General features: G+C 52.7%; 216 protein-coding genes, 2 tRNA genes and 1 other annotated feature (1 of these 219 cut by a window edge). Of the genes, 76 read left to right on the plus strand and 142 right to left on the minus strand.

Annotated features, from left to right (window positions below; all coding sequences use genetic code 11):
- Positions 1-155: 155 nt before the first annotated feature.
- From AC1MDE_RS06595 to AC1MDE_RS06635, 9 genes are all read right to left on the minus strand, one after another.
- Entirely contained in the window at positions 156-1,238 is a 1,083-nt protein-coding gene (locus AC1MDE_RS06595; protein ID WP_211728388.1) for an acyltransferase family protein, read from the minus strand.
- Positions 1,239-1,647: 409 nt separating this feature from the next.
- Positions 1,648-2,736, minus strand: coding sequence for an acyltransferase family protein (locus AC1MDE_RS06600; RefSeq protein ID WP_479402569.1), 1,089 nt, complete (start codon positions 2,734-2,736; stop codon positions 1,648-1,650).
- A 236-nt stretch (positions 2,737-2,972) separates the two neighbouring features.
- The gene (gene tcyN, locus AC1MDE_RS06605; RefSeq protein WP_034824347.1) at positions 2,973-3,725 is read right to left on the minus strand and encodes an L-cystine ABC transporter ATP-binding protein TcyN; all 753 of its coding nucleotides are present in this window, start codon (positions 3,723-3,725) and stop codon (positions 2,973-2,975) included.
- Positions 3,722-4,390, minus strand: coding sequence for a cystine ABC transporter permease (gene tcyL, locus AC1MDE_RS06610; RefSeq protein ID WP_128600624.1), 669 nt, complete (start codon positions 4,388-4,390; stop codon positions 3,722-3,724). Before tcyL ends, tcyN begins: the two co-directional genes overlap by 4 nt.
- Positions 4,390-5,190: a cystine ABC transporter substrate-binding protein gene (tcyJ, locus tag AC1MDE_RS06615; protein WP_480344408.1), complete on the minus strand. Its 801-nt coding sequence runs from the start codon at positions 5,188-5,190 to the stop codon at positions 4,390-4,392. Before tcyJ ends, tcyL begins: the two co-directional genes overlap by 1 nt.
- Before the next feature lie 143 nt (positions 5,191-5,333).
- A complete protein-coding gene (locus tag AC1MDE_RS06620) occupies positions 5,334-6,320 on the minus strand; it encodes a D-cysteine desulfhydrase (protein WP_480344409.1) in 987 nt (328 codons plus the stop codon).
- 131 nt (positions 6,321-6,451) lie between these two features.
- On the minus strand, positions 6,452-6,955 hold the full coding sequence (gene fliZ / locus AC1MDE_RS06625) for a flagella biosynthesis regulatory protein FliZ (protein WP_034824353.1): 504 nt from the start codon (positions 6,953-6,955) through the stop codon (positions 6,452-6,454).
- A 49-nt stretch (positions 6,956-7,004) separates the two neighbouring features.
- Positions 7,005-7,727, minus strand: a complete 723-nt coding sequence (locus AC1MDE_RS06630) for an RNA polymerase sigma factor FliA (protein ID WP_038646384.1) — start codon at positions 7,725-7,727, stop codon at positions 7,005-7,007.
- 143 nt (positions 7,728-7,870) lie between these two features.
- Positions 7,871-8,839, minus strand: a complete 969-nt coding sequence (locus AC1MDE_RS06635) for an HNH endonuclease signature motif containing protein (RefSeq protein WP_480344410.1) — start codon at positions 8,837-8,839, stop codon at positions 7,871-7,873.
- Here AC1MDE_RS06635 and AC1MDE_RS06640 point away from each other — a divergent pair.
- Positions 8,829-9,011 (plus strand): hypothetical protein, encoded by a 183-nt coding sequence (locus AC1MDE_RS06640; RefSeq protein WP_479402567.1) that lies wholly within the window; start codon positions 8,829-8,831, stop codon positions 9,009-9,011. The two genes, AC1MDE_RS06635 and AC1MDE_RS06640, sit on opposite strands and share 11 nt — an antisense overlap.
- Here the strand turns inward: AC1MDE_RS06640 and AC1MDE_RS06645 are convergent, their stop codons facing one another.
- From AC1MDE_RS06645 to AC1MDE_RS06655, 3 genes are read right to left on the minus strand one after another with little or no spacing between them, the layout of a single operon-like run.
- Positions 9,012-9,374 (minus strand): cell envelope integrity TolA C-terminal domain-containing protein, encoded by a 363-nt coding sequence (locus AC1MDE_RS06645; RefSeq protein WP_480344411.1) that lies wholly within the window; start codon positions 9,372-9,374, stop codon positions 9,012-9,014.
- A gap of 33 nt (positions 9,375-9,407) precedes the next feature.
- Positions 9,408-10,106, minus strand: a complete 699-nt coding sequence (locus AC1MDE_RS06650) for a hypothetical protein (RefSeq protein ID WP_480344412.1) — start codon at positions 10,104-10,106, stop codon at positions 9,408-9,410.
- 42 nt (positions 10,107-10,148) lie between these two features.
- Entirely contained in the window at positions 10,149-10,520 is a 372-nt protein-coding gene (locus AC1MDE_RS06655) for a hypothetical protein (RefSeq protein WP_480344413.1), read from the minus strand.
- 540 nt (positions 10,521-11,060) lie between these two features.
- Between AC1MDE_RS06655 and AC1MDE_RS06660 the strand changes: the two genes are divergently transcribed.
- From AC1MDE_RS06660 to AC1MDE_RS06690, 7 genes are all read left to right on the plus strand, one after another.
- The gene (locus AC1MDE_RS06660; RefSeq protein WP_480344414.1) at positions 11,061-11,771 is read left to right on the plus strand and encodes a PilZ domain-containing protein; all 711 of its coding nucleotides are present in this window, start codon (positions 11,061-11,063) and stop codon (positions 11,769-11,771) included.
- Between the two features lie 326 nt (positions 11,772-12,097).
- The gene (locus AC1MDE_RS06665) at positions 12,098-12,631 is read left to right on the plus strand and encodes a fimbrial protein (RefSeq protein ID WP_058959866.1); all 534 of its coding nucleotides are present in this window, start codon (positions 12,098-12,100) and stop codon (positions 12,629-12,631) included.
- Positions 12,632-12,679: 48 nt separating this feature from the next.
- The gene (locus AC1MDE_RS06670) at positions 12,680-13,363 is read left to right on the plus strand and encodes a fimbrial biogenesis chaperone (RefSeq protein ID WP_480344415.1); all 684 of its coding nucleotides are present in this window, start codon (positions 12,680-12,682) and stop codon (positions 13,361-13,363) included.
- Positions 13,364-13,419: 56 nt separating this feature from the next.
- Complete coding sequence (locus tag AC1MDE_RS06675; protein ID WP_480344416.1) at positions 13,420-15,972, plus strand: fimbria/pilus outer membrane usher protein; 2,553 nt, start codon at positions 13,420-13,422, stop codon at positions 15,970-15,972.
- 12 nt (positions 15,973-15,984) lie between these two features.
- Positions 15,985-17,040, plus strand: coding sequence for a fimbrial protein (locus AC1MDE_RS06680; RefSeq protein WP_480344417.1), 1,056 nt, complete (start codon positions 15,985-15,987; stop codon positions 17,038-17,040).
- Between the two features lie 543 nt (positions 17,041-17,583).
- Entirely contained in the window at positions 17,584-17,913 is a 330-nt protein-coding gene (locus AC1MDE_RS06685) for a type 1 fimbrial protein (RefSeq protein WP_224931600.1), read from the plus strand.
- Between the two features lie 159 nt (positions 17,914-18,072).
- The gene (locus AC1MDE_RS06690) at positions 18,073-18,432 is read left to right on the plus strand and encodes a hypothetical protein (protein WP_480344418.1); all 360 of its coding nucleotides are present in this window, start codon (positions 18,073-18,075) and stop codon (positions 18,430-18,432) included.
- A gap of 87 nt (positions 18,433-18,519) precedes the next feature.
- Here the strand turns inward: AC1MDE_RS06690 and AC1MDE_RS06695 are convergent, their stop codons facing one another.
- Both AC1MDE_RS06695 and AC1MDE_RS06700 read right to left on the minus strand, forming a co-directional pair.
- Entirely contained in the window at positions 18,520-19,473 is a 954-nt protein-coding gene (locus AC1MDE_RS06695; protein ID WP_480344419.1) for an HNH endonuclease, read from the minus strand.
- Positions 19,474-19,536: 63 nt separating this feature from the next.
- Positions 19,537-21,309: a FliC/FljB family flagellin gene (locus AC1MDE_RS06700; RefSeq protein WP_480344420.1), complete on the minus strand. Its 1,773-nt coding sequence runs from the start codon at positions 21,307-21,309 to the stop codon at positions 19,537-19,539.
- Positions 21,310-21,645: 336 nt separating this feature from the next.
- On the opposite strand from AC1MDE_RS06700, the gene fliD reads away from it, so the two are divergent.
- The 3 genes from fliD to fliT are packed head-to-tail and all read left to right on the plus strand — an operon-like array spanning position 21,646 to position 23,846.
- The gene (gene fliD / locus AC1MDE_RS06705) at positions 21,646-23,076 is read left to right on the plus strand and encodes a flagellar filament capping protein FliD (protein WP_058959872.1); all 1,431 of its coding nucleotides are present in this window, start codon (positions 21,646-21,648) and stop codon (positions 23,074-23,076) included.
- Positions 23,077-23,085: 9 nt separating this feature from the next.
- Positions 23,086-23,493: a flagellar export chaperone FliS gene (gene fliS, locus AC1MDE_RS06710; RefSeq protein ID WP_038646375.1), complete on the plus strand. Its 408-nt coding sequence runs from the start codon at positions 23,086-23,088 to the stop codon at positions 23,491-23,493.
- Positions 23,493-23,846, plus strand: coding sequence for a flagella biosynthesis regulatory protein FliT (fliT, locus tag AC1MDE_RS06715; RefSeq protein WP_058959873.1), 354 nt, complete (start codon positions 23,493-23,495; stop codon positions 23,844-23,846). Before fliS ends, fliT begins: the two co-directional genes overlap by 1 nt.
- A gap of 72 nt (positions 23,847-23,918) precedes the next feature.
- On the opposite strand, the gene yedD is transcribed toward fliT, so the two are convergent.
- Positions 23,919-24,386 carry a lipoprotein YedD gene (gene yedD, locus AC1MDE_RS06720; RefSeq protein WP_058959874.1) on the minus strand — a complete coding sequence of 156 codons (468 nt, stop codon included), beginning with the start codon at positions 24,384-24,386 and terminating at the stop codon, positions 23,919-23,921.
- A 148-nt stretch (positions 24,387-24,534) separates the two neighbouring features.
- On the opposite strand from yedD, the gene AC1MDE_RS06725 reads away from it, so the two are divergent.
- Positions 24,535-24,858, plus strand: coding sequence for a DUF6388 family protein (locus AC1MDE_RS06725; protein WP_034824381.1), 324 nt, complete (start codon positions 24,535-24,537; stop codon positions 24,856-24,858).
- 194 nt (positions 24,859-25,052) lie between these two features.
- Here AC1MDE_RS06725 and iraP read toward each other — a convergent pair whose 3' ends face one another.
- Positions 25,053-25,346: an anti-adapter protein IraP gene (gene iraP, locus AC1MDE_RS06730; protein ID WP_058959875.1), complete on the minus strand. Its 294-nt coding sequence runs from the start codon at positions 25,344-25,346 to the stop codon at positions 25,053-25,055.
- 171 nt (positions 25,347-25,517) lie between these two features.
- Here iraP and AC1MDE_RS06735 point away from each other — a divergent pair, with 171 nt between their 5' ends.
- The gene (locus AC1MDE_RS06735; protein ID WP_160832792.1) at positions 25,518-25,757 is read left to right on the plus strand and encodes a DinI-like family protein; all 240 of its coding nucleotides are present in this window, start codon (positions 25,518-25,520) and stop codon (positions 25,755-25,757) included.
- A gap of 19 nt (positions 25,758-25,776) precedes the next feature.
- Here AC1MDE_RS06735 and AC1MDE_RS06740 read toward each other — a convergent pair whose 3' ends face one another.
- The 4 genes from AC1MDE_RS06740 to AC1MDE_RS06755 all read right to left on the minus strand — a co-directional run bounded on the left by AC1MDE_RS06740 (position 25,777) and on the right by AC1MDE_RS06755 (position 27,474).
- Complete coding sequence (locus AC1MDE_RS06740) at positions 25,777-26,043, minus strand: hypothetical protein (protein WP_034824391.1); 267 nt, start codon at positions 26,041-26,043, stop codon at positions 25,777-25,779.
- 127 nt (positions 26,044-26,170) lie between these two features.
- A complete protein-coding gene (locus AC1MDE_RS06745; protein ID WP_153012276.1) occupies positions 26,171-26,692 on the minus strand; it encodes a RodZ family helix-turn-helix domain-containing protein in 522 nt (173 codons plus the stop codon).
- Positions 26,693-26,774: 82 nt separating this feature from the next.
- Positions 26,775-27,104: a hypothetical protein gene (locus AC1MDE_RS06750; protein WP_034824398.1), complete on the minus strand. Its 330-nt coding sequence runs from the start codon at positions 27,102-27,104 to the stop codon at positions 26,775-26,777.
- Complete coding sequence (locus tag AC1MDE_RS06755; RefSeq protein WP_034824400.1) at positions 27,085-27,474, minus strand: hypothetical protein; 390 nt, start codon at positions 27,472-27,474, stop codon at positions 27,085-27,087. The genes AC1MDE_RS06750 and AC1MDE_RS06755 overlap by 20 nt, the downstream gene beginning before the upstream one ends.
- A gap of 144 nt (positions 27,475-27,618) precedes the next feature.
- Between AC1MDE_RS06755 and AC1MDE_RS06760 the strand changes: the two genes are divergently transcribed.
- A complete protein-coding gene (locus tag AC1MDE_RS06760) occupies positions 27,619-28,266 on the plus strand; it encodes a helix-turn-helix domain-containing protein (protein ID WP_058959877.1) in 648 nt (215 codons plus the stop codon).
- A 57-nt stretch (positions 28,267-28,323) separates the two neighbouring features.
- On the opposite strand, the gene AC1MDE_RS06765 is transcribed toward AC1MDE_RS06760, so the two are convergent.
- Entirely contained in the window at positions 28,324-28,572 is a 249-nt protein-coding gene (locus tag AC1MDE_RS06765; protein WP_038646357.1) for a hypothetical protein, read from the minus strand.
- A gap of 247 nt (positions 28,573-28,819) precedes the next feature.
- On the opposite strand from AC1MDE_RS06765, the gene AC1MDE_RS06770 reads away from it, so the two are divergent.
- Positions 28,820-30,031 (plus strand): diguanylate phosphodiesterase, encoded by a 1,212-nt coding sequence (locus AC1MDE_RS06770; protein ID WP_058959878.1) that lies wholly within the window; start codon positions 28,820-28,822, stop codon positions 30,029-30,031.
- A gap of 51 nt (positions 30,032-30,082) precedes the next feature.
- Here the strand turns inward: AC1MDE_RS06770 and AC1MDE_RS06775 are convergent, their stop codons facing one another.
- The 3 genes from AC1MDE_RS06775 to fliE form a co-directional block, all read right to left on the minus strand.
- Complete coding sequence (locus tag AC1MDE_RS06775; RefSeq protein ID WP_045815127.1) at positions 30,083-30,265, minus strand: hypothetical protein; 183 nt, start codon at positions 30,263-30,265, stop codon at positions 30,083-30,085.
- Positions 30,266-30,494: 229 nt separating this feature from the next.
- Positions 30,495-31,202 (minus strand): YnfC family lipoprotein, encoded by a 708-nt coding sequence (locus AC1MDE_RS06780; RefSeq protein WP_058959879.1) that lies wholly within the window; start codon positions 31,200-31,202, stop codon positions 30,495-30,497.
- A 109-nt stretch (positions 31,203-31,311) separates the two neighbouring features.
- Positions 31,312-31,623 (minus strand): flagellar hook-basal body complex protein FliE, encoded by a 312-nt coding sequence (gene fliE, locus AC1MDE_RS06785; protein ID WP_034824419.1) that lies wholly within the window; start codon positions 31,621-31,623, stop codon positions 31,312-31,314.
- A gap of 235 nt (positions 31,624-31,858) precedes the next feature.
- Here fliE and fliF point away from each other — a divergent pair, with 235 nt between their 5' ends.
- From fliF to AC1MDE_RS06860, 15 genes are all read left to right on the plus strand, one after another.
- On the plus strand, positions 31,859-33,595 hold the full coding sequence (gene fliF / locus AC1MDE_RS06790; RefSeq protein WP_058959880.1) for a flagellar basal-body MS-ring/collar protein FliF: 1,737 nt from the start codon (positions 31,859-31,861) through the stop codon (positions 33,593-33,595).
- On the plus strand, positions 33,592-34,584 hold the full coding sequence (fliG, locus tag AC1MDE_RS06795) for a flagellar motor switch protein FliG (protein ID WP_058959881.1): 993 nt from the start codon (positions 33,592-33,594) through the stop codon (positions 34,582-34,584). The genes fliF and fliG overlap by 4 nt, the downstream gene beginning before the upstream one ends.
- Entirely contained in the window at positions 34,577-35,278 is a 702-nt protein-coding gene (gene fliH, locus AC1MDE_RS06800; protein ID WP_034824427.1) for a flagellar assembly protein FliH, read from the plus strand. Before fliG ends, fliH begins: the two co-directional genes overlap by 8 nt.
- The gene (gene fliI / locus AC1MDE_RS06805; protein ID WP_045815130.1) at positions 35,278-36,642 is read left to right on the plus strand and encodes a flagellar protein export ATPase FliI; all 1,365 of its coding nucleotides are present in this window, start codon (positions 35,278-35,280) and stop codon (positions 36,640-36,642) included. The genes fliH and fliI overlap by 1 nt, the downstream gene beginning before the upstream one ends.
- 23 nt (positions 36,643-36,665) lie before the next feature.
- Positions 36,666-37,109, plus strand: a complete 444-nt coding sequence (gene fliJ / locus AC1MDE_RS06810; RefSeq protein ID WP_038646338.1) for a flagellar export protein FliJ — start codon at positions 36,666-36,668, stop codon at positions 37,107-37,109.
- Entirely contained in the window at positions 37,106-38,389 is a 1,284-nt protein-coding gene (locus tag AC1MDE_RS06815; protein WP_058959882.1) for a flagellar hook-length control protein FliK, read from the plus strand. Before fliJ ends, AC1MDE_RS06815 begins: the two co-directional genes overlap by 4 nt.
- A gap of 130 nt (positions 38,390-38,519) precedes the next feature.
- Entirely contained in the window at positions 38,520-39,005 is a 486-nt protein-coding gene (fliL, locus tag AC1MDE_RS06820) for a flagellar basal body-associated protein FliL (RefSeq protein WP_034824439.1), read from the plus strand.
- Between the two features lie 4 nt (positions 39,006-39,009).
- The gene (gene fliM, locus AC1MDE_RS06825) at positions 39,010-40,017 is read left to right on the plus strand and encodes a flagellar motor switch protein FliM (protein ID WP_034824442.1); all 1,008 of its coding nucleotides are present in this window, start codon (positions 39,010-39,012) and stop codon (positions 40,015-40,017) included.
- Positions 40,010-40,417 carry a flagellar motor switch protein FliN gene (gene fliN, locus AC1MDE_RS06830; protein ID WP_034824445.1) on the plus strand — a complete coding sequence of 136 codons (408 nt, stop codon included), beginning with the start codon at positions 40,010-40,012 and terminating at the stop codon, positions 40,415-40,417. The genes fliM and fliN overlap by 8 nt, the downstream gene beginning before the upstream one ends.
- A gap of 2 nt (positions 40,418-40,419) precedes the next feature.
- A complete protein-coding gene (gene fliO, locus AC1MDE_RS06835; protein WP_034824448.1) occupies positions 40,420-40,815 on the plus strand; it encodes a flagellar biosynthetic protein FliO in 396 nt (131 codons plus the stop codon).
- Positions 40,815-41,546 carry a flagellar type III secretion system pore protein FliP gene (fliP, locus tag AC1MDE_RS06840; protein ID WP_034825234.1) on the plus strand — a complete coding sequence of 244 codons (732 nt, stop codon included), beginning with the start codon at positions 40,815-40,817 and terminating at the stop codon, positions 41,544-41,546. Before fliO ends, fliP begins: the two co-directional genes overlap by 1 nt.
- Before the next feature lie 77 nt (positions 41,547-41,623).
- On the plus strand, positions 41,624-41,893 hold the full coding sequence (fliQ, locus tag AC1MDE_RS06845; RefSeq protein ID WP_034824451.1) for a flagellar biosynthesis protein FliQ: 270 nt from the start codon (positions 41,624-41,626) through the stop codon (positions 41,891-41,893).
- The gene (fliR, locus tag AC1MDE_RS06850; RefSeq protein WP_058959883.1) at positions 41,893-42,681 is read left to right on the plus strand and encodes a flagellar biosynthetic protein FliR; all 789 of its coding nucleotides are present in this window, start codon (positions 41,893-41,895) and stop codon (positions 42,679-42,681) included. The genes fliQ and fliR overlap by 1 nt, the downstream gene beginning before the upstream one ends.
- Positions 42,682-43,310: 629 nt before the next feature.
- Positions 43,311-43,946: a transcriptional regulator RcsA gene (gene rcsA, locus AC1MDE_RS06855; RefSeq protein WP_058959884.1), complete on the plus strand. Its 636-nt coding sequence runs from the start codon at positions 43,311-43,313 to the stop codon at positions 43,944-43,946.
- Positions 43,947-44,122: 176 nt separating this feature from the next.
- Positions 44,123-45,829: a methyl-accepting chemotaxis protein gene (locus AC1MDE_RS06860; RefSeq protein WP_058959885.1), complete on the plus strand. Its 1,707-nt coding sequence runs from the start codon at positions 44,123-44,125 to the stop codon at positions 45,827-45,829.
- A gap of 78 nt (positions 45,830-45,907) precedes the next feature.
- On the opposite strand, the gene dsrB is transcribed toward AC1MDE_RS06860, so the two are convergent.
- Both dsrB and AC1MDE_RS06870 read right to left on the minus strand, forming a co-directional pair.
- Entirely contained in the window at positions 45,908-46,102 is a 195-nt protein-coding gene (gene dsrB, locus AC1MDE_RS06865) for a protein DsrB (RefSeq protein WP_480344421.1), read from the minus strand.
- Positions 46,103-46,169: 67 nt separating this feature from the next.
- A complete protein-coding gene (locus tag AC1MDE_RS06870; protein ID WP_034824466.1) occupies positions 46,170-46,328 on the minus strand; it encodes a YqaE/Pmp3 family membrane protein in 159 nt (52 codons plus the stop codon).
- Positions 46,329-46,646: 318 nt separating this feature from the next.
- Between AC1MDE_RS06870 and AC1MDE_RS06875 the strand changes: the two genes are divergently transcribed.
- The 3 genes from AC1MDE_RS06875 to AC1MDE_RS06885 all read left to right on the plus strand — a co-directional run bounded on the left by AC1MDE_RS06875 (position 46,647) and on the right by AC1MDE_RS06885 (position 49,280).
- On the plus strand, positions 46,647-46,880 hold the full coding sequence (locus AC1MDE_RS06875) for a DUF2525 domain-containing protein (RefSeq protein WP_058959886.1): 234 nt from the start codon (positions 46,647-46,649) through the stop codon (positions 46,878-46,880).
- Positions 46,881-47,238: 358 nt separating this feature from the next.
- Positions 47,239-48,036 carry a mannosyl-3-phosphoglycerate phosphatase-related protein gene (locus AC1MDE_RS06880; protein WP_058959887.1) on the plus strand — a complete coding sequence of 266 codons (798 nt, stop codon included), beginning with the start codon at positions 47,239-47,241 and terminating at the stop codon, positions 48,034-48,036.
- 23 nt (positions 48,037-48,059) lie between these two features.
- Entirely contained in the window at positions 48,060-49,280 is a 1,221-nt protein-coding gene (locus AC1MDE_RS06885; RefSeq protein WP_479402556.1) for a glycosyltransferase family protein, read from the plus strand.
- Here the strand turns inward: AC1MDE_RS06885 and dgcQ are convergent.
- The 6 genes from dgcQ to AC1MDE_RS06915 all read right to left on the minus strand — a co-directional run bounded on the left by dgcQ (position 49,277) and on the right by AC1MDE_RS06915 (position 53,337).
- Positions 49,277-50,929 (minus strand): cellulose biosynthesis regulator diguanylate cyclase DgcQ, encoded by a 1,653-nt coding sequence (dgcQ, locus tag AC1MDE_RS06890; RefSeq protein ID WP_058959888.1) that lies wholly within the window; start codon positions 50,927-50,929, stop codon positions 49,277-49,279. The two genes, AC1MDE_RS06885 and dgcQ, sit on opposite strands and share 4 nt — an antisense overlap.
- 131 nt (positions 50,930-51,060) lie before the next feature.
- The gene (locus AC1MDE_RS06895) at positions 51,061-51,240 is read right to left on the minus strand and encodes a YodC family protein (RefSeq protein WP_034824498.1); all 180 of its coding nucleotides are present in this window, start codon (positions 51,238-51,240) and stop codon (positions 51,061-51,063) included.
- Between the two features lie 180 nt (positions 51,241-51,420).
- Positions 51,421-51,555: a hypothetical protein gene (locus AC1MDE_RS06900; RefSeq protein WP_255253243.1), complete on the minus strand. Its 135-nt coding sequence runs from the start codon at positions 51,553-51,555 to the stop codon at positions 51,421-51,423.
- A 36-nt stretch (positions 51,556-51,591) separates the two neighbouring features.
- Positions 51,592-52,503, minus strand: coding sequence for a DUF808 domain-containing protein (locus AC1MDE_RS06905; RefSeq protein ID WP_034824501.1), 912 nt, complete (start codon positions 52,501-52,503; stop codon positions 51,592-51,594).
- Positions 52,504-52,514: 11 nt separating this feature from the next.
- On the minus strand, positions 52,515-52,790 hold the full coding sequence (locus AC1MDE_RS06910) for a hypothetical protein (RefSeq protein WP_034824504.1): 276 nt from the start codon (positions 52,788-52,790) through the stop codon (positions 52,515-52,517).
- Positions 52,791-52,860: 70 nt separating this feature from the next.
- Positions 52,861-53,337, minus strand: a complete 477-nt coding sequence (locus AC1MDE_RS06915; RefSeq protein ID WP_034824507.1) for a very short patch repair endonuclease — start codon at positions 53,335-53,337, stop codon at positions 52,861-52,863.
- 127 nt (positions 53,338-53,464) lie between these two features.
- Here AC1MDE_RS06915 and dcm point away from each other — a divergent pair, with 127 nt between their 5' ends.
- Entirely contained in the window at positions 53,465-54,865 is a 1,401-nt protein-coding gene (gene dcm / locus AC1MDE_RS06920) for a DNA (cytosine-5-)-methyltransferase (RefSeq protein WP_479402555.1), read from the plus strand.
- A 122-nt stretch (positions 54,866-54,987) separates the two neighbouring features.
- Positions 54,988-56,589 (plus strand): methyl-accepting chemotaxis protein, encoded by a 1,602-nt coding sequence (locus AC1MDE_RS06925; protein WP_058959889.1) that lies wholly within the window; start codon positions 54,988-54,990, stop codon positions 56,587-56,589.
- A gap of 43 nt (positions 56,590-56,632) precedes the next feature.
- On the opposite strand, the gene AC1MDE_RS06930 is transcribed toward AC1MDE_RS06925, so the two are convergent.
- Positions 56,633-56,881 (minus strand): hypothetical protein, encoded by a 249-nt coding sequence (locus tag AC1MDE_RS06930; protein WP_058959890.1) that lies wholly within the window; start codon positions 56,879-56,881, stop codon positions 56,633-56,635.
- 76 nt (positions 56,882-56,957) lie between these two features.
- A complete protein-coding gene (locus AC1MDE_RS06935) occupies positions 56,958-57,656 on the minus strand; it encodes a phosphohydrolase (protein WP_058959891.1) in 699 nt (232 codons plus the stop codon).
- A gap of 590 nt (positions 57,657-58,246) precedes the next feature.
- On the opposite strand from AC1MDE_RS06935, the gene AC1MDE_RS06940 reads away from it, so the two are divergent.
- The 3 genes from AC1MDE_RS06940 (at position 58,247) to AC1MDE_RS06950 (ending at position 60,044) form a co-directional block, all read left to right on the plus strand.
- Positions 58,247-58,927 carry an ASCH domain-containing protein gene (locus AC1MDE_RS06940; protein WP_045815144.1) on the plus strand — a complete coding sequence of 227 codons (681 nt, stop codon included), beginning with the start codon at positions 58,247-58,249 and terminating at the stop codon, positions 58,925-58,927.
- A gap of 170 nt (positions 58,928-59,097) precedes the next feature.
- Positions 59,098-59,865 (plus strand): DgsA anti-repressor MtfA, encoded by a 768-nt coding sequence (mtfA, locus tag AC1MDE_RS06945; protein WP_160868112.1) that lies wholly within the window; start codon positions 59,098-59,100, stop codon positions 59,863-59,865.
- Between the two features lie 103 nt (positions 59,866-59,968).
- Positions 59,969-60,044 (plus strand) — tRNA-Asn (locus tag AC1MDE_RS06950).
- Positions 60,045-60,298: 254 nt separating this feature from the next.
- Here AC1MDE_RS06950 and ybiX read toward each other — a convergent pair.
- The 9 genes from ybiX to AC1MDE_RS06995 form a co-directional block, all read right to left on the minus strand.
- Positions 60,299-60,976, minus strand: coding sequence for a PKHD-type hydroxylase YbiX (gene ybiX / locus AC1MDE_RS06955; RefSeq protein WP_034824529.1), 678 nt, complete (start codon positions 60,974-60,976; stop codon positions 60,299-60,301).
- Positions 60,977-61,023: 47 nt separating this feature from the next.
- Entirely contained in the window at positions 61,024-63,303 is a 2,280-nt protein-coding gene (locus AC1MDE_RS06960) for a catecholate siderophore receptor Fiu (protein ID WP_480344422.1), read from the minus strand.
- 360 nt (positions 63,304-63,663) lie between these two features.
- Entirely contained in the window at positions 63,664-63,831 is a 168-nt protein-coding gene (locus AC1MDE_RS06965; protein WP_167347102.1) for a hypothetical protein, read from the minus strand.
- 135 nt (positions 63,832-63,966) lie between these two features.
- On the minus strand, positions 63,967-65,379 hold the full coding sequence (locus AC1MDE_RS06970) for an EmmdR/YeeO family multidrug/toxin efflux MATE transporter (protein ID WP_034824533.1): 1,413 nt from the start codon (positions 65,377-65,379) through the stop codon (positions 63,967-63,969).
- A 121-nt stretch (positions 65,380-65,500) separates the two neighbouring features.
- Positions 65,501-66,250, minus strand: coding sequence for an ABC transporter ATP-binding protein (locus AC1MDE_RS06975; protein ID WP_479402553.1), 750 nt, complete (start codon positions 66,248-66,250; stop codon positions 65,501-65,503).
- The gene (locus tag AC1MDE_RS06980) at positions 66,243-67,118 is read right to left on the minus strand and encodes an ATP-binding cassette domain-containing protein (RefSeq protein WP_479402552.1); all 876 of its coding nucleotides are present in this window, start codon (positions 67,116-67,118) and stop codon (positions 66,243-66,245) included. Before AC1MDE_RS06980 ends, AC1MDE_RS06975 begins: the two co-directional genes overlap by 8 nt.
- A complete protein-coding gene (gene livM / locus AC1MDE_RS06985; protein ID WP_479402551.1) occupies positions 67,111-68,394 on the minus strand; it encodes a high-affinity branched-chain amino acid ABC transporter permease LivM in 1,284 nt (427 codons plus the stop codon). Before livM ends, AC1MDE_RS06980 begins: the two co-directional genes overlap by 8 nt.
- A gap of 10 nt (positions 68,395-68,404) precedes the next feature.
- Positions 68,405-69,319 carry an ABC transporter permease subunit gene (locus AC1MDE_RS06990; protein WP_479402550.1) on the minus strand — a complete coding sequence of 305 codons (915 nt, stop codon included), beginning with the start codon at positions 69,317-69,319 and terminating at the stop codon, positions 68,405-68,407.
- Between the two features lie 80 nt (positions 69,320-69,399).
- Positions 69,400-70,458: a branched-chain amino acid ABC transporter substrate-binding protein gene (locus AC1MDE_RS06995; RefSeq protein WP_167347104.1), complete on the minus strand. Its 1,059-nt coding sequence runs from the start codon at positions 70,456-70,458 to the stop codon at positions 69,400-69,402.
- Between the two features lie 402 nt (positions 70,459-70,860).
- Here AC1MDE_RS06995 and AC1MDE_RS07000 point away from each other — a divergent pair, with 402 nt between their 5' ends.
- Entirely contained in the window at positions 70,861-72,309 is a 1,449-nt protein-coding gene (locus tag AC1MDE_RS07000; RefSeq protein WP_058959926.1) for an AMP nucleosidase, read from the plus strand.
- Between the two features lie 48 nt (positions 72,310-72,357).
- On the opposite strand, the gene AC1MDE_RS07005 is transcribed toward AC1MDE_RS07000, so the two are convergent.
- Together AC1MDE_RS07005 and AC1MDE_RS07010 are read right to left on the minus strand one after the other, a co-directional pair.
- Positions 72,358-72,981 carry a hypothetical protein gene (locus AC1MDE_RS07005; protein WP_236699727.1) on the minus strand — a complete coding sequence of 208 codons (624 nt, stop codon included), beginning with the start codon at positions 72,979-72,981 and terminating at the stop codon, positions 72,358-72,360.
- Between the two features lie 257 nt (positions 72,982-73,238).
- Positions 73,239-74,537 (minus strand): NCS2 family permease, encoded by a 1,299-nt coding sequence (locus AC1MDE_RS07010; RefSeq protein ID WP_211728366.1) that lies wholly within the window; start codon positions 74,535-74,537, stop codon positions 73,239-73,241.
- A 416-nt stretch (positions 74,538-74,953) separates the two neighbouring features.
- Between AC1MDE_RS07010 and AC1MDE_RS07015 the strand changes: the two genes are divergently transcribed.
- The gene (locus AC1MDE_RS07015) at positions 74,954-75,700 is read left to right on the plus strand and encodes a response regulator (RefSeq protein WP_480344423.1); all 747 of its coding nucleotides are present in this window, start codon (positions 74,954-74,956) and stop codon (positions 75,698-75,700) included.
- Here AC1MDE_RS07015 and AC1MDE_RS07020 read toward each other — a convergent pair.
- The 6 genes from AC1MDE_RS07020 to AC1MDE_RS07045 form a co-directional block, all read right to left on the minus strand.
- Positions 75,637-76,689, minus strand: a complete 1,053-nt coding sequence (locus tag AC1MDE_RS07020) for a carbohydrate kinase family protein (RefSeq protein WP_058959929.1) — start codon at positions 76,687-76,689, stop codon at positions 75,637-75,639. The genes AC1MDE_RS07015 and AC1MDE_RS07020 overlap by 64 nt on opposite strands.
- Position 76,690: 1 nt before the next feature.
- Positions 76,691-77,551, minus strand: a complete 861-nt coding sequence (locus tag AC1MDE_RS07025) for a ketose 1,6-bisphosphate aldolase (protein ID WP_479398868.1) — start codon at positions 77,549-77,551, stop codon at positions 76,691-76,693.
- 11 nt (positions 77,552-77,562) lie between these two features.
- Positions 77,563-78,246, minus strand: a complete 684-nt coding sequence (locus tag AC1MDE_RS07030) for a D-lyxose/D-mannose isomerase (protein WP_058962097.1) — start codon at positions 78,244-78,246, stop codon at positions 77,563-77,565.
- A 50-nt stretch (positions 78,247-78,296) separates the two neighbouring features.
- Positions 78,297-79,235 (minus strand): ABC transporter substrate-binding protein, encoded by a 939-nt coding sequence (locus AC1MDE_RS07035; RefSeq protein ID WP_058962098.1) that lies wholly within the window; start codon positions 79,233-79,235, stop codon positions 78,297-78,299.
- 81 nt (positions 79,236-79,316) lie between these two features.
- Entirely contained in the window at positions 79,317-80,300 is a 984-nt protein-coding gene (locus tag AC1MDE_RS07040) for an ABC transporter permease subunit (protein ID WP_058962099.1), read from the minus strand.
- 10 nt (positions 80,301-80,310) lie between these two features.
- Positions 80,311-81,816, minus strand: a complete 1,506-nt coding sequence (locus tag AC1MDE_RS07045; protein WP_058962100.1) for a sugar ABC transporter ATP-binding protein — start codon at positions 81,814-81,816, stop codon at positions 80,311-80,313.
- A gap of 145 nt (positions 81,817-81,961) precedes the next feature.
- Here AC1MDE_RS07045 and AC1MDE_RS07050 point away from each other — a divergent pair, with 145 nt between their 5' ends.
- Positions 81,962-84,547: an ATP-binding protein gene (locus AC1MDE_RS07050; protein WP_479398873.1), complete on the plus strand. Its 2,586-nt coding sequence runs from the start codon at positions 81,962-81,964 to the stop codon at positions 84,545-84,547.
- Here the strand turns inward: AC1MDE_RS07050 and phnE (AC1MDE_RS07055) are convergent.
- From phnE (AC1MDE_RS07055) to phnF, 14 genes are all read right to left on the minus strand, one after another.
- Positions 84,501-85,385 carry a phosphonate ABC transporter, permease protein PhnE gene (gene phnE / locus AC1MDE_RS07055; RefSeq protein WP_480344424.1) on the minus strand — a complete coding sequence of 295 codons (885 nt, stop codon included), beginning with the start codon at positions 85,383-85,385 and terminating at the stop codon, positions 84,501-84,503. The two genes, AC1MDE_RS07050 and phnE (AC1MDE_RS07055), sit on opposite strands and share 47 nt — an antisense overlap.
- Positions 85,382-86,245 carry a phosphonate ABC transporter, permease protein PhnE gene (gene phnE / locus AC1MDE_RS07060; protein ID WP_480344425.1) on the minus strand — a complete coding sequence of 288 codons (864 nt, stop codon included), beginning with the start codon at positions 86,243-86,245 and terminating at the stop codon, positions 85,382-85,384. The genes phnE (AC1MDE_RS07055) and phnE (AC1MDE_RS07060) overlap by 4 nt, the downstream gene beginning before the upstream one ends.
- 80 nt (positions 86,246-86,325) lie before the next feature.
- A complete protein-coding gene (gene phnD / locus AC1MDE_RS07065; RefSeq protein WP_034824564.1) occupies positions 86,326-87,252 on the minus strand; it encodes a phosphonate ABC transporter substrate-binding protein in 927 nt (308 codons plus the stop codon).
- A gap of 26 nt (positions 87,253-87,278) precedes the next feature.
- Positions 87,279-88,109 (minus strand): phosphonate ABC transporter ATP-binding protein, encoded by an 831-nt coding sequence (gene phnC / locus AC1MDE_RS07070; RefSeq protein ID WP_034824566.1) that lies wholly within the window; start codon positions 88,107-88,109, stop codon positions 87,279-87,281.
- A 79-nt stretch (positions 88,110-88,188) separates the two neighbouring features.
- On the minus strand, positions 88,189-88,959 hold the full coding sequence (phnP, locus tag AC1MDE_RS07075; protein ID WP_480344426.1) for a phosphonate metabolism protein PhnP: 771 nt from the start codon (positions 88,957-88,959) through the stop codon (positions 88,189-88,191).
- On the minus strand, positions 88,956-89,492 hold the full coding sequence (gene phnN / locus AC1MDE_RS07080; protein ID WP_480344427.1) for a ribose 1,5-bisphosphokinase: 537 nt from the start codon (positions 89,490-89,492) through the stop codon (positions 88,956-88,958). Before phnN ends, phnP begins: the two co-directional genes overlap by 4 nt.
- Positions 89,492-90,628, minus strand: a complete 1,137-nt coding sequence (gene phnM / locus AC1MDE_RS07085) for an alpha-D-ribose 1-methylphosphonate 5-triphosphate diphosphatase (RefSeq protein WP_058962104.1) — start codon at positions 90,626-90,628, stop codon at positions 89,492-89,494. The genes phnN and phnM overlap by 1 nt, the downstream gene beginning before the upstream one ends.
- Complete coding sequence (gene phnL / locus AC1MDE_RS07090) at positions 90,625-91,329, minus strand: phosphonate C-P lyase system protein PhnL (protein WP_034824574.1); 705 nt, start codon at positions 91,327-91,329, stop codon at positions 90,625-90,627. Before phnL ends, phnM begins: the two co-directional genes overlap by 4 nt.
- 18 nt (positions 91,330-91,347) lie before the next feature.
- Positions 91,348-92,109 (minus strand): phosphonate C-P lyase system protein PhnK, encoded by a 762-nt coding sequence (phnK, locus tag AC1MDE_RS07095; protein WP_058962105.1) that lies wholly within the window; start codon positions 92,107-92,109, stop codon positions 91,348-91,350.
- The gene (locus tag AC1MDE_RS07100; protein ID WP_058962106.1) at positions 92,099-92,947 is read right to left on the minus strand and encodes an alpha-D-ribose 1-methylphosphonate 5-phosphate C-P-lyase PhnJ; all 849 of its coding nucleotides are present in this window, start codon (positions 92,945-92,947) and stop codon (positions 92,099-92,101) included. The genes phnK and AC1MDE_RS07100 overlap by 11 nt, the downstream gene beginning before the upstream one ends.
- A complete protein-coding gene (locus AC1MDE_RS07105; protein WP_058962107.1) occupies positions 92,940-94,016 on the minus strand; it encodes a carbon-phosphorus lyase complex subunit in 1,077 nt (358 codons plus the stop codon). The genes AC1MDE_RS07100 and AC1MDE_RS07105 overlap by 8 nt, the downstream gene beginning before the upstream one ends.
- On the minus strand, positions 94,016-94,591 hold the full coding sequence (gene phnH / locus AC1MDE_RS07110) for a phosphonate C-P lyase system protein PhnH (protein ID WP_034824582.1): 576 nt from the start codon (positions 94,589-94,591) through the stop codon (positions 94,016-94,018). Before phnH ends, AC1MDE_RS07105 begins: the two co-directional genes overlap by 1 nt.
- Positions 94,591-95,037, minus strand: a complete 447-nt coding sequence (phnG, locus tag AC1MDE_RS07115) for a phosphonate C-P lyase system protein PhnG (protein WP_480344428.1) — start codon at positions 95,035-95,037, stop codon at positions 94,591-94,593. Before phnG ends, phnH begins: the two co-directional genes overlap by 1 nt.
- Positions 95,034-95,750 carry a phosphonate metabolism transcriptional regulator PhnF gene (gene phnF, locus AC1MDE_RS07120; RefSeq protein WP_034824586.1) on the minus strand — a complete coding sequence of 239 codons (717 nt, stop codon included), beginning with the start codon at positions 95,748-95,750 and terminating at the stop codon, positions 95,034-95,036. The genes phnG and phnF overlap by 4 nt, the downstream gene beginning before the upstream one ends.
- Before the next feature lie 310 nt (positions 95,751-96,060).
- On the opposite strand from phnF, the gene AC1MDE_RS07125 reads away from it, so the two are divergent.
- On the plus strand, positions 96,061-98,226 hold the full coding sequence (locus AC1MDE_RS07125) for a putative bifunctional diguanylate cyclase/phosphodiesterase (protein ID WP_058962109.1): 2,166 nt from the start codon (positions 96,061-96,063) through the stop codon (positions 98,224-98,226).
- A gap of 104 nt (positions 98,227-98,330) precedes the next feature.
- Here AC1MDE_RS07125 and AC1MDE_RS07130 read toward each other — a convergent pair whose 3' ends face one another.
- The 22 genes from AC1MDE_RS07130 to AC1MDE_RS07235 all read right to left on the minus strand — a co-directional run bounded on the left by AC1MDE_RS07130 (position 98,331) and on the right by AC1MDE_RS07235 (position 126,016).
- On the minus strand, positions 98,331-99,173 hold the full coding sequence (locus AC1MDE_RS07130; protein WP_480344429.1) for an oxidoreductase: 843 nt from the start codon (positions 99,171-99,173) through the stop codon (positions 98,331-98,333).
- Positions 99,174-99,256: 83 nt separating this feature from the next.
- Positions 99,257-101,272, minus strand: a complete 2,016-nt coding sequence (locus AC1MDE_RS07135) for a hydantoinase B/oxoprolinase family protein (RefSeq protein ID WP_480344430.1) — start codon at positions 101,270-101,272, stop codon at positions 99,257-99,259.
- A gap of 1 nt (position 101,273) precedes the next feature.
- Positions 101,274-103,322, minus strand: a complete 2,049-nt coding sequence (locus AC1MDE_RS07140) for a hydantoinase/oxoprolinase family protein (protein WP_480344431.1) — start codon at positions 103,320-103,322, stop codon at positions 101,274-101,276.
- Between the two features lie 18 nt (positions 103,323-103,340).
- Positions 103,341-103,787: a GNAT family N-acetyltransferase gene (locus tag AC1MDE_RS07145; RefSeq protein WP_034824597.1), complete on the minus strand. Its 447-nt coding sequence runs from the start codon at positions 103,785-103,787 to the stop codon at positions 103,341-103,343.
- Between the two features lie 209 nt (positions 103,788-103,996).
- Positions 103,997-104,509, minus strand: a complete 513-nt coding sequence (locus AC1MDE_RS07150; RefSeq protein ID WP_034824599.1) for an Lrp/AsnC family transcriptional regulator — start codon at positions 104,507-104,509, stop codon at positions 103,997-103,999.
- Positions 104,510-104,651: 142 nt separating this feature from the next.
- Positions 104,652-105,968: a 4-aminobutyrate--2-oxoglutarate transaminase gene (gene gabT, locus AC1MDE_RS07155; protein ID WP_058962113.1), complete on the minus strand. Its 1,317-nt coding sequence runs from the start codon at positions 105,966-105,968 to the stop codon at positions 104,652-104,654.
- A 115-nt stretch (positions 105,969-106,083) separates the two neighbouring features.
- Positions 106,084-107,223, minus strand: a complete 1,140-nt coding sequence (locus AC1MDE_RS07160; protein WP_480344432.1) for a M20 aminoacylase family protein — start codon at positions 107,221-107,223, stop codon at positions 106,084-106,086.
- Between the two features lies 1 nt (position 107,224).
- Positions 107,225-108,151: a 2-hydroxyacid dehydrogenase gene (locus tag AC1MDE_RS07165; RefSeq protein WP_058962115.1), complete on the minus strand. Its 927-nt coding sequence runs from the start codon at positions 108,149-108,151 to the stop codon at positions 107,225-107,227.
- Complete coding sequence (locus tag AC1MDE_RS07170) at positions 108,151-108,996, minus strand: GNAT family N-acetyltransferase (RefSeq protein ID WP_058962116.1); 846 nt, start codon at positions 108,994-108,996, stop codon at positions 108,151-108,153. Before AC1MDE_RS07170 ends, AC1MDE_RS07165 begins: the two co-directional genes overlap by 1 nt.
- Before the next feature lie 100 nt (positions 108,997-109,096).
- Entirely contained in the window at positions 109,097-110,761 is a 1,665-nt protein-coding gene (locus AC1MDE_RS07175) for an ABC transporter ATP-binding protein (RefSeq protein ID WP_058962117.1), read from the minus strand.
- The gene (locus tag AC1MDE_RS07180) at positions 110,758-111,609 is read right to left on the minus strand and encodes an ABC transporter permease (protein WP_058962118.1); all 852 of its coding nucleotides are present in this window, start codon (positions 111,607-111,609) and stop codon (positions 110,758-110,760) included. Before AC1MDE_RS07180 ends, AC1MDE_RS07175 begins: the two co-directional genes overlap by 4 nt.
- Positions 111,609-112,562 carry an ABC transporter permease gene (locus AC1MDE_RS07185; protein ID WP_283216710.1) on the minus strand — a complete coding sequence of 318 codons (954 nt, stop codon included), beginning with the start codon at positions 112,560-112,562 and terminating at the stop codon, positions 111,609-111,611. The genes AC1MDE_RS07180 and AC1MDE_RS07185 overlap by 1 nt, the downstream gene beginning before the upstream one ends.
- Before the next feature lie 27 nt (positions 112,563-112,589).
- A complete protein-coding gene (locus AC1MDE_RS07190) occupies positions 112,590-114,194 on the minus strand; it encodes an ABC transporter substrate-binding protein (protein ID WP_480344433.1) in 1,605 nt (534 codons plus the stop codon).
- A 229-nt stretch (positions 114,195-114,423) separates the two neighbouring features.
- Positions 114,424-115,701: an NAD(P)/FAD-dependent oxidoreductase gene (locus AC1MDE_RS07195; protein ID WP_479400739.1), complete on the minus strand. Its 1,278-nt coding sequence runs from the start codon at positions 115,699-115,701 to the stop codon at positions 114,424-114,426.
- Positions 115,702-115,715: 14 nt separating this feature from the next.
- Positions 115,716-116,384, minus strand: coding sequence for a haloacid dehalogenase type II (locus AC1MDE_RS07200; RefSeq protein WP_058962311.1), 669 nt, complete (start codon positions 116,382-116,384; stop codon positions 115,716-115,718).
- Between the two features lie 32 nt (positions 116,385-116,416).
- Complete coding sequence (locus AC1MDE_RS07205) at positions 116,417-117,886, minus strand: aldehyde dehydrogenase family protein (protein WP_479398906.1); 1,470 nt, start codon at positions 117,884-117,886, stop codon at positions 116,417-116,419.
- A gap of 423 nt (positions 117,887-118,309) precedes the next feature.
- The gene (locus AC1MDE_RS07210; protein ID WP_480344434.1) at positions 118,310-119,767 is read right to left on the minus strand and encodes an NAD-dependent succinate-semialdehyde dehydrogenase; all 1,458 of its coding nucleotides are present in this window, start codon (positions 119,765-119,767) and stop codon (positions 118,310-118,312) included.
- A gap of 265 nt (positions 119,768-120,032) precedes the next feature.
- A complete protein-coding gene (gene cbl, locus AC1MDE_RS07215) occupies positions 120,033-120,992 on the minus strand; it encodes an HTH-type transcriptional regulator Cbl (RefSeq protein ID WP_058962313.1) in 960 nt (319 codons plus the stop codon).
- A gap of 188 nt (positions 120,993-121,180) precedes the next feature.
- Positions 121,181-122,098 carry a nitrogen assimilation transcriptional regulator NAC gene (gene nac, locus AC1MDE_RS07220; RefSeq protein ID WP_034824624.1) on the minus strand — a complete coding sequence of 306 codons (918 nt, stop codon included), beginning with the start codon at positions 122,096-122,098 and terminating at the stop codon, positions 121,181-121,183.
- A gap of 431 nt (positions 122,099-122,529) precedes the next feature.
- Positions 122,530-123,561 (minus strand): ABC transporter permease, encoded by a 1,032-nt coding sequence (locus AC1MDE_RS07225; RefSeq protein ID WP_038646197.1) that lies wholly within the window; start codon positions 123,559-123,561, stop codon positions 122,530-122,532.
- 14 nt (positions 123,562-123,575) lie between these two features.
- Positions 123,576-125,060, minus strand: a complete 1,485-nt coding sequence (locus tag AC1MDE_RS07230) for a sugar ABC transporter ATP-binding protein (RefSeq protein ID WP_058962314.1) — start codon at positions 125,058-125,060, stop codon at positions 123,576-123,578.
- A 32-nt stretch (positions 125,061-125,092) separates the two neighbouring features.
- Positions 125,093-126,016, minus strand: a complete 924-nt coding sequence (locus AC1MDE_RS07235) for a sugar ABC transporter substrate-binding protein (protein WP_058962315.1) — start codon at positions 126,014-126,016, stop codon at positions 125,093-125,095.
- 507 nt (positions 126,017-126,523) lie between these two features.
- Between AC1MDE_RS07235 and AC1MDE_RS07240 the strand changes: the two genes are divergently transcribed.
- Positions 126,524-126,599: transfer RNA gene (locus AC1MDE_RS07240), tRNA-Asn, on the plus strand.
- A 198-nt stretch (positions 126,600-126,797) separates the two neighbouring features.
- On the opposite strand, the gene AC1MDE_RS07245 is transcribed toward AC1MDE_RS07240, so the two are convergent.
- The 8 genes from AC1MDE_RS07245 to AC1MDE_RS07280 all read right to left on the minus strand — a co-directional run bounded on the left by AC1MDE_RS07245 (position 126,798) and on the right by AC1MDE_RS07280 (position 134,995).
- Positions 126,798-128,129, minus strand: coding sequence for an MFS transporter (locus tag AC1MDE_RS07245; RefSeq protein WP_058962316.1), 1,332 nt, complete (start codon positions 128,127-128,129; stop codon positions 126,798-126,800).
- Between the two features lie 628 nt (positions 128,130-128,757).
- Positions 128,758-129,060 carry a helix-turn-helix domain-containing protein gene (locus AC1MDE_RS07250; protein ID WP_058962317.1) on the minus strand — a complete coding sequence of 101 codons (303 nt, stop codon included), beginning with the start codon at positions 129,058-129,060 and terminating at the stop codon, positions 128,758-128,760.
- Between the two features lie 4 nt (positions 129,061-129,064).
- A complete protein-coding gene (locus AC1MDE_RS07255; protein WP_479402537.1) occupies positions 129,065-129,418 on the minus strand; it encodes a type II toxin-antitoxin system RelE/ParE family toxin in 354 nt (117 codons plus the stop codon).
- Between the two features lie 171 nt (positions 129,419-129,589).
- Positions 129,590-130,894, minus strand: a complete 1,305-nt coding sequence (locus AC1MDE_RS07260) for an NtaA/DmoA family FMN-dependent monooxygenase (RefSeq protein ID WP_480344456.1) — start codon at positions 130,892-130,894, stop codon at positions 129,590-129,592.
- A gap of 11 nt (positions 130,895-130,905) precedes the next feature.
- Complete coding sequence (locus AC1MDE_RS07265; RefSeq protein WP_479400734.1) at positions 130,906-132,105, minus strand: M20 family metallopeptidase; 1,200 nt, start codon at positions 132,103-132,105, stop codon at positions 130,906-130,908.
- 288 nt (positions 132,106-132,393) lie between these two features.
- A complete protein-coding gene (locus AC1MDE_RS07270) occupies positions 132,394-133,050 on the minus strand; it encodes a methionine ABC transporter permease (RefSeq protein ID WP_058962320.1) in 657 nt (218 codons plus the stop codon).
- The gene (locus tag AC1MDE_RS07275; protein ID WP_479402536.1) at positions 133,031-134,158 is read right to left on the minus strand and encodes a methionine ABC transporter ATP-binding protein; all 1,128 of its coding nucleotides are present in this window, start codon (positions 134,156-134,158) and stop codon (positions 133,031-133,033) included. The genes AC1MDE_RS07270 and AC1MDE_RS07275 overlap by 20 nt, the downstream gene beginning before the upstream one ends.
- 9 nt (positions 134,159-134,167) lie before the next feature.
- Positions 134,168-134,995: a MetQ/NlpA family ABC transporter substrate-binding protein gene (locus AC1MDE_RS07280; protein ID WP_058962322.1), complete on the minus strand. Its 828-nt coding sequence runs from the start codon at positions 134,993-134,995 to the stop codon at positions 134,168-134,170.
- Between the two features lie 212 nt (positions 134,996-135,207).
- Here AC1MDE_RS07280 and AC1MDE_RS07285 point away from each other — a divergent pair, with 212 nt between their 5' ends.
- The 3 genes from AC1MDE_RS07285 to AC1MDE_RS07295 all read left to right on the plus strand — a co-directional run bounded on the left by AC1MDE_RS07285 (position 135,208) and on the right by AC1MDE_RS07295 (position 138,154).
- A complete protein-coding gene (locus AC1MDE_RS07285) occupies positions 135,208-135,849 on the plus strand; it encodes a TetR/AcrR family transcriptional regulator (RefSeq protein WP_058962323.1) in 642 nt (213 codons plus the stop codon).
- Positions 135,850-135,923: 74 nt separating this feature from the next.
- Positions 135,924-137,306: a D-arabinono-1,4-lactone oxidase gene (locus AC1MDE_RS07290; RefSeq protein WP_479398915.1), complete on the plus strand. Its 1,383-nt coding sequence runs from the start codon at positions 135,924-135,926 to the stop codon at positions 137,304-137,306.
- Between the two features lie 20 nt (positions 137,307-137,326).
- A complete protein-coding gene (locus AC1MDE_RS07295) occupies positions 137,327-138,154 on the plus strand; it encodes a glycosyltransferase family 8 protein (protein WP_058962325.1) in 828 nt (275 codons plus the stop codon).
- A 38-nt stretch (positions 138,155-138,192) separates the two neighbouring features.
- Here the strand turns inward: AC1MDE_RS07295 and AC1MDE_RS07300 are convergent, their stop codons facing one another.
- Complete coding sequence (locus AC1MDE_RS07300) at positions 138,193-139,215, minus strand: LLM class flavin-dependent oxidoreductase (protein ID WP_479398917.1); 1,023 nt, start codon at positions 139,213-139,215, stop codon at positions 138,193-138,195.
- A 217-nt stretch (positions 139,216-139,432) separates the two neighbouring features.
- On the opposite strand from AC1MDE_RS07300, the gene AC1MDE_RS07305 reads away from it, so the two are divergent.
- Positions 139,433-140,482 (plus strand): fatty acid desaturase, encoded by a 1,050-nt coding sequence (locus AC1MDE_RS07305; protein WP_479400732.1) that lies wholly within the window; start codon positions 139,433-139,435, stop codon positions 140,480-140,482.
- A complete protein-coding gene (locus AC1MDE_RS07310) occupies positions 140,379-141,164 on the plus strand; it encodes a phosphate/phosphite/phosphonate ABC transporter substrate-binding protein (RefSeq protein WP_479398921.1) in 786 nt (261 codons plus the stop codon). The genes AC1MDE_RS07305 and AC1MDE_RS07310 overlap by 104 nt, the downstream gene beginning before the upstream one ends.
- A gap of 109 nt (positions 141,165-141,273) precedes the next feature.
- On the opposite strand, the gene fusA is transcribed toward AC1MDE_RS07310, so the two are convergent.
- The 5 genes from fusA to AC1MDE_RS07335 all read right to left on the minus strand — a co-directional run bounded on the left by fusA (position 141,274) and on the right by AC1MDE_RS07335 (position 148,548).
- Positions 141,274-143,373, minus strand: a complete 2,100-nt coding sequence (gene fusA / locus AC1MDE_RS07315; protein ID WP_058962273.1) for an elongation factor G — start codon at positions 143,371-143,373, stop codon at positions 141,274-141,276.
- A 154-nt stretch (positions 143,374-143,527) separates the two neighbouring features.
- Positions 143,528-144,838 (minus strand): MFS transporter, encoded by a 1,311-nt coding sequence (locus AC1MDE_RS07320; protein ID WP_480344435.1) that lies wholly within the window; start codon positions 144,836-144,838, stop codon positions 143,528-143,530.
- A gap of 27 nt (positions 144,839-144,865) precedes the next feature.
- A complete protein-coding gene (locus AC1MDE_RS07325; RefSeq protein ID WP_064511362.1) occupies positions 144,866-146,194 on the minus strand; it encodes an MFS transporter in 1,329 nt (442 codons plus the stop codon).
- Between the two features lie 18 nt (positions 146,195-146,212).
- Entirely contained in the window at positions 146,213-147,556 is a 1,344-nt protein-coding gene (locus tag AC1MDE_RS07330) for an MFS transporter (protein WP_058962275.1), read from the minus strand.
- 80 nt (positions 147,557-147,636) lie between these two features.
- The gene (locus AC1MDE_RS07335; protein WP_480344436.1) at positions 147,637-148,548 is read right to left on the minus strand and encodes a dihydrodipicolinate synthase family protein; all 912 of its coding nucleotides are present in this window, start codon (positions 148,546-148,548) and stop codon (positions 147,637-147,639) included.
- Between the two features lie 430 nt (positions 148,549-148,978).
- On the opposite strand from AC1MDE_RS07335, the gene AC1MDE_RS07340 reads away from it, so the two are divergent.
- From AC1MDE_RS07340 to AC1MDE_RS07360, 5 genes are all read left to right on the plus strand, one after another.
- On the plus strand, positions 148,979-149,875 hold the full coding sequence (locus AC1MDE_RS07340) for an IclR family transcriptional regulator (RefSeq protein ID WP_058962277.1): 897 nt from the start codon (positions 148,979-148,981) through the stop codon (positions 149,873-149,875).
- 46 nt (positions 149,876-149,921) lie between these two features.
- Positions 149,922-150,920, plus strand: a complete 999-nt coding sequence (locus tag AC1MDE_RS07345) for a dihydroxyacetone kinase subunit DhaK (RefSeq protein WP_058962278.1) — start codon at positions 149,922-149,924, stop codon at positions 150,918-150,920.
- Positions 150,917-151,513 (plus strand): dihydroxyacetone kinase subunit L, encoded by a 597-nt coding sequence (locus AC1MDE_RS07350; RefSeq protein WP_479400729.1) that lies wholly within the window; start codon positions 150,917-150,919, stop codon positions 151,511-151,513. Before AC1MDE_RS07345 ends, AC1MDE_RS07350 begins: the two co-directional genes overlap by 4 nt.
- Positions 151,510-153,039 carry an aldehyde dehydrogenase (NADP(+)) gene (locus AC1MDE_RS07355; RefSeq protein ID WP_479398933.1) on the plus strand — a complete coding sequence of 510 codons (1,530 nt, stop codon included), beginning with the start codon at positions 151,510-151,512 and terminating at the stop codon, positions 153,037-153,039. The genes AC1MDE_RS07350 and AC1MDE_RS07355 overlap by 4 nt, the downstream gene beginning before the upstream one ends.
- A 72-nt stretch (positions 153,040-153,111) precedes the next feature.
- Positions 153,112-154,023 (plus strand): ketopantoate reductase family protein, encoded by a 912-nt coding sequence (locus AC1MDE_RS07360; RefSeq protein WP_058962280.1) that lies wholly within the window; start codon positions 153,112-153,114, stop codon positions 154,021-154,023.
- Between the two features lie 170 nt (positions 154,024-154,193).
- Here the strand turns inward: AC1MDE_RS07360 and AC1MDE_RS07365 are convergent, their stop codons facing one another.
- A complete protein-coding gene (locus AC1MDE_RS07365; protein WP_058962281.1) occupies positions 154,194-154,964 on the minus strand; it encodes a YdcF family protein in 771 nt (256 codons plus the stop codon).
- 99 nt (positions 154,965-155,063) lie between these two features.
- Here AC1MDE_RS07365 and AC1MDE_RS07370 point away from each other — a divergent pair, with 99 nt between their 5' ends.
- Positions 155,064-156,131, plus strand: a complete 1,068-nt coding sequence (locus AC1MDE_RS07370; RefSeq protein ID WP_480344437.1) for a LacI family DNA-binding transcriptional regulator — start codon at positions 155,064-155,066, stop codon at positions 156,129-156,131.
- Positions 156,132-156,231: 100 nt separating this feature from the next.
- Here the strand turns inward: AC1MDE_RS07370 and tmaR are convergent, their stop codons facing one another.
- The 4 genes from tmaR to dacD form a co-directional block, all read right to left on the minus strand.
- Entirely contained in the window at positions 156,232-156,552 is a 321-nt protein-coding gene (tmaR, locus tag AC1MDE_RS07375; RefSeq protein WP_034824689.1) for a PTS system regulator TmaR, read from the minus strand.
- Between the two features lie 161 nt (positions 156,553-156,713).
- A complete protein-coding gene (locus AC1MDE_RS07380) occupies positions 156,714-157,772 on the minus strand; it encodes an FUSC family protein (protein ID WP_058962283.1) in 1,059 nt (352 codons plus the stop codon).
- 159 nt (positions 157,773-157,931) lie between these two features.
- Positions 157,932-158,396: a GyrI-like domain-containing protein gene (locus tag AC1MDE_RS07385; RefSeq protein ID WP_097116686.1), complete on the minus strand. Its 465-nt coding sequence runs from the start codon at positions 158,394-158,396 to the stop codon at positions 157,932-157,934.
- An 83-nt stretch (positions 158,397-158,479) separates the two neighbouring features.
- On the minus strand, positions 158,480-159,646 hold the full coding sequence (gene dacD / locus AC1MDE_RS07390; protein WP_479399825.1) for a serine-type D-Ala-D-Ala carboxypeptidase DacD: 1,167 nt from the start codon (positions 159,644-159,646) through the stop codon (positions 158,480-158,482).
- A gap of 200 nt (positions 159,647-159,846) precedes the next feature.
- On the opposite strand from dacD, the gene sbcB reads away from it, so the two are divergent.
- Positions 159,847-161,268 (plus strand): exodeoxyribonuclease I, encoded by a 1,422-nt coding sequence (sbcB, locus tag AC1MDE_RS07395; protein ID WP_479400726.1) that lies wholly within the window; start codon positions 159,847-159,849, stop codon positions 161,266-161,268.
- A 158-nt stretch (positions 161,269-161,426) separates the two neighbouring features.
- Here sbcB and AC1MDE_RS07400 read toward each other — a convergent pair whose 3' ends face one another.
- From AC1MDE_RS07400 to ltnD, 5 genes are all read right to left on the minus strand, one after another.
- Complete coding sequence (locus tag AC1MDE_RS07400) at positions 161,427-162,779, minus strand: GntP family transporter (RefSeq protein WP_097116684.1); 1,353 nt, start codon at positions 162,777-162,779, stop codon at positions 161,427-161,429.
- 233 nt (positions 162,780-163,012) lie between these two features.
- Positions 163,013-163,792 (minus strand): HPr family phosphocarrier protein, encoded by a 780-nt coding sequence (locus tag AC1MDE_RS07405; RefSeq protein WP_479400724.1) that lies wholly within the window; start codon positions 163,790-163,792, stop codon positions 163,013-163,015.
- Positions 163,792-164,418, minus strand: a complete 627-nt coding sequence (gene otnC / locus AC1MDE_RS07410) for a 3-oxo-tetronate 4-phosphate decarboxylase (protein ID WP_479400722.1) — start codon at positions 164,416-164,418, stop codon at positions 163,792-163,794. Before otnC ends, AC1MDE_RS07405 begins: the two co-directional genes overlap by 1 nt.
- Positions 164,415-165,674, minus strand: coding sequence for a 3-oxo-tetronate kinase (gene otnK / locus AC1MDE_RS07415; RefSeq protein ID WP_479398945.1), 1,260 nt, complete (start codon positions 165,672-165,674; stop codon positions 164,415-164,417). The genes otnC and otnK overlap by 4 nt, the downstream gene beginning before the upstream one ends.
- Complete coding sequence (gene ltnD / locus AC1MDE_RS07420) at positions 165,665-166,585, minus strand: L-threonate dehydrogenase (protein ID WP_480344438.1); 921 nt, start codon at positions 166,583-166,585, stop codon at positions 165,665-165,667. The genes otnK and ltnD overlap by 10 nt, the downstream gene beginning before the upstream one ends.
- A 259-nt stretch (positions 166,586-166,844) precedes the next feature.
- On the opposite strand from ltnD, the gene ygbI reads away from it, so the two are divergent.
- On the plus strand, positions 166,845-167,606 hold the full coding sequence (gene ygbI, locus AC1MDE_RS07425; protein ID WP_034824708.1) for a DNA-binding transcriptional repressor YgbI: 762 nt from the start codon (positions 166,845-166,847) through the stop codon (positions 167,604-167,606).
- A 93-nt stretch (positions 167,607-167,699) separates the two neighbouring features.
- On the opposite strand, the gene AC1MDE_RS07430 is transcribed toward ygbI, so the two are convergent.
- A complete protein-coding gene (locus AC1MDE_RS07430; protein ID WP_479414456.1) occupies positions 167,700-169,055 on the minus strand; it encodes an APC family permease in 1,356 nt (451 codons plus the stop codon).
- A 358-nt stretch (positions 169,056-169,413) separates the two neighbouring features.
- The gene (locus tag AC1MDE_RS07435) at positions 169,414-170,829 is read right to left on the minus strand and encodes a glutamine synthetase family protein (RefSeq protein ID WP_034824710.1); all 1,416 of its coding nucleotides are present in this window, start codon (positions 170,827-170,829) and stop codon (positions 169,414-169,416) included.
- Positions 170,830-171,042: 213 nt separating this feature from the next.
- Here AC1MDE_RS07435 and puuD point away from each other — a divergent pair, with 213 nt between their 5' ends.
- The 3 genes from puuD to AC1MDE_RS07450 are packed head-to-tail and all read left to right on the plus strand — an operon-like array spanning position 171,043 to position 173,663.
- Positions 171,043-171,807, plus strand: coding sequence for a gamma-glutamyl-gamma-aminobutyrate hydrolase (gene puuD / locus AC1MDE_RS07440; protein ID WP_480344439.1), 765 nt, complete (start codon positions 171,043-171,045; stop codon positions 171,805-171,807).
- Positions 171,804-172,361, plus strand: a complete 558-nt coding sequence (puuR, locus tag AC1MDE_RS07445; protein WP_034824711.1) for an HTH-type transcriptional regulator PuuR — start codon at positions 171,804-171,806, stop codon at positions 172,359-172,361. Before puuD ends, puuR begins: the two co-directional genes overlap by 4 nt.
- 24 nt (positions 172,362-172,385) lie before the next feature.
- Positions 172,386-173,663 (plus strand): NAD(P)/FAD-dependent oxidoreductase, encoded by a 1,278-nt coding sequence (locus AC1MDE_RS07450; protein ID WP_479398951.1) that lies wholly within the window; start codon positions 172,386-172,388, stop codon positions 173,661-173,663.
- Positions 173,664-173,767: 104 nt separating this feature from the next.
- Here AC1MDE_RS07450 and AC1MDE_RS07455 read toward each other — a convergent pair whose 3' ends face one another.
- Positions 173,768-174,595 (minus strand): SDR family oxidoreductase, encoded by an 828-nt coding sequence (locus AC1MDE_RS07455; RefSeq protein WP_480344440.1) that lies wholly within the window; start codon positions 174,593-174,595, stop codon positions 173,768-173,770.
- 180 nt (positions 174,596-174,775) lie between these two features.
- On the opposite strand from AC1MDE_RS07455, the gene hisL reads away from it, so the two are divergent.
- The 16 genes from hisL to AC1MDE_RS07535 all read left to right on the plus strand — a co-directional run bounded on the left by hisL (position 174,776) and on the right by AC1MDE_RS07535 (position 190,875).
- On the plus strand, positions 174,776-174,823 hold the full coding sequence (hisL, locus tag AC1MDE_RS07460) for a his operon leader peptide (protein ID WP_100396937.1): 48 nt from the start codon (positions 174,776-174,778) through the stop codon (positions 174,821-174,823).
- Positions 174,799-174,920: a sequence feature (His leader region), on the plus strand. It overlaps the preceding gene by 25 nt.
- 54 nt (positions 174,921-174,974) lie before the next feature.
- Positions 174,975-175,874: an ATP phosphoribosyltransferase gene (gene hisG / locus AC1MDE_RS07465; RefSeq protein WP_034824735.1), complete on the plus strand. Its 900-nt coding sequence runs from the start codon at positions 174,975-174,977 to the stop codon at positions 175,872-175,874.
- 4 nt (positions 175,875-175,878) lie between these two features.
- Positions 175,879-177,186 carry a histidinol dehydrogenase gene (gene hisD, locus AC1MDE_RS07470; protein ID WP_479402529.1) on the plus strand — a complete coding sequence of 436 codons (1,308 nt, stop codon included), beginning with the start codon at positions 175,879-175,881 and terminating at the stop codon, positions 177,184-177,186.
- Positions 177,183-178,253 (plus strand): histidinol-phosphate transaminase, encoded by a 1,071-nt coding sequence (gene hisC, locus AC1MDE_RS07475; RefSeq protein WP_479402528.1) that lies wholly within the window; start codon positions 177,183-177,185, stop codon positions 178,251-178,253. The genes hisD and hisC overlap by 4 nt, the downstream gene beginning before the upstream one ends.
- Positions 178,250-179,317 (plus strand): bifunctional histidinol-phosphatase/imidazoleglycerol-phosphate dehydratase HisB, encoded by a 1,068-nt coding sequence (gene hisB / locus AC1MDE_RS07480; protein ID WP_097116671.1) that lies wholly within the window; start codon positions 178,250-178,252, stop codon positions 179,315-179,317. Before hisC ends, hisB begins: the two co-directional genes overlap by 4 nt.
- Positions 179,317-179,907: an imidazole glycerol phosphate synthase subunit HisH gene (gene hisH / locus AC1MDE_RS07485; protein WP_034824743.1), complete on the plus strand. Its 591-nt coding sequence runs from the start codon at positions 179,317-179,319 to the stop codon at positions 179,905-179,907. Before hisB ends, hisH begins: the two co-directional genes overlap by 1 nt.
- Positions 179,907-180,644 carry a 1-(5-phosphoribosyl)-5-[(5-phosphoribosylamino)methylideneamino]imidazole-4-carboxamide isomerase gene (gene hisA, locus AC1MDE_RS07490; RefSeq protein WP_058962037.1) on the plus strand — a complete coding sequence of 246 codons (738 nt, stop codon included), beginning with the start codon at positions 179,907-179,909 and terminating at the stop codon, positions 180,642-180,644. The genes hisH and hisA overlap by 1 nt, the downstream gene beginning before the upstream one ends.
- Entirely contained in the window at positions 180,626-181,402 is a 777-nt protein-coding gene (gene hisF, locus AC1MDE_RS07495; RefSeq protein ID WP_058962036.1) for an imidazole glycerol phosphate synthase subunit HisF, read from the plus strand. Before hisA ends, hisF begins: the two co-directional genes overlap by 19 nt.
- Positions 181,396-182,007: a bifunctional phosphoribosyl-AMP cyclohydrolase/phosphoribosyl-ATP diphosphatase HisIE gene (hisIE, locus tag AC1MDE_RS07500; protein WP_058962035.1), complete on the plus strand. Its 612-nt coding sequence runs from the start codon at positions 181,396-181,398 to the stop codon at positions 182,005-182,007. Before hisF ends, hisIE begins: the two co-directional genes overlap by 7 nt.
- Positions 182,008-182,145: 138 nt before the next feature.
- The gene (locus AC1MDE_RS07505) at positions 182,146-182,649 is read left to right on the plus strand and encodes a YbaK/prolyl-tRNA synthetase associated domain-containing protein (protein WP_058962034.1); all 504 of its coding nucleotides are present in this window, start codon (positions 182,146-182,148) and stop codon (positions 182,647-182,649) included.
- Between the two features lie 65 nt (positions 182,650-182,714).
- The gene (locus AC1MDE_RS07510) at positions 182,715-183,512 is read left to right on the plus strand and encodes an ABC transporter substrate-binding protein (RefSeq protein ID WP_058962048.1); all 798 of its coding nucleotides are present in this window, start codon (positions 182,715-182,717) and stop codon (positions 183,510-183,512) included.
- Positions 183,513-183,682: 170 nt separating this feature from the next.
- A complete protein-coding gene (locus AC1MDE_RS07515; RefSeq protein WP_058962033.1) occupies positions 183,683-184,798 on the plus strand; it encodes a succinylglutamate desuccinylase/aspartoacylase family protein in 1,116 nt (371 codons plus the stop codon).
- A gap of 186 nt (positions 184,799-184,984) precedes the next feature.
- Positions 184,985-185,944, plus strand: coding sequence for a glycosyltransferase family 2 protein (locus AC1MDE_RS07520; protein WP_058962047.1), 960 nt, complete (start codon positions 184,985-184,987; stop codon positions 185,942-185,944).
- Positions 185,945-186,823 carry a lysylphosphatidylglycerol synthase domain-containing protein gene (locus AC1MDE_RS07525; RefSeq protein ID WP_058962032.1) on the plus strand — a complete coding sequence of 293 codons (879 nt, stop codon included), beginning with the start codon at positions 185,945-185,947 and terminating at the stop codon, positions 186,821-186,823.
- On the plus strand, positions 186,816-189,614 hold the full coding sequence (locus AC1MDE_RS07530) for a hypothetical protein (RefSeq protein WP_480344441.1): 2,799 nt from the start codon (positions 186,816-186,818) through the stop codon (positions 189,612-189,614). Before AC1MDE_RS07525 ends, AC1MDE_RS07530 begins: the two co-directional genes overlap by 8 nt.
- A gap of 172 nt (positions 189,615-189,786) precedes the next feature.
- The gene (locus tag AC1MDE_RS07535) at positions 189,787-190,875 is read left to right on the plus strand and encodes an acyltransferase family protein (RefSeq protein ID WP_480344442.1); all 1,089 of its coding nucleotides are present in this window, start codon (positions 189,787-189,789) and stop codon (positions 190,873-190,875) included.
- A 67-nt stretch (positions 190,876-190,942) separates the two neighbouring features.
- Here the strand turns inward: AC1MDE_RS07535 and gndA are convergent, their stop codons facing one another.
- From gndA to wbaP, 25 genes are all read right to left on the minus strand, one after another.
- Positions 190,943-192,352, minus strand: a complete 1,410-nt coding sequence (gndA, locus tag AC1MDE_RS07540) for an NADP-dependent phosphogluconate dehydrogenase (RefSeq protein ID WP_058962028.1) — start codon at positions 192,350-192,352, stop codon at positions 190,943-190,945.
- Between the two features lie 138 nt (positions 192,353-192,490).
- Positions 192,491-193,603: a glycosyltransferase family 4 protein gene (locus AC1MDE_RS07545; protein ID WP_286120026.1), complete on the minus strand. Its 1,113-nt coding sequence runs from the start codon at positions 193,601-193,603 to the stop codon at positions 192,491-192,493.
- Positions 193,604-193,605: 2 nt separating this feature from the next.
- Positions 193,606-194,742, minus strand: coding sequence for a glycosyltransferase family 4 protein (locus AC1MDE_RS07550; protein ID WP_480344443.1), 1,137 nt, complete (start codon positions 194,740-194,742; stop codon positions 193,606-193,608).
- Between the two features lie 42 nt (positions 194,743-194,784).
- Positions 194,785-198,435 (minus strand): glycosyltransferase, encoded by a 3,651-nt coding sequence (locus tag AC1MDE_RS07555; protein WP_480344444.1) that lies wholly within the window; start codon positions 198,433-198,435, stop codon positions 194,785-194,787.
- Complete coding sequence (locus AC1MDE_RS07560) at positions 198,435-199,661, minus strand: class I SAM-dependent methyltransferase (RefSeq protein ID WP_058962025.1); 1,227 nt, start codon at positions 199,659-199,661, stop codon at positions 198,435-198,437. The genes AC1MDE_RS07555 and AC1MDE_RS07560 overlap by 1 nt, the downstream gene beginning before the upstream one ends.
- Complete coding sequence (locus AC1MDE_RS07565; protein WP_480344445.1) at positions 199,654-200,874, minus strand: ABC transporter ATP-binding protein; 1,221 nt, start codon at positions 200,872-200,874, stop codon at positions 199,654-199,656. Before AC1MDE_RS07565 ends, AC1MDE_RS07560 begins: the two co-directional genes overlap by 8 nt.
- The gene (locus AC1MDE_RS07570) at positions 200,874-201,659 is read right to left on the minus strand and encodes an ABC transporter permease (RefSeq protein WP_058962045.1); all 786 of its coding nucleotides are present in this window, start codon (positions 201,657-201,659) and stop codon (positions 200,874-200,876) included. Before AC1MDE_RS07570 ends, AC1MDE_RS07565 begins: the two co-directional genes overlap by 1 nt.
- A gap of 1 nt (position 201,660) precedes the next feature.
- Complete coding sequence (gene cpsG / locus AC1MDE_RS07575; protein WP_058962024.1) at positions 201,661-203,046, minus strand: phosphomannomutase CpsG; 1,386 nt, start codon at positions 203,044-203,046, stop codon at positions 201,661-201,663.
- A 15-nt stretch (positions 203,047-203,061) separates the two neighbouring features.
- Positions 203,062-204,477, minus strand: coding sequence for a mannose-1-phosphate guanylyltransferase/mannose-6-phosphate isomerase (locus AC1MDE_RS07580; protein ID WP_058962023.1), 1,416 nt, complete (start codon positions 204,475-204,477; stop codon positions 203,062-203,064).
- Between the two features lie 531 nt (positions 204,478-205,008).
- Complete coding sequence (galE, locus tag AC1MDE_RS07585; protein ID WP_034824773.1) at positions 205,009-206,022, minus strand: UDP-glucose 4-epimerase GalE; 1,014 nt, start codon at positions 206,020-206,022, stop codon at positions 205,009-205,011.
- A 44-nt stretch (positions 206,023-206,066) separates the two neighbouring features.
- Positions 206,067-206,960: a UTP--glucose-1-phosphate uridylyltransferase GalF gene (gene galF / locus AC1MDE_RS07590; protein WP_058962021.1), complete on the minus strand. Its 894-nt coding sequence runs from the start codon at positions 206,958-206,960 to the stop codon at positions 206,067-206,069.
- A 458-nt stretch (positions 206,961-207,418) separates the two neighbouring features.
- The gene (locus AC1MDE_RS07595) at positions 207,419-208,759 is read right to left on the minus strand and encodes an MOP flippase family protein (RefSeq protein WP_480344446.1); all 1,341 of its coding nucleotides are present in this window, start codon (positions 208,757-208,759) and stop codon (positions 207,419-207,421) included.
- On the minus strand, positions 208,756-209,979 hold the full coding sequence (locus AC1MDE_RS07600; RefSeq protein ID WP_034824779.1) for a glycosyltransferase: 1,224 nt from the start codon (positions 209,977-209,979) through the stop codon (positions 208,756-208,758). Before AC1MDE_RS07600 ends, AC1MDE_RS07595 begins: the two co-directional genes overlap by 4 nt.
- Positions 209,980-209,982: 3 nt before the next feature.
- Complete coding sequence (gene wcaK / locus AC1MDE_RS07605) at positions 209,983-211,245, minus strand: colanic acid biosynthesis pyruvyl transferase WcaK (protein WP_034824781.1); 1,263 nt, start codon at positions 211,243-211,245, stop codon at positions 209,983-209,985.
- 197 nt (positions 211,246-211,442) lie between these two features.
- Entirely contained in the window at positions 211,443-213,653 is a 2,211-nt protein-coding gene (locus tag AC1MDE_RS07610) for a phage tailspike protein (RefSeq protein WP_480344447.1), read from the minus strand.
- 179 nt (positions 213,654-213,832) lie between these two features.
- Positions 213,833-214,867: a glycosyltransferase gene (locus AC1MDE_RS07615; protein WP_480344448.1), complete on the minus strand. Its 1,035-nt coding sequence runs from the start codon at positions 214,865-214,867 to the stop codon at positions 213,833-213,835.
- An 85-nt stretch (positions 214,868-214,952) separates the two neighbouring features.
- Positions 214,953-215,705, minus strand: a complete 753-nt coding sequence (locus tag AC1MDE_RS07620) for a glycosyltransferase family 2 protein (protein ID WP_058961436.1) — start codon at positions 215,703-215,705, stop codon at positions 214,953-214,955.
- A 73-nt stretch (positions 215,706-215,778) separates the two neighbouring features.
- Positions 215,779-216,696 (minus strand): glycosyltransferase family 2 protein, encoded by a 918-nt coding sequence (locus AC1MDE_RS07625; RefSeq protein ID WP_034824786.1) that lies wholly within the window; start codon positions 216,694-216,696, stop codon positions 215,779-215,781.
- Between the two features lie 69 nt (positions 216,697-216,765).
- Positions 216,766-217,854, minus strand: coding sequence for an acyltransferase family protein (locus tag AC1MDE_RS07630; RefSeq protein ID WP_236699772.1), 1,089 nt, complete (start codon positions 217,852-217,854; stop codon positions 216,766-216,768).
- A gap of 126 nt (positions 217,855-217,980) precedes the next feature.
- Entirely contained in the window at positions 217,981-218,712 is a 732-nt protein-coding gene (locus AC1MDE_RS07635; RefSeq protein WP_058961393.1) for an SGNH/GDSL hydrolase family protein, read from the minus strand.
- A gap of 12 nt (positions 218,713-218,724) precedes the next feature.
- Positions 218,725-219,861 carry an EpsG family protein gene (locus AC1MDE_RS07640; RefSeq protein ID WP_034824792.1) on the minus strand — a complete coding sequence of 379 codons (1,137 nt, stop codon included), beginning with the start codon at positions 219,859-219,861 and terminating at the stop codon, positions 218,725-218,727.
- A gap of 62 nt (positions 219,862-219,923) precedes the next feature.
- On the minus strand, positions 219,924-222,095 hold the full coding sequence (gene wzc, locus AC1MDE_RS07645; protein WP_034824794.1) for a tyrosine-protein kinase Wzc: 2,172 nt from the start codon (positions 222,093-222,095) through the stop codon (positions 219,924-219,926).
- 12 nt (positions 222,096-222,107) lie between these two features.
- Positions 222,108-222,542, minus strand: a complete 435-nt coding sequence (locus AC1MDE_RS07650; protein ID WP_045832323.1) for an arsenate reductase/protein-tyrosine-phosphatase family protein — start codon at positions 222,540-222,542, stop codon at positions 222,108-222,110.
- A 9-nt stretch (positions 222,543-222,551) separates the two neighbouring features.
- Entirely contained in the window at positions 222,552-223,682 is a 1,131-nt protein-coding gene (locus AC1MDE_RS07655) for a polysaccharide export protein (protein WP_153012318.1), read from the minus strand.
- Between the two features lie 298 nt (positions 223,683-223,980).
- Positions 223,981-225,414 carry an undecaprenyl-phosphate galactose phosphotransferase WbaP gene (gene wbaP / locus AC1MDE_RS07660; RefSeq protein WP_480344449.1) on the minus strand — a complete coding sequence of 478 codons (1,434 nt, stop codon included), beginning with the start codon at positions 225,412-225,414 and terminating at the stop codon, positions 223,981-223,983.
- 791 nt (positions 225,415-226,205) lie between these two features.
- Between wbaP and AC1MDE_RS07665 the strand changes: the two genes are divergently transcribed.
- On the plus strand, positions 226,206-227,771 hold the full coding sequence (locus AC1MDE_RS07665) for a TerC family protein (RefSeq protein ID WP_058961397.1): 1,566 nt from the start codon (positions 226,206-226,208) through the stop codon (positions 227,769-227,771).
- Positions 227,772-227,820: 49 nt separating this feature from the next.
- On the opposite strand, the gene asmA is transcribed toward AC1MDE_RS07665, so the two are convergent.
- The 3 genes from asmA to udk all read right to left on the minus strand — a co-directional run.
- Positions 227,821-229,623 carry an outer membrane assembly protein AsmA gene (gene asmA / locus AC1MDE_RS07670; RefSeq protein ID WP_480344450.1) on the minus strand — a complete coding sequence of 601 codons (1,803 nt, stop codon included), beginning with the start codon at positions 229,621-229,623 and terminating at the stop codon, positions 227,821-227,823.
- A gap of 135 nt (positions 229,624-229,758) precedes the next feature.
- On the minus strand, positions 229,759-230,340 hold the full coding sequence (gene dcd, locus AC1MDE_RS07675) for a dCTP deaminase (RefSeq protein WP_034824828.1): 582 nt from the start codon (positions 230,338-230,340) through the stop codon (positions 229,759-229,761).
- Positions 230,341-230,427: 87 nt separating this feature from the next.
- Positions 230,428-230,686 carry the 3' end of a uridine kinase gene (gene udk, locus AC1MDE_RS07680; protein WP_479399017.1) on the minus strand. The gene runs 380 nt beyond the window's last position, so the window shows 259 of its 639 coding nt (coding positions 381-639); the start codon falls outside the window, past its right edge; its stop codon occupies positions 230,428-230,430.

Here is a 230,686-nt window from a genome sequence, read left to right on the forward strand (position 1 = left end):
GTGGTGAAAGAGAGACCCTATAAATATCCGACAGCCAGAAGAAAAAATGCCAGTCAGGCTTAACTGACTGGCATTAGCCCACATGGGCCCTTTTTCATGGCGCGCCGCGACGAGTATATCCACTTGTTGCGGCGCTACTGTTTTGTACTTTGAGCTTAAGCCACAGACTTGTTGCGCTTCATACCAATCAAGGTCGGGAAGACAAACAGCGACTGCCCCAACCCGCGATTGGTGACAGACCACACCGCCACCGACAGCAGCGAGCAAATCCCCACAATCGCCACCGGATAGAAACACGCCCACAACACGGAGAACCAGGCATAGTCAAACAGATGATGGCGCTGAGCGAACAGAATCGCTGACATGCCAAAATACTCAATGAAAATACGATGGATCACGTAGATTTGCAGGGTGTTACGGCCAATCCAGTTAAAGTACGTCATCTTAAAGTGCGCGTTAAGCCAGCGGCAGGCCGCCACGCTCGCCAGCACCGCGATGATGCACAGGAACAGGCTCTTATCCAGACCAAAGATAATGTGAATGCCTGATACCGCCGCCAGCAGCGCCCATGGCACGAGATTTTCACGACGCCATTCGCTCATACGCAGCATCAGCGGGCTCCAGAACGCGCCCAGCAGGAAGAACAGGAAGTACTGCGCCACGCTTTGCGGTCCCCAATACGGAATGATCTTCTCCACCGCCAGATAGTTAAGCGCAACCGCGACCACCAGCAACGCCACTTTCTGTTTGTGGAAGATCTTCGCACACAGGAAATACAGTGCCAGTCCGTACAGATACCACGAGGTGCTCATCGCCATAAACGTCAGTTTCAGGAACTCAAACAGTGAACCCGCATAGGCGGCATTCAGGTTGTGTGAGATACGCTGACCGGTGATCTCTGTGGAGATGCCCACAATCGACCACCACTGAATAAAGCCCCATAAAATATAGAGATAGAACAGATTGGTAATACGACTGGTAAATACCTGCTTCCACGGACGATTAAGAATCCCGTTGGTTGCCAGCAAGCCCGAAACAAAGAAAAAGGCTGGCATACGCAGCGGAGATAAAACAGTATTAAACTGCACCCATATTTCTGCCGGTATCCAACCCGCCGTCAATAATTTCACCGTTCCTTCAAATCCGGGTAATACGGTGTGGTACAACACCACCAGCAATATGCAGGCCCCTTTCAGGGTATTGACCCATGCAATATCTTCTTTCCTGGCGTTATTCATATGATTAACTCCCGCTGCTGTGTAGGTCTTTAAGGAGAAGTATGAGGAAATAAACAATGATGCATTTCTGGTTATTCAACGATTATTAAACAAGCTGGCGGGTGATGACTCTAGCGAAAGTCCTAAAAGTTTTTTACTGGTCCTGATATAACAATACTTTACAGTTCCAGACATTAATCAAATGCTAAGCAGGCTAACAATATCTTCCCAAATTAGAGTCACTAAGGGTATGACGAGGGAAATAAGGTTAGCAATTAATACAGGGAAATTAAGAGCAATCCACCACAAACAAACCAAATTAAAATCAAATTTTATTCGGATAATTATGAAATGTGGCAGATGGATAAACGCGGATATTAATATTGTGCTAAGAGAAAATAATTAGGGCCAGCGAACTGGCCCTATTTGATTATTGCAGCGGTGCCGCTTTTGTCTCTGGCACTGGTTTTCGCAACAGTCGCGGATAGATGAATAACATTCTGCCTGGACCGCGATTCAGCAGTGACCACACCGCCAGTGAGATCGTCACGCAGAGCGCCACGCCCGTCATCGGCATCAGCAGCGCCCATGCCCAACTGAAGGCCGCATGACCAAACCAGCCGTAATGCAACGCCAGGGCAATCGCACTCAGTCCCAGCAACTCGATGAAGATGCGGTGCAGTACGTAAATCTGCAGCGTGTTACGGCCAATCCAGTTCAGCCACGCCATGTTCAGGCGCTCATTGAGGAAACGGCACACGACGATACCAAACACGATGGTCAGCAGGCTGTAGAACGGGTTTTTATAGATGCCCCCCACATGATGTACCACGCCAATCACCGCGATGCCTGCCAGCAGTAGCCAGTGTTGGCGCTTAAGCTGGCTAATCTCAATCAGAGACTGGCTGAAGAATACGCCGAGCAGGAAGTAGAGATAGTTTTGCGCCACGCTGGCCGGCCCCCAACCAGGGATCAGGCTAAACTGCGCAGCGTAGGTCGCGACAATCGCCAGTGCCATCAGCGCCATTTTCTGGCGGTGGAACAGCTTGGTGAACAGGAAGAAGCCCGCCAGCGCGTACAGATACCAGAGGCTGGTCATGGAAGTCAGCAGCAGTTTAAGGAACTCAAACGGCGTGTCGGCATAGGCAGCGTTTTTGGTGCTGGACAGCCGCTCACCGAGGTGTGTGGAGATATAGTGAATGCTCAGCCACTGAATCACCCCCCACAGCAAATAGAGATACACGATATTGCTGAACTTCTTGGTGATCACCTCTTTCCATCTCTTCTTGACGATCGAACTGGCCGCCAGCAGGCCTGAGACAAAGAAAAAAGCGGGCATACGCAGCGGTGAAAGATAGGTATTGAAGGTCACCCACCAGTGCGCAGGCACCATGCCGGCCGTGAGGTGATGCAGTGAGGGAGCGAAAGTGGTGATAATCGAGTGGTGCAACACCACCAGCAAGATGCAGGCACCTTTTAACGTGTTGATCCAGAGGACTTCATTTCTGGCATGTGTCATTTTATGATCCTGTTTGCGCCATGAATTTGTAAAGAATTATTTATATTTACAAAGATGTCTCAATCGGGGGCGTCTTAAAAATCCTTCTGCTCATTGCCAGCAAAATCTTATAGGAAATAAAATATTATTTTTCAGGTGGTTAATTAAAAGTTCTTTGACAATTTTCAGAGGAAACTGAGAGATGGGATTCAGATGGGAAAAGAGAAAGCGCCGTCAGAACCAGACGACGCTTGAGACTATTGGTTAAGAAACTTGTCAAGAAATTGTCGGGTGCGTGCCTGCTGCGGATGGCTGAACAGCTCTTTCGCTGCGCCCTGCTCCACGATACGGCCCTGATCCATAAAGATCGCCCGATCGGCCACATCACGCGCAAAACTCATCTCATGCGTGACGATCACCATGGTGCGTTTCTCCTGCGCCAGCGCGCGGATGGTATTCAGCACTTCACCCACCAGCTCAGGATCCAGCGCCGAAGTCGGCTCATCGAACAGAATCACTTCCGGTCGCATCGCCAGCGCTCGCGCAATGGCGACACGCTGCTGCTGTCCACCGGACAGACGACGCGGGAAGCTCTCCTCTTTGCCGTGCAGACCGACCTTCTCCAGCAAGCTGCGGGCTCGCGCCACGGCTTCTGCTTTCGGTTCACCCTTCACGATCACCGGCCCTTCAATGATGTTCTCCAGCACTGAACGATGCGGGAACAGATTGAAGTTCTGGAACACGAAACCCACCTGCTGACGCAAACGGCGAACCTGCTCTTTCTGCTTGTTGAGCCCAATACTGGCATCAATGGTGATATTACCCACCGTAACGCGGCCGCTATCGGGCACTTCCAGCAGATTGATACTGCGCAGCAAGGTGGTTTTCCCCGAACCGCTTGGCCCGATAATCGCCACCACTTCACCCGGTGCCACATCCAGATCGATGCCGTGCAACACGGTCTGGCCGTGGAACTGCTTGACCAGCTGACGTACTTCAATCGCACTCATTTTGCCTCCCGATCCTGTCGATTCACATGCGCTTCCAGGCGATTTTGCAATGCCGACAGCACCGTCGCCATTACCCAGTAAATCAGCGAGGCAGCCAGATACATAGTGAACACTTCCAGCGTACGTGAGGTGATCAATTGCGCCTGACGGAACAGCTCCGGCACCTGAATGGTGGCCGCCAGCGAGGTGTCTTTTACCAGGCTGATAAAGCTATTACCGAGCGGTGGCAAGGCGGTACGTGCCGCTTGCGGCAGGATCACGCGGCGCAAGGTTTGCCATGGCGTCATGCCGATACTGGCCGCCGCTTCCCACTGCCCACGCTCAATGGCCGCAATCGCGCCACGCAGGGATTCAGAGGCGTAAGCGGCGGTATTGAGTGACAGACCAATCATCGCTGATGGGATAGGATCCAGCTCGATACCGAACTGCGGCAAGCCGTAGTAGATCATAAACAGCTGGGCGATCAGCGGCGTGCCACGGAAAATCGACACATAGATGCGCGCCAGCCAGTTAATCGGCCAGAAATGTGACAGGCGCATCAGCGCCAGCACAAAACCGAGTATCAAGCCAAAGAACATCCCGCCGATACTCAGCTGCAGCGTGAACAGCGCGCCTTTGAGTAAAAATGGTGCTGAATCCAGCACCAGTTGGAGGCTTTCCTGCATTATTTAGTGACGTCCGCGCCGAACCATTTCTCAGAGAGTTTGCTCAGCGAGCCATCTTTCTGCATGTCAGCAATCGCCGCATCAATGGCTTTCAGCAGGTCATCATTGCCTTTACGCAGTGCCACGCCGGATTCCAGACGGGAGAAGGCCGGGCCCGCGACCGCCATGGTGTCGCCGGTTTTCTTCACCAGATCCAGTGCCGCTAAACGGTCCACCAGAATGGCATCAACACGACCTGAACGCAGATCCTGGTATTTAGTTGGGTCATCATCATAGGTACGGATATCGACGCCTTTGACGTTGTCGCGCAGCCACTGCTCGTAGTTAGAGCCCAGGCCGACACCGACTTTCTTACCGGAGAGATCGTCTGGCTTGGTGATGCTGCCAGCGTTTTTCTTCATCGTCAGCGCCTGCACGCCAGAGAGGGTGTATGGCGTGGAGAAGTCATACTTCTTCTTACGCTCGGGTGAAATCGTTACCTGATTGATCACCACGTCGATGCGCTTAGAATCCAGAGCCGCCAGCATGCCATCCCATTTGGTCGGTTTCAGGTCCGCTTTGACGCCAAGGTGTTGTGCCAGCTCTTGCGCAAACTCCACTTCGAAACCGGTCAGCTTGCCGCTCTCATCCTGGAAACTGAACGGCGGATAGGTGCCTTCCAGACCCACGCGCAGCTCACCTTTGCTCTTCATCTGTGCCAGCAGATCTTCTGCGGCGAACGTTTTAACGTTAACGCCCGCGACCAGCGCGACCGCCATCATGCCCATCACCAGTTGGCGACGAATTGGAGAGAAAGCCATGTTTACCCCATTTATTGTGATGTGTTGTGTGCTATGAGGCAGCGAAACCGGGGTTTGCCGCCTTTTCGTTATTGGCGCTGCATTCAGGCCCATTTCAGGCCAGAACAACAGCTGCCGGATTATAAACCTTTTTTATCTTAGCCTTAGACCGAAGGATGATAAGCAAATAACGCAGGCGCGCCGCCAGTATGAATAAACAGCAGCGGCCCTTCACGACGGAAACGATTCTGCGCAATGCCATCTATCAATCCGGCCATCGCTTTACCGGTGTAGACCGGGTCCAGCATGATGCCTTCGAGACGCGCCAGCAGTTTCACCGCTTCCATGCCTTCATCATTAGGTTCACCGTAACGCGGCGCGAAATAGTCATCCCAAAGCGTGATCGGCGCGTGCGTCTGCACTTCCAGCTGTTCAGCCAGCGCGCTGCGGATGCGCTCTACCACCGGCAACTGCGCCTCAACTTTGCGTGAAACCGTCACGCCCACCAGCTCCGTTTCCGGCAACAACTGCTCCAGCCCCACCGCTAAGCCCACATGGGTGCCAGCGCTGCCTGATGCCACCACCACAGCGGTGAAATCCACCACGCCCTCGCTTTGATGCGCGATCTCCTGCGCGCACTCCACATAGCCGAGCGCGCCCAGTGCGTTGGAACCGCCAACCGGCACAACATAAGGACGGAAACCCTGGGCTTCAAGACGTTCAGCCTGTTCGGCCAGCTGTTCAGTGGGATTGTGCAACGCATCGACCATCACCACCTCGACGTCCATCAGGTCAAGCATAAGGCGATTACCGTTGGTGAGGTAGTTTTCTGAGGTCGTGCTAATCGGATTTTCCAGCAGCGCCACACACTTGAGGCCAAGGCGCGCCGCCACCGCCGCCGTCTGGCGCACATGGTTGGATTGAATCGCGCCCGCCGTCAGCAGGACATCCGCGCCCTCGCGCAGCGCATCGGCCGCCAGGAATTCGAGTTTACGCAGTTTATTGCCGCCCATGGCCACGGGCGTGAAGTCATCACGCTTAATAAAAATATCGCGACCGAGATAATCAGAAAGCCGTGGCAGATGCTCAAGCGGCGTGGGTGCACCGAGTAATTCAAGACGTGGGAACTGGTGCAAGAGATGTAAAGACAATGCAGCCTCCATTCGGGCAATGTGCAATTATCCATACAGTGTTGCAGAAGATGAGAAAAGTCGCACCCGGAATTCTGCGAGTGCGGCCCCTGTTGCTGCTATGCTCAGCAACAACAAGGGCAGGATCACAATCAGCCCTGCTGCCAGCCTAAAAACTGGTCATATTTACGCAGTGCGATGCGGTAATTGTTGTTACCCGCATCCGGCAAATCGTTTTCCAGACATTCATGCCAGCTGTTGCCCCGTAATCTGTCGGCCGGGAAATTTTTCGCTTTCAGCATGTCATCAAGACGACGCAGCCGCACCACATACTCGCGAATGGTGCTGTGACTCATCTCGGTCTGCTCAAACAGATACTGTTTGAACGCCATAATATCGAAGTAATTAGGATGGGTATTACAAAAAATATCGCTGCAGAAACGACATAACGCGGTCAGTTCCGGCTGGAGTTTCATCCATACCTGGTCATCAATCATCTGGTCCATCCGCGCGATGGCCTCTTTATTGATGATCTGTCCACGAAACACTAACGCCATACGATCTAAAACTTTGCCACAATGTGAACAGTTGCTTTGGCTGTGTTTATAGTCTTTAAGATAACGACTTAAAGGTCTGGCTTTGGCTTTGGCTCCCATTGCTGAGTCCCCGGTATTTTTATTTTTTCGATGCCAGGTACTGAGTCTGTCAGCGCGCCCCCGCTAACCGGGCACGCAGGCGTTTAATCGCCTGACTGTGCAGTTGACTGACGCGGGATTCCCCCACTTCCAGCACTGCGCCAATCTCTTTCAGGTTCAGTTCTTCCTGGTAGTACAGTGTGAGCACTAATTTTTCACGATCGGGCAATGCCTCGATGGCTTCAATCACGCGATCACGCAGGTTTCCTTCCATTAACTGATGAAGCGGGTTGGCTTCTTCATGCCCCTCCGTCACTAGCTCCGCACTGTCACCGTGTTCTTCCCGATACTCGTCGTAGGAGAAGAGTTGGCTGTTATTGGTATCGAGCAGAATCTGCCGATACTCTTCCAGCGAAACATTCAACTGTTCAGCCACTTCCTGCTCAGTAGCCGAGCGCCCCAACGCTTGTTCTACCTGATGCATCGCACCGGCCACTTCGCGCGCATTGCGACGCACGCTGCGAGGTGCCCAGTCGCGGCTGCGCAGTTCATCCAGCATTGCGCCCCGGATACGCTGCACGGCATAAGTGGTAAAGGCGGTGCCTTGCAGCGCATCGTAGCGCTCCACGGCATTTAATAAACCAATGCCACCGGCCTGCAGCAGATCGTCAAGCTCAACGCTGGCTGGCAGACGTACCTGCAAGCGCAACGCTTCGTGTCGCACCAGAGGAACGTAGCGCTGCCAGAGCGAATGTTTATCCATCACGCCTTCGGGCGTATAGAGATCGTTCACGGTGACTACCCTGCGTTAATAAAGTTATCGGCATGATTATCCAATTCTGTAGGGGTTTCGATTGGCAGAATAGGCGGGCAAAAGCGAGGTTATTTCAAATTTGTTATGGATGGCGGTGGAATGCACCGCCATCGTTGGTGTCTTTAACGCAGGTTTTTCAGCCGTAGCCGCGTGCCAGGCGGCACCGCGTCCCATAATGCACAGGTTTTACCATCAAGTGCCTGATAAAAATCGCTTATCGGCGCTTCAGTTTCGAGTAGCGGATTAAACATCACCTGCCCGGATTCCGCGTCGATACTTATCATTTTATTGATAAACAATCGCTGTAAGTCACTGCGCAGGAACAAGCCATTATCGACGCTGTTATCGGCAAGAAAACCTTCTTCATTTTCCTGTGTATCGATATAGCAGGCCTCCACCCACGGCCAGCTGTGACGTTCTGTAAGCTGCGTGCCGGTAATAATACAGGCGCCATAGCGCGCTTTAACGGCTGAATTAAACTCTGCCTGGCTGGCACGCTGGAACACTTTCGCCTTTACGCGCCGCCCGACTTCTGTGCCTGGCATCACCGCCGTCGGCACTTTATGCTGCGGCGTACTCAGCACCACCAGAAACTGAATTTTGCGCGACAGTGGGAAGCAAGGGTGCGCATGGGGATCGAACAGCTGCCAGTACTCCTCCTCTTCCGTCTGTCGCATCAACACCAGCTTGAAGCCCCGACTGGTGAGCAGGTTCTGCGCTTCTGCCGAATTCGGATCCAGCATGGCGTACACCTGGGTTTCACCCACCACCTTCCAGCGCCCTTCCTTCTTTATTTCATCGTTACGGCGGAAATAAAGGAAAGCCTGCTGGCTTTTGAGATAGTGCTCAAAACGACGCAGATAGTTTTTGCGCTCGTTATCGTCAGAGACGAACAGCAGATCCTCTAACGGACTGTTGATCTCCTCCTGCGCGAATACTGCACGGATCACCAAATTGCGAAAGCTGGTCGACGGGCTCAGCAACCCGCGTGCGGTGAGTGCTTTCTCATCAGGATGCTGCTGCGCATAGCGCAACGCGATCTCTTCGAAGGTCAGTAGCTCACCCGGTAACAAGTCATAATTGAAGCGCATAGACACCCCAGAAACAGAAAAAAAGTCGTGCGAAAAAATTGGAATGATTCTGGGGAAGTTATCGGCATTTTTAGTTGGGACTGTAACAGGTTGGTTACTTTTCTTGCCTTATAGGGTGCTGGAGGAAATCATCATCGCTGATGAAATCAAATTTGGTTTAATGCAGGAATAATCACTGCGGGGCAAACATGATCACCATATGTTTGGTCTTCTCATGCACTTCTGCCGAAGGCGGCGCCGGCAGTTCAGCATGCTTAGCCGCATACAACGCTTCGGTACAGAGCGATAAATCACCGGTGCGCATATGTAAGCCGCTCAGTTGCCCTTTATCGTCCAAATCAATGTCTATCTGACAGGTTTTGCCGATGTAATGGTCGGCGTCAAAAAACTGGGTCTGGATAGCAAAGTGGACGGCGTCATAATAGCTTTTGAGATCGGTGGCGACGGTTGCAGCAGGCCTATCAACGTGGTTGCGGGGGTGTTTAATCGGTGCACAACCCGCGAGTAACATAACTGCAAAAGGAAGAATTTTCATTGATCACGCCCTGTGAACTTAATCAAATGTCATTTATAACAGATTTGCCGCCAGATCGAGCACATCATGATGTCTGGCGAGATAACGATCGGAATCTGACTTCTGCACACGCTGAAAATCATTCATTTGATTGAATGAATAATGTGAATTCATCATTGCAGCCAGAGTTATAAAATCCAGACCGCTGTTGTGCTGATTCACTTTGCCGTTTTCGGTAAAATTTTTAAGCGGATTGCCAAGGCACTTAATACTTTGGTTAAATCGCCGTAAACCATATTCGACTTCACCGTGATAGTTAACAGTAAGCCAATGCCCTGAAGAATGCGTTACCTGACTACCTCTATGATTGCAGGTAAGCACAGTGTTGTTAGTAATAAGTGTTTTCTCCACCAGTGATCCTAACCCGGGCAGAGAGTAGTCAACATCGGTGCCATTCTGATGGATCATTTTTAGGCTGCGCTTCTGTGCAAGCATGGCAGATTTGGTTTGCGGAGTGAAGCTTAACACCTTAAAAATACTCGTTATTTCATCAAGCCACACGAAAGACAGTTTACGCCATCGCGGCCCATCTGCGATGAGTAATGTATTTTTTAATTTCCCTTTTTCAGGGGGCGTCAATAAAAAAACATTAGATTGAAAATGTATTACTACGTGATGGATATAAAAATGCAATTCAGTATTTAAAATCTCATCCTGATAAAAATAAGATCGGGTTAATTCTATATCACGCACAGGTGCAGCCTTGCCCTAAAATAAATAGAAAGTTAAATATAATTATAATTCATTATAAGAAATATCATTTAAATCTGAACATCTTACTGACGCCACATACTTCCTCACCATTCTTCCTGTTATGGTGAAAAACACTGAATAATGCGTCCCCTGCTCAAGTTGAATGCTTTCGCTATCGATATGCAGAGCGCCGATAGTAATCCGACTTTTATGAAAAAAGGCTTCAGCCGGTTTATTCAATAGGTCGCGTTCAACGCTACCCACAATTTGTTCTGGCTTGATTAATGGGCACGTTAATTGATCTTGCTGAACCTGGTTATTCTGGTCCCAACCACTATAACTCGCGAATGCCAATCCGAAGCCGGCAACAGCCAGCAAAGGAATAAATAGTTTCTTCCCCATCACAAAGTCCATTTAATTAAATTTTTCCGGATTCTAACGCTAACTGCGCAAAAACAGGTTTAACAAAAAGTGCTTCTTGTAACAGTCTAAACAACTTCAAATGTTAACCATGATAAACTTTCATGCTTTAGGATTCGCAACAAAACTCAATAACCACGCGCTCTGACAGGATGCCACTCTACTTAAAACTCATCAAAAACTGATGGGATAAACTTCTGCACCACCTACTAATATTAGTAGGTAGAATACAATTCCTTTACGTTTTCAATTGACATTGCAGACACTGCACAGGCATTTTAAAAAAGAAGACCCGCAGGACGAAACCTCTTGAACCATGATTTCATGGGTATTTTTAGCCATTGAATCGCTACCGGCTGGTTAATTCCGGAGCATGTTCAATTGCGTATATCTATTCGTCACTGCTACGCAACCTGTATTCTCCCCTCTCACTGAGAAAACACGGAAGCATTCTAATTATAATTTTAAATCATAAGGTTAACCTGCCACTCGGTCAGGTTTTCCCTTGGCTGTTGGTTAAGGACAGATGCAATTATGGACAACGCGAGTTACAAGGAAGTCACGAAATCCGATCGCTATGAAATACTGGCAATGCTGCGCGAGGCAAAAAAACGCAATGGCAGCGTTGAATTTATGCATGATGGTAAAATTATCAGCAGTAACTTTATCGAGCTCGACTTAAGTGGTTTTCAGATCATCGCCGAACTCGATGAAGTTGCGCTTGATAGCCCCTTTATCATGGTGATTCAGGGTACTACTGAGAAAATCGCATTTAATTCTCAACTGATTGCGCGTTCAGCTACGCTCCATCGCCTGACTTTTTCCTTTCCTTCTGAAATTGCTATCACACAACGCCGCAGCAGTGTTCGTGTGACGATCCCAGACCAGTTCGGTTTTATTTGCGAAGGGCGTTTTCGTGATGGCTATGTTCACCGGATGGCGATAAAAGATCTTTCGTTACGAGGCGTGCAATTAATTTGTTCTGGCACACTGCCAACGCTGACCAAACCTGGCATGTTGCTTAAGAGCATGGTGTTAAACCTGCAAAATTACGGCCAGTATCCTGTTGATTTGACCTTGCTCAATTTGAAAGAAATCACGCATTTTGATGCCGACAGCGCTCAGTCAAACTACTTCTCGCTCTCTTGCGCCTTCGCCAAACCTAGCGTTGTTTTGACTCGTCGCATGGAAGAGGTGCTGATGGAACTGATCCTCGATATCAAACGCTTACAGCGAACTCGTTAACCGAGCTTTACATATCCAGCCATAACAAGAATACAACTCATTGTTACTAATCACTTAATTTTACCAGCATATTTTGGCGTGAAAATATTAGTTGAATTTGTACTTATCGCAAATGTAAACAAGCTAAAAATGTTTATACCGATAGTTTTTTGAAAATTAAGTGTTAACAACTATCAATCACGCAGGGCCAGAAATTTATAGTCATCGGCAGTTAAGAGTTTTCCTAATGACTATCACGAATCACTGGCCACGCGCTGATTGAATGCAGCGAAGTCGGAATCGGGATAACAAAAATCAACAGAATTCCCACTTTGGAGTAGTACCTGATGAAAAAGATTCTTTTGCCTCTGGCTTCAGCTGCACTGGTTCTGATGACCATGAACGCTCACGCAACCAACGGCACCGTAAAATTCACCGGTAGCATCGTGAAATCTACCTGTACCGTGAATTCAACTGATGCCAACAAAGAAGTTTTCATCGGTAAATACCCTACCACCGCTTTCAGCAAAATTGGCGATGTGACCGCTTCGAAAGCCTTCTCCATCAACCTGGCGAACTGCGACAGCGGCAGCTACACCCTGCGTTTTGATGGCCCAACTGTAGCGGGCAATCCTAACCTGTTGGCAGTCAGCGCAGCGACGGGTGTCGGTATCGAAATCCTGGATAACAACGAGAAAGTGCTGCCAATTAACCAGACTGCTGATGACAACACCGCCTGGGTTACAGCATCAAGCAGCAATACCACCACACCAAACGGTACTGCGGTATTTAACCTGAAAGCGCGTTACAAATCGTTCAACCAAACCGTAACGCCGGGCGAAGCCAACGCCAGCTCAAGCTTCACCATCGAATACAAGTAATTTAAATCAGCAATCGCCAGGGATGGCAGTCGTCCAGTGAGTGAAAACATGAAAAAGTTATTTGCAGCAGTACTCTTTGTTTATTCTGCGAGCGCCGCTGCAGGTATTCAGGTTGATGAAAGTCGCGTTATTTACAACGGTAATGCGAAATCTGCCTCACTGGACATCCGTAACGACCAAAATGACACCTACATGGTGCAGACCTGGTTGGATCGCGGCGATGCCACTAAAACTCCTAAAGATATTCCGATTCAGGTTATCCCCCCCGTTTTAAAACTCGCGGGCAATAAAGAAGCCATTCTGCGTTTTATTTATGCAGGACAAGGTCTGCCGCAGGATCGTGAAACGGTATTTTGGGTCAATGTGCAGGAAATCCCCCCTGCGCCTAAAGAAGCCAACACGCTCCAGATCGCCGTGCGCACACGAGTCAAACTGTTTTATCGTCCTGCCAGTCTTAACACCTCGTTGGAACAACAGGTGGAAAATCTTAAATGGCATAAGCAAAACGATACGCTGGTGGTTGATAACGCGGGTCCACTGAACATCACCTTCTCTGTGCTGAAAGTAAAAAACGCAGCGGGCAAACAGTGGCAAGTGAATGCGGATATGGTGAATGCCTTCGGCAAATTGACGATCAAACTGCCCGCTGGCGCAGAATCAGCAAACAGTGTGCAGGCAAGTTATATCAACGACTTTGGCGGCAACAGTACCGCAAAGCAAAACGCTTTATAAGAAAGATGACACACAGCAATTCTTCTTTGGTGCATGAAAGCGCGAAACCATGATTAATGAAAACCAATAACAATCATACCGTTAAGCTATCCCTTCTCACCATTGCATTACTCCAGGCCTTTTCTGTTTCAGCAGAAGAGGCTTTTAACACATCCTTTATTCACGGTGACGCGGCCACGGTATCTGAGTTGGCAACCGGCGATGATATTTTACCAGGCCGTTATCCTTTCGATATCTACTTAAATGGGCAACGTGTTGACCATCGTGATGTTGAGTTCCGCAAACCTTCGCCTGAAAAAGCCATTGCGCCTTGCTTATCCGCTGAGCAGTTGATTGCTTATGGTGTCGATCTCGCGGCGACAACCTCTGCGGAAAGCTGCGTTGATTTAGCCAATACCTTTAAAGATGCCAGCGTCAGTTATGACGCCGCAGTGCAACGCGTTGATCTCTCGGTTCCGCAGGTATTTTTGATTCCCGTGCCAAAAGGCGCGATTTCCCCGCTGGTGTATGACAACGGCATTAATGCTGCTTTCGTCAATTACAACTTTAATGGCTCCGATAATCGTCTTCATGACAACGGCAGCCAGAGCAGCAGCCAATATTATTATTTGTCGTCACGCAGCGGCGTGAACCTTGGCCGCTGGCGCGTACGCAATACCTCGTCGTGGCAGAAACAGAGTGGGGAGCGCAGCCACTGGACACCGATTTCCACCTGGGCTGAAACCGATATCATCTCCTGGCGCTCACGCTTACTGTTCGGTCAAAGCAGTACCAGCAACAGCGTGTTTGATAGCTTTCAGTTCCGGGGCGCGCAACTCTCCAGCGTGTCCGAAATTCTGCCAGACAGCCTGCGCGGTTATGCGCCGGTGATTCGCGGCGTGGCACGCACCAACGCACGCGTTGACGTGCAGCAAAATGGCTACACCGTTTACAGCGCCAGCGTCGCACCTGGTCCATTTGCCTTAAATGATGTCTATCCCAGCACCTTAAGTGGTGACTTACAGGTCACCATTTATGAAGCTGACGGATCGCGACAGCACTACTCCGTACCCTTCTCTTCCGTGGCGAACATGCTGCGCGAAGGAATCTGGGATTACGCCTTTACGCTGGGTCGTTATCAGGATGGATCCACCACCTATCATCCTCAGTTTGTGCAGGCCACACTGTCACGCGGATTGCCCTATGAGATTACGCCTTATGGTGGCGTGCTGTTTGCCGATCACTACAGTTCGGCGGTTGTTGGGATGGGGAAAAGCCTCGGCATGTTCGGCGCCGCATCTTTTGATACCGCGTGGTCAAAAACTGATTTAGCCAACGGAGATCAGAAACAGGGTGCCAGTTTCCGTTTTCTCTATTCCAAATCACTCAATACCCTGGGTACTGAACTGCAAATTGCGGGCTATCGCTACTCCACTTCGGGCTATTACGATTTTAGCGATATGGTGGCCGAGCGCGCCAACTATGAAAATGGGCGCTATCGCAACGACTATACCGACACCAGTGAAGTAACCAATGGCGTGCCGGCCTGGGCGGACACACAGCGTAATACCTACTACACCAATCAGTACAACAATAAACGCCAGCGCCTGGAACTGACCATTAATCAGCATATCGGGCCGGTCTCGGTGTATGCCTCAATGACCAATCAAACTTATTGGGGATCAGATAACCGCGACCGCACGCTGCAGACTGGACTCAACAGCAGCTGGGGAAAAGTGAATTACGGTGTGTTCCTGCAGGACACGCAAAGCAACTATGGCGAGCACGATCGCAGCGTATCCCTTACGGTCTCGGTGCCGTTTAATGCCTTCGAAAACCAACCGGTCACAGCCACCTTTAACCTGGCCGACAGCAAACAGAGTGGCAGCAGCTATAACACCGGTCTGAGCGGCAGCCTGCTGGATGACAATCGCCTCAACTATTATGTGCAAACCGGTAAGGCCAACCATGCCGGACAGACCAGCACTGCCGACGTCGGTTACATGGGCAGCATGGGCAATGCTGAATTGGGTTATACCTACAGCGATGCCTATCAACAAACCAACCTTAATCTGTCGGGCGGCGCACTGCTGCATTCTGGTGGCTTAACGCTGACGCAGCCACTGCAAAACACCGTGGTGTTAGTGGAAGCCAAAGAGGCGCAAGGCGTCCGTCTGGAGAATCAGCCGGGGGTGGCGATCAACCGTTCCGGCTATGCGGTGATGACCTCGGCCACCGCCTATCACCACAACCGCGTGGCGCTGCGCACCGATGATATTGGTGCCGATCTGGATATTCCTCTGGCCGTCAAAGACGTGGTACCGACCTATGGCGCCATCAGCCGCGTGACCTTTGAAACCCGCAGCGGCAAGAGTGCGCTGATTCATGCGCAGTTACCGGATGGTGATGTCCCGGCGATAGGTGCTTCGGTATTTAATCAAAACGGTAGCAACCTTGGTGTAGTCGGCACCAACGGCAGCACTTTTGTATCCGGTGTGGCCAGCGGCGAACGCCTGCAGCTGCGCTGGGGCAGTTCCGATAACGAACACTGCTGGATCACGCTGCCGGAATTAGAGAACGGTTCACAAGCCGGTTATCAGGAATTCACTCTGCGCTGCACGCCCAATTAAAAGGAAGTATTGATGCGTTTTCTTCATTTTCGTGGCGTGATGCGCGCCCTTTTAACGCTGCTGGCGCTGAGTACTGCCCTGTTTTCTCAGAGCAGTTTTGCCCTGTCTTGCAAAGAAGCGGGATCCGGCAATATTCGCCAGATCATCCCAATTGAGAATGAAATTTCCGTCTCTACCGCCACGTTAAAAGCCGGGACGATTCTGTGGCGGTCGCAGAACTACACCTCGACATTTAGTTGTGAAGATACCAACGGCTATCCTAATGGGGAAAATGCTTACCTGTATTGGGATCCGCTCAGCCAGATGCAGTCTATCCATCCTTCGATAGAAGTGGGTGTGACTTATAACAGTATTGATATCAAACCGGTTAAAGGTTCGCGCACCGATGTCGGCCCAGGTACGGTATGTCGTAGATATTCCAGCTGGGGCGGAACTTACTGCCAGTCTCCGGCGCGATCGCAAACTGTGACGGTGAACTACTCCATCTATATTAAAGCCACCGGCAGCGCGCCGCCGTCCAGCGGTAAGATTTCCAACACGGGCCAATATGCAATCTTTCAGGTGGATGGCGTTTTAGGACTCAACAGCACGCCAGACAGCAACTTCCGCGCCTTTATTACCGGACTGGGCAATATCCGTTTTATCTCCTGTTCACCGCAGGTAAATATTTCCTCTAACAACGGTTCGACGGTCAATTTCGGCAGCCTGCCGTCACGCAACGCCAGCGCGGGCGTGATTGAAAAACGTGTGCCTTTCGCGGTGGTCGCTAACCTGACTAATGCAGGTCAGGACTGTCAGGGACAAACCTTCGTCGCCAGCTTTAGCACTACTTACCCGACCAGCGGCACGGATATTATTATGCCGAGCACAAACAGTGGCTTCGGTATTTCGGTCTCAACTGCTGATAATCAGGACAGTTTTATCCCGATGAACACCAGTGTGCCGTTGGGTTATGCCAACGGTCAGGTGGTGCAGAATAACTTTATTGCCACGCTCCGCTGGCTTAACAGCAACCCAAAGATAGGGGATTTCTCCGCTTCAGCGAATGTGGATGTGACCTTTAAGTAGCTTCGAAACACAGTGTTTCCTCCAAAGCCGGTATTATGCGTACCGGCTTTTGTTTACCTCTCGATCTGCCTCTTGCCTTCATCCTATCAACTGCAGCCTCCACACCTTTGGTAGCGACACAACTTATCGCCATTTTTACGTCCAAAAGTCATCAAAGCTAAACGCCATCAAATACGATTCAATTAAGATGTGCGTTTTTCACACCAAATCCTGCGGCTTTTTTTCAATCTATTTCAACGCTCATTTTTTAATCCACACTCACTTCAGCATTTTTGCAGCATTCCTGACTCCCTCTCCCTGTTAAGTACAGGTAAAAAACCTCAACCTGGAAAAATTTGCGATAAGGCAGTCAACTATCACTTCATTGTTTATGCGAATTAATTACTGATAATTGATCGGAAAAAACATCGGTTACTTAAGTCAAAGTATGCTGTGCAGATCAATCGGTTAGGCTATGCTCCTCATTAATGACGCAGCTTCGGAGAAATCCTAATCCGGATTGCACATCTTGATACGGCAACGTAGAGCATAAGGAAGCGAACAATGATGAAAAATATCGGTACTCTCAGCAAGGTTGCGGTATTTGCTTTATTGATGGGTGCAGCGAGCACCGCTTCTGCCAGCGAGCAGTTTGGTGTGGTGGGAAAAGGCCGCGTGCACTTCAGTGGTGAGATCTACCAACCTGCCTGCCGTATCAATGTGAATCAAGCCGCGATCACCAGCCGCTGTTTCGAGCAAGGCGAGTATCATCAGCAGTCACTGTCCACTTCCGACGTGCAGACCATCGCTTTCAACAACCGCCGTTCTGAAGCACAACTGGATTGGCTGAGTGATGCGAAACGCGAAGGGATTTTGACGGTGAACTACCGCTAATTACCTGACAAATGGATAAAGGCCGCGATTCACTATCGCGGCTTTTTATTTGTAAAGCGCCAGTTCGCGCTTAATTCTGCCTGAACTATAGGCAGAACCCATTAACTGACTAATTGCATTGATTATGATTTCCGGTGTCACTAATAAGGAAATCAAACGATGCACAGCAAATTTGGCAGTCCACTTTTCTCACTGCTGGTTTTAGGATTGGGTGCCGCAGGCTTTTACGCTTACGCGAAGAAAACTGACTTTCAGCAGGATCAGCTCGCCTGCCTCAATATTGATCATCAGCGCGTGCAGAATCAGGTTGAAGATGACCTGCTGAACCATGCTAATCCGGCGTTTTTTGGCACCTTTCAGGTGCAAATTGGCTCGCTGTATATTCACCCGACGACGCTGAATGCGACTAGTACGCATATTGTGGTACCGTTTTCGCTGGAGAATAGTGGGAAAACGACAGAGTTTGAGGCGAGGGTAAGGTGTTCGGATTTAAGGGATATTGGGTATAGCCGGATTTGAGATGAAGTAATTTACCCATTTTCTCCTTGTATCCAGACAACAAACACCTGCATCTTCATGATATGCAGGTGTTGAATAGAAAAATACTCATGAATAAAATTTCTTACTGCTTATTTGATAGTGACTTTTTAAAAATTCCATATTCACCAGAGATTGAACCTGATCCCATAGCTTGCATTTATTTCCATTAATATCTTTATAATGCTTTAGAACTTCTGTATCACGGGTGAATAACTCTGCAATACCCAACTCAGGATTTATGCTTAAAACGTGCGCATCAAATAAGCGATGCAAATCGCTGCGCAATAGAAGTCCATTACTTAACGTATTATATCGAAAATGCATTTCGTCATTTTTATCATCATTTATATGTGCAGCCTCTATCCACGTTGCTGGTTTCCCTCCATAGGCTAATCCGCTCACAACACACCCTGAATACTTGCTTAGCAATAAAGATCTTAATTTTTCCTGATCCAGTCTAACTAAAACTTCGCGATTGACTCTCCGTCCAATCTCATCATCGCTTTCAGAGAAAAGATTGGGTCTTTTATTCTGATAGGAAAGATGTAATGCGTAATTAAAAGAACGTGCGACCTTAAACTGTGGCTCATTTTTCTCGTTGAGAAGTTGCCATAAGCCTCCCTCTTTTTTCAATTGATGCCCACTGTTAGCTAAAATTTCATTGAGTTGATTTTCAGAAGGAAGTAATAGTGCCGCGATCTTAGCCTCTCCTACTACACGCCATGTTACATCGCGATCATTGACGCGGCGGAAAATCCAGATGGATATATTACTCTTTAAAATCTCTTCTATATTACGACGGTAATTATCATATTTATCACCTACAAAAAGCAGGTTATCAACACAACCATTGAGCGATGCTTTGGCAAAAATAGCACGCGGCAACTTATTTTTTCCATTAGGTCTGAGGAATCCACTGTTAGGCAATCCCCTAGGATCCTGATCATCTGTTCGAAATTTGTCATCTATTTCTTTGAAAGTGAGGCTCTCACCAATATTCGATAATAAAAGATCAGTCATTTTAATTCTCATATAAAAAAACCCCGCCGAAGCGGGGTTTGATAAGCAAGAAGTTTAGAGCGATTAGCCCTGCAGCAGAGACAGAACCTGCTGTGGAACCTGGTTAGCTTTAGCCAACACTGAGTTACCTGCCTGCTGGATGATCTGTGCTTTAGACATGTTTGAAACTTCAGTTGCGTAGTCAGCATCCTGAATACGAGACTGTGCTTCAGACAGGTTGGTAGTGGTGTTGTTTAGGTTAGTTACCGCTGAATCCAGACGGTTCTGAATCGCACCCAGTGAAGAACGGAACTTATCGATGCTGCTGATAGCTGCGTCCAGAGCGGCCAGTGGGTCGGTAGTTGCAGTACCGGCGCTGGTGGTGTCTGTGGTCAGTTTACCAGCAGAGCTGAGATTAACCGCTGCACCAATAGTTGGTTTGTATTTAGTGTCATCAACGGCAGTGCCAGCGCTGTTTTCAGCAGCGTAATCAGCAACAGTCACCGCACCAGTATCTTTGTTTACAGCATAAGAAATAGTGTAATCTTTGGTCTTTGTGATAGCGCCATCTGCATCCTGGTATGTGTCGGCTGAAGTACCGTTTGCAAAGGTGACATTTGAGCTCAGGACACCAGAATTAAATGTAACAGTCGTATTGGTACCTGTAGCTTTAGTAGCAGCCAGCACGACATCTTCACTTACTGATTTAGAGTATGAGATTGTGCCTAAAACGTCATCGCCAGTGCCCACATTACCATCAGCACCTGCGCTACCTGCACCGATAGTATAAGTGGTGCCGCCAAATGACAGGCTGCCACCAACACCTGAAGCTGAAGCTGCGTTATTTACCAAAACTTCTGTGGTTGCGGCTGTAGCGTTTGCTGCGTTAGTTGTCAGGTTACCAGCTGCATCAACATAAGCTGCAGCACCACCAATGGTGATTTTACCATCAGAATCGGTGTCGAAGTTTACAGTACCGTTGTTGGTAGTCCAAGTACCGCTAACGCTCTGACCTTGATCAGCCTTCAGAGTACCAATTAATGCATTTCGAGCTGCGGTGTTGGCTGTTGCATTGGCATCAGTTGGGTCACCGGAAATTGAAACGTCAGTTTTAAAAGCTTTACTTGCCGCATCGTAAGTATAATTTGTAACGGTAGTACCGTCATCCGTTGAAACAACATCACCATCATTCAATTTGGCAAATGCAGCAGTTGTGGTCAGTGCTGTATTTGAAGTGGTTACGTCATAGTAACCATCACCCTGCAAAGTACCACCAGCACGAGTTACATCGCTAACAGTAGCTGCTTTATTTGTAATGGTACCAGTACCGTTTACGTTAAAGCCATTCAGACCCAGAGTAGAAGAGTCGATCTTCTTCAGGTCGATAGAGATGGTCTGGCCATCGTTCGCGCCTACCTGAATTTTCAGGGAGCCGTCTTTAGACAATACGTTCACGCCGTTGAAGGTAGTCTGACCTGATACGCGGTCAATCTCGTCCAGACGTGATTTGATTTCGTCCTGAATTGAGTCCAGGTCAGACTGGCTGTTGGTGCCGTTCTGAGACTGTACAGTCAGTTCACGAACACGCTGTAAGTTGTTGTTGATTTCTGACAGTGCGCCTTCAGTGGTCTGCGCAGCAGAGATACCGTCGTTGGCGTTACGAGCAGCCTGAGTCAGACCAGTGATGTTTGACTGGAAGCGGTTGGCAATTGCCTGACCAGCAGCGTCATCTTTAGCGCTGTTAATACGAAGACCAGAAGACAGACGCTCGATAGAGGTAGACAGAGCAGACTGGTTCTTGTTGATGTTGTTCTGGGTGATCAGCGAGAGGCTGTTGGTGTTAATTACTTGAGCCATGGTTTAAGTTCCTATTAATCAAGTCTTTGGTTATGGTTTGGGCTTCAACCCGCCGGCTTCAGCGCCGTCAAAGTTGTTATCGTCTGTGCTTAAACAACCTTTAGAGATTTTTTAGTACCAGGCGAAATTTTTTCTCTTCAACCTGTCACGCTTATCTTTATCGCCCTGCGCCCGCACTTCTTTAGTGCAACCTGATCATTTTTCTAGCGCCGGAAATACCCTTCTCTATAGCCTTTATTCGCTTTATCACTCGCTGGTAAATAAATCTAAACTTTGCCTCAGATAAGCCGATAACCGCGGTATTCACTCTCCGTGTCGACATGAAAAGGAAACAACATGGCTAGTATCACTACCCTCGGTGTCGGTTCAGGCCTCGACTTAAGTAGTATCCTGGATAGCTTATCCACTGCGGAAAAAGCCTCCTTAACACCGATCTCCAATCAGCAGAGCGCTTATACCGCAAAGCTGAGTGCCTACGGTACGCTCTCCAGTGCGTTGACGACTTTCCAGACCGCCAACACCGCGCTGAACAGTGCAGACCTGTTCTCTGCCACCACCGCCACCAGTAGCAGCAGCGCCTTCAGCGCCACCACCTCGGGTACCGTGGTTGCTGGCAAATACAGCGTGGCTGTTACGCAACTGGCACAGGCACAGACCCTCACCTCTGCGGTGCAAACCAGCAACACCACCGCATTGGGCGACAGCTCTGCCACCAGCCGCACTCTGACCATTAAGCTGACTGATGGCACCAGCAAAGATATCTCGCTGACCACCGATCAGACTTCACTGACCGGCATGCGTGATGCCATCAACGGTGCCAGTGCTGGCGTTAGCGCCAGTATTATAAAAGTGGCCGACGGTTCTTACCGCTTGTCGCTGACCTCTTCCAAAACGGGTGAGGCCAATGCCGTTTCATCGATTAGCGTGACGGGTGATGACACCCTGAACAATATCGTAGGTTTTGATTCGACCAAGACCGATGCCGATAACCCGATGGATGTGAGCGTGGCGGCGCAGGATGCCGAACTGACGGTGAACAACGTAGCGATCACCAGCAGCACCAACACGATTAGCGATGCACTCGAAGGCATTACGCTAAACTTGAGTGACACGACCAGCGGCAACCAAACGCTGACCATCGCGCAGGATACGTCAAAAGCATCAACGGCTATTTCGAACTTCGTCACTGCCTATAACACGCTATTGGATCAGTTCAATACCCTGACTAAATACACGGCAGTGGATGTGGGATCTGATACGCAAGACTCCAGCAACGGAGCCCTGGTAGGCGACAGCACTTTGCGCAGCATTCAGACCCAAATTAAAAGCATGTTGACGAACTCTTCCAGTTCATCAACGTATAAAACATTAGCGCAAATTGGTATCACATCCGATCCATCGACGGGTGAACTTACGCTGGATTCTGACAAACTCTCAACCGAGCTGACTAAAGATCCGGACGGTATTAAAGAGATGATTGTTGGTGATGGCAAAACCACCGGTATCACCACTACTCTGGCTACCAATCTCACTAGTTGGCTCTCTTCAACTGGCAGCATTCAGTCGGCCAAAGACGGTGTCAGCAAGACACTGAATAATTTGACCGAGCAGTACAACGACATGAACACGCGCATCAACAATATGATCGCGCGTTATAAAGCACAGTTTACCCAACTGGACGTCACCATGAGCTCGCTGAACAGCACCAGTTCTTACCTGACGCAGCAGTTTGAATCATCAAGTAGCTCCAGCAGCTCATCTTCATAAGGAGTAATCATGTACAGCGCAAATGGCACCCAAGCCTATGCAAAAATTGGTGTGGAAAGCTCCGTAATGAGCGCCAACCAACAGCAACTGATTACGCTGCTGTTTGACGGCGCGATCAGTGCACTGATCCGTGCCCGCCTGTTTATGCAGGATGGCAATATTCAGGGAAAAGGTAATTCGATTTCCAAAGCGATTAACATCATCGAAAGTGGACTGAAGCAGGGTCTGGATGAGCAGTCAGGCGATGACCTCACCGATAATCTGTTAGGTCTTTATGCTTATATGGTTCGCCGTTTGATTCAGGCGAATCTGCGTAATGATGTTGAAGCTCTCGAAGAAGTAGAAGGTCTTCTGCGTAATATCGCGGATGCCTGGAAAGAAGTCGCACAACCTCAACACCTTCAGGACGCCGTTTAATGAATAACGCACCGCAACTGATCACCGTTTATCAAGAGTTACTCGATCTCAGCCATGGAATGCTGCGCCTGGCCGCAGACGGCGAATGGGATGACCTGATTACAAAGGAAGTGGATTACGTCAGTGCGGTGCAAACTTTGGCCCGCTCGACTGAGGCCTCGCCACCGTCCAACTATTTGCAAGAACAACTGCGTCCGGTACTGCGCCATATCCTGGACAATGAGAGTGAAGTCAGACGTCTACTACAGGCGCGCATGGATGAACTGTCGCAGTTGATTGGTCAATCCACAATGCAAAAGTCGGTCATGAGTGCTTACGGCAAGCAAGGTAATGTGTATCTGCCACAGAATTAATTTGCGGCGGGCTGAATGAAAAACGGGTGAGCTGATGCTCACCCGTTTTTATTTGGAACTGTGCTCACAAAATCACTTCTGCGCAGGGACCGACACCGGCTCCATAATCTGCGGCTGAATATCCTGAATCACCGCATCCTTCGGACGCTTCGCCACTTCTTTCAGCGCCTGCTGGCACTCAACAGTGGGTTGGTCGACCTTACGCATGCGCAAGCCGTCATAACGCAGTTCACCGTTCTCCAGCGTCAGCGGCATCACGCGCACCTGACGCGTCACGTTGACCCACTCATCGCTCAGGCGGGTTAACTTGCCTGGCTTGGCAATTACGCGCTGCCACTGGCGGCAGTCCAGCGTGTCGCCTTCTGCACCGATGATCAGGCTGCCCATCGCCTGGCCACTGATCAACTTGCTCTGCGGTCCGACAGTCTGCCAGTTACCTTGCAATTCCACTGGTGCCGGGGTTTTTACCGCTTCATCGTAATTGCTGATTTGCGCACATCCGCTCAAGCCCAGCGCGGCCAATACCATCCACTTTTTCATTCCTGGTCCCTACACTCGCCTCAATGGCGGCTACGTTATAATTTTTCGCGTAAGTTACGCAAGGAATCTCGGCGAAAACCCGGCTGAGCCTGACAAGACACTTCGCGCACGTTACACTAGCGCGCAAGTCGATAAGCAGGAAATTCGCATGAAAACCCCAGAAGAGTATTACGCCCAGGCTCGCACGATGTTTTTTGCCGCGCACGCCGATTTTCAAGCCGCGCTGGATGAACTGACCGAGAGCGATGCGCGCGCGGCCAACTTGTCACTGCGCCAACTGCGCGAGTGGCACGCTGAGCGCATCTATGCCGCATTCTTACGCCAGAAAAAGCTGGATGGCATGCTGTTTTCCATTCAACTGGCAGAGCCTGATAAAGCGGTTGCTGCTGAAGCGATTGAAACTTACCTGAAATCCCATGCGGAAGCGCTCGGCATGACGTGGGAAGAGTTTTGCATTAAGAACGAACTTTAAGCGCAGCGGCCCTAAATTATCTCAAACACACCTCTAACCACACAAATCGGCAAGGAAAAAGTTGTACAATCCTGAATAAGTTGTATAACTTGTATCTGACGGCTTCGGTCGTAGATTGTCCTTGAACGAAGGTGCTATTGCGCCGCCTCTGGAGGAGTTGCTGGATTTCCCCTCCAGAGGTAGTATTTTTTTGCTTACCCCTCGCGCTCAATCCCTTTCACTTCCACATAACTTGCCACCGCCAATAGACGATTGATGTGCGTCAGCAGCAGATCCACATCTGACTGTAAAAATTGCTGCCCGGCACGCGATGCGGTCAAAATGGCATCCTGAACGGTGTCGCTGATCGTTAAGTTATTATCCTGCTTCGCCTGAATCAATAAGGCCGCAATCAGTAATGACTGTGCCTCAACCTGCGCCACCAACTCTTTTGCTTCCGTATCCATTTTTGCCATTTTCAACAAAATATCGATCACCAGTTGACGCATGTTTACCCCCTAAAAAAGCCAATTCGCTTTGTAACGCTGTTGAGTATCAGTGCAAATCCCGCTAACTGTATCTCAGATAGAAAAATATTCTTACCTATAGGGCTTCGAGCCTTGCCACTGTTTTTATTTACAGTAATATGACGCACCCTCTTTGAAGAATGGACTGCCCTGATGTTTGTGGAGCTGATTTACGATAAGCGCAACGTCGCCGGTTTACCAGGCGCACGTGAGATGATATTGCAGGAATTGGAGAAGCGCGTGCAACGCGTATTTCCTGAGATCGAGGTACGCGTCAAGCCAATGGAGCGAAACGCCATTGATACCGATCTGAGTAAGAATGATAAAGCGACGGTGGCACGTATTGTCGAAGAGATGTTCGATGAAGCAGACATGTGGCTGGTGGCCGATTAAGCCACCAGCGCGGGGGAACTTAGCTTTCTTGCTCGCTGTGATTGATGGCGATCTCTAAATCCTGAATCGCCAGCTCGATATCATCTAACAACTGTCCCTGCTTGTTGAGTAGCGTGTCAAAACGTCCTGCGTACTCTTTGTCTTTGTACTCGCCTGCATCAAATGCCAACCAGTGGCTGGATAGCGTCTCAGTGTTAGTCTGCGCATAGTGACGCATCTCTTTTAACTGGGAGGTGACATCACGCAGGTAGTCAGTTTTGGTTTTGATTGCCTCTGTATCACTCATGCTATCTTCCTTTTCGCTAATTAAACCCGTTTAAATAACGTTTGAATCATTAAAGTTAGTAGAAAATAGCGAGACCGCATTAAGAATAATCGGAAGATGAAAAGGCGACCCGAAGGCCGCCTGAGCATTACAGATACTTGCGCGCCAGGGCGATCAGCTCATCCTTAGCCGCGGCACCTAGCTTCTCAACCCCATTTTCAACAAAGTTAAATGCCTGAGTGAAGTCCTTCACGCTGGCATTGATGTCCTGACTGACAGCATCCGCAATGACTCCCACGGCAGGTTGCTCAGCGAGAATCCCGACGGTAGAAGCCGTTGACGGCCCAGCGCTGGCAGAACCGTTGGCCAGAGGATCGGGCGTGGCCAACTGCTGGGTGAGATCCGTTGCACTCGCAGCGTCCGCCCCAAGCTGTGCCTCGCTGCCAGCATTCACCGCTGGCGTTGAGGAGGCAGGGACGGGTGCACTACTTACAGCTGAAGTTGAAACATCCTGTGCTGGTGCACTATCCACGGTTGTCGTTGAGGCATCGGTCACTGTCGCACTGCCCGGCACCGCCACCTCATTAGCAAAACTCTCTAATGGTGACAGCGTGCTGGCATCCGGTGTTGCAGTTGCTGCACTATTTTCGATTACAGTTTGGTCGCTCATAATTTTCTCCTTCTTGCTTAATAAAGACCGCAGTCGGCCGAAGCTGGCTGCAATCCGCTCGGTAATACTCATCATGGCCTCCTTAATGCGTCGATTCGGGTGGCGCGTCTTCCCCCACAACCTGCTTCACTTTGTCCGCTGTCTTGTTCGCGGTGCGGTCCGGCAAGCCATCGAGTTTTTTCTGCAATGTCACTAACTGGCTGGTCAATTCCGCCACCCGCGCTTCCCGCCGATCGGAAATCGCACGGTACTGCTGTCGGATATCCTCCACCCGACGATTGGCGCTGTTATTCACGAACACGAACATAATGGTCATCGCCACACACAGCAGCGACAGCATCAGCAGCAGACCGCCCAGCAGTAGCTGACGCCGATGGCCGCGCACTGAAAATTCACTGTTTATCTGCACCATCGCGACTCTCCTCTAAGGTGGTGATCAGTTGATTGATCTGACTGCGGAATTTATCGCTGTGATCAGATTCCGTGGTGGCTAACAGAATGCCCAACGCGTTCTTAATCAGCCGTAGATCGGTCTCCAGCGAAGAGATGCGCCGCAGGTTTTTGTCGTGGCGAATACGCAGGTCATCGTTCTCCTGGCGCATCAGCGCATGGCTCTCCTTGAGAAGCATCACCTGCTCTTTATAGCTGGTGATGATCTCGCCGCCGGCGCGATTGCTGGTGACGATGGCCGCGATGCCGGCCATTAAGGGTTTCCAAAACACAGCTGCCGCACCGCCACCGAGAAGTAGCGCACCGACGCTGGTCACCAAACTACTTTCCATGCCTCACCTCTCTTCACTGGCAAGGGATCCGCCCGAGAAACATGTTGTCCGCCCTTGCCAGTTGCGCGGCCAACATCAGAATTTAAGTTTACTTTAATTAATAAATTTAAGTATACTTAAGTAAAACCCAGCGGAGTTGTCAAGATGATGAAAAAAGAATCTGCAGGTGAACGCATTCGCAGCCGTCGTAAAGCGCTAAAGCTCACGCAGTTAGTGGTGGCAAGTGGCATTGGCGTGTCACATGTCGCTGTTTCACAATGGGAAAAAGATGAGACGGTCCCGCGCGGCGAGAACCTGTTGCGGCTGGCAGAACTGCTGCAATGTACGGCAGCTTGGATAATTGATGGCGAGGGCGAGGTGTTTACCGCCCCGCTTAACGTCAGTGATGTCAGTGCTCTGCCGTTGATCACTCTGGCGCAAGCTGCTGCGTGGATGCAGGAGCAACGCTTATTGATTCAGCAGCAGGCGACCCGCTTTCTCTACAGCGATAGCAGACTGAGTGAATCGGCGTTGGCTATCACCCTTGAGGATGCCGCCATGCAACCTGACTACCGACCCGGCGATACACTGATATTCGATCCTGCCGTTAATCCACAACCGGGTGATGCGGTGCTGGCGCTCATCAATGGTGTTGCACAGGTGCGCATTTATCGTTTGATGGCCGAGCAGCACGACGAACAAATTTTCTCGTTGCGGCCGTTAAATGATGACTTCCCCGCGCAGACATCGGCGGAGAAAAAGATTGAATTAATCGGAACTATGATGGAAATGCGCCGCTATCGCGCCAGATAAGAGAATGCAAAAAACCCGCCTATGAGCGGGTCAAAACCAGCAAAACTACGGCAATTATTACAAAACGTCGGTCAAGTGATCGACGACAACCCTCCCGTGCACATCCTTCTGCGTAATGCGATAGTTAACACAATATGAGCGGCGGTTGCAGAGCTTATCGAACAGCGTCACGCTGCCTTTTTGCTTGCCGTCTACGCTAACAATATGCCATTCAGTGACATCTTCCTGACCGCGGTTGTTGAGTCTTAATACGCTCTGTTCAACTAAACGGTCGCTATCATCAATCTTTAAATAGTCGCGTAACATTATGCTCACCTCTGGTTAACGAGGGTCAAGATACGCTTTTTATTTATCCATTCAATCGAAATTATTTATCGTAAATACTCCCCCGGTGCAATTAATTAACAATTCGATTTGACGCCGTTTCGCTAGCCGTTTCGGTTAACTCATTAATTGGAAAATAGTTTACGATTCGAGTCTATATTGGTGGACAGCCCCCGCCCCAGGCCTGCTACTGTAGGCCCCACAATAATAAGCTGTCCGGACAATCGCTATGCTTACCACCATCATTTATCGCAGTCACCTCCATGACCATGTTCCTATCAAAACACTTGAAGACATGGTGACCAAAGCGAATAACAAAAACAGCTCGCACGATGTCACAGGCATTCTGCTTTTTGATGGACTGCACTTCTTCCAGTTACTTGAAGGGCCCCGTGACGCTGTGCAGGGTATTTATGATCGCATTTGCCTGGACGCCCGCCACCACAATCTGGTGGAGTTGATGCATGACTTTGCCCCCGCTCGCCGCTTTGGCAAAGTGGGTATGGAGCTGTTTGATTTACGCGAGCATGATAAATCCATGGTGCTGCAAGCCGTGTTAGACAAAGGCACCTCGCGCTATCAACTGACCTACGATGATCGCGCGTTGCAGTTCCTGCGCACCTTTGTTATCGCTCGTGATAAAGAGAACTATTTTGAAATCCCCGCAGCCAGCACATGGGAATTTATTGCGGATGAGCCATCTCGTACCCTTCAGAATGAAGTCATTGAGTCACTGAAAGAGTGCCACTTCGCCTTTCAGCCGATTATCGATCCGTTTGCACGCCGCGTGGCATCGTATGAGGCGTTAATCCGTACCCCGAATGGCGGTTCGCCAGGCGAATACTTTTCGGCCTTCGGTGGCGAGGCTGTTTATCATGCGGATATTCAGTCTAAAAAACTGGCGTTCGAACTGGCGAAAAAATTAGGTATTGGCGAACACAGTACCTCCATTAACCTTCTGCCAATGTCCCTGGTCACGGTTCCTGATGCGGTGGAGTTTCTGCTGACGCAGATTGAAGCCAATGGTTTGGTCCCCGAGCAGGTGATTGTTGAAGTCACAGAAAATGAGATCATCTCGCGCACCGATGAGTTTGCGGCACAGGTGCGCAAACTGAAATCGGCGGGTATCAGTCTGGCCCTGGATGATTTTGGCGCGGGCTTTGCTGGCCTGTCACTGTTATCAAGATTTCAGCCGGACAAAATTAAGATTGATCGTGAGCTGATTAGCGATGTGCACAAAAGCGGTCCTAAACAGGCCATTTTGCATGCCATCATTAAGTGCTGTAACTCGCTGGAGATTGCGGTGATTGCAGAGGGCGTGGAGAAAGCCGAGGAGTGGATGTGGCTGGAAGCGGCAGGCATTAGCCAGTTCCAGGGGTATCTGTTCGCGCGTCCGCAGTTAAATGGTTTCCCGGCTATCGCCTGGCCGGAAATCAAATAGCGAACGGTTAGAGAGAATAAAAAAACCGCCTTTAACCGGCGGTTTTAGCATTTAAAGCGGGAAGTAACCCGGTGGTAATAATCGATCGCTGATGACCTGGTAGTTCATCAACTTAAAAGAACTTAAGGTGATGGGCACGGCAACGCAGGGACGGTACCAGCCAAATTGCTTTATATATCGCCAGACTTCTGGTGGGTTATCTTTATCTCTAACCCAGTAATAACCTTCTTTCATTCTTACACGCTTCTTGTCGCTGCAACCCTTACTCAACACTCCTCAACGCCTCGCGTGATGCGCATGTTGCACACCGAGTTCCCTGCTCTGACGAATGCTTACCTAAGGCCCACACTTTAGCATATCGAGCGCGCAATTGATCAGTAAGTGATTGTTTTATTTAGCGCTTCGCTTATCGGCGCCGATATTAACGGCATAAAAAAAGCCGCATTCGCGGCTTACTCAAGCATCAATAATAGGTGACATCAATGGTGCCGTACTGCTTATCCGTGACTTGCCCTTCGGCATCAGTGGTCACGGTATCACAGCGGAAAGGAACATCATTCTTATACTGGCATTGCGTGGTAACCGTCTTGCTTTGCTCGTTTCTTTGCACCGTCGTCACCACATCGGATATCTTTTTTGCGTCCGTATCATGTTTGGCACTGGCGCGTGACACTTCCTCATCGCCCTTCTTAATACTCAACAGCGTCATATCACCGACGTTATTGTAGGTCAGATGGAATTTAACATCGGAGGCGGGAGAGGAGATTTGATCAACCCAACCCTGATCGTTATAGCCAATATCCACCGTCATGCTGGGAGTGACTTTTTTTATTACCGCGCACTGCTTATTCAGCGTGACGACCACATCCTGACCGTTTTCTGTGCCAGTCAGTTTATCGCCTTCCCGCGTCACTTCGGTGATATCTCCGGCTTTATCAATGGATTTCACATGGGCAATACAGCCTTGCCCATCGAACGCGATATCGACATCAAAGATTGGCGTGTCGTCGGCGCTAAACAGGCGCTGATGCGTGCTTTTGACTTTGCCGGGAATGGCTTCGAACTGATAGAGGTAAGCGTAATTTTTCATCTGCGGTGCAAAGTCCGCATTTTTATTATCACAGCCGGATAGCATGATCGTTGCCATCAGCAGCAGCAGGGTGGGCTTCACGTGAGAATCCTCTTCTCGATATACGCGGTGTGTCAGGCCAGCATCATGCCGCTGTTACTGAAAAAGATAAATGCTTTCCCGCCTGACACCACAACAATGTTTGCAGCCACTACACCTGCATGTTCATGATATCGGTGTACGCCGATACCAGTTTGTTACGCACCTGAATCCCCATTTGCATGGAAATGGAGGATTTCTGCAGATCGACCATCACATCGTTTAACTGGATGCCCGGTTTGCCCATTTCAAAATCCTGTGCCTGGGTGCGCGCCGCGGTTTGCGTGTCGCTGATCTTATCCAGTGCTGCTTTCATGGTGGCACCAAAATCTACCTGATTGGTTGACTCGGCCTGCTTGCCGCTGGCCTGTAACGACGTTAACTGCAGCTGCTGCAACACACCATCAATTGCCTGAATCGACATTGCCTGTACCTCATTAAAGAAGGGTTTAAATTTTCACGCTGCAAAAGTTAACACACTGTCAATAGGACAAAGGCGCTAAATAAACGTAAAAAACCTAGCTTATCCAGCCATCGAAGTGACCCGATTCATCAATAATGCCAGCCATAAGATTGGAATTTCATTTAAGACGTTGCTTCAGGGAGTCTGTTTTGTCACCACAACTAACCCGGTCAATTATGTCAGGCAGGAATCGGTCATGAATGCGAGTGCAGCCGCCACACAAGATACCGCAAAGAAAGGTTTCAATGACCTTCTGGCTCGCCTGCGCGCCAATCCGCGAATTCCAATCATTGTTGCTGCCGCTGCCGCTATCGCAGTGGTTTTTGCATTGGTGCTGTGGGCTAAAGCCCCTGACTATCGCGTCCTTTATAACAACCTCTCCGATGAGGATGGCGGCGCGATTGTTACCCAGCTAACGCAAATGAACATTCCTTACCAGTTCGCCGAAAACGGCGGTGCCTTAATGGTGCCTGCCGATAAGGTACATGAACTGCGTCTGCGCCTGGCGCAACAGGGGCTGCCGAAAGGTGGCTCTGTTGGCTTTGAGCTGATGGACAAAGAGAAGTTCGGCATCAGCCAGTTCAGCGAGCAGATCAACTACCAGCGTGCGCTGGAAGGTGAGCTGGCCCGCACCATTGAAACGCTCGGCCCGGTCAAGAGCGCGCGCGTGCATCTGGCGATGCCAAAACCTACGCTGTTCGTGCGTGAGCAGAAAGCGCCTTCGGCCTCCGTGACATTGAACCTGCAACCGGGTCGCGCACTCGATGAAGGCCAGATTCAGGCCATTCAGCATATGGTGTCGAGCAGCGTCGCCGGTCTGCCGCCTGGCAACGTGACCGTGGTGGATCAGGCCGGTCGTCTGCTGACTCGTTCTGACAGCGAAGGTCGTGACCTGAATGATGCACAGCTGAAGTATGCGTCTGAAGTGGAAGCGCGTTATCAGCAGCGTATCGAAGCCATCCTGAATCCGATCGTTGGCCAGGGCAATGTGCATGCGCAGGTGACAGCGCAGATCAACTTTGACCGCAGCGAACAAACCGACGAGAAGTACAAACCGAACGCCGATCCAAACAGCACGGCGATTCGCTCGCGTCAGACCAATACCAACCAGCAGAATGGCAGCCCGTACCCAGGTGGCGTGCCGGGTGCGTTGTCGAATCAACCTGCCCCTGCGAATACTGCGCCGGTTACCAATCCGCAGCAGCAAAATGCTAACGGCCAAAATGCCAACGGCCAGAATGCGAATGGCCAGAACAACGCGGCGAACAACAACGGCACCACCACCAGCACGCAGCAAAGCAGCGGCCCGAGCAGCTCAAGCCGTAACGACACCGTGAACTACGAACTGGACCGCACCATTCGCCACACCAAGGTCAATGTGGGCGATGTGCAGCGTCTGTCGGTGGCCGTGGTGGTGAACTACCGTGATGACGGCAAAGGCAAAGCCGTTGCACTGAACGATCAGCAGATCAAACAGATTGAAGATCTGACCCGTGAAGCGATGGGCTACTCGCAGAATCGTGGCGACAGCGTCAACGTGGTGAACTCGCAGTTCAACATGACTGAGCCGTCTGGCGGTGACCTGCCGTTCTGGCAGTCGCAAGCCTTCTTCGACATGTTGATGAGCGGTGGTCGCTGGTTGCTGGTGGCGCTGGTTGCCTTCATCCTGTATCGCAAACTGGTTCGTCCGCAGCTGCTGCGTAAGAAAGCGCAGGAGCAAGCGGCAGCAGAAGCGGCGGCAGCCCGTGCGGAAGCGCTGGAATCTGAGGAAGCTTATAACGTGCAGCTCAGTAAAGACGAGCTGGATCAGGAGCGTAAATCCAATAACCGCATGAGCGCCGAGGTGATGAGCCAGCGCATCCGCGATATGTCTGAAAACGATCCGCGCGTTGTGGCGCTGGTTATCCGCGAATGGATGAGTAAAGAACTATGAGTCTGACCGGTACTGAAAAAAGCGCCATTCTGATGATGACCATTGGCGAAGAACGTGCGGCCGAGGTATTCAAACACCTCAACCAGCGTGAAGTGCAGCACCTGAGCGCCGCGATGGCGGGGATGCGCCAGGTGTCGCATAAGCAACTGACCGAAGTGCTGCGCGAGTTTGAAGCAGATGCCGAGCAGTTTGCTGCGCTCAGCCTCAACTCCAATGACTACCTGCGTTCAGTGCTGATCAAAGCGCTGGGCGAGGAGCGTGCTTCAAGCCTGCTGGAAGATATTCTCGAGAAGAACGAGACCACCAGCGGCATGGAAACACTCAATTTTATGGAACCTCAGGCAGCGGCCGATCTTATCCGCGACGAGCATCCGCAGATTATCGCCACCATCCTGGTGCACCTCAAACGTGGCCAGGCTGCAGATATTCTGGCGCTGTTCGACGAACGCCTGCGTCACGACGTGATGCTGCGTATCGCCACCTTCGGCGGTGTACAGCCAGCGGCGCTGGCAGAACTGACCGAAGTCCTGAACGGTCTGCTGGATGGCACCAACCTCAAGCGTGCGAAGATGGGTGGCGTGAGAACCGCAGCCGAAATTATCAACCTGATGAAAACGCAGCAGGAAGAAGCGGTTATCGAAGCGGTACGCGACTTCGACGGCGAGCTGGCACAGAAGATCATCGACGAGATGTTCCTGTTCGAAAACCTGGTGGAAGTGGACGATCGCAGCATCCAGCGCCTGCTGCAGGAAGTGGAGTCCGAGCAGTTGCTAATCGCCCTGAAAGGTGCCGAACAGCCGCTGCGCGAGAAGTTCCTCAAGAACATGTCAGCGCGTGCAGCCGATATCCTGCGCGACGATCTGGCCAACCGTGGTCCGGTGCGTATGTCGGCCGTGGAGAACGAACAGAAAGCGATCCTGCTGGTGGTCCGTCGCCTGGCAGAATCCGGCGAAATGGTAATTGGTGGTGGCGAGGAAACTTATGTCTGATGCCTTTTCCGCCCGTGCGTGGCAGCGCTGGCAGCCTGATGATTTAGGCAGCACCTTCAAAGTGGCGGAAGAACTGCCGCAGGAAGAGCCGGCTGTGGATGTCGAAATGAGTGCCGAAGCTGAGCAACAGCAGATGCTGGAGCGCATGCAACAGCAGATGCGCAAAGATGCACAGACGCAAGGCTATAGCGAAGGCTATCAAAAGGGCTTTGCCGAATCGCAGCAGAACGGCTACGACGCCGGTTTTCAGCAAGGGCTAGCCGATGCCCAGCAGCAGCAGGCGCCCTTACAGGCGCGTATGCAGCAGCTGGTGACCGAGTTCCACCATACGCTGGAAGCGCTGGATAGCGTCATTGCCTCTCGTCTGATGCAGCTGGCGCTGGAAGCGGCGCGCACGGTCATTGGCCAGGCCACACAAGTGGATGGCACCGCCCTGCTGCGCCAGATTCAGCAACTGATTCAACAAGAACCCATGTTCAGCGGCAAACCGCAGCTGCGTGTGCATCCTGATGATTTACAGCGTATTGAGCAGACACTGGGCCCGACGCTGGATCTGCACGGCTGGAAACTGCTCGCGGATAATTCACTGCATCCCGGCGGCTGTAAACTCAGCGCCGAAGATGGTGATCTCGATGCCAGCGTGGCAACCCGCTGGCAGGAACTGTGCCGTCTGGCCGCACCGGGGACCTTGTAATGACCTCGTCGCGTCTTTCCCGCTGGCTTGGCGCACTCGATGCCTTCGAGGATCGTATTTCGCAGGTGCAAACCGTGCGCCGCTATGGCCGTCTGACCCGTGCTACCGGTTTAGTACTGGAGGCCACCGGGCTGCAACTGCCGCTCGGTGCGACCTGCATCATCGAACGTCACGACGGTAACAACATCACTGAAGTGGAAAGTGAAGTGGTGGGTTTCAACGGTCAGAAACTGTTGATGATGCCGCTGGAAGAAGTGGACGGCATTTTGCCGGGTGCGCGCGTTTATGCCCGTTTTAGCGGTGACAACGCACAAGGCGGTAAACAGCTGTTGCTTGGGCCAGAACTGCTCGGCCGCGTGCTGGATGGCGCAGGCAAACCGCTGGATGGTTTACCTGCCCCGGACACCGGCTATCGTGCGCCCTTGATCACCGCCCCGTTTAACCCACTGCAACGTACGCCAATCCACGATGTACTGGATACCGGCGTACGGGCGATCAACGCCTTGCTGACTGTCGGGCGCGGTCAGCGTATGGGCCTGTTTGCGGGTTCCGGCGTCGGTAAGTCGGTGTTGCTTGGCATGATGGCGCGTTATACCAAAGCCGATGTGATCGTGGTTGGCCTGATCGGTGAACGTGGCCGTGAAGTCAAAGAATTCATTGAGAACATCCTCGGCGCAGAAGGCCGTGCGCGCTCGGTGGTGATCGCCGCACCGGCTGACGTTTCGCCGCTGCTGCGTATGCAGGGTGCCGCGTATGCCACACGCATCGCGGAAGATTTTCGCGATCGTGGCCAGCACGTGCTGCTGATCATGGACTCCCTCACCCGCTACGCCATGGCGCAGCGTGAGATCGCCCTGGCGATTGGCGAGCCACCGGCCACCAAAGGTTATCCGCCTTCCGTGTTCGCGAAGCTCCCCGCCCTGGTGGAACGCGCCGGTAACGGCACCCACGGCGGCGGTTCGATTACGGCTTTCTATACCGTGCTTACCGAAGGTGACGATCAGCAAGACCCGATTGCCGACTCGGCGCGCGCCATTCTTGATGGTCACATTGTATTGTCGCGCCGTCTGGCCGAAGCCGGTCACTATCCGGCGATTGATATTGAAGCCTCAATCAGCCGTGCGATGACCGCGTTAATTGATGACACCCACTACGCGCGGGTGCGTCAGTTTAAACAACTGCTCTCCAGTTTCCAGCGCAACCGCGATCTGGTGAGTGTAGGCGCGTATGCCGCTGGAAGCGATCCGATGCTCGATAAAGCCATCAAGCTTTACCCGGAGATGGAAGCCTTCCTGCAACAGGGTATTTTCGAACGCAGCGACTATGACGACGCCAGTCTGCACCTGCAGGCCATGTTCGGCTAGCGCGAGCCCAAGCGAGGTAAGCCATGAAAACTGCCAGTGCAATCGATAAGCTGCGCGATATGGCGGAGCAGGATTTGGAACAGGCCGTGATTCATTTAGGTGACATGCGCCGTGGCGTAAAGCAGGCGGATGAGCAGCTCACCATGCTGCTCGACTATCAGGATGAGTACCGCAATAAGCTCAACACCGATATGTCAGGCGGTATTTCCAGCCTGCGCTGGACCAATTACCACCAGTTTATCCAGACGCTGGAGAAAGCCATTGAACAGCATCGGCAACAGCTGAATCAGTGGAATCAACGTCTGGATCAGGCGCTGAGCAGCTGGCAAGAAAAGCATAAGCGATTGAATGCGTATCAAACACTGATCACTCGCGCTGCCGAAAACGCATTACGACAAGAAAACCGTCTCGATCAGAAACGGATGGATGAATTTGCCCAACGGGCCGCTATGAGGAGAGGCGAATGATTACGCTGCCAACTATGGTTACGCAAACCTCTAAAGTCAGCGATGCAGACAGTGCTGTAGCATCGGACAATTTACTGGGTACAGATGCGCTGCCACAGGGATTTATCACTGAACTGGGTAACCGCTTACTGACGCTGGCTCAGCAACAAGGTGTTAACACGCAATCGACTGATCTGACAGCAGAAGTCGATGAAAAAGGCGTCACAAAAGCGTCATTAAGCGCGTTATTGCAGGCACTGGACAAACCAGAGGCGTTAAACGCACTTTTACAACCGGAAAACACTAAAGCCACGCTGAAATCAGCCGATGATAAAGACAAGTCTGAAGCAAGTTCGTTAAGTGCCAGCGACTTACAGAATGTTCAGGCACTGTTCGCGATGTTACCGGTTGCGGTTGAAGCGCGAAACAGTCAGAGCGCCGTCAGCGTCAGCACGGATAAAACCTCTGCCGATGCAGAGACTACGCTAAACGGATCATTGTTAAGCCGAACACTGCAGAACGCCGTGAAAGATGAACAAGAGGCACAATCCGACAGTACGCCTCATAAGAAATCCAGCGATGTGCTGAGCGGTGTCAGCCGTGATGTCAGTACAACGACAGCCAGTAGCAGTGCCGCTGCCGCCAGCACCACGGCCAGCAGCAGTAACAGTAACAGCGCACTGTCACTGGATGAAAGCTTTAAGCAGGTGCTGAGCACGCTCAGCAAACCGGAAGAACATCGTAATACTCAGAGCGACACGGTAACAGCATTAACCAGCGCCCCGGTCAGCAGCAGTAGCACACTGACCAACAGCACGGCGACGACCAGCACCACTCCGTCGACGCCGATGCTGAATGCCCAACTCGGCAGCAATGAGTGGCAGCAGGCGTTAAGCCAGCAAATCGTGATGTTTAGTCGCAACGGTCAGCAAAATGCCGAATTGCGCTTACATCCCGAAGATTTGGGTGCTATCCAGATCAACCTGACCCTCGACAAGGATCAGGCGCAGTTAAGTATGGTTTCCAGCCACAGCCAAGTGAGGGCCGCGCTGGAAGCGGCTCTCCCTCAGCTGCGTACAGCGCTGGCGGAGAGCGGTATCAACCTGGGACAGAGTAATGTCAGCAGCGACGCCTTCGCACAAAGCCAGAATTATCAGGGCCAGCAGGAAGGACGTCGTGATGGCCAGCACGGCAGCTTTACCCTCTCCCAGGACAGTGAAAACGAGATAACGCCTATTGCCGTCCCGGCAGCCCTTCAGGCGCGCGCGACAGGTAACGGCGCTGTCGATATCTTTGCCTGACAGCGGCTAAACGCTGAAGGTAAGCGTAAAACCCGCGTCTTTTCTTCCCATTGTTTGACTTAAGACGCGGGATAATCTGTCCAGGCGAGCCGAGAGGCTTGCCCATAATTCACAGGAAGTAACTGCAAACATGTCTGATAACGCGAAAGCTAAAGGCCGCAAACGTTCACTACTAATACCGGTGTTACTGATTGTAACGCTGGCCGCTTGCAGCGTGGCAGGCTATGCAGTCTGGCGAATGATGAATAAACACGGGGATGACAAACCGGAAGCGGCGAAAGTAGAGCCACCGGCCGCCCCTGTATTTTTTGCAATGGATACGTTTACGGTTAACCTGGTCAATCCTGACAACGATCCCGACCGTGTGTTGTACGTAGGCTTTACCCTGCGTCTGCCGGATGAGGATACCCGTCGTCGGTTGAATGATTACCTGCCTGAGGTGCGCAGCCGTTTACTGCTGCTGCTCTCGCGTCAAAGTGCCGCTCAGCTTGCCACAGAACAAGGTAAGCAGGCCCTGGTTGAGCAGATCAAACAGGCATTGGCGCCACCGCTGGTAAAAACGCAACCGCCACAGGTGGTCAGTGACGTGCTGTTTACCGCCTTCATTTTGAGGTGATTTAATGGGCGATAGCATTCTCTCCCAGGCTGAGATTGACGCGCTGCTTAATGGAGACAGTGACAGCGCGGAAGTAGAGAACAGTTCCAAAGGGACCGATGGCGATATCCGTCCCTATGATCCTAATACTCAGCGTCGCGTGGTGCGCGAGCGTCTGCAGGCGCTGGAGATCATTAACGAGCGTTTTGCCCGTCATTTTCGTATGGCGCTGTTTAACCTGCTGCGCCGTAGCCCGGATATCAGTGTCGGTGCGATCAAGATTCAGCCTTACCATGAGTTTGCCCGCAATTTACCGGTGCCAACCAACCTGAACCTGATCCACCTGAAACCACTGCGCGGTACTGCGCTGGTGGTATTTTCACCGAGTCTGGTGTTTATCGCCGTAGATAACCTGTTTGGTGGTGATGGCCGTTTCCCGACCAAAGTGGAAGGCCGTGAATTTACCCATACCGAGCAACGCGTCATCCGTCGCATGCTGAAGCTGGCACTGGATGGTTACAGCGATGCCTGGAAAGCGATTTACCCGCTGGATGTTGAGTACGTCCGTTCGGAAATGCAGGTGAAATTTACCAACATCACCACTTCGCCGAACGATATCGTGGTCAACACCCCGTTCCAGGTCGAGATTGGTAACCTGGTGGGTGAATTTAATATCTGTATTCCGTTTTCAATGATTGAGCCGCTGCGCGAGCTGCTGGTCAATCCACCACTGGAAAACTCCCGTCAGGAAGATACGCACTGGCGCGACAATCTGGTGAAACAGGTGCAGCACTCGGAGCTGGAGCTGATTGCCCACTTCGCGGAAACATCCATGCGCCTGTCACGTATTTTGCAACTGAAACCTGGTGACGTCCTGCCCATTGAGAAGCCGGACCGCATCATTGCTCACGTCGATGGCGTACCGGTACTGACCAGCCAATATGGCACCATGAATGGCCAGTACGCGCTGCGTGTTGAACACCTGATTAACCCGATTTTGAATTCGCTGAACGAGGAACAGCCCGATGAGTGACAGCAAAAAACCGTCCGATGATATTTCTGCGGACGACCTGTGGGCTGAGGCAATGAACGAGCAGGCAACCACCAGCACGCCTGATCCAACCGAGAACGTTTTCAAATCGTTTGAAAGCAACGGTGCCAGTGGCTCGCTGCAAGACATTGATCTGATTATGGATATCCCGGTCAAACTCACCGTGGAACTGGGTCGCACCAAGATGACCATCAAAGAGCTGCTGCGCCTGACGCAGGGTTCCGTGGTGGCGCTGGATGGCCTGGCCGGTGAACCACTGGATATCTTGATCAATGGTTACCTGATTGCGCAGGGCGAAGTCGTCGTCGTGAACGACAAATATGGCGTGCGTATCACCGACATTATTACGCCATCTGAACGTATGCGTCGTCTGAGCCGTTAAGCATGTTAAAGAACGCGCAAATTGGCCAGCCTGTTCATAGCCAGCCGGTGGTCTCTACCGGTTCGGTGATTGGGCAAGTCAGCAGCGTGCTGGCAGTGATTGTTCTGCTGATTCTGGCCTGTGGCTGGCTGGCAAAACGCCTTGGCTTTGCGCCCAAAACCGTCAACACCCAGGCGCTGAAAATTAGCGCCAGCGTGCAGGTGGGTCGTCAGGAGCGGGTGGTGATTGTTGACACCGCCGATGCGCGTTTAGTGCTGGGCGTCACCGCCCAGCAAATTACCCATCTGCATTCGCTGCCGCCGCTGCCACCTGAAGAGCTGGTGAACAAAACCGTGGCGCCGCAGGATTTTCGTCAGCTGTTCCAGAATCTGGTTAAACGTCCCGGAAAACCCCAATGATGCGTCGATTGCTTCCCCTCTTGCCGCTGCTGTTGCTGGCACCGGTTGCGCATGCGCAATTGCCAGGACTGGTCAGCCAGCCACTGGCAAATGGCGGCCAGAGCTGGTCACTGCCGGTGCAGACGTTGGTGTTTATCACCTCGCTGACCTTTATTCCGGCCATTTTGCTGATGATGACCAGTTTTACGCGCATCATCATTGTTTTTGGCTTGCTGCGTAACGCCTTAGGCACGCCTTCTGCCCCCCCCAATCAGGTTTTGCTTGGCCTTGCGCTGTTTTTAACCTTCTTTATTATGGCGCCGACCTTCGACAAGATTTATAGCGACGCCTATTTGCCGTTCAGTCAGGACAAAATCAGCATGGACGTAGCGATCGACAAAGGCGCTCAACCGCTGCGTGAATTTATGCTGCGTCAGACACGTGAAGCCGATTTAGCGCTGTTTGCTCGTCTTGCCAACACCGCGCCGATTCAAGGTCCGGAAGCCGTACCGATGCGCATTTTGCTGCCGGCTTACGTCACCAGTGAACTGAAAACTGCTTTCCAGATTGGTTTTACTGTGTTCATCCCGTTCCTGATCATCGACCTGGTGGTTGCCAGCGTGTTGATGGCGCTGGGGATGATGATGGTGCCGCCGGCGACCATTTCTCTGCCATTCAAGCTGATGTTGTTTGTGTTGGTGGATGGCTGGCAGCTGCTGGTGGGTTCACTGGCACAAAGTTTCTACTCCTAGCGGCACACCTGGAAGTCGATGGCAACTCTCAATCCGGTCGGCCTGAAGGCCGCAACATATAACGCCAGGAGCGCAGCATGACACCCGAATCGGTTATGGTCATCGGCCAGGAAGCAATGCGAATTGCCCTGATGCTCGCCGCCCCGCTGTTGCTGGCGGCACTGGTCAGCGGTCTGATCATCAGCCTGTTACAGGCGGCCACGCAGGTCAACGAACAGACACTCTCCTTTATTCCTAAGATCCTTGCCGTTGCCGCCACCGCGGTGATTGCTGGCCCGTGGATGCTGAACCTGATACTGGATTACATGCGTAATCTGTTGACCAACTTACCTTATATCATCGGCTGATGATTAACCTCGATAGCAGCCAGCTGGTCCATTGGGTCGCGCAATTTTTCTGGCCGATGGTACGTTTGCTGGCACTCTTTGCCAGTGCGCCGGTGCTGAGTGAGAAATCCATTCCCAAGCGCGTGAAAGTGGGCCTCGCGGTATTGACGACCTGGATCGTCATTCCCGTGTTGCCTCCGGTAGAAGTCACGTTATTTACCCCCGCCGGTTTTTGGATCCTGTTACAGCAATTACTGATTGGTGTGGGGATTGGCCTGACCATGCAACTGGCGTTTGCCGCGGTGCGTATGGCCGGTGAAGTCGTTGGATTACAGATGGGCTTATCCTTTGCCACCTTCTTTGATCCTGGCAGCCGCCTTAACATGCCCGTGCTGGCGCGTTTTCTCGATATGCTGGCCATGCTGCTGTTTCTGACCTTCAACGGACACTTGTGGCTGATTTCGCTGCTGGTGGACAGTTTTCATACCCTGCCGATTAATGATCAACCCCTCAACGCCAATGCTTTTATGGCGCTGGTGAAGTCCGCCGGGTTAATTTTCCTTAATGGGATGATGTTAGCGCTGCCCTTAATAGTTTTATTGCTCACGCTAAACATGGCACTAGGTTTGTTAAACCGTGTTTCACCACAACTGTCGGTTTTCGCGATTGGCTTTCCGATTACCTTAACGGTGGGGATCCTCAGCCTGGGTATGATGATGCCACTGCTCGCCCCCTTCTGCGAACATCTCTTCGGCGAAGTCTTTGATTTACTCGCGCAGTTTGTCTCAGAACTCTCCCACGCACGCTAATTAACGATTCTGTAGAAGTTCTTATGCGATAGTTAAGTATTCAAAATCAATCTGTGCATTTTTCGAACCATATTTCTCAGAAATCAACTGAGGTTATTCTGATAAATGCGCATTTCAGGTGAAAATTATTCTTATTAAACGGCGCTTCGCGTATTTTAGTCAGACGATTCCTAAGGTGATAAACCTTGAGAATTGGTTGAATAAATGCTCAAAGGGCTGTTTTTAAACAAAAAAAATATTACAGCGATTTTTCTTGTCTAAATCCCTTTTTTCCGGCATTGTCAACACTCGCTGAAACGTCACACTTTCGCGATTCAAATGTTTTTAAGAATTGTCCTATCAGATTTGTCTGTGACTTGCGCGATAGTGACAGGGCTCTCAAAAACAGAGCGAATTACACACTTAATGCAAACTCCCGGCGATTCCCACTATCGCGGGGACTAGAGTGACGTGGAAGTAACACAACAAACTTCGCAGAAGGGTTCAGGGATAGAGTCATGATGGCGCACGGATATCATTCGCCAGTCTGCCGAGCAGAATAAAAAAGTGTCTTTGGAAATCTCTCTCGTACCGCAAACGCGTATTCATCGTTGATTTAAACGGATAACAAATTGGTGAGGGTCGCTATAATGCCAACGATTATTATGGATTCATGTAACTACACACGCCTGGGATTATCAGACTATATGTCGGCCAAAGGAGTTAAAAAGAAAAATATTACTCCGGTCTCTGATATTGAACAACTGCAACAAAGATGTGAACAGTTAAAGCCTGGTGTCGTATTTATTAACGAAGAATGCTTCATTCATGAATCCGATTCCAGCGATCGTATTCGTGCCATTATTATGCAGCATCCAGATACGCTATTTTTTATCTTTATGGCGATCTCGAACATCCATTTTGAGGAATACCTCTACGTTCGTAAGAACCTGATTATTACGTCAAAATCGGTGAAAACCTCGACTCTGGATTCACTGCTCGGTACTTACCTGCAAAAGAAACTCAGCGCTACCCCGCGTATTTCAGCAGGCCTGGACATTCACCCACTGACATTAAGTCAGACTGAATCAAATATGCTGAAAATGTGGATGTCAGGACATGACACCATTCAAATTTCAGACAAGATGCAAATTAAAGCCAAAACGGTATCGTCACACAAAGGTAATATAAAACGCAAAATTAAGACACATAATAAACAGGTTATTTATCATGTGGTGCGACTGACCGATAATGTGACCTCCGGTATTTATGTCAACGTGCGATAGTCCTGCATGTAAACAGTTTGAGTAAATAGCCGTAGCCGACAAAGGGCCAATCCGCAGATTGGCCCTTTGTCGTTTTGCCTGGATCTGCGAGCCAGGTCTCACTTCGCCCCCTAATCCTTTAGCCTGAACTGCCGATGCTTGTTCTCAGAACACCTACCCAAAATGAGAGCAAGGATATGAAAACAGCATCGATTGATGAGCAATATAAGCTCAGCATCTGGCAGAACCTGCGCCTGATGCCTCTTTTCAGCATGATCTTTGGTGGCATTCTGCTGCTTTTTGCCCTGTGTATCGGCCTCGCCAGCTATTTTTTAACCCAGAGTAATAATTCCCTCAACGATGCGACGGATGAAATTCAAATCCGTATGGGCATCTCTAATAGCTCGAACCATTTGCGTACCGCTCGTCTGAACGTGCTGCAATCCGGCGCCGCTGCCCGCATCGGTGAAATGGACGGCTATCGTGCCGATCTGGCGCGCACGGAGACCCGCATCAAGCAAGCGCGTGACGGTTTTAAAACTTACATGGACCGCAAGGCGAAAACGCCGGAGGATATCGCGCTGGATGCGCCACTTACCGCGGCATTCAATGACTATATCGACAAGGGATTGAAGCCGATGATTGAGTCGGCTAAGCAAGGCAGCTTCGAAGGGATCGTGGCGCAGGAAACCGACGTGACACGCAAGTTGGATGATGCGTATAACGCGGTATTACTGAAAGCGATAAAAATTCGTACTGACCGTGCCGAAGCGATCAACGCGGAAGCTGCGCACCAGTCCCGCGTCGGCTTTATTGCCATGGCTGTGGCCTTTGCTGCTGCACTGGTATTGGTGCTCCTCACCTTCGTCTTCCTTCGCCGTGTGGTGATCAGCCCGCTGCGTCAGTCGGTTGAGCGTATTGAGCGTATTGCGCAGGGCGATCTGACCGCACCGGAACAAGCGTATGGCCGTAGCGAGATCGGTAGCCTGTTGCATAATCTGCAACTGATGCAGGCCGCACTGGTGCGTACCGTAGGCACCGTCCGCGAAGGCGCCGTTGCCATCTATCAGGGTTCCAGCGAGATCTCAGCCGGTAACACCGATTTGTCTTCACGCACTGAGGAGCAGGCTTCTGCGCTGGAGCAAACCGCTGCCAGCATGGAACAGCTCACCGCAACCGTGAAGCAAAATGCGGAAAACGCCCACCATGCCAGTCAACTGGCTGCGGATGCTTCCGGCAAAGCCCGTAGCGGTGGTGAGTTGGTGCATGGCGTGGTGAAAACCATGAACAATATCTCTGGCAGCTCGAAGAAAATTGCTGAGATCACCAACGTCATTAACAGTATCGCCTTCCAGACCAACATCCTGGCGCTGAACGCGGCGGTAGAAGCAGCGCGTGCCGGTGAGCAAGGGCGTGGTTTCGCCGTCGTAGCGAGCGAAGTACGAAATCTGGCCCAGCGCAGTGCCCAGGCCGCGAAAGAGATTGAAACGCTGATTGCCGAGTCGGTTGATCTGATTAATAACGGTTCACATCAGGTGGGCGAAGCCGGCTCAACCATGGGTGAGATCGTCGAGGCGGTGCGTCGCGTCACCGATATTATGTCGGAAATTGCCGCCGCCTCCGATGAGCAGAGCCGTGGCATTCAGCAGGTGAGTCTGGCGGTTACCGAGATGGACAACGTGACGCAGCAGAACGCCTCGCTGGTGGAAGAAGCCTCTTCAGCGGCCGCCTCGCTGGAAGATCAGGCGGGTCGTCTGACACAGGCCGTTGCGGCATTTAAACTTAACGATTCACCCGCATCGCGAGTGATGACACCTTCATCAGGCACCCTGAAGGCCCCGACGCTGACACCGCGTCCAGCATTGGCAGCGGCGAACAGTAACGACAACTGGGAAACGTTCTAAACCCTCTCGCCGTCATTGATGGCAGGGGTTGATATGCATCAGGTGCACCTTATGTGCACCTGATTTTTTTATGCAGTCTTAAGCTTCCTCGTAGGGCTCAACAAACACCCCTTCCGCATGGTCGCTTTCATTAAAGAACCAAATCCCCAGCGGATAATCCTCCAGCGCCACCAGGTACATGGTCCCTTCATTAAAACCTTCAACTGACAGTACTGTACCCACGCGACGTGGGCCGCCATCGGTTTTTACCGTTACGCGGTCATTCACCTGCATTGATTACTCTCCAGATATTGTCCTGAATACAGTGTAACGGAAGAAAATGGCGGCCGCCTGATCCGGATCAGCGTCGGGCGATTACCCACACTGCATGCACAATGCCCGGGATATAACCGCACAGCGTGAGCAGGATATTCAGCCAGAAGGCGCCGCCAAAGCCCACCTGCAGAAATACACCCAGCGGTGGCAGTAAAATCGCAATCACAATTCGAATAAAATCCATACTAACTCCCTGATATCACTTATTTATCGTCAAGCTCTAAGCATAGCCGCTGATTCGCTTGATGCGATGACAGACGGGTAAAGTTCTGTCAAACCGCGGCTTTTCACTTTCTTAACAGTACGCAGAGAGACTTCTGACGCGGGTAGCCCGTACACTTCTTCGTACTGCACCAACCCCAAAGGCGCAGTCAACCTAAAAGTAACAAGGATTTTTGCCCGCGCAGCGCGGGCTTTTTTTTGCCTGAAATCTGCCCTTTCCTGCCCATTCTTCCCGTTGTCTATACTGATATAGAATCTCATCGCCTCTGGGAGGCCGACCATGACAACCGCAAAAGAGTACAGTGATAATGTGCAGCGCGAAGTGAACATTGACGTTGAAGCATTGCTGGAAGCGATTCAGAAGAAAACCTCAGGCGAGGTTAAAGAGTTCATGGAAGCGGAACACGCTCACCGGGTGAAAGTGAATGGTGAAGCCTATGACTCTTATATCGATCTGGCTGAAGCATTTGAACTCGATATCCGTGACTTCTCGATCACTGAAGTTAACCGTTGAAATCGATTTCAAAAAAATACCCGGCGGGATGGCCGGGTAAAATAAATCAGTGAATTCGTTACACCAGGAAATTCTTAACACCTGAGTCAGACTACGCTTTAGTCAACACAAGACAAGTCCCAATCTGGCGTATAAAACGAACAAAAAAGCATGACCTTCCCCATTTGTTACCGAAAACACCGTGTGCCTACTGTGTTTCTTTTATGCGCAATGTGTGTACGTCCCTAATCGTCACCCTGTAGATTTAAGATTTATCCTGGAAATTGACGTGAGCCACTCGCATAAAAGTGTGATCGTCATAACGCTATTATACTGATTACTCTCTGCTTTACGGACGCGCCTGGCGTAAGGAGTGTTGATGCTCAGACTTAACTCGTCGCTGATGATTGTGACCGATCTCGATGGCTCGTTGTTGGATCATCATGATTACAACTGGGATGCCGCCAGTGAATGGTTGCAGCGCCTCAAGCAGCAGGCGATTCCCGTGGTGTTCTGTTCCAGTAAAACGGCCGCTGAAATGATCCCCTTACAGAAACGCCTGGGTCTTTCCGGTACCCCTTTCATCGCTGAAAACGGGGCTTTTATCGCTTTTGATGGCGAGCAAATTGCAGCGGAGGAACCGGGTGAACACTATCTTGCGCTGTGCCGCTCTCTGAATACCCTGCAATCCACTTTCCGCTTCAGCGGTTTTCACGACTTTAGCGATGCGGAAGTGGCCCGCTTCACCGGATTAACCCTGGCCGAAGCCAGCCAGAGCCGACTGCGCAATGCTTCAGAAGTCATACTCTGGCGCGATGACAGTGAAAAGCTGGAGGATTTTCGTATGGCGCTGGCGGAACACAACCTGGCGCTCACCCAGGGGGGACGATTCTGGCATGTGATGCCAGAGGGCTGCGGTAAAGGCATCGCACTGCAGCAGCTGCAGCAGCATCTCGAACAGCGCAGTGGAGAGAAGCGGACCACCCTCGGCCTCGGTGATGGCCCCAATGATGTGCCGATGCTGGAGCAGGTCGATTATGCCGTGGTGATTAAAGGATTCAGTAAAACCCCGGTGATCCTCACGCGCCGCGATCAACAAAATGTCTATCACACCGCGCATGCTGGCCCGCTGGGCTGGCGTGAAGGGCTGGACTATTTTCTCGCGCAACCCGAATAACCCTCTGACCTAAGGATGAGAAAATGAGTGATTTTTACCAAAATGGTGTCATTACTAACTTTCATAATCTCACCCAACGCAGCGTTGAATCGCTGGAAAAAGAGATGGTACGTTTCGCGCGTAAACGCAAAATGGGGCTAATCCTGCCTTCCCTGTTCTCCGAACTGGAAGGTCCGGCGCTGGATAACATCGTCAATGAGCTGGCCAGAGTGCCTTATCTGGATGAGATCGTCATCGGTCTCGATCGTGCTGACCGCGACCAGTTTCTCTTTGCTCGCGAGTTCTTTTCTCGTTTGCCACAACGCCATCGCATCCTGTGGAATGATGGACCCCGATTGAAAGCGCTGGATGCTGAACTGGATAAAGAAGGGTTGTCGCCTAGCCAGCCGGGTAAAGGACGCAACGTGTGGTTCTGCACCGGGTATACGCTGGCCTCGGATCGCACCCAGTGCGTGGCGCTGCATGACTGCGATATCGTCACCTATGAGCGCAGCATGCTGGCGCGCTTGCTCTATCCGCTTGCCAATCCAGCTTTCCAGTATGAGTTCTGCAAAGGGTTCTACGCGCGCGTCGCGGACGGCAAGCTTAATGGTCGCGTAGGCCGCTTGCTGGTCGGCCCGCTGCTGCGTTCGCTACAAAAAGTGTATGGCCATTCTGAATATCTGGATTACCTCACCAGCTTCCGCTATCCGCTGTCTGGCGAATTCGCCATGCGTACCCATGTGCTGAACGGCATTAAAATTCCCGGCGACTGGGGGCTGGAAATCGGCGTGCTGTCGGAGATTTATCGCAACTACACCACGCGACAAACCTGTCAGGTGGAAATTGCCGATAACTACGATCATAAACATCAACCATTGGCAGAAGAAGATGGCACCGGCGGCCTGAAACGTATGAGCAATGATATTGTCCAGTCGTTACTGCGCAAGCTGGCGACCATGGGCGTGCCACTCACCAGTGACTCATTCCGCGTGCTCAAAGCCACTTATTATCGCAATGCGCTGGATATGATGGAGATCTACAACCACGAAGCGACAATGAATGGCCTGAAGTTTGATCAGCATATTGAGGAGGCGGCGGTCGAGATGTTCACCCAGGCGATACTTGATGCCGGGCAATCCTTTATTGAGCGGCCCAATGAGAAACCTTTCATTCCCAGCTGGAGCCGCGTGCAATCGGCGTTTCCGGATATCCTGCAGCGGATTTATCAGGCGGTGGAGGAAGATAACGAAGGCAAGGTTTAATCTTCTGCCACCACGCGGTTGCGGCCGCCGGTTTTCGCCAGATACAGGCGGCGATCGGCGGTGGCTTGCAGGCTCTCGGCATGATAATCGCCCTGCTCTTCGCTGCCGGTCACGCCAGCCGACAGGGTGACGCTAAACGTGGTGCTGGCATTCACGAGAATCGTTTTTGCCGCTAAACGCGCACGGATGCGTTCCGCAACTGCACTGGCATCCGCCAACGTAGTTTCCGGCAGTACAATACAAAACTCCTCTCCGCCGATACGGCCCGCCACATCATATTTACGCAGCGTATGGCTAATCACGCCCGCCACCCGAATCAATGCCTGATCGCCTGCCGCATGTCCCCAGGTATCGTTCACTTTCTTAAAGTGATCGACATCCAGCTGAATCACCGCGAGGGGCGTTTGCTGCTGCTGGCTGCGGGCTGAGATCGCCACAAACTGCTCAAAGAACGCATTGCGATTGAGCAACCGCGTCATACCGTCGTAATTGGCGCGCCAGGTGAGTTTGGCGGATAGATCGTCCATACGGCGCACCAGACGAATAATGACCTGATGCACGACCAGCAGTAGCAGTACAAACAGCAACCACATGCCGAGCAAGAACAGCGATACGCGGCCCAGTTCCTGTGACATCCCCTGCCTCAGGCTCTGAATATTCACGATATACGCGTCCACATTCTTTAATTTGCTCCAGCTGGCAAACTGGGTGCCGAGGCGCATCACGCCAGCGGGCTGCTCTCTGATTTGCGCTTCCAGCCGCGACTGTTGCTCCGGCATTAGCGGTTGATCGTTTGGCGCATGCAAGCGGGTGATTTCATTCAGTGAGCGGTCTACCATCAGCAACTTGCCTTGCAGCAAGCTATGGCGTGCTTCGGCCATCAACCCATGTATCCGCGCCTGGGTGAAATCCATCGACAGTACACCGTACCAGTAACCATGACTGACGATCGGCGTGCTCACTGTCATCATTAACCCTTCGTTAAATTCACCCTGATAGGCTTCACTCCAGCGCAATCGACCGCGCTGCGGATTATCCGGTGCCTGATCGCGAAAATAGGGGCGCTCCGTCATGGTGGTATAGCTTTCTATCAGCTCTTGCGGACTTTGCGGAGGCCTTGAACTGATAAAAAAACCGGCGCGCGAGATATACCAAAAGCGTGAGTGAAAATCCTGTCCCGGGTCGCTGAACTGCATGATAAAGCTGAATTCCATGGCGGCGCGCAATTCCGCATTGATGTGATCGCTGTTGCGCAGCAGCAGGGGATCGCGCATTAACCAACTGTCACTCACGCCATTCAACGGCATACTGCGCAGGCTAGCCAACTTTAACTGCCAGGTCGTTTGCTGGCGCAATTGTTGAAAGCGGGTAATGGCTTCGCGCGTTTGACTCGAATCCAGCGGATGCATCAACGCATAGTTGAGCATTCTCTCGTAATATGTCAATTCATCGATGCTTTCCTGAAATCGGCTGTCGAGGTTTTTCTGGATTTCAGCCAGTTGTGCGCGCTGACGCTCCTCATAGTTATTTTTTAGCTCAATCGCTTCATGCACGGTAAGGAATGCAGAGAACAAAAAGACCGCCAGAAAGCAGAGATGCACCGGCAAAAAAGGATTACCTGTGCGTGGCGTCAAAGGCGAAGTGGGCATGGGCAACAGTTATTCAATCAAGGGCGGATGCGAAAAGTGTAGTCAGCAGGAGAAAAGTCGTACAGGCAGGGATCAAAGGAAAATCAGAGAGGTAAAAACGCAACGGGACGGATTGACCGTCCCGCACACGCTTAGCTGGCCAGCTGGCGCGCTCCGGATAAGTGACTCAGTTCGTCACTACGGAACGCCTCGCGTCGCACGCTGTAGCCATCATACCAACGACACTCTACCATTCCGCTGGCATAGCCGGTCACCACCATCGTGGGTCCGCCCTCTTTGTGCTGAACTTCATCACTGATCGCAAAGGTCATACCGCGCCCTCCCTTTTTCCGTTGAATGAACGGATAAAGTTATAGCAGCTGCACCCCATTTATGCCTATAGGATAATGTTATTACTGTGACGAAATCGGAATAAGCAGTGTAAAATGTTGTTTATAAAAAAAGCCGATAAAAATTATTATCGGCTTTGAAACACTTTCCCGGGTGGGAAATCAGATTTTGCAACCTTCGCAGTCCGCTTCGTCGCTGATATCAGCCGGGACTTCATTGGCTTTTTCAGCCGCTTTCGCTTCAGCCTGTTCCAGCTGCGCATCGATATCAAATTCAAACATATCGTCGTTCATCATCGTTCTCCTGACCCGTGATTGATAAATTCCTGCGCTTTATACCGATTTACCGCGTACTTTCGCAACCAGATTTACCGCCAACAGCACGATCGACCCAATGATAAAGCCGAGTACCAGATTGGCACCGTTGCTCAGCAAGGCGGAGATAACGCCATGGAAGCCGCTGCTGTACTCCTCAATCGCGTGATGCAACGGCGCGATACCGTGCACAATAATGCCGCCACCGACCAGGAACATTGCCACCGTGCCCACCACCGTTAACACCTTCATCAACCAGGGGGCCAGCGCCAATAGCGCACCGCCAGTCGCCTGAGCCAGCGTGGAGGACTTTTCCCGCAGCCAGTATCCGAGGTCGTCGATTTTCACGATCATCGCCACGATGCCGTAAACACCAATCGTCACCAGAATCGCAATCCCCGCCAGAATCAGCACCTGATTCAACAGCGGCGCTTCAGAGACAATCCCTAAGGTGATTGCCACAATTTCCGCAGAAAGAATGAAATCTGTGCGTACAGCGCCTTTCACTTTATCTTTTTCGAACTGGCGCGGATCCTGCTGCGCCAGCTTATCCAGACGCTGTTGACGTGCCTCCGGGCTGCTTTCTGCCTTATCGTGATTCAGGCTGTGCAGCACCTTTTCCACGCCTTCATAGCAAAGGTAAGCGCCGCCCAACATCAACAGCGGTGTGATTAGCCAGGGCGCAAACGCCGAGATAATCAGCGCCAGCGGCACCAGAATTAATTTATTAAGAAATGAGCCTTTTGCGACGCTCCAGACCACGGGTAATTCACGGTTGGCTTTTACGCCGGTGACCTGCTGCGCATTGAGTGAGAGATCATCACCCAATACGCCAGCGGTCTTCTTTGCCGCGACTTTGCCCATCACTGAAATATCATCAAGCAGCGTCGCAATGTCATCCAGAAGCGTGAGTAAACTGGTTCCTGCCAAAATAGTTATCCTTATTCCGGTTCGTGATCCTGACAACAGGGGCATCGCTCAACCGCCGTCACTGACATATCAGCGATGCCCGCACAGTCCCATTCGACGCGAAGTGTTTGCCCGGCAAGATCGCCAGCGTGCACATATTTGCTGACCGGACTTTCCGTCATTCCGCTGATCTCCTCGGTGGCCACCAGTTGCTCGCCTAAATAAATGCGTGCCGTTGCATGGGTGTTCACCATCCGCTCATCACGGAGTTGATACAGGCGTTTGACCGTCAGTTTGATGCTGCTCATGGCTCGATTCCGCGTCCCAGAGAAAGAGAAGATCTAAACTGTTATGGCGGCTAAAAGCAACAATCGCACGCTATTCAACACGATAGTGATGCAAGCCCTGATGATCGATTTCGCCACTGTGCATGGCGGCCAGCAGCCACTCTTCCAGTCGTTCAATCAACGCCTCATCTTCCAGGCGCAATTTGCCGCGCAGCGCACATTCCCAGACAATCAGTACCTTCCAGCCGCTTTGTTGTAACTGCCCGATATAACGGCGGTCGCGTTCAACGTTGCTGTTAATTTTGCCGTTCCAGAACTCAGTGCGCGTGGCGGGCATCTTGAATAAATAGCAGTGATGACGATGCCAGAAGCAGCCATGGACAAAGATGATCGCCCGCTCGTGTGGCAAAACAAAGTCTGGCCGACCCGGCAATGCTTTATCTTGTACACGATAGTTGAAGCCACGATCTTTCAAAATCAACGCGATACGCTGCTCAATCGCCGTGTCCTGATTGCGAATGGCACGCATATTTTTGCTGCGAATAGCTTGCGAATGGACGTCGACCATGGCGTCTCCTTTTTATTGGGGCTTCTACAACTTTAGCGGTTTGGCGTGAAAGCGAAAGGCACGCGCAACAAGTGTGTGAAGACGCGAGGAGTGATAGCATAGCGGCTTCACTGTTAAGGAAAAACGCATGCTTGCTATCGATCCCGCCGCGACGGTTTCACCCTCCTCATTTTCTTCCCCTTCGGATGACGCCACATCGCTGTTAATGCAGGTCCTCGATATCTATGCCGCACGCGATGTGGTGCAAACCTTAACCGAGGCGGGCGGATGCGACTGGAGCGTGCCGCGTATGAATCGCATTCGCCAGGGCAAAAGCGCCGTTCCTGCCCTTTCCAGCGATGAAGTCAGCAGTCTGCAAGCGTTATTACCTTCGCGCCCTGCACATTACGCCGCGCCTAAATTTCAATTTGTCGATCTGTTTGCCGGTATCGGCGGGATTCGTCGTGGTTTCGAGCAAATTGGCGGTCAGTGCGTGTTCACCAGTGAATGGAATAAAGAAGCGGTCCGTACTTATAAAGCCAATCACTATAGCGATCCGCAACGGCATCAGTTCAATAGCGATATTCGTTTGGTGACGCAGCCCGCAGGACTCACTGACGAACAGGCGATTTATCAGCACATCGATCAAACCATCCCCGATCATCAGGTGCTGCTGGCGGGTTTTCCCTGCCAGCCATTTTCACTGGCCGGCGTCAGTAAAAAAAATGCGTTAGGTCGTGCGCACGGTTTTGAGTGTGAAGCGCAGGGCACGTTGTTTTTCGATGTTGCCCGCATTCTCGCTGCCAAAAAGCCGCCGTTCTTCGTGCTGGAAAACGTGAAAAACCTCAAGAGTCATGACAAAGGACGCACCTTCGCCATCATTATGGCGACGCTGGATGAACTTGGCTACGACGTTGCCGATGCGGCCGATAGCGCAACACCCGATGCGAAAGTGGTGGATGCGCGCCATTTCCTGCCGCAGCATCGCGAACGCATTGTGCTGGTGGGTATTCGTCGTGACACCGGATTGAGCGACGGTTTTTCACTGCGCGCGCTTTCTCAACTCTATCCGCAGCAGGTGCCCACGCTGCAAAGCTTGCTGGAGCCGACGCCAGATGCGAAATACATCCTGTCGCCGACACTGTGGAACTATCTCTATCAATACGCCAAAAAGCACAAAGCCAAAGGCAATGGCTTCGGCTTTGGTCTTAACGATCCCCGCAATCCCAACGTGTGTGTTCGCACCCTGTCCGCGCGCTATTATAAAGACGGCTCAGAAATTCTGATCGACCGCGGCTGGGATCAGGCGCAGGGGGAAGCGGATTTCCAGCTCGCCAGCAATATGGCTCTGCGTCCGCGTCGGTTAACACCGCGCGAATGCGCCCGACTGATGGGATTTGAGGCACCGGGACAAAGCCAGTTCCGTATTCCGGTTTCGGATACCCAGGCATATAAGCAGTTTGGTAATTCAGTGGTGGTCCCGGTTTTTGCTGCTGTGGCACAGTTACTTTCGCCGCTTATCGAACAACATCTTAGCCAAAACACTTAGCGCCACAGGTCCACAATTTCCTTTAGGGACGCGTATTATGCTGTTTTGCGCTGAAACGCGTCTATTGTCACCAAACTGTCACGCCCGCTCTCAATACTCCTTTTTATTTTTGGGGGCGTTAGATGTCACTCCTTTCTGTAATCTCGTTACCGCTGCGTTTACGTACACGTCTTACCTGGCGTTTGCCGCTTTGGCTCACCAGTCTTCGTAACCAGTTTTTGCTGTTTATCGTGCTGTTCTGTCTCCTGCAGTTCGCGGGCGTACTGCTGCTCAGCAATCACGTTAATCAGACGCAAACGTCACTCCAGCAAGCCAACCAACTGCGGGAAAGATTGGCCCTGCTGGATAAAGCACGTATCGAATTGCTCACCGCCAGTGATAACAGCCACCGTGCTGGTATCTATTTAATGCAGGATCAGCAAAGTGGCTCAGTCGATAGCTGGAAAAGTCTGGCGGCCGCTTCTGATGATTCGTTAAAAAAAGCGCAGGCACTGTTCACCGCCTACCATGCTAAAGCAGACAGTCCGCTGGCTCAGGGCTTTGCGATGTTAGCGGAAGGTTTGCAAGAGCAGTTGAAAGGGTTAGCGGCCAATGACATCAATGCCTTCTTTATGGTGCCGATGCAGGCATTCCAGCAGCAGTTTAACGATGCCTGGTTCAGCGAGATTGAACAAGCCAACCATCAGTTGAGCAGCGTCAATCAAAATACCCTCAGTACGCTAAAGCAGAGTCGCAACATGTCGCTGATCGTCAGTGCCATTTTGATGGCGCTGCTGGTGCTGGCCTCCAGTCTGTTGATGCGCGGCGTGCTGTTGCCGCTGCGTCGTGCCAACCGGCAGCTGGAGCAGATTGCCACCGGTGATTTAGTCCCGAGTCATGATACGCCACGCCGCCAGTGCTTAGAGACGCGCCAGCTGTTTCAGTCGATCGAATCAATGCGTTTCGGTCTGCAGCAGATTGTCAGCGACATTAATACCGTTGCTGTGAGCGTGGCGGCGGGTGCAGAAGATATGCAGCAGCATAATGAACAGGTGATGCAGCAACACCAGGCGCAGAATGCCAGCTTCCACCATCTGTCACAGCGTTTACATCGCGTGTCTGAAGAAGTCGAAATTGGTGCGCAGTTCTCGCAGCAGGCCACGCAGGAGGCACAGTCAGCCGATGCCCTGATGCGCAACTGCGCCACGGAAGTCGACAATATGGAACTCAAAATGCAGCAGATCGTTACAGCTTCGGGTGATATCGCCGGAATTGTCGGCATGCTGGATAGCCTGTCGATGCAAACCCGTTTGCTGTCGTTGAATGCCGCGATTGAATCCGCCCACGCCGGATCGTACGGTCGCAGTTTCTCCGTTGTCGCCAAAGAGATGGGGCTGCTCTCGCAAAAGAGTGGTGAATCAACGCGTCAGATTGATGGTTTAATTCAGCACACTCAGCAGCATGTGAATGATGGTTTTGACAAAGTGAAAGCGCTGGAAGTGTTGTTTACACAAATCAGCAGTGCGGTTTCGGGGGTCGTAACGCAGCTCGATGAGTTGCAGCAAAATAGCACTGCGCAAAGTCACCGCGTCAGTAAAATTGCGCACGAAGTGGTGGAGATGAGTAATCAGCTACAGCAAAACGAAGCGCTCAACGCCCATCAGGTCAATTCGGCTACGCAACTGCGTGAACTCTCTGATCGCCTCGCCCAGCGGGCACAGCAATTCCGCGTCGATGCCGCTTGAGTACAAAGATAAAAAAACCCGTCAATGACGGGTTTTATATCGCTTATTTTTTCTTTTTGCCTTTCTTCAGCAGTGCACGTACCTGCTTCAGTTCAGACGCGGAGAGCTGTTCAGCCACCGCTTCTTCGGTATTCAGACTATCAACCGCCGGTTGCTCAACAGCATGTAAACTGGCCTGCAGGCGGTTAACGATCTCCTGACTCATGGAGATTTGGTTATCGGCGGCTAACTGTTTGATGTGCTCTTTCAGCGTCGGGTCAATTTTAATGGTTAAGTTAACGGTCTCGGTCATCTTCATACTCCCTTTTGATTTACAACAACGTAGCGGAAGAAGATGAAAGTTAACAGACTGTCATAAAAATTTAATATTAAGAGTGTATAGGGCTGAAATCCCTTAATACCGACTCATCAATGCTGGTGAGATTGCCCTGCAATTCCGCGCATAGCTTAGCCATATAGTGCACCAGGAAATCCGCGTTATGCTCCGCTAGCAGGCGTCCCGCTTCGGTTTGCATGGTTTCGGGTAAGCGTAAAAGTTTCTTCTGGAAGTGATCCAGCGTCCATTTCACATCGTCTAATTCACGCTCTTTTCCTAATGGATCCTCGCTGTCAAACAGCGGACGGCCCAACGCCCCGGCCGTATAGAAAACGCGTGCGAGGCCAATAGCACCCAGAGACTCGAGGCGATCGGCATCCTGAACAATTTTTGCTTCCAATGTCAGTGGCGTGATGCGTGCGCTGAAACTGTGCGCCTGGACGGCATGTGCGACGCCCTCGAGCAATTCCAGGGGGAAATCGGGAAAGTCCTGCTGCAAAATTCGGCGTGTCTCTTCAGCGGCATAGGTGGAAGCCAGATGGCGCTCTGGATGGTTTTTGGGAAGGTTAACCACATCATGGAAGTAACAGGCGGTGAGGACCACCATAGGATCGGCTGCACTGTGCTGCATGATGCGCGTGGCGCTCATCCAGACACGACGCAGGTGCGCGATATCATGGGCTTTATCATCGTGCAGCCAGTTTTGCTGCAGCCAGTTCTCGTAGCGTTGTTGCCAGCGGGTGAGTGACATCGTGCTTCTCCTTATTGCTGTTATAAAAGCACCGCCAATTCAGGGTGCTGCTCCTGGGGACATCATAGCGGTCTGGTCGTGACACTTTTTTTACATCCTTCCTGGATGTGCAAAGCGTAAAAATGCGATCCCGATCTTGTTATAGCGCTGTTAATGTCGCTTTCCCAGCGGAGATCACGTTTTAGGCATTTCCTTAGCGTCATTTCAGTTAAATAAATCTGTTAAACATGCGTAATCTATTTCTACCATCAACAATATTCACGCTTTTGAATTATTCCAGTTAATGATGCTAACTATCACAAGGTAAAAGCGATAAACACTCACGGGAAAATCTGAAAAGATTCCCATGCAGGCCGTTATAACGTACTGTATAGGGGATATTTCTGGTTCTTTATCGCCTGAGAAGGCATTTCCAGCATGTATTTTGCTTAAGCGCCATTTTTAAAACCGGAATATGCAGGAATAGCCTGATACTGAGGCGACAAATTATTAAGCAAATTGATTCAAACCCATTATGCTAACTCTCACATCTGCTGATGCGGGTGATTCGTCGAAGTTTTCCGGGTGAGTAACACTACATGAGGTACGTAATGAAAGAACGGCCGATTCTTTTTTCCGAACAGCGGGTCCGCGCCCTGCTGGTTGGCCAGCAGACGCAAACCCGGCGCATTATGAAAACCCAGGCTTTTGGCCCAGGCCAGGATCATCACGAAGGCGTGCATGCATTTGACGTTAGCGCCAACCATCTGCATGGCTATAAATTGATGTCGATGGCAGATGTCAGCTCTCACTGCCCGTTTGGCCAGGCGGGTGACCGATTGTGGGTGCGTGAAACCTGGCGCGGCCCCATCGTGCCAGAAGAACAACTCGCCGAATATGAACGCGATCCACTGCCGTTCCGTAGCCCGGCTTTCTGTCAGTATCGTTCCGACAGCAATGAACTGGGTCAGTTGGATGAAGATGTGGAGCACGCCGAGCAGTTTGGTTGGCAAACGGCGATTCATATGCCGCGCTGGGCCAGCCGTATTGATTTGGCGATTACCTCGGTACGTGCTGAAAAGATTCAGGACATCAGTGAAGATGACATCATGGCTGAGGGCGTACAAACGGATACGCACTTCCTGAATAACTTCTTTACGATGAACATGAACGCAGAATCGCCGAAAGAAGCCTATCGTAAAGCGTGGCAAAAGCAGTATGGCGCCACCAGTTGGGAAGTGAACCCGTGGGTATGGGTGATCGAGTTTCAACGCGTTGATCGCGAGAGTTAACTGTCTTCAGCCCTCCCCCGCCTGGGTGAGGGCAATTTTCCTGCTTTGCCATCTTAATCACAGAAAAAACCTGCAGTAACTGATTGAATACACTGCTTTGATTCCGCGCTGGCATTTTTCTTTTTGTCGCGCCAGGATAACCCTTTCCGCCCTGCAGAGTGAGTCGCGCGATGTTCAAATGGCCATGGAATGCGCAGGTAGATACCACTGTCACGGCGCTTCCCTGGCAACAGGCGCTGGCGCAACCGATCTTTTCACTGCTCACGACTGAAGAGCAAAGCGCCCTGACCACGCTTGCCCAACGCTTTCTGCAACAAAAAAAAATCTCGCTGTTGAATGGGCTGCAACTCGATGAACGGCAGCTGGCACGTCTTGCCTTGCTGTTTTGCCTGCCCGTGTTGAAGCTCGGTCTGGAGTGGCTGGATGGCTTTCATGAAGTGTTAATTTATCCCGAACCGTTCAATGTCGATGACCGTTGGGAAGACAGCAGCGGCTTAGTCCATCAGGCTCCAGCGGTGCATGCCGGTCAAAGCTGGACGCAAGGCCCGGTGGTATTAAACGCGTTGGATATTCAGGACTCTTTCGATCTTTCCGGCTACAACCTCGTCATCCATGAAATTGCGCATAAACTCGATGCACGCGGCAGCGGCTATACCAGCGGTATTCCCGTGATTGCCTTACGAGATGTCGCCCAATGGGAGAAGGACTTGCTACAAGCGATGGAAGAGATAGAGGCGGAAGTGGAATTGGTGGGTGAACAGGCGGCAACCATCGATCCCTACGCCGCCAGCGATCCCGCCGAGTGCTTTGCCGTGCTGTCGGAGTACTTTTTCAGCGCCCCAGATTTACTGGCGGATCGCTTCCCTGCGATGTATCGCCACTTACAGCAGTTTTATCGCCAGGACCCGATGGCGCGTCTTGCAGCAGGTTCTGCTTAAATCGCGATCGCTTTGTACTATTGCTAGCCAGTTGAATACAAATGTATTTTTAGCTGTTGACACATTAATGAGGTGCCATTAATATGCGCCTCGTTCACACGATTCCTCTGTAGTTCAGTCGGTAGAACGGCGGACTGTTAATCCGTATGTCACTGGTTCGAGTCCAGTCAGAGGAGCCATATTTAGAGAAACCCGCTCAGGGAAACCTGAGCGGGTTTTTTGCTTTTCATCACGTTGCGTTCCCTCGTCTCTAAAAAACTGGCATCGACATCCTGTGGCAGATTCAGATCGCAAAAGGGTCATTTTTGAACCTTTCATACCCTTTTATGTATTTTTGACGCCCACCTTCCCAATGAAAACACGCCAAAGGTTCAAAAATGAACCTTTGAGCCATCAGGTTGTGTACGTGCACTCCGCAAACTGCCCTCATTCGCTACACTTCCGTCCAACCCCGCAGCAGGTTGTGATACATGTTCAGCAGAGACAGCAGCTCCTCGCTATCGCCATGACGTGCTTTGAGGCTTTGGATATTGCGATCCAGTTCGAACAGCATGGCGCGTTGTTTATCATCACGCACCATCGACTGAATCCAAAGAAACGATGCCACGCGCGCGCCGCGCGTTACCGGTGTGACACAGTGCAGGCTACTCGAAGGATAAAGCACCAGATGGCCGGCAGGTAATTTCACCTTGTGCTGACCATAAGTGTCTTCAATCACTAATTCGCCGCCGTCATAACTGTCAGGTTCACTGAGAAACAGCGTGGCCGAGAGATCGGTTCGCATCCACCCGGCAGCGCCGTTATGCCGCACCGCGCCATCAACGTGAAAACCGTAGGTTTCACCCTGTTCGTAACGGTTAAACAGCGGTGTAGAAATAGAACGCGGTAGCGCAGCAGAAAAGAACAGCGGGTTGTTGTTCAAAGCCTGCATCACTGCTGTTTGCAACCGATCATAAAGCGGCGTACGCGTATCAATCTGCTGATTATTTTTTACCGTTGCGCCCTGGCTGCCCACCGTGGCGCGTCCGTCAATCCAATCGGCCTGTTGCAGCAGCGAACTGAAATTTGCCACCTCTTCAGGCGTCAGCACTGCAGGAATGTGATACATCATCGCGGTGTTCTCTCATAAATAGGGGCGCGAACGCCCCACGTTGAATCTTAGAAATGGACGTTTGCCGTCAACAGGAAGGTACGCGGTTCACCCGGATGGTAGCGGTAACCACTCTTATTGATGGAAGCAACATAGTTGGTATCGAAAATATTGTAAGCGTTCAGCTGCAGATCGAGGTTGTTATTAACCTTATAGCCCAGTTTCGCATCTGCCACCCAATAGCCTTCAGTATGGTCTGGCGTGCCTACCGCGCCATCGCTGCCGCGACGCAGACTGCCCACGTAACGCGCCCCCGCACCAACAGAAATCGCATCAGTGGCCTGATATTGCGTCCATAAGGTGAAGGCGTGTTTCGGTGTATAAGCAATAGCAGATGAACCATCCTGAGCGACGGCTGCGCCCTCTTTCACCGAAGCGTGCTGCTGGGTGTAACCGGCAATCACTTCCCAGTCTGGGGTGATGTTGCCGGTAGCTGAAAGCTCATAGCCCTCAACGCGTTTTTTACCGGTTTGCGAATAAGTGCCGTCGTCGTTGGCGTCCACTTCATTCTCGATATCGGTACGGAACAGTGCAGCATTCAACAGCAAGCGTTTATCCAGCACCTGCCACTTGGTTCCCACTTCGCTTGATTTGGCTTTTTGCGGTTTGAAATCAGTGCGGTTAGCACTATTGCCGGCGCCACCTGCCGCCAGCGCAAAGCTGCTGCCGCCTGGAGGCTGCTGAGAAATAGCATAGTTGACGTAAACATTGCCCTGCTCGGTCAAACGATAGAGCGCACCCGCTTTCCAGTTCACCAGATTGCCAGACTTGGCCGTATCAACGGTGGTGAGCGGCGTGCCACGTGCGATGCCCGTTGGACACGCCAGCGCACCGCGCCCGCTGCCGCCACACGCCGTAGCACTGTCATAATCAGTGTGATAGCTATCAAGACGAATGCCGCCGTTCAGCTCGAAGTTTTTGGTCACAGCCAGCGTATCGAAGGCATAGATTCCGGTGGTATCGGTCTGACCGTTGGCATTGGCGCCGTTGCGATCCAGCCCACCCACGGAAATGCTGCTAATCGGATGATAGATATTCACCGCAGGTGCAGTGATGGCATTGACGCCGTAGTTGGTCTGGTTTTCACGTGTGAATTCCACGCCAGCACTGACATCGTGACCCACTGAACCGGTATAGAATTTCGAGGTGATATTGGTCTGGTTGGTGAGAATGCGGTTACTGACATCCTTCAGGTTTGCGTTGCGCGTCCAGGTCCAGGTGTCTACATCATTCGGATTTGGCGTGGTGATAGTGCTGCCCATCACCGCAGTCAGCAGATACTCCTGCTTCACTCGCGACCAGCGCGTGGTGTTGCGAATCGTGGTGCTGTCGTTGAGATCGTGCTCGAAGCGAATGGTGCCGCTATCGGTGGTGGATTTGTCGAAATCGGAATCGGTGCCGTAATAATTACTGGTCGCCACTTTACCCGAATGGTTAAGTGCAGAGGTAGCTGCAGTCGGTGACGAGTATCCCGGCAGACCAATGGTCGGGATGCCGCCATCTGGCGTGTTGTTCTGATGCACATGCAGATAGTTCAGATACAAACGCGTTGACGTATCCAGGCCGAAAGCCAGTGAAGGCGCGACGCCATAGCGCTCATTTTGCACATTATCGCGCGCCGCATCGTGGGTTTTCTCGCCCATAAGATTGAGGCGGAACGCGCTGTTATCGTTAATGGCCTGGTTATAGTCCAGCGTACCGCGGCGCATCCACGCGCTGCCCACACTTACCGATCCATCCAGGCCTGTATCCAGGCGCGGCTGCTTACTGATCATGTTGATCGAACCTGACGGCGCACTGCGACCGTAATCGGTGCCCGATGGTCCTTTAATCACTTCAATCTGCTGAGTATTAAAGGTATCGCGTGTCACGCTACCAATATCACGAATGCCGTCCACGTAAATGCTGTTTGAGGTATCCATGCCACGCATATACACGGCATCACCGGTCGAAGAACTGCCATTTTCCCCGGCGTAGAACGCCCCCACCCCCGGCACATTTTTCAGCGCATCGGTCAGGTTATTGACGCCTTGATCTTTGATCACCTGATCCGGAATGACCGTCATGGTGCGGGTGGTATCCACCAGCGGACGGGTAAATTTGGGGTCGGCAGAAGTATTAGGCGCATACAGAGAAGGCGTTTGTGCCGTCACCACTAAAGTGTCGTCAGATTTTTTGTTGGCATTATCTGCGGCCAGAGCAGCAGCAGGAGAAATACCAATACATAGCCCGGTGAACAGGGTCAGTGAATTGAAACTGCCAAACGGCAAATTGCGATTGTTATCCATTTTAAAAAGTAACTTTCTTATCATTATTGATGGGCTTATTGCATCCAGCAAACCAAAGCACTCAAGGTGCCATGATCTCCACTGCCTCGAGATGCAACACCTAAACGATAACGCCAATGGTTATCATTTACCTTTTTATTCTTGCATGAGCGCAGCGGCTTGGGAATACATTTCTTTACGGTAGCCTTACATAATTAATACAATCAGAACCAGCAGGAACGTTGTGTCAGGGTTTGCTCAGGAAGTGGTCAGGAAAGGACAAAATTCAGGCACAAAAAACCCGCTGGACATGGCAGCGGGTTTTTAAGCAGAGCGCACAGTTCATTCCAGTAACTGTAGCGCATGGTGTGATGGAGTTGCTCATCGCTCATAGTAGCGATACACCGACGGATGGAATTCAATGCCATAAAGCTGGCTAACCGGAATCAGCAAATCAATATGATTGCTGAGGTCGAACTCACGCTCTTCAGCGGGTTGTGATGTGGCGTTGATCAGGCGATGGAACCACAGTGACAGTATCGTTTTCATCGTCAGGTTCTCCAGTAATAGTTGACCCTGACAGTAAAGCGTAACTAGCTTTATAACCAAAACGATTAGATATGCGATGGAATCCCAATTAATGCATATATTGAAGGCCGCCGTCTGCTACGACGGCCAACTCCGTTATGCCCGGCTCTTCGCCAGCATACGACGGTAATTATTGAGCCATTTGCCGCTGGTCAAACGGAACCAGAAGAACACACCGCGCACTGTCCAGTCGAGGAACATGCCCAGCCACACCCCGACCACGCCCATACCGAGCATGATCCCCAGCACGTAGCCAGCAACCACGCGCGCACCCCACATGCTGAACATCGACACATACATGGTGTATCGCGCATCGCGCGCGCCTTTCAAACCAGCAGGCAGCACCCAGGATGCGGTCCAGATTGGCATAAAGGCCGCATTGAGCCAGATGAGATGTTTGGTGACTTCAATAACTTCAGGATCGCGGGTGTAGAATTTAGCCAGCGTGCCCGCCAGTGGTACGGTGATCAAGGCCAGTGTGCACAGCCCAATCATCGCCAGCCAGAACACATGTTTAATCTGCCTTTCCGCCTGCATCACCTGATTTTTACCCAGCCGCTTACCGGTAATGATGGTGGAAGCCGAACCGAGGGCGTTGCCCGGAAGGTTAATTAACGTGGCAATGGAGAAGGCGATAAAGTTACCGGCGATTTCATTGGTGCCCATGCCTGCCACAAAGATCTGCGTCAGCAATTTACCGCCGTTAAACAGCACTGACTCAATACTGGCCGGCACCCCGATCCCCAGCACTTCCATCAGGATGTTGCGATCCCAGCGACGGAAATAGCTGGCGATGCTGATTCTTAACGCCGGCGTAATGCCACGATACAGCACATAAATGGCCGCCGCCGCGCCGATATAGCGTGAGATGGTTAATCCTAACCCGGCCCCAACGAAGCCCATCCCTTCCCACCCCATCGCACCATAAATCAGTACGCTACTGATCACGATGTTAAGGATGTTCATGCCGCCATTAATCAGCATCGGAATTTTAGTGTTTCCCGCTCCGCGTAGCGAGCCGCTACCGATCAGGGCGATCGCCGCGGCTGGATAGCTCCACGCCGACGTTTGCAGGTAGCTCAGCGCCAGTTCCTTCACCTTGGGTTCCGCGCTGCCCGCGATAACATCGATAATCAGATGTCCCCAGATCTCAATCACGATCACCAGCACGAATGCCAGCACCGTCATCAAGCCCAGCGACTGCCGCGTAGCTGCGCGCGCGCGTTTGCCGTTGCGCTTGGCGAGGCTAAAGGCCACCACCACCGTGGTGCCGAGATCAATCGCCGCAAAGAAGGAGATAATCACCATGTTGAAGCTGTCGGCCAGACCGACGCCCGCCATCGCCTCTTTCCCCAGCCAGCTCACGAGGAAAGTACTCAGGACGCCCATCAGCATCACACAGAGGTTTTCAATAAAGATGGGCACGGCTAATGGGGTAATTTCACGCCACAACAGCGTGCGATAAGAGCGACGTTTCGGATACCACGCCGTATTTCTGACCGCCCGCATCACTGCTACGCCAGGATTTTGCAAGGGAGTACCAAATCACTTTGGAGAGGAAGGAAGAGTAATAATGATGATAGGCCACTGAGAAATATGCAAAGTGTTTCCCATCACCATTTAATCATTATTACAAACTTTTTGTCGCCACCACCGCAGGATCCGCTGCACCACCGAGATAAGCGTTGCGCACCTCATCGTTATTTAGGAGTTCTTCCCCACTGCCGCTCAGTTTGATCTCGCCGTTGACCATCACATAACCGCGATCGGCCAACCTTAACGCATGCCTTGCATTCTGCTCCACCAGAAACAGCGTCATGCCTTGCTGAGTAAGTTCGCGCAGGATATTGAAAATCTGCTTCACCACAATCGGCGCCAGACCCAGACTCGGTTCGTCCAGCAGCAGCAGTTTTGGGCGACTCATCAGCGCCCGCGCAATCGCCAGCATCTGCTGCTCTCCACCCGAGAGCGTCATGGCACGCTGTTTACGCCGCTCCAGCAGGCGCGGAAACAGTTGGTACATGCGATCTTTATCCTCTTTCACAAAGCGGTCACCCACGGCAATCGTGCCCATCAGCAGGTTCTCCTCCACTGTCATATCGGGAAAAATGCGGCGGCCTTCGGGCGCTTGTGCAATGCCGCTGGCGGCGATGAAATGGGTGCTGCGATGGCTGATCGACTCGCCACGTAAGCGAATGTCACCACTGGCAATGCGCGGCTGGCCAAAAATCGACATTAGCAGCGTAGATTTTCCCGCGCCGTTAGCACCAATCAGTGCCACCGTTTCCCCCTGGTTCACCGTCAGGGAAACCTGCCTGAGCGCCTGAACCGGACCATAAAACACGTCCACCTGTTCAAAACTCAACATCGGTTCAGTCATGGTCGCTCTCCTCATCTGCGCCGAGATAAGCGGCGATAACGTTGGGATCGTGGCGAATTTGCTGAGGCGTCCCCTGTGCAATGACATCGCCATGATCCAGTACCACAATGTGATCGGAGATGCGCATGACCATCGACATGTCGTGCTCAATCAACAACACGCTGATACGGTGATCAGCGCGTAAGCGATGCAATATCTGACTCAGCGCATCGGTTTCGACCGGGTTTAATCCCGCGGCCGGCTCATCCAGACAAATCAGTTCCGGTCGCGTGCACATGGCACGCGCAATCTCCAGTCGGCGCTGCTGACCATACGAGAGCGTGCCAGCCAGTCGATTGGCGCTGGAGACCAAATCCACATTTTCCAGCCAGTAAAAAGCGCGGTCTAACGCGCGATTTTCCGCTTCGCGATAACCACGGGTATTCAATACGCCGGCCAGCAGATGACGATTCACCTGCATATGCTGCGCCACCAGCAGGTTCTCCACCACCGACATCTCGCGGAACAAGCGGATATTCTGGAAAGTACGCGCCAGGCCGGCCCGGTTAACCAGATGTGCGCCGCCAAACATTTTGTACCACACGCGCGAACCCAGCCGCGCCGGATGAAGCCAGTCCTGCGGATGAATTTTTTGCCCCAGCACCTGGATTACATCGGTACTGCGCTGCTGGGCATTGAGTATGATGCGCCCGCCGGTGGCGCGATAAAACCCGGTCAGGCAGTTGAACACCGTGGTTTTTCCCGCCCCGTTAGGGCCGATTAATGAGGTAACCGAACCGCGCGCCACAGAAAGGCTGACATCGTTCAGGGCTTTGATGCCGCCGAAGCGCATCATTAAATGATCAACTTGTAGAATGGCATCACTCATGGCGTACTCCTTTCCGCAGCGGAACACCCACACGTGCAGTACGAACCAATCCGCGTGGTCGCCAAATCATCATTAACACCATCAGCATGCCAAACAGCAGCACACGATATTCGGCAAAACTACGCAGCAGTTCAGGCGCGACTGTCAGTACAAAAGCGGCAAGCACCACGCCCAGTGTCGAGCCCATCCCCCCCAGAACCACAATCGCCAGGATTAACGCTGATTCGAAGAAAGTAAAGGAAGTTGGATTCACGAACCCCTGATAGCTGGCGAAAAACACCCCGGCAATCCCGGCCGTCGAGGCACCTAACATAAAGGCGGAGAGTTTGACCAGTACATGATTAAGCCCCATGGCGCGGCAGGCAATTTCATCTTCCCGCAATGCCTCCCAGGCGCGGCCAATGGGCATGCGCGTTAACCGATGCTTGATCAACAGCACCAGCAGCACCACGAGTACCAGCACCACATAGATGAAGATGAATTTCATATTCGGGTTGTAATCGAGATGCAAAAACTCGTGATAAGGCACGCCCCCGTCCCGCGCCCGGCGAGCAAATTCGAGGCCGAAAAATGTCGGGGAAGGCACCGATACGCCATTGGGTCCACCGGTAAACGACAACCAGTTGGTTAAGACCAGACGGATGATTTCACCAAAGCCGAGGGTCACAATCGCCAGATAGTCACCATGCATGCGCAACACCGGAAACCCCAGCAGCGCTCCGGCAAAGGCCGCCATTAATGCCGCGATCGGCAACATACTCCAGAATCCCAGGCCGAGGTACTCGTAGCCCAGTGCCAGGCCATAAGCGCCGATGGCATAAAATGCGACATAACCCAAATCAAGTAATCCGGCCAACCCCACCACAATATTGAGCCCCAGCCCCAGCAGCACATAAATCAGCCCCAGAATGGCCACGGTTAACAGGTATTTACTCGATAGAAATGGAAAGGCAAATGCAGCAATCAATAACAGCGGCAATATCCAGCGCATCCGCGAGCGATAACCCGGTTCGCGGACATATACGCCATCATCATTGGCTTCAAACTTGCGTGTAAAGCGTTGTCCATAGGACGTACGGGTGAACAGGCTGAGCATTAAGCGCCCTGCCATCACTAATCCCACTAACAGCGCCACACGTTGCGGCGACAGTGTGAAGCTGTAACCCTCCAGCACCACGCCCACGATCGGGCCAAACACCACCAGCGCAATCACTCCCGCCAGCAGTGTGTCGAGCAATGCTTCACGCACGCCCGCTTTTTGCGTCATTGCATTCATCGTGGCTTCCTCACACTTTTGCGACCAGCGGACGACCCAGCAGTCCCTGCGGACGGAAGATTAAAATCATTACCAGCAGCGAAAACGAGAACACATCTTTGTAGTCAGAGTTAACCAGCCCCGCAAACTGCGCTTCCGCTACCCCAAGCAACAGTCCACCGAGCATGGCACCGGGTAGAGAACCGATACCGCCCAGTACTGCCGCCGTAAAGGCTTTGATACCAATGATGAATCCCGCATAAAAATCAAACGTGCCGTAGTTCATGGTCACCAGCACGCCCGCCAGTCCGGCCATGGCTGCGCCGATGACAAACACCAGCGAAATCACGCGATCAGTGTTAATGCCGAGAATGGATGCCATGCGCCGATCCTGCTGAACGGCCCGGCAGATGCGGCCAAGTTTGGTGTACTGAATGATCCAGGTGAGCAGCGCCATGCCACAGAAAGCGGCAATCAGAATAAAGACTTTGGTCCAGGTGATTTGCACGATGCCACCATCCACTTCCATGCGCAGCACCCCCGTCAGCAGCGTCGGAATGCCCTGCTGGTTGGGACCCTGGCTGAGTTGCACGTAGTTTTGCAGAATCAGTGACATACCGATGGCGGAAATTAGCGGTGCAAGGCGCGTGGAGTTACGCAGGGGTCGATAAGCAATACGCTCGATGGCCCAGCCATAAGCCGCAGTGACAATAATGGTGAACAGCAAGGTGCCGAAAATCAGTAATGGAAAGGAGTGAATACCAAAGAAACTCAGTAACGCTAAGCCTATCGCGCATAAATAGGCGGAGATCATATACACCTCGCCGTGCGCGAAGTTGATCATGCCGATAATGCCGTAAACCATGGTGTAACCGATGGCGATCAACCCATACACCGCGCCCAGCGTCAGGCCGTTAATCAGCTGCTGTAAGAAAAAGGCGTCCATAAATCCATCCCGCGCGTAAAGGGAGCGCACACCTCGCGCCCAATGGCGAAAGGCCCCGCGATGCGGGGCCGCGTATCGAATTACAGTTGGTGATATTTACCTTTGTCATCCCACTGATAAACCACATAATCCGAGACTTTCAGATCGCCTTTGCCATCCCAGGCTTTTTTACCCATTACGGTATCGACGCTGTTGGCTTTTAACCAGTCACTGGCTTTGGCGTTGTCTTTACCCGCCGCTTTGTAAGCCGCCGCAATAGCCTGCACAGAGGCGTAAGCGTACAGGGTGTAACCTTCCGGTTCGAAGCCACTGGCGCGGAACTTCTCAATCACCGCTTTGCCATCCGGAATGGTGCGCGGGTCATTACCGAAGGTCATATAAACCCCTTTGGTGTATTGAGGGCCACCAGCCGCTGTCACCATCTCTTGCGTCACGATGCAGTCTCCGGAGAAGAAGGCGGCATTCACACCCTGCTCACGCATTTGACGCACCAGCGGACCGGCTTCAGGATGACAACCACCGAAATAGACCACGTCGGGTTTCGCCGCGCCAATCTTGGTGACCAGCGCATTGAAGTCTTTCTCACCGCGTGAAAGCCCTTCATACAGCACCTCTTTCACGCCACGTTTTTCCAGCGCAGCTTTGGTGGCATCGGCCAGTCCCTGACCGTAAGTGTCTTTGTCATGGATTACCGCCACCTTTTTCGCTTTCAGTTTGTCAATAATGAAGTCCGCCGCAATCGCGCCTTGCTGATCGTCACGGCCACACATGCGGAACATGGTTTTCATGCCGCGCTCGGTGATTTGCGGGTTGGTGGAGCCGGGGGTGATCGCCAACACGCCCGCTTCGTCATACACCTCTGACGCGGGCATGGTGGAGGAGGAACAGAAGTGACCCACCACCGCCATCACTTTGTCCTGATCGACGAGTCGGTTTGCTACTGATACTGCTTGTTTGGGTTCGCAGGCATCATCGCCCTGCACCAGCACAATTTTTTCGCCGTTAATACCGCCAGCGGCATTGATATCATCGGCAGCCTGACTAGCGCCCTTCCAGTATTGCGCCCCGTAGGTCGCATTTGGACCAGAGAACGGGCCTGCCACACCAATCTTGATATCCGCCTGAGCGTAAAATGCCATGCTCAGACAACCTGCAAGTACCACCTTCACTGGGTGTTTCATGAATTTCAAAGACATGCTTTCAATCCTCAACGGGTCAGGAACGGAGCCATACCACGGCCTGGGAGAAATCAATTTCTGAAACTTTTGCAGCACTGTATGCAGCCGATAGGGCCACGATTTAGGATCAAGCAAGAAACTCGCCAAAGAAGACGGTCGGTGGCAGCTTTTTGCAGTGGCATCGCGCCAGGGCAGACGAGGCGCGAGGTGACATCCCTGCTAATCATAAACATAGCCAGAGTTAAGCCGCATACCAGCACCGTGATGGTGCAGAATGCGGTCGATCACAGATTATTCATCGTGCCGGAGTGTTTATCCGCTATGCTCTGGTCAAATCGGTCCACGTTTCCTGAAGGAGAATCTATGAATACGCAACGGAACGGATTGAGTAGCCAGCAGGCACTGGATGAGCTGGAGCGCCTGTATGACAGTGCGGTGGAAGCACTGCGTAATGCGATTCGCGATTTCACGACAACCGGCACGCTGCCGGATGAAGATGCGCGACAGAAAGGTCTGTTTGTTTATCCGGAACTGCGCATCACCTGGCTGGGTGAAGGCCCACAGCAAAACCGCACTCGTGCATGGGGACGTTTTACCCACACCGGCAGTTACAGCACCACCATTACCCGCCCGGCACTGTTGCGTCACTACCTGAGTGAGCAATTACAGATGCTGGAGAAAGAGTACGACGTCCTGGTTGAAGTGGTGCCTTCACAGCAGGAGATTCCGTACCCGTACGTGATTGACGGCCTGACACTGGATCGCTCGATGAGCGCCAGCATTGCGCGCCATTTCCCTACCACCGAACTGTCGCAGATTGGCGATGAAACCGCAGATGGCCTGTTCCATGCGAATGCCATTTTCCCGCTGTCACACTTCGATGCACTGCGCACTGATTTCTCACTGGCGCGTTTACGCCACTACACCGGCACAGCCGTCGAGCATTTCCAGCCGTTTGTGCTGTTTACCAACTACACGCGCTATGTCGATGAGTTTGTGCGTTGGGCGATTGAGCAGGTGCAGGATCCTTCCACACCCTATGACAGCCTTGCCTGTGCTGGCGATGTGGTGATCACCGCTGACACCCAGGATCCCACGGCAATGATGTCTGATCTGGCCTGGAAGAAGCACCAGATGCCGGCCTGGCACCTGACATCACCGAATCGCCGTGGCATCACCCTTGTGAACATTGGTGTGGGTCCGTCCAATGCCAAAACCATCTGCGATCATCTGGCAGTGATTCGCCCACACGCCTGGCTGATGATTGGTCACTGCGGCGGCCTGCGTGAAAGCCAGACCATCGGTGATTACGTGCTGGCGCATGCATATTTGCGTGACGATCATGTACTGGATAGTGTGCTGCCGCCGGACATTCCTATTCCTAGCATTGCTGAAGTGCAGCGCGCGCTATATGACGCCACCAAAGCCGTGAGCGGCATGCCGGGAGAAGAGGTGAAACAGCGTCTGCGCACCGGTACGGTAGTGACCACAGATGACCGTAACTGGGAGTTGCGTTACTCCGCTTCTGCACTGCGCTTTAACCTGAGTCGCGCGGTGGCAGTTGATATGGAGAGTGCCACGATTGCCGCGCAAGGCTATCGCTTCCGTGTACCTTACGGCACCTTACTGTGCGTCTCGGATAAGCCACTGCACGGCGAGATTAAATTGCCGGGCCAGGCGAATCGTTTCTATGAGGGGGCTATTTCTGAGCACCTGCAGATTGGCATTTGCGCGGTAGAACTGCTGCGTGCTGAGGGCGATAAGTTGCATTCAAGGAAGTTGCGCACCTTTAATGAACCCCCTTTCAGGTAAAGGTTTAACTCCGGTCCCATTGGGGCCGGAGTTACATGGGATTTCAGTTCAAACTTTAACCAATAGGTCTTTCACAAACCAGGCCAGCACAGCCAGAATAGCGGGCACCATAATGGACCAGGTGAGTCGGTCATTCAACTTTTCAAATTTCACATTGAGCTTTTCAAACCTCTCATCGATCCTGACAAACTTCTTCTCAAATTTTTCATCCATGCGTTCAAACTTCACATCGATGCGTTGTTCCATTTTGTCCAGCTTATCGTCGATGCGCACTTCTAACTTTTCCAGTTTATCGTCAAAGTGAAGCGCCATTTTTCCCAATTTATCATCGAAATGCAGCGCCATTTTCCCCAGTTTATCGTCGAAACTCAGCGCCATTCCCCCCAGCTTATCGTCAAAGTGCAGCGCCATCTTTTCGAACTTACCATCGGTACGCTTCTCCGACTGTCCCATTTCTCCCAGCAGTTCGGTACGCAGCGTGCCGATATCGGCCTTGGTCGCGAAATTCTCGGATCGCGCGGTCAGGACGGCAACATCCTGTTGAATTTGATGCGTAGTTTTTTCCAGTAACCCGACTCGTTGAGTTAACTCTTCCATTTTTGAATCTCCGATATTCCTGACGACATAGATTAGTGGTGGAAGAAACGGGGCAGTACGCATGGCGTATTCCATTACAAACCTCCAGAGAGTCCCGGCTATCTCTTCACCTTGCAGCGTAGTGAAACAGATTCGAGCCGCTTAAACATTCCACGAACCCGCCATTCGCGGCAAAAAAGTTCAGGCAGGCATCAATACGTCGCGCAGGTTAAAACTGGCAGAGAAATAACAAAAGCAGTCACAGTGAGGGATTGCGATAGATGGCACATAAAATATTGGTGGGGATGAAACAGAAAACACGGAAGCCCGATCGGGCTTCCGGAAACCAAAACTTAAGCGCTCAGCCAGCCCAGTTTGATGACGAACAGAATCGAGAGAATCACAAGTGCAGCATTGATCTCTTTCGTACGGCCACTCAGCAGTTTTACCACGGTCCAGGTAATGAAACCGAAGGCGATACCGTTGGCGATGGAGTAAGTCAAAGGCATGGTCAGCGCGGTGACGGTCACTGGCGCAGCCGTGGTGATGTCTTTCCAGTCAATTTCGGCCAAACCAGAGGCCATCAACACCGCCACAAACAGTAATGCCGGTGCGGTGGCGTAAACCGGGACGCTACCCGCCAGCGGCGAGAAGAACAGGCTCAGCAGGAAAAGCACAGCGACGACAATCGCTGTCAAACCAGTACGACCACCAGCACTGACACCCGCAGCCGATTCAACATAGCTGGTGGTCGTTGAGGTACCCAACAGTGAACCAAACAGCGCAGCCGCACTGTCAGCGATTAACGCACGGCCCATTTTCGGCACATTGCCCTGCTCATCCGCCAGACCCGCACGCTTGGTCACGCCCAGCAGCGTACCGGTGTTATCGAACACATCCACAAACAGGAAGGCGAAGATAACGCTCACCAGACCCACGTTAAACGCACCGGCGATATCCAGTTGCATAAAGGTGGGTGCAATAGAAGGGGGTGCTGAGAACACGCCACCAAATGGCGTCAGACCAATGCCCATCGAGATAAAGGTCACGACCAGAATGCCGATCAACACTGCGCCGGTCACGCGACGCGCTTCCAATGCCACAATGATGAAGAAGCCTAACAGTGCCAGCAGCGGACCCGGTTTGGTCAGATCGCCCAGGCCAACGAGTGTTGCCGGGTTATCCACCACAATGCCCGCGCCTTCCAGCGCAATCAGTGCCAGGAACAAGCCGATACCGGCAGCGATACCCGCGCGCAGAGGCAGTGGAATACTGGCAATAATCCACTCACGAATTTTGAAAATTGACAGCGCAAAGAAGATCACCGCTGACAGGAACACCGCGCCGAGTGCGATCTGCCAGGTGTAGCCCATGTGCAGCACAACGGTATAAGTGAAGAAAGCATTGAGCCCCATGCCCGGTGCCAGCGCGATGGGATAGTTGGCGATCAGCCCCATCAGCACACAGCCAATTGCCGCCGCTAAGCAGGTCGCCACAAAGACCGCACCTTTATCCATGCCGGTCGCACCGAGAATGCTCGGGTTAACAAACAGAATGTAGGCCATGGCCAGGAAGGTAGTGATACCCGCAATGATTTCGGTGCGCACGGTGGTGTTGTGCGCTTTAAGTTTGAAGAGTTTTTCTAACATCATCATCTCTCATGAGCGGAGACGGCACGGGTGCACGTTCTCTCTTGCCAATGTGGTTAACAAACTAATTATTGTATTGATGAAAGCGACACACGCTGGACCCAAGGCAGACACACCTTCCGCTTTCCCCTGTCCACATAGCAATAGCTATGCCATCACCGTACGCAATCGTTTACGTTTCAAAATGCGGTTACGGTTAGGATAATTCTGAACCCGAACTGGGCGCGATTATGGTGCATTGCACCATGGCTGCGCAATCGTTTTCCCTACTACTGCCTTCCAGAGGAAAAAGATTGCGGCAACGCACGCTTTCGCACACTGCTCAGCGATGGCGCTCACGTTTCTGCAGCACAGGACAGCAGCTCAAAAACATCGGGTTACACTGCTTTTAACCCTTTCGCAACATAAGAGACAGCGCAATGAAGCCCGCGATTTTGGTCGTTGATGATGATCGTGCCGTGTGTGAATTGCTGCACGATGTTTTGAGTGAACATGTGTTTACCGTCTACAGCTGCCATCAGGGCAAAGATGCCCTTGCGCTGCTCAGCCTACATCCCGAGATCTCCCTGGTGATGCTGGACATGATGCTACCGGACACCAACGGCTTACTGGTGCTGCAACAGATGCAGCGGCAGCGGCCGGACCTGTTGGTCATCATGCTGACCGGGATGGGGTCGGAAGCAGATATGGTGGTGGGATTAGAGATGGGTGCGGATGATTACATCGCCAAACCCTTTAATTCTCGGGTGGTTGTCGCGCGCGCGCGTGCAGCACTGCGCCGCTGTGGACGTCTGACACAAGCTGATGCACAGCAGGATGAAGGATGGCAATTCAATGGCTGGCGGCTGGATGATGCGCGTTGTCAGTTGTTTAATCCTCAGCGCGAAAGTGTCGCCCTCACTCAAGGCGAATATACCCTGTTGCGCGCCCTGGTGGGTCACGCACGCAAAGTGCTGACGCGCGATCAACTGCTGGAACTGACTCACAATGAGAGTCTTGAGGTGTTCGACCGCACCATAGACGTGCTCATCATGCGACTGCGGCGGAAAATCGAAGCCAATCCACACCAACCCAGCCTTATCCGCACCATCCGTGGCCTCGGTTACGTATTTTCCGCTGATGTATTGCGTCCGGCTTCAGCCGCGCGTGAAACACAGATTGCCTGATTCATCCAGCGCTGCATCTCGGCCAATGGCCGCGTGCCGTCCAGCGCATTTGCTGCATGCAAATTGAAACAAGCGCAGGTATGTGCCAGCTTCAATGTCTCCAGCAGAGGCCAACCTTCATGACTGGCATATAACACCCCAGCACAAAACGCATCTCCCGCTCCAACGCTGCCCACAATCTCCTCTGGTTTCAGGCACCACGCCGGCTGCCACCCTCCTTCACCCCTGCTCTCTTGTCCCCAGGCACCTTCAGGGGCATGGATCACCACGCGTTGGCGCACGCCCTGTTCCAGTAGCCAGGCGGCGGCCTCGGCAAACGCGCTGGGTGCTGCCAGCCCCGAAGCGCTGCGCAGCGTCACGCCAGTGAGTGACTGCGCCTCCAGTTCATTAATCACCAGATAGTCGAGCCAGCGTAACGCCGGCACCACCAACGGGCGATACTCCCCGGTTCGCGACACCAAATCCAGCGAAGTGAGGTAACCCCGTTGCTGCATTTGTGCCAGCAGATGCGCGCTGCGCGTACCAAAAATCTCATCAGGCTGGTCGAGACTATCCAGCAACAACAAATAGCCGAGATGAAATATACGATGTGAAGTGACAACTTCAGCAAAATGGGGCAAATCCAGTTCGGCATTGGCGCCGCGGGCATGGAAAAACGTGCGTTGACCATCGGGCGTGGTCATCACTTGTGTCATCGCCGTGCTAACATTGCGCGTGCGTTGTACAAACTGACGATCAATCTGATGATCGTCCAGCAACTGCACGATGTAATCACCGTCACTGTCCCCGCCCACCATGCCGACACCGGCCAGCGGCAAATTGACCTGCATGCGCGCCAGGGTGAACAACACATTCAGTGCAGCGCCTCCGCTGCACTTCTCACTGTGGGTGATCTCCGCTAACCAGCCTTGTTCTGGCCAATGCGTGATACGTTGCACATGATCCACCAGCATACTGCCCGCACCGAGAATACCGTTGCGTTGCACCATGTCAGGCCCTCCCGGCGCTGCCAAACACCTGCATCTGCTGCGCCACCACATTGGCAATATCGTGTTCTACCGCCATCAGCAGTTCAGCAAACGAGTCGTAGCGCGCATCACGCTGAGTAATTTGCTTTTCTATCGCGCCTAGTGCGGCTTGTGACATGCCGGTATAGAAATTGATTTTATGAATGCCCAAACTGATGGCGTGGCGGAAATCGGCATCACTGATCCCTGAACCGCCATGCAGCACCAAAGGAATGCCTGTCGCCGAGCGAATTGCCGCCAGACGGTCAAAGTCGAGCTTCGGCTCACCTTTGTATTTGCCGTGCGCGTTGCCAATCGCTACGGCCAGACAATCGATCCCGGTTGACTGGACAAACTCCGCCGCCAAAGCAGGATCGGTGAATTTGTTGCTGTCGGCCTCACCAAACAGCGCCCCACCCTCATCGCCGCCCACCGCGCCCAATTCCGCTTCAACCGATACGCCAATGGCGTGGCACATCTTCACCACTTCACGGGTCTGGCGCACATTCTCCTCATAGCTGAGGGTGGAGCCATCAAACATCACCGAAGTAAATCCGAGGCGAATCGCCTGCATTACCGCCTCAAAATGCAAACCATGGTCAAGATTGAGCACCACCGGGATATCATGCAGCGCCGCTTCTGTGCGAATCGCCGCAATCAGATGCTCGAGGCTGACATACTTAAAATGCACTTCCGCGATGTTGATGATAAAAGGCGACCGTTGTTGCTCAGCCGCCTGGAACAGCGCACGCAAAAAATGGGTGTCCAGTACGTTAAATGCGCCGAGCGCGTATTGATGTTGCTGCGCGTGGGCCAGGCCTTGCGCCAGTGAAATCAGTGACATCGTGAACTCCTTTATGCCAGCCAGCGGTGATATTCGTTGCACAACAGCCAGCGCGGATCTTCATCCTCATCAATCGGATTAAAGCGCGCCAGCGGTGTGAGAAAGAGGTTGTCATGCTCGTCATCGTTGGGCATCGAGACTTCGCCAACCAGCACATCGCCATAGCCCTCTTCGCCCCAGAAACTGTGCCAGATACCAGGCAGCAAGGTGACGCTCTCGCCAGGAGAGAGACGCAGTTGCGATCCCGCCGCGTGAGTCTGGCGGATGCCATCCAACGTGACGTTAACCGGTGAGTCATCAAGCCGGTCGCCCGCGCGGTTATGCAAAGTCACGATCAGATTTCCGCCGCCGCGGTTGATGATGTCTTCCATCTTTTGTGGATGGTAGTGCATCGGCGTCACCTGCCCTTCCCGCACGTGCATGATTTTTTCAGCGTAAGGTTTTCCCCACGGCTGACCGCCGCGCGACCCGTTGCGCAGAGTAAACAGGGTTAAGCCAGTCTGAGAGAAATCATCAGCACCAAAACTGGTGACATCCCAGCCCAGATGCAGCGCCAGCAGCTCTTCGGCGCGGTGTTTATCTAGCGCACGCCACTGGCTGAGACCGTAATCTGCCCAGGGCGGCAGGTGCACATCCTGACGCATAAAGAATTCGCGGGTGAGTTGCAGAATGGCGTTCACTTCGGATCGATGCATAACTCCGCTCCCAATGTGGGCGGCCCAGAGACCGCCTCAAGAAATCAACGTTATTTCACCGTCCAGCCTTTGTAGCTGCTTACAGTATTGCGATCGATCATCGTGACCGGAATCAGCACCGGTTTGTCAGGTGCGGGTTTGCCCTGCAGGATGTCGTAGCCAATCTCCACCGCTTTGGCTGCCATCACCTGCGGGTCTTGCGCTGGGGTGGCGACAAACAGCGAGCCTTTACGTTTCAGGGCTTCTTCGCCGTCTGGCGAACCATCGACGCCGACAATAAAGAACTCACTGCGCTGGGCTTGCTTGGCAGCCAAATCGGCACCAATCGCCGTTGGGTCGTTAATCGCAAACACCGCATCGATCTTCGGATTGGCAGACAGCAGTCCGGTCATCACTTCCAGGCCACCATCGCGACTGCCCTTGGCGTTCTGGTTATAGGAGAGCAATTTGATATCGGGATGAGTTTTCAGCTCGTTCATACAGCCTTCAACCCGGTTTTGCACCGCTGACACCGGCGGTCCGTTGATGATCACCACGTTGCCTTTATCTTTCAGGCGATCAGAGATGTATTTACAGGCCATCGCACCTGCCTGGGTGTTATCGGAGGTAATGGTGGCATTGGCACCGTCAGCCGCCACGTCGACCGCCACCACCACGATGCCTGCATCACGCGCACGTTTCACCGCGGGAGCGATGCCTTTGGAATCGGCGGCATTGAGGATGATCATGTCCACTTTGGCGGCGATAAAGTTATCAATCTGCGCCACCTGCTGACCAAGATCGTAACCGCTGGAGACCAGCGTCACATTGACCTTATCCCCCGCCAGTTCACGCGCCTTCAGCTCAGCACCTTTGGTGATCTGCACGAAGAACGGGTTGGCGAGATCGCCGACGGTAACACCAATGGATTTGAGTTCTTTTGCCTGCACCAGTGGCGCACTCAATAACGTCGCCGCCAGCAGTCCGGTCAGAATCGGATTAAAACGCATAGTCGATGTTCTCCTGCTTTTTTGATTATGTTGGCGATCCAGCAGATCGCCGTTGTGTGACAGCCTGTTGCAAATACACCCTTAACCCACGTGATGACGTGTGCGGTACTTATCGATGAGTACGGCAATGATGATCACAGCGCCCTTAATGACCAACTGCCAGAAGTAAGAAACGCCCATCAGCGTCATGCCGTTGTTCAGCGTGGCGATTATCAGCGCACCAATTAGCGTGCCGGTAATGGTGCCGATGCCGCCGACAAAACTGGTGCCGCCCAGAATCACCGCGGCGATTGCATCTAACTCGTACCCCACACCCAGGTTGCCGTTGGCGCTGTAGAGGCGTGAGGCGCTCATCAATCCGCCTAATCCCGACAACATGCCGCTCATGGCATAGACAAACACCAGCACCATGCCGACCTTGATCCCGGTGAGGCGCGCCGCCTGCACGTTGCCGCCCACCGCGTAGATGTGAACCCCCAGGGTGGTACGGCGCAGAATGAACCAGCACAGCGCGATGACGGCAAAGGCAATAATGATCAGCCAGGGGATCGGCCCGAGATAACCGTTGCCTATCCACTCGAAATTGATGTCAGAGTTGATGACGGTAGTGCCATTCGCCAGCAAATACGCCGCTCCGCGCAAGGCGGTATAGGTGCCGAGCGTCACGATAAAGGGCGGCAAACCTGCCCCCGCCACCAACAGGCCGTTGAATAGCCCCATGATAAGACCCGCCCCAAGCGCCGCGGGAATGGTCAGTCCCGCAAAGGCCGGATCCAGCGACACCACCATCGCCACGACCGCCGTGGTGCCCAGCATCGAGCCCACTGACAGATCGATCCCGCCGGTGAGGATCACAAAGGTCATCCCCGCCGCCAGCACGATATTGATCGAAGCCTGACGGGTAATATTCAGCAGGTTAGCTTCGGTAAAGAAGTTCGGCGCAACAAAACCAAATACCGCCACAATCAGGATCAAAATCGGCAAAATCCCTACCGTTTGCAGCAGGTCGCTCATCAAGGCGCGTTTAAGCGTTGGACTTTTTACGCGAGCAGTTTCACTGGTCATTGTGGTCTCCTCAGGCCTGTACCGGCTGTGCGCCGGTGGCCAGTGTCATAATGTTTTCCTGGCTAATCTCTGCGCCGCTCAGCTCTCCGGCAATACTGCCCTCACGCATCACATACACGCGGTCACTCATCCCGACCACCTCCGGCAGTTCGCTGGAGATCATCAAAATCGCCACGCCCTGTTGCGCCATCTGGTTCATCATGCGGTAGATTTCACTCTTGGCGCCGACGTCCACGCCGCGTGTGGGCTCATCCAGCAGCAGAATGCGCGGTGCAATCGCTACCCAGCGTGAGATCAGCAGTTTCTGTTGATTACCGCCCGATAGCCCCCCGGCCCGTACCTGGGCGTGCGGCACACGAATGTTGAGTGATTCGATGGCATCACCGGCAATCTTTTGCCCTTTACGCCGATTAAGCAGGCCGTAGCTGGCATCGCGTTCCAGCGTCGCCATCACGATGTTTTCCTGTGCGGCCAGTTCCAGGAACAGCCCCTGCTCTTTACGGTTCTCGGTGAGGAAGCCAATACCACGTGTGATGGCATCTCGCGGCGAATGAATTTTGACTTTCTCGCCATCGATCCAGATTTCGCCTCCCTTGGGTTGATGCACGCCAAAAATCAGCTGCGCCAGCTCACTGCGTCCGGCACCGACCAATCCCGCCAATCCGACAATCTCCCCGGCACGCACCGAGAGACTACTGGGATGGACTTTGCGGTTATCGGTCAGGTGATTGACAGCGAGACGGACCTCGCCGAAGGGAATGTTGCGGTCTTTATTGAACAGATCGCTCAGCGGACGGCCAACCATCATACGCACCAGTTCACTGGCATTAAGCTGATCGCGCGTCAGGCTGCCAACATACTGCCCATCACGCAGCACGCTGACGCGATCCGAAAGCTCATACACTTCGGCCATGCGATGGCTGATGTAAATGATCGCCATGCCTTCGCTGCGCAGGCGTTTAATCAGCGCAAACAGCTGTTCGGTTTCGCGATTGGAGAGTGCTGCCGTGGGTTCATCCATCACCAGAATGCGGCTGTTGCGGTGCAGCGCGCGGGCAATCTCCACCTGCTGCTGCTCAGCGATACTGAGTTTGCTCACCAGATCGTTGGCACTGAATTGGGCACCCAGGCGATTAATCACCTGCTGTGCCTCTTCTGCCATCTGCCGCCGTTTCACCAGCCCACCGCGCGTGATCTCGCTGCCGAGGAAGATGTTCTCTGCCACGGTCAGATTGGGCGCCAGATTGATTTCCTGATAAATCAGCGTGATGCCCGCGGCCAGTGCCTCTTTTGGGCCTTTGATGGCGTAGGGTTTACCGTCGATAAGAATTTCCCCGCTGCTGGCGGTATACGCACCGGCCAGAATCTTCATCAGCGTACTTTTCCCGGCACCGTTTTCGCCCATCAGCGCGTGGACTTCACCTGGCCACACGGTCAGATCCACGCCCTTCAACGCGTAGAAACTGCCAAAGCGTCGGGTGATTTCGCGCATTTCTAATATCGGTGTCGCCGCCATCGCCAGGCTCCTGCTGTCTGAAGTTGTCGCCGAGTGTTGCAACGCCAGATAAATGGAAAATGTCAGCGGCCATTCATATTTGTCATATTGCGCCCCGGTCACGCTTTTATACTCGCCGGGAGTTGAGAGGTAAGGAGTGGCCGCAATGAGTCAGAGTCTGCATTGGCACGCTGGCGCGCGGGGTCGCCTGCTGCTGTTTAACCTGTTAGTGGTGAGCGTCACGCTGGCGGTGAGCCTGGTGGCTATTTTTGGATTTCGCCACGCCGGTCACATTCAGGAGCAGGCACAGGCGCAAACCCTGGCGGATATGAACGGCAGCCTGGCGCTGGCGAGGGATACAGCCCACGTGGCCACCGCCGCCGTACGATTGGCGCAGGTGGTGGGTGCGCTGGAGTATCAAAGCGAGTCGGCTCGTCTGCAGCAGACGCAGCAAGCCTTGCAGCAGTCCTTATCTCTGCTGGCGAACGCGCCATTGGCCGCACAGCAACCCGCGCTGCTGGCGCGCATTCGAGAACGCAGCCAGATGCTGGAACAGAGCATCAATCAGCTGCTTAGGGTTGGCCATCAACGCCATTTACAACGCAACGTGATGCTGAGTGGCTTGTGGCAGGCACAACTGTTGCTGAATCGCATTGATGTGCTTGCCATCGACGGCGCTTTTCTGCCGCTGCGCCAGCAAACGGATGCCCTGTTAAAGGTGGCAATCCAATCCACTGCGCCACAAGCCGCTGAACAGCAATTACAGCAGGTGCTGCCCATTTGGTCCGCCCTACCGTTACAGGATGCGCTGGCGATGCAGCGTGACCGATTGGTCGACACCACGCGCAGCTTACAACCCATCGCTGATCAGCTTGAGCAGAGCGATATTGCCATTGCCTACGCGACCTATCGCATCAAAGCGCTGGTGGCGATGCTGAATGGTGACATCACCCATTATGTGCAACTGGTGGCGCAGCAGAGCGATGCGCGCAGTACCGCCACGCATCAGGAGCTGGATTCCATCATCGGGTTTATTGGCCTGTTTATGCTGCTGGCACTGCTGATCACCGGTTATGCAGGTTACTACATCTATCGCAATCTCGGTTCGAGCCTGACCGCTATCGCCCACGCCATGACGCGTCTGGCACAGGGCGAGAAGAGCGTTAATGTGCCGGGTTTAGCCAGGCGCGATGAGCTAGGGGATCTGGCTCGCGCTTTTAACGTGTTTGCACGCAATACAGCTTCACTGGCCCACACTTCACGTCTGTTAAAAGAGAAAAGCAATCAGCTGGAATCCACTTTCCTCGCGATGCGCGATGGCTTTGCGCTGTTCGATAACAGTGGGCAACTGGTGGTGTGGAACGCGCAGTACGCCGAGTTACTCGGCATTCCGGCACGCGATCTGCATCGTGGCCTGCATTATCAGCGTCTGCTAGAACGGATGGATGTGCAGCTCACCAGCCTGCAGGATGCGCAAGAAGTTCGCCTGCCCGACGGCCGCACGCTGGAACTGCGCTTTAGCCCGGTGCCACGCCGTGGCATGGTCAATACCGTGCTGGAGCGCACCACGCGTAAGGCGCTGGAAGAAGCGCTGCTGCACAGCCAAAAAATGAAAGCGGTGGGCCAACTCACCGGCGGCATCGCTCATGACTTCAACAACCTGCTGGCCGTGATTATTGGCAGTCTGGCGCTTACCGTGGGCGAGCTCCCCTCTGGTTCGCTGGCCAGTCGCATTGAGCGTGCGCGGCTGGCGGCCGACCGCGCGGCACAGCTAACCCAACGCTTACTCGCCTTCTCACGTAAACAGGCGCTGTATCCACGTGCAGTATCGGTGGTTGAACTGGTCGATAACCTGCACTCACTGTTGCAGCACTCACTGCTGCCCGGCCAGCATCTGGTGGTTGATGCACAGCGGCCCGGCTGGCCCGCGTGGATCGATGCCGGGCAACTGGAAAATGCGCTGATGAATCTGGTGGTCAATGCACGCGATGCCATGGAGAAACAGAGCGGAGAAATTCGCCTGCGCATCTGGAATCAGCGAATGCAGGAAGCGGATGGTAAACGCGATCGCGTGACCATTGAAGTTATCGATCACGGCTGCGGCATGTCAGCCGAGGTACGTGAACAGGTGTTTGAGCCATTTTTTACCACCAAAGAGACCGGCAGCGGCAGCGGACTGGGGTTGTCGATGGTATATGGATTTGTGCGTCAATCCGGCGGGCAAATCGAGGTGGAAACCGCCCCCGGCCAGGGCACCACCGTGCGCCTGTTACTGCCGCGCGCACCGGAAGCGGTCCAGCCCGCGCCGACTCTTCCCGAGTTTACGCCGGGTGCCAGCAGTGACCGGCTGGTGTTGGTGCTGGATGATGAACCCGCCGTCAGGCAGACATTGTGTGAGCATCTGCATCAACTCGGCTACCTCACTTTAGAGTGTGGCGATGGCGAATCCGCACTCACGCTGCTGCGGCAGACGCCAGATATTGAGTTGTTGATCAGTGATTTGATGTTACCCGGCGCGTTAAACGGGGCGGATGTGATTCGCCAGGCACAGCAGCAGTGGCCAGAACTGGCCACCCTGCTGATCAGCGGTCAGGATTTGCGCCAGAGCCAGGTCACTTTGCCACTGTGTGAACGGCTGGCAAAACCCTGGCAACAGGCACAGTTAGCGCAGGCGCTGGAGCGCGCCTGGCAACGCAGTGAACGGCTTAATCGCGCACGGCAGGCTGCCACAGCGGCAACGGTTTCCCCGTGATGTAGCGCTTACGCAGTTTGCTGGAGATGACATCCATGATCATCACCACGCCAACCAACAAGATGGTCAGGAACATCACCACATCCCAGTTCCACAGGCGCATGTTCTCGGCATAAACCAGACCGACACCCCCTGCGCCAACGAAGCCGAGTACCGCCGCCGAACGGGTATTGGATTCAATCTGGTACAGGCTCAATGCCAGGAAGGTCGGGAAGGATTGGGTAAAGATGCCAAAGCGATGTTTTTGCAGACTATTGGCCCCCACCGCACTTAAACCCCGGCTCGGCGAACGCTCAACCGCTTCATGCCCTTCGGAATACAGTTTGCCCAGTAAGCCCACGTCCTGTACCACAATCGCCAGCACACCCGCCAGTGGCCCCATGCCAACCGCACGCACAAAGATCAGCCCCCAGATGGCCATATCGACACCGCGCAGGATGTCGAGCAAACGGCGCACCACTAAGGAAATCGGACGGGCAATCGGATCGTGCATCACGTTGCGGGCGGCAAGGAAAGACACCGGCAGCGCAATAATGGAAGCGGTCAGCGTCCCGGCGAAGACAATCGCCAACGTGATGCCAATCTGGGAGAAGTAATAAGCAAACGGCCAGTTGATAAAATCCTGCCAGACAAACATGCGCAAGAAGTAACGGCCCAGCTGCTGGCAACCGATCAGGAACCGGCTCCACTCAATGCCGAAAAATTCAAAGAAGAACAGGTAATAGAGCACCACGACGAGGGCGACTAAAGCCACGCGGCGCAGATAACGGTTTTGTGCGGCGAACAGTGCAGGGTGTTCCTGCTTCAGCTTTGCCACATCCGGTGCTAATGCGATCATTTGATTTCCCCTTCCACCACGCGACGACGTAACCACCCGGATACCGTATCCAGCAGCGACACCACCACAATGATCAGCAGCAGCGTAATACTGACCTGATCGTAACGATCCAGTTTGATGTTGGTCATCAGCTCCTGACCGATACCGCCCGCCCCCACCAATCCAAGGATGGTAGAAGAACGGAAGTTCACTTCCAGACGCATAAAGCTGTAAGAGAGAAACGTTGGTTTCACCTGCGGCCAGAAGGCGAAGCGCATGCGCTGTAATTTGGTCGCTCCACATGCCGCGAGGCCGCGCACCGGTTTGTCTGAAGCGCTTTCAATCGATTCATAAAACAGTTTGGTCAGGCTGCCCACGGTGTGCAGCGCCAGTGCGAGGAAGCCGGGAATTGCCCCAATGCCAAACGCCATCACGAACATCACTGCCCACGCCAGTTCTGGCATGGTGCGCAGGAAAGCGACGAAAGCACGGATCGCGATGCGGACGCTGCGCGGCGTCTGGGTGTTATCAGCAGCGAAAAACGCCAGTATCCCAGCCACCATCACCGCCACAATGGTCGACGACAGTGCCAGCTGCAGGGTTTCCCAGATCAGCGGCAACTGGAAGTGCAGACGGTAGCCCCAGTAAGCCAGCGAGCCCTCGGTTTTCACGTCAGAGAACAGCACGGTCAGATGCAACACCGGCACGGTTTCGCCGATGTAATCAAAAAAGTGTGGCAGTGATTGCCAAACGGTAACCAGGTTAAATTCCGCCATCTTGCCCGCAGCGAGATAGAGCGCCACCAACAGCAGCGACCAGAGCACGGTGTCGCGCTTTTGCTGGCGACGAATGCGTTGGTAGTAGTGTTCGAAATCGGTCAAGGGGAATGTCCTGTGGTAGAGGATGGTGCAGATGTGAAAAGGGTCGCCATCAAGGGCGACCCTGCCGGTCAGACGCGAAATTAACCGCGTGAGCCTTTCATCAGATCACGTTTCATATCGATGATGTTCTGATAATCGGCAACGGTTGCCGGGCCGATGTGCTGAGCACCGCCCACCGCTTTAACAAAGCAGCTGTGGTCTTCTTTATCCAGCTTCTTGATCGCCGCCACCAGCTTCTGTTTGAAGTCAGCGGGCAAGTTGTTGCTCACCAGGATGGGGCCGTTCGGGATCAGCGGAGACTGCCAGATGATGCGGATTTTCTTCATCAGGTCAGGCTGGTCCATACGCATCATGCGGCCAAAGGCACCAGAGGTATAACCCTTGTCGTAATCGCCGATCATAGAGGTCCAGGTCACTGCGCCTTCGAACTGACCATTCAGCACACCCAGGATGTCCTGCTCATGGCCGCCAGAGAAGGTGACGCTGGAGAAGGTGTTGTTGTACTTGTCGTCAACTGTGCCACCGAACTCTTTCTTGAACGCCTGGTTTGGCATCAGGAAGCCAGAAGTTGAATCCGGATCGGCCATACCGAAAGATTTGCCTTTCAGGTCTTCCAGTTTTTTGTACGGGCTGTCCGCTTTCACGATCACGACTGAGTGGTAACCCTGTGAACCGTCTTTGTCATCCACCACGATGCCGACAACATCAACCGCTTTCGGGTTCTGCAGATAGACTGAAGCGTAAGATGCTGGAGACATGCTCAGCACCATATCAATTTTGTTACCCAGCAGGCCCTGAATCACGCCTGAGTAGTCAGACGAGTTGCGCATTTTGGTATCGACATTCAGCTCTTTGTCGAAGAAATCTTTCACGCACTGGTTATCACCGATCTGCTGAGTGGCGTTCTGTCCACCCAAAATCCCGAGGTTCAATTCTTTTGGTGCATCCGCTGCGTTAACGCCAAAAGTCATTGCAACAGTCAATAAAGCTAAAGAGGTCAGTTTCATTCGTGTTTTTTCTCTTGCCGTGGAAGTTAGTGGAGCTGGTTAATTTCGTCGCCGTACAGCTCATGCAGCAAGCCATCGGTCAACTGAGAAGGATGTCCGTCAAACAGCACTTTGCCGCGCTGAATGCCGATAACACGGGTGCAGTACTGCTTCACCAGTTCAATCGAGTGCAGGTTCACCATTACGCTGATGCCCTGCTCACTCACCTGGCGCAGCACATCCATGATGCGTTTGGTGTTTTTCGGGTCGAGAGACGCTACTGGCTCATCGGCCAGCAGGATGCGCGGGTTCTGCATCAGCGCACGGCAAATCGCCACGCGTTGCATCTGTCCACCTGACAGATTCTCCGCACGCTGCAGCGCCTGCGGCAGCATGTTCATCCACTGCAGCAGCTCAATGGCCTGCGCGCGGTCCGCTTCGGAGAACACTTTGAAGAAGGATTTCAGGGTTGAGGTCTGGCTCAGGCGTCCCAGCAGGACGTTGGTCAGCACATCAAGACGCGGCACCAGACAGAAGTCCTGGAAGATCATGCCGCATTCGCTGCGCCATTCGCGCATCTGGCGGCTGTTGAGCGTCACCACATCACGATCCGCTTCACCCTGACGATTGCTGAGAATCGCGCCCTGCGAAGCACTGATGGTGCCGTTCAGCATGTGTAACAGTGTCGATTTGCCTGCGCCTGAGCGACCAATCACGGCCACCAGCTCGCCCGCATGCAGATCGAAGCTGACGTTATCCAGTACGCGGTTTTCGCCGTACGCCTTGCACAGTCCCTGTACCGACAGCACCTTGTTGCCTTGCCCGGCGTGCGGAACATAAGGATTGTCGATAACGGTTTTCAGTAATGCCTGTGCCATGTTGCACTCCATCTCGCTGAGGTCTTGATTGCCCGTTATTACGGGCAAATCCGATGAAGTCTTGATGACAGTAAAATGATTAAACAGTGACAGCGTGTGAGGATCCGACCGTGATGGTCTGACCGTCGGTAGCCGCCAGCACATTGTCCGGTAAGCGATTATTGAGTAACCAACTGTCCATCTCATGGCTCAGGTGGATAAGCCAGGCCTGGCGCGGCGCCAGCTGTTCAATAATCTGCAATGCGCGCGTCACATCATTATGATTGCGTACGCTTTCTCGCGGCGGGTCATTGCAGTCAATCACCAGCTGATCCAGCGGTTGACCATCAAGAAAATCTGCAGTGTCCGGGGGTAATCCGCAGGTATCACACAGCCAGGCAAGCCGCGTACCGTGCCAGTCGAACAGGTAGCCATAAGTGAGTTTTGAGTGCTGTAACTGCAGCGGCGTGACCTGCAACGCCCCGAAACTGTGAGGCACAAAAGGCGTTAACGCAGAACGGAAATCCAGCAGGCCCGGATGCTTAAACAGGTCATCACAGCCCTTCTCATCCGGTGGCGCCCACACCGGGATCGGTTCACCCAATCCCCAACGCAGGCTAAAGAGTCCCGCTACATGATCCATATGAAAATGGGTCAGTAAAATGCGGCTCAGCTCGCCAGGGCGGAACCGCTGATGCAGATCGTGACGTCCGGCATCCAGCAAAATACGTTCGCTGCCGGTGTCAATCAGCGCACTGGTGGCAGCACGAGCGCGTCGTGGCTCAAGACGTGCACGTTCGCAAGCGTGGCAATCACAGCCAAACAGCGGCGCAGATTGCACGCCTCCAGTACCGAGAAAAGTGAGGTTCATGGCGGATGCTCCAGCAGTTGACGCATTGTGTCGAGCGTGTCGCTCAGTGCGCCATCGTTATTGAGCGGATGGCAGTGCGCAGGCAGCGGTTCTGCCGCACGCGCCAGCCGTTTACCGATTTCGGCTTCACTTTCACGTCCGCGCTGCCGTAAACGCATTTCCAGCACCGCCGGAGAGACTTGCAGCACCAGCGGCAACAGTTGTGCCCCGTAATGCTGCTCAACAATCGGCAAATGCAGACGTGAACCATTGACCAGCACATTTAAACCCCGCGCCAGCCAGTGATCGATCTCTTCTCCCAGACCGTAATACAGGCCGTGTGCCTGCCAGCTAATGGCAAACAATCCCAGTGTCTGACGCCGCCGAAACTCGGCCTCACTCAGCGCCACATGGTTTTCGCCCCCGGCATCGGCCGGACGCGTAATGTAGCGATGGGCAATCACCAGGTTATCCGGCGGCGCTTCGCGTAGCGCATTCAGCAGACTGTCTTTACCCGAGCCCGAAGGCCCGGTTAGCCAGATCAGGCGCGCCATCAGAACACCATCCTGCCCTGCGACCAGACGTGGCGAATGTGCGGATGACCATGTTCGGTATGCGCCAGCACCAGATCGGCTCGCATGCCTTCACCAATCACTCCGCGATCGTGCAAGCCAATAGCGCGAGCCGGATTACGTGTCACCAGCGCGGCGGCTTGTGGCAACGTCAGGCTGTTGCGCTCATCTGCCACTAAACGGAACACCGCGTCCAGCAGGCTCGCCGGGTAGTAGTCGGATGACAAAATATCCAGCAGGCCATGGCTGGCCAGCTCCCAGGCTGCCACGTTGCCGGAATGCGAGCCGCCACGTACGATATTCGGCGCGCCCATCAACACCTGCATACCGCATTCGCGCGAGGCGCGTGCGGCCTCCAGCGTGGTGGGGAACTCAGCAATGGTGCTGCCCACATCGTGTGATTCGGCAACGTGTGCCGCTGTGGCATCATCATGACTGGCAATCGGAATGCCGCGCGAACGGCACAGGCCGGAAATGGCGTTGCGGTTCGGGGTGGAGAATTCGGCGGCCAGCGCCAGTTGCTCACGCTCGAACTGATCCATCTGCTCATCATTCAGCGAATATTTGCCCTGATAATAGAGGCGATACATCTCCAGTGAAGCGTATTGACGCTGACCTGGCGAATGGTCCATCAGCGATACCAGCGACAGCTCCGGAGTGCTCATCAGCTTTTCGAACAGCGGCAATGTGGTGTTATGGGGCAGCTCGCAGCGCAGGTGCAGATGGTGATCGACCCGGTTAATCCCTTTGCGGTTACTGTCCTGAATCGCGTTGATCATCTTGCTCAGGTTCTCAATGCGATGACCGCCGTCGCGCACATCGCCGACACCAATGGCATCCAGCACCGTGGTAATACCGCTGGCGACCATCAGCGCATCGTGGCTACTCATCGCTGAGTGTGCCGGCCAGTCCACTTTCGGACGCGGCGTGAAGAACTTATCGAGGTTATCGGTGTGCAACTCGACCAGACCTGGCAGCAGGAAGGCGTTTTCGCCATCCAGTGCGCCCGCTAATTGGCTGGTACTGTCACTGAAACTGGCAATGCGACCCTCACGGATTTCCAGCGAACCGGTGACAACTTCATGTTCCAGCACCAAACGGACGTTATTGACGATCATGCTTCTGCTCCTGTTTTAACCGGCTGCATGACGTGCAGGCGATCGGCCACGCGTGCGCGCACCGCTTCGTCATGGAAAATACCCACAATGGCGGCACCACGGGTGCGCGCCTGTTCAATCAATTCCACCACCGCTGCGCTGTTGGCACTGTCGAGGGAAGCGGTAGGTTCATCCAGCAGCAGCACTGGATAGTCGGCGATAAAACCACGCGCGATGTTGACGCGCTGCTGTTCACCGCCGGAGAAGGTCGAGGGCGCGAGTGACCATAAACGCTCCGGCACATTCAGCCGTGTCAGCAGCTCTTTGGCACGTTTCTCACAGAAAGCACGCTCCACACCGCGCTCTAACAGCGGTTGCATCACAATCTCCAGCGTCGGGACGCGAGGGATCACCCGCAGGAACTGGCTGACCCAGCCAACGGTTTCGCGGCGAATCGCCAGTATCTGGCGCGCGGGAGCCTGCGCCATGTCGATCCACTCACCCTGATGTTGCAGCCAGATATGACCGCTGTTGGCCTGATAGTTGCCGTACAGCGCGCGCAGTAAGGTGGATTTTCCGCTGCCGGAGCGACCGTGCAGCACCACGCACTCACCGGCGCACACTTCAAGATTGGCATCCTGCAGCACCGGCAGCTCGGCGCTGCTCTGGTTGTGCAGCACAAAGGTTTTGCTGAGTTTCTCTACGCGCAATAAAGGTTGCATGTTGATGTCCTGATGAAGTTAAGCCAGCACCGATGAAACCAGCAGTTGGGTGTAGGGATGGTGCGGATCGTCCAGCACCCGATCGGTCAGACCGCTCTCCACCACTCTGCCCTGCTTCATCACCAACAGACGGTGCGCCAGCAAGCGCGCCACGCCGAGATCGTGAGTAACAATCAACACCGCCAGATTGAGTTCACGTACCAGGGTACGCAGCAGATCCAGCAGTCGCGCCTGCACGGATACATCCAGTCCGCCGGTCGGCTCATCCATAAACACCAGCGTGGGCTGGGTCACCAGGTTGCGGGCAATCTGCAAACGCTGCTGCATACCGCCGGAGAAGGTGGTCGGCAAATCGTCAATGCGGTTGGCGGGGATTTCGACGTCCTGCAACCAGCGCATCGCCTCTTTACGGATATCGCCGTAATGGCGCTGGCCGACGGCCATCAAGCGCTCACCAATGTTGCCGCCTGCCGTGACCTGCGGACGCAATCCATCCAATGGATGCTGATGCACCACGCCCCACTCCGTGCGCAATAAGCGGCGGCGATCGCTTTCACTTAGCTGATAGAGATCCTGAGCGCGATAGAGAATGTTGCCCTGCTGTGGCGCTAAACGCGCCGACAGGCTGCGCAGCAGCGTGGTTTTGCCGGAACCAGACTCGCCCACAATGCCCAAGACTTCCCCTGGATAGAGTTCAAAGCTGACGTCTTCAAAACCTTTGCCTGGCGCATAGAGGTGCGTCAGATTGTTGACCGCAAGCAGCGGCTGTTCACTGTGCATGTTGTTGTTCCTGCTGCTGGTGGCAAAAATCGGTATCGGAGCAGACAAACATGCGCGTACCGGCATCATCCATCACCACCTCATCGAGGTAGCTGTGGCGCGAACCGCACAGCGCGCAGGGTTCATCCCAGCTTTGTACGGTGAATGGGTGGTCGTCGAAGTCGAGGCTTTCCACTTTGGTATAAGGCGGCAATGCATAAATGCGCTTTTCACGCCCGGCACCAAACAACTGCAGTGCAGGCATCATGTGCATCTTCGGGTTGTCGAATTTCGGAATCGGTGAGGGATCCATCACGTAGCGATCGTTAACCTTGACCGGATAGGCATAGGTGGTGGCGATATGGCCGTAGCGGGCGATATCTTCATACAGCTTCACCTGCATGATGCCGTACTCCTCCAGCGCATGCATGGTACGCGTCTCGGTTTCGCGCGGTTCGATAAAGCGCAAAGGCTCGGGGATCGGCACCTGGAAAATCAGTACCTGATCTTCCTGCAGCGGCGTCTCCGGAATACGGTGGCGGGTCTGGATCAGCGTGGCGTCTTTGGTGGCTTCAGTAGTGGCGGCCCCGCTGACGCGCTGGAAGAAACGACGGATCGATACGGCATTCGTGGTGTCATCCGCGCCCTGGTCAATCACCTTCAGCACGTCGCTGTCGCCAATGATGCTGGCGGTGATCTGGATCCCGCCGGTGCCCCAGCCGTAAGGCATCGGCATTTCTCGTCCGGCAAACGGCACCTGATAACCCGGAATCGCTACCGCTTTGAGGATCGCGCGACGGATAGTGCGCTTGGTCTGCTCATCCAGATAGCCGTTGTTATAGCCGGTTAACTCACTCATCGTTTTGCTCCTGAACCTGTTCACGCAGCCGTTTCAGCAACTCCAGCTCCGCCTGGAAATCGACGTAGTGCGGCAGTTTCAGATGCGAAACAAAGCCCGCCGCTTCCACGTTGTCGGCATGCGACAGCACGAACTCTTCGTCCTGCGCCGGACCGGCAATACGTTCATCGTAATCGGGTGCTTGCAGGGCACGATCCACCAGCGCCATCGCCATCGCTTTACGCTCTGAACGGCCAAACACCAGGCCGTAACCACGGGTGAAGTGCGGCGCAACCTCAGTTTGCGTGGTGAAGCCGTTAACCATTTCACACTCGGTCAGCAGGATTTCGCCGATATCAATCTCGAAGCCCAGCTCTTCCGGGCAGATTGATACGCTGAGATAGCCGGTGCGGATTTCGCCAGCAAAGGGATGGTTACGCCCGTAGCCACGCTGGGTGGAGTAACCGAGTGCCAGCAGAAAACCTTCATCGCCGCGCACCAACTGTTGCAAACGGGCCGCGCGCGTCGCTGGATAACCCGGCGGTTCACGGGTGATATCACAGGGTTCACTGCCATCATCCTCTTCACGTGCCGCCAGACCCTCTTTGGTCATCATGCTGAACACATGCGGACAGCGTTCAGGCAGCGCCTGATCGTCACGCGGTGCCGCCGGGGTTTCACCGTTGGCTAGTAGAGTGAAATCGAGCAGACGATGGCTGTAATCGTAAGTGGGGCCGAGCACCTGACCGCCTGGCAAATCCTTGTAGACCGCCGAAATACGACGTTCGATGCGCATCTCATCGGTTTCCAGCGCCAGGCTATCAGCCAGACGGGGCAGCGTGGTGCGATAGGCTCGCAGCAGGAAGATGGCTTCCACCAAATCGCCGCTGGCTTGTTTAATCGCTAAGGCCGCGAGCTGGGGATCGTAAATGCCGCCTTCGGTCATCACGCGATCCACCGCTAATCCCAACTGTTGCGCGACCTGATCGCAACCCAGTTCCGCCACGTCACGGTCGCCACGCCGCAGATCGGCCTGAAGCTCATGGGCGCTGGCTATCGCCTTCTCGCCCCCTTTCACCGCAACGTACATCAGCACACCTCCACGTCAGTGGTGCGTGGCAAGGCCATCATCGCTTCACCGCAGGTGAAAATCAGATCCACGCCCAGTGGGAACGGATGCGGACGCTCGCGCAGATAAGTCAGAATCGCTTCCGGCAACTGTGGCGCGATGGCGCGTGATTCACGCAGGCCAGGGCCGGACAGGCGCAGGGTTAAACCCCCATTCAGGGAGGGCACTTCAATGATCAGCGTGGTGCTTTTTTCCGGTGACATGTTGTCGCCCGGCGCGAACTGCGCAGGATCTGGATTTGACGCTGCATGGGTTAAGGCAAACGGTGCATGGCGCTCTTCCACAATCGGCACACCGGTGTGGAAACGCAGGTTGTTACGCACGATTTCGCTGTCTACACGGCTATCCAGCCACAGCGCACTCTCCTGATCCACCAGCGTCAGCAGTACCGCCGTCGCGGCAGGAGACAAATCGCCCCATCCCTGTTCCAGCGGCAGTGAGACCATGACGCCTGGCTCGCTCATGGCTTTCAGGATGCGACGAAAAGCACGCTGTGAATCGGCAACCGGATGGTTAAAACTGGCCAGTAATGTCATTAGTTATCTCCGCGTACCAGCGTAAAGAAGTCCACTTTAGAGCTGGCGATTTCACGTGCACGCAGCTGACGCTGCTCTTCACGCAGTGCCGCCAACGGGGCAATTAATTTTTCCTGCAGCAGCGCATGGGTTTCCGGCTGTTGCAGCAGCGCATCAATCACGGCGCAGCGTTTGGCATGGGCTTTATCGCGGCCCAGCACATAACTGAAACCGAGGGTGCCATCGTGCAGTTTCACTACGGCACGCGTGACGGTGGCATCGCCCATCACGAAGCGTTTGCCGCTACCGCCCATGCGCGCCTGCAAACGGGTTAAACCGGTTTCGGCGGGACGAATCGCTTCAAATTGTGCATTGAGGTGCAGCGACTGCCAGTGGGCATTTAGCTGGCTGGCTTCGCTGTGCGCGAGTACCGATAGCCAATGCTGGCGAGCGGTTTGCTGTTTCATTCATGCTCCAGAGTCAGTTCAATCATGTCGCCACGCGTCAGGCTGACGGAGTATTCCGCTACCTGACCGTCACGGTGTTTATTCAGGGTGCGCACGCACAGCAGTGGTGACTGCAGGGCAATCTCCAGCTGTTTACACTCTTTAGCCTGGGCGCGGCGGGTGCTGATTCGGGTTTGCGAACGCGTTAAATCGAGGCCAAGGTGCTGCTGCATAAAGTCATGCAGCGAGCCGCTCTGGAACTGCTGTATCGTCGGCCACCAGCTCAGTTCCGGCAGGAAATGATTGATGACACACACCGGTACGCCATTGACGCGGCGCAGCGTGCGCAGATGAATCACGTTGTCGCCTTCATTAATGGCCAGTGCACTGGCCACGTCGCTGCTGGCCGGTCGCAGCACTGCCAGCAAACGTTCGCTGGTCGGATGGCTGCCCTGCTCCAGCAGGTTTTGGCTAAAGCGCGCCTGCGCATGCAAGGGGTAATCATAGGGACGCATCAACACCAGGATGCCGACGCCGTGACGGCGTTGCAGCAGCCCTTTGTTCACCAGTTCATCCACCGCGCGGCGCAACGTATGGCGGTTGACTTCATAGTGGTCGGCTAACTGCTGTTCGGAAGGCAGATAGTCACCGCAGCGATAACGCTCTTGCAGTGCCTGCTCCAGTTGGGCGGCGACCGCCTGGTAAACAGTGGTCGGATGTCTGGATATCTCTATCACGTTCAATACCTCATTCGCTATGGTTGAGGAACGCAGCGACAAGTGCTGCGAGATGGCGACTACAGTGCGCGAGCCAGATGACAGCGCCGTGACGACTCAATGACGTGAGGATGAATTTGCTTTAGGGCAGCAGGATCGAAGCGAAACGGCTGCGGTTTTGATAAAAAATTTTTAACTGTTGCCTTTGTGACAGTGTTCAAAAAATTATCGCTTATTTTCACCGCTTTATCGCTTTCCTTACTGGGTGCAGCTTGCGTAAAGTCTGCTAACGTTATTGATGAGCCCTCCTTGTCACGCGAACCTTAAAATGATTAATACAATCAAACTGTCAGATGGATTCAGACGCAATTTCGTTCGGGAAGTGATTTTGCCTTTGGTGGCGATTTTAGTTTTAACCTTTGCCGGAGCAGGTGTTGGCTTGTTCTGGGGCACCTCGCTGAGCAATGAACAGGCTCGCGATCAACAGCAACGCATGATTGAGGCCTCCTTTAGCCAGAGTTTGAATGAACATTTGCGTCAGCTGCGCAGTTTGACTCGCTGGTCGCCTCTCGCTGACCAATTGGCATTGGGCGTGCCGGATCAGAACTGGTTAGATCAAAATATCGGCGGCTGGCTTTATGACATGTTTGACCACCAGTTGATTCTGCTGATGGATCGTAACAATCAGCCACTGGCGATCTGGCGTGAGGGTAAACGCGTATCCAGTGACAGCGTAGGGCAATACCTTAAAGACATGCTGGCCAGTCCGCTCGTGGTGAGCAGCGATGAGGTGGCGGGTCCCAGCGATCGCGCCGATTTCGTGCGCATTGGGCAACGTGCCGCGGCCCTGGCCGTTGGCGATATCAGCAGCACCCGTGAAGCAGGCCGCTATCGATTAGTGAGTATCAAATTCCTCGATGATGGCTATTTACGTAATCTGGCGGATCGCAGCCAGCTGCAGCAGCTGCATTTTAGCGATGGCGCGCCGCAGCCTGGAACAGATGCACTCTACCAACTGAATTCACAGCAAGGCGATGCCGTGGGTTACCTGAGCTGGCTACCGGATAAACCCGGTGCGCAGATGTTGCGCATGCTCGGCCCTTCAACACTGTTATCCGTGCTGTTGATTACCCTGCTCTGCCTGTTTATGGTCAGGCGCATCTGGACCTCCTCTCTCAATCTGTCGCAATCTTTGCTTAAGCTCGGTGCCAGTGAAGCGCAAGCGCAGCATCTGGCTTTTCACGATGTGCTGACCGGGTTGCCGAATCGGGCGCTGGTGGAAGATCGGCTGACCCAGGCGCTGGCGGCATCCGCCCGGCACGATCAGCGTGTGGCGCTGCTGTTGCTTGATCTCGATCGCTTTAAAAACATCAATGATACCTATGGTCATCATGCGGGTGATGAGTTGATCATTGAGGTGGCGCGCCGCCTCACGCACATCTTGCGTGCCAGCGATACCGTTGGACGCATCGGTGGGGATGAATTTATTGTGATGATGCCGGACGTCGATAACATCGGTCAGGTGCAGGCATTGGCAAAACGCATTATCAGTGAGTTGAGTGAAGCCTATGAGTTGCAAGGCAGCGAAGTCTGGGTTGGGGTCAGCATCGGGCTGGCGCTGGCCCCTAAAGATGGCATTGACCGTATGGAGCTGATGCGTAAAGCGGACATCGCGCTCTATGAGGCGAAAAACAGTGGTCGCGGCCAGTATCGCCAGTTCGAAAAAGTGATGGATGAATCGCTGCGCACCCGCCAGCAGATGGCGACGGATTTACGTCAGGCGCTGGTCAATTTCGATGGCCTGCGCGTGTGGTATCAACCCCTGATGGAGATCAGCGGACAGCGTGTGGTGGGATTAGAAGCCCTGCTGCGCTGGCAGCATCCGGTACGTGGTGATGTCTCGCCGGGTGACTTTATCGCCATCGCCGAAGAGACCGGGATGATCATTCCGCTGGGCGAATGGGTATTACGTAAAGCCTGTAAAACCTCACTGAAATTGCCGCAGATGATTGTGGCGGTCAACGTTTCTCCCGTGCAGTTCCGCGCCAGTGGCTTTGTGGAGCGCATCGTTGAAATTGTGCGTGAAGAAGGCGCCAATCCGCATCATATGGAACTGGAGATCACCGAAGGCGTATTGATTGAGGATGAGCACGAAGCGCGCAATAACATCATCGCGCTGCGTGAAGCCGGTTTCCGCATTGCGCTGGATGATTTTGGCACCGGTTATTCCAGCCTCAACTATCTCAGCACGTTCCCGGTCGACAAAATCAAGATTGATCGCTCCTTCACCCAATCACTGGGCGTGGCGCAAAATTCTGCGGCAATCGTTGAATCCGTGGTGCGTCTGGGTCACGCCATGGGCTTAACGGTGACCGCTGAAGGGGTCGAAACCGAAGGCCAGAAAATGGCGCTGGCCGATGCGGGATGTAATCAGCTGCAGGGATATCTGTTCAGCCAGGCCGTACCGTTTGAAGAGATTGAAAAGATGATATAAATGCCCAGCGGGAGAAATGGCCCCCTCCCGGCGTTAGCGTTACACAGCGCCGTTACCGTTTACCCCCTGTTAACAGTAGCGGCGCGGCTCACTTTGCATCAGGGTTATGACGGAAAATCCGTATCAACCGACGTCTGCTTCCAGGCTTCGATCTGCGCCAGCCGCTCTTTCAACTTGTTAGTCACCGCATCATAGCCCCATGCGCCCATCACCAGATGGCGCGGAGGATTGTCATGTTCGGTGATGGCAATCATCGCCGTGGCCGCGCGAGCCGGATCGCCCGCCTGGGTGCCGCTGTATTCAGACGTGGCTTTCATGCGCGCCGCCGCCGTATCGGCATATTCCGGTAAGGTGCTTGGCGTCTGGTGCAGTGAACGCCCCGCCCAATCCGTGCGGAATGGCCCCGGCTCGACACAAGTGACATGGATGCCTAAAGGCGTCGCTTCCACCGCCAGGGAATCAGACCAGCCTTCCACCGCGTGTTTGCTGGCCGAATAGTAGCCTGAACTGGCAAAGCCAATAAATCCGGCCACTGAGGTGATATTGATCACGTGCCCGCGACGCTGTTTGCGCATCGCCGGTAATACCGCACGCGTTAAGGCAAACAGGCCAAAGACGTTGGCATCGAATTGATCACAGATCTCGCGATCATCACCCTCTTCGACTGAACTCTGATAGCCGTAACCCGCATTGTTAACCAGCACATCAATGGTACCGAATTTCTCCAGCGCCGCGTGAACCGCGCGATCGATACTGTTCTGATCGGTCACATCCAGTGCCACCGCAAGGGCGTTGTCATGCCCCGCCACCAAATCCTGCACTTTCGCCGGGTCACGCGCGGTCACCACGGTGTGAAAGCCGCGCGCAATAGTCTGCTGCGCCAGCTCCCGGCCAAAGCCGGTTGAACAACCAGAAATAAACCAAACGGGCGTGTTTGCTGAAGCCATAGTGACATCCTCTTAAATGCGCCTGATGAACCGTCATCGGGCAACAAAAGACTATGGCAAAGCCTGAAGCTGAATATTAGCGCTTAGTGCGACCGGTTCATCATCGCCGGATAGCGCTGTTGCAGATTTTGAAAGATAGCCTGCATCTGCGCGTCAAGTGCTGCCGGTTGTGTATCTGCTATGGCTGGCTTAAGTGCAACGGGTTGTGCCTCCGCCGCCACGGCGTCAAACACCTGTTGCTTCAGGAAGTGGCGCCAGCTGACCGGCGCTTCTGCCAGAAACGCGGTGAGCAACGCATAGCGCTCCGGTGTCCACTGCTGTTCAAACGCAGTGCGGGCTGGGCCGTGATCAAAATGCTGCCGGGCTTCGCGCTGCATCTCAGCGCGTAAACGCGCAGTGGTGACCTCATCCACCTCATCATCGATGATCGCCACGCCATAGCTATCACGTGCCACTTGCACTGAAACAAATCCGCAGCGCACATCCTGCAGCACTGCCGCCGCGTCACGTTCCACCGGCAGGCCATACCCTCCCGCGCCCGGCCCGCGCACCTCAACGATATCGCCCGGCTGGCAACGAATGACATCGGTGTTGCCGTGTTCAATGACCTTGCCGTTGCGCAGCGTGCGGAAGTGCGACAATGCCCCTGACTCACCGCCCAGCACGCCAGCCGAGGCGAACACTGACCGGTTGCGATTGCGCGCAGTTACCGTGGTGTTGGGCGCGGTAATTTCAAACGCCATCTCCGTGGCCAGACCGCCGCGATAGCGCCCGGCACCGGCACTGTCCGCCGCCAGCCCATAGCGATGGAAATGGATGGGGACTTCTGCCTCGTTGATCTCAATGGGCGTGTTTTTCAGAAACGCCGATAACCCGCCAGAACCATCCGGGCCATCATGACGTGGCGTTCCGCCCGCGCCACCGCCGACAGGTCCTAGCGAGGCCACGACGCTGCGGTTCTGACTATCGCTGGTACGGATATTCATGATTGAGTTGCCGCCGGGTGAGTTAGCCGGTAAGCGATCGGGCAATGCCTGGGAAAACACGCCAATGGTGGCAATCTGTGACAGCGCACAGGTCAGCGAACGCATGCCCACCGCTGCGGGCGCTTCACAGTTCATTACGGTGCCCGGCGGCAGGATGGCGCGCGTCGGGCGTAAGGTGCCCGCATTAAGCAGCAGATGGCGATCCAGCGTTGAGAGCACATAAGTGACGCCCACCAGCGCCAGCGGATGCCGTTCACGGCCGCCGGTGGGCATATTCAGCGAGGAGGCCAGCTGTGGATCGCTGCCGGTATAATCCAGTTCCAGCGTGTCGCCGCTAATGCGCAGCGTGATCGCCACGCGGCACGGATAGCCGCCTTCACCATCTTCGTCGGCAAAGTCAGCATAGAAGTATTCACCATCCGGAATGGTGGCGATAATGCTGCGCGCCTGCGCTTCGGCATAGTCCAGAATGCCTTCGATACCCTGCAGGAAATCCTCTATACCAAAACGCGCAATAATGTCGTGGATCTTACGCTCGCCCACGTTTACCGAGGCAATCTGCGCTTTGAAATCCCCCCAATTTTGGTCTGGTACACGCACGTTGAGGCGCATAATGCTGGCGACTTCTTCATTCAACTCACCGTTGCGCACAATCTTGAGTGGCGGAATGCGGATGCCCTCCTGCACGATATCAGTCAGCGAGCGCGACAGCGAAGCCGGCACCGCACCGCCCACGTCGGTGTTGTGAATATGACCCACCACAAAACAGACAATTTCACCGTTATGGAACACCGGCTTCCAGATGTGGATATCCGGCGAGTGGGTGGCCACATTGCCCGCATACGAATCATTGGTGATGCAGATATCACCCTCTTCGTAATGATCGATTAACGCCAGCACCGGGCCGTAATCGATGCCGCTGTACCAGGGCGCGCCAAAGCTGCGTGGCGAAGCGAACGCCATGCCGTCACGGCTGACAATCTGACAGGAAAAATCTTCGGTCTCTTTAACGAAAGTGGAGTGCGCGGTGCGCATCAGCGTAAACGCCATCGCATCGGCCGCAGCGGCACAATAGTTCGCGAGAATTTGCAGGTTACGTCCGTTAATGGCCATATTAGTTTGCCTCCACAGGCGTAATCAGCAAGTTGCCAAAAGTATCGACATCCACCTGCATCTGCGGTGGAACACAGGTGGTACAGTCATCTTGTGCGATGATCACCGGTCCGTTGAGATGATGCCCGGCCCGCAGACTGGCACGTACCACCACATCCACCTGATGCGATGCGCCATCAATCCAGGCACTGACACGTTTCGCAACAGCAACGGGCTCGGTCGCGTCGGGTAAGATGTTGAGCGTCGGCTTCGGTGTGGGCGAGGCGATCACTAAACGCAGGTTGATAATCTGCACGGGTGCATTGGCATCACAGTGACCAAATAGCAGCTGATGCTGGCGGTCAAAGGCCTCGTGCAAGGCCGCCACGTTGGCCTGCGCCAGCCATTGTGGCTGTAGCGCGACTTCGATCTCAAACGACTGACCGCGATAGCGCATATCAGCGCTGTAGTGCAAGGTGAATGGCATATCAGCGCCGTGTTGCTCGCACAGCCAGCCGCGTGCGCGTTGGCTCAGGCCTTCCGCTTCCGTTGCCAGTGCATCCGCCAGCGTCGCGTCCAGATTGCTATAGAGCGTACGGATAAAATCATTGCGGATATCCGCCACCAGCCCCCCCAGCGCAGACAGCACGCCCGGCGTAGGCGGCACGATCACCCCTTTCATATTGAGTTCGCGGGCGAGGAAACACCCCATCATCGGGCCCGCGCCGCCAAAGGCAAGGAACCAAAATTCACGCGGATCCAGCCCAAAACGCGACAGCAATCCGCTGGTATCACCGTACATACTGGAGATCGCCAGCTCGATGGCGGTTTCCGCCGTCTCTTCCACCGTGATACCCAGTTGATCTGCCAGCGGTTGCCAGGCAGCACGTGCAGCAGCAACATCGACTTTCACCGCGTTGTAACCAAGATCGCCATGACCGATCATGCCACAGGCGGCAAAGGCATCGGTCGCCGTCGGTTGCGTCCCTCCGTGCTGGAAACATACCGGGCCGGGCAGCGATCCGGCGCTATCCGGACCCATCTGCAGCACGCCCTGGTTATCGATCCACGCCAGCGAGCCGCCACCCTGCCCCACCGAGGTGACTGCCACTGACGGAATATAAATCGGGAAATCACCGATGATTTCACCGTTGCCCTGCGCCACTTGCCCATCGACGATCACCGCCACGTCCGCGCTGGTGCCGCCAATATCAAGACTCAGAATCTTATCGAAACCACAAGCGCTGGCAAGGAAGCTGGCACCGATCACCCCTGAAGCCGTGCCGGACAACACCATCTGCACACATTCACTTTTCGCCTGCTCCACGCCCATCACGCCACCATTGGACTTGGTGATACGCGGCGGCGGCTTCACGCCCATGGTGTGCAACGCCTGTTCAAACGATTCCAGGTAGTGAATCACCATCGGCTGCACATAGGCATTAATGGTGGCGGTGATAGTCCGTTCATATTCGCGAATGATCGGCCAGATGTCGGCGGAGCAAGAGGTGAGCAGTTCAGGCGCCACCTCGTCGATAATGGCTTTGACTGCTGCTTCGTTGTGGCGATTGCGATAACTGTGTAACAGCGACACCACAATGCCCTGACAACCCGCCGCACGCGCCTGATCAATGGCATCCAGCACACATTGCCGATCCACTGGCTGCAACACCGTGCCATGGCGGTCGGTGCGCTCTTTGATGGCAAACACCCGATCGCGGGTAATCAACGGTGCCGGACGTCGCGAAAAGAGATCGTGAATATGGGGAATTTTAAGACGCGCCAGCTCCAGCACATCACAAAATCCTTCGGTGGCAAATAGCGCCAGCCGCACGCCACGTCGCTGGATGACCGCGTTGATGCCCACGGTGGTGCCGTGGGTAAAGTAGTCAATATGCTGGGTTTCAATACCGTCACGCTGCTGCAACTGCGACAGCCCGGTGAGGATTTCGCTGCCGGGCTGATCCGGTCGCGACAGGACTTTTAAGGTATGAATCTGATGAGTCTGTTCATTCAGCACGGCAAAATCCGTAAAGGATCCGCCAATATCAACGCCAACGCGGTAACCCATGGTGAGAAAACTCCGTTATCAGGAGAGAGGAAATTCCATCAGTTTTTGCGGATCCTGCACCACGCGCCAGCCAAGGCGCTGATACAGCTGATGGGCATCATTAGTAGAAAGCATCCAGCGGTGCACCGTGGCTAACTCCGGGTGCGCACGCACACAGGTCGCCAGCCAGCTGCCCAGTCCATGTCCCCGCCAGTTTTCGTCGATCATTACATCGCACAACCACCCGAATCGGGTGTAATCCGTCACCAGTCGCGCAAAGCCAATCTGCTGTTGCTGATGGTAAACACCAAACGGCAACGAGCCAGCAAATGCGCGCTCGGTTTTGGCGCGTGGCTGCGCGTTGGCCCAGTAAGACTTCTCAGTCAATTGCTGGTGGATGTAATCCATATCAAGGCGCTGACGATCGGTAGAGATGGTGAACTCGTCGCGCTGCCATTGATGATCGGCAAGGGTTAAAGCGGTCATGGCAACTCCTTGTAAAGCGATAAATTGAGTGTACGGATATGCAGGCACAGGACGCGCGTGAAGCCACGACCGGAACAGTAAAGATAAAGGGAATTTACGGCAGAGAAGAAATTTTATGCTGTGGCAGATGCGTACGGAGGTTCTGGGGCAAATAGCGGTTTTGAAACAATACCTTCTCCCTGTCTGGGAGAAGGTCAGGATGGGGTCAATTACACACTAAAATCCACAGAATTATGCTTAGCAATCAGCGATCGCAATGGAACGGTGCTTTTCATAATCGGGGATTTGATCACGATATAGCTGAAGTACTTATCGATGCCGATTTGTGCGTCCAGCATCTTCTCAATCACTTCCTGGTAGTGCTCGATACTGCGGGTAATAAAGCGCAGCAAATAGTCGTAGCCGCCGGTAATCAGATGGCATTCCATCAGCTCATCCACGTCGCGAACCGAATTTTCGAATTTCATAAAATCTTCGCGTCGATGGCCCGAGAGCGTGACCTCGGTGAACACCGTAACGGAATCGGTAATTTTGGTCAGATTGATGTGGGCTTCATAGCCGGTAATAAATCCAGCCTGCTCCAGGCGCTTCACCCGTTGCAGACAAGGGCTGGGCGAAAGTCCTACGGCGTCGGCGAGATTGACGTTGCTGATACGGCCATCTTTTTGTAGTTGCACCAGGATGTTGATGTCGATGCGGTCGAGTTTCATTAAGCCGTTCATAGCACCCCTCATTGTTGACCAATCGCGCAGGCTGATACGATGGTATATCACGCTTTGACGTGACGGCGCTAGCGACTTCCGCACGCCACGTCATTCATTGGTCGAGTCAATAATTCCAGAGATATCAATGAGGAAGCCGGATTTATCCCAGGCGACCACTGGCACGGGCCAGCGCAATATCAAAGATATGTAACGCTTCTTCCAGTTGAGAATCTGTGGTCACCAGTGGCGCGAGGAAGCGCACCACGTTGCGATGCAGGCCGCATTTGATCAGCAACAGACCTTCCTGGCAGGCGCAGTCGAGGATTTTCTGCGTCATCGCTGCGTCAGGGCGCTTAGTTTCGAAGTCGATGATCTCCACCGCCTGCATAAAGCCCACGCCACGTACTTCACCAATGCAGGCATATTTCTCCGCCAGCTGTTGCAGACGTGCATTCAGCTGTTCACCCAGCTGATTGCTGCGCGCCAGCAGATTGTCGTTTTCCAGCAGGTCCAGCACCGCCAGCGCCGCCGCACAGCCCAGCGCGTTACCGCCATAGGTGCCGCCAAGACCGCCCGGCAATGGCGCATCCATGATGGCCGCTTTGCCGACTACGCCGGAAATCGGCAGACCGCCCCCCAGACTCTTCGCCACGGTCACCAGATCCGGTGTAATGCCCAGTTGCTCGAAGGCGAACAGCGTACCGGTGCGACCAAATCCGGTCTGCACTTCATCGAGAATCAGCACGATTCCGTGTTTTTCGGTAATGCGACGCAGCGCTTGCATAAAGTTCGCACCCGCTGGCAGGAAGCCACCGTCGCCCTGAACAGGCTCGATAATGATTGCTGCCACACGCTCCGGCAGGATCTGCACGGCGAACAACTGTTCCAGCGCTTGCAGGCAGTCATCATCGCTGACGCCATGGAAGGCATTAGGATAAGGCAGGCGATACACCTCTGAGGCGAACGGGCCGAAGTTCTGTTTATACGGCTGGCTCATCCCCGTCAGGGTACAGCCTAGCAACGTACGCCCATGGAAGGCACCATCAAACGCGATAATGCCGCTGCGGTTGGTGTGCGCACGGGCAATTTTCACCGCATTTTCTACCGCTTCCGCCCCGCTGGTGAAGAACACGCTTTTGAAATCTTCACCTTTGCCGACCAGCGCATTCAGGCGCCGCGCCAGTTCGATGTAACCGGGATAGGCAACAACCTGGAAGCATGCGTGTGACACCAGTCCAAGCTGTTTCGTCACCGCATTCACCACTGCCGGATGGTTATGACCCACGTTGAGCACGCCAATCCCGCCGACAAAATCGAGATAGCGATTGCCCTCAACATCCCATACTTCACTGCCCTTTGCCCGTTCAATCACCAACGGATGCGCGGTGACCACACCACGCGGCACGTTCTGTTCACGTGCATCCAGTAACAGGCCGTTATCGCTATACGTTTGCTGCTCCGCCATGACATTCTGCATTTTCAAAATCCTCATCCACGTAACGTTCGGTTGGCTCAAGTATCGCAACCCGTTGGTTTCTCACGCTGCCGTAATCAGCAAAGCAGCGGCATTTCGTTTCAAAATCTTCTGCCAATCAGCAGGGAAATTCTGCACGCAGCGCGTGGCGGGCGATGGCCGTCAAAGTCTGAATACCGTGCGGGATCAGTGCGTCGTTAAAGTCGTAAGAGGAGTGGTGCAAGGGCTGGCTGGGTGCCGATCCGATCCATAGATAAGCCCCCGTTCTGGCCTGCAACATAAAGGCAAAATCTTCCGAGGTGAGAGCAGGCTGTCTGGCTTGTTCAGCAGGGATGCCTGCCTCACGCAGGGCATCCAGCGCCAGTTGCGCAGCACCCGCTTGATTGACCGTGGCCGGGTAATAACGCAGATAGCTTACCTCTGCCTGCAGACCGTGCGCCGCCGTGACATGTTGCGCCATTTCACGCAGGCGGCTTTCAATGATGTCCTGCGCCGCTGGGCTGAACGTACGTACCGTGCCGGTGATACTGGCCTCCGCCGGAATCATGTTGTGTGAGAAACCGCCCTGCATGCGCGTCACCGTAAGCAAACCCGGCTCGCACGGGTCAAGTGCGCGCGCCACCAGCGTATTGAGCTGCACCACCAATTCACTGGTGGCCAGCAAGGTGTCACGCGTCAGGTGTGGCTGTGCCGCATGACCACCACCGCCCTTTACCGTGATATCAAAACGGTCCGCCGCCGCCATAATGGCACCCGGCCGCGTCTGCACTTCGCCCAGAGGCAGTTCAGGCCAGTTATGCAGGGCAAATACCGCATCGCAAGGGAATTGCTGGAACAGGCCGTCATCGATCATCGCTTTCGCGCCGGCTAAACCTTCTTCCGCTGGCTGGAAGATAAACACCAGCGTGCCGTCAAAATCGCCCTGCTGAGCCAACTGGATAGCCGCGCCCAGCAGCATCACCGTGTGACCGTCATGACCGCAGGCGTGGCAGACATTATCATGCACACTTTTCCACGGCTGGGTGCCGTTATCCTGCATCGGCAGCGCATCCATGTCCGCGCGCAGACCTATCATGCGCGGGCTATTCCCACATTTCAGTACACCGACCACGCCGGTTTTACCCAGGCCGCGATGCACCTCAATGCCGTGCTCTTGCAGCACCTGCGCCACGATGTCGCTGGTGCGCGTTTCCTGATAGCCCAGTTCGGGATGGGCGTGCAGATCCCGTCGCAGAGCGACTAATTGATCCCGTTGCATATCAGTATCCCCGGTTACGATCGATAAGGCCGACCATGGGTTCGCCACGTTGATAGCGGCGCAGGTTATCGAGTAGCGCAGCCACCGCGCTGTCGGTTTGCGTCTGGCTGGCAATGTGCGGTGTGAGCCAGATCGCCGGATGCTGCCAGAAAGGATGCTCTGGCGGTAAAGGTTCCGGATCGGTGACGTCGATCACCGCGGCACTCAGTTGCCCACTCTCAAGCGTCGTCAGTAAATCGTCATCATTGAGCTGAGGGCCACGCCCGACCTGCACCAGCGCCGCACCGTGCGGCAACCTGGCAAAAAGACCCGCGTTGAGCATGCCGCGGGTGCTGTCGGTGAGCGGCAGCAAACACACCAGAATCTCACTGTGCGCCAAAAACGCCTCTAACTGTTCAGCACCATGCCAGCAGCGCACGCCGTCGAGTTCGCGCGGGGTGCGGCTCCAGCCTGCACAGTCAAATCCCAGTGACACCAGCTGTTTTAGCGCTGCCTGCCCCAGTTCACCCAGCCCCATTACGCCAACACGACGTTGATGGGCGGTACGAATCGGATGCGTTTGCCACTGCGCCGCGCGCTGTTGCTGGAAATAGCGCGGCATGTCGCGATGCAATCCCAGCACGGCAAAGGTGACATACTCCACCATGCCTTGCGTTAAGCCGGGTTCAATCATGCGCACCACCGGCAACTCTGGCGGTAACAGGCTCAGGTCGAATTGATCGGCCCCCGCGCCCACAGAGAGTAAGGCCTTGAGATTTGGGAAGGTGGTCATCACCGCTTCTGGCGGCTGCCATGCGATAAGAAATTCAACCTCCGAGGCATCGCCGATATCTGGCCAGATATGCATCTGCACATCGGGAGCATGTTCAGCCAGCCAGCGCTGCCAGTGGACACCGCGCGTGGCTTCTGATTTATAAACGATATGCATCAGGCCATCGCCTGGGTCATTAACCCAAATGCCTGCATCTCACCGGCTTGCGGTGACCACGGCATTCCCCGATACATGGTGGTCGGCGCGTCAACCTTGACCAGCCCTAAACTCACCAGCCAGTTTGCCAGTGGCAGCGCGCTGTCGGTGTCGATGCGGACAAACTCACCGCCCAGCCCTTGCATCAGCGCGGCCACCAGCGCCTGCGCGACATCAACATGGCGCGCAATCACCGGGCCAATTGCCCAGCCATGCCCAAAACGGCGCAGGCTGGCAAAACCCTGCACCTGTTGCTGCGGATCTTGCAGTAACACGGTCTGTTGATCGGCAACCAGCGTTTTTATCAGTTGCGGGCGCCACATGCCGTGCGCCTGATGATCCAACTCAGTGAGCAATTCAACGTCATCGGCTTCAGCATTGCGCAGCGTTAACCCCGTCGGGATGTTGACGGCGGGCACCGCTGCCAGTTCACGCGTCTGGTGCTGCTGAATGGTGCCTTTCACCACAAAACCCAGTTTCTCGTATAGCCCCTGGCCCATTTCGGTAGCATGCAGGCGAATCACGCAATCCGGGAATTTCTCCATCACCGCCAGCATCAACTGTTTGCCAATTCCCCGTCCCTGGCAGGCTGGATTCACCACCACCAAACCAATGGTTGCCGCGCTGTCACCCCAGCGCCAACCGAAGGCGCTGCCGACAAACTGCCCCTGCTCTTCCGCCACCACGCCCTCACCCAGCGCCAGCGCCTGCTGCCAGTCTTCACGGCGATGTGGCCACTTAAGCTGTTGGGTGATGGCATAGCCATGTTCAATATCATCCTGCGTCATGGCGCGTAATGTGATCATTTGCTGCTCCTGGTTTGAGGCCGCCATAAATGGCCACCTGACAAATTCTTTGCGCGGCTGCCACAGGGTGGGCACGCATGTACGCTGGCTTGCACCATCTCTATTCCGCTTTCAGCACTTCTTCGTGCTCGTCCAGCCAGCCTTGACGCAGTTCCGGTACGGCTCGCTTCAGGCGTTCAAAATAAAGCTCACTGGTGGGTTTATCATAATCAGCACGGGAAATCTGCGTCACGATGCGACCGGATTTCATTACCACGATGTCGTCGCATACGGCGCGAACCGCGTGCATGTCGTGACTGATAAACAACACTGACAGCCCTAACTCACGGCGTAGCTCACTGATCAGATCCAGCACCGCCGCCGCGACCACGGTATCTAGTGCCGAGGTGACTTCATCACACAGAATCAGATCCGGCTCCGCCGCCAGTGCACGCGCCAGATTCACGCGCTGCTTCTGTCCGCCCGACAGCGCCCAGGGGCGACGCCACAACACGGTGCGTGGCAGTTTCACCAAATCCAGCAGTTGATGCAGACGGCGCTGCAGTTCGGGCCCTTTCAGTCCGTGAAACAGCGTCAGCGGACGTGAAAGAATGCGCTCAACGCTGTGCGCGGGATTGAGCGCCGTATCCGCCATCTGGAACACGTACTGGATACGGCGCAGTTCATTGTCGGGACGCTTGTGCATGTCACCGTTGATATAGTGACCATTAAACAGAATATGACCGTGACTCGGGGCATTAAGGCCGGCAATCGCATGCGCCAGCGTGGTTTTACCCGAACCCGACTCGCCGATAATGCCAATCGCTTGCCCTTTCCACAGCTTGAGATTGATATCTTCCAGAATCAGCGTTTTCGGTTTGCCCTCACTGTCACGCGAGCCATAACCGGCGCTGAGATCGCGCACTTCCATCAGCGGCTGTGCATCAGCCTCTGCACAGGTCCAGCTGCTCTCGCGCTCTTTCTGACGAGCGGCATCCATCAGCAGTTGGGTATATTCGGCCTGCGGCGCACCAATCAGCCGCTCTGTGGAACCATATTCCGCCATTTTTCCGCGCAGCAGCACCAGAATGCGGTCGGCCATCTGCGCCACCACCGCCAGATCGTGACTGACATAGATAGCTGTGACACCGCGCTGTGCCACTACGCGACGAAACGCTTTTAGCACTTCAACCTGTGTCGTGACATCCAGGGCGGTGGTCGGCTCGTCAAGGATCACCACATCCGGGTCGCCAATCAGTGCCATGGCCGTCATCAGACGTTGCAGCTGTCCGCCAGAGACCTGATGCGGGAAACGGTCGCCAATGGTGTCAGGATTCGGCAGTGCCAGCTCGCGAAACAGCGTGATCGCCTTCTCTTTGGCGGCTTTGCGTTTCATGGTGCCATGGATCACCACTGGCTCGATAACCTGGTCGAGAATACGCATCCCCGGGTTGAAGGAGGCTGCTGCACTTTGGGCGATGTAGGCCACTTTGTTGCCGCGAAATTCGCGCAGCTGGCCGGGCGACAGACTACGCACATCGGTGCCCGCCAGATGAATGTTGCCCTCGGCGATGCGACAGCCGTGGCGCGCATAGCCCATCAGCGCCATGGCGATGGTGGTTTTACCCGAACCGGATTCACCGATCAGCGCCAGCACTTCGCCTTTTTGTACGGTAAAACGGATATCAGAAACCAGATCGATCTCTTCGCCCTTATCCGTCTCGGCGGTGACACGCAGGTTTTCAACGGAGATCACGGGCATGGCTGTATGGGGTGTCACGTTCATGCTCCCTCCTTCGCCAGCGTCAGCGGACGCATCTGTTGCAGGCTGTCAATAAACAGGTTGGCGCCGATGGTTAAACTGGCAATCGCCACTGCCGGCATCAATACCGCAGGCGAACCGTTAAACAGGCCTTGTAGATTTTCACGTACCAGCGTGCCCCAATCAGCATAAGGTGGTTGCACGCCTAAGCCCAGGAAGCTCAAGCCGCTGAGTAACAGCACGATATAGACAAAACGCAGGCCAAAATCGGTGAGCATCGGATGCACCATATTCGGCAGAATGTCATGGATAGCCACGTACCAGCGGCTTTCGCCACGCAGTCGTGAAGCACGGACATAATCCATATTGCGCAAACTGCTGGCCATAGCGAACGCGATACGGAACGCACCGGGCCAGTAGGTGAAGATGGCTGTCAGAATCAGCATCGGCAGCGAGGAACCAAACACGGCCACAATCATCAGCGACAGCACTTTGCCTGGCAGCACCAACATGGCATCGTTGATGCGGCCCAGCAACTCTTCGAGCCAGCGTCCTGCAACGGCGGCCAGCAGCGCCAGCAAGGTGCCAATTAAACTGGCACCCAGCGCAGCGGTCAACGCCAGACCAATGGAGAACTTCGCACCGTATAAGATGCGGCTGAGGATATCGCGACCGAGATAATCGGTGCCCAGCAGGTTGTCAGCGGTCATCCCTCCTAGCATCGGGCCACCACCGATATCCTCTACGCTATGCGGCGCCAGTTGATTGCCGAACAGCGCCATCAGTACCCAAAACAGAGAGATTGCCAGGCCAATGCGACCGGAGATCGACAGCGACTGAAAGATACGTACAGGAAGCAGCAAGCTATTCATCAGCTCCTCCATTTTGGGTTAAAGGCGATAGTCAGGATGTCAGCAATCAGCAGCAGCACCAGATAACAGGCGGCGAACATCATCACGCATAGCTGCACCACCGGCAGATCGCGATTACTCACGGCATCCACCAGCGCACTGGCGAGACCGGGGTAGCTGAAGATCGACTCAATAATGATCACGCCACCAAACAAGTAAGACAGGCTGAGCGAAATGGCGTTGGCAATCGGTCCCACCGCATTCGGCAGCGCATGACGCAACACGGCACGCAGCGGCGAGACCCCTTTCAGCAACGCCATCTCAAGATACGGGCTGTCGAGCTGATTAATGATCGCCGAACGCGTCATCCGTGCCATCTGCGCCACCAATACGCAGCACAACGTCAGTACCGGCAGTGCATAGGCTTTCAAATAACTGACGAGATCCATATCGGGGCTGCCAAACGACATTGCCGAGACCCAATGCAGTTTGACCGCGAAGATCAACACCGCCACGGTGGCCACCAGAAACTCCGGTACGGCCACTGTCGCCATGGTGGCGATCACCAGGAATCGATCCAGCGTTGAACCGCGATTCATAGCGGCCAGAATGCCGATCACCAGCGCCAGAGGGACGCAGATCACCGTAGTGATGCCTGCCAGTTCCAGCGTGGCAGGAATACGCTGCCCCACCAGTTGCGTCACTGGCAGATGACTGGCAAACGAGGTACCAAAATCACCCTGCAACATTCCACCGAGCCAGCTGAAGTAGCGCATCAATAACGGCTGGTCGAGACCCAGCTGCTGGCGTAACGCCGCCACCGTTTCCGGCGTGGCGTTTTGCCCCAGGATCATCTGCGCGGCATCGCCGGGCAGCAGGCTGGTGATAAAAAACACCACCGCCGAGACGATAAGCAAGGTCAGGATGCCCGCACCTGCACGCCGGGCAATCAGAAACAACATGTATCGGTTCATCGGCGTTCTCCTCTGACGGATGACGGATTAGGCTTTCAGCCAGGCGAACTCATGGAAGCGGTAACCCATCATCATGCCGCTTGGCCAGGCTTCAACACCGCCCACTTTTTTACTGTACCCGTCGAGGGTACTGATAAAGGTGGGGATGATGGTGCCGCAGTGGTCATAGATCAGCTTCTGCATATCGCCATACATCTGCTTGCGTTTGCCCTGATCGCGCTCACCGCGTGCGGCGACGACCAACTGATCAAACTGATCGTTCTTCCAGCCCGATTCATTGTTGGCCGCGCTCGACATATAGAACTGAGAGAACAGCATATCCAGCGTTGGACGCGGGTTGATCGAGCCATAACCCACCGGGTCTTTAGTCCAGTGTGTTGACCAGTAGCCGTCATACGGCACGCGACGCACCTTAACGTTCAGCCCGGTGTTACGTGCCACCTGCTGGATTAACTGCCCCCCTTCCACCGCACCTTCAATGTTTGGTGTGGTGATGATCTCTACCGTTGCGCCCTTCATACCGGCTTTCTCGATATGGAATTTGGCCTTTTCGGCATCCAGCGGACGCGGTTTGAGATCGGCGTTAAACAGCGGATGCCACGGCGGCACGGGGGTGTCGTTACTGATATCACCGTAGCCTTGCAGCACGGTTTTCAGCACGATGTCACGCGGCTGCAGATATTTCATCGCCAACACGAAATCCTCGCTGCTGCCCGGCTTCATGTCGGTGCGGATAATCAGGTTGGTGTACATCCCCGCCTTGCTCTCCAGCACGGCGAAGTCTTGCGTGGCTTTCAAACGATTACTGTCGGCTGCGCTCAGGGTCGAAACGATATGTAAGTCACCCGACATTAGCGCATTGACACGTGCCGCCTGATCGGTGACGCCCAGCAGTTCGATTTCGTCGAGATGTGGCAAGCCGGGCTTGTAGTAGTTTGGGTTCTTCACGCCAACAGAGCGTACGCCCGGCGTGAACTCTTTCAATTTGAACGGCCCCGTGCCTATACCCTTACTGAAGTCTTTGGTGCCATGCTGCACAATCAGGAATGGGGCACTGGCGAGCATATAAGGCACGTCAAAGTTGGCGCTGCTCAGCTCAAGTGTGACTTCGTTATCGTTCACCGCCGTGAAGGTTTTGAACTGATCGGCCAGCTTGAAGGCATTGGAAGCCACGGCGGGATCTTTGTGGCGGCTGAGTGAGTAAATGACGTCTTTCGCGGTGAGAGGTTTACCGTCGTGGAACGTGACCCCTTTGCGCAATTTAATGTGCCAGGTGACACCATCCGAAGACTCCACGGACTCCGCCAGCCCCGGTTGAATCGCCAACTTTTGGTCGAGTTCGGTCAGGCCGCTGTAGACCATAAACTGGCGGGTATAGTCACCGCTGTTATTGCCTTTGGCAGGATCGAGTGTGTCAGTAGCGGAGGCGTTGGACATGGCTGCGCGCATCTTGCCGCCTTTCACCGGTGTTTCAGCCGCAAAGCTCATCTGCGGAAAACCTATCAAGCCGCTGCTCATGACAGCACCCGCAGACAACAACTTCATCAGGCCACGACGTGACAGGGATCCCTCAGTCAGCATACGTGTCAGGGCCGGATTTACAGCGTCAGACTCTTTATCGATTTTACTCATCTGCACACCCTCAATATGAAAAGTGGTTTGTTTTGATAATCGAGCGTCAATCAGATCGCCATTAATGTGGCCCCTACCAAACCGGATAGCGTCCGCATGAATGCCAAATCAATGACACCTTAGGATGTGCATTTATGCGTTCCCCTCGAAAGCATTCCCCTGGCGCGCATCAATAGCGACCTGAAGAATCCCATCGTAGAGTGCACATTGATGCGCACCGGATTAACGATCAGGAGAGCCGATCCTTAGCCTTGTAATACAGCCCCGCGAGAGGCAAAAACCAGGGTTTCCCGTGGTAACCGGGCAGCGCAGGCCATGTATCGCGCTGCCAGGGATTTTCGTTACGCTTTTCTGCCAGTAAATCGGCCATCACCCGCCCCATCCACACCGACATCTGTGTGCCGTGGCCGCTGTAGCCCAGTGAATAGAACACGCCATCGTGCTCACCCGCATGCGGCAGGCGATCGGACGTCATATCCACCATGCCGCCCCAGCAGTAATCGATGCGCGATTGGCCCAGCTGCGGGAACAGCGCGGTCATCGCGGCGCGCAACACTTCGCCGCTGCGCGTATCCGAGGTCGGATTGCTGACGGCAAAACGTGCGCGCCCCCCAAACACCAGGCGACGATCGGCAGTGGTGCGGAAGTAGTTGCCGATGTTCAGCGAGGTGACATAGGTGCGGTCTTTGGGCAGCACTTGTTCAATCAGCGCATCACCCAGCGGTTCAGTCACCACGATAAAGCTGCCTACCGGCACGATGCGGCGCTGGAACCACGGGAACGGCCCTTCATTCGATACGCCGGTGGCCATCATGACTTTTTCCGCGATGATCTCGCCCTGGGCGGTAGTGACGCGATGACGGTAGCCATCCAGACGCGTCAAGCCGGTCACCGCGTGATGGGGAAAGATCTTCGCTCCCGCGCGGGCTGCGGCATTGGCGAGACCAATGCCGAACTTGCCCATATGCATCTGGCCACCGCGTTTTTGCAGTAAGCCACCGTGGAGGGCATCGCTGCCGACTTCACGGCGAATCTCATCTTTGCTGATCAACTCGATTTCCGGGTCAACTGTGTCACGCATCAGTTGCCATGCACTGCGCAGTCCGGGGAAATGCGACGCTTTGCTGGCGAGCTTGAGCTTTCCGCACAGGCGAAAATCACAATCAATCTGCTCTTCCCGCACCAGTTGCTGGACATAACTCACGGCGTCATCAAAAGCCCGATAGAAGCGACTGGCTTGCTCGATCCCCTGGCTGGCTACCAGCGAAGCAAAGTTTTGCGATACGCCGGTATTGCAGTGCCCACCGTTACGTGCGGAGGCCTGACTCATCACGTTGCCACTTTCCAGCACCACCACGTTGATGCCCTGTCGTGCAAGATTCAGTGCGGTTGAGATGCCGGTAAAACCGCCGCCAATCACCACGACGTCGGCCACCGACGGCAGTGCTCCACTCGCTGCGCCGGTAAACGCCGGTGCGGTGGCTTGCCAGAATGATTCGAGTTTCATCGCCGCCTCCGGGCTTAGAGTCCAACGACAGCGGGCAGACCGCCGATGTCTTTAATCTCGGTATATTGGTACGCCGGGTTGGCCGGATCGTGGCCACGATTGACCCACACTTTGTTTTTAATGCCCATGTCGTAGCAGGTCATCAGGTCATAGCGCAGGCTGGAGGAGACATGCAGAATCTCTTCCGGGCCGCAGTTCAGCTTATCCAGCATGTATTCAAAGCCCTTCATCTGCGGCTTATACGCCCCGACTTCTTCGGCGGTAATGGTCATGTGGATCGGTGCGCCGAGACGCGGCACATGATGGGGAATCAAATCGTTCATTGAGTTGGTGAGCAGCACCAGTGGGAACTCTTTCGCCACTTTGGCGAGTCCCGCGGGCACGTCTGGGTGCGGCCCCCAGGTGGCGCAATCGGTGTAGATAAAGTCGCTATCGGCTTTGCTCCACTGCACGCCCCATTTTTTACAGGTGCGTTCCAACGCATCGCTGACGACGTCGTAGTAAGGTTTCCACGCCCCCAGCACTTCATCGCGGCGATAGATGGCGAAATCGGTGGTGAAGGCCAGCATCTCTTGCGCTGACACCCGATCTTTGAAGCAGCGCTCTGCCGCTCCTGCCATGTCAAAGTTAATCAGGGTGCCGTAGCAATCAAATGTGATGAATTTCGGTTTAAACAGTGCCATGACGCGACCTCGTCGTTGTCTGATACGTGAATTTAGAAATCGATTAATACACTCTTCTGGCGCTGGCAGGCCTGAAACGCCTGACGCCCCAGATCCTTGCCAATACCGGAGCCCAGGAAGCCGCCGGTGGGAATAATGAAATCGCCGGATCGACCGTAGCGGTTGATCCATACAGTGCCGGACTCAATGGCACGCATCGCTCGCATGGCTCTCGGCAGGCTCAGCGTATGCACGCCGGCACATAGCCCATAGGTTTCGTGCGCCGCCAGCGCGAGCCCTTCTTCTTCGCTGTCAAACTCCTGCACGGTGAGCACCGGGCCAAAGATCTCCTGCTGCACCGCCGGGTTATCAGCCGCCACACCACATAACAGCGTAGGCTGCCAGAACCAACCTTCGGCGGTATCCGCAAAACGTTCGCCGCCCACTAACACTTCTGCGCCCTGCGCTTTGGCTTCGGCGATCACCGATGCCACCTTGTTGCCCTGGCGCTCATCGATCAGCGGCGCATAACGGCTGCTGTCTTGCCAGGTGACACCCGGCTGCGGCTGCTGGCAGAGCGCCACCAGGCGATCCAGCAGCGGTTGAGCAATGCCACGTTGCACAATCAAGCGAGTACCCGCGACGCATGCCTGTCCACCGTTGGCGGTGAAGCCGCGCAGGATGCGCTGTGCCAGGACATCGATATCGCCCGCATCATCGAACACCAGCTGTGGGCTTTTGCCACCTAACTCCAGCGTGACAGGCTTCATGCCATGCTTTGCTGCGTCACTCATGATGCGTGCGCCCGTCACCGTGGAACCGGTGAACGAGACTTTGCGTACCAGCGGATGGGTGACCAGCGCGCTGCCGGTCACTGCACCACTGCCCTGCACAATATTCAGAATGCCCGCCGGTAAACCGGCCTGCACCGCCAGTTCCGCCATACGTACGGTAGAGAAAGGTGTCAGCTCCGAAGGTTTCAGCACCACGGCATTACCCGCTGCCAGTGCAGGACCGCATTTCCACGAGGCCATCGACAGCGGGAAATTCCACGGTGTAATCGCGCCAATCACGCCGTATGGCTCCGAAATCAGCATCCCAAGGCTGCTTTCCTGCGTCGGGAACAGATCGCCACTGTATTTGTCTGCGCACTCGGCATAGAAACGGATGGCCTCTGCGGTAAACGGAATCTCATGCTGTACCACATCGCTAATCGGCCGCGTCGACCCCAGCGCTTCGAGCTGAGCCAGTAACGGATCGCTTTCAATCAGATCCGCCCAGCGGCGTAACACTTTTCCACGTTGCCGTGGTGGGCAACTGCGCCAGCCACTGGTTTTCAGCGTTTCATGGGCCAGGGTGACAGCCCTATCAACATCGCTGGCCTGGGCTTCGCTCAGCTCGGCATAGACTTTGCCATCAGATGGCCTTTTTACGGCAAAACGCGCGCCCTGGGTGGAAACATGCTGACCACCAATATAATGGCCAATCGGGAGAGAAACTTTTTCAGGGTCGAAACTTAACATGGAAAATTCCTTATTTGTTACACCCATCACATGTGCGCCAATTAACGATTTGCACTACATTTATCTGTCACGTTAATAAGCTAATGCAGAAAGTATGCCAGCCCAGTAAAAAATAAAAATGCGTAAAAAACAGCCCAGAAAAATTTTCTGCCGTATTGAAGAGGGAAAATTTGCGGATTTGCCGAAGGAATAAACAGATGATTTACTTCACAAAATTCGTGCATCCCTACGGTGCAGCTCGCACGAAACTTGCACTAAAACGGTGATGGGCCGGAAAAGTATGACGCCGCGCACAAAATAAAACAGCGCCGTGAACCTGAGGTTACCGGCGCTGTTTATGAAATGGGTGATGAAAGTCATTATGCGCAATGAATTGCGCGATTACCTATTTGGAGCGGTACGATTTAACACGCATTGCTGCATTTATAAACTGCCCATATGAAACGTTTTCTGCTCCAGATACTCTTCAATTCCATAGCGCGAACCTTCACGTCCTAAACCGGATAATTTAATTCCGCCAAAAGGCGCCGCATCTAAAGATATCGCACCGGTATTAAAACCGACCATGCCAAATTCTAATGATTCCGCCACGCGCCAGGCTCGACGTATATTCTCCGTAAAGAAATATGCGCCCAATCCATAAGGCGTGTCATTCGCCATGCGTATCGCCTCCTCTTCGGTATCGAAGACAAAAAGCGGTGCGACGGGGCCGAAGGTTTCTTCATGCGCAATGCGCATACTGCTGGTGACATTACCCAACACGGTCGGCTCAACAAAGGTGCCATTCGCTGCACTGATCCCGCCACGCAGCAAGATCGCTCCCTGGCTAAGCGCATCATCAATATGGCTGTTCACCTTCTCAACAGCGCGATCGTTAATCAGTGGCCCAATCGTGCTACTGGGTTCAAAGCCATCCCCCACTTTAAGGGTTGCCACTGCCTCCAGGAGTTTCTCGCTGAAACGCTCATAGATACCGCGTTGCACCAAAATGCGATTGGCGCAGACGCAGGTCTGACCGGCATTACGGAATTTACTCGCCATGACGCCAGGGATAGTGACATCGAGATCGGCATCATCAAACACAATCAGTGGCGCATTACCGCCCAGTTCCAGGCTAAGGCGTTTAATGCTGTCGGCACTTTGTTGCATCAGCAGTTGGCCGACGCGTGTGGATCCGGTAAAGGAGATTTTGCGCACCGTGCGGCTGGCAGTCAGCGTGCTGCCGATCTCGGTGGGTAATCCGGTGAGCACCTGAAGTACGCCAGTGGGAAAACCTGCCCGCTCTGCCAGCACCGCCAGTGCCAGAGCCGACAGCGGCGTCAGTTCAGAAGGTTTGACGATGATCGGGCAACCGGCGGCCAGCGCAGGTGCCACTTTGCGGGTAATCATCGCAATCGGGAAATTCCACGGCGTAATCGCTGCGGCCACGCCAACGGGTTGTTTCAGAACCAGAATGCGGCGGTCTTCACTGGGCGCCGGAATGGTATCGCCATAGATGCGGCGTGCCTCTTCAGCGAACCATTTAACAAAGCTGGCACCGTACAACACCTCGCCTTTCGCTTCTGCCAATGGCTTGCCCTGCTCGGCGGTCATGATGACCGCCAGATCGTCCGCGTTATCAAGAATCAGCTGATGCCACTTATCCAGCAGCGCGGCGCGCGATGCATTTGGGGTTTTGCCCCAGCTGACACGCACCGACTCAGCATAATCTATTGCCTGCTCGGTTTCGGCTGCACCCAGTGCCGGAATAGTGGCAATCTGTTGCTGAGTGGAGGGATCGATCACCGGCAGCGTGGCCCCGGCGTGCGCGTCCTGCCAGCGCCCGCCAAACAACGCCTGCTGGCGTAACAGTTCTGCATCTTTTAGTTGAATCCGCGACATTTTCATCCCCTTTATCCTGTTCATTTCACTGTAACGTGGCGCAGCAGTGCAGGATGTTTTTCTAAGGGGTGGAAACCGGGCCAGGATGTGTTTTAGCGCGCCAAAAGAAATTTTATGCTGTGCATAAATGCGTCATTGATTACGGTGAGGTTTGTTGCCAGGAGCGCATGAATGCGTCATTGATTACGCTGCGGTTTGAGGCCAGGCGCGCAGGAATGCGCACCCTGTAGGAAAGGTGTGGTCGCCATTTATGACGACCACTGCATTAAATCTGGAAATCGATAGCAGGTTCAGACTCCGTTTCATAGGAGAGCGCCTGACGCTTAATCTCCTCCAGCGACAGATTGGCGTTACACAGTTCCAGAAACTGCCAGACGTAATTGCGTTGCAGCTGGCCGCGCTTCAATCCTAGCCATACGGTGTTGGCATCAAACAGATGATGGGTGTCGATTTTCACCAAATCTTCACCTTCATAAATGTCGCACGCCTGATCAGCCAGGATGCCGACGCCGAGACCCAACTCAACATAGGTTTTCACCACGTCGGAGTCCTGCGCGCTGAGCACGATATCCGGCTTGATACCCGCCGCCTGGAATGCACGGTCCACTCGCGAGCGACCGGTGATACCCTGCCGATAAGTGATCAGCGGATGGCGGCTCAAACTGGCCAGCGTCACCGGCTGATGCTGCAGCAATTCATGGTCATGCGGCACTAACAACGAGTGATGCCAGCTAAACCACGGGAAAGCCGCGAGACTACTGTTATTCACCAGCTGCTCGGAAGCAATGCCAATATCGGCTTCGCCCGCCAGCAACATGGACACGATCTCCTGCGGCGATCCCTGATTGAGTTCAAGACGCACATTGGGATAGAGCTGACGAAATGCTTTTATCACGCGCGGCAGGCTATAACGTGCCTGGGTATGCGTAGTGGCAATGGTTAGCACGCCGCTGGTTTCATTGGTAAACACATCCGCCAGGCGACGTACTTTGCCAGCTTCATCCAGGATGCGTTCAGCAATGGTCAACAGCGCCTTGCCCGGTTCTGTCATGCCTAACAGTCGCTTGCCACGACGGATAAAAATCTCGACGCCGAGTTCATCTTCCAGATCGCGAATATGGCGGCTAACCCCGGATTGCGAGGTGAACAACGTATTCGCCACTTCTGTCAGGTTGAATTCGCAACGAGCCGCTTCGCGTATAATTTTAAGTTGCTGGAAATTCACACCCTTTTCTCCTGTTCCCTGCCCTGTTTCGTCCATGTTATGAAGTTGGCGTCATTGCAGGAAATAATAAAAAACGGTGTGTTATGCGGAATAGTAATAAGTAGGGTGATTTATCTCGACGCGTTTGCGGGTGTTAAAGCGTGAAGGGGTTACCCCAGCCGTAGATAGCTGGGGTAAAGAAGAAGGGATTAACCGACCAGCATCAACTCGCGCTCTTCCGTCATCGGCTTATTCAGCAGTGACAGCAGGATGTTTTTCACTGCCTGCGCGGAAGGTGACAGTGGCAAGCGCGCAGAGATATTCAGCGAGAGCGGCAGATTCAGCGATGGGCTGTTAATACGTGCCATCCACGCGTGAGTTGAACTCACCAGGGCGCGAGCCGCTGATTCCGGCAGAACGGTCACACCCATGCCGCTGGAAACTGCGGCAGTCAGGGTTGAGATTGACTCGATTTCACCGATGATTTTTGCGCTCAGACGACGCAGCGAGAATGCTTCATCAACACGTTTGCGCACCGCGCTGTAGTCACGCGGCAGGAACAAATTCATCTGCGCCACGTCGGCGAGATCAACGGTAGCGCCCGGACATGCGGTCGCACCGACCAGATACAACTCTTCTTTCATCAATGGAATGCTGTTAATGCCGGCTGTCGGCGCACGGTCATACAGCACCGCCATATCCAGCTGACCGTTCATCACTTTTTCATTTAAAGAGGTGCCGCTATTCTCATGCAGATACACCAGTACATCCGGGAATTGTTCCCGCACCGTTTGCAGCAGCGGCATCGTCAACGAAGAAGCGGCGGTGCCCGGTGCCAGACCAATTGATACCTGACCATTTAACGCCTGGCCCGCGTTGATGACAGCCGTTTGCGCCTGTTCACACTGCCGCAGAATCGTACGAGCATGAGCATAAAGAATTTTGCCTGCCTCGGTTGGTGTTACGCCACGTTTGGTGCGAATCAGTAACTGCTGATCGAGTTCGTTTTCCAGCGTCGCAACTTGCTGGCTAAGCGCAGGCTGCGCGATGTGCAGCACTTCTGCTGCCTGAGTCAGGCTGCCGATATCGACGATTTTTACAAAGTACTTCAGTCGTCTTAAGTTCATATTGCCTCCGTCAATCCCCCGAATAACCCGTTTGGGTGTCTCAGCCTGCTGGCTTGTGTTCATGAAGTTGCAATATGCAGGCCAGGTTTATTCGAAGCGTGAAAAAGCAGTGCCAGAATATTCCTAACGGCACGGAAAATAAGCCTTTCTGATTACCTCTTAAGAGTTAATAAGCTGAGCACATGACACCGAGTGATTAAAAATAAATCAAAATGCACCACTATGGTGCGCAACTTGCGTGGCAGATGTGCAAAAAAGTGATGACCGAAAGCGTCGCAGTGGTGCATAACTCACAGAAAATGACCTAAAACGGTCAGAACGAAAGCAAACGCGGGGAAAGGAGCAGGATCAACCAGTGGGAAAACTTATTGTGAACAACGGAGCAATATGTCCTTGAGGGCGCACACAGTGCGCCCTGCAATCAGGAAGTACTATCTCTTTTTACGGTTTCTATGCATATCGATGGAAACTGCGGCGACGATAATGATGCCTTTAATGATGTCCTGCACGTAAGCATCCACACCCACGAAGGTGAATCCGCTCTTAATCAGACCCAGAATCACCGCACCAATCAGCGTCCCGGTGATGCGACCCACGCCGCCCATCAGGCTGCTACCGCCGATAACGGCTGCGGCAATCGCATCCAACTCGTACGCCATACCCATACTTGACTGACCGCTACTGACGCGCGCCGCCAGCACCACACCCGCCAGGCCAGAGAGCGCACCCGCGATGGTATAGACGATGATCAGGTATTTATTAACGTTGATCCCTGACACTTTGGCCGAAGTCATGTTGCCGCCAATTGCATACACATACTTACCGTAACGGGTATGCTTCAGGGCGATGTGGAACAGGAAGGCCACCACCAGGAAGATGATCACCGGCATCGCGCCCTGGCCGATGGAGGTAAAACCATCTGACAGGAAGCTGATCGGGTTACCTTGCGTGTAATACTGCGCCAGACCACGCGCCGACACCATCATGCCCAGTGTGGCGATAAATGGCGGGATACCGGTTTTGGTAATCAGGAAACCGTTCATGACCCCGCACAGCAAACCTACACCAATACCGGCCACAATCGGAATGACGGCAGGCAGGTTAACCAGTGACGGATACATTGGTGTCAGGCTGTCAGAGGTTTGCGCCAGGCTAGCCGCCACCACCGCTGTCAGTGCAATCACCGAACCAGACGACAGGTCAATCCCCGTGGTGATGATGACCTGGGTCACGCCCACCGCAATGATGCCGATGATCGCCACCTGTAAAACAATCAATACCAGACGGTTGGTGTTGAGCAGGAAAGATTGGTCACGAACGTACCAGCCTGCAATCTCAAAGATTAAGGCAATACCCAACATCACCACAAAGATGCCGGTATCTTTCGGCAACTTATGGCGCAGGTTGCCAAAGAAGGATGTCGATTCCGCGGCCTGCGGGGCCGTAATTTTTACGTTACTCATAGATGTCTCGCGCCTCACTCGGATGCCAACGACAAAATGGTTTCCTGATTGGCCTCTTCTTTATCGAGGATGCCAGTTATACGTCCGCCGTGCATAACCATCACGCGGTCGCTCATGCCCAGAATTTCCGGCAACTCCGACGAGACCATAATGATGGCCACGCCACGGTTTGCCAGTTCGCTGATTAAGCGGTAAATCTCGGCTTTTGCCCCGACGTCAATACCGCGCGTCGGTTCATCGAGGATCAGAATCTTCGGTTGAGCCAGCAGCCAGCGCGCAATCAGCACCTTCTGCTGGTTACCGCCACTGAGGTTGTTGATGATCTGATCCATGGTCGGCGTTTTAATATTGAGCTTGCGGATCTGCTCCATGCAGTCCTGTGCCATCTTCATGTGGCTAACGAAACCGGCTTTACTGACATAATCCGGCATGTTGACGATGCTCATGTTCTCCATCACCGACAACACCAGGAATAAGCCGGACTTTTTACGGTCTTCGGTCAGGAACGCCATGCCCTTCTCAATCGCCGTGGAAGGCGAATCGATTTTGACCGGCACGCCATCGATCAGCACTTCACCGCTGTCGAAGCTTTCCATCCCGAACAAACTTTCCATCACTTCACTGCGTCCCGCCCCCACCAGACCGGCAACGCCGAGGATTTCGCCCTTGCGCACCGTGAAATTGATATCGGTGAAACGGTCTTTGCAGGTCAGATTGCGAACCGTCAACACTTCTTCACCGATCTCACCATTGAATTTCGGGAACAACTGCGTCAGTTCACGCCCCACCATCTGAGTAATCAGCGACTGACGGGTAAACTCGGAAGTGCTGTTACTGCCCACCCAGGTGCCGTCGCGGAAAATGCTGATCTCATCGGTGATGGTGAAAATCTCATCCATCTTGTGACTGATATAGATGATGGCTTTACCCTGCTCGCGCAGGTCGCGGATGATGGTGAACAGATGCGCCACTTCGGTTTCCGTCAGTGCCGAGGTCGGTTCGTCCATAATCACAATGTCGGAGTTCCACGACACCGCTTTGGCAATTTCCACCATCTGCTGAGCAGCGATACTCAGCTCGCCAACCATACGATCGGCTTTTAAACGGATATTGAGTTTGTTGAGTAATTCCTGCGTTTGCTTGTTCAGCAACGCGTGGTCAACAAAGCCGTACTTCATCGGTTCGCGACCGAGCCAGATGTTCTCAGCCACAGTCATGTAAGGCACCAGATTCAGTTCCTGGTGGATCATCGAGATCCCCGAACGCAGCGCGTCCATGGTGTCCTGGAACTGCACCGGCTCCCCTTTAATGCGAATGGTGCCCTTATCGGGACGATACATCCCGATAAGGCATTTCATTAAAGTGGATTTGCCCGCGCCATTTTCACCCATCAGGGCATGTACCGACCCCGGTTTAATGCGTAGTGAGACATTGTCGAGTGCCTTCACTCCGGGGAAGAACTTGCTGATGCCTTCGGCTTCAAGCGCAAATGCGGTCATACATCACCTCCGTACGGCTAAGTCGGGAACGATTATTTCTGATTACGTGATTCGAACTGCGCCATGTTGTCTTTGGTGATCAGCTGGTAAGGGATGTTAATCACCTTCTCAACCTTCTCGCCTTTCGCCAGTTTCACCGCAGCCTGTACCGCGCCTTCACCCTGACCTTTAGCATCCTGGAACACGGTGGCGACCATTTTGCCGTTCTTCAGCATCTGCAACGCATCCGGCGTACCATCCACACCCGCGATCAGGATGTGGTTCGGGTTTTTGCCCAGCGCCTGCAGCGCACCAATCGCCATTTCATCGTTGTTCGAAGCAATCGCCTGAATGTCATCGCCTGCGGTCATCCAGTTACTCACCACATCTACTGCGTCATTACGGGTGAATTTCGCGGTCTGTTTCTGTACCACTTTGAGGCCCGGGTATTTAGCCACCACCGCTTCAACACCTTTGGTACGGTCACGGGTAGATTCGTTAGCCAGGTCGCCCATCAGAATCGCGACGTTGCCTTTACCGTTCATCGCTTTTGCCAGCGCTTCCATTTGCAGACGGCCCGCTAATTCGGAGTCAGAGCCGACGTAAGCCATTTTGTCGGTCAATTCACCTGCCGGTTTGCGGTTAACAAAGATCAGCGGCACACCCGCTTTAGAGGCCGCATCCATCAAAGGTTTGACGGCATTGGTATCCACTGGGTTAACGATAATGGCGTCAACGCCCTGACCGATGAAGTTCTGAATTTGTTGCAGCTGTTGGGAGACGTCGCCTTTCGCATCTTCGACCTGACCCTTAACGCCATCTTTGGTCATCTCTTTCTGCATCGCGGTGCGCAGAATGGTCAGGAAGTTATCGTCAAACAGCGCCATAGAGACGCCCACCTGAAGGTCTTTTGCCATAACAGCGGCAGGTAACATGCAAGCTAACAGGGAAGTCACTAACGCTTTTTTGAATTTCATAGGTAACCCTTCTTATTCGTTAACATGCTCAGTTGGGCTGATACGACGAATGAAAAATATTTTTTACATTCACTCAACGGCACTGGCGTTATTTATCTGGTTGTAGAGGTAAGGCTTCTGGTCTAACGCTATCGTTTCGGTACTGCTCTTTCCTGCAACTATCTACTTATCAAAAGGTTATTTTCGAAATGCTGTTTCAGACGCCAAAACTGATTTCACCCGTGATGATAAGCAGTTCATTTGTTTCATCTGATCAGCATTTGAAATTTTCATCATAAAAGCACTGAAATGATTGTTTTAAAATCGGCAAATAACAAAACTTTGACATGCATCTAACATCTCAAAGGAAATGCGCTTAAAGTGAGATCTTGCTGGCAGTTTGAAATCTGAACGTTCAAGGCAGAAAAACAGCATTCCGCTGCTTTTACGCGCACTTAAACCAGAAGTGTGCGATCGGGCTTTGACATTGGGGATCGGCATCGCTAATATGCGCCTCGTTCACACGATTCCTCTGTAGTTCAGTCGGTAGAACGGCGGACTGTTAATCCGTATGTCACTGGTTCGAGTCCAGTCAGAGGAGCCATATTTAGAGAAGCCCGCTCAGGGAAACCTGAGCGGGCTTTTTGTTTTTATGATTTATTGTTGAGAAACGAGGAAGCCTGACCATTAATTATTCGGCCAGTCTTCCTAAGGGCTTGTTGTATTGCAGAACGCTCAATACGAAAAGGCCGCTCAGAATTCACTGAGCGGCCTTCACACTTCTGTTTTTATCTTCTTTATATTACCGCGCCAGCGAAGCCGCCTGACTCAATGTCATATTACGCGTCTCCGGTGCGAGCCATACCGATACCAGCAGACCAATAAAGGAAACAATCGCGGCAGCATACATGGTGTATTCGATGCCTAGATTTTGCAGGGAAATCGGCACCAGCCAGGTTCCCGCAGCAGAACCGATACGTGACATGGATGAACCCATACCGACGGCGAAGGCACGCACTTCCGTTGGGAACAGCTCGTTCGGATACACTAACTCCAGCACCTGTGCTCCGCCGATAAATACCGCGTAAGCGCCAAACATCACCAGCACCAGCATTTCTGAACCGTGGGAGAACATCCCCAATGCCAACAGCGCCAGGCTTGACCATAAAAAGCTGTGGATGATCAGACGGCGGCGGCCCATGCTATCAATCAAACGGGTTGCCACAACACAGCCCACCACAAACAGCAAGGTGATGGCGATCGAACCTAGCGATGCCCATTCACCGTCCAGATTCAGGGCTTTCAATACTACGGGTGCGAACGAATACACCGCAAACATCGGCACAACGGCCGCACTCCAAAACACCGAGACAAACAACATACGCTTGCCGTAGCCAGAGCGCACCAGATCTTTCAACGTAACTTTGGCATCCACTGACTCCGCGGGCATATTTTTCAGCGAGAATTCTGGACCGTAGACTTTCTTGATGATCTGCTCAGCCTCATTGAAGCGACCTTTGCTGACTAACCAGCGTGGCGATTCCGGCGTGCCGATGCGCAGAACGAAAAGGAGTACCCCCAGCACGGCCGGGCTGGCCAGTACCAGACGCCATGCGGCATCACCGCCAATCGAGAGAATAAGGTTACCCACGATATAAGCGAGGGCTGCACCGGCAAACCAGAGAATGGTCAAACCGGCCAAACGTTTGCCACGATGCTTTTGCGGCAGGAATTCAGTGAGCAGTGACCCGGCAACCGGATACTCCAGCCCCACTCCGACCCCCACCAGGAAACGCAGGATAAACAGCGTGAGGGCCGATTCCGCCCAGAAAGTGCCGACCGAACCCAGGATAAACAGGATTGGCCCGACAAAGAACAGACGACGACGACCCACAATATCGGTCAACCACCCGCCAAGGAAACCACTGCAGAAGGTGCCGAGCATCGCTGAAGCGGCCACCATGCCCTGCCAGAAGGTATCAAGTTGCAGATGCTGGGAAAACTGCACGATCGCCACGCCGATAATACTCAGCACGTAGCCATCGAGGATCCAACCGCCACCCGCGCGCAGCGACATTAACTGGTGAAAATTATTAAGCGGGACATCTTCAATGGATATATTGGTGTTGCTCATAACAGGGTCTCTCCTGAATTATTCATTTCTCTGCAGGCGCAGCGATCTGTCCTAATCAAAAATGATTTAGCGGAACGTTAAAGAAACAGAAAAAACATCATTGACTGATTTAGGTATTTCTTTAAAAAAGAAATTGACCTCGAAATTGAAAAACCCTGCGTTTAATCCCTGAACATAAATAATGAAATTAAGCATGACCCACTTGCAGATCGTCTGTCTTCATCATTGTTTAGCGGTGTGTTGACCCAATACGCATTTGTTCGCTTTTGTCTGTTAATCACAGGTTAACTCCATGTTCAAACTATGCTGAATTTCAGGTGGTGTAAACATGCCCAGGACACCCAAAACTTGAGATTGTGATCATCTCCAAAATTCATCTGAAAAAATAATTCGAAAAAGTTATACGTATAACTCATTGAAAATTAATTTATTAATTTCAAACCACGGTAAAATCATACTACTTAATTGTATTTCCTTTGTATTTTTCATGTATGCAAAAAAGTTACGTGGTGGGATGGGTTTTCATGGGTTGGGGAGCAAGCAGGTAGGAGTGAGTCGGCGTGCAAGTACGCGAAACAGTGCGCCAGATCGCACTGTTTTTTCGCGGATAAAAAGTCAAAGAAGGGAATTAAACAACAAACTCATAATGCGAGCCATCGGGGAGCTCGATGTTGAGACGCAGTTTTCCGCCAGCGGCTTCAACATAGCGCTTCAACGTCGAGAGTTTTAAGTCCCGGCCAGGTTTTTCCATTCCAGCCACGGTGGGTTGTTTAATATTTAATTGCTGCGCTATCTCCACCTGTGTTTTGTTTACTCTTTCACGCAATTCAGCAAGGTGAATATTCAGTAATACTTCTTCAGCCATGGAATTGGCTTTAGCGACGACTTCAGCCTTCTCGGCCGCAAGAATCTGTTCGAGTGTTCTGCCCATGTCGTTACTCCTTTCTCTCTTCGCGTTGAAGATGATGGGTAAATTCTTTATCTGCGAGCGGGATCAGCTCAGCATAAAAACGCTTTTCATTGCCACACTTATGACCCGCACAAAGCACTTCACCGCTGCGCCGGGGATCGAATGCGTAAAATGCCCGAATAGGATCACCTTTGCTTTGAATACGAAGCTCTTTCATATTGCTAAAACGAGAGCCTTTGAGGGTATCAGCGTAAGGCCTGCATAACGCTGGTCCTGCTTGCTGCAATACGATCAATGCGGACAAAACGCATGCTCTATCAGTGTCATCTTGCGCCACAAGCCAATTATCAAAAGTGTCCGTTGTCACTATCTGCCACATGATACGCTCCTATCAATATAGGTCAACTACTATATAGGTTAAAGGCGATAATCAGTGTGGCGAAGCAAGCCGAGTCACGCACTTTATCTGTAATGACGTGTCGATAGGGATTCCAAAAAAAAATGCCCGCTCAGTTATCCTGAGCGGGCATGGCCCTCATTAACAAAGATGCTAATCCACTGCAGGCGATAAAGGTGCCAACTCCAGGCTGCTGCGAAAATCGCTGCCCTGATAGTCGTTATCCAGCAAATTACGGCGACGTAATTCAGGGAGCAGTCCGTTGAGCAACAAGTCTTGCTGGTCCGGGCTACCCAGGCCGTGCAGGGAAATGACGTCCAGCACGCCTGCCTGATAACGCTGTTCGATGGCATCGGCGAGTTGTTCTGGCGTGCCTGCCACAAACCAGTGGCCGGTCTCTTCTGCTTTGATAATCAGTTCACGTAGCGTCAACCCCTCCAGCGCATACTGCCGGAAGATGGCGGCGCGGCCCTGGCGGCGATGCACCTGCTCCAGTTGCGGAATCAGCGAAGCGGGCAATGACTGGTCGAACGGCAAGTCAGACAGATCCACCTCACCGCCCAGCATATCCGCAACGCGCAGCCTGCCCTGTTCGAAATCTATCCGTTCGTGTTTGTCACGCAGGCGACGAGCCACATCCGCATCACTCTCGCCAATGATGGAATGGAATGAGTTCATGATCAGCGGCGGATTCTGTTCGCGACCAAAACGTCGTGCCCGCTGCTGCACATCTGCCACAAATGTCTGCGCCGCCTCAAAGGTGGGCTGCGATGTGTAGATCACTTCGGCATAGCGCGCACCCAGCGTGACACCCGCCTCAGATTGCCCGGCCTGAAACTGCACCGGACGGCGCTGCGGCGGCGGCGGTACGTTGAGCGGTCCGACAACCTGGAAGAAATCACCACGATAGTGGATAGGATGGAGTTTGCGATGATCAATACGAATGCCACCGCTTGCCGTGCGCTGCACTGCTGCACGTTCGTTGGCGTCATACAGCGCGTTCATCATCTCAATAAATTCGGTGGCGCGTGCATAGCGTTCCTGCGGTGGTGGCAACTGGCTTTCACCAAAATTCTCCTCACCGACGGAGGAAGTCACCGCATTCCACCCAGCTCTGCCGCCGCTGATGTGATCCAGTGTAGCGACCTGGCGCGCCAGATTATAAGGATGTAACCAACTGGTGCTGACCGTAGCGATTAAGCCAATCTGCGACGTCACCTGACTTAACGCCGCTAAGGCAATCAGCGGGTCCTGCGTGCCGGTGGTGCCCGCTAATCCAGCGGGATCGGCCTGCAGTAAATCAGCAGTGAACAGGCCGGTGATTTTCTCGCGTTCAGCGATTTTCGCCAGTTCAATGGCGCGTGCGATACCCACGCCCGGTTGGCTGTCATTGCCCGCGGAAATCACGCTGCTGGCACCGACTAAGGTTTTGAGTTTACGACGATACGTTTGCGACACCATATTCTCCTTTAAGGTTGGCGCGTGAAATCTGCTTTTACGGCTTGAAGTGCGTCTGCATCAATCAGCAGACGCAACCCGGTGCGTGCCAGCACGCGGGCGCCAATCAGCAACGCCTGATAACCGCGCTCAGAGTTGGCGGCTTCACGGAAGGGCACAGTGTGAAAAATCAGATCATCCGAACCAATTTTCAGCCACGGGTGCGCGGTGGGCACCGCATGGCTGATGTCCCCGGCATCAGTTGAGACTTTATTGCGCTGCGGCGAGAGATCGACCTGCTCGCCCGCTGCACGAAACTCCTCCAGCAGCACCGCATCCAGCGCGGGGTTAAGCTTGAAATCACGCGGACCGATTTGATGATCAATCTCCACACGTGCACCGGTCGCCAGCGCCACACCCTCGGCAATCGCTCTTAATTTCGGCTCTAAGGATTCCACCAACTCGCGGCTATCGGCACGAATGTAGTAGTGCGCCGAAGCGTATTCCGGGATCACGTTGGGTGCCTGACCGCCGTTGGTGATAATGCCGTGCACACGCACGCCGTCCGGCAGCTGCTGGCGCAGTACGCTGATGCCGTTGTATAGCAGCACCAACGCATCCAGCGCATTGATGCCTTCATGCGGGGCGCTGGCAGCGTGTGAGGGTTTGCCATAAAAATGGAAATAGAGATGATTGTTCGCCAGCGTCGATTCAGTAAGGCGCGTTTTACCGGAGGGATGCACCATCAGCGCCACATCGACATCTTCGAGCAGCCCGGCTTCGACAAAACGCTTCTTCACGTTGCCTTTTGGCCCGCCAGGACCGGCTAATCCGCCCTCTTCCGCTGGCGTTCCTAACACCACGACACGGCCGCCGGTTTGTTCCAGCACCTGAGACAGCGTGATGGCCGCCGCGACGCTGGTGGTGCCGATCAGGTTGTGTCCGCAGGCATGGCCGATGCCAATGAGCGCATCGTATTCCGCCAGGAAGGCAATGGTCGGGCCCGGTTTACTGCTGGCTTTGACCGCGTAAAACGCGGTTTCATGTCCGGCGACGTTGCGCGTGACCTCAAATCTCTGCTCAGTGAGCAACTGCGTCAGCTGCTCACTGGCAAAGTATTCGTTGTTGCCGGTTTCCGGTTTCGCAAAGATCGATTTCGCCACCGCAATATATGAGGCGCTGTGCTGTTCGAGATAGTTTTCCAGCGTGAGCTGAAGGGTATTCAGCGGCATAACGAATTCTCCTGAATATTGGCAAGACATTACCATCACTCTAAGCGCGTTAGCTGCTGATGTTTATCAAGAAATAGTGATAAGGATTGCGGGAAAAGGCACAACTGATTTACGGCAAAAATACGCAATAAATTGCCCCGCTGCGGCTGTTTTGCTGCGGGCGAGTCCTGGCTCACCCGTATTGGGCCGACCTGAAGGCTACACCCTGCAAAGGCTTGACGTGCTGGACGTTCACTACGGTTCGCTATGTTTGTAAAACCGCTAGTGACGCGATTTATCGCGCGACGTCTAGTGTCGCTTATCGATGTGCTGCACCAGTCGATCGCCGACCCACTGAATGCCACATACCAGCACAATCAACACCGCAATCACCGCGATCATCACTGAGGTTTCAAAGCGTTGATAACCGTAACGGATCGCCAGGTCGCCTAATCCGCCCGCACCAATCGCTCCCGCCATCGCCGATGCGCCGATTAATGCCACCAGCGTCACCACAAACCCCGAGAGAATGCCGGGCAGCGCTTCTGGGATTAAAACATCCCAGACGATACGGAGCTTACTGGCACCCATCGCGCGTACCGCATCAATCAGGCCGCGATCCACATCGCGTAATGACACTTCTGCCACGCGAGCGAAATACGGCGTTGCGGTGATCGACAGCGGAACTATCGCCGCCCACGTCCCCAGTGACGTACCGACCAGAAAGCGGGTAAACGGAATCAGCGCCACCAGCAAAATGATGAAAGGGAGCGAGCGGAAGCCGTTGATCACCAGCCCCAGCACCCGGTTAATGCCACGGTGTTCTGCGATGCCGCCTGCGCTGGTCATCACCAGAATCAGCCCCAACGGTAAACCGGCAACCAGTGAAAACAATCCTGAAATCAGCGTCATCAACACCGTTTCGCCCAACGCGTTGAGCAATAAATCAATCATCACTGGCGACATAACCGACTAACTCCACTTGCGCCTGCTGCCCGCGCAGCCAGCTGAGAATCTGTTGCTCATCGGCCACGTTGGCGACCGGAAGCGCGATAAAAAAACGCACCACGGCGTAGTGCTGAATATGATCGATGCCGCCCTGTAATAAGCGGAACTTGTCCGGCAACGCCGCCGCAAATCGGGTCAGCAAATCGCCCTGCGCATCCTCGCCGGCAAAGTGCACGCTATAGATGGCCTCACCCTGTCTCCTCTCGGTAACCCGTGCGGCCAGCGCTTCAGGCAGCTGCGGCAGCAATCCACGCAATAAGGTGCGCGTCAGCTCAGATTGAGGATGCGCAAACACCTGCCACACCAGGCCTTGCTCAATGATCTCACCCGCGTCAATTACCGCCACGCGGTGCGCCACCGACTTGATGACTTCCATTTCATGGGTGATCAGCAGAATAGTAATACCCAGTTTTTGGTTGAGTGATTTAAGCAGCGCGAGAATAGAACGGGTGGTTTCAGGATCCAGTGCTGAAGTGGCTTCATCACACAGCAGCAGTGCCGGGCTTGCCGCCAGTGCACGAGCAATGCCAACACGCTGTTTCTGACCGCCTGAGAGCGCCGCCGGATAGTGCTGTGCCTTATCCGCCAGCCCCACCAATTCCAGTAATTCCGCCACGCGTTGGGCACGTTGCACCTTATCCAGACCGGCAATTTTCAGCGGCAACGCGACATTCTGCGCCACGGTTTTCGCCGACAGCAGGTTGAAGTGCTGGAACACCATACCGACGCGACTACGCACAGATTGCAGCTGTTTTTCCGACAGGCCGGTAATTTTCCGGCCTTCGATTTCAATGACGCCTTCGTCAGGTTGCTCCAGTCCGTTCAGACAGCGAATCAACGTCGATTTGCCCGCACCACTGCGGCCAATCAGGCCGAGAATTTCACCTTTCTGCACCGTCAGTGAAATATCGCGCAGCGCCTGAGTTTGCCCAAAGCGACGTGAAACGCCCTGCAAGTGCACTACGCTGCCGCTTTCGCGAGCAAGACGTTCACGGTCTTGCGCATTCTCTACCACGCCACGCGTTAACGCGCTAAACGGTGCTTCGACACCCGAGAAAATCGTCATGCTTAATCCTTACCAGGCCGTTTCGCCGGTGCCTTTATAGACCTTATCAAACACGGTCTTCACAGCGTCGTTCTGATACGAGGACACCAGGGTTTTCACCCATGGCGCGCTCACGTTCTCTTTCTTCACGGCGATAAAGTTGTTGTAAGGGTTGTCCTTCACCGGCTCCTGCGCGATACGATCGGCGGCAGTCAGACCGCTTTTCAATGCCCAGTCGGTGTTCACCACCGCCGCATCCAGATCCGGCACTGAACGGCCAATTATGCCGGAGTCGAGCTCCTTAATTTGCAGGTGATGAGGGTTGGCGGTGATATCTGCCGTGGTGGCGGCAATGCCGACGCCAGGCTTCAGCTTGATCAGACCTTGCTTTTCCAGCAGCACTAAGCCACGCGCTTCGTTGGAAGGATCGTTCGGCACACCAATTACCGCCCCGTCTTTCAGCTCAGCCGCCTTCTTCACTTTCTTCGAGTAGAGACCAATCGGCCACACTGCCGTATCGCCCACGCGAACGATATCGTAATGATTCACTTTGATTTGGTTATTGAGGAAAGGCTGGTGCTGGAAGGCATTGGCATCCACCTCACCATTTTGCAGTGCCTCATTCGGCTGGTTGTAGTCGTTAAAAATCACGGTTTTCACCGTCAGTCCTTTGGCAGCGGCTTGCTTGATCACTTCGCGCCAGACGTCTTCATCTTCTCCGCTCATGATGCCGACTTTGACTGAGGTTTTATCGGCGGCGTGCGCCAGTGACAGCGGTGCTAATACGGTGCTCGCCAGCAGCAAAGCGCCGGCGGTTAACAAGAATGTCGTTTTGGCGGATGCCAGACGTGTGTGCATAGTTATTTCCTAATCGTTATAATTGCAGCGGCCAAAGTACACTGTCGTGATGAACAGATAGCCGCAGTATACGCAGATGCTTATTCCTGCATTATGATTTATCCGGGAATGCTATTCCTGAAAAGAATAAAGACACGCAGCCGCTCGCATCGCCACAAGTGAACGGACGGCTGTGGTACCATGCCGTTTTGATTGACCTGTTATTGAGCGCTATGTCGGACACTACAACGAAACGTAAAAATGACCCGGAAGGGCTGAAAAAACGCATCCTTGCCGGTGCCCTGAAAACCTTCGCCGAGTTCGGTATGCAGGGCGCACGCCTTGAGCAGATTGCTGAACACGCGCAGACCACTAAGCGCATGGTGGTGTATCACTTCGTCAACAAAGAGAAGCTGTATATCGAGGTGCTGGAGCAGGTCTATCAGGCGATTCGTGAACACGAAACCGGATTGAACCTTGCACAGATGGAACCCGAGCAGGCGATGATTAAACTGGTCGAAGCCAGCTTCGACTATCACGCCACCCATCAGGATTTCATGCGTTTGGTGTGTACGGAAAACCTGTTGCGCGGTCGCTATATTGTGCAGTCCGAGCGCATCAAAGCGTTGAACAAAAGTACGCTGGATCTGCTGGATGACATTCTGACGCGCGGTCAGCAGCAAGGCATCTTTATTGATGGCCTGAACACCGTGGACGTGCACCGCTTATTGAGCAGTATCTGTGTGCACCACGTCGCCAACCGCTACACCTTCCACTTCCTGTTCACCCCTGAGGATACGGAAGAGGACAGCATCCGTCGTAACCGCCAACTGGCCGTGACCGCAACGCTGCGCTACATCTGCAAGGCACCTTAAACATGGGCAGTGCTGTGATGGTCTACGCTTAAAGCTTTGGGACCGTCACAGACCTCAGTATAAGGAACGCCGTAGTGAACAGAGATTCCCTCCTTTACCCCCTTCGCAACCCGCAAAATACCGAGCACGACAGTGTCCTGTGGAACTGGGCGCAAAACACCGTGGTGGGCCAGCGTGAGCAAGTCCATCAGCCGCAAAACGAAGCCGAACTGCAACAGCTGCTGAGTTCGTCAACAGGCAAAGTGCGCGTCATCGGCAGCCGTTTATCACCCGGCCGCATGCTGTGTGTGAATGCCGACGATCTGTTACTCGATCTCAGCGCCATGCAAGGCGTATTGGGAGAGGATGACGACAGCATCACTTTCGCGGCAGGCACGCTGCTGCAGCAGGTGTTCGACGCACTCACCGCGCGCAATCGCATGTTAGGCTGTTCGCCAGGCGTGATATCCGTTCAGACGCTGGCGGGCGCGATAGCGACGGGCACCCATGGCCAGGGATTGGATCAGAGTTCACTGGCGGATGAAGTGATAAGCATCCGCATGGTTATGGCCGACGGCAGCGTGCGGGAGTTTCAACGTGGCGATAGTGATTTCCCTGCGGCGCAAACCTCATTAGGTTCGCTGGGGATTGTGACCGCCGTGACGATGCGCACCGAGCCGTTTCGCCTGTTCACCTGCCACAAATTTGCCGAATCCGCCGATACGCTGGAGCAGGATCTGCCGCGCTGGAATCAACAGTATGAACTGAGCAAAGCCTGGTGGTTTGTGGATGACAACCTGATGCACGTGTGGAATGCCAACCCCGCCAGTGAAGCAGATGTTCAGGCGTGGCACGCCAATGGTGGAGAGGTGATCGAGCATGGCGATGACACTGACAGCAGTCTGAATGACACCATCGATCAGACGCTGGCGCAGATGCATCGTGATACGCAGATTGAAGGCAAAGGCGGTAAACAGTTCCGTACGGTCACGCGCTTCCGCGATTTCACCGACCTCAGCGGCGACATCTACCAGCTGTTTTGTCGCGGTATTGCCGTGCCGCAAATCAACGTGGAAATTGGCGTGCCGCTGGATAAAACACCGGAAATTATCGGCAAAATCAAAGCCTGGTATGCGGAGAATCACCCGCACATGCACTACCCCATCATTTTGCGCTGCACGGGCGCGTCAGAAGCCTGGCTTAGTCCAGCTTATCAGCAGCCGACCTGTTTCTTTGGCTTCGTGGTCTATTACGCCGATGACGGTTCGCTGTCACAGGACGGTCTGCATTTCCTCACCGAGGTGGAGAAATTACTGGCAGCAGAAGGCGGACGACCGCACTGGGGAAAATACTACGATCCGCAGCGCTACAGCTGGCGGGATATCTATCCGCAGTGGGATGCGTTCCGCGCGGTACGGGAACAACTCGATCCGCAGCGTCGTTTTAGCAATGACTATGCCACGGCTTTGTTTGATTGAATTTTGACGGGGGAAGATTTATGTACGCCTGGGTAACACTACTGACACAACCGGACTATTTTATCGGCGTGAAAGCGCTGCACCGTTCACTAAAACGCAGCGAAACCGCATGGCCATTGATTGTGATGGTGACCGATGCGATCGACATCGAAACGCGTGAAGATTTGCAGGCATTGGGCTGTGTGATTCATCCAGTCGATCCTCTGATGCCGAATGCGGAACTGGAGCAGCATTATGCCTCTGCGCAATTTGGTGAAGTGTGGAGCAAGCTGCGGGCATGGGAACTGACCGGCTGTGAGCGCGTGGTATTTCTTGATGCCGACATGCTGGTGCTGCGCAATATGGATGAGCTGTTTACGCTGGACCTCGGCGATCATGCGCTGGCCGCGTGCCACGCCTGTCGCTGTAATCCGAATAAAATCGCCAGTTATCCCGCCAGCTGGCAGCCGGAAAATTGCCATTACACCTGGCAGGATCGCGGTGAAGCGGCTCCTGCCAGCCTGGACCGCTATCTGAATGGTGGCTTTTTAGTGCTCGAACCGGATCAAGAGGTGTTTAGCTGGCTACAGCAAAAAGTCGCTGCTATCACTGATCTACGCCGCTATCCGTTCTCTGAACAGGATTTACTTAATGAAGTGTTTGAGAATCGCTGGCTGCCGCTGCCGTATATTTACAACGCACTGAAAACACTTCCGTTCCAGCACAGCGCCATGTGGCAAGAGGATGAAGTGAAGAACCTGCACTTTATTCTGGCTAAGCCATGGAAACGCGACCTCAACCAACCCGAAAGCGAACGCGACCGCTACTACGCATTGGATAAGCTGTGGTGGAAGTTAGGGGTTAATTAAGAAAAGAGGCGCACTTCGCAAAGTGCGCCTCTTTAGTTTTAACGCCAGCCCAGTTCCGGTGCCACATGGGTCAGGATGCTTTCCATCACGTGCGCACAGTAATCCACGCCCAGCTGATTCGGGATGGTAAGCAGCAGCGTATCGGCTTCGGCAATCCCTTCGTCCTGTGCCAGCTGTTTGATCAGCTGATCTGGCTCTGCCGCATAGCTACGACCAAAAATGGCGCGGGTTTTCTCATCGAGGAAGCCCACGGAGTCCTGATCCTGACCACTGCGACCAAAGTAAGCACGGTCGATGTCATTGGTCAGCGCAAAGATACTGCGGCTCACTGACACACGCGGCGTGCGCTGATGTCCGGCGGCTTTCCAGGCTTCACGGTAAGCGCGAATCTGTTTGGCCTGCTGGATGTGGAACGGCTCGCCAGTCTCATCATCCTTCAGGGTGGAGCTTTGCAGATTCATCCCCTGCTGAGCTGCCCAGATGGACGTTGCATTTGAACCGGAACCCCACCAAATACGCTCACGCAGTCCTTCTGAGAACGGCTCCAGACGTAGTAAGCCCGGTGGATTCGGGAACATCGGCTGTGGATTCGGTTTAGCAAAACCCTCACCGCGCAGCACTTCCAGCAACTCTTCGGTGTGACGACGTCCCATATCGGCATCGGTTTCACCCTCTTTCGGGTTAAACCCAAAGTAACGATAGCCTTCAATCACCTGCTCCGGGGATCCGCGACTCAGACCGAGTTGCAGACGGCCGTTAGAAATCAGGTCTGCCGCACCGGCATCTTCCGCCATATACAGCGGGTTTTCATAACGCATATCGATCACGCCAGTACCAATCTCAATGCGATTGGTTTTGGCACCGACCGCCGCCAGCAGCGGGAACGGTGAACTTAACTGACGCGCAAAGTGGTGCACGCGATAGTAAGCGCCATCCGCGCCCAGCTCTTCTGCAGCCACGGCTAAATCGATGGATTGCAGTAACACGTCCTGAGCGGAACGGGTGGCTGACTGCGATGACGGGGTCCAGTGACCAAAGGATAAGAAGCCAATCTTTTTCATGGTGAAATTCTCCAGAGGGACCGCACTGGCCCGCACATGATGCATTAGGTTTCGATGGAGAAAGGTTACGCCAGGCGAGAGGTGACTGATAGCCAATAGTTTTCGCGCGCTTCATCAACTTTTTTGCATAAGTCATAAAAACACGGTCTTTGTGTTTATCACGGTGATCAATCATCTTGCGGGGAATTCATCCGATTCACAGGTTTATGGCATCCGCATGGCAAACGACTATATCAATGCACAGCAGCGTGAAGTGGTGCATCAGCTGGGCCGCAATTGGCTGTGGCGCAGTGAACTGCCCACCTGGGCGCTGATGGTCGGGGTGTATGGCGGCTGGTTTGGCTGCGTCATCTATTGGCAAACGCTGGGTCTGTTTTTAACCACTCTGCTGCTGATTGTTTTCACCACCTGGTATATGTCGCTGCAGCATGAGCTGATCCATGGCCATCCCACGCGTTTTCCAGGGCTCAATCAGCTGTTTGGTACCCTGCCGTTGGCGGTGTGGTATCCGTATGGGCTGTATCGCGATTCACATCTGGCGCATCACCGCAATCACACCCTGACCGAACCGGATGAAGATCCGGAGACATACTACCTGTCACCGGAACGCTGGGCACAACTCAAGCCGTGGCAGCAGCGGTTGATTCACCTGCGTAATACTTTTCCCGGCCGTTTGCTGTTAGGTCCGCTGCTGGATATTGCGGCCACGCTGAAAGTGATGGTGTTGGCACGGGATCGTGCGGCTATTACTATGTGGATGGTTCATTTTACGCTGCTAGGCGGGCTTTTTTACTGGATACAGCAGCATGGATTATCGCCGCTGTGGTTCGTGGTTGCCGTGAGTTATCCGGCATTGGCGCTGACCAAAATACGTTCTTTCTACGAACATCGCGCTGAAGAAGCTCCACTGGCACGCTCCGTGAATAATGAAGCCGCCTGGCCGTGGCGTTTGCTATTTCTGAATCTCAACTATCATTCTGTACATCACGATCTGCCCGGTTTGCCCTGGTACGGCTTGCGCAAAGTCTATCTGCTGTATCGCGACGGCTACCATCAGCGCAATCACGGTTTCCGCGTCGCTGGTTATGGCGAGTGGTTGCTGCGTTTCTGGCGCAAACCGGTCAACGTTAACGCCCATCCGGGAACGCACAAGGATGCACAGCATGCCGATCATTTCACTGCCGATGTACGATATCCATCATCCGACGACGCTTGGCCTGACCGCAGCGCTAACGACGCTGCTGAAACAACGCGGCGTGCAGGCTGAGGTTGAATGGCACAACGAACTCTTACCCCACTGGCGCGACGCTGATTTGCTGTTAAGCCAGACCTGTGGCTATCCGCTGGTTGCTTTATTGCCTGATGTGCAACTGGTCGGCGCGTTTCAATCCAGCGCGCAAGGCTGTGAGGGACTGCGCTATCGCAGCTGGCTGGTGGCGCGCAAAGAGGATGAAAATCTCATCCTGAGCGATTTTCGTGGTCGCCGCGCCGTATGCAACAGTGATGACTCGCACTCGGGCTACAATTCGCTGCGTTATGTGATCGCCCCTCTGGCACACGACGGGCATTTCTTCAGTGAAGCGCTGCAGAGTGGCAGCCATCGTCAATCGTTAGCCGCGTTGCGTGAACAACAAGCGGATATCGCGGCGATCGATTGCATCACCTGGGCGCTGTTGCGTGCTCATCACCCTGAAGCACTGGCCGGGCTAGAGATCATTGGCGAAACCCCGCTGTGTGCCGCATTGCCGTTAATCACCTCAGCAAAAACCGATGCTCAAACGCTTGAGCATCTGCGCAGCGCACTGACCGAACTCACTACTGATAAGAAGTATCAGCATCTGCTGGCGGCGAGCCTGATCAGCGGTTTTGCGGTGCCAGAACGCGCATTCTACGATGAGGTGCAAGCGTGGGAAGATCAAGCAGCGGAATACGGTGTGAAGTTGCTGTGATTTGAACAGCCGCGATGTAATTTATCGCGCAACGACCATCTTTAATCGCGCTGCAGCTATACGCAATATATCACGCAGCTTAAAGGCGGCATCCTTGCCGCCCAAAAAATCACTCTGCGCGTGACGCAATAATTCCCTCGGCCACATTGCGTGGCGCTTCAGCGTAATGCGCAAATTCCATGCTGTAAGTCGCACGGCCCTGCGACATGGATCGCAGCGTGGTGGCGTAGCCAAACATCTCTGACAGCGGCACTTCGGCTCGGATGATGCGCGCACCAAAGCGCTCATCCATACCTTGCAGCGTACCGCGACGCGAAGAGAGATCGCCCATCACCCCACCGGCGTAATCCTCTGGCGTCTCCACTTCCACCTGCATCACCGGCTCAAGAATCACCGGGTCAGCCTGTTTTGCTGCGGCTTTGAAACCGAAAATCGCCGCCATGCGGAACGCCATTTCCGAGGAGTCGACGTCATGATACGAACCAAAAGTCAGCGTGGCCTTAAGGTCTACCACCGGATAACCCGCCAGTACACCACTGTTCAGAGCCTCACGAATCCCCTTCTCCACAGAAGGAATAAACTCGCGCGGCACCACGCCGCCTTTGGTGGCATCTTCAAAGGCAAAACCGGTGCCTGCAGCCTGCGGTTCCAGCGTCAGCACCACATGACCATACTGACCTTTACCACCCGACTGGCGCACAAACTTGCCTTCCACATCGCGCACCGTCTTACGAATGGTTTCGCGATAGGTGACCTGTGGCCGACCAATGTTGGCTTCGACACCGAATTCACGCTTCATGCGATCAACGATGATCTCCAGATGCAACTCGCCCATGCCGGAAATAATCGTCTGGCCTGACTCCTCATCGGTGTGCAGGCGGAATGACGGATCTTCCGCCGCCAGACGCTGCAGCGCCAGCCCCATTTTCTCCTGATCTGCCTTGGTTTTCGGCTCAATCGACAGCGAGATCACCGGGTCCGGAAACTCCATGCGTTCCAGCGTGATCACTGCATTGGGATCGCACAGCGTTTCACCGGTAGTGACCTCTTTTAAGCCCACACAGGCGGCAATGTCACCCGCACGAATCTCTTCGATTTCGATACGATCGTTAGCCTGCATCTGCACGATGCGCCCGATACGCTCCTTGCGCCCTTTCACCGCATTCCACACGCTGTCGCCTTTGCGCAATACACCGGAGTAGACACGCACGAAGGTGAGTTGGCCCACATAGGGATCGCTCATCAGTTTGAAGGCCAGCGCCGAGAACGGTTCATCGTCATCAGCATGGCGCTCATCGTGCTCGCCTTTTTCGTTCACACCGGAAACCGGCGGCACGTCCAGCGGCGACGGCATCAGCTCAATCACCGCATCAAGCATGCGCTGCACACCTTTGTTTTTGAACGCGCTACCACACAGCATCGGCTGGATCTCGCCAATCAGGGTACGTTGGCGCAATCCGGCGATCACTTCTTCTTCGCTCAGGTCGCCCTGCTCCAGATAGCGATCCATCAGCGCTTCACTGGCTTCCGCCGCAGCAGCCACCATATTTTCGCGCCATTCGGCGGCCTGCGCCTGCAGCTCCTCGGGGATCGGCGCATAGCTGAACGTCATGCCCTGGCTGGCCTCATCCCAGTAGATGGCGCGCATCTTGTTGAGATCCACTACGCCTGCAAAATGCTCTTCCGCACCAATCGGAATCACGATCGGTACCGGATTGGCATGCAGACGATCTTTCATCATCTGCACCACGCGGAAGAAGTCCGCGCCCTGGCGGTCCATCTTGTTGACGAAAGCAATGCGCGGTACGTGGTATTTGTTGGCCTGACGCCACACAGTTTCCGACTGCGGCTGTACGCCACCGACGGCGTCATACACCATCACGGCACCGTCCAGCACGCGCATGGATCGCTCCACTTCGATGGTGAAATCGACGTGTCCGGGGGTATCAATGATATTGATGCGGTGTGGCGTGAAGCTGCCATCCATGCCCGGCCAGAAGCAACTCACTGCCGCCGAGGTAATGGTAATGCCGCGCTCCTGCTCCTGCGCCATCCAGTCTGTGGTTGCCGCGCCATCGTGCACTTCACCTAACTTGTGGCTCATTCCGGTGTAAAACAGGATGCGCTCAGTGGTGGTGGTTTTACCGGCATCGATGTGCGCGGAGATGCCGATATTGCGATAACGTTCGATAGGTAGGGGTCGGGGCATGATGCGTCCTTAGTCTGTTCGACTGGAAAAGTGGGCGAGCACCATTGCCCGCCGCTGCGCAACAGCATAGACCCATTGTACGAATAAATACGAACAGTTTGAGCTTTTTTAATCATAGGCAAAAGTGGATTGATTGAATGCAACAGCCTGCCGGTTATTCCATCTTTGCGTCTCGCAGCCGCCACGCACTGAGGGCAGAGAGCAGCGCCATAAACACCATATAGCCAATCACCCAACCATAACCTTCCCCGCTGACCAGCAGCGCGGTGGCGATCATCGGTGATAACCCGCCACCAAGAATCGGGCCGATCTGTTGCACCAGGGATAAGCCGCTGTAGCGCACCCGTGCCGGGAACAGCGAAGAGAAGAATGCACCCTGTGCACCAAAGGTGCTGCCGTGCCCAATCGCCAGCCCCAGTGCGATAGCCAGATAAATCAAGGGGAGTTGCCCGCTTGCCAGCATCAGCATAAAGGGCCACGCCAGCAACGCCTGAGCGATCATCCCGCCAATATAGACGCGCTTTTTGCCATAACGATCGGCCATGCGACCAAACAGCGGTAAAGTGAAACACTCCAGCAAGCAAGCCAGCAGAATGCCATACAAAACGACCTGGCTTTTCATCCCCAGCACGTTGACACAGTAGCTAATGGCAAACACCGCGTAGATGTTGAAAAGTCCGCTTTCGGCAATTTTGGCCCCGATACCCAGCAGCACATCCCGCGTGTGATAGCGTAAGGCCTCCAGCACCGGCACTTTCGCCTGGCTGCCATCACGTTTCATCCGTTTGAAGGCCGGCGTTTCCTCAATCTGGCTACGAATAAACATCCCCACTCCCAGCAGCACAACACTGAGCAGGAACGGCACGCGCCAGCCCCAGCTGAGGAAATCGGCTTCGTCCAATGCCACATTAAGAAGGGTGATAAAAATAATCGGCAGCAGGAACCCGGCTGGCACGCCGATATGCACCAGTGAACTGTAAAACCCACGCCGTTCCGGCGGTGCATGTTCCACCACCATGGTCATCCCGCCGCCATATTCGCCGCCAATGCCAATACCCTGCAGACAGCGCAGCACCACCAAAGCGATGGGTGCCCAGACGCCAATCTGGGCGTAAGGCGGAATCAGACCGATCAGGAAGGTACCAAGACCCATGATGATCAGCGTCATCATCAAGGCGAACTTGCGGCCTATGCGATCGCCGAAGTGACCAAACAGCACCCCGCCCAGCGGACGTGCACAGTAGCCGACAAAGTAGGTGGCGAAGGCCGCCAGACTCCCCACCAACGGAGATTCACCGGGGAAAAAGATTTTATTGAACACCAGCGCGGTGGCGGTGGTGTAAAGCGTGAAGTCGTAATACTCGATTATGGTACCCATCACACTGGCGGTGACGATTTTGCGCATTTCTCCGCGCGAAGCGGTGCGACTGACCGCCGCACTGGCGGTCAATTCATGTGAGTGCATGCTGAACTCCCGACGCAGGATTGAGGTTTAGTCGAGGCGGCAACCGCGGGTCTCAGGACCCAGCCACACGGAAACAATGGTGATAATGCTCAGGACGATCATATAGATCGCCACGGCGCCGTAATGGCCTCCTGACCACAACAAAAGGCTGCTGGCGATGATCGGCGCCAACCCGCCGGCAAAGATCGAGGAGATTTCGCGTGACATGGAGATGGCGGTGACACGCGTCCTTCCATCAAACAGTTCGGCAAACCACGCCGCCTGCACCGAAAACATCGAGTAGTTAGCCAGCGAGATCATCGCCACCATGGCGCTAATGATCAGCCAAGGATTGCCGCTGTTGAGCAACCAAAAGTACGGGAACATCCCCGCGCCAAACAACAGTGCACCGCCGATGTAAACCGGCTTGCGGCCGACACGGTCGGAGAGCGCACCGAACAGGGGAATAGTGATGCAACCGATACCCGACCCAAGCAACACACCCGCCACGGGAATCGCACTGTTAACGTGCAGTGATTGTGTGACATAGGAGATCGTCCACACCTGCAGGAAGAAACCCGCAGTGTTCTCCGCCATGCGGGCACCCAGCGCCACAAAAAAGTTGCGACGCTGGTTTTGCCACACCGATACAAAAGGGGCGCGCGTCAGCTTCTGCTCTGCTGCCAGCTTGCGAAACACGGGGGATTCGGTCACATAGAGGCGGATCGCACCACCAACAAACACCGCCACGATGCTGAGCAGGAACGGCACGCGCCAACCCCAACTCACGAAATCCTCTGGTGGCATCTGTTGTGCCAGGGCAAAGGCCGATGCAGAAAGTAAGACTCCGCAGCCAATGCCCACGCCCGACCAGCTGGCGTAGAAACCGCGCCGATGAGCGGGTGCTTTCTCTGCATTGAGGGTGATAGCCGAACTGAACTCGGCTCCTGCACCAAAACCTTGCAGTAAGCGCAAGAAGGTTAATAACAACGGGGCCGCAATGCCGATACTGGCATATCCCGGCAATAGGCCAATCGCGGTGGTGCTTAAACCCATCAGGATCAGGGTGCCAATCAGCACCGGCCGGCGACCGTATTTATCGCCGATATAGCCCCAGAACAGCCCGCCGATTGGACGTACGAGGAAGCCCACGCCATAACTGGCAAAAGCGGCCAGCGTCCCGCTTAGCGGTGACAGCGAGGGGAAGAACAAGTGGTTGAAGATCAGCGCCGCCGCCGTGCCATACAGATAAAAGTCATACCACTCCAGCGCGGTGCCAATCAGTGAAGAGATCAGGGTCAGCCTGAGCTGACGCTGCGTCAGTTCAGGGGGCGCGCTGCGCTCTTCAGCGGTCGCAAGTTGCGATGTCGCATCCATGGTGTCACTCCTGAAAAGTCAGACCGGTAGACGGTGGCGCAAGGCCAGGCCATACATGCCTGCCGATATCAACGCCATGAATCCTGCCAGCATCAGTGCCGGCACGAACCCGCCAAAATGATCCACTACTATCCCGGTGACCACGGGCGCGAACGCCCCGCCAAGAAAGCCGCCAAAATTCTGAATACTGCCTACGGAAGCCACCCATTTCTTCGTGGTGACCACCTCTGCCGCCAGTGTCCAGTAGTTACCCGACGACAAGCTGTATGTGAACATGCCCAGTGTCAGCATCACCACGGCAAGCGCCGCTCCATTCACCAGTGCTGTCACAAACATCGCGCCTGCCGTCAGCAACGCGGCTCCCGCAATGGTATATCGACGCGCATTGAAGGGATCCAATCCCTTCCTTACCAGGCGATCTGAGAAGCGCCCGCCAATCAGTACCGCCACCCCACCTGCAATGTAAGGTAGCGCGGACAGCCAGCCCGCCCGGCTCAGGGTAAAACCCTGCGCCTGTTGCAGGTAGGTTGGCAACCAGCCAATGTAAAACCAGAAAACGTACTGCAGACAAAATCCACCGATGACCATGTACCAGACAGAGGCATGTCTGAAGAGCCCACCCCACTCGCGCACTGTCACGCGTGGCGCATCGGATGCCTGCTGCGCCGTGGCCTGCCCTTCGCGGATATAGCGCAGTTCATCCTTATGCAGCCAGGGATGTTTCTCCGGCTCACGATACAGCACCAGCCAGCCCGCCAGTGCGACAAAGCCAATCAATCCCATAATGATAAACATGGCTGGCCAGCCGAAGGCCGCCATTAACAGCGTGGAGATTGGTGGAGCCAGGGCTAACCCCACTTGAGTGGCTGCAATATAGGCGCTGGTCGCCGCCGCCTTTTCACGATCCGGGAACCAGGTATCGGTGGCTTTTAACGCCCCAGGGAACAACGGTGCTTCGCTGATCCCTAACGCGATACGCAGGCCAATAAAAGTGCCGATGTTGCGCGCGAAGCCAGTGAGAATCGCGACCAGTGACCAGAGGCCTGCCGCCAGCGCCAGCAGGACTTTGACGCCAAAGCGGTCCACTGCCCAGCCGGTTGGCAGGTTCATAATGGCGTAAGGCCAGACAAAAGCCGACAGTATCACGCCCATCATCGCGTGGCTGATGCCGAGATCTTGCATGATCTGGGGTGCCGCCACCGACAAATTGCCGCGATCGAGGTAGTTGGTGATGGTTAACAGAATAATGATGCCGATAATTGCCCAGCGCAGATGGTGCTTCGGTCGCACCACCTCACGTGGAATTTCCCGTGGTGCCGAGGCCGCATCACGTTCAAGTGTAGGGTTGTGGTCAAATTTCATCTTTCTGCACCTCCGCCACGCCCGTTTTAAGAGGGTCGTGGCGTGATTTTTTATAATGTCCCGCTGTGCGGGGGTGCAAATCAGCCCATCAGACGATCGAACGCCGCTTTAATATTGGATTTGAGCGCATCGCTGACCGGCTGCATGGGTGGACGCGGCTGATACAGCGTTACGCCTTGCAGGCTCTGGATATATTTCACGCAGGCGGGCAGATTGTCGTGCGGCAGCTGGCTCCACAAATCACTCAGACGGAAATGGATATCGCGAGCGGTGGCGTGATCGTTCTCTTCCACTGCTTTGAACATCCTGGCCACCACCGACGGCACGGCACTGGTTAAGGCCGAGATCGCGCCCTGACAACCGATGGCAAAGCCGGGATAGAGCAGTGCATCCACCCCACTAACGATAATTTTCTCAGGGCAGCGCAGTAGCAAATCAGAAACTGACTTGAGATCCCCGCCGCTCTGCTTCATACCGACCACACCCGGCACTTCATCCATGATGCGATTCATCAGATACAGACTCAGGTAATTCCACGGGATCACGTTGTAAATCAGAATAGGGATTTGCGTGGCTTCATAAATTTCGCGGAAATGACGAACGGTGGCGTCATCGTCAGGCTTGAACAGGTAATGCACGGGCGTCACCTGTAGCGCATCCAGCTTCATCCCTTCCAGCATTTTCACCCGTGCAATGGCCTGACGGGTGCTGTTAACAATCAACCCGGCGACAAAGGGCACACGGCCATTGTTGGCTTCATAGGCTTCGTGCATGGCCTGACGAAACTCTTCGTCGGATAGCGTATGCCCTTCCCCGGTGCTGCCGCCCACCACAATCGCACTGGCACCTGAGTTAATGATGAAATCGATCTGCTCTTTCAAGCCACCGCGCACCAATTCACCTTCGGCGTTGAAGGGCATGGTGATCGGCGGCAAGACGCCGCGCAGTTTGGCTTTGAGTTCTTTGGCCTGGCTTGCAATCTGCTGACTCATTTTATGCTCCTGTCTCTCAAGACGCTGATTAAAGCGATAACGACTCGCGGTAATCAATTAATGTGAGACACAGTTAAATTGATCAACATCAAATCTCTCATTGTGGAATTAAGATCACATATCTAGATCAAATTTCATACGATCCAATAACCGCTTATTATGTCGTTAATAGCATTAACACACTGAAAATAGGACATTAAATTACATTTCAGGCTTCAACGTTAATCGTTCTTCATCGTCGAACACCGTCCGATAGTCACTTTACAATCAGGATTAAGTCGAACATATTGACAATCATATCCCACAATATGAGATACAAATCGAAATACAGGGAAGTTGGGGGTGGCAGGCTCGTGAAAAGGCGCTATTCTGGCGCAAGTGTCTCAGTATAAGAGCCATGAGGGCAAAATACTGTGAACTGAGCGGGTGCGTGAAGCACGCTTCTCTGTTGCTGATCTTTGAGGTGGGTATGAGTACAAACAGCGGAACCGAGGCGGAAAAACTGAATCAGGCATCGATCAAAAGCCTGACCAAGGTACTGCAAATTCTCGAATGTTTTTCGCAGCGCGATGCCAATTTAACGCCAGCGGAAATTGCGGCGCGTACCGGATTGCCGCGCGCGACAACGCACCGGCTGGTCTCGTCGCTGCGGGATATTGGTCTGCTGGAGCAGAACGGCAAACGCGAAACTTACAAGCTGGGTATGAAGCTGTTTCAGTTGGGAAATTTAGTGATTCAGAACCTGGATCTCGACAGCCATGCGCGCCCCTATGCCGCACAACTGCAACTGATCACCGGCGAAAGCACGCACATGTGCATTTTCGATGGAGCACAAATGGCGTTTGTTGAACGTCAGGAGATGACCAGTACCGGCAATACCACTATCACACGTATTGAAGCGGCACTGGTGCACTGCACCAGCGTGGGCAAAGCGTTTCTCGCCTGGCAGTCTCCACGGCTGATTCGCAAAATCATCGCCGATTCGCTGCCACAACGCACGGCTTACACCATCACGGATGGTGAGGCGCTGGAAGCCGAACTGGCGCGCATTCGTGAACGAGGCTATGCGCTGGATTTGCAGGAGAACGAACTGAACGTGCACTGCATTGGCGCACCCGTGCGGGCGGCAAACGGTCAGGTTTTTGCCGCCATTAGCGTCTCCGGTGCGGCTGAACGTCTGCCCCTGGCACGCCTTGAAGGACTTTCAGGCCTGGTGATGGAGATGGCCAACAAAATATCGCTGGAGTTGGGATGGACACCTTCCCGCCCGGCTGCCGCAGGTTCGATCACAACCCGCCGCGGCGACCTTCCCGCGCTACCCGAATAGCGCAGCACATTGCGCGGGGGCGTTGCCTGGTAACAGGAGAAGCAGAGTGAAGAAGATTTGCAACGATCCCCAACGCTACGTCGACGAGATGCTGGACGGCCTGTGTGCCGCCCATCCTCACCACTACCAACGCCTGGGTGACAGCGGCCGCGTGTTGGCACTGCATCATGCTCAGGAACCTAAAGTCGCGATCGTGACCGGTGGTGGCTCCGGCCATCTCCCCTTATTTCATGGTTACGTGGGTCGCGGACTGGTGGATGCCTGCGCCATCGGTAACGTATTTGCCGGGCCGCGTGTAGCAGACTGTTTAACGGCGATGCAGGCCAGCCATCAGGGCGCCGGCGTGCTGCAGCTGTATGGCAATTATGGCGGTGACCGCATGAACTTTGAAATGGCCGCGGAAATGGCGGAACTCGAAGGCATGGCTGTCACTCAGGTACGTATGACCGACGATGTGGCCAGTGCTCCGCAAGCAGAAGCCCATAAACGGCGGGGAGTGGCAGGACTGGTATATGCCTATAAATTAGCCGGTGCGAAAGCAGCAACTGGAGCAGATTTATCGGCGGTGACCGCCACGGCACAACGCGCTGTCAACGCGGTGCGTTCGATTGGTGTTGCGCTGTCACCGTGTATCGTACCGGAATCGGGCACGCCAGCCTTTAGTCTGGCGGAAAACGAAATCGCTTTGGGTATGGGCATCCACGGTGAACCCGGCATCTGGCAAGGCGAACTGCGCACCGCCGATGTATTGTGCGACGAGATGATTGATCGACTGCTGGAGGAACTCCCTGCCGGCCGTGGTGAGCGACTCAGCGTAATGGTCAACAGTCTGGGCGCCACGCCACTGGAAGAACTCTACATTCTCTATCGCCGGGTGGCACAGCGCATGGCGGATCGGCAGGTCACATTGGTGCAACCTCTGATTGGCCGCTACGCCACTTCAATGGAAATGAGTGGCTTCTCACTTAGCCTGTGCGCGCTCGATAGCGAGCTGGAAGCCCTGTTGTGCGCCCCCGCCTCAAGCCCTTTCTGGAGCCAGCCATGACACCATTAGCCACCACCTTACGCCACATTTGTACTCGCGTCCCCGAATACAGTGCCGAGTTAAATGCGCTGGATGGTCAACTGGGAGATGGCGATCTCGGTGCCACACTGGAAAAGTGTGCACAACTGACCGACAGCGCACTGCAGGCTGTAGCAGCGAATGCAGCCTTGAGCGACGTTTTCCGCGTTGCCGCCATGGCCTGTATGCAAGCTTCGGGCTCCAGCTTCGGTACCTTACTCGCGCAAGCGCTGATCACCGCCAGCAAATTCAGTCAGGATAAAAGTGAACTGACGCGTGTCGAGACTGCCGCACTGCTGCATCAGGTGATCGCCACCTTAGCCCAACGCGGCGGCGCTGCGTTGGGCGATAAAACGGTCCTGGATGGCTTGCACGCGCTGGCGATCACCCTGGAACAACCCGCTCAAAAAGGCGACCTGCAGCGCACTCTGCAGCAGGCACTCGATCATTTCCGCCCTTTACCTAACCGCATGGGGCGCGCCCGGATGTTTGCCGGGAAATCGCAGGGGCTCGACGATCCCGGCATGGTGGCGCTGTTGCGCCTGGTGGAATCATTAACGGAGGAGGCAGCATGACACTCACGGGAGAACTCTTTATTGCGACACAACGCCAGCGCGGCGCAGCTCAGGCCTTTCAGGCCATCGATCCACAACGAGATTGCGCGCTGGAACCGAATTTTTTTGAAGCCGATGCATCGCAAATTGATGCCGCCTGTCAAAGCGCGGCAGAGGCGTTGATCGCTTATGGCCAGGCTGGCCTCGACGTGCGTGCGCGATTCCTGCGCCAGATTGGCGAAAACATTCTGGCGCTCGGAGATGAACTGATTGAACGTGCGATGCAGGAAACGGCCCTGCCACGCGCGCGGATTGAAGGAGAGCGTGGGCGTACCATCGGTCAGCTCAATCTGTTCGCCGATGTGGTCGACCAGGGTGCATTTCAGGGAGCCCTTATTGAGCCTGCGCTACCGGATCGTCAACCGTTGCCGCGTCCCGATCTGCGTCAACGCCTGGTGCCATTAGGTCCGGTGGCCATTTTTGGCGCCAGTAATTTTCCACTGGCCTTCTCAGTAGCAGGCGGCGATACCGCTTCCGCACTGGCGGCGGGTTGCCCGGTGGTGGTGAAAGCACACCCTGCGCATCCCGGTACCAGTGAGCTTGTGGCCCGCGCTATCACGCAAGCCGTCATACAATGCGAACTGCCGGTAGGGGTATTTTCACTGCTACACGGCACGTCGACGCTCAGTGGCTGCGCGTTGGTGCAGCATCCCGCCATCTGCGCCGTAGGATTTACCGGCTCTCGCAGCGGCGGCCTGGCGTTATTGCAGTTGGCGCAGCAACGTCCGCGCCCGGTTCCGCTTTATGCCGAGATGAGTAGCATTAACCCCATGTTATTGCTGCCCGGCGCGCTGCAACAACGAGCAGAGAAATTAGCACAAGGATTTGTTGATTCATTGACGTTGGGCTGCGGCCAATTCTGCACCAACCCCGGCGTGGTACTTGCTTGTGATGGCGAAGATTTTGATCGCTTTGTTCAGTTCGCCTGTGACGCCCTACACCAGAAGCCCAGCACAACGATGTTAACGCCCGCCATTGCCGTGGCCTGTGAGCAACATGCTAGCGCGCTAGCCGCTTTAGAGGGAGTTGAGCGATTAGCCGTTGGGCAAGAGAAAAACGGCCCTAATCAGGGACAGCCACAGCTGTTAATGACCCACGCGAGAGATTTCATCAATGAACCCCGCATGCAGAATGAAGTATTCGGCCCTGTTTCGTTGCTGGTGCGCTGTGCTAATCAGCATGAACTTGAGGCCGCGCTGCAGGTACTTCAGGGACAGCTCACCCTCACCCTGCAATTAGCACCGCAGGATCAGCCGCTGGCCGCCACATTGTTGCCGATGCTTGAACAACGTGCCGGACGCATTCTCGCCAATGGTTTCCCAACCGGCGTAGATGTGGGCTATGCCATGGTACATGGCGGCCCCTTCCCGGCCACCAGTGATAGTCGCACCACTTCAGTGGGGGCAACCGCGATACAGCGGTTCCTGCGCCCGGTCTGTTATCAGGATCTACCCAGCGCGTTACTGCCGCAATCTGTGCAAAATTAAACATTTGATAGCTGGAAACCCTTGCCGCTGCGATTTATGGTAAGGGTCTCACTCTCAACGGGAAATCTAACCATGCGCATTCTGGTTGTCGGCGCCGGTGCCACCGGCGGGTATTTCGGTGCACGTCTGGCGCAAGCAGGACGTGATGTGACTTTTCTGGTGCGCGAGCGCCGTTTTCAGCAACTGCAACAAAACGGTCTGGTGCTAAAAACACCGGGCGGCACAGAAGTGATTCACCCGCAGCTGGCGCAAACCGGCAAGCTTATCGGCCAGTTTGATCTGATCATTCTGACGGTGAAAAGCTTCGGGCTCGATCAGGCTATCGAGGATATCGCACCCGCCGTCGGGCCAGAAACACTGATCATGCCGATCCTCAACGGCATGCGGCATATCGATACGCTGCGCGCACGCTTTGGCGACAAGGTGATTGGCGGCTTATGCAAAATCAACGCCACGCTGGGTGAACAAGGTGAAGTGGTGCAGATGACGCCACTGCATATCCTCTACTACGGTGCACTCGATGGGCACAATGATGCACGTCTGCAACGTGTCGATGAGACGCTGAACATCGCGCACTTCGATACGGTCTTTGCTGACAACATCATCAGCGAACTGTGGGAGAAGTGGCTGCTGCTGAGCACATTAGGGGCGGTGTGCTGCATCGCGCGAGGTAATACCCAACAGGTGTTGCGATCCCAAGGTGGTGAAGCCTTGTTGCAGGGGATTTTTACTGAGGTGCTTTCCGTGCTTGGTGCTGACGGCTATCAGGAACGGCCAGCGGTAACGGCAAAGATTTATGAGACGCTAAATAATCCGCAGGTGGCGATGACCTCCTCGATGTATCGCGACTTAACCCAGGGTTATGAGATTGAGGCGGACCAGGTGATTGGCGATCTGCTGGTGCGAGGCGCACGCAGTGGCGTGGTGACGCCGTTGTTGAATGCGGTGTATGTGAATTTGCAGGTGTATTTGCAGAATCGTTAAATCGCAGGTTAATACCGTTGCGGTGCAATATTATCGCGCGAATCTGAGAAGGCTAATTCGCTGACTTATGCGCAATGAATTGCGCCGCTACGGGGTTAGGCGTGAGTCTGATTGAGCCAAATCGCCGCCCCATGCGCAATAAAGTGCGCCGCATCGGGGTTATACGCGTTTTATCCAAGCCGCGACTGCACGCCTTTCAGTTGCATCAAGCGCTGCCAGCCTGCTTCTACCTCGTCCGGGATATCCACATGCCCGAGGAAACCTTTGCCGCGTGGACCGTAGCCGTTTTCATCATCGCGCAGGCGCTGGATCTCGCCCATCAGCAGCGAAAGAAAACGCTCCATCGACCACAATCCTTGCGGTGGCGCACCGATAATGCGCAGCATACCCGCATCCATCATGACCTGCGGAACAAACACCGGCCAGCTAATAAATTCAGGCGCATCGGTGCGGTCGCGCCACTGGTAGCGGAAGGTTTCCCAGGTACGTCGCTGCATCAGTGGGTCCTGCACCAGCAATACATGCTGCGGCTGCCACTTCTGCTCATCCAGCAGTTTTTGGCTAAAAGCGGCATTCTCACCACAGTTGCGTGAGGCGGTCTCCAGCAGCAGCTGATCGTCCGGCAGTGCGGCAAACACCCGCGCCATGTCGCCCAGAAGCTCTGCTTCGCTTTTACCTTGGGTAGAAATCTGACGATAAAGGGGATGATTAGCGATCATCTCCGCCAGTAACACCGTGGAATGACCGATACCGCCGCTGATCATCAGAGGCAGCTGATACTTCTTCGCCAGCGCAATCACACCTTCAACGTTGGGCAGTACCGCGTGACCGGCAAGTATTGCCAAATCAACCTCGAGCGTGCCATCTGTCGGCATATGGTCAAGCGCCAGCCAGGCCGCAAGCGTATTGATATCCTGAATCTGTTGGCTATTGAGCTGCATCGCGTTCTCCTCGCATTAACACTGGCAGTGTAGCGGCTTAACTCCGCGACAGCAGAGAAAAATTTGCTACACTCGCCGCTATCAGATTCAGGAGAGTTTATGACTGCGCGTTCCGTTACCCTCGATGATGTCGCTGCACTGGCGGGGGTTTCCTACCAGACCGTTTCCCGTGTGCTCAACCATTCCGTGCAGGTTTCGCCGCGCACGCGAGCCAAAGTCGAAGCCGCCATGCAGCAGCTTAACTATGTGCCCAACCGTGTGGCACAAAAGCTGGCGGGTAAAGCTACGCGCACGCTCGGGCTGGCCACCAGCGATCTGGCGTTAATGGCTCCGGCGCAGATCGCCTCGGCGATTCATGAACGAGCCGCTGCACAGGGTTATCATCTGGTGATTGCCATGGCGAACGCGACTGGGAGCGCCCAGGATACGGTGAATGAATTGCTGGCGCAGCGCGTGGATGCGCTGCTGATCAACCTGCCGCTCGATGCTGAACAGGCGGCGCAGGTACAGCAGCAGTGCGGCACAAAGCCTGTGCTGTTTTTGGATGTTGAACAGCATGCCGCTGTCGCCCAATGCCAGTATCAGAGTGAATCGGGGGCGCAGCAGGCGGTAGAGCATCTTGTCGCGCTGGGCCATCAGCAGATTGGCGTGCTGAATGGGCCAGAAAGTTCGGCTTCAGCGCGGGCGCGCTTTGCCGCATGGCAGCAGGCATTGGCATCGCATCAACTGCAACCGATGTGTGTACTGCACGGTGACTGGAGTGCTGCATCTGGTTATCAGGCGCTGCTGCAATTGCTGCCAGATCGCTTACCGCAGGCACTGCTGGTAGCGAACGATCAGATGGCGCTCGGTGCGATGCGGGCACTGCATCAACATGGCGTGAAGATCCCCGGAGAGATGTCGATTATCGGCTACGACGACACCGCCGAAAGTGCGTGGTATCAGCCGCCGCTCACCACCGTGCGTCAGGATTTGCAGCAGTTGGGTGCGGTAAGCGTGGATCGCTTGCTGGCAGAGTTAGTAGGGGAAGCGGTGCAGCCCATGTCGTTAAAGACTGAACTGGTATTGCGTGAGACAACTGCTGTACCGATGCAAGATGGCGTGGATTTGGCGGAGATTGCCGGACAACTGAAGGCGTTAGCGCGGAAGTTAAAACCAAAAGCCTGAGCGTATTGATGCTGAAGAATATGGCGTAGACAGCGGATGGAAATGCCTGCTGCAACCCGCCACGATGCAAAAAAATTGGGACCTTGCGGTCCCAACATGTTTACTGCGGCTTTGGCTCGCCCATCGCTTTCAACTTCTTCGACAGCTCGCGACGCTCTTTCGACAGGTCAGCGTTTTTGATGATGTACTCATCGACGCGGTCTTCATAGTCCACACGCATAGATGCAATGATTTCCTGAATCGCCTCAACGCTCATGCCTGGTTTGATGTACTCGCTCAGGTTGTCCAGCAGCAACACACGTTTCTGGTTATCACGGACTTTCTTCTCGTTATCCACGATTTCGCGCTGCAGTTTGTTTTTACGACGAAACATACGCACAAACTCCAGAACGTCCTGAAATGATTGCTTGGCATTTTCCATGTTGGCACCTTTCTTTGAGCCTGCCGCGGCAGGCGGAATAGTCATGAGCTACAGCTTAGCGGCTTGCTAGCTGGATTCGCAATTTTCACAGCTAATTTCGGACTGGCACTTATCTTAGCGCAAAGAAAGGGTGATTCACATTAAGTCATTGCCTGAGAAAACTATTTGCGCAGTGCCAGACGGACCAGATCCGTAATGCGCTCCAGTTGACGCGCCTGTTCCAGACTCAACCACACGTAGCCATAGATCGCCGTGGTCTCTAAGCGCCCGCTGCGGTTGGCAATCAACTGTTCCAGTTCCTGGGTGATCTCCTCCAGTTCATGGCTGTTGGCGATCACGCCTTCCGTCTCCCCTTTCACCATCAATGTGGCCAGCGCGTTCAACGTGTCTTCGGTCATTTTCTGACTGCGGCGCAGCGTCGGGGCATTGAGCAGCAACAGGTGGCTCTCACGTGATGACCACCATGCATCAATTTGCATCTGCATCGTGTTAACCATATTACGGTTGATGGTCTGAATCGCTTCAAACACTGATTTCGGAATACGCGTCTCTTTGCTGGCCGGTTCCAGCAGCGCGCGCATTTTGATCACGCTGGAGAGTTGTTTCTGGAACGGTTTGTTCAGTCGCGGTTTCTCCAGCAGGTTGGCGGAGAAGCCAGTGTGATGCAGTTTCGCCATGGCGATAAACGAATCCGACAGCTGAATGCGCCAGTGCGTATAAGCACGCTGGGCGAGAATGGCACTGAACAGCAGCGCCATGATCGAACCGAGGATCACATCGCCACCGCGCCATAACGCCACGGTGAAGTCACCGGCCGGCGCACCCACCACTACGCCGAGGGTGATACCTATCAGCAGCGCCATATAAGGGTGTTTGCCGAGCGTCAGATAGCCGCAAATGATCATCACCACGAAGCACCACGACAGCATCATTGGCAGCGAGATCAGCTCCAGCTTCAGGGCGATTAATCCCGATGCCAACCCGGCAAAGGTGCCGCTGATGCGCTGGATGACGCGCGGAAACACATTGCCCCAGGTCGAGATCGGGCCCATCACCACCACCAAGGTAATCAGCGGCCAGGTGCCTTCCGGAATATCCGTCAAACGCACAAACAGAAAACAGAGCACAAAGGCGATAGCGATGCGCACGCCGTGCACAGCGCGATAGTGGCGGTAGAACCAGAACTCAATGGCAGAGATGGGTTTGTCGGCGCGTAACATGGTGGTCCGGGAACGATAAAAATTTGCGCGCTATGTTACCCTGGCGCGACACGAACAATGAGTGCTGCGCAGCACTATTTCCGCACTTTTTTTGCGATTCAACAAGTGCGCTACATCTTATTTTCGCTTATGAAACATAGAAGTAACGCACTGATGATATTAGTCGGCTGCACGTACCGGAATGTACATATCCACCAGCCAGTCGCCGCTGTCAGAGCCGTCGGAAAGGTAGTGTTCGAAGCAGGGACGATTATCCACCTGCCAATCGGTTTTCGTCTTGAGATGATCAAACAGGCTATGCCAGGCGGTGAAGAAATCGTTGTTCATCACTTCCATGCGCGCATGAAAATATTGCCCACCGGGCAGCAGGCCTTGCTCGATGTCGTCACCATAAGAGGGCACAGCATCGGTGGGCGCAGTGATCACCGTTTCAACGCGTAGCTCTTCCGGCGGGAGAACTTCAGGATTGCCGTAATAGATAGCCAGCCATTCGCCTTCGACACCATGCTGCTCGACCCAGCTTTTTAGCTGGTTAAATCCGCGCGGCACTGTTTCCTGCCACGGACCCTGCAAATGGTAGCCCAGCCAGCTTTGAGGATTGCGTTCAACGATAGATGCTTTCATACCTTTGCCTCCGTTCAGCAGCAGAAAGCCCGCTCTGGCCGCTCCCCGATATCGACGGGAGCGGCCGCGCCATCCGCTGCGGATTACAGTTTCAGTTTCACGTAGTCACTGATACGCGTGATGATGCCGGCTTTACCCACGCCTTGTAAGGCATACAGCGGATAGCTCGCCAGCTGCTTGTCTTTGTCCATGACCTGGATTTCACCCACCTGCTCACCGGCTTTCAGTGGCGCTTCCAGGTCTTTACGCTCAATCACATATTTCGCCATGACGTTTGAAACTTCGGTACGCGGCAGAGACAGATAAATATCCTGAGTGGTGCCGACATCCACTTTGTGCGGATTGCCGTACCAGACGTTTTCGGTACCGATTTTCTTACCGGCATGGAACAGTTGCACGGTATCGAAGTTGTTCTGACCCCACACCAGCAGTTTACGCGCCTGCTCTTCACGTCCTTTCGAGCTCTTACCGCCCATGATCACCGCAATCAGGCGATGACGACCAACAATGTTTGACGCGATGATGTTGAAACCTGCCGTTTCAGTATGGCCTGTTTTCATGCCATCAACGTGAAGGTTTTGATCCCATAACAAACCGTTACGGTTATTTTGCGTAATCCCGTTCCAGCTCAGGGTTTTCTCCGCGTACATGGCGTAGAAATCCTGCTCACCATTGATGATGGCACGCGACAGCACCGCCAAATCACGCGCGGTGGTGTGCTGGCCAGGTGCATCCAGGCCGTGCACGGTTTCAAAATGGGTATGCGTCAGACCGAGCTTCTGTACGTAGTTGTTCATCATATTGACGAAGCTGTCCTGGCTGCCCGCCACATAATCCGCCAGCGCCACACAGGCATCGTTGCCGGAGTCGATGATCACGCCACGCATCAGATCGCGTACCGTCACTTTGTCGCCGGGCTTGAGGAACATCAGTGAGGAGCCTTTGAACACCGGATTACCTGCAGCCCAGGCATCCTTACCCACGGTGACCACATCATCACGGGTGATTTTTTTCTGATCAACCGCGCGATCCACTACATAGCCGGTCATCAGCTTGGTGAGACTCGCCGGGTTACGCTCTTCATCGGGATTGCCGGCAGTGAGGATCTGGCCCGTGGTGGCGTCCATTAACACCCACGAAGCCGCATCAATCGGCGGAGGCGTCAGTGGGAATGGCATGCTGTCGTCAGCGTGTGCCAGTGATGCCCAAACAATCATTCCAGATACAGTTACCAGCAGACGCCTTTTCAACACTTCTTCCTCAAATCAAAAAATGAATTTACCGCCGCACGTTTTACGGCAATTAGCGCCTGGATAGTTGAATAAATTGAAAAAAAGTATGAACTGCGGACAAATGCTGTGCGCCTGCCCACAGCAGCGGTAAACAAGGTTGTGCTGCCTGCTGCACACGACTATTCTGTGCGTTGATTTTCAATTGCCAGGATACTGCCGTGCCCGCCTCTGAGTTCACCTTTTTGTTCCACGATTACGAGACCTTCGGTAAGAGTCCCTCACTGGACCGTCCGGCGCAGTTTGCCGGGCTGCGTACCGATAAAGATTTCAACGCCGTAGGTGAACCGCAGGTGTTTTACTGCCAGCCCGCTGATGACTATCTGCCGCAGCCGGAAGCGGTGATGATCACCGGCATCACGCCACAGGTGGCTAAAGCGCGCGGCGTAACAGAGACGGCATTTGCTGAACGCATTCATGGGCTGTTTACCGAGCCACAAACCTGTGTGATCGGTTACAACAATGTGCGCTTCGATGATGAAGTGACGCGCAATATCTTCTATCGCAACTTCTTCGATCCTTACGGCTGGAGCTGGCAGAACGGCAACTCACGTTGGGATCTGCTGGATGTGATGCGCGCCTGTTATGCCCTGCGCCCGGAAGGCATTATCTGGCCGGAAAATGATGACGGCTTCCCCAGCTTCAAACTGGAACATCTCACCAAGGCCAATGGCGTGGCGCACGAACAGGCGCACGATGCGATGTCGGATGTGTATGCCACGCTGGCGATGGCGAAACTGGTGAAAGAGAAGCAGCCGAAGCTGTTCGAGTTTCTGTTTACCCATCGCAACAAGCAGAAACTGATGAACCTGATTGATATCCCACAGATGAAACCGCTGGTGCACGTCTCCGGCATGTTCGGCGCGGCGCGCGGCAACACCAGCTGGGTAGTGCCTGTCGCATGGCATCCGGATAATCGTAATGCGCTGATCGTGGTGGATCTGGCGGGCGATATGCAGCCCCTGCTGGAACTGGATGCGGATGAATTGCGCGAGCGGCTGTACACCAAACAGAGCGAACTGGGCGACCGCGCGGCGGTACCGATTAAGCTGGTGCACATTAATAAATGCCCGGTGTTAGCCCCAGCGAATACCTTACGTCCTGAAGATGCTGCACGCCTGAATATAGATCGAGAACGCTGTCTGGCGAACCTGGCGCTGCTGCGTCAGCACGCTGAAGTGCGTGAGAAAGCGGTGACGCTGTTTGCGGAAGCCGAGCCGTTCAAGCCATCGGATGATGTCGATGCGCAACTGTATGACGGCTTCTTCAGCGATGCCGATCGCGCAGCGATGAACATCGTTCGCCAAACGCCGCCGCAAAATCTACCGGCTCTGGATTTGACCTTCGACGACAAACGCATTGCGAAACTGCTGTTCCGCTATCGTGCGCGTAACTTCCCCGGCACGCTGGATGATCAAGAGCAGCAGCGCTGGTTGCAGCATCGCCGTGAAGCGCTGAATGCCGATCGCGTGCAGGGGTTCCTGTTAGAGCTGGAGTCGTTAGCGAGTTTGCATGAGGATAACGCGGAGAAGATGGCGCAGCTGAAAGCGCTGTATTTGTATGCGCAGGAGTTGGTGTCTTAATCGCTCACGCGCGTGATCGTGGCATATCGCAACCTGGTGTGCATAGATGTTTACCAGATTGAAGTTCGTTTGAAATGCATTTCAGATGCAGGCGCACATAAATGTGCGCCATACCCGTTGTCACTTAAGGGTCGCCTTAATGGCGACCGCTGTGAACCTTAAATCATCCCCCACACCAGCCAGGTCAGCGCAAAACCACTTAACCCCATCAGCGTAGTCAGCACCGTCCAGGTTTTCAGGCCATCGGCGACGGATAGCCCCAGATAACGTGTTACCACCCAGAAGCCGGCATCGTTAACGTGGGACAAGCCCAGGCCACCGAAGCACGCCGCCAATGTGACCAGCACACGTTGCATATCGGTCACATCGCCCACCGCCTGACTCAACAAACCGCTAGTGGTGAGAATCGCCACCGTGGCCGATCCCTGAGACGCACGCAATGCCAGTGACAAGATAAAAGCAGCGGGCACCAGCGGCAGATGCAGGGTTTCCAGCGTCACCGCCAGGGCTTTACCGACACCGGATTCCACCAGCACTTTACCAAACGCACCGCCCGCACCCGCCACCAGAATCACACTTGCAGAGCCAGGAATTGCGCGACCGGTCAGATCTTCCAGCTTCTCTTTGCTCCAGCCGCGGCGCACGCCCAGTAACCATGCTGCCAGGGCCAGCGCAATCAGCAGGGCAATTGGCGGGTTACCAATCACCGTCATCACGTCACGCAGAATGCTGCCTTCCGCCAGCATGGTGTGCGCCAGCGTACCTAACACGATCAACACAATCGGCACCACAATCAGACCCGCAATGGTCATCGCACCCGGTGGTGGCACTTCGCTTTTTGGCGTGCCTTCAGGTTTCGCCAGCTGCAACTGCTCAAGTACATCCACTGAGAGGTGGTATTGACGCAGGTTCATCACTTTTGCCACGTAGTAACCGACGATACCCACAGGGATCGAAATCAGGATGCCAAGCATCATTAACCAGCCCATATCGGTATGCAGAATACCGGCGGCGGCGGCTGCGCCTGGGTGTGTCGGCAACGCGACATGCACGGTCAACATCACGCCCGCCATCGGCAAACCAAACTTCAGCGGCGAGACACGCGCCACTTTGGTAAAGCCGTAAATCAGCGGGATCACAATGATAAAGCCGACTTCAAAGAACACCGGAATACCGAGGATAAACGCCGCCATGGTTAAGGCTGCGACGGTACGCTTGATACCGAGCGATTTACTGAAGCGCTGCGCCAGCGATTCGGCACCGCCCGAGGCTTCAATCACTGCGCCGAGCATCGCCCCCAGCACGATGATAATGGTGATATGACCCAGCAGGTTGCCCATGCCGCTAAAGATGGTTTCCATGATCTTATCAGCCGGGATACCGGTACTGATGGCGACGATCAAACTGACAATCAGTAAAGCAACAAACGGATGGACTTTGGCTTTAATCACCAACAGCAGCAGTATGACAATGCTGGCAGTAGCGATAGCTAATAGCAACGCGGTTGACATGATAAACCTCTAATTCTATTCCCCCCGTCATACTTCAAGCTGCAGGTGCGTTGGCGACGTGGATTCGCCCCAGTCACTTACTGATGTAAGCTCCTGGGGACTCACCCACTTGCCGCCTTCCTGCAGCTCGAATTATTTAGGGGGTACTTGGGTATTTTTTAATGTTTTATGAATTCAGGTAAGACTTCACCCGCACAGGGCGCAACGCACTGTGCTGGGCGGTACAACAAAAGCTATTTCGCGTAAGGCGCGAACCAACCGAGGCCCGCTTCGGTGCGACCGCGTGGGAAATACTCGCAGCCGACCCAGCCGTCATAGCCGACTTCATCCAGCAGGCTGAACAGGTACGGATAGTTGATTTCGCCTTCGTCTGGTTCGTGACGATGCGGCGCAGAGGCGATCTGAATATGGCGATAGCCCCCGGCGTACTCGCGAATCAGATGGCTGAGATTGCCGTCCACCAGCTGCGCATGGAACAGATCCAACTGCGTGAACACGTTCGGACGATCGATACGTTCCATCATCGCCAGCGTTTGATACTGGCTGGAGTAGAGGTAGTTCGGCTTCGTCATCGGGTTCAGCGCTTCCAGCAGCAGGCGAATACCGTGCGGCGCAAAACGCTCAGCGGCGTAATGCATATTGCGCACAAAGGTCTCTTCGTAAGCGGTACGATTGGCACCGTTGGGCACTGTCGCCGCCATCACATGCACCTGCGGGCAGTTGAGCGCCAGTGCATATTCCAGCGCACGATCGATATCGGCACGCGCCTCTTCTTCACGACCAGGAATCGCGGATACGCCCCACTCCCCGGCCTGCACGTTTCCGGCTGCGGTGTTGAACAGCACCAACTCCAGATGATGTTTCTCCAGCTCGGCTTGGATCACCTCGGCCGGATAGTCATACGGGAACAGAAACTCAACGGCACGGAAACCGGCGTTCGCCGCTGCGGCAAAGCGTTCAATAAACGGCACTTCGCCGAACTGCGTGGATAAATTGGCTGCAAACTTAGGCATCAGTAATTCCTCAATTCCGCCACTTCGCCATCAGTCAGATAACGAATAGAGCGGTCGCCGAGCGTGAACATCAGACGCGCGGTCTCTTCCAGTTCTTCAGTGTTATTCGCGGCTTCACGCAGCGATTTACCCACCACTACCGGGCCGTGATTGGCCAGCAGGAAAGCGTTGTAACATGGCGCGAGCTGCGCAAGATCTTCAGCCAGGCGGTCATCACCCGGTTTGTAATAAGGTACGACCGGCACATCGCCCACGCGCATCACCACATAGGGCGTGAACGGGCGAATGCAGTTTTCGCTGTCGAGATCGTTGAGGCACGAAAGCGCCGTCAGATAGTGACTGTGCAGATGCACCACCGCTTTACAGGCGGGATTGTTTAGATAGAGCGCGCGGTGAAACGCCACTTCCTTAGAAGGCTTGTCACCCGAAATCCACTCGCCCTGCATCGTCACTTTTGACAGGCGGTCGGCCTGCAGTTCGCCGAGGCAAGAGCCGGTAGGTGTCGCCAGCAGATTGCCATCTTCCAGCAACAGTGAAAGGTTGCCGGCTGAACCGGTGGCGTAACCGCGCTGGAAAAAGGAGGCGCCCAGTTGCACCATCTCTTCACGTGCTTGTTGTTCGGTCATGCTGAGAACTCCGTTTGTGCGCGGGCAAAGAATTGTTCGTCGCCAAAGTTGCCTGACTTCAGGGCCAGCGACAGCGGTTGCTGGATGTCACGCACCCACGGCACGCCAGGGGAGATCATCGGGCCGATGTGGAAGGCCGTTACGCCCAGGCTTTGTGCCACCACGCCAGAGGTTTCGCCCCCGGCGACGATAAAGCGCTGCCAGCCCCGTGATTTCAGCTCACGGGTGACGGCGGCAAACAAGTGCTCAACCGCTTCGCTGCTGCGTGCTGCGCCATATTGCTGCTGGATTGCCTGCAGTTGCTGAGCATCGGCAGTGGCAAAGAGCAAAGGTGCCAGAGGCTGCTGGTTATTCGCGGCAATCCAATCGCACAGTTCCTGCGCGTAGCCTTCAGCATCGTCGAGGCAGCGCTCCACCAGCACTTCATGTGATGGCGCCTGCTGGCGATAGGCCTGAACCTGACGATTGGTCATCTGCGAACAAGAGCCCGAGATCACCACCGCACGTTCGCCCTGTGGACGTCCGGCCTGCTCGGCATCGCTGTTTTGCTGCTGAGTGGCCCAGGCGCGCGCAATACCGATTGCCAGGCCGGAACCGCCGGTCACCAGCACGGTTTCTTTTAGCGCTTCGCCCTGGGTTAGCAGATGCTGCTCGTTGAGCGCATCCAGCACCACGTAGTTGATGCCCTGCGCTTTCAGATCACCCAGCTGTTCACGCACCGCTTCCGCGCCTTTGTCCAGCTGAGCAGCATTGATCACCGCCGCCTGCCCTTTCGCCTGGCGCGTCATCAGACGCACCAGATTGCTGTCGGTCATTGGTGTCACCGGATGATGGCGCATGCCCGATTCAGACAACAGCTGATCGGCAACAAACAGATAACCCTGATACACGGTACGACCATTTACCGGCAGTGAGGGTGAGATCACCGTTTGCGTCTCGCCCAGTGCGGCCAGTAGTGCATCGGTCACTGGACCGATGTTGCCGTGTTCGGTGCTGTCGAAGGTCGAGCAATACTTAAAGTAGAAACGATCGCAACCCTGCTGTTGCAGCCAGGCAAGCGCTGCCAGAGACTGGTCGATTGCCTGCTGTGCCGGGCAAGAACGTGACTTAAGGCTGATGACAATCGCCTGCGCGCTCAGATCATCATGACCTTGCGGCACGCCGTTAAACTGAATAGTGGGCAGGCCGTTTTGCACCAGAAAGCTGGCGATATCCGTCGCACCGGTAAAGTCGTCTGCAATCACGCCTAAACGCATGGTGACTTCTCCTTTGACTCGGGCAGCGTGATGCCGCTGAAAATCTTGATGACTGCGCTGTCATCTTCACGACCGTGACCGGCATTGCTGGCTTCGGTGAACATGTTGAGTGCGGTAGACGCCAGCGGCAGTGGGAAATGCAATGATTTGGCGGTATCGGCCACCAGGTTGAGATCTTTCACAAAGATATCGACGGCAGATTTTGGTGAGTAATCACCGTCTACCACATGACGCATGCGGTTCTCAAACATCCACGAGTTACCCGCAGCGTTGGTCACCACGTCATACATGGTATCGAGTGGAATGCCTGCGCGCGCAGCCAGCGCCATCGCTTCTGCACCCACCGCAATATGCACGCCCGCCAGCAGCTGGTGAATGATTTTAACGGTTGAACCCAGGCCAATTTCACTGCCCACGCGATACACTTTGGCAGCAACCGCATCCAGTACCGGCTTCAGTAGCGCAAAGGCTTCATCGCTGCCGGACGCCATCACGGTCATCTCGCCGACCGCAGCTTTAGCTGCACCGCCCGATACTGGCGCATCCAGCATCAGCAGTTGATGTTGCGCCAGCTGCTGTTCAATCGCCTGCGCGTCTTGTGAAGAAATGGTAGAAGAAACCATCACCACCGTGCCCGGCTTGAGTTGTGCCGCCAGACCGGTTTCGCCAAACAAAATCGCTTTCACCTGCGCGGCGTTGACCACCAGCAGCAGCACGGCATCTAACTCTGCGGCGAAGCTGGCAGCGGAAGTCTGTGCATCGCGCGCACCCGCCTGGCGCAAGGTTTCCAGCGCCTGCGGATTTAAATCAACGCCCCAGGTGTTCAATCCAGCGCGAATACAGGACTGCGCTGCGCCCATGCCCATGGAACCCAAACCAATGACGCCAATGTTATTCACGGTTGCTGACACAGCACACCTCCGTTGTTAATTTAAGTGATATTTTGTTCAATGGTGTTAATTCTGCCGCAGTTACTGGCGGAGAAACGTGCGGCAAATCACAAAAATTAACTTACACGCACAACGTATAACATCGATTCACAGTATTGCATTACGGTGGTAACGCCTGCTCGGACGGGATATTTGCTAACATTTGCCTGGGATAAATTGTGCTGCAGGCTGTGAATTGATGCCTTACAATGTGAAAAATTGGTAATTCAGGGAGAGCGATGTGATTCCGGTAGAACGTCATCAACAAATTTTAGCGCTGGTTGCCGAACGCGGCGTGGTGAGCATTGCCGAGCTGACCGAGCGTTTAGGCGTATCACACATGACGATACGTCGTGATGTGCAAAAGCTGGAGGAGCAAGGTGCCGTGCTGTCGGTATCGGGCGGCGTGCGCTCGGCGGATCGTCTGGCTGCTGAGCCATCACATCTGGCGAAAACCAGCATGTACAGCAGTGAAAAGATGGCGATTGGTCAGTTTGCCGCGCGCCATATTCCGCGCAACAGCTGTATTTATCTCGACGCAGGCACCACCACGCTGGCGCTGGCTCGCGAACTGGTCGAGCGTGACGATTTGTTGGTGGTCACCAATGATTTCGTGATTGCCCGGCTATTGATGGAGAGCAGCGGCTGCAAGCTGATTCACACTGGCGGCACCGTATGTCGCGAGAATCGCTCCAGCGTCGGCGAATCAGCGGCGAGAAGTCTGCGCATGCTGGCGATTGATATCGCGTTTATCTCCGCATCCTGCTGGGGGCCGCGCGGCTTGTTTACACCCGATGAAGATAAGGTGCCGGTCAAGCTGGCGGCCAGCGATGTCAGCAGTAAGCGCGTACTGCTGAGCGACAGCTCGAAATACAACAAGATTGCCACCCATCTGGCATTACCGCTGGAGCGCTTCGATACCCTCGTAACCGATACCGAATTAAGTAAAGCGGGACGTGAAACGCTGAGTGCGGGGAGTTGGGAGTTGGTGCTGGCGGGTTAAGTTTGCTGGTCTAAAAGCAAAAGGTCGCCAATATGGCGACCTTTTGCATACGACACGAAGTCGTTATCCGCTGCGCATAATGCGCAACGAAAATTACACTTCTTCGCTGAACTGCGGAACCGGATTGCGGAAGGTGCGAGTAACAAACGCCAGGTAAATAATACCGACCGCTGCCCACACCAGGCCGAGCACCATCGAGGTCTCTTCCAGGTTGATCCACAGTGCACCCACTGTCAAAGCGCCCATCACTGGCAGCACCAGATAATTGAGGTGATCTTTCAGCGTCTTGTTACGCTTTTCACGGATCCAGAACTGCGCAATCACCGACAGGTTCACGAAGGTGAATGCCACCAGCGCACCGAAGTTGATCAGCGCAGTGGCGGTTACCAGGTCGAAGTTAATCGCCAGCAGTGCCACAGCACCCACCAACAGCACGTTCAGAGACGGCGTGCGGTATTTCGGGTGCACGAAGCCAAAGAAACGCTGCGGGAACACGCCATCACGACCCATCACATACATCAGACGGGAAACGCCCGCGTGTGCTGCCATACCGGAAGCCAGTACGGTAACCACAGAGAAAATCAGGATGCCAATCTGCAGGGCTTTACCTGCCACGAACAGCATGATTTCAGGCTGTGAAGAGTCCGGATTCTGGAAACGCGAGATGTCCGGGAAGAACAGCTGCAGGAAGTAAGACACACCGATAAAGATCACACCACCAATCAGCGCGGTCAGGAAAATCGCGCGCGGGATAGTGCGTTCTGCATCTTTGGTCTCTTCTGACAGCGAACTGATGCCATCAAAGCCGAGGAACGAGAAGCAAAGTATGGTTGCACCGGTAATCATCGGCACCACATGGGCATTCTCAGACCAGAAAGGCTTGCTGCTGGTCAGTGTTCCTGCGCCAACACCGTGCGCCACACCGTAAACCACCATACCAGTAATCACCACCATCACCACAACCTGCAGCACGACGATCACGCTGTTGAAGTTGGCAACGGTTTTGATACCACGGAGGTTAGAGATGGTCATAAAGGCCACCAGCAACACCACGAAAATCCACGATGGAATGCCCGGCACCAGCGTCTCAAAGTAGCTTTTCGCCAGCAGGATGTTGATCATCGGCATGAACAAATAGTCCAGCAGTGATGACCAGCCCACCATAAAGCCGACGTGCGGACTGATAGCCTTCTGAGCATAGGTGTAAGCGGAGCCCGCAGATGGGAAGCGGCGTACCAGCTTGCCGTAGCTCACGGCAGTAAACAGTATCGCGATCAGCGCGAAAGCATAAGCAGTGGCGACGTGGCCGTCGGTCAATCCAGAGACGATACCGAAAGTATCAAACAGGGTCATTGGCTGCATATATGCCAGGCCCATCATGACAACCGGGATCAAGGTCAGGGATTTTTTCAGGTGTGCACGCTGTGGTGCGGCGGTGTTAAGCGACATTGTTCAGGCCCCCAACAGAGGTGATCTGCGGGATACTGCGCAACGTGCTGCAGTGAGAAGTGATATTAGTGTTTGCGATTGTCGCCGCGCCGTAATCATCACGAAAGCGAGAACCAGCTTGCGCCGGTGCAATTGTAAACAGCCCCATCTTTGTTTTCCTCAAATCTCACGCCCAAGCGTGTTGTCAGTATCTATCTATCCGGATGCGTGTCCGGCCTCGGTAATTTGTGTGTGTACTGCAATCTGCAAAAAAATAACCGACGTGATAAGCGTCGGTTATGTTTCGTATTTTGCAGGGGACGTATTCTGCCCCAACTTATGCCATCGGCACAAGACGTTAGCGAAATTCTTCTGCGAGTCAGGCGTTCTTCAGCATCCAGTCAATCTCCGTGGCGGTGATAAGCCGTTCAAACTGCATTAACTCGTTCTGTTTGCAGCTGTGCCACACGCCGCTGAAATGCTCGCCCAGCAGTTTTTGCAGAGGATAGCTATTCTCGAATTCGTACAGCGCATCGCTCTGTCGCACCGGCAACGGCAGCCCTTCTGCCTCATGTCCATTGCCCTGCACCGCATGCGGTAAGGGTAGCTGATTATCCAGACCGTGCAAAATACCGGCAAGAATTGTTGACACGACCAGGTAAGGATTTGCATCCGCACCGGCCACACGATACTCCACGCGATGGTTATCCACATCGCCGCAGGGAATACGTAAAGCAACGGTGCGATTGTTGTGCCCCCAGGAGGCCTGTAACGGCACGTAGGCTTCCGGTAAGAAGCGGCGATAAGCGTTCACGTTCGGTGCCAGCAGCGCCATTGAAGCCGGCATTAAATCGATCATCCCGGCTAGCGCGCGTTTTAACAGCGGCGAATCGCTACCGTCGTCGAGCGAGAAAGCGTTGTGATCGGCGGCGTCCAGCATGCTGATGTGCACATGCATGCCACTGCCCGCATACTCTTCATAGGGCTTGGCCATAAAGGTCGCTGTCATGCCATGATTTTCAGCCACCTGGCGCACCAGACGTTTGAGCAAAATGGCATGATCGCAGGCTTTTAATACATCACGGGTGTGATGCAGATTGATCTCAAACTGGCCCGGCGAGGCTTCCGCCAGTGCACCATCGGCAGGTATACCCTGCTGTTTGGCAATATCGTCGATATCACGCAGAACATCAGCGAAATGGTCGAGATTATCGACTGAATAAACCTGACTCTGCATATTACGTTCGTCACTGCCCGGCGCACAGGGTGGCTGGATGTACCCTTCCGCATCGCGCTTTTTATCGACCAGATAGAACTCCAGCTCTACCGCTACCACCGGGAATAGCCCTCGATTGCGTAGCTGCTGCCACAAGCGATTAAGGACATTGCGGGGTTCAACGTCAAAGGGAGTGCCATCTTGGTTACACATTGTCAGCAGCAATTGCGCAATGCGTTCAGGATCGGCGGCAGAAGGAATTAAAGTTCCGGGAACCGGGATACAGAGGTTGTCGGGTTCGCCCAGTGACTGTCCGAGTCCGGCTTCTTCGACGGTATTTCCGAGGATATCCATGGCGAAAACCGAGGCCGGGAAGTAACACCCTTTTTCCAGTTTTGCCAATGCAGAGATGGGAATGCGCTTACCGCGAAAGACCCCATTTAAATCATTAAGAAGAATATCGACATACTGCGTTTCAGGATGGCGTTCCAGCCAGGATTTAACCTCCAGCTGGAACGCGCTTGTTCGTTTCTCTTCACTGTGCCGCGTGAAGTCTTCTACTTCTACGAGGTTCGTCATGTTCCCACCCGCCCTTTACCGTTTAGTATTGGTTCGCGCAATGCTCAAAATAACAGCCACTCTTCTAAGATAGCGCTAACGCAAAAAGTGTGCAAATGTAACAATTCTGTTGAAAGAACGAACAACCGGTTGCTAGATTGACAATATATTGCACACTTTTCAGGCCGGATGCGCAAAAACGGTGAAAATATTGAACAGCAACGCGGAGACGTGATGGGCATTATTTTTGACAAACCCTTGATTGGCGTAGTGATGTGTCAGAACCACATCGGCAGCCATCTCGGGCAAACGGTTCACAATAAGTATCTCGATGCCATCGTGCTTGCCGGTGGTGTGCCCTTGCCTTTGCCGCATCAACTGATGCATGCCCCTCATCTATTAGAAAACAGTATGACGCTGCTGGACGGCATTTTGCTTACCGGCAGCCCGAGTAATATCGAACCCTGGCATTACGGTGAAGAAGGTAAAGAGGAGCATGCCGATCCGGCGCGTGACCGCCTCGCCTTCGGCATCATCACTCATGCGATTGGCAAAAAGATGCCGATTTTCGGTATTTGCCGTGGCTTGCAAGAATTAGTGGTGGCCAACGGGGGATCCCTGTATCGCCAGCTGCATATGACGCATCTGTTTCAGGAGCATCGTGAAGATGATGCGCTGCCGCTCGATCAGCAATATGCGCCGGTGCATGAGGTTCAGCCTGAAGCGGAAGGTTTGTTGAGCCTGGTGCTTGGCAGCGCGCAATCCTTTGCCGTGAACTCTCTACATGGACAAGGCATCCGCGAACCCGGCCCGCAGCTGCGTATTGAAGCGCGTGCGCCTGATGGGCTGATTGAAGCGGTGAGTTTGCGCCAGCATCCGTTTGCCCTTGCGGTGCAGTGGCATCCGGAGTGGCACTCCGATCAAGACCCGGTTTCGCAACGCTTGTTTGCGGCTTTTATCCACGCGGCTCTCTGTTATCACAAGGAAAAACAGCCATGAATGATGCCACTCTGGCGCCTGGGCGACGTTTATCGCAAATCCGGCAGGAGATGGGATTGTCTCAGCGTCGCGTCGCTGAGTTGTCAGGACTCACACACAGTGCTATCAGCACCATTGAACAGGACAAAGTCAGCCCAGCGCTGAGTACCTTGCAGAAATTGCTGAAGGTGTACGGCTTGTCGTTGTCAGAGTTTTTCTCGGAGCCAAAGGTAAACAGCACGCCGCGCGTGATCGTACGTCCGGAAGAGTGCGTGGAGATCGGCAGCCTCGGTGTGTCGCTGCGTCTGGTGGAGAACGGCGCTGAAAAACGTGCGCTGGCGATGTTGATTGAACGCTACGAACCGGGTTCCAGCACGGGTGAGAAGCTGCGTCATCCTGGTGAAGAGACCGGCACGGTGCTGGAAGGAGAAATCACGCTGGTGGTCAATGGTCAGAGTTATCACCTTTATTGTGGCGAGAGTTACGTGATCGATACCGGCTTGCCGCACAGTTTTACCAATACGTCTGAGCTGCCGTGTCGCATCGTCAGTGCGCACACCCCAGCGAATTTCTGAGTTCACGCGCTAAAGGAGGATGTGATGCAACATGTGGGAAGTTATTACGCCGCAACCGCGAATGCGCATGAGCCGTGGCCCGAACTGCAGGAATCGGTGCAGTGTGATGTCTGTATTATTGGCGGCGGATTTACCGGCCTCTCCTCGGCGCTGTTTTTGACCGAAGCCGGTTATGACGTAGTGCTACTCGAAGCGGCAAAGATTGGTTTCGGAGCCAGCGGTCGTAACGGCGGCCAGGTAGTGAATTCTTACAGCCGTGATGTGGATGTGATTGAACAACGCTACGGCAAAGACGTGGCGAAGATGCTGGGCAATATGATGTTTGAGGGCGCGGAGATTATTCGCGATCGCATCGACCGTTATGCTATCGCCTGTGATTACCGTCCTGGCGGCATTTTTGCCGCGTTGAATCAGCGTCAGATGGGCCACTTGCGCAGCCAAAAAGCCAACTGGGAGCGCTATGGTAACCATAATTTGGAGCTGCTGGATGAGCGCGCGATTCGTCGCGAAGTGGCGACCGATCGCTATGTCGGCGGCTTGCTGGATAAGCGCGGCGGGCATCTGCATCCGTTAAACCTGGCACTGGGTGAAGCGGAAGCGATTCGCCGTCACGGTGGGCGCGTCTATGAACAATCTGCGGCAGTGGAAGTGAAGTATGGCGAGCCGCATCGGGTAAAGACCGCTAAAGGTGAAGTGACCGCCACCTTTGTGATTTTTGCCGGTAATGCTTATCTCCCCTCACAACTGGAACCGCGCCTGAGCCGTAAAAGCATGCCGTGTGGCTCGCAAATCCTCACCACCGAGCCATTAAGCCGCGACCAGGCGTTGGGTTTATTGCCGAACAATCACTGCGTCGAAGATTGTAATTATCTGCTGGATTACTTCCGCCTCACCGCCGATAACCGCCTGTTGTACGGCGGCGGTGTGGTATATGGCGCACGTGAGCCGGGTGATATTGAAGCATTGATCCGCCCTAAGTTGTTACGCACTTTCCCTCAACTGAAAGATGTGAAATTCAGCCACCGCTGGAGCGGTAACTTCCTGCTGACGCTGTCACGTATGCCGCAGTTTGGGCAAATCGAGAAAAATGCGTTCTTTATGCAGGGGGATAGCGGACATGGCGTGACCTGTACCCACTTGTCGGGAAGGCTGATTGCCGAGGTGCTGCGCGGACAGGCAGAAAGGTTTGATGCGTTTGCGAAATTGCCACATTTACCGTTTCCGGGCGGCAGAAGGTTTAAGGTGCCGCTGACGGCAATGGGTGCGGTATGGTATGCGTTGAGGGATCGGCTGGGGGTTTAACCGCAACGCATTGTCGCGGCGCAATTTATTGCGAGTGTTGTTTAACCCGCGATAAATCGCGCCGCTAGCGAAATAGTGCAGAAGTCTGCACTCGCACGTCAATCTCACTCCAGCGGCATTTTCATCGGATCATCGTAGCTGTACTCTAATCCCAGCTCGTTGCAGATCTTCGAGCCATCTACCACCTTCCCCGCCGAACGCACGGGCTCGGCAGTAAAGGTCGGAGCCACCAGCCCCAACTGCTTCGAAACAAACGGATAAAAATCATCACGTGCGGGATGTTTCGACGCGCACAGGTTGTAGACGCGTCCACCTTTCGGCGTTTGCAGCAACAGTACAATCGCATCCACCACATCATCGAGATGCACCAGATTGACCGCATGGCCGCCATTCTCCAGTCCAACCTTCCCGGCGAGGAAGCGTCCCGGATGACGGTTTGGCCCGACGAGCCCCGCCAGTCGTACGATATCCACGCTGGTACCTGGCAGATCGTGCAGCCAGTTTTCCAGTTCGACCAGCGTCTTACCTGCCACACTCTCTGGCTGTAACGTACTGCTCTCTTTCATTACGCCCGAACCGCTGCCGTACACCGACGACGAGCTGGTAAAAATGATGCGCGGCACTTTATGCGCCAATGCCGTATCTACCACGTTCTGCACGGCTTGCATGTAATCTTCACCGCCCTGAACCGTGCGGCTGGCGGGTAACGTCACCACCAGCGCGTCCACCGCCATCAGCGTGGCCAACTCATCTGCTTCACTTTTAATCTCGGGTGTCAGCACCAGTTGAAATGCCTCAATACCGCAGCGGCGCGCAGCATCCACACCATCGGGGGAGGTTTTGCTGCCGGTCACCTGCCAGCCGCGCGCCGTCAGCGCCATCGCCAGCGGCATACCCAGCCATCCCAGACCTACAATCGCGACTTTTTTCATACCGACTCCTGCTTTCCAGCGCTAAGACACCTCATCTTAGTCCCAGCGATTATGGCAAACCAGCGCAAACTGTTGCGGAAGGTTCCGAGAACTGACGTTAAAAAAGGGTTGCCAAGCGCCGCCATCTTCGTTAGGTTAATCAGCACGCAAATGAATACTCATTCAGCAACGGAATTTACTATGACACGCGTTCAGTTCAACCACCATCATCACCATCATCCTGACTAGTCTTTCAGGCGATGTGTGCTGGGAGACGATTAGGATCTTCCAGTGGTGCGAACGCAAAGAGAGCCCCCGGAAGATCATCTTCCGGGGGTTTTTTTATGGGCGAACGCAACCCCACTGAGTTCAGACAGGATTGAATAAGAGGACAGGAACCATGTTAGATAACACCCGTATTCGCATAGCTATGCAGAAATCTGGCCGTTTAAGTGATGAATCACGCGAACTGCTGGCCCGCTGCGGTATCAAAATCAACCTTCAGCAGCAGCGTCTTATTGCGTTTGCGGAGAACATGCCTATCGATATCCTGCGTGTACGTGATGACGATATCCCTGGCCTGGTGATGGATGGCGTGGTGGATCTCGGTATCGTCGGAGAAAACGTGCTGGAAGAAGAGCTGCTGGACCGCCGCGCACAAGGCGAAGACCCGCGTTACTTCACCCTGCGCCGTCTCGATTTCGGCGGTTGCCGCCTGTCGCTGGCGATGCCAGTGGATGCGGAATACACCGGCCCGCAATGTCTGCAGAACTCACGCATTGCCACCTCTTATCCGCACCTGCTGAAGAAATATCTCGATAAGCAAGGCGTCTCCTTTAAGTCTTGCCTGCTGAACGGTTCGGTGGAAGTCGCGCCACGTGCGGGTTTGGCCGATGCCATTTGCGACCTGGTATCCACCGGTGCCACCCTCGAAGCCAACGGCCTGCGTGAAGTGGAAGTCATCTACCGTTCTAAAGCGGTACTGATCCAGCGCGATGGCGAGCTGCCAGCAGCCAAGCAAGAACTGATCGACAAAATGATGACGCGTATTCAGGGCGTGATCAAAGCACGTGAGTCCAAGTACATCATGCTGCACGCGCCAAGCGAGCGTCTGGAAGAAGTGATCGCCCTGCTGCCAGGTGCTGAGCGTCCTACCGTATTGCCGCTGGCAGGCGAAGTGAGCCGCGTGGCGATGCACATGGTGAGCAGTGAAACCCTGTTCTGGGAAACCATGGAAAAACTGAAAGCGCTGGGTGCCAGCTCGATCCTCGTACTGCCAATCGAAAAAATGTTGGAGTAACAGCATGAGCACAATCATGACCCCGATTGACTGGCAACAGTGTGATGAACAACAACAGCAAGCGCTGCTGATGCGTCCGGCGATTTCTGCCTCGGCGAGCATCAGCGAAGTGGTGCGCGATGTGCTGACTAAAGTAAAGGAAGAAGGCGATGACGCCCTGCGTGAATTCAGCGCACGCTTCGACAAATCGCAGGTGGAAAACCTGCGCGTCACGCCTGAAGAGATGCAAGCCGCCAGCGATCGTCTGAGCGACAAGTTGAAGCAGGCGATGGCAGTGGCCGTCGGCAATATCGAAACGTTCCATAACGCGCAGATTCTGCCCGCGGTGGATATTGAGACCCAGCCGGGTGTGCGCTGCCAGCAGATCACCCGCCCGGTGCAATCTGTTGGGCTGTATATTCCCGGTGGCTCTGCCCCACTGTTCTCCACGGTATTAATGCTGGCAACCCCAGCACGTATCGCCGGTTGTGGTCGTGTGGTGCTGTGTTCGCCCCCGCCGATTGCCGATGAAATCCTGTATGCGGCGCAACTGTGCGGCGTAAAAGAGGTGTTTCAGGTTGGCGGTGCGCAAGCGATTGCTGCGCTGGCCTTCGGCACCGAAACCGTACCAAAAGTGGACAAGATTTTTGGCCCTGGCAACGCCTACGTCACCGAAGCGAAACGCCAGGTGAGCCAGCGTTTAGATGGCGCTGCTATTGATATGCCTGCTGGCCCATCAGAGGTTTTGGTGATTGCTGATGAAGGTGCCACACCGGCATTTGTCGCTTCTGATCTGCTATCACAAGCAGAGCACGGCCCGGATTCACAGGTTATCTTGCTGACCCCTTCGCTGAAACTGGCAGAAGGCGTGGCTCAGGCGGTGGAAGAACAGCTGGCTCAGCTGCCACGTGCGGCCACCGCACGTCAGGCACTGGAAAGCAGCCGCCTGATTGTGTTGCGCGATCTGGCGCAGTGCGTGGAAATCTCCAACCTGTATGGCCCGGAGCACCTGATTATTCAGACGCGTCAGGCACGCGATCTGGTGGATGCGATTACCAGCGCCGGTTCGGTGTTCCTCGGTGACTGGTCTCCAGAATCGGCGGGTGATTACGCCTCAGGCACCAATCACGTATTGCCGACTTATGGTTATACCGCCACCTGTTCAAGTCTGGGTCTGGCCGATTTCCAGAAGCGTATGACGGTGCAAGAGTTGACGCCGCAAGGCTTCCTCAATCTGGCCGCCACCATTGAAACTTTAGCGGCTGCTGAGCAGCTGGAAGCCCACAAAAATGCCGTTACCCTGCGTGTTGCCGCGCTGAAGGAGCAAGCATGAGCATTGAAGATTTAGCCCGCGCGAATGTGCGTGCATTGACGCCTTATCAATCGGCGCGTCGTTTGGGTGGTAATGGTGATGTATGGCTAAACGCCAACGAGTTCCCGCTGCCGGTGCCGTTTGAGCTGTCGCAACAAACGCTGAACCGCTACCCGGAATGCCAGCCAAAATTAGTGATTGAGCGTTATGCGGCTTACGCCGGTTTATCGCCGGAGCAAGTGATAGTCAGCCGTGGCGCCGATGAAGGTATCGAACTGTTAATGCGCGCCTTCTGCGAGCCAGGTAAAGACGCGATTCTGTTCTGCCCACCGACTTACGGCATGTACAGCGTCAGCGCGGAAACCATCGGCATCGAGTATCGCACCGTGGCAGCACTGGATGACTGGCAGCTGAATCTGCCTGCCATTGCCGAACAATTAGACGGCGTGAAAGTGGTCTACATGTGCAGCCCGAACAACCCGACCGGCAACCTGATCAATCAAGACGATATCCGCAAGCTGCTGGAGATGACGGCAGGTAAAGCACTGCTGGTGGCGGATGAAGCTTATATTGAGTTCTGCCCGGAAGCGACGCTGGCGGGCTGGTTGCAAGAGTATCCACATCTGGTGATCCTGCGCACCCTGTCGAAAGCCTTTGCGCTGGCAGGCCTGCGCTGTGGCTTTACGCTGGCCAACAAGCCAGTGATCGATCTGCTGATGAAAGTAATCGCCCCTTACCCGCTGGCTACCCCGGTTGCCGATGTAGCAGGACAAGCCCTGAGTGAGCAAGGCATTGCGCTGATGCGTCAGCACGTCACCGAACTTAACGCCAATCGTGCGTGGCTGTTTGAACAGCTACCACAGCTGAGCGTGGTGCAGCAGGTATTCCCGAGCGAAACCAACTACATTCTGGCGCGCTTCACTGATTCGCCAAAAGTATTTAAAACGCTGTGGGATCAAGGCATTATTCTGCGCGACCAAAACAAAAACCCCGGCCTTGCGGGATGCCTGCGCATCTCCATCGGCACCCGTGAAGAGTGCGAGCGCCTGATCGCCGCGCTGCAAGCCTTATCAGTGGAGCAAGCATGAGTCAGAAAACCCTTTTTATCGACCGCGACGGTACCATCATCTCTGAGCCGCCAACGGATTTTCAGGTTGATCGCATGGAGAAGCTGGCGTTTGAAAAAAACGCCATCCCTGCGCTGCTGGCCCTGCAAAATGCCGGCTATCAGCTGGTGATGATCACCAATCAGGACGGCCTGGGCACCGACAGCTTCCCGCAGGCTGATTTTGATGGCCCACACAACCTGATGATGCAGATCCTGACTTCGCAGGGCGTGAACTTCAGCGACATCCTGATCTGCCCGCATAAGCCGGAAGATAACTGCGATTGCCGCAAGCCGAAAACCAAAATGGTGGAAGCCTGGCTGGCACAAGGCGCACTGGATACCGCAAACAGCTACGTGATTGGCGATCGCCTGACCGATATCCAACTCGCGGAGAACATGGGTATTCAGGGCCTGCGTTACGGTGCCGAAGGCATTGACTGGGATGCGATTCAGGCACGCCTGACCAAGCGTGACCGCCACGCGCTGGTGCAACGCAACACCAAAGAGACGCAGATCAAAGTGGAAGTGTGGCTGGACCGCGAAGGCGGCAGCAAAATCAATACCGGTGTCGGCTTCTTTGACCACATGCTGGATCAGATTGCCGTACACGGCGGCTTCCGCATGAACATCGACGTGAAAGGCGATCTCTATATTGACGATCACCACACCGTGGAAGATACCGGTCTGGCGCTGGGTGAAGCGCTGCTGAAAGCGCTGGGCGACAAGCGAGGCATCGGCCGTTTCGGCTTCGTGCTGCCGATGGATGAGTGCCTGGCGCGCTGTGCACTGGATATCTCTGGCCGTCCGCACATCGAGTTTAAAGCCGAGTTTAGCTATCAGCGTGTCGGCGATCTCAGTACCGAGATGGTTGAGCACTTCTTCAGCTCCCTCTCCTACGCCATGATGAGCACCCTGCACCTGAAAACCAAAGGCAAGAACGACCATCACCGTGTGGAAAGCCTGTTTAAAGCCTTTGGCCGCACACTGCGCCAGGCAATTCGCGTGGATGGCAACACCCTGCCGAGTTCGAAAGGAGTGCTGTGATGAACGTGGTGATTCTCGATACCGGGTGCGCCAACCTTTCCTCCGTGAAGTGGGCGATTGAGCGCCTCGGCTATACGCCAGAAGTGAGCCGCGATCCGGATGTGGTGCTGCGTGCCGACAAGCTGTTACTGCCGGGCGTGGGCACTGCGCAAGCCGCCATGAACCAACTGCAAGAGCGTGACCTAATCGATTTGATCAAAGCCTGTACCCAACCCGTGCTGGGGATTTGCCTCGGTATGCAGTTGCTGGGACGTGGCAGCGATGAGAACGGCGGCGTAACCACGCTGGGCCTGGTGGATGAACCGGTCTCGCTGATGGATACCCAGGGTTTGCCATTGCCGCATATGGGCTGGAACCAGATCACCTCGCAGGCGGGCAATCACCTGTTCCGTAATATCCCTGACGGCAGCTACTTCTATTTTGTGCACAGCTACGCTATGCCGGTGAACGCCGCCACCATCGCCCAGTGCGATTACGGTCATCCGTTCACCGCCGCCCTGCAGAAAGATAACTTCTTCGGCGTGCAGTTCCACCCGGAGCGCTCTGGCAAAGCAGGCGCGCAGTTGCTGAAAAACTTCCTGGAGATGTGATGATTATCCCCGCATTAGATTTGATCGACGGCAAAGTGGTGCGCCTGCATCAGGGCGACTACGGCCAACAGCGCGACTACGGCAGCGATCCCTTACCGCGCCTGCAGGATTACGAACGTCAGGGCGCGGAAGTGCTGCACCTGGTGGATCTCACCGGTGCCAAAGATCCGGCCAAGCGCCAGATCCCTCTGCTCACCACCCTGCTGCGCGGCGTCAATGTGCCGGTGCAGGTCGGTGGTGGTATCCGCAATCGTGAAGACGTTGCAGCCTTGCTGGCTGCCGGCGCGACTCGCGTGGTGGTCGGTTCCACGGCTGTTAAGCAGCCGGAAGAAGTGAAAAGCTGGTTCAGCGAGTTCGGAGCAGATGCCATCGTGCTGGCACTGGATGTGCGCATTGACGCTAGCAATCGCAAAGAAGTGGCAATCAGCGGCTGGCAGGAAGCTGCGGGCGTAACGCTGGAAGAAGTGATTGGCTGGTATCAGCCGGTTGGCCTGAAGCACGTGCTGTGCACCGATATCTCCCGCGATGGCACCTTAAGCGGTTCCAACGTGGCGCTGTATAAAGAAGTGTCGGATGCCTTCCCGGATATTGCGTTCCAGAGTTCCGGTGGCATCGGCTCGCTGGAGGATATTGCGGCCTTACGAGGCAGCGGCGCGCAGGGTGTGATTGTCGGTCGCGCATTGCTGGAAGATAAATTCACCGTAGCGGAGGCGATTGCATGCTGGCAAAACGGATAATTCCTTGTCTCGATGTCCGTGACGGACAAGTGGTGAAAGGCGTCCAGTTCCGCAACCACGAAATTATTGGTGATATCGTGCCACTGGCGCAGCGCTATGCGCAGGAAGGCGCTGACGAGCTGGTGTTCTATGATATCACCGCCTCTTCCGATGGCCGTGTGGTGGATAAAAGCTGGGTGTCACGCGTCGCAGAAGTGATTGATATTCCGTTCTGCGTGGCGGGCGGTATCAAGAGTGAGGAGGATGCCGCGCGCATTCTGCAGTTCGGTGCGGATAAGATCTCCATCAACTCCCCGGCGCTGGCTGACCCTACGCTGATCACGCGTCTGGCAGATCGCTTTGGTGTGCAGTGTATCGTGGTGGGTATTGATACCTGGTTCGATGAAGCCACCGGCAAGTATCACGTCAATCAATATACCGGCGATGAATCACGTACCCGTGTCACCACCTGGGAAACCCTGGATTGGGTACAGGAAGTGCAGAAGCTAGGCGCGGGCGAAATCGTGCTGAACATGATGAACCAGGATGGCGTACGTAATGGCTACGATCTGGTGCAGCTGAAGAAAGTGCGTGAGGTATGTAAAGTGCCCCTCATCGCTTCTGGCGGCGCGGGCACCATGCCACACTTTCTCGAAGCCTTTGAACAGGCAAACGTTGATGGCGCACTGGCCGCTTCGGTGTTTCACAAACAAATTATCAATATCGGCGAGTTGAAAAACTTTCTGATCGACAACGGTGTGGAGATTCGCGCGTGTTAACTGCAGAACAACTGGCCAAACTGGATTGGGCCAAAACCGCGGGCATGATGCCCGTCATCGTCCAGCACAACGTTTCTGGCGAAGTGCTGATGCACGGTTATATGAATGAGGAAGCGCTGCAAAAGACGCTGGCGGAAGGCAATGTCACTTTCTTCTCTCGCACCAAAAACCGCTTGTGGACCAAGGGGGAAACCTCCGGTCACTTTTTGAAGGTCGCGAGCATCACGCCGGATTGTGATAACGACACCCTGCTAGTGCTGGCAAACCCGATTGGGCCAACCTGCCACCTTGGCACCTCAAGCTGCTTCTCACCGGCTGCGCCAGATTGGGCGTTCCTGTATCAGCTGGAGCAGCTGCTGGCTTCACGTAAGAGCGCCGATCCTGAGAGTTCTTACACCGCGAAACTCTATGCCAGCGGCACAAAGCGTATCGCGCAGAAAGTCGGTGAAGAAGGCGTGGAGACCGCACTGGCAGCCACAGTGAACGATCGTCACGAACTGACCAACGAAGCCTCTGATTTGCTGTATCACCTGATGGTGCTGCTGCAGGATCAAGACCTGGATTTGAGCACCATCATTAACAATCTGCGTGCGCGTCATAAATAGCGGATTGTGCAATAAGCTGCTCAAAATTGGCTTCAAAAGCGGGTTTTGAGCAGTATGCTTCTCAAATTAACGCGTGAATCTCATCGCAACTCACCGCGTGTTAATTACCCTCTTCACCCGGCACTTCGCTGCACAATCATGGCGCTTTATAAGGACGGTTCCTCTGTGACCACTCATGAAAAACTGATCGCCCTGCTCGACCAGCACAACGCCCGTTATCGCGTGATGGAACATCCCGCGACTGGCAAATGTGAAGCTGTTGCTGAGATTCGCGGGACGGAAGTGGGACAAGGCGCCAAAGCATTGGTGTGCCATGTCAAAGGTAACGGTATCAAACAGCATGTGCTTGCGGTTCTGCCAGCTGATCAACAGGCGGATTTGAGCAAAGTGGCTGAAGCGGTGGGTGGGCGTCGCGCTTCTTTGGCTTCTCCAGCAGAGGTGGACGCGTTAACGGGCTGTGTGTTCGGTGCGATTCCACCCTTCAGTTTTCATCCCGACCTGCGGTTGGTGGTAGACCCACTGCTGTTTGAACGCTACGACGAAATCGCCTTTAACGCGGGTCTGCTGGAAAAATCAGTGGTACTGAGTGTGGCGGATTATCGCACCATGCATAATGGTAACGTCATGAAAATAATCTGCTAATTGCCATGGCGGACAGTGATCGGTACTCTGCGTTATTCCACATCACGAAAAAGAAGACCGATATTATGGCAAGTTCTCGATTTACTGCCCGCCTGCGTCAGACGCTGGCGCTGGCTGTGCTGGCAGGTTGCGCATTTGGCGCACAGGCAAAGATTGAACAAGTACGCTTCGCGGTTGATCCAACCTATCCTCCTTTCGAATCCAAGACCCCACAGGGCAAGCTGGTTGGTTTTGATATCGACCTTGGCAATGCGCTGTGCGAGCAGATGCAAACCAAATGTGTGTGGGTAGAGAGCCAGTTCGATGGCATGATCCCGGCGCTGAAAGCCCGCAAGTTCGATGCCATCCTGTCGGATATGGGTATCACTGAAGAGCGTCTGAAACAGATCGACTTCACCGTTCCGCTCTATGATACGCACACCCAATTGATTGCACGCAAAGGCTCTGGCCTGCTGCCAACGGCTGAATCGCTGAAAGGCAAAACAGTTGGCGTTGAGCAGGGAACCGTGCAGGAGCGCTATGCACTGGCAAAATGGCAGCCACACGGCGTGAACGTGGTGCCTTACGGCGATCAGGCGCAGGTTGAAAGTGATTTGATCTCTGGTCGTCTGGATGTGGTATTTACCGATGCCGCTCAGGCAGCAAACGGCTTCCTGAAACACCCACAGGGCAAAGATTTCGAGCTGGCTGGCCCGATTGTTGAAGATCCGATTATCGGTCCAGGTACGGCGATTGGTTTGCGTAAAGGGGATGAAGTGCTGAAAACAGCCCTTGATAACGCCTTTGCTGAAATCAAGAAAAACGGCACCTTCGATAAGATTCAGAAGAAGTACTTCGCCACCGACATCTCGATCCAGCAGTAATCAATGTAGAGGCGGTCTCAAGGCCGCCCTATTCGCGCCGCTAACATGAGCGAGCGCAAATTTAGCGGCTTCATTTCCGCTCATTCTCACAGCAGCACTATAATTCCAATCAATAAAATTAATCAGGCACGACGTTCAACGTGCCGTAGATACAGGACATCGACCTCGTCATGCAACAACAACATCATCCTCTGCTAAGTGCTTCCCTCGGTACACAGCGCGAAATCGTCAGCTTCCATTTCGGTACCGATTCCCAGCAGCGCGTCTACATTCAGGCGGCACTGCACGGTGATGAACTGCCGGGTATGGCGGTGGCGTGGTATCTGAAACACAAGCTGCTGGCGCTGGAATCGGCCGGGCAGCTCAAATCCAAAATTACGCTGGTGCCGGTGGCAAATCCGCTGGCGATGGGGCAACACTGGCACGGCAGCCATTTGGGTCGATTCCATACGCTTTCAGGTCAGGATTTCAATCGCCGTTTCCCGGCATTAGGCGATACCCTGGCTGAAGAGTTGGCCGGTTCGTTGACACAGAGTGAATATGAGAACAAACGGTTGATCCGTGATGCCATTGATCGCCACTATCGAGACCGCGTTGCTCGTACCGAACTGGATGCGCAGCGCTTCACGCTAATGCGTATGGCCAGCCAGGCAGATTTGATGATTGATCTGCACTGCGACTGGGACGCATTGCCGCATCTCTACACGACCCCGCATGCGTGGCAGGATATCGAGCCTTTAGCGCGTTGGTTAGGTAGCGAAGTACAGCTTCTGGCCCAAATCTCTGGTGGCGAGCCGTTTGATGAAGCCTGCTGCGAGCCGTGGTTAACGTTGGCCGAGCGGTTTGGTGGTGAGTATCCGATGCCACGGGGTTTGTTACCGGTGACGCTCGAATTACGTGGTGTGGCGGATGTGTCGCCTGGACAAGCTGAGAAGGATGCGGATGCGATTATTAACGCGCTGATTGAAGGTGGCTACATTGCGGGTGACGTGGGTGAGTCCCCTGCTCTGATCAATCCTGCGACACCGCTGGCAGGTTGTGAGTATATCCATGCACCGCATTCTGGAATGCTGTTGAATCGCCGTGAGTTGGGTGAGTGGATCAAGCCGGGTGAAGTGGTAGCGGAGATTGTGGACCCGATTACCGACCAGGTGACGCCGCTGGTGGCAGAGTTTGGTGGGGTGCTGTATGCAAGGAACCTGATGAAGTTTGCTACGGCTGGGATGCTGGTGGTGCGGTTGGCGGGTGAAAATGCGGGCAGAGAGGGAGAGTTGCTGGTGGTTTGATGTACATTCAGGAGAGCATTAATTACTCGCAGCAACAATCATTATTGACATCAATTTTCTAATGTATTTCAAAAATTTTTAAGAATAAAATCTTTATGTCAATTGTAAAGATTACACGTAAAAGAAGGTTGACACACATTACATATCACCTTTATAAAAGGCGTTTTATTTACGTTGGACACTAAATTGAAACTCATAATTCAGATACCTTGCTTTAATGAAGCTGAAACTTTAGCGGTGGCTTTAGCAGAGCTTCCAAGACATGTTGAAGGCTTCGACAAAACAGAATGGTTAATCATAGATGATGGCAGTAAAGATGACACCGTTGAAGTTGCAAAAGCGTGCGGAGTAGACCACATAATAAAACACACGCATAATCAGGGCCTTGCGAAAGCATTCATGACGGGTCTGGATGCATGCTTGAAGGCAGGCGCCGATGTGATTATCAATACCGATGCTGATAATCAGTATAATGCCGCTGATATACCCAATTTAGTTAAACCTATTCTTTCTGGTGATGCTGAATTTGTCATAGGTGAACGACCGATTCAAGCTATTGAACATTTCTCACCCATAAAAAAATTCTTGCAAAAACTCGGAAGTACTGTTGTTCGCATGGCGAGCAAAACGAATATCCCTGATGCGCCAAGCGGTTTTCGCGCAATAACACGCAATGTAGCACAGCGTTTAGTGGTGTTTAGCGCTTACACTTATACACTGGAAACCATTATCCAGGCCGGCCAGCAAAATATAGCAATAGTCTCTGTACCAGTAGGCGTTAATGATGATCTTCGACCATCGAGATTGGTAAAGAGCATTACTTCTTACGTTAAAAGAAGCATTGCTACCATTTTTAGAATTTTTATCATTTACCGTCCGTTCAGATTTTTTGGAATAATGGGCACTCTGCTATTTTCACTGGGGTTCATTATCAGTGCAAGATTCCTCTACTTCTATTTTAATGGAAACGGCAGTGGTCATATTCAGTCATTAATTCTCGCCGCCGTTTTACTCGGAATGGGTTTCCAAACAATACTCATAGCCTTTATTGCCGATCTGTTAGCAGCGAATAGAAAATTACTAGAAGACATTCGCTATAAAACTAACGTTCAATTCTACAATTCTAAAGATGAAGATAATCAGTAAATGATATCTTTTATCAAAAAACATCTTAATAAAATAGGAAGCTTGTTAGCGTTGTGTGGAGTTTTGTTCTTAGGTATAAAACTTCACACATACAGCGCGAATATTAGCTTTAACCTGATACCCATTGAAAAATGGTGTTTGTTTATTTTACTAACATTAGCATATGGCATCCTGTGTCTGCTCAACGCTATTTCATGGAAATACAATCTAAAGCACTGTCATGTAACAATAAAGACGCTTGATAGCGTCTCGATTTATGGCGTTTCACAACTAGCCAAATATCTGCCAGGCAACGTATTCCAGTTTGCGGGTCGCCAGGCGCTTGGCATGGCAAATAAGATTAACGCAAAGGCTCTTGTTAAATCTACGTTTTGGGAGTTAGTTTTACTCTGTTTAGGTGGCGCTATTCTGTCAACGTTGATGATTACTATTTTGACGCCGTTTTTTACCCCTGCATCAGCCATTATCGCGACTATCATATTTATCGCAATATACCTGACATTGTTAAAACATTTTACCAGTATTCAATTGGCGAAAGCTGCATTCATAAACCTGGCGTTCACGTTAATATCAGGAGTATCTTTTTTACTTCTACTTAAAATTCTTAACTTCCCTATCGGAAACTTACAAGGCCATGAGGTTGTCGGTGCATATATCCTGGCATGGCTTATTGGATTAATTACACCCGGGGCACCAGCAGGTGTAGGCATCCGAGAAGTCATTCTTTTATACCTTTTTAAAGATGCCATAAGCAATGAGGATTTGCTACTGACTGTTTTGCTGGGGAGAGTAATGACGGTTTCTGGAGATTTTATCTTCTATGTCATCGCGCTGATATGTGGATATATAAAGAAAAGCAGGAGTATAAATAATGCTTAAGTATAACAAAAAAATAATTTATTTACCCTATGCAATATTTGTGTTTATTTGTATTAACTGCTTTTATGGCTCAATTCCATTCCTGTCAATTCCAACTTTAGGTCAAGCAGTTTGGACCAGTGGCTTTGCTAAATCTCTATCCCATAATTCATTCATTCTGGATTTCTTCGCACGGGATATAGGTTACCCACATCCGGCAGCTATCGCCTTTGGTTTAAGTGGCGCCTGGGTCCAGTCCCTTTTCATTCGCATGGGTTTCGAAGTATCTGATGCCTATTCAATGATGAACATTTTCTGGCTCGCTGTGGCTTTTGTAGGATGCATTAAATTTACTATAAAGTTTAATGTACCCAAGCCCACCCAACCAATACTTGTTGCAGTATGGTTTTCAATGCCGATTGTATCCCAACATCTAGGCTATAGCATGCTAGCCCTGGGAATTGCATTATTGCCGACTTATATCTATGCGGCAATATGTCTGGCTGAAGTAGAAATAATAAAAACCAAAAAAGTCATTCTCCTTTCAACCCTCTACCTACTGTTAACAATCATCTCCGTATTTATGGATGGTTATACGTTTGTTATGTTCGCATGCGCAGCCAGCCTGATACTATTGAGTTCAATATTAAAAAGTAATTCCGAGTGGAAATCATCAACTACAAAGTTTTTCTTGCATCTAAGTTGTTTTTTAGTTTCATATCTCCTCTACATTAGTTTTATCGGGAAAAGTAACTTTACGCCATCAAGTGAAGATTATTTCCGAAGTTGGGGGTTAGACTTAAGTTTCTTAATATTCCCTACAATGGGAAAAAACTGGATTTTAGATCTGATCGGTTATTCAACAGGCCGTTCCGAAAAATTATTTTTTGGTGATTCATCAGTTTGGATTACAACTTTCAGCTTACCATTAATATTGGTAGGAATTTATTCATTCTTTAAGGTCAAAACGCAAAGTAAATATGCCATTCCACTGCTGTTAGTTACTTTACTTTCCTTTTATATGGCAATGGGCCCTTCGGTTAAATTCGACAGTACCCGAACCAACAGTCGTGAAGAGCAAGCAATAGCAATAACTGACATGCCCGCATCAAGTGCTGTTATACCCACGGGTAATGCAGTTCTGAGCAAATTACCTGGGTTTAATGCAATGAGAGCAACATATCGCTGGCTTGCATTAAGCCTGGCGTGCCTCTGGCTTCTTTTGGTCATCTACGCAGGCACTGATAAGAAGAATAAAAACTTCATTTTCCTATCATGTATAATTTTAATTGCTCTAAACTTACCAAATGTAAACTCAACCTTGAGCTCTAAAAAGTCTTACAAAGCAATGTTTGATAATATTAATAATGAATTAATTTCAAAGATTGCAAATAAAACTTCCGATGGAGAAAGAGTTGTCTTTCTGCCTATTGGCAATGACTTCCTGATTAATTACGTCGCTCCGATGGCAAACATTAAAGCTTTCAACATTGGTGGTGATAAAAATCTGGAAGAAGCCAAACATTATTGGCCGTTGGAAATTCGAAACTTTAACGAATTATCTGATGACCGACGCGTTAATACAATTGAAAACATGCTACTCAAAGACGAAGTTGATGCTGTTATTATTCCTTACATAGATATGCTATGGAGCGCGCATGTCTGGCCATGTAAAGCAATGCCACATGATAATCAAGCATCTGATGACAGCAATGATTTAAGCATTGATGATTATCCTGCCGATTCTCAGTGCCCTAATTATTATCGCGAACATTACCGGCCTTTAGTTAAATTATTATCTGAACATCCAAACCTAATTGTTTCCAATGATGATTTATTTACAATAATTAGACTGAACAATACTTATCAAGATGATGCAGTGCGGGAAAAGTATTTATCAAACCATATCCAAACATATGAATATCCGCTCATTCTCAATTCTGAGCATTCAAATGTGACATTCTTAATGGATGGAATATGGCATAACCTTGAAAGCGATCAGGTATGGACTGGCAAAGACTTCGGAATAACTTTACCGGTTCCTGATAAATGTAATCGCGAAAAATGTGAAGTTAGTTTCACCATGAAGGCCTTCTCAGCCAGTGTTAAAAATCCATATGTCATGGAAATTAGCACTCAAACAGCAAAAGGGTTAATGCACAAATCGGTAACAATTTTAGATAACACGATGAATGATATTATCATTCCATTATCTGCTAAAAATACCCAGCGTATCGAATTTAGCGTTCCGCAGGCTACTTCACCTCGTAAACTAGGTATTAGTGATGATAACCGCATATTAGGTATGGCAGTAAGTGAAATAAAACTTGTGGATGATGAGTCACGGAAAAATGAAATAACAAAAATAGAAAAATCATTAGCGCCAGTAAATTACCCTATTCTTGTAACATCTAACGATCCCAAGGTAAAAGCTATTTTATCCGGTCAATGGAATGATATCGAAGATGACCATGTTTGGTCAGGAAGAGATTTTTCATTACTTTTGCCAGCAGATAAATCATGTATCCAGCAAGTGTGTAAACTCGCCATTACCTTTAGTATGTTTAATGCAAGCATTGAAAAACCTGCAAAACTGACTGTACATTATATTAATTGGTCAGGTGAACAGATAGATCGAAGTATTACAATAACAGACTCAGGACAGCAGAAGTTGTTGATATCGCCCATGAAATCAAATTTTTCCAAAATTGATTTTCATGCTGACTCTGCTGAATCCCCTTTTGAGGCAGGTCTAAGTAATGACTCAAGAACGTTGGGGATGGCGTTGAAAGAAATAGACATTGAAAAATAAATCCAAAAAATAAAAACCTTGGTGTGATGCTCCACTCCACGTGGAGCATCAAGAAAAAATTAAAATCTATTTAGAAAAAAATCATTAGCCACATTTATGATATTTCCGATTGATAGATCGGAAAAATAACATTTAAAGATCTTTGTTAGCTTAAATTAAAGGTTGCTTTACAATGAATAAAATAGTCTCCATACACTATTTACGAGGAATTGCTGCCCTACTTGTGGTTGCATATCATAACAAAACCAGTGGATATGAAGCTTCAGGAAACCAAGATATCTTTGAGTATCTATTCAAAGGTGGTGCTTTTGGGGTAGATCTGTTTTTTATCATAAGTGGCTTTATCATTGCGTACTCAACAAAAGAAAACACAGAGAACAATCTTCTAAACTTCACTTTAAAGCGACTTTTTAGAATCTACCCGATATTAATTGTCGCAATTACAATATATATATTTATTAACCCTGTGTACTCGTCTGAAGAAATTTTACGATCTTACTTTTTTATTAATCGCGATTATAGCAAAGCAGCACCATTTTTCGGATACAACGTGCTTTTCCCAGCATGGTCATTAAGTTACGAAATGTATTTTTATTTCGTTTTTGCTTTAGCCATGGGAATTAGTCACCCGAAAAGAATTTTAATAACATCGGCCTTACTTATCATTCCAGCTTCAATACTACAATTATATTTCAATGCTGGCATTAGTTTAAATGGCAACATGCATCTGCAAGATACCAATATAACTCCATTGAATTTTTTCGCATCACCCATGATGTTTGAGTTTGTAGTTGGTATGCTTTTATTTAAAATAATGGATTACTTTGAAGGTTTTAAATATTATAAATCAGTTTCATTAATATTACTTTTATCTTTCCTTACCTGCTACTTTACCACTTTCCGTTTTGCTGTAGGGTTGTACGGATTTGGTAGCTGGGCAATACTACTCATCGTTGCCGCGTTACTATTTGAGAAGAATCATGGCTTAAAAGAAAGTAGAATTCTTACGTTTTTTGGTGATATTTCATACTCTCTCTATCTTGTTCATGCCATCACCATGCAGATTTTGATGAAATACCACGACCATGTACCATTCTATGGAAAAAACTCGCCACTTAAATTTTTAGTGATTTTATTAACCTCGATTGTACTTGCGTGGATATTACACCATGTCATTGAAAAACCTATGCTAAGGGTGGGCAAGCTAGCATTAAATAAAGCGAAAAAATTTAAAAAAAACATAAGTATCAATGATGTTTAAAATAAAAAAAGGCTTAATGCTAAGCATTAAGCCTTATATTCCCTATGTCGTTTGTATCTAATAGTAATTAATCCAGCCACTCAGTATGGAATACACCTTCTTTATCAGTACGCTTGTAAGTGTGCGCACCGAAGTAGTCACGTTGAGCTTGAATCAAGTTCGCTGGCAGAACTTCAGAGCGATAGCTGTCGTAGTAAGCGATAGCTGCTGAGAAGGTTGGTGTCGGAATACCGTTTTGGATAGCGTAAGAAACGACATCACGCAGTGCTTGCTGGTACTCATCAGCGATATTTTTGAAATACGGGTCAAGCAGAAGGTTAGCAATTGCCGTATTGTTTGCATAAGCATCAGTGATTTTCTGAAGGAACTGGGCACGAATGATGCAGCCCGCACGGAAGATTTTAGCAATCTCACCATAATGCAGGTCCCAGTTGTTCTCCTCAGATGCTGCCCTTAACTGTGAGAAGCCCTGTGCATAGGAAACAATTTTGCCCAAATACAACGCGCGACGCACTTTTTCTACAAATTCAGCTTTATCTCCCGTAAATTCCTGGGCTTTAGGCCCCGTCAGGACCTTAGAAGCAGCAACACGTTGAGATTTCAGGGAAGATAGATAACGCGCAAACACTGACTCAGTGATCAACGAGAGAGGTTCACCAAGATCAAGGGAGCTCTGACTCGTCCACTTACCTGTGCCTTTGTTGGCCGCCTCATCCAAAATCACATCTACAAGGTACTTACCTTCATCATCTTTCTTCGTGAAGATATCTTTGGTGATATCGATTAAGTAGCTGCTCAGCTCACCGTTGTTCCATTCAGTAAAGGTGCGCGCAAGAGCTTCGTTGTTCAGACCCAGCGCACCTTTAAGTAATGCGTAGGCTTCAGCAATCAGTTGCATGTCGCCATATTCAATACCATTGTGGACCATCTTAACATAGTGGCCTGCGCCATTTGGTCCAATATAGGCAACGCAAGCCTCGCCATCTTCTGCGCGCGCAGCAATTTTATCGAAAATCGGGGCAACCAACTCATAAGCTTCTTTTTGTCCGCCAGGCATGATTGAAGGACCTTTTAACGCACCTTCTTCACCACCTGAAACGCCAGTGCCAATGAAGTTAAAGCCTTGATCAGAGAGTTCTTTATTACGACGAATAGTGTCTTTATAGAAAGTGTTACCGCCATCAATAAGGATATCGCCCTTGTCCAGATGCGGTGTCAGGGAAGCGATAGTTTTGTCGGTAGCTTCACCGGCTTGAACCATTAGCAAAATGCGGCGTGGTTTTTCTAGTGATTCAACAAACTCTTCTACGGTGTAAAATGGCGCGAGTTTCTTGCCCTGATTTTCTGCGATGACTTCATCAGTCTTTTCACGTGAACGGTTGAAGATAGAAACAGTGTAACCACGGCTCTCGATGTTTAAAGCCAGATTACGTCCCATCACTGCCATACCAACCACACCGATTTGTTGCTTGGACATTATCTACTCCTGTCTGAAGGTCTCATCACCAGACACATTCTGCTGGTGAACAAAGGTGGAAATTATGTTAACTCACTATAGACATCTTCGGGTAGTGATTGATGCTAATTTCATTAATTGCACACACCGACAAATATACTATTTTATCAATGATTTATATAAACATTGGTAAGCGGAGACCATTTTTTCACCGGTAAAATGTTCCCGGTAACGTTTATAAGCCCTATCCCCGTAAGTTGTTGCCAATGCCGGGTTTTCCCACAATGTTTCTAAGGCTATGGCTAACGCTTCTGGGTCAGAAGGAGGAACAACAATCCCTGTCTCTTGATGGATGTTAATCCATGAAGTCCCGGTACCTATCTCGCTTGAGATTAAAGGCTTGCTAAACATCGCCCCTTCAAGCAGAGATATCCCAAATGCCTCTGACCTCAAGTGCGATGGAAAAACCATTGCATAGCTGAGATGTAATAAAGCTATTTTATCAACGTCATCTAACGCACCCAGGAAAATTATATTCTGGAGCCCCAATGCATCGACTTGCAATTTCAATTCATCTTGAATTGGTCCGGAGCCCACAATGACAATTGGGTAATCCTTTTTCTTATTAGCCTCTAATAATATATGTAACCCTTTATAATATCGAAGTGTGCCAACAAAAAGAAAAAAACGCTCGGGTAGCCTGGCACGCCACGAATCTAGAGCCGCGGGATCGGGTAATTCATATCCCGCTTGGTTAATTCCTATAGGAATTACGTCAACCTTATCAATATATTTTTTTAATGTTGGGCTTGTTTCTACATAATTCGGTGAAGTAGCAACTATTTTGTCCACTGATGACATAAACTTATGCATCAAAGGGGTGTAGATTTTCAGTAAATTCTTTTGCCTAACAATATCAGAATGATAGCTTACCACCGTTGGCTTGTTTATCTTGCAGATAAAGTGCAAAACATCCATAAATGGCCATGGAAAGTGGTAGTGAATGATATCAGCTTCATTGGCGAGTTTTTTAAATAATGATAGTGCTCGAAGTGAAAATGGACTTGATGCTAACGAGAATTCCGCATGAATTCTGAAAGCTTTATGAGAGGCTATTGTTGCATTGAGATCTGTATCTCCCGGGGTCAAAGAGAGAACAGTAGTTTCAATCTCGCTATTTTTCGACCCTTCGGCGAGTTGAAATATAACCTGTTCAATGCCACCGAAAGTATCGGGATAATAAGTTTTATAAAAATGGAGAACTTTTATCATAACTAATTTAATTCTTTATAAACTTTCATTGTTTTCTGGGCACATTTTTCCCAACTGAAACGTTTGGCATGAGTGATTCCCTGCTCGATTACATGTTTTCTGAGATCATCAGAGCACAGGGCAATTTCGAGCTGACTACGTATACCCTCAACATCACCGGCATCATGAAATAACGAATGTTCACCGGCGACTTCAGGCAGTGAAGAATTATTTGAGCATACCACCGGCACTCCAGATTGCAGAGCCTCTAAAACAGGCAATCCAAATCCTTCATAATTACTGGGGAAGCAAAAAACTTTAGCTGCACTGTATAGCAATGGGATATCTGAATTAGGAATGTATCCAAGGTAGATCAACCATCCCTCACGTTGTGCTTTTTCAATTCTTAAAAGAATTTGCTCGTTTCTCCATCCTTTGAATCCACTGATGACGAGTGGAAAAGCAAGCCTGAGCTCAGTTGGCATGGATTCATAAGCATCTATCAGAGATATTATGTTTTTTCTCGGCTCAATAGTGCCGATAAAAAGCGAGTAGCCTTGATAATTTAATTTGTATTTTTTTAATACCGGTAATGTTTGTAACTCATCTCGGGGATAGAAATTATCAGATGCTGCCAAATGTGTCGTTTTGATTTTTTCACTTGGAAAATCGAAATGTTCACTTAGTTCTTTTTTAATGTAATCCGAAACAGTGATGATAAAATCACTACGTTCGAGTCCTTTCAAAATTTCTTGTTGAGTGTACCTACACCTTTTGGGCTCAAAATAGTCGGGGTACTTGAATGGACTCAAATCATGAAATGTACTTATTTTTTTAGCCTTGTGCTCTGGCAAAAAAAAATTGGGCCCATGGTAGATATAGTCACTATAACGAGATAACACTCGTTTTTTTATTTTTGGCGAAAGTGTTTGATAAATTTTTATTGCAGCAGTACTGTTTTTTAGAATATTTTTCAGCCCGTGCGATACGGTTATAGATGAATTTTCATCTGGTATAGTTTGAACGATTTTTTTTCCATCAAAGTATAGAAGATGTTCAATTTCATCGGTTTTTTCTATGGCTCTTGCTAATTCGTATGTATAACGACCAATGCCAGTTAAGGGATATTTGATTGGTTCTACAGAGAGAATAACCTTCATAAATTCCTCAAGGGAGCTATATCACTATGGCTCATTGTATGATTAATACCAATCTTTGATTGCTCTATTTCTGACCAGCCCATTACAGAGATTATCAAGTCGCATGCCTACAACACGATAATCATGCTGGTTACGCCAGCTATTTGCTGCTTTTGTAACCGCTTGCCATTTCGGGCTCTTATCTTTGATTTCTTCAAGCTTTGCGCTAATGTCTTCCGCAATCTGTTCGGCGCTGAATCCACTAAACTTAAATACTGCATCGCCAAGATCGTCAAAGATTGGAATAGGCGTTACCATCACAGGTTTGTTTGTCGCCATCCCGTATCGGACCGCCCCACTGGCAGACTCCCCGGTGTTTTGATAGGCAAAGAGAAGCAGGTCAGCTTCTGACAATAATTTCAGGCTTTCGCTGTCAGCTAAGAAGCTGTTATGGAATTCAACCAGATCGCCAATATTATTTTCGCTGACGTACTTCTTCAAGTCACTAATCAAATCCCGTGATTCTCCAACAGGGAATTCAGCGTTAACTAACTTTAATTTAACTGGACGATTTTTATCTTTTAATAATTTTACCGCTTGTACAATTTCAAGCAGACCCTTATGAGGTAAACAGAAACCATAACTGGCGATAACCTGCAAATTTTTAGCAGTTTGCGTTTTTGAAGAAAATGACTCGTTACGCAATACGCCATGAGGGAAAAGTGCAACGTTATTTTCCAAACCAAGAGTCTTCAAACGATTTAGATCGGCGAAGGAATGCACTAACAGTCGGTCACAGCATTTTAGGGCATCAAGCATATGGACCAATTTGAAATTCTCTTCTGGTTCCTTCACGGGATCAACTGTTGAATGCAGTGTCATCACGACAACGATATTACGTTGCTTTAAAGTGTAAATTAGCTCTGACAGCTCAGCATGATTGAAGAATCCATAGTTAAACTGGATGATGATGGTGTTAAGGCCGGCTTGTTCAATATACTTAATGACGGTATGGAAGTTATTACTTTCTTTCCCAATATTCCAACTTCTGATACTAAAGTCTTTCTTGGTATCCAGAAGCTCTTGTCCATTAGGGGAAAATATAATAGGTTCAACCCCAGGCATGTTATCAATCAGATGCTGTGAGTAGGTCGCTATGCCGCATTTGGTGTTCCAGGTTGTTATCCAGCCTGTTTTTGCTGACTGATTACATTCCCAATGTTTAGCCTCAAGAATATAAATAGCAGAGACAGAACGCTCTGCCACAGCTGACCATGTAAAGCGAGAGAGAATCTTTTGGCGACCATTTTCGGCCATTTTACTTCGCAACTCACTTGACGTTAGCGCTGCAAGTTTCATCTTCTTCGCCAGGTCATCAATATCGATATTGACCCATGCTGAAGAATAAAGACCAAAATGAGTTTTTGCATGGGCATAGTGGTAATCCACTAACCAGCTATTCGTTGAATCACAAAAATCCCTTTGCCCACTCCAATCTGTAACTATTGCAGGCATTCCACTCAACATGGCTTCCGCAATTGGCAACCCAAAACCCTCTGCACAACTTGGAGCGACGAGAACATCACATTGCTCATAGATACTTTTGAGGCTACCCTCGTCGAGATCCTCTTTAATAATTATCACGTGAGGGAAGTCAGATCGCTTTTGCTGGCATGCTGCCAAGCTTTCAGAAATTGTATTATGTGGGTTATCAAACGTCTTAATGACTAACGTAACATCATCTTCAAAGCTGAATGCTTGACCGTAAGCTTCAAGCATGGCTTCCGCCCCTTTGCGCGGAAAGCATGAAGACACATGTAAGAAACGGAAGGTTTTGGTGGTTTCGAGCAAGTAGTGCTCGGCATTGACACTTTCCCAGTGATCACAACCATTCGCAGTTACGAATGCAGGCAAGCGTAGGCCATTATCAATCAGAATCTTTTTAACATGATGTGAAGTACAGAGAACACCATCGAGTTCTTGATTAAAACTCTGAATCCACTCGAATGGATATCCCGTCTCCTCCCATGCATAACAGTGTAAAAGTTTGACCTTAGAATTAAGTCCAGACACCCGTGGCGGATAGATGTTACGTGACTGGATAGAAACTGATTCAGTCATCACTTTGCCTGCTTTATCATTCCACGCTAGCAAATCAGCATTGTCAGCTTTTTGCATAAAGGAAGGATTTGGCGAAAAATCGCCTGGACCTTCAGTTGAATGCAAAATCACCTCTAGGCCCTTTCGAGCGAGACCACGGGCAAATTCACGATTGACTAAAGCGAGACTATAAGAGGAGTCAAATGGGCCATCGACCTGCCACTCCAACGATTTTGATAAGACATGATTCAGTTCAACCCGCTTAATATTTCGGTCTAGCGCTTCGGCAACGCGCAATAAATCTTGCTGAGAGGGTCTGGTTTTTGTACTGATTTTTTTTATGTCATCGATTGCAGATACGGTTTCTAGGGCACTTTCATCCTCAACAACAATTTCCGGCTCATAGTGTTCGAAGGCAGCAAGCGCACGCTGAGCAGAAATGTCCCAGGAAAATTTATGTGCTTGGTTCAGTGCATGATTTTTTAGTGAATGACGGAACGGTTCATTGACAATGACTTCGCGAATTTTACTGGTAATTGAACTCACTGAGAATGGATCGAAGAGTGCCGCTTCCAGTCCAATAACTTCGGGAATGCTTGTTACATTTGAACCAATAGTTGGCGCGCCACATCTCATTGCTTCCAGAATAGGAAGTCCAAAGCCCTCATGCTCAGACGCGAAAACAAATAGGAAACAGTGGCGATAAAGAAGAATCAGTTCATCATCACTGACATATCCGGTTAATATCACATCATTTTTTGAAAGACTTGATTTCTTTACAATAGATTGTAGATAGTTGCGATCAGCTGCATTAACCTTACTGATAATCACTAATTGTTTATTAAACCGTAATTCTGGCTCAATTTCGGAGAAGGCAACAATTAGCCTTTCAAAATTCTTCCGCTTATCAAACCCACCTGGGGCATAAAGAATGATGTCTTTTTGTATTGAGAACTTATCTTTAACTTCTTCAATATTAATATCCACTATTTCTTTATCGTACCACTCATCCTCGGTTGCAGAAGAGATAGAGACAACCTTAGCTGAAGTGTCAGGAAGATATTTTTGGGTTTCTTGAGCTGTATAATCTGAATTCGTAAGAATAAGGTCTGCCACTTTCAAATACTCAATTTTATTCATGTAGTATTGGCGAAAATGGACGTCTTGTAAGTAGGTTTTTTCATTGACCAGAGGAATGAGATCGTGATGGAGTACCGCTACTTTGGTTTTGCTTTGCAATTTTTTGATAGTGACCGTAGCGTCATCAATATGACCTTCAAATAGACTAGTTATGAAAACCCAATCAACTGAAAGTGTACGGATCATTTCCTCGCGAATAATCGCAGCCGCACTCTGCCTCCACTCATTCCCCTCATCACAGGCACGGAGAGGGGCCGGTAGTTGGCATACCACAATGTTCTTTTCTGGTAACAGCCCTTCTAAGGCATTTTTGATGCCCTGAATAGTATGTTCAAAGTTTCCATTCAGAAGCACAAAGAAGTCATGGTGTTTGTTATTCCGAAGTAAACCTTTAGTAATAGATAATGAATAGCGCCCTATCCCTCTGAATCTGCTTTCTGTTTGCGCGCCCTGTAAATCAATTAAAATTTTCATTATTTATTACCTTTGTGATGCTTTACTTCATCATGTTGAAGATCTTCATAGATCTCCTTCGCCCTATTTGTCAAATTATGAACATGGGTTGTGGATATTGAATGATTAAAATCGTGAGAAAAATCACTTCCGTTCAAGGATTTAAAGTAAATTTTCCTTAGTAAGGAATAGACTCCGAATTTGCGCATCAAATATAACGAACCAGACCTCGCCGTGGGATATTTACCAGCTAAAATGACGAGCCGTTGAAATATTTTACGAGTAAAAGCTTTAGTTAAATATTTGAGCCCTTTTTTACGAGCATTGTTTGTACGTTTAGTTAAATCTATCACACGACGCAACGGAGCAGTTATTCGCCAAGAGTTACTGGCATAAATGGCGGCCAATCGTTGTTCTAAATCTTTATTAGAATTGACGATGCTGCCAAGTTCAGCACGGACAATTTCAATCTCTTTAGCGTGCTCATCAAGCCTATCTCTGATTGATATATCATAGCGGTCAGCAAGTTCATCAAGAGTGACACCAATTTTTTTAACAAAAAACTCATTAAATTCGGTGTTTAATTCCTGGGAGCCTGCCTTTTGAGAGACACAACTGTAATCCGGACTGACACCCTTCAACACTTCCGTCAGTGTAAGTTCAGATGTGCTATCCATGACTCGGACACTTTCTTGCAGTCTGACGATACGTGTTCTTTCAAACCCATAATAGTCAGGCAGAAACTTCAAAAGCTCGGGAGGGAGAGGGTTTTGGTGGGTAGGATCCATGTAGAACGAACAACTACCGACACTTATGTTTTCTGGATTTGGCGTTTCAAGTATCAGAAGACCACCGGGTTTTAATACGCGAAGAGCTTCTAATACCAGCGTATGAACAATTTCAAACGGAAGATGCTCAACAATATGAAAGCCCGTAATTGCAATAGCACTATCGCTATTTTGCATCTTCAGAAAATTAATACAATCGCCTAATTCAACGGTGAGACCATCTTTACGTGCTTCAGCAAGCATTCCTTCATCAAGATCGACACCTACTGCTTGAATATTGTTATCACGCAGTAATTTTAACCACTCTCCACGTCCACAGCCAATATCAATGATGCCAGCATCGGGAAAGTACGCATTAAGTTTGGAGATTAACGGCAAGTATACTGTCAATCTTTGACGTATATCGGAAACGCTACCACGATGTTTGTCTTCAAATGCACGGTAAAAATTATTACTCACCTTTAATCTCCAATTGGGGTGGCATCCAGGTTACGCCTATAAAGGATGGTTTACCGCTGTTCACAACAGTGAAAACTAAAGCAAGGTCACGCCATTCATAGTTTCGAGCAACATGTGTATCTGATGAGTGTAAAGCGACTGCAATTGAATAAGATCCAACGCCTAAATTGGCTGCAAAACTAAAGGTATATTCAAGTTTTTTTCCAGCTGCAACCCTACTCAATACTTTTTTCATGTGATGAGTGTTGGTACCGAATACAGGCTGCCCCAAGCGATCTTTAATAACATACCCCACGACTAACTCATCGATATCGTCGTGTACTTCAGCTTGAATATTTAATGAAACGGCTTGCCCGACCTGCAATGTTTCAATCGACTCATTATCTTGATTCAGAAGCGCTATACGACTGATACGCGCTTCTCCCGTACCTGAAAGCGTCGCTAACTTTCCATCGCTATTGCTTAACTTAATGGATTTTTTTTCTTTATCTGCTAGTAGCGCATTATAGAAATCCATTACAGCCTCGGGTTCCCCCTCCATGGCCACCTCACCCTGGTTTAATAGGATGGCACGATCGCAAATGCTCTGGATAGCCTGCTTGTCGTGTGAGACAAGAAGCAACGTTGTCCCTTTTCTTCGGAATTCGCGAATGCGTTCGAAACTTTTGTGTTGAAAATAAGCATCTCCTACTGACAACGCTTCATCGATGATCAGGATGTCTGGTCGTATAGCCGTTGCTACGCTGAAAGCCAGTCTTACCTGCATACCACTAGAATAAACTCGTACAGGCTGGTCAATATATTCATCAATCTCTGCAAATGTCTCAATTTCGGGCATTAATTGATTAATTTGCTCAACAGATAAACCTAATAATTGACCTGACATATAGACATTTTGCCGGCCAGTGAAATCGGCATGAAATCCCATACCCAGCTCCAGCATCGCTGCAACCCGACCTGAAATATCAATATTTCCTGTAGTTGGCTTAGCTGTGCCAGTAATTAATTTTAATAACGTGCTTTTTCCTGCACCATTGATACCAATGATACCCACAGCTTCACCCTCATTGATTTCAAAATTAATATCTTTCAAAATCCATTTAAGAGAGTGTTGCGGTTGAATACCCGGGATCATCCATTCCAACAATCGATGAACTTTTCGCTGGTAAATTTTGTATGCTTTTCCGACGCCCGAAACCAAGATATGTGTCATCAGAGTTCATCCACCATTTCAGCCGAGTGCCTTCTAAATAAGATAAATCCGTAAGCACAAAAAATAGTACTTAAAATCAAAACCGGAATCAGTGAATTCCAATCTGGTATTTTATGGTAGGCAAATATCCCCTGATAAGCCTGCATCAGGCGCGCGACTGGATTATACATAAGAATTTTATGTGCCCATTGAGGCAGGGAGTTTAATACATAGACGATCGGAGTGAACCAGAACCAGAATTGTAATAATACCCCCACGAACTGCCCTACATCTCTGAAAAACACGTTCATAACGCCAAATATCATCCCCAACCCAGTCGCAAATGCAATTTGCAACAAGATAACTGGGATCATCGATAGAATTAACCACCCAGGAAAATTCCCGGTAAACACCAGGAATATTATAAAGAGTGAAAATATTATCAAAAAATTGAGCACGGCAGATACAACAACAATGAACGGCAGACAGATTTTAGGAAAACTAAGTTTTTTTATCAGATTGGCATTATTAATGAAAACACCCTGACTTTTATCTAAAATCTCGGTGAACAGCCCCCAAGTTAATACACCGGAACACAGATAAATGCTGTATGCAAATGAGCCTGTATTATCAGGCATTCTGGCTTTCATGACTTGAGAAAAAACCAATGTATAAACTAAAATCATCGCAAGGGGTTGAAGCACCAACCATAGTGCTCCTAGCATACTTGTTTGATAACGAGATTGAAAATCTCGCTTGATGCTACTAATAATAAAACCGCGATATTGATATAAGGATTTCAACATATCAGGCATAATCACCCTTATCCAGGAAAGATAATATATCTGATGTTTTCTTCATCATGAGATCAGAATTCTGGCGACTCTCTACGTTTAATCGCATTAATGGCTCAGTATTTGACGTTCTCAAATTAAATCGCCAATCCTCAAATGACATACTCAGTCCATCTGTTTTGTTAATCTGTAGAGCATCTGCACAGTATTTCTCTTCGATTAGTTTAATAAGTCTAGCAGCGTCAGAAACTTTGCGATTAATTTCACCGGAAGCAGGAAACTTAACCATTCTCTCTTTGACCAAAGCTTGAAGGCTGGTCATATTGGTTTGTAACAGTTCAGCAACTAAAAGCCATGGAATCATCCCGCTATCGCAATAGGCAAAATCGCGGAAATAGTGGTGCGCACTCATTTCGCCACCGTATACCGCATCTTCCTCACGCATACGCTCTTTAATAAACGCATGTCCAGTCTTGGACATTACAGGGATGCCACCTGCTTTAGTCACCACATCAATGGTGTTCCAGGTCAACCGTGGATCATGGATGATTTTGGCGCCCTGCTCTTTTTTCAGGAACGCTTCAGCCAGCAGGCCCACAATGTAGTAACCTTCTATAAACTCGGCATTTTCATCGAACAAGAAGCAGCGATCGAAATCACCGTCAAAAGCGATCCCCATATCTGCATTGTGCGCTCTTACTGCATCAGACGTATCTTTACGGCATTCAGGCAGTAAAGGATTAGGGATACCATTTGGGAAGTTACCGTCAGCCTGGTGATGCACCTTAATGAAACTGACCGGCGTATTCGCTAGCTGGAAGCGTTTTTCAATTTCATCAATAACATGACCCGCCGCGCCATTGCCGGAGTTGATAACTAATTTCATTGGCTTTTTAAAATTTGCTAAATCGATGTATCCCATCAGATGATCGACATAGGCATCTAAAATTGAAATCTGCTTATAGCTACCACGCTGCGCTTCATTGACGGCGGAAAAGTTGTTCTCTTCAGCAAGGCGCTGCACGTCACGCAATCCCGAGTCACCACTGATAGGGCGCGCACCCTCACGTACAAGTTTCATGCCATTATAATTCATTGGATTATGGCTAGCTGTGACTTCAATGCCCCCATCAATGCCCAAATGGAAAGTCGCGAAATAGATTTCTTCTGTACCACTCATACCAATATCCAGCACATCTGTACCGGCATCCTGCAGACCATTGGCTAGCGCCATCTTTAACGGTTCACTGGTCAGGCGAACATCACCTCCAACGACAATCGTTTTCGGTTTAATAAATTCGCCAAATGCACGGCCAATACGATAAGCGATATCTACATTGAGTTCTTTGCCCAGCTCACCACGGATATCGTAGGCTTTGAAACAAGTCAGTGCTTCCATTAGTTCTTATTATCCTTATTTACGGGCAAATTGCTCTTTAATCAAAATGAGATCGTCATCACCTAAGTAAGACCCAGACTGGATTTCCAGAAGCTCTAATGGAATTTTACCCGGATTTTCCAGCGTGTGCTGATGACCGATCGGAATGAAGGTTGATTGGTTTTCGGTTAACAAGACTGTCTTGTCCTGAATCGTTACCTTCGCTGTCCCCGAAAGAATGACCCAGTGCTCAGTCCGGTGATAATGCATCTGAAGTTCAAATGATTCACCTGGCTTGACGGTAATACGATTCACATTGAAACGTTCGGTATTGACTATGAGATCACATTGTCCCCACGGCCAATACGTTTCACGGTGACGGCGATATTCACTGCGGCATTCTGACTTCAGAAATTCAACCACACGCTTAACATCTTGTACCTGATCTTTACGTGCAACCAATACGGCATCTTTAGTGTTTACGATCACAAGGTCTTCAACACCAATAGCGGCAACCAACTGATCTTCACTGTTGATATAACAATTCTTGGTATTATGCAGGAAAGTATCGCCCTTTAATGAATTGCCTGCTGAATCTTTCTCATTAACTTCCCACAAGGCAGACCATGAACCTACATCACTCCAGCCTGCATCCAATGGCACAACCACGGCAGCATCGGTTTGTTCCATCACCGCATAATCAACGGATTCATCCGGGCAAGCGATAAAGTCGTCCCTGGCTATATTGATGAAGTCACTGCTATCTTTCACGTTCGCCATCGCACGCTGACAGGCTTCAAGAATATCAGGGCGGAATTTTTCCAGCTCTTGCAGATAACGTTTTGCGCGGAACATAAACATACCGCTGTTCCAGTAATATTCACCGGATGCGAGGTAGTCTTCCGCTGTTTTAAGATTGGGTTTTTCGACAAAGCGTTGTACGCCGAATGGGGCGTTCAAATCATCTGAAATCTGACTTCCACGATGAATGTAACCATAACCTGTTTCAGGACCTGTCGGCACGATACCGAAGGTGACTAAATGGCCTTGCTTGGCATATTTAGTCGCAATAGTAATTGCCTGATGGAATGCTGCACGATTTTCAATTACATGGTCAGCAGCCAACACCAGCAGAACAGGATCATCCCCCTGCTCAATCGCATTCAGCGCAGCGAGAGCTATGGCCGGAGCAGTGTTACGTCCCACCGGTTCAAGGATGATGTTGTGAGAGAGCTTGTTGATTTGGCGAAGTTGTTCAGCGACCAGGAAGCGATGCTCTTCGTTACAGATAACCAGAGGAGCGCGTGCTTCAACTCCGGTTAAGCGGTTGACGGTTTCCTGCAGCATTGAGTGCTGCCCATGCAAACTGATGAATTGCTTTGGATAGAGTTCGCGTGAAAGGGGCCACAAACGACTGCCGGTTCCTCCGGCCATAATTACGGGAAGTAACATTCCTCAACCTCTAATGTGTCATTTAAAACTGCTTTATCAATTTAGAGCGGGTTATTTTTTCAACGCATTATAAAAAACAGCCACGCTACCGCCCTTGGCTTGTAGCAACCAATATGCTGTGTAACAAGTCAATTTTGTGTGCTCCGCCTCTCTTACATGAGACGGTTAATTATTCGTCAAGCCTCAGCCAACACCAAAGCCAGCACAAATAATACATTCTGTGCTGATGAAATAACATGGTTATCGTCTTATGCGACTGTTACTAACCTTTATGTCACGCAAGCGTTTCGCTTAAATCCAACCCATTGACCTGATTCAATATAGTTTCTTTTACTGGCAGTTAATGCTCGAATTTCCTTAATGGACAAACAAGGGTATATGGAGTTCGAACATTAATCATATCTATGGGGGTTTAGGAATAATCTGTGTCTAAAATCACTCAATTGATTAAAAAATAGGCTCTCATGATGTTAGATAATTTAGCCATAAAAAAACCCGGCAGATGCCGGGTTTTGATCAATTCATCGAGAGTTACTTAAACCCATCCGGGTTCTTACTCTGCCAGTTCCACGTATCACGCATCATCGCGTCAATCCCACGTGTCACACGCCAGTCCAGCTCGGTGTTCGCCAGACTTGCATCCGCCCAGAACGCCGGCAGATCGCCATCACGACGCGGCTTAAACTCAAACGGAATCGCCTTACCAGAAGCCTTCTCGAACGCCTTAATCATTTCCAGTACCGAGAACCCTACCCCGCCGCCAAGATTATACGCCTTGTAACCGGTGACTTTCGGCAGATGATCCAGCGCCTTCAGGTGCCCTTCGGCCAAATCCACCACGTGGATATAGTCGCGCTGTGCGGTGCCGTCTGGCGTGTCGTAGTCATCACCAAACACGCCCAGCTTCTCCAGGCGACCAATCGCCACCTGCGCGATATACGGCAGCAGGTTGTTAGGGATACCGGTTGGGTCTTCACCTATCTCGCCAGACTCATGCGCGCCAACCGGGTTAAAGTAGCGCAGCGCGATGGCTTTGAAATTCGGGTCTGCTTTGGCGAAATCGCGCATCACGAATTCGATCATCAGCTTAGAGGTGCCGTACGGGCTGGTGGTGCCACCGATAGGCGTGGTTTCCACGTAAGGAACCGGTGCATCCGCGCCGTACACGGTCGCAGAGGAGCTGAAGATAAAGTTCCACACGCCAGCGGCGCGCATCTCTTCCAACAGCACCACGGTGCCTGCCACGTTGTTCTCGTAGTATTCCAGCGGCATGCGCGTGGATTCGCCCACGGCTTTCAATGCTGCGAAATGAATCACTGCTGAGATATCGTTAGCTGCGAACAGGTCACGCAAGCAGGCGCGATCGCGGATGTCGCCTTCAACGAACACCGCTTTCTTGCCGGACAGCTTCTCCACGCGATTAACCGCTTCGCGCGAGGCATTGCAAAGGTTATCCAGGACCACAACGTCGTCACCGCGCTCTAACAGCGCCAGCACCGTATGGGAGCCGATGTACCCTGCTCCGCCCGTTACCAAAATAGCCATGTGTACTCCTTTAAACCGCGCAAGCGGCGCGGCATGAGAATGGATTATTTCGCCAGGATTTTCTGGATAGCTTCGCGGAAATCACGACCCTGCGCGTTGTTACGCAGACCGTAAGAGACGAAGGCCTGCATGTAGCCCATTTTTTTACCACAGTCGAAGCTGGTACCGGTCAGCAATTGTGCATCAACTGGTTTCTTTTTGCTGAGTGATGCGATGGCATCAGTCAGCTGGATACGGCCCCACGCGCCCGGCTCGGTGTTTTCCAGCTCTTGCCAGATATCCGCAGACAGCACGTAACGACCGACCGCAGTCAGGTCTGAATCCAACTGGCCCGCTTCTGGTTTCTCAACAATGTTAGTAATAGTGCTGATGTCGCCTGGGTTATCGATCGGCGCCTCTGTAGTCAGAACACCGTATTCAGTCAGGTCTTCGCCCGGCATGTGTTTTGCCAGTACCTGTGAGTGACCGGTTTCTTCGAAACGAGCCACCATCGCGGCGAGGTTGTAGCGCAGGTGGTCAGCGGTTGAGTCATCCAGTAACACGTCTGGCAGCACCACCACGAACGGGTTATCACCGATCATCGGGCGTGCACACAGCACAGAGTGGCCGAGGCCCAGTGGGTTCGCCTGACGCACGTTCATGATGGTGACGCCAGGAGGACAGATTGATTGCACTTCGCTCAGCAGCTGACGTTTTACGCGCGCTTCAAGCAGCGCTTCCAGCTCATAAGTGGTGTCGAAGTGGTTTTCCACTGCATTTTTGGAAGCATGGGTGACCAGCACAATCTCCTTGATGCCCGCCGCTACACACTCGTCAACGATGTATTGAATCATTGGTTTATCGACGATTGGCAGCATCTCTTTCGGGATAGCTTTTGTTGCAGGGAGCATATGCATACCGAGACCCGCAACCGGGATTACTGCTTTAAGCTTGGTCATATTTATTCCATTTCATGAAGTGAATACGTGGGGTCGATTATGCAGGATCGGCCGGTGCAGCAAGTATAATCTTTATCTGAAAATCCGGCACTAACTCTCTGTCACGACATCAAAAATCGCCAAAACGCCTGGCTGCCGCTTCGCCTGAGACACTGAAAATGAACCGGCTAAACTGCTGAAAAACAGTGAAGGATTCACGATAAAAGCCAGGATGATAAGACCATTGATTTGCAGAATGGATGCAGAGGATTTTGCCCAGGGTGCTCGGGTTTGATGACGGCTAATGATGCTTCGCAACGCATAATAGCCCGCAATAACGTAGCGACAAGATTTATCGCACATGCAGACAGTATCACTGCCGCCATAAATGGCACCGCTAGAGGATTTGAGCGGGCCGTCAGCATAAAGCCCCTGCCCGCTCAGATCGCGCCATTAACACAAAGTCGTTAGCGCAACGCTTACAGCCAACCCTCAAACCACTCCGGCATCACGAACAGATTGAAGTGATTCACCAGCATCATCAGGCCGACAAACACCACCGACACCGAAACCCACTGACGGGCATACGGCATAAAGCGGATGCCAATCACCGGCTTGATAAAGAACGGATGGGCAAAGGCAGAAATCAGCACCTGTGAGATGGAGAGCGTCAACGCCACATACAGTACGTTCGGCCAGATGTAGGTTGTCGCCAGTACCACCACCACCACCAGACTGGCGACGATATTCCAGTAGAACTCGACGTTAGTCTTTCCGTTCGCCTGGGAAATCGCGCCGGTTAAGCCCCCCATCGGACGCAGCATGCCGAACAGCAGCATCAGCGGAATCAGATGGTAAACCTGCTCATGCGATGCGCCATACAGCACGCGCACAATCACCGGAGACATAATGCCAATCGCCAGATACATCAAGCTACTGAACAACATGATGACAAAGGTGCCTTTCAGGAACAGTTTTTTCAGCTGCTCCGGATCGTGCTGCTTCTCGGCGAAACGCGGCAGTGCCAGACGGTTAATCACCGGCGATACCAGTTTCAGTGGCTGCAGAATCAACTCTTTTGCCAGCGAGTAGATCCCCAGCATCTCCGCGCCCATCACTTTACCCACAATCAACGCATCCGCCTGGGTACGCAGCTGGTTGATGGTCTGAGAACCGAGCTGATAAATGCCGTAACGCACCGCGCTGATGAAGGTCGCCCCTTCAAACTCCCACGTCGGGCGCCATGACTTCTCCCCAAAGTAAATCATGCACAGGATGCGGGTAAAGGCATTGATGAACAGCCCAAGAATCGCCGCCGCCACCGTCAACGAGGTGAAATACAGCATCGCCACGGTACAGATGAACGCGAACAACTTGGTGGCCATCTCAATCTTCGCCAGCGTCACCATACGTTTGGATTTCACATAGTGCGCCTGATACTGCGACAGATGTCCCAGCACGAGGAAGTTGAGGCTGGTGAGCATGATCAGCCCGGTCAATTCAGGCAGGTGATAGAACCACGCCACCGGGAAGGCAATTGCCAGCATAATCAAGCCGGTACACAAGCTGAGTGAGACGTTGACCCAATAAATCGTACTCTGCTGGCGGCGGTTGATGTCCTGGCGATGCACGATGTAGCTGCTCATCCCCATATCCTGCAACACCGTTGCCACCGCCAGAATGGCGTTGATAATGGCTAATAAACCCAACTCATGCGCTTCCAGTTTTCGCGCCAGAACGCTGAGCTGTAACACCTGCAGCAATGCCGCGAAGCAGGTACTGCCAAACAGCCAGACGGCCTGTTTCTTTAATCCGCTCACACCATGCGCTCCAGAATTTTAGCCAGCTCGCCATAAGCGATGTGCTGATTGAACTCGGTTTCCACTTTGTGTCGCGCAGCAGCCACGACAGGTGCGACATCGACATCACCGCGTGACAGACGCAGCAGCGTGTCAGCCAACTCTTCGGCATCGTTTTCGGAGACCAGCCAGCCGCTGACGTTGTTCTGAATCAGCTCCGGGATGCCGCTGTGATAGGTCGAAACCACCGGCAGCCCCACCGCCATCGCTTCCATCAACGCCACCGGAATGCCTTCCATGTCGCCATCGGCTGCGGTTTTCGACGGTAGCAGGAAGATATCAGCATCATTCAACGCCTGACGAATCTCCTCCTGCGGCTTGAAACCTGGCATAGTGACAAAGGCTTCCAGTCCGGCACGCGCGATGTGTTCACGCATCATACCGTCCTGCTCACCGTTGCCGATGATGGTGAACTCGAACTGCCCACCGTTGTTGCGCAGAATTTCGCTGGCTTTTACCGCCACGTCTAAGCCCTTTTTCTCGGTCAAACGCGCGACCGAAACAATTCGCAGCGGCTGATGAAACGCCTCACGCGGCCTGAAGTTAAACTTCTCAGGCTCGATGCCCATGCGCGTCACGTGCACCTTCTCGCGTGGACAACCCATCTCAATCAGCTTGTTCTCCCACAAATGGCTGATGGGTAACATCAACTCGCTCTGTTTGAACAGGTTGACGTAATCGAGCTTGTGCTCTTCGAGAATGTGACGGCGCGAAATATCCGCGCCGTGGAACACCGTCGCCTGCTTGCCTTTCAGCACGCCGAGCTCACGCAGTTTGTTGGCCAGCGCGCCGGCATAACCAAAGTGCACCAGAAACACATCCGCGGTGAAGGTTTGCTTGGCGTTAGCAACAATCGCGGGCAGCAGCAGCTTTTTCGCCTGCTGGCCGTAGCGGCCGACGTTGAGTGATTTGATTAACGCCGGCTTCGCGATTTTCGGCAGCATCAAACCAATGCGCTGCGTCAGCTTATCGAGATTCGAAACTTTCTCTTCCGGCAGTAAATAGTGAGTTTTCGCCGCCAGATTGTAATCATCGAACGCGGCGTGGCGATTGATCATATCGCCCGGAAACACGGAGATGATCTCCACGTCATAGCCTGCATCGATGAAATGCGTTACCTGATTGAGGACAAACGTCTCAGAGGCAACCGGAAAACGCATGGTGAAAAAGGTCAGCTTCATCACTTACCCCAGCACGTTGAGAATTTCTGCCGTAATGCGGTTACCAATTTCACGCTCCTGCGCCACCGCGGTGTCCACTTTGCGTTTCACGTTGTCGTAGTCCGCCAGTACGGTTTGTACTTTGTCGATCAGCGAGCCATCCATCAGGCTTTGCACGTCGGTGGCCATTTGCGGCAGTCCAAGCTGCTTCATCACACCGAGCGATTTGTGCTCATAGTTGATGGCCACGGCTGGGGTACCGAAGTTCATGGAAATGATGGCGGAGTGCAGGCGGGTGCCAATAGTCAGGTGACAATGGCTTAGCAGGATGCCGAGTTCGAGGTCGTTGAACTCGTCCATGATGACATGGTAATGCTCGGGATTTTCGACGTGGTCGCGTAGCGTCAGCGCCACCATCCGGTCATCTTTGGCGTAGCTGTCGATGCCGGTACAGGTAGAGAAAGCCACCACCTGATAGCCCTCGGCAATCATTGCGTTGATGACCTTACCAAAGGCCGCTTCGTACTCTTTCTGCGTCACGCCGAGACGTTTATCGAACGGTGCCAGTTCACGCACGGTGATGGCGATGGTTTTACGCGCGCTGATGATGTTTTTCCAGTGCAGCAGGTTGTGGCTCGGATTCTCCACATCGCGTGCTTTCACCAGGAAGGCGGTATCGACGCCCTTCTTCACGCGGCTGGTGGTGACGCCGTCTTGTTTCAGGCGATCGAAGCTGACCTCTTCACGCAGCACCAGGCTATCGACGCGATCAAACACGAAATTGGCCAGCGCATTCACGCGTGGGTTCTCAAAGGGTCCCACGGAGTGACCGACCATGTGCAGCGGCTTTTTCGCCATCAATGCACAGAGCGCGTGGTCAAACTGCGTCACACCATAAAGATCGACGAAGAACGAACCGCCCACCTGAATGATGGCGTCATACTGTTCCAGACTTTTGGTGAATTGCGCCAGATGGGGCGGCACAGAGAACGATTTGTACAGGCCACCCTTGCCCAGATGCGCCATCATGATTTCGGGCATCAGGCGGTTGGCCACTTTACGTTTAACGCTGCCCACCAGCCCTTTCGCTGATTTGCTGTTATGCAGAAACAAGGAATCCTGCTGGATATCCTGTTGCAATAAGTACCCGGAGCTTGTTGGATAACGACTGATCACATCAATATCGAGGTCACCACGCGCAGACTGCAAAGAGTCGATCAGTCCACGTAAAATCGCGCCATCCCCACGATTTCCACAGGTATGGTTTCCCACCAATAAAATCTTCATAAACACTCCAGAAAAATTTTTTTAATTTTTTACAAGCCACGTCATTTCCTGCACGGGCAAAGTGAACTCTGTGTTAAAAAACTGCAATGGGAACAATGCCCAAAATAGAAAATCTGTCCTCAAACGGGCGACCTGCAGGCCGCTCCCAACCTTTCCCGGAGAGGGCGCAAACGGCTGCGCCCTCTCCGGTTACTGCATTACGACTTCACCGCAAAATAGGGTAACGCCACCTGTTCGCCGTTAATCACCACCGAGACAAATCCTTTCGGCTCACGCGTATCTACCTGCTCCGGTTTCAGCGCGCGCGAGGCCAGCAGCAGATCGCCCTGCTCGTTACCGCCTATACCCGCTTTACCGTTGTGCAGACTGAAGCGCTGCGGTGCTTGCTGGCTGCCGCTGGCAGGACTGCCCTGCGCCATGGTGGCATCCACACGCGCACAGCGTCCGGTAAGGAAGCGGTCCTTGGCGGTGCTTTTAATCAAAATCGCGGTGGTGGGTGTCCAGCCAGCCAGCTTGACGAACACTTTCGTGTCCGTCTCTGAGCGCGGTTCAAAGCGGACATCCACCACGGGTGAACTGCCTTCGGCAGACCAGCTGGCTTCCGCATTTTTGGTTTTGCGTTGCAGATGAATAACCGCACGACCGCCGGTGCCTTTACCATCAATGACGTTCATTAAGGGCTGATTAGCCGTGCCATTATTGAATTGCGATTGACCAAACACCTCGATCTCCCAGCTGTCTCCCACCGTAGGTGAGTAGAAGTTGCCGAGTTCAAACCAGGTTTCCTGGTTGGTGTTATTCGCCAGGCGGAAGCGTGAAGTGATGTAGTTGTATTTCAGGCTGCCATCGATGGCTACACCGTAAGATTCCACGCGTGTGGACCCCATCTCCCAGATGTTGAGCCAACGCTCGCCTTCCATCGAGTTGTCGATCCAACTCCCCGCTTGCAGGTTGGTCTGGCGCATGTTCAGCCGCGAGTTGTGCGCAATCAGCGGATTTTTACAGTCTTCAATGCTGAGCGCATCGATAATCCACTGCCCATTGGAAATGTCACCGGGAAACTCACTGTGCTCGATCCAGCCGTTATGAATGATCGACTGGCTGCAACGTGGCAGATTCAACACCTTACCGCCTTTACAGTGCTGGGCGTTGAAGTTGGAGAGTTCAATCGCCGTGCTGTGATCCCAGGCGCCAGCCTTTTGGCCCGACCAACTGGCTTTGATCACATCACCGGTACAGGCATTGGCGTACCACTGGTCGATTTTACAATCCAGCGTATCCAGTAAGCTCAACGACACCCCGCCAACCTGATTCAAGCGCAGGCAGGCACCACGGAAAAATTGCCCGCCGGGACAGGTATTGCGGAACAGCCCCTGCTTGTTGGGCCGCTTGTCGTTTTGGCCGTTGAAAATCAGATTCGAGATCTCCGTCCAACGCGCGTTCACCTGGAACAGGAATTCAGAGCGGCCGTCTGACGTCAGCGTGGTCGCCGGGAAATAGCCAAAATTGACCATCGCGCCGGAGATACGGAAGAACCGTCGTTGTTCATTGCCGAAATCGCACTCGGTGACGAAGAAATTGCCTGCCGGGAACTGCACACAGATCTGCTGATTGGCATCAATTGACCACTGATACATGGCTTTTATCGCCGGTGCCGCATCGGTTTTGGCATCGGCAATGGCGCCAAAATCGAACAGCGTCAGGCGGTTAAAATCTTCAACCACGCGACGCCAATAGAAGCCTTTACCACTGAAGATAACGCCGCCATCATCTTTGCCGTCACCAAAAGCGCCAACGAATTCCCCGCCGCCCACTTCTAAGCCTTCATGCCAGCTTTTCAGCTTGATTTTGGCACCCGCGAACAGCGGACGCGTTTTCCTTAACTCCTCAACCGACGGGATTTCGCCAATCAGCTGATAGCCATTCGGCTGCGCCAGACGTTGACTAAAATTACTCGGATTCGGTCGTGAAACATCTGCAATCGAAAACAGCGTTTTCCCTTGATCGTCTTCCACCACCATGGAGTGAGCAGGATTGGCGATCAACGCTGCATTATCGTGAATGAATTGCGCGAAGTTGCCCTTATTTAGCGCAATAGGCTGGCTGATTTGTGACACTTTACCGCTGGCATCGCGCAGGAAGACCGGAATCTGATTGCCCGCTTTGCTGGCATCCTGACCGGCCTGCCCGATCCACAATTTACCCTCAAAGTTCTGCCAGAATTGCGGCGGCATGGTGTAGACGTTTTCTGGCGTTAAAATCGGCACATCACCCTGCGGTACGCTGGACGGATCGACAGCTTTCAAAGCCGGTTGACCACTTTTTGCCGCGTAGCTGGAAAATGCACTCACCGAGAGTGCGGCAACAATGGAGGAGGCTGCAGTTTGCAAGACTTCTCTTCTTTTCATGCTTTTAATCCCGTGGTCATGGGGCTGCGTAACAGCCATAAATGTGATCCCGGAGGCATTTAGCCGTCATACTTCACGCCACAAGGGCGTTGGCTGCCTGCCTTCGCCCCTGTCACTTACTCAAGTAAGCTCACGGGGACTCAAGCATTTGCCGCCTTCCTGCGGCATGAATTATTTGGCTAAACCAGGGCTAGCCAGCTTTGTTTGATCTGGTTACCGTCAAACTTCAGCGCCGTTTCTTTGGTTTTTTCGCTCATGGCATAGAACAGGCTATCGTCACTCGCCAGCTGTTCCATCCGCGCCAGAAACGTCGATTTGTCATTCATCGGCACCAGGAAACCATCTTCCCCGTGGTTGATGATTTCCTGCGGGCCGGTTGGGCAGTCATAAGCCACCACCGGCAATGACCAGGATTTCGCTTCGAGCAAGACCAGTGGCAAGCCCTCATAACGCGAGGTCATCAGCGCCATATCGCTGTCGCGGTAGTAATCGTTGATGTTGCTCACCTTGCCGACGAAGTTAACGCTATGGGTAATGCCTAACGCCGCAGCCTGATCGTGCAGTTGCTGACGCAGTTCGCCATCACCGGCAATCACCAGCGTCCACTCAGGGTGGGTTTTGCTGAAATCAGCCCAGATATCCAGCAGCAGGTCGAAGCCTTTTTGATTATCCAGACGCCCCACCGCCAGCGCCTGACGGCTGCGGCTCTGGCGCTGAAAGGCCTTGTACACCACCGGATTGGGGATCTGCTTGCTGGCGATATTCCAGCGGCTGAACACCTGATGATCTTTGTCCGTTAGCACGATGACCTGGTCGTAATAGCGCAGCAGCATCCATTTCAGCGCTTTGATCGGCTTGCTGAAGGAGTTAATCGCGATGTGTTCGCAGGCGTAGGCTTTAAAGCGTTTTTTCTTCATCGCCATCAGGTTCCAGAAGGCGAACATTACGCTCAGGCGGCCCATGCTGATCAGGAATACGCTGTCGAAGCCTTGCTGATGAATGCTTGCCACAGCGCTTTTAACCGGGTTGCTGTGCCCTTCAAAACTGACGATCTCTTTCACGCGATCGAACGGATAAAAGGTTTTGCCGTGTCCTTCCAGCGAATAAATGGTGACGGCGTGCTGCTCTCCGAGGCACTCCGACATGAAATTACAGATGTTTTCCGTGCCCGCGTAGGAGTAGGCATCCTTAATCACTAAAACGATCTTTTTCATAAAACGCTTTCCACCTCAAAATGTGAACTTAAGGCCCAACGCCTCCATGCTGCTCACGTCGTAACAACACGAAGGATGCCGGGTCTTAACGATGCTTCAGGGTGAAGAGAACGCCGTTCACCATATACCAGCCGTAATAGTAATAGATTTTTAACGGATTGTTTTTATAGATAATTCTTAATAATTCGAGGTGCCATTTCGCCGCTTTATTCTTGTTGCGCGAGAGGGAATCGCCCAACTCGTAATAGTTGACCAGCGTCTTCTGGATCACCCGAGCTTGCTTGTAGCGGAGGAACAGTTCGTAGAGGAACAGGAAATCTTCATGTCCTTTACGCTGGAAGAAGATGCCCTGAGGGGGACGGCGGAAACACACGGAAGAGAAGCAGACGCGATACTGCTTCTTCACGAAGTTTTCCTGCTGCAGATAGGGTTTGCTGTAGAGAATATCGTGGTCGGCGGTTTTGGTTTTGTAGTGATAATGCGTGATGACAAAATCATCACCCGCCGCGATCGCCGCAGTCTGTTCGGCAAGTTTATCGACGTGCCATTCGTCGTCACTGTCGAGAAACGCAATAATCTCTTGTTGCGCGGCACGCAGACCCACGTTACGTGTTTCCGCCGCACCGAGGTTGACTTCATTGTTAAGAATGGTGATGCGCGCATCAGTGCAGTGTTCGCGTACATAGGCCAGCGAATCATCGGTGGACTGATCATTTATTAAATAAAGATGCCAGTCGCTATAGGTCTGATTGACGATCGACTCTACCGCACGCAATACCGTTTTACGCGCGTTATACATCGGCATCACGATACCGACGGTGCCAACATGATTTGTCATTTGCATACCCGGAGTGTCAGGAACCAAAAAATTGCTCCCGGTGCGGGAGCAAGTGAAATTTTTATAAAGTGAATCAGGAGACGGCTCGCCCGCCAGAGAAGCGAGACTTCACCTTATCGAACAGTCGATTCAGGAAATAAGCCCGGTTATCACGATTGGTCAGGAAGAAGTAGCGCGCGAAACTGAGGCTCGCCTGCAGTGATTTACCATCCATCTTGTAGCGCAGCGGCAGCTTGAACGCCTTATAGGTATGGACGTCACGTGCCGTGAGGTGCGGCTTCATGGTGTCCAGCCAGAAGAAGGAGTACTTCACCGACTCGCCTTTGTGTTTGGAACCAAATTTGGTCACCAGATGGTAGGTGGCGAGCGGCTTATCAATCATCACAAACTCATAGCCCATGCGGTCAGCACGGATGCAGAAATCATAATCCTGATGGCGAATATAACGCGCATCAAAACGGATTTTATCGGCATCTTCGCGCTTCAACACAATGGTGCTGGTTTGAATAAAGCCGTAACAGCCAAACAAATATTCAGCGATGGTTTCATTCTTGCCCGGTGCCTGCATCGGCATCACCTTGAGGAAACGGCCATCCTGATGAATGTTCACCTGGCTGAAAATCAGATAGTTCGACTTACCCTGTGCTTCAAGTCTGGTGATGGTGTCATACACGGTGAGCAGCTTATCAACGCCCCACTCATCATCTGCATCGAGGAAGCTGATGAAATCGCCCTCAGCCAGTTCGATACCTTTGTTACGAGCGCCGGCACCGTTGAGTTTCACCTCAGACAGCTCAAGTTTGATGTCCAGATCCTGATATCGCTCACTGCGCACCACCTGTGCCAGCTCAGCGGCATCAGCCGATTTGTCATCCACGATGATGACTTCAAAATTGCGATAGGTTTGCGCTTTGACGCAATCCAGCGTCGTTACAATCGACTTCGACGCGTTATACGCGGGAATTACAATTGAGAAACGAATATCCTGCATTGCCAGTACCTCTAAAAACTTCTGGTTAACAGTAATACGAATATTAAGCGAAGGTAATCAGTCAAATTCTTAATTTTCGGCTGCTGCTTTGGTTGCTGCTTTAGACTTACCGCCACTGCTGCCGATAAACGGTTTTTCCACCCAAAGATAGGTCATTTTTGCGACATAAAACGCCGCAACAAAGAACAGTGTAGATAACAGCGTGAACATCCAGTAATTATGCGGATATAACGTTGGTGGGATTTGCTCAATACCGTACAGCACGACGCCATGAATCAAATAGAGGCTATAGCTCACTTCACCAATCGACATCAAGGTCTTATTTTCCAGCAGTCCCATCAGCGAATTACCGCTGCTGACAATAAAGAAGATCACCGTCAGGGATATCAGGAAGAAGACATAGAAGAAGGTATTCGAGGTGAAGAACAGAGAGAATGCTGCCAATCCAAGACTGAGGATTGCCGCACTGCGGGAATGGCGTAAACCAGCAAATCTATCGCGGAATTTATAAGCAAAATATCCCATCGCAAAGCCGAGTACCGGACGCGGATCGGTATAGGTTTTCCCATACAAGCGTAATGCGACAGCAATGATAAAAATAACGCCGATGGACGAGAGGATCAGCAGAGTTTTGTATTTCCCGCGCGTTAATCGATTGAGGAAATAAATCACGGGAATAGACAAATACAGCAACCATTCCAGACGCAGCGTCCACTCCACGCCGGAGTTCACCACCGCCGTAGACATCTCGCCAACGTTGTAGCTGCCAATGAACAATAGCCATAAAACAGCGTCTTTCAGCGCTTGCAACGGCGGCACCAGCGCACCTTGCAGCGCCCCAATGGTAAAGATAACGAAACCTGAGAACCAAAACATCGGGACGATACGTCGAACGCGTGAACGCCAGAGTTTTCCACTCAGCTGTGCAGGGGTGAGCGTATCGTTATCCAGCCAGCGATAGAACAGGAAAGCCGAAATCATAAAGAACAGCAAGACGCCGAATTTACCCGAATTCACAAAAAAATTGCCTTCAGAGAACCAGGCAAAATAGTTTTTATCATATATCCACGGTTGATCCAGCCCGTAGATATAATGAACAAAATGAGAAAAAGCGACAATACTGGCAAGAAAAGCACGCAGGCCAGAAATACTCTTCACGCCTTTATCATTATAAATCCCGCGATGATAAGAGCAGGCATGTAAAATGAGCAATGCAAGGCAGAACGAAACCACCATAATCATGATGTACATATCAGGATCCCTTATAAAATCGACACAACAAGGTTAGGGGCTTTGCTGCGCAAGACTTTGCTGAACAAGTGGGCTAACAATACTAAAGGTACGATCCGCTTTGGCTTTATACAGTGACTCCAGCGGATGAATACAGTCGTCAGACATCTGCGACTGCCAATCACGATCTTCTTTAATCACGCTATACTGGTGAACCACGGCAACCTGCTGCTGCTTAGCCACCTGGTTAAGTTGCCAGACGTAGGGCCAAACATTCCAACGTTCCGCTTTGCCGCAAATGGGATTCGGCTCCTGCAAAATAACCTGTTTATGGTTCTGCTTCGCCACTTCAACCAGGCGCGTGATAATCCGCCCATACTCTTCAGGGCTTTCAAGGTGCACCTTCTTATCCTTGAAAAAATAGTGTCGGGCATCGTTAATGGCGTAGTTGATCAGAACGATTTTAGCCGGGGAGGTTTTCATTAAGTCCTCCCAATGGCTTTGATCATCGCCGCCATGCGGGTACAACAACTCAGCGGCCTGCGCACCGGGCACGCCGTGGTTTTTCACCACGATGTTGACCCGATCGCCATACTGCTGTTGCAGCATTTGCGTCAATTCACCGATTTCACTGGCTTTGGTGATGCTGCTTTTACGGTCTTTGCTGATGACACCCGCAGTAGTGGAATCACCAAATGCGTCAATCTGCAACGTGCTTAAACCCGGTGCTGCCAGCGCCGCAATCGGTGCCAGCGCGAGGGCTAAGACCATCAATTTTCTCGTCATGTTACCTCTCTGTTACCTAAAGATTTTGAACTCCTGCGCCACCTCGTAGCCGACAACGGCCTGTTTCTGCGAGATGGTGTTGTAGTAGAGGTAATAAACAAGAAAGAAACTGAACATCGCGAACATCGCCGGCTTGAGCAATTGCCGTGATTGATAGATCAACGAGGTCAGTAGAATAGGCTCAACTTGCAACAGGTAGTTGGAAAGCCTTGCCCCGGATGAATAGTTATAGAAGAAGATCCTGATTGCCCCGCCCAGCGCGAAGGTCACAATCATCAGATAGTTAAAACGCCACTGCTCAGCGTTGTTGCGTTTCAATTCATCGCTGAGCATGAAGTAGACAAACATACACACCAGCATGATGTTTTTAAGGTTAGAAACCGAGAAGATGCTGCCATCCGCGGTATTCGATGCTTCAGCACTGTAGCCTTCCGCCCTCTCCCCCATCGCGCCCATATGCGCACTGATCAAGCTGATAAAGTTTGTCCCGCCGAACTTCGACATCGGGATACTCAGAAAGATAATCAGCACCGGCCAATAGCGCCATTGACGGATAAACAAGAATGGCAAGACCGTAACCACCATAATTCCGGTGTTGTGGCTGAAGAAAGAGAGCAGGAAAAAGCCGAACGCTCCCCAGTAACGCTTCAGATACAAACACCAGAGCACACCCAAAAACAGCGCAGAACTGAGACCAAAGCGAATCTGGTTCATGTCTTTGTTGATATAGATATGGGCGGAATACAGTGCCAGCGCGAGGATCGGGTACGGTGACATTTTGCGGAAGAACACCGCATTGGTCACCACCGCCAGAATGCTGAATACAAATAAGAAGGTGTCAGCATTACTGGAAATCAGACTGGTTAGCCAGGCGATGGCAAAAATCAGCGGCTCATAACGGAAGAGCTCCACGGTGGCGCTAAAGCCGTTGATCTGCAGACTTTGAATGAAGCCGGTATAAAATGTCCGATACTGCAAATCATCCATGCCGGTACCCAAACCGCGAATCCCGGCAAACACAATCAGGATAGCGGTGGCAATACACAGCAGGTAGAGCATCAGACCCGAAGTGCGCTCATCTTTTTTGACAATAAGCTCACTCAATGAAATCAGAAGCAACAATCCGGATATAACCCAATAGGGTGCCATGGTGTCATTCCTTACGCAAAAAGAGGCGGCAGATGCCGCCTCTAAGTCAAAAACAGGGTGCGTTACACTTTCTGTTTATATTCGTAGTTGTAATAGTCGTAACCATAACCGTAGGAGTTCGCCGCTTTACGCACCACGGCGTTCAGGATGACACCCTTAATCTCAATACCGTTCTGCGCGAAGCGCTTGTAGCTGACATCCAACTCTTTAGTGGTGTTGGTTTCGAAACGCGCCACCATCAGCGACGTACCGGCCAACTTACCGATGATGGAAGCATCGGTCACCGCCAGAATCGGTGGGGTATCAATCAACACCAGGTCGTAGTTCTTGCTCGCCCAATCCAGTAACTCACTCATGCGACGATGCATCAGCAGTTCAGACGGGTTCGGTGGTACCTGACCGCGTGGCAGGAAATCAAAACCGTACACGCCTTTCTGAATCATGGCCGGTGAGAACTCACTCTTGCCGGACAACACATTGGAGAGACCCATTTTGTTTTCCGAACCAAGCAGCTCATGGGTATAACCACGGCGCATATCACCATCGATGAACAGCACACGCTGGCCTGCTTTCGATACCAGGGTCGCCAGGTTGGCACAGATAAAGGTTTTACCAATACCCGGGCTGGCACCGGTAATCATCAGAATGTTGTTTTTGGCTTCCATCATCGCGAAGTGCAGGCTGGTACGCAGGCTGCGAATCGCTTCGATGGAGAGGTCGGTCGGATTACCCAACGCCAGCAGCGTATTATGTGGGTCACTCTTCTCTTTGTGACCACGACGCGCCAGGGCTTCGGTATCTTTCTTACGTTGCCACTCTGACAGCGGTACGCTGGCATAGACGTTCATGCCCAGCTCTTCCAGCTGCTCAGGATTCTCAATACCGTGATGGAACAACGCTTTCAGCAGCACCAGACCCACAGAGAGAATCAGACCCAGAATAAAGCTGGCGGCAATAATCAACAGTTTCTTCGGTGCCACCGGGCTACCGGCGGTTTCCGCACGGTCGATGATGCGCACATCACCCACGGTACTGGCTTTACTGATTCCCAGCTCTTGCTGGCGATTCAGCAACTGCATGTAGATTTCCTGACCTGACTGCACATCACGTGTCAGACGCAGAATTTCCTGTTGGGTTTGCGGCATACCGGCAATTTTCTTGTTCAGTTTTGCCTGCTCGTCTTCCAGGGTTTTGCGTTTTTCCAGCAGCGCGCGGTAAGTCGGGTGATCTTTGGTGTAGAGCTGTGACACTTCAGCTTCTTTGAAGGTCAGTTCGTTCAACTGGCTCTGCACGCTAACGGATGAGTCGAGAGCCGATTTCGCTTCCAGCGACATATCTACCGATTCATTCTGGCGGCGATAGGCGTTGAGCTTGTTCTCCGCATCATCCAGACTGCTACGCACTTGTGGCAGCTGGTTGCGCAGGAACTCCAGGCTCTTCTCAGCCTGCTCAGATTTGCGGTCAACGTTCTGCAGCAGATAGTTATTCACGATCTGATTCAGTACCTGGCTGGCACGCACCGGATCTTCATCCTGATATTCCAGACCCAGCACACCTGTCGTTTTGCCTTTATCGGCGACGGTAAGTGCGTTTAACACCGCTCTGATGGCTTGCAAGTCAGTGAGTTTGGTGACGTTGAAACTGGTCCCTTCATCAGCCTGGATACCGCTGACCAGCATAGTGACTTCACCATGCTGCTCCAGCTGACCCACGCGGCCTTTGAACAGCTCATCACCCTCGCTGGTCACGGTATAAGTCTGTGGACCGGTCACTTCCAACTGCACCGTACGTTTATCGATAGTGCGCGGAATTTCCAGGCGAGAAATGGCGATTTCAGACGGCTTGTTGCCCATCAGGCGCGACAGACCTTTACCAATCACCGGGAAGTAGTTCTGCTCCACCACGGTATCCAGACCTAAGTCATTAACCGTTTTGCCCAACACCATACGGGATTCGAGAATTTGAATCTCAGTGTCAGAAGCGGGTGTCGTTGGAATCACATCCTGCAATTCATTCAGAACAGAAGCCGTGTTTTTCTGCTCTACCTGAACCATGGCATCGGCGCTGTAAATAGGCGTTGCAAACAGTGTGTAGAGCGTTCCTGCCAACATGAAGAAGGCGGTAACGGCCACGATGATCCAGCGATGATCAATTAGCTGTCCCACAAGATGCGCCAGATCCCATCCACTCGAATCTTCTTTTGGCGCGGTCATAACCTTGTTTTTAATATTCATGGGTATTCCCAACTATCGGCTTAGTACGTTGACCCATTTCTGGGTAGCGTTTTCCAGTAACCCGTAGACCTCTTCGAAGGCCTCGCGACTTTTTTTGTACGGATCCGCAATTTCCTGCTGATTGAGCCAGTGCCCAAGGAGCATGGTTTTTCCGCGTGCGGCTGGGTCGATGCGATTGACCTGCTCAACGTGGCGCTTCTCCATTACCAGAATCAGGTCATAGTCACGGCACATACTGGCCGTTAACTGCTGAGCATGATGGCCTTCCAGCGACACGCCATGTTCGGCGGCAACGTCGCTGGCGGTCTGGTCTGCCGGGAACCCCTTCAGAGCGCCTAGCCCTGCAGAAGCCACCCGAGTTGAAGGTAGCGCGCGTTGGAACAGACGCTCCCCGGTTGGGGAGCGGCAGATATTACCGACGCAGACGACTAACACGGACTTGATCATACTGAAACCTTAGTTAGACCAGTTGCGGAAACGCAGTGCTGCGGAGCTTGCATCGTCGATACCCACGATGGTTGGCAGCAGCCCAGAAATCACACGGTTCCAACGGGTAATTGGTGTGGCGGTGACGTAGACGATGTCGTACGGCTCCAGTTGGAATTCAGTCCCCATCACCATCGATGCCGCATCTTTGGTATTCAACTGATAGATGTTGGCGATCTTGGTGCGGTTGGCACCACGAATAGGACGAATAACGAAGACACCGGTAGCATCGGACGTGGTTTGATCCATCCCGGCCGCATTACCCAGCGCTTCGGCCAGCGTCATGCCGCTACGGTCCATTTTCAGCGTGGATTGCTGTTTCACTTCGCCCATCACGAAGACTTTCAGGTCATCGTTACGCGGGACGTAGAGAATATCGCCCGGATACAGCAGATGGTTCTGGCTCAGGTCGCCGTTTTGCATCAGCGCCTGCAGCGAAATGCGCTGCTCTTTGCCCTGGTGCGTCAGCACCACGTTACGCCAGTCTGCATCGGCAGCTAAGCCACCGGCAGCGTTGACGGCATCGAGTACGGTCAGCGGCACGTTAGTGATCGCCTGCTGGCCGGAGGTGGTCACCGAACCGGTCACGTAGGTTTTCTGTGAACGGAACGCCGCAACATTGACATCCACCTGTGGGCTTTCAATGAACTGCGCAAGGCGGCGCGCAATTTCAGCGCGGATTTCCGTTACGGTGCGGCCGGCGACACGCACTTTACCGATGTACGGGTAGAAAATCGTGCCATCGGCCTGTACCCAGTTACCGGTGTCACTGGCGCTACGATACTGACCCGCTGGTGTGGTCAGCTCCGGGTGGTCCCATACGGTGACGTTCAGCACGTCGCCAATGCCCACGCGATATTCGTAGCTTTGAATTTCGGTCTGCAGCGCCGGGTTGGCCTGCGCAACCAGTGGCTTCGGACGCATCTGTTCAACCAGACGCGGCGTCAGCGGGAAGACGTTGACGTATTTATCGATGTCATAGTTGCTATCCTGTTGCTCAATGACATCTTTTCCGCTAGTGGAAAGGTGCGAACCTGGTTCAATGGTGCACCCGGAGAGAAAAGTTGCGGATACCAATAAAGGTATCAATTTAATTTTCATTATCATCTGATTCTTCGCTATCAGTTAATGATTGATAGAGGCGAAAACGCCGCTGTGTAGCGTCTTATAAAAAAATAAAACTGACGGGTTAAACACTGAAACTGTGGGTCATTATTATGCGCTCCCTTGGTTTTATGTTGTCACCGTGCCCTGAGACGACATCAAGTAAAGTCGGTGATTACCCTGCCGGCAAGTCACCGACTCTTTTCAGGCTCGATAATGGCAGTTGTCAGTTAAGGCACTCCCAGCACCGGCATTTCAGACGGGGATAATGATTTCGTCCCCTGCCCTTCTACTCTCAATAAGCGCCATCGCGTTTCAGCACGACACCCACTGTCTTAAACAGGATCGCGATGTCATTCCACAGCGACCAGTTTTTGACATACCACGAATCGAAATAGACGCGTGTTTCATAATCAACGTCGTTACGACCGCTAACCTGCCACAATCCCGTCATGCCGGGTTTCGCCATCAGGTAATAATCAACATCACCGGCATAACGACAGAGTTCGTCTTCAATCACTGGACGTGGGCCCACCAGGCTCATGTCGCCGCGTACCACATTCCACAGCTGCGGCAGTTCATCCAGACTGGTTTTACGGATGAAGTGGCCAACTTTGGTAATACGCGGGTCATTCTTCAGTTTGAAATCTTTATCCCATTCGGCGCGAGCAACGGGATCGGTGCGCAATACTTCTTCCAGCACCTCTTTCGAGTTGATCACCATCGAGCGGAATTTAAGGCATTTGAATTTACGTCCGTTCATGCCGACACGTTCGTGACCGTAAATCGGTGGGCCACCGTCGCGTCCAACCATAAAGCCGAGGACCAGCAGCGCCGGTGACAGCGCAATAATGATGCCGAGTGCGCCGACGATGTCGAAAGCACGTTTCAGGAAGCGCGAAGTGCGTTTCGCCAGATTATTGTTCACGCGCAGAATCATCACTTCATGGCTGAAGATGTAGGCCATGTCGGTACCGTAGAGGGGCACGCCGCGCAGAGTTGGAATCACTGAGACTGAACGGCAGTTATGCATTGCCAGCATTTTCAGCCAGTTGTCACGATGCTGGCTCTGTTCAAACTCCACAGCCACGATGAACTGGGTTTCGCTGTGCGTCAGCTGCCACAGCTCTTGTTCATTGTGCAGTACCGGTACGCCAGAGATGCTGGCCTGCGGGCAACTGCCATCAACATCGAAGAAGGCAATCACATCAAACCCCATCACCTCTTCGCTCTGCAGCGCCTGCCAGGCTTCTTCAGCATTACGGCTACTGCCGATGATGATGGTTTGTTTTTTCCACATACCGAAGTGATTCAGTACGCGTTTAGAGATGGCGCGCGCCAGCGGAATTAATATCAACGCCACAATCCAGGTGGTCACCCAGACAAAGCGCGACATCTGCCATTGCGATAATGCTGAAATTGACAAATCGATGACAGAGAAAATAAGAATGGTACGAAATATCTCTTTCAGCTCAAACCAGAATGGCTTGCGATAGGTGTAATGACGCAGGCGAACCCAGAACCAGCCTACGCAAATAATCGATAAACAAACGTGGGTGGCGATTTTTAAGTGCAGGTATTTTTCAGATATATCTGCCAGTGGAGAATCTGTGAACGAATTAATCACCGCCAGAGCAATAAACAATGCCGCGTTGAAACAAATTAAATCCGAGCACGCCAGTAAAATTTTAGTGAGGAGACTTTTATATGTAATTTGGTTATCGCGCATATTTAACTCTTTTATTTTATTTCCCTAATCCCTAACGCCTCTGCCCTGTGTAATAAATGAGCGATATATCCACTGCTAACGGGGAGGCAATCTGCGGCAAACGCTCCGGTGTTTAAGCCAATTCTCTTTTTAGTAAAGCCAAAGAATTGCAATAAATACCAACAGATTAGTCTGACTTCCCTTGCCACGATTTAGCCCTAATCTGAACGGAGAAAAGCACTTCAGGCACGCTACCGCCCTTGGCTGTCGCTGCCAATACCGCTGCAATCGCATCTATTTTCATCGCACTCACTGAGATTATTCTTAGCCAGCGGCAGGCTAATCCCGTGCACGATCACAATTCATAACATTAAGAAGCTAAACAGCGCGCTATTAACAACTTCGGCGCAGACATTTACTAACACGTTGCTATACTAGTTATTACTGGCTTGTTTACAAGTAGGCCCCGTGTCCCCTGCACTATTTTAGGAAAAAGACTACCAGCCATAAGTATTGATGCCATCCCTTTCAGCCCATTCCTGCGTAAAATTCAGAATAATTCGATACTCACCTTCGGACTGCTTCGCATTAAAAACGTACGCTTGCGCGTGAATATTAGAATTAATCGTCACTATCACGATGCGGTGAAGTTTATCCATACATTCATCTTATCGACGAAATGTACCTTCTCAGAATATGCCTAAAACTCAGGACAACAGGGTGATATCGCGCGATTTGCCTCATTTGTACCTTGCCCGCTGATTCACTATCATCAGACAAAACGCATTTTCAGACATTCAGGTGATGAAAGCATGATGGAGTGGATCCTCGATCCGTCGCTCTGGGCAGGATTAGTCACGCTAATCGTTCTCGAGTTGGTGCTGGGTATTGATAACCTGGTTTTTATTGCCATCCTGGTCGAAAAGTTACCGCCTGCGGCGCGTGACCGTGCGCGCGTAATCGGTTTGCTGTTGGCGTTGCTGTTGCGACTGGTGTTGCTGGCATCGCTTTCCTGGCTGGTGACTCTCACGCAACCGCTGTTTACCCTGTTCCAGCACAATTTCAGCGCCCGCGATCTATTGCTGCTCTCCGGCGGGCTGTTTCTTCTTTATAAAGCCACGACGGAACTCAATAGTCGTCTGGAAGGTAGCGACGAAGAGAGCGGTCAAAGTAAGAACGGTGCTAAATTCTGGCCAGTGGTCGCGCAAATTGTGGTGCTGGATGCCATCTTTTCGCTTGATGCGGTGATTACCGCTGTAGGCATGGTGAACGAACTGCCGGTAATGATGGCGGCGGTCACCATTGCCATTTTACTCATGCTGCTGGCGAGTAAGCCGCTTACACGCTTTGTGAATGGTCATCCAACCATTGTGATCCTCTGCCTGAGTTTCCTGCTGATGATTGGCTTCAGTCTGGTGGCGGAAGGCCTCGGTTTTATCATTCCGAAGGGCTATCTCTACGCGGCGATTGGTTTCTCAATCGTGATCGAGATGTTTAATCAGCTGGCGCTGTTTAATCGCCGCCGCTTCCTCACCGCCGGACGCCCGCTGCGCCAGCGCACCTCTGAAGCCGTGCTGCGCATATTGCGCGGTGAAGCCCAGCGTGCCGAACTGGACGCCGATACCGCCTCATTGCTCAGCGACAGTGATGAAGGTGCGTTATTCAATCGCCAGGAGCGGCGCATGATTGCCCGCGTACTCGGTTTAGGGCAGCGGCACATCAGCAGCATCATGACGTCACGCCACGATATTGAGCACATCGATCTGAGTGAAGATCCCGCCGCGATCATGGCTAAGCTGGATAACAATCAGCACACCCGCATCCTGATTACCGAACGCGGGCACGATCCGCTCGGCGTGGTGCATGTGATTGATTTGCTCCATCAGTCGCTGCACAGCCATTCTCTCGATTTACGTGCTTTGGTGAAACAGCCGCTGATCTTTCCCGAACGCCTGACGTTATTGCAGGCACTGGAGCAGTTCCGTCACGCCCGCACCCATTTTGCGTTTGTGGTCGATGAGTTTGGATCGGTGGAAGGCGTGGTCACCCTGAGTGACCTGATGGAAACCATCGCCGGGAATCTGCCGAATGAAGGTGAGGAGATTGATGCGCGTTATGATATCCAGCCGTTGCCGCATGGCGGTTGGGTGGCGAACGGACATATTCCTCTGGAAGATTTGGCAGCCTATGTGCATTTGCCACTGGATGAGAAACGTAATTATCACACGCTGGCCGGATTATTAATGGACAGCCTGCAACATGTGCCTGAAGAGGGAGAAGAGTTACAGGTAGGGGATTATTTATTGCGTACGCTGCAGGTGGAAAATCATCGGGTACAGAAAGTGGAGATTGTGCCCGCGCCTGAGCCTGGGCGGTAACCGACGCCGTTATGCCCATCAAACCAGGCATAACGGCATTTTACATGGATTAAGGTTGTTGCACCGCAGGCTTTTGGCGATCCAGCCACTCGTTAAGGCGCGACTTCGCTTCACTCTGCAACTGCTGGCGCAGCACATCGTCAACCGGCAGTGAGTACTGCAGGTTGTTCCAGCCACCGTACATCCGCAGTGGAATTGCCTGGCCATTGAGCAGAGTCGCTAGCTTATCGTCGCCTTTCCAGCCGCGCAGCATCATATTGAAGGTGACGTCGAGCTGCTGGTTCACCACATCAACCGTGCCTTTGGTCTGCACTGCCAGCCGGTTACTGCCACCCTGCAGATCTGGCATGACAACCTTGCCCTGATTCAGGCTAATACGACCGCTCAGCTGCTGAATCCCCTGATCGTCCGGCACATCATTGGTCACGCTATTGCTCACGCGCGCCACGGCACGGCGCACCATCTGTTGCAGATTAAGCTGGGCGAGTTGCAGGTTGGTAGCCTCCAGCTCGGCATTACCCTGCCAGTTACGCTTCGCTTCATCCACGCTCAGGCCCGTGCCGCTGAGATCGCCTTTCAGGGAGACCGTGCCCTGCAAACTCTCCGGCAGTTCCAGCGCTTTCATTAAAGGTGCAATGGCGATGTTTTCAATTTCCGGCTGCAGGGCGACTTTCGTCACCGGCTGGCGGATATCAATGCTGCCCGGGATCGAGAAGTGCCCATCGCCAATTTTCCCCTGCAGTTTGTTCAAGGTCATCAACCCTTCCTGATTGCTGGCATCGATCTGCAGATTGCTCAGCGTCAATCCGCGCCACACGCTGGAATCCGCATTCAGGCTCAGCGTTAAATCCATCAGATTTAACGGCGAGTCAGCGTTGGTACGCGTGCGTGGTTCAGCAATCACCGGCGTGCGCGTCACGCTGGCGTGCTGTGGGGTGCTGTTGTCGCTGGCGGGCGCGCTGGCCATCAGATTATCAAGATTCAATGTCGTGGCGTGTAAAGCCAGATTGAGCTGCTGCGGCAACATTAAACGCCCTTCGGCACTGCCATCCAGCGTGCTGTCGTTGGCCGTCAACTGCATCTTTTGCAACGAGAATTGCTGTTTATCGGCATTCCACTCGCCCTGTCCGCTCAGCGCCCCTTTGATGCCCTGCGGCGGGAGGTTAGCGCCGTCCAGCGTGTAATCCATCTCTTCTATCTGCCCCACCAGCCGATGCGGATACTGCGCCACATTCATCTGCCCTTTGAGATAGACGCTAACATTACGCTGATTGCGTGAAATGCGCGTGGCGAGTTCGATGCTGGCATTTTTGCTGGCATCCTGATCGAGGTTGAGATTGAGATTACGGAAGTTATATTGATCGCCACCGGGCTGCTGCCAGATCAGCAAACTGTCGGCGAGGCGCAGTTTAGCAATGTCGAATGACCAACCATTGGTGCGCGTCACCACCGGTTCCGCGTCCGTGGGCGCCACCGGTGAACCACTCGGTTTCTGGGCGGCGCTGTCTGGCGTAACACGAATGACGGCATTTTTCAGCATCACCTGGCTGACGCTTAGCTGATGCGACAGTAGCGGCCAGAGGTTGACATCCAGACGCATATTTTCTGCAGTGACCATCGGCTGACTGGCGCCAGGTGCGGTCAGGCTCATGCGCCCGGCGAGAATACTGAGTTGCGGCCAGACGTGCCAGCGCAGGCCACCACTGACTTCAAGTTGATAACCACTGCGCTGTTCTACCTGCTGTACCATATAGGTACGAAAGTCGTTGGGATTGACCAGCAACACCAGTGCCGTCATGCCCGTCACGACCACCACTAACAGGATGGCCAGCGTCGTTATCACTCTTCTCATAATCCCTCATCACCGTCATTCTTCATGCTGCAGCGGCGTTGGCTGCGTTCATTTACCCCAGTCACACACTGATGCCAGCGACCGGGGATTCACCCTCTTACCGCTTTGCCGCACGTTGAATCATTTAGGCGAACATCAGTCTTTGTCGATACGACTGGCATCGGCACCCTGCTGACCACGATATTTTGCATCTTCGCGGCGGTTATAAGGGCGTGCCGCTGGGCCAGACAACGGTTCAAAGCTCAATGCGCCAATCAACATGCCCGGACGCAGCGCCAGCGGCAGCTTACCGGAGTTGTAGAATTCCAGCACAATGCGGCCCTGCCAGCCTGGATCGATACGGTGTGCCGTCACGTGCACCATCAAGCCCAGACGCGCCAGCGAGGAGCGGCCATCCAGCCAACCCACCAGATCATCCGGAATCGTGACCGATTCCAGCGTCACTGCCAGCGCTAACTCACCCGGATGCAGGAAGAACGCTTCCCCTTCCGGCAGCACAATCTCATCGCTCATTACGCGATCCAGTGCGGCGCTGACTTCGTGTTTTGGACCACTCAAATCAATAAATGGCGCAGTGTGACCACTGAAGGTGCGGAACTGATTGCCGAGGCGCACGTCCACGGTTGCGCCATTAATGCGCTCAACCGGTGGGCGCGGGTCAATCGCCAGTTTACCGTTGTCGAGCCAGGCTTCAATGTCGCGATCGCATAATCTCATCGCAGAGTCTCCATGCTTTAAGTGTAGCGAAAGGTCGCCACTGTTGTGACAACCTTCACGCGTCACGTCCATCCGGACGCAGAATTTTCAAAGATATTGGTTAATCTTGGCTTTGAGAATATCGATGGCGATGCGGTTCTTCCCGCCACGCGGCACGATAATGTCAGCGTATTGTTTGGAAGGCTCGATAAACTGCAGGAACATTGGACGCACGGTCTTCTGATACTGGCTCATCACCGAATCCATGGAACGACCACGCTCATTCACATCGCGCTTCATGCGACGCATCAGACAGATATCCAGCGGGGTATCTACGAAGATGGAGAAGTTCATCTCCTGACGCAGA

This window comes from Pantoea folii, assembly GCF_056678875.1.

What these genes read in the sequence shown, in the direction of transcription:
- fliN (WP_034824445.1), top strand. Translation starts at nt 40,010, where the DNA reads ATGAGTGACAGCAAAAAACCGTCCGATGATATTTCTGCGGACGACCTG.
- AC1MDE_RS06700 (WP_480344420.1), bottom strand. Translation starts at nt 21,309, where the DNA reads ATGGCTCAAGTAATTAACACCAACAGCCTCTCGCTGATCACCCAGAAC.
- AC1MDE_RS06665 (WP_058959866.1), top strand. Translation starts at nt 12,098, where the DNA reads ATGAAAAAGATTCTTTTGCCTCTGGCTTCAGCTGCACTGGTTCTGATG.
- AC1MDE_RS07105 (WP_058962107.1), bottom strand. Translation starts at nt 94,016, where the DNA reads ATGTACGTTGCGGTGAAAGGGGGCGAGAAGGCGATAGCCAGCGCCCAT.
- AC1MDE_RS07195 (WP_479400739.1), bottom strand. Translation starts at nt 115,701, where the DNA reads ATGAAACTCGAATCATTCTGGCAAGCCACCGCACCGGCGTTTACCGGC.
- iraP (WP_058959875.1), bottom strand. Translation starts at nt 25,346, where the DNA reads ATGCGTCAACTGGTGATCGATATTTTGTTGAAAATGGCAAAAATGGAT.
- AC1MDE_RS07365 (WP_058962281.1), bottom strand. Translation starts at nt 154,964, where the DNA reads ATGCAGCTCAATAGCCAACAGATTCAGGATATCAATACGCTTGCGGCC.
- AC1MDE_RS06680 (WP_480344417.1), top strand. Translation starts at nt 15,985, where the DNA reads ATGCGTTTTCTTCATTTTCGTGGCGTGATGCGCGCCCTTTTAACGCTG.
- tmaR (WP_034824689.1), bottom strand. Translation starts at nt 156,552, where the DNA reads ATGGAAAATGCCAAGCAATCATTTCAGGACGTTCTGGAGTTTGTGCGT.
- phnN (WP_480344427.1), bottom strand. Translation starts at nt 89,492, where the DNA reads ATGGCGCGCCTGATCTGGCTAACCGGGCCTTCGGGCTCGGGTAAAGAC.
- AC1MDE_RS07135 (WP_480344430.1), bottom strand. Translation starts at nt 101,272, where the DNA reads ATGGCCATTAACGGACGTAACCTGCAAATTCTCGCGAACTATTGTGCC.
- AC1MDE_RS07405 (WP_479400724.1), bottom strand. Translation starts at nt 163,792, where the DNA reads ATGCCTAAGTTTGCAGCCAATTTATCCACGCAGTTCGGCGAAGTGCCG.
- AC1MDE_RS07665 (WP_058961397.1), top strand. Translation starts at nt 226,206, where the DNA reads ATGATGGAGTGGATCCTCGATCCGTCGCTCTGGGCAGGATTAGTCACG.
- AC1MDE_RS07400 (WP_097116684.1), bottom strand. Translation starts at nt 162,779, where the DNA reads ATGTCAACCGCGTTGCTATTAGCTATCGCTACTGCCAGCATTGTCATA.
- AC1MDE_RS06660 (WP_480344414.1), top strand. Translation starts at nt 11,061, where the DNA reads ATGGACAACGCGAGTTACAAGGAAGTCACGAAATCCGATCGCTATGAA.
- AC1MDE_RS07310 (WP_479398921.1), top strand. Translation starts at nt 140,379, where the DNA reads ATGCCGATCATTTCACTGCCGATGTACGATATCCATCATCCGACGACG.
- AC1MDE_RS07305 (WP_479400732.1), top strand. Translation starts at nt 139,433, where the DNA reads ATGGCAAACGACTATATCAATGCACAGCAGCGTGAAGTGGTGCATCAG.
- AC1MDE_RS07510 (WP_058962048.1), top strand. Translation starts at nt 182,715, where the DNA reads ATGGCAAGTTCTCGATTTACTGCCCGCCTGCGTCAGACGCTGGCGCTG.
- AC1MDE_RS06940 (WP_045815144.1), top strand. Translation starts at nt 58,247, where the DNA reads ATGAAAGAACGGCCGATTCTTTTTTCCGAACAGCGGGTCCGCGCCCTG.
- AC1MDE_RS07250 (WP_058962317.1), bottom strand. Translation starts at nt 129,060, where the DNA reads ATGGGCAGAACACTCGAACAGATTCTTGCGGCCGAGAAGGCTGAAGTC.
- galF (WP_058962021.1), bottom strand. Translation starts at nt 206,960, where the DNA reads ATGACCAAGCTTAAAGCAGTAATCCCGGTTGCGGGTCTCGGTATGCAT.
- AC1MDE_RS06965 (WP_167347102.1), bottom strand. Translation starts at nt 63,831, where the DNA reads ATGAAAACGATACTGTCACTGTGGTTCCATCGCCTGATCAACGCCACA.
- AC1MDE_RS06935 (WP_058959891.1), bottom strand. Translation starts at nt 57,656, where the DNA reads ATGTCACTCACCCGCTGGCAACAACGCTACGAGAACTGGCTGCAGCAA.
- AC1MDE_RS07130 (WP_480344429.1), bottom strand. Translation starts at nt 99,173, where the DNA reads ATGGCTTCAGCAAACACGCCCGTTTGGTTTATTTCTGGTTGTTCAACC.
- tcyN (WP_034824347.1), bottom strand. Translation starts at nt 3,725, where the DNA reads ATGAGTGCGATTGAAGTACGTCAGCTGGTCAAGCAGTTCCACGGCCAG.
- AC1MDE_RS07050 (WP_479398873.1), top strand. Translation starts at nt 81,962, where the DNA reads ATGAGTCAGAGTCTGCATTGGCACGCTGGCGCGCGGGGTCGCCTGCTG.
- phnC (WP_034824566.1), bottom strand. Translation starts at nt 88,109, where the DNA reads ATGGCACAGGCATTACTGAAAACCGTTATCGACAATCCTTATGTTCCG.
- AC1MDE_RS07370 (WP_480344437.1), top strand. Translation starts at nt 155,064, where the DNA reads ATGACTGCGCGTTCCGTTACCCTCGATGATGTCGCTGCACTGGCGGGG.
- AC1MDE_RS07385 (WP_097116686.1), bottom strand. Translation starts at nt 158,396, where the DNA reads ATGAAAGCATCTATCGTTGAACGCAATCCTCAAAGCTGGCTGGGCTAC.
- AC1MDE_RS07185 (WP_283216710.1), bottom strand. Translation starts at nt 112,562, where the DNA reads ATGAACCGATACATGTTGTTTCTGATTGCCCGGCGTGCAGGTGCGGGC.
- AC1MDE_RS07030 (WP_058962097.1), bottom strand. Translation starts at nt 78,246, where the DNA reads ATGCATCGATCCGAAGTGAACGCCATTCTGCAACTCACCCGCGAATTC.
- AC1MDE_RS07285 (WP_058962323.1), top strand. Translation starts at nt 135,208, where the DNA reads ATGTCGGACACTACAACGAAACGTAAAAATGACCCGGAAGGGCTGAAA.
- AC1MDE_RS07175 (WP_058962117.1), bottom strand. Translation starts at nt 110,761, where the DNA reads ATGAACGTGACACCCCATACAGCCATGCCCGTGATCTCCGTTGAAAAC.
- AC1MDE_RS06760 (WP_058959877.1), top strand. Translation starts at nt 27,619, where the DNA reads ATGATGAAAAAAGAATCTGCAGGTGAACGCATTCGCAGCCGTCGTAAA.
- AC1MDE_RS07035 (WP_058962098.1), bottom strand. Translation starts at nt 79,235, where the DNA reads ATGCGTTTTAATCCGATTCTGACCGGACTGCTGGCGGCGACGTTATTG.
- AC1MDE_RS07455 (WP_480344440.1), bottom strand. Translation starts at nt 174,595, where the DNA reads ATGAAAAAAGTCGCGATTGTAGGTCTGGGATGGCTGGGTATGCCGCTG.
- AC1MDE_RS07570 (WP_058962045.1), bottom strand. Translation starts at nt 201,659, where the DNA reads ATGTTGAAATCCTTATATCAATATCGCGGTTTTATTATTAGTAGCATC.
- AC1MDE_RS06775 (WP_045815127.1), bottom strand. Translation starts at nt 30,265, where the DNA reads ATGAAAGAAGGTTATTACTGGGTTAGAGATAAAGATAACCCACCAGAA.
- tcyJ (WP_480344408.1), bottom strand. Translation starts at nt 5,190, where the DNA reads ATGGCTTTCTCTCCAATTCGTCGCCAACTGGTGATGGGCATGATGGCG.
- asmA (WP_480344450.1), bottom strand. Translation starts at nt 229,623, where the DNA reads ATGAGAAGAGTGATAACGACGCTGGCCATCCTGTTAGTGGTGGTCGTG.
- AC1MDE_RS07525 (WP_058962032.1), top strand. Translation starts at nt 185,945, where the DNA reads ATGATATCTTTTATCAAAAAACATCTTAATAAAATAGGAAGCTTGTTA.
- AC1MDE_RS07535 (WP_480344442.1), top strand. Translation starts at nt 189,787, where the DNA reads ATGAATAAAATAGTCTCCATACACTATTTACGAGGAATTGCTGCCCTA.
- dcd (WP_034824828.1), bottom strand. Translation starts at nt 230,340, where the DNA reads ATGAGATTATGCGATCGCGACATTGAAGCCTGGCTCGACAACGGTAAA.
- AC1MDE_RS07530 (WP_480344441.1), top strand. Translation starts at nt 186,816, where the DNA reads ATGCTTAAGTATAACAAAAAAATAATTTATTTACCCTATGCAATATTT.
- yedD (WP_058959874.1), bottom strand. Translation starts at nt 24,386, where the DNA reads ATGAAAAAGTGGATGGTATTGGCCGCGCTGGGCTTGAGCGGATGTGCG.
- puuD (WP_480344439.1), top strand. Translation starts at nt 171,043, where the DNA reads ATGGGCATTATTTTTGACAAACCCTTGATTGGCGTAGTGATGTGTCAG.
- AC1MDE_RS07205 (WP_479398906.1), bottom strand. Translation starts at nt 117,886, where the DNA reads ATGTTAAGTTTCGACCCTGAAAAAGTTTCTCTCCCGATTGGCCATTAT.
- AC1MDE_RS06745 (WP_153012276.1), bottom strand. Translation starts at nt 26,692, where the DNA reads ATGAGCGACCAAACTGTAATCGAAAATAGTGCAGCAACTGCAACACCG.
- AC1MDE_RS07170 (WP_058962116.1), bottom strand. Translation starts at nt 108,996, where the DNA reads ATGATCACATTACGCGCCATGACGCAGGATGATATTGAACATGGCTAT.
- AC1MDE_RS06870 (WP_034824466.1), bottom strand. Translation starts at nt 46,328, where the DNA reads ATGGATTTTATTCGAATTGTGATTGCGATTTTACTGCCACCGCTGGGT.
- galE (WP_034824773.1), bottom strand. Translation starts at nt 206,022, where the DNA reads ATGGCTATTTTGGTAACGGGCGGAGCAGGGTACATCGGCTCCCATACG.
- hisG (WP_034824735.1), top strand. Translation starts at nt 174,975, where the DNA reads ATGTTAGATAACACCCGTATTCGCATAGCTATGCAGAAATCTGGCCGT.
- AC1MDE_RS07350 (WP_479400729.1), top strand. Translation starts at nt 150,917, where the DNA reads ATGACACCATTAGCCACCACCTTACGCCACATTTGTACTCGCGTCCCC.
- phnH (WP_034824582.1), bottom strand. Translation starts at nt 94,591, where the DNA reads ATGACATTACTGGCCAGTTTTAACCATCCGGTTGCCGATTCACAGCGT.
- fliQ (WP_034824451.1), top strand. Translation starts at nt 41,624, where the DNA reads ATGACACCCGAATCGGTTATGGTCATCGGCCAGGAAGCAATGCGAATT.
- AC1MDE_RS07040 (WP_058962099.1), bottom strand. Translation starts at nt 80,300, where the DNA reads ATGACCAGTGAAACTGCTCGCGTAAAAAGTCCAACGCTTAAACGCGCC.
- AC1MDE_RS06970 (WP_034824533.1), bottom strand. Translation starts at nt 65,379, where the DNA reads ATGCGGGCGGTCAGAAATACGGCGTGGTATCCGAAACGTCGCTCTTAT.
- AC1MDE_RS07555 (WP_480344444.1), bottom strand. Translation starts at nt 198,435, where the DNA reads ATGAAAATTTTAATTGATTTACAGGGCGCGCAAACAGAAAGCAGATTC.
- AC1MDE_RS07180 (WP_058962118.1), bottom strand. Translation starts at nt 111,609, where the DNA reads ATGAATAGCTTGCTGCTTCCTGTACGTATCTTTCAGTCGCTGTCGATC.
- AC1MDE_RS06740 (WP_034824391.1), bottom strand. Translation starts at nt 26,043, where the DNA reads ATGAGTGATACAGAGGCAATCAAAACCAAAACTGACTACCTGCGTGAT.
- AC1MDE_RS06645 (WP_480344411.1), bottom strand. Translation starts at nt 9,374, where the DNA reads ATGAAAATTCTTCCTTTTGCAGTTATGTTACTCGCGGGTTGTGCACCG.
- AC1MDE_RS07270 (WP_058962320.1), bottom strand. Translation starts at nt 133,050, where the DNA reads ATGTCGCCAGTGATGATTGATTTATTGCTCAACGCGTTGGGCGAAACG.
- AC1MDE_RS07295 (WP_058962325.1), top strand. Translation starts at nt 137,327, where the DNA reads ATGTACGCCTGGGTAACACTACTGACACAACCGGACTATTTTATCGGC.
- AC1MDE_RS07100 (WP_058962106.1), bottom strand. Translation starts at nt 92,947, where the DNA reads ATGAGTGAGTTAACCGGCTATAACAACGGCTATCTGGATGAGCAGACC.
- hisH (WP_034824743.1), top strand. Translation starts at nt 179,317, where the DNA reads ATGAACGTGGTGATTCTCGATACCGGGTGCGCCAACCTTTCCTCCGTG.
- AC1MDE_RS07650 (WP_045832323.1), bottom strand. Translation starts at nt 222,542, where the DNA reads ATGATCAAGTCCGTGTTAGTCGTCTGCGTCGGTAATATCTGCCGCTCC.
- fliJ (WP_038646338.1), top strand. Translation starts at nt 36,666, where the DNA reads ATGAAAACTGCCAGTGCAATCGATAAGCTGCGCGATATGGCGGAGCAG.
- fliF (WP_058959880.1), top strand. Translation starts at nt 31,859, where the DNA reads ATGAATGCGAGTGCAGCCGCCACACAAGATACCGCAAAGAAAGGTTTC.
- AC1MDE_RS07140 (WP_480344431.1), bottom strand. Translation starts at nt 103,322, where the DNA reads ATGGGTTACCGCGTTGGCGTTGATATTGGCGGATCCTTTACGGATTTT.
- AC1MDE_RS07600 (WP_034824779.1), bottom strand. Translation starts at nt 209,979, where the DNA reads ATGAAGCTGACCTTTTTCACCATGCGTTTTCCGGTTGCCTCTGAGACG.
- AC1MDE_RS07010 (WP_211728366.1), bottom strand. Translation starts at nt 74,537, where the DNA reads ATGATGTTAGAAAAACTCTTCAAACTTAAAGCGCACAACACCACCGTG.
- puuR (WP_034824711.1), top strand. Translation starts at nt 171,804, where the DNA reads ATGAATGATGCCACTCTGGCGCCTGGGCGACGTTTATCGCAAATCCGG.
- AC1MDE_RS06910 (WP_034824504.1), bottom strand. Translation starts at nt 52,790, where the DNA reads ATGAGCAGCATCAAACTGACGGTCAAACGCCTGTATCAACTCCGTGAT.
- dsrB (WP_480344421.1), bottom strand. Translation starts at nt 46,102, where the DNA reads ATGCAGGTGAATGACCGCGTAACGGTAAAAACCGATGGCGGCCCACGT.
- hisF (WP_058962036.1), top strand. Translation starts at nt 180,626, where the DNA reads ATGCTGGCAAAACGGATAATTCCTTGTCTCGATGTCCGTGACGGACAA.
- AC1MDE_RS06990 (WP_479402550.1), bottom strand. Translation starts at nt 69,319, where the DNA reads ATGGACGCCTTTTTCTTACAGCAGCTGATTAACGGCCTGACGCTGGGC.
- hisC (WP_479402528.1), top strand. Translation starts at nt 177,183, where the DNA reads ATGAGCATTGAAGATTTAGCCCGCGCGAATGTGCGTGCATTGACGCCT.
- phnK (WP_058962105.1), bottom strand. Translation starts at nt 92,109, where the DNA reads ATGCACAGTGAACAGCCGCTGCTTGCGGTCAACAATCTGACGCACCTC.
- AC1MDE_RS06895 (WP_034824498.1), bottom strand. Translation starts at nt 51,240, where the DNA reads ATGACCTTTGCGATCAGTGATGAAGTTCAGCACAAAGAGGGCGGACCC.
- AC1MDE_RS06925 (WP_058959889.1), top strand. Translation starts at nt 54,988, where the DNA reads ATGTCACTCCTTTCTGTAATCTCGTTACCGCTGCGTTTACGTACACGT.
- AC1MDE_RS07005 (WP_236699727.1), bottom strand. Translation starts at nt 72,981, where the DNA reads ATGGAATACGCCATGCGTACTGCCCCGTTTCTTCCACCACTAATCTAT.
- AC1MDE_RS07550 (WP_480344443.1), bottom strand. Translation starts at nt 194,742, where the DNA reads ATGAAGGTTATTCTCTCTGTAGAACCAATCAAATATCCCTTAACTGGC.
- fliZ (WP_034824353.1), bottom strand. Translation starts at nt 6,955, where the DNA reads ATGGGAGCCAAAGCCAAAGCCAGACCTTTAAGTCGTTATCTTAAAGAC.
- gndA (WP_058962028.1), bottom strand. Translation starts at nt 192,352, where the DNA reads ATGTCCAAGCAACAAATCGGTGTGGTTGGTATGGCAGTGATGGGACGT.
- mtfA (WP_160868112.1), top strand. Translation starts at nt 59,098, where the DNA reads ATGTTCAAATGGCCATGGAATGCGCAGGTAGATACCACTGTCACGGCG.
- hisA (WP_058962037.1), top strand. Translation starts at nt 179,907, where the DNA reads ATGATTATCCCCGCATTAGATTTGATCGACGGCAAAGTGGTGCGCCTG.
- AC1MDE_RS06995 (WP_167347104.1), bottom strand. Translation starts at nt 70,458, where the DNA reads ATGGCATTTTACGCTCAGGCGGATATCAAGATTGGTGTGGCAGGCCCG.
- fliR (WP_058959883.1), top strand. Translation starts at nt 41,893, where the DNA reads ATGATTAACCTCGATAGCAGCCAGCTGGTCCATTGGGTCGCGCAATTT.
- AC1MDE_RS06815 (WP_058959882.1), top strand. Translation starts at nt 37,106, where the DNA reads ATGATTACGCTGCCAACTATGGTTACGCAAACCTCTAAAGTCAGCGAT.
- tcyL (WP_128600624.1), bottom strand. Translation starts at nt 4,390, where the DNA reads ATGCAGGAAAGCCTCCAACTGGTGCTGGATTCAGCACCATTTTTACTC.
- phnD (WP_034824564.1), bottom strand. Translation starts at nt 87,252, where the DNA reads ATGAAACTGACCTCTTTAGCTTTATTGACTGTTGCAATGACTTTTGGC.
- AC1MDE_RS07025 (WP_479398868.1), bottom strand. Translation starts at nt 77,551, where the DNA reads ATGTCACTGATTTCACTGGCGCAAGGCCTGGCCCACGCGCAGCAACAT.
- fliT (WP_058959873.1), top strand. Translation starts at nt 23,493, where the DNA reads ATGAATAACGCACCGCAACTGATCACCGTTTATCAAGAGTTACTCGAT.
- AC1MDE_RS07615 (WP_480344448.1), bottom strand. Translation starts at nt 214,867, where the DNA reads ATGAAAAAGATCGTTTTAGTGATTAAGGATGCCTACTCCTACGCGGGC.
- AC1MDE_RS06880 (WP_058959887.1), top strand. Translation starts at nt 47,239, where the DNA reads ATGCTCAGACTTAACTCGTCGCTGATGATTGTGACCGATCTCGATGGC.
- AC1MDE_RS06915 (WP_034824507.1), bottom strand. Translation starts at nt 53,337, where the DNA reads ATGGTCGACGTCCATTCGCAAGCTATTCGCAGCAAAAATATGCGTGCC.
- AC1MDE_RS07160 (WP_480344432.1), bottom strand. Translation starts at nt 107,223, where the DNA reads ATGCAACGGGATCAATTAGTCGCTCTGCGACGGGATCTGCACGCCCAT.
- AC1MDE_RS07610 (WP_480344447.1), bottom strand. Translation starts at nt 213,653, where the DNA reads ATGAAAAGAAGAGAAGTCTTGCAAACTGCAGCCTCCTCCATTGTTGCC.
- AC1MDE_RS06670 (WP_480344415.1), top strand. Translation starts at nt 12,680, where the DNA reads ATGAAAAAGTTATTTGCAGCAGTACTCTTTGTTTATTCTGCGAGCGCC.
- AC1MDE_RS07565 (WP_480344445.1), bottom strand. Translation starts at nt 200,874, where the DNA reads ATGACACATATCTTGGTTTCGGGCGTCGGAAAAGCATACAAAATTTAC.
- phnG (WP_480344428.1), bottom strand. Translation starts at nt 95,037, where the DNA reads ATGAAACAGCAAACCGCTCGCCAGCATTGGCTATCGGTACTCGCGCAC.
- AC1MDE_RS06765 (WP_038646357.1), bottom strand. Translation starts at nt 28,572, where the DNA reads ATGTTACGCGACTATTTAAAGATTGATGATAGCGACCGTTTAGTTGAA.
- nac (WP_034824624.1), bottom strand. Translation starts at nt 122,098, where the DNA reads ATGAACTTAAGACGACTGAAGTACTTTGTAAAAATCGTCGATATCGGC.
- phnL (WP_034824574.1), bottom strand. Translation starts at nt 91,329, where the DNA reads ATGCAACCTTTATTGCGCGTAGAGAAACTCAGCAAAACCTTTGTGCTG.
- otnK (WP_479398945.1), bottom strand. Translation starts at nt 165,674, where the DNA reads ATGCGTTTAGGCGTGATTGCAGACGACTTTACCGGTGCGACGGATATC.
- AC1MDE_RS07430 (WP_479414456.1), bottom strand. Translation starts at nt 169,055, where the DNA reads ATGTCGCTTAACACCGCCGCACCACAGCGTGCACACCTGAAAAAATCC.
- AC1MDE_RS07225 (WP_038646197.1), bottom strand. Translation starts at nt 123,561, where the DNA reads ATGAGTAACGTAAAAATTACGGCCCCGCAGGCCGCGGAATCGACATCC.
- AC1MDE_RS07200 (WP_058962311.1), bottom strand. Translation starts at nt 116,384, where the DNA reads ATGGCACTGTTTAAACCGAAATTCATCACATTTGATTGCTACGGCACC.
- AC1MDE_RS07190 (WP_480344433.1), bottom strand. Translation starts at nt 114,194, where the DNA reads ATGAGTAAAATCGATAAAGAGTCTGACGCTGTAAATCCGGCCCTGACA.
- AC1MDE_RS06770 (WP_058959878.1), top strand. Translation starts at nt 28,820, where the DNA reads ATGCTTACCACCATCATTTATCGCAGTCACCTCCATGACCATGTTCCT.
- gabT (WP_058962113.1), bottom strand. Translation starts at nt 105,968, where the DNA reads ATGCAGAATGTCATGGCGGAGCAGCAAACGTATAGCGATAACGGCCTG.
- AC1MDE_RS07655 (WP_153012318.1), bottom strand. Translation starts at nt 223,682, where the DNA reads ATGAAAATTAAATTGATACCTTTATTGGTATCCGCAACTTTTCTCTCC.
- AC1MDE_RS06655 (WP_480344413.1), bottom strand. Translation starts at nt 10,520, where the DNA reads ATGGACTTTGTGATGGGGAAGAAACTATTTATTCCTTTGCTGGCTGTT.
- AC1MDE_RS07625 (WP_034824786.1), bottom strand. Translation starts at nt 216,696, where the DNA reads ATGCAGGATATTCGTTTCTCAATTGTAATTCCCGCGTATAACGCGTCG.
- otnC (WP_479400722.1), bottom strand. Translation starts at nt 164,418, where the DNA reads ATGACCGAACAACAAGCACGTGAAGAGATGGTGCAACTGGGCGCCTCC.
- fliH (WP_034824427.1), top strand. Translation starts at nt 34,577, where the DNA reads ATGTCTGATGCCTTTTCCGCCCGTGCGTGGCAGCGCTGGCAGCCTGAT.
- AC1MDE_RS06860 (WP_058959885.1), top strand. Translation starts at nt 44,123, where the DNA reads ATGAAAACAGCATCGATTGATGAGCAATATAAGCTCAGCATCTGGCAG.
- fliO (WP_034824448.1), top strand. Translation starts at nt 40,420, where the DNA reads ATGTTAAAGAACGCGCAAATTGGCCAGCCTGTTCATAGCCAGCCGGTG.
- hisB (WP_097116671.1), top strand. Translation starts at nt 178,250, where the DNA reads ATGAGTCAGAAAACCCTTTTTATCGACCGCGACGGTACCATCATCTCT.
- fliS (WP_038646375.1), top strand. Translation starts at nt 23,086, where the DNA reads ATGTACAGCGCAAATGGCACCCAAGCCTATGCAAAAATTGGTGTGGAA.
- AC1MDE_RS07210 (WP_480344434.1), bottom strand. Translation starts at nt 119,767, where the DNA reads ATGTCGCGGATTCAACTAAAAGATGCAGAACTGTTACGCCAGCAGGCG.
- AC1MDE_RS07045 (WP_058962100.1), bottom strand. Translation starts at nt 81,816, where the DNA reads ATGGCGGCGACACCGATATTAGAAATGCGCGAAATCACCCGACGCTTT.
- AC1MDE_RS07620 (WP_058961436.1), bottom strand. Translation starts at nt 215,705, where the DNA reads ATGACAAATCATGTTGGCACCGTCGGTATCGTGATGCCGATGTATAAC.
- AC1MDE_RS06900 (WP_255253243.1), bottom strand. Translation starts at nt 51,555, where the DNA reads ATGATGAACGACGATATGTTTGAATTTGATATCGATGCGCAGCTGGAA.
- AC1MDE_RS06975 (WP_479402553.1), bottom strand. Translation starts at nt 66,250, where the DNA reads ATGACTGAACCGATGTTGAGTTTTGAACAGGTGGACGTGTTTTATGGT.
- AC1MDE_RS07275 (WP_479402536.1), bottom strand. Translation starts at nt 134,158, where the DNA reads ATGACGATTTTCTCGGGTGTCGAAGCACCGTTTAGCGCGTTAACGCGT.
- AC1MDE_RS07145 (WP_034824597.1), bottom strand. Translation starts at nt 103,787, where the DNA reads ATGACCGCTTTAACCCTTGCCGATCATCAATGGCAGCGCGACGAGTTC.
- phnM (WP_058962104.1), bottom strand. Translation starts at nt 90,628, where the DNA reads ATGATCGTCAATAACGTCCGTTTGGTGCTGGAACATGAAGTTGTCACC.
- AC1MDE_RS07450 (WP_479398951.1), top strand. Translation starts at nt 172,386, where the DNA reads ATGCAACATGTGGGAAGTTATTACGCCGCAACCGCGAATGCGCATGAG.
- AC1MDE_RS07235 (WP_058962315.1), bottom strand. Translation starts at nt 126,016, where the DNA reads ATGAAATTCAAAAAAGCGTTAGTGACTTCCCTGTTAGCTTGCATGTTA.
- AC1MDE_RS07265 (WP_479400734.1), bottom strand. Translation starts at nt 132,105, where the DNA reads ATGCCGCTGAATACCCTTCAGCTCACGCTGGAAAACTATCTCGAACAG.
- dcm (WP_479402555.1), top strand. Translation starts at nt 53,465, where the DNA reads ATGCTTGCTATCGATCCCGCCGCGACGGTTTCACCCTCCTCATTTTCT.
- fliI (WP_045815130.1), top strand. Translation starts at nt 35,278, where the DNA reads ATGACCTCGTCGCGTCTTTCCCGCTGGCTTGGCGCACTCGATGCCTTC.
- AC1MDE_RS07380 (WP_058962283.1), bottom strand. Translation starts at nt 157,772, where the DNA reads ATGTTACGCGCCGACAAACCCATCTCTGCCATTGAGTTCTGGTTCTAC.
- AC1MDE_RS07125 (WP_058962109.1), top strand. Translation starts at nt 96,061, where the DNA reads ATGATTAATACAATCAAACTGTCAGATGGATTCAGACGCAATTTCGTT.
- AC1MDE_RS07335 (WP_480344436.1), bottom strand. Translation starts at nt 148,548, where the DNA reads ATGAGTCAGCAGATTGCAAGCCAGGCCAAAGAACTCAAAGCCAAACTG.
- AC1MDE_RS06635 (WP_480344410.1), bottom strand. Translation starts at nt 8,839, where the DNA reads ATGCGCTTCAATTATGACTTGTTACCGGGTGAGCTACTGACCTTCGAA.
- AC1MDE_RS06960 (WP_480344422.1), bottom strand. Translation starts at nt 63,303, where the DNA reads ATGGATAACAATCGCAATTTGCCGTTTGGCAGTTTCAATTCACTGACC.
- wzc (WP_034824794.1), bottom strand. Translation starts at nt 222,095, where the DNA reads ATGAATATTAAAAACAAGGTTATGACCGCGCCAAAAGAAGATTCGAGT.
- AC1MDE_RS07360 (WP_058962280.1), top strand. Translation starts at nt 153,112, where the DNA reads ATGCGCATTCTGGTTGTCGGCGCCGGTGCCACCGGCGGGTATTTCGGT.
- AC1MDE_RS06600 (WP_479402569.1), bottom strand. Translation starts at nt 2,736, where the DNA reads ATGACACATGCCAGAAATGAAGTCCTCTGGATCAACACGTTAAAAGGT.
- AC1MDE_RS06695 (WP_480344419.1), bottom strand. Translation starts at nt 19,473, where the DNA reads ATGACTGATCTTTTATTATCGAATATTGGTGAGAGCCTCACTTTCAAA.
- AC1MDE_RS06750 (WP_034824398.1), bottom strand. Translation starts at nt 27,104, where the DNA reads ATGGTGCAGATAAACAGTGAATTTTCAGTGCGCGGCCATCGGCGTCAG.
- AC1MDE_RS06885 (WP_479402556.1), top strand. Translation starts at nt 48,060, where the DNA reads ATGAGTGATTTTTACCAAAATGGTGTCATTACTAACTTTCATAATCTC.
- fusA (WP_058962273.1), bottom strand. Translation starts at nt 143,373, where the DNA reads ATGCCCCGACCCCTACCTATCGAACGTTATCGCAATATCGGCATCTCC.
- rcsA (WP_058959884.1), top strand. Translation starts at nt 43,311, where the DNA reads ATGCCAACGATTATTATGGATTCATGTAACTACACACGCCTGGGATTA.
- AC1MDE_RS07015 (WP_480344423.1), top strand. Translation starts at nt 74,954, where the DNA reads ATGAAGCCCGCGATTTTGGTCGTTGATGATGATCGTGCCGTGTGTGAA.
- AC1MDE_RS07245 (WP_058962316.1), bottom strand. Translation starts at nt 128,129, where the DNA reads ATGAGCAACACCAATATATCCATTGAAGATGTCCCGCTTAATAATTTT.
- fliP (WP_034825234.1), top strand. Translation starts at nt 40,815, where the DNA reads ATGCGTCGATTGCTTCCCCTCTTGCCGCTGCTGTTGCTGGCACCGGTT.
- AC1MDE_RS07165 (WP_058962115.1), bottom strand. Translation starts at nt 108,151, where the DNA reads ATGCATATCGTTTATAAATCAGAAGCCACGCGCGGTGTCCACTGGCAG.
- AC1MDE_RS06980 (WP_479402552.1), bottom strand. Translation starts at nt 67,118, where the DNA reads ATGAGTGATGCCATTCTACAAGTTGATCATTTAATGATGCGCTTCGGC.
- wbaP (WP_480344449.1), bottom strand. Translation starts at nt 225,414, where the DNA reads ATGCGCGATAACCAAATTACATATAAAAGTCTCCTCACTAAAATTTTA.
- AC1MDE_RS07580 (WP_058962023.1), bottom strand. Translation starts at nt 204,477, where the DNA reads ATGTTACTTCCCGTAATTATGGCCGGAGGAACCGGCAGTCGTTTGTGG.
- ybiX (WP_034824529.1), bottom strand. Translation starts at nt 60,976, where the DNA reads ATGATGTATCACATTCCTGCAGTGCTGACGCCTGAAGAGGTGGCAAAT.
- fliM (WP_034824442.1), top strand. Translation starts at nt 39,010, where the DNA reads ATGGGCGATAGCATTCTCTCCCAGGCTGAGATTGACGCGCTGCTTAAT.
- AC1MDE_RS07505 (WP_058962034.1), top strand. Translation starts at nt 182,146, where the DNA reads ATGGCGCTTTATAAGGACGGTTCCTCTGTGACCACTCATGAAAAACTG.
- fliD (WP_058959872.1), top strand. Translation starts at nt 21,646, where the DNA reads ATGGCTAGTATCACTACCCTCGGTGTCGGTTCAGGCCTCGACTTAAGT.
- AC1MDE_RS06685 (WP_224931600.1), top strand. Translation starts at nt 17,584, where the DNA reads ATGATGAAAAATATCGGTACTCTCAGCAAGGTTGCGGTATTTGCTTTA.
- cpsG (WP_058962024.1), bottom strand. Translation starts at nt 203,046, where the DNA reads ATGGAAGCACTGACTTGTTTCAAAGCCTACGATATCCGTGGTGAGCTG.
- phnP (WP_480344426.1), bottom strand. Translation starts at nt 88,959, where the DNA reads ATGAACCTCACTTTTCTCGGTACTGGAGGCGTGCAATCTGCGCCGCTG.
- fliL (WP_034824439.1), top strand. Translation starts at nt 38,520, where the DNA reads ATGTCTGATAACGCGAAAGCTAAAGGCCGCAAACGTTCACTACTAATA.
- AC1MDE_RS06675 (WP_480344416.1), top strand. Translation starts at nt 13,420, where the DNA reads ATGAAAACCAATAACAATCATACCGTTAAGCTATCCCTTCTCACCATT.
- livM (WP_479402551.1), bottom strand. Translation starts at nt 68,394, where the DNA reads ATGAATGCAATGACGCAAAAAGCGGGCGTGCGTGAAGCATTGCTCGAC.
- AC1MDE_RS07635 (WP_058961393.1), bottom strand. Translation starts at nt 218,712, where the DNA reads ATGACGAGAAAATTGATGGTCTTAGCCCTCGCGCTGGCACCGATTGCG.
- AC1MDE_RS06875 (WP_058959886.1), top strand. Translation starts at nt 46,647, where the DNA reads ATGACAACCGCAAAAGAGTACAGTGATAATGTGCAGCGCGAAGTGAAC.
- AC1MDE_RS06690 (WP_480344418.1), top strand. Translation starts at nt 18,073, where the DNA reads ATGCACAGCAAATTTGGCAGTCCACTTTTCTCACTGCTGGTTTTAGGA.
- AC1MDE_RS07255 (WP_479402537.1), bottom strand. Translation starts at nt 129,418, where the DNA reads ATGTGGCAGATAGTGACAACGGACACTTTTGATAATTGGCTTGTGGCG.
- AC1MDE_RS07280 (WP_058962322.1), bottom strand. Translation starts at nt 134,995, where the DNA reads ATGCACACACGTCTGGCATCCGCCAAAACGACATTCTTGTTAACCGCC.
- AC1MDE_RS07640 (WP_034824792.1), bottom strand. Translation starts at nt 219,861, where the DNA reads ATGGCACCCTATTGGGTTATATCCGGATTGTTGCTTCTGATTTCATTG.
- AC1MDE_RS07330 (WP_058962275.1), bottom strand. Translation starts at nt 147,556, where the DNA reads ATGAAATTTGACCACAACCCTACACTTGAACGTGATGCGGCCTCGGCA.
- AC1MDE_RS07230 (WP_058962314.1), bottom strand. Translation starts at nt 125,060, where the DNA reads ATGACCGCATTTGCGCTTGAAGCCGAAGGCATCAGCAAGTTCTTCCCC.
- AC1MDE_RS07355 (WP_479398933.1), top strand. Translation starts at nt 151,510, where the DNA reads ATGACACTCACGGGAGAACTCTTTATTGCGACACAACGCCAGCGCGGC.
- hisD (WP_479402529.1), top strand. Translation starts at nt 175,879, where the DNA reads ATGAGCACAATCATGACCCCGATTGACTGGCAACAGTGTGATGAACAA.
- AC1MDE_RS07020 (WP_058959929.1), bottom strand. Translation starts at nt 76,689, where the DNA reads ATGGTGCAACGCAACGGTATTCTCGGTGCGGGCAGTATGCTGGTGGAT.
- AC1MDE_RS06755 (WP_034824400.1), bottom strand. Translation starts at nt 27,474, where the DNA reads ATGGAAAGTAGTTTGGTGACCAGCGTCGGTGCGCTACTTCTCGGTGGC.
- AC1MDE_RS07435 (WP_034824710.1), bottom strand. Translation starts at nt 170,829, where the DNA reads ATGACGAACCTCGTAGAAGTAGAAGACTTCACGCGGCACAGTGAAGAG.
- AC1MDE_RS07300 (WP_479398917.1), bottom strand. Translation starts at nt 139,215, where the DNA reads ATGAAAAAGATTGGCTTCTTATCCTTTGGTCACTGGACCCCGTCATCG.
- wcaK (WP_034824781.1), bottom strand. Translation starts at nt 211,245, where the DNA reads ATGAAGATTTTATTGGTGGGAAACCATACCTGTGGAAATCGTGGGGAT.
- dgcQ (WP_058959888.1), bottom strand. Translation starts at nt 50,929, where the DNA reads ATGCCCACTTCGCCTTTGACGCCACGCACAGGTAATCCTTTTTTGCCG.
- AC1MDE_RS07545 (WP_286120026.1), bottom strand. Translation starts at nt 193,603, where the DNA reads ATGATAAAAGTTCTCCATTTTTATAAAACTTATTATCCCGATACTTTC.
- AC1MDE_RS06930 (WP_058959890.1), bottom strand. Translation starts at nt 56,881, where the DNA reads ATGACCGAGACCGTTAACTTAACCATTAAAATTGACCCGACGCTGAAA.
- AC1MDE_RS07515 (WP_058962033.1), top strand. Translation starts at nt 183,683, where the DNA reads ATGCAACAACAACATCATCCTCTGCTAAGTGCTTCCCTCGGTACACAG.
- AC1MDE_RS07000 (WP_058959926.1), top strand. Translation starts at nt 70,861, where the DNA reads ATGAATACGCAACGGAACGGATTGAGTAGCCAGCAGGCACTGGATGAG.
- AC1MDE_RS06725 (WP_034824381.1), top strand. Translation starts at nt 24,535, where the DNA reads ATGAAAACCCCAGAAGAGTATTACGCCCAGGCTCGCACGATGTTTTTT.
- AC1MDE_RS07150 (WP_034824599.1), bottom strand. Translation starts at nt 104,509, where the DNA reads ATGAACGGCTTAATGAAACTCGACCGCATCGACATCAACATCCTGGTG.
- AC1MDE_RS06595 (WP_211728388.1), bottom strand. Translation starts at nt 1,238, where the DNA reads ATGAATAACGCCAGGAAAGAAGATATTGCATGGGTCAATACCCTGAAA.
- AC1MDE_RS06735 (WP_160832792.1), top strand. Translation starts at nt 25,518, where the DNA reads ATGTTTGTGGAGCTGATTTACGATAAGCGCAACGTCGCCGGTTTACCA.
- fliE (WP_034824419.1), bottom strand. Translation starts at nt 31,623, where the DNA reads ATGTCGATTCAGGCAATTGATGGTGTGTTGCAGCAGCTGCAGTTAACG.
- AC1MDE_RS07325 (WP_064511362.1), bottom strand. Translation starts at nt 146,194, where the DNA reads ATGGATGCGACATCGCAACTTGCGACCGCTGAAGAGCGCAGCGCGCCC.
- phnE (WP_480344424.1), bottom strand. Translation starts at nt 85,385, where the DNA reads ATGATCGCATTAGCACCGGATGTGGCAAAGCTGAAGCAGGAACACCCT.
- AC1MDE_RS07320 (WP_480344435.1), bottom strand. Translation starts at nt 144,838, where the DNA reads ATGCACTCACATGAATTGACCGCCAGTGCGGCGGTCAGTCGCACCGCT.
- fliG (WP_058959881.1), top strand. Translation starts at nt 33,592, where the DNA reads ATGAGTCTGACCGGTACTGAAAAAAGCGCCATTCTGATGATGACCATT.